This window comes from Paenibacillus sp. FSL R5-0517 (assembly GCF_037974355.1).
In the GTDB taxonomy this organism is placed as follows: Bacteria; Bacillota; Bacilli; order Paenibacillales; family Paenibacillaceae; genus Paenibacillus.
The window spans coordinates 519,042-749,727 of record NZ_CP150235.1; the positions used below are offsets into that span (position 1 = coordinate 519,042).

202 protein-coding genes, 3 rRNA genes, 2 pseudogenes and 2 riboswitches (2 of these 209 only partly in view) are annotated in these 230,686 nt (G+C 48.0%); of the genes and pseudogenes, 153 read left to right on the plus strand and 54 right to left on the minus strand.

All coding sequences use genetic code 11. The features are described 5' to 3' along the window. Positions 1–244, minus strand: the 5' end (the start) of a protein-coding gene (locus MKX40_RS02475) for a DapH/DapD/GlmU-related protein (protein ID WP_339239275.1). 317 nt of this gene lie to the left of the window's left edge; only the first 244 of its 561 coding nucleotides appear in the window; the start codon lies at positions 242–244; its stop codon lies off the left edge, out of view. 340 nt (positions 245–584) lie between these two features. On the opposite strand from MKX40_RS02475, the gene MKX40_RS02480 reads away from it, so the two are divergent. After that, complete coding sequence (locus MKX40_RS02480) at positions 585–3,293, plus strand: PAS domain S-box protein (RefSeq protein ID WP_339239276.1); 2,709 nt, start codon at positions 585–587, stop codon at positions 3,291–3,293. 155 nt (positions 3,294–3,448) lie between these two features. Here the strand turns inward: MKX40_RS02480 and MKX40_RS02485 are convergent, their stop codons facing one another. Then, positions 3,449–4,402 (minus strand): L-lactate dehydrogenase, encoded by a 954-nt coding sequence (locus MKX40_RS02485; protein ID WP_339239277.1) that lies wholly within the window; start codon positions 4,400–4,402, stop codon positions 3,449–3,451. Between the two features lie 542 nt (positions 4,403–4,944). Here MKX40_RS02485 and MKX40_RS02490 point away from each other — a divergent pair. The 3 genes from MKX40_RS02490 to MKX40_RS02500 all read left to right on the plus strand — a co-directional run bounded on the left by MKX40_RS02490 (position 4,945) and on the right by MKX40_RS02500 (position 7,000). Continuing rightward, on the plus strand, positions 4,945–5,631 hold the full coding sequence (locus tag MKX40_RS02490) for a hypothetical protein (protein ID WP_339239278.1): 687 nt from the start codon (positions 4,945–4,947) through the stop codon (positions 5,629–5,631). 137 nt (positions 5,632–5,768) lie between these two features. Further along, positions 5,769–6,590, plus strand: coding sequence for a protein kinase (locus MKX40_RS02495; protein WP_339239279.1), 822 nt, complete (start codon positions 5,769–5,771; stop codon positions 6,588–6,590). Between the two features lie 161 nt (positions 6,591–6,751). Continuing rightward, a complete protein-coding gene (locus MKX40_RS02500) occupies positions 6,752–7,000 on the plus strand; it encodes a hypothetical protein (RefSeq protein WP_339239280.1) in 249 nt (82 codons plus the stop codon). Between the two features lie 317 nt (positions 7,001–7,317). Here MKX40_RS02500 and MKX40_RS02505 read toward each other — a convergent pair whose 3' ends face one another. Then, positions 7,318–7,527: a hypothetical protein gene (locus tag MKX40_RS02505; protein WP_017690946.1), complete on the minus strand. Its 210-nt coding sequence runs from the start codon at positions 7,525–7,527 to the stop codon at positions 7,318–7,320. A gap of 206 nt (positions 7,528–7,733) precedes the next feature. Between MKX40_RS02505 and map (MKX40_RS02510) the strand changes: the two genes are divergently transcribed. Together map (MKX40_RS02510) and MKX40_RS02515 are read left to right on the plus strand one after the other, a co-directional pair. Then, positions 7,734–8,480: a type I methionyl aminopeptidase gene (gene map / locus MKX40_RS02510; protein WP_339239281.1), complete on the plus strand. Its 747-nt coding sequence runs from the start codon at positions 7,734–7,736 to the stop codon at positions 8,478–8,480. Between the two features lie 174 nt (positions 8,481–8,654). Further along, the gene (locus MKX40_RS02515; RefSeq protein WP_339239282.1) at positions 8,655–9,668 is read left to right on the plus strand and encodes an NADP-dependent oxidoreductase; all 1,014 of its coding nucleotides are present in this window, start codon (positions 8,655–8,657) and stop codon (positions 9,666–9,668) included. Positions 9,669–9,788: 120 nt separating this feature from the next. Here the strand turns inward: MKX40_RS02515 and MKX40_RS02520 are convergent, their stop codons facing one another. After that, positions 9,789–10,274: a cytochrome c biogenesis protein CcdC gene (locus MKX40_RS02520; RefSeq protein WP_338590424.1), complete on the minus strand. Its 486-nt coding sequence runs from the start codon at positions 10,272–10,274 to the stop codon at positions 9,789–9,791. A 217-nt stretch (positions 10,275–10,491) separates the two neighbouring features. On the opposite strand from MKX40_RS02520, the gene MKX40_RS02525 reads away from it, so the two are divergent. From MKX40_RS02525 to MKX40_RS02535, 3 genes are read left to right on the plus strand one after another with little or no spacing between them, the layout of a single operon-like run. After that, positions 10,492–11,646 carry a HEAT repeat domain-containing protein gene (locus MKX40_RS02525; RefSeq protein ID WP_339239283.1) on the plus strand — a complete coding sequence of 385 codons (1,155 nt, stop codon included), beginning with the start codon at positions 10,492–10,494 and terminating at the stop codon, positions 11,644–11,646. Next, the gene (locus MKX40_RS02530) at positions 11,627–13,069 is read left to right on the plus strand and encodes a glycosyltransferase (RefSeq protein ID WP_339239285.1); all 1,443 of its coding nucleotides are present in this window, start codon (positions 11,627–11,629) and stop codon (positions 13,067–13,069) included. Before MKX40_RS02525 ends, MKX40_RS02530 begins: the two co-directional genes overlap by 20 nt. A 53-nt stretch (positions 13,070–13,122) precedes the next feature. Then, on the plus strand, positions 13,123–14,253 hold the full coding sequence (locus MKX40_RS02535; RefSeq protein ID WP_339239286.1) for a hypothetical protein: 1,131 nt from the start codon (positions 13,123–13,125) through the stop codon (positions 14,251–14,253). Positions 14,254–15,064: 811 nt separating this feature from the next. Here MKX40_RS02535 and MKX40_RS02540 read toward each other — a convergent pair. The 3 genes and pseudogenes from MKX40_RS02540 to MKX40_RS02550 form a co-directional block, all read right to left on the minus strand. Continuing rightward, on the minus strand, positions 15,065–15,457 hold the full coding sequence (locus MKX40_RS02540) for a TetR-like C-terminal domain-containing protein (RefSeq protein ID WP_339242889.1): 393 nt from the start codon (positions 15,455–15,457) through the stop codon (positions 15,065–15,067). 51 nt (positions 15,458–15,508) lie between these two features. Continuing rightward, positions 15,509–15,637: pseudogene (locus MKX40_RS02545) on the minus strand (TetR family transcriptional regulator); the annotation flags it as partial. Beyond that, positions 15,634–16,365, minus strand: a complete 732-nt coding sequence (locus MKX40_RS02550) for an MBL fold metallo-hydrolase (protein WP_339239287.1) — start codon at positions 16,363–16,365, stop codon at positions 15,634–15,636. The pseudogene MKX40_RS02545 and the gene MKX40_RS02550, both read right to left, overlap by 4 nt. A gap of 431 nt (positions 16,366–16,796) precedes the next feature. Between MKX40_RS02550 and MKX40_RS02555 the strand changes: the two genes are divergently transcribed. Then, complete coding sequence (locus tag MKX40_RS02555; RefSeq protein ID WP_339239288.1) at positions 16,797–17,261, plus strand: Rrf2 family transcriptional regulator; 465 nt, start codon at positions 16,797–16,799, stop codon at positions 17,259–17,261. Between the two features lie 278 nt (positions 17,262–17,539). Next, positions 17,540–18,166, plus strand: coding sequence for a nitroreductase family protein (locus tag MKX40_RS02560; protein WP_339239289.1), 627 nt, complete (start codon positions 17,540–17,542; stop codon positions 18,164–18,166). A 200-nt stretch (positions 18,167–18,366) separates the two neighbouring features. Here MKX40_RS02560 and MKX40_RS02565 read toward each other — a convergent pair whose 3' ends face one another. Together MKX40_RS02565 and MKX40_RS02570 are read right to left on the minus strand one after the other, a co-directional pair. Then, entirely contained in the window at positions 18,367–19,050 is a 684-nt protein-coding gene (locus MKX40_RS02565; protein WP_339239290.1) for an S-layer homology domain-containing protein, read from the minus strand. A 159-nt stretch (positions 19,051–19,209) separates the two neighbouring features. After that, positions 19,210–20,070: an AraC family transcriptional regulator gene (locus MKX40_RS02570; RefSeq protein ID WP_339239291.1), complete on the minus strand. Its 861-nt coding sequence runs from the start codon at positions 20,068–20,070 to the stop codon at positions 19,210–19,212. Between the two features lie 86 nt (positions 20,071–20,156). On the opposite strand from MKX40_RS02570, the gene MKX40_RS02575 reads away from it, so the two are divergent. The 7 genes from MKX40_RS02575 to MKX40_RS02605 all read left to right on the plus strand — a co-directional run bounded on the left by MKX40_RS02575 (position 20,157) and on the right by MKX40_RS02605 (position 27,223). Continuing rightward, positions 20,157–20,285 (plus strand): hypothetical protein, encoded by a 129-nt coding sequence (locus MKX40_RS02575; protein WP_339239292.1) that lies wholly within the window; start codon positions 20,157–20,159, stop codon positions 20,283–20,285. A 20-nt stretch (positions 20,286–20,305) separates the two neighbouring features. After that, the gene (locus tag MKX40_RS02580; RefSeq protein ID WP_339239293.1) at positions 20,306–21,361 is read left to right on the plus strand and encodes a lactonase family protein; all 1,056 of its coding nucleotides are present in this window, start codon (positions 20,306–20,308) and stop codon (positions 21,359–21,361) included. 186 nt (positions 21,362–21,547) lie between these two features. Continuing rightward, positions 21,548–23,425 (plus strand): rhamnogalacturonan lyase, encoded by a 1,878-nt coding sequence (locus MKX40_RS02585; RefSeq protein WP_339239294.1) that lies wholly within the window; start codon positions 21,548–21,550, stop codon positions 23,423–23,425. A gap of 432 nt (positions 23,426–23,857) precedes the next feature. Further along, positions 23,858–24,937, plus strand: a complete 1,080-nt coding sequence (locus tag MKX40_RS02590) for a sulfate ABC transporter substrate-binding protein (RefSeq protein ID WP_339239295.1) — start codon at positions 23,858–23,860, stop codon at positions 24,935–24,937. A gap of 88 nt (positions 24,938–25,025) precedes the next feature. Continuing rightward, a complete protein-coding gene (gene cysT, locus MKX40_RS02595) occupies positions 25,026–25,862 on the plus strand; it encodes a sulfate ABC transporter permease subunit CysT (RefSeq protein ID WP_339239296.1) in 837 nt (278 codons plus the stop codon). Positions 25,863–25,929: 67 nt separating this feature from the next. After that, the gene (gene cysW, locus MKX40_RS02600; RefSeq protein WP_339239297.1) at positions 25,930–26,805 is read left to right on the plus strand and encodes a sulfate ABC transporter permease subunit CysW; all 876 of its coding nucleotides are present in this window, start codon (positions 25,930–25,932) and stop codon (positions 26,803–26,805) included. 178 nt (positions 26,806–26,983) lie between these two features. Beyond that, positions 26,984–27,223: a YezD family protein gene (locus MKX40_RS02605; protein ID WP_339239298.1), complete on the plus strand. Its 240-nt coding sequence runs from the start codon at positions 26,984–26,986 to the stop codon at positions 27,221–27,223. 75 nt (positions 27,224–27,298) lie between these two features. Here MKX40_RS02605 and MKX40_RS02610 read toward each other — a convergent pair whose 3' ends face one another. Both MKX40_RS02610 and MKX40_RS02615 read right to left on the minus strand, forming a co-directional pair. After that, complete coding sequence (locus MKX40_RS02610) at positions 27,299–28,768, minus strand: extracellular solute-binding protein (protein ID WP_339239299.1); 1,470 nt, start codon at positions 28,766–28,768, stop codon at positions 27,299–27,301. 394 nt (positions 28,769–29,162) lie between these two features. Beyond that, a complete protein-coding gene (locus MKX40_RS02615; RefSeq protein WP_339239300.1) occupies positions 29,163–31,475 on the minus strand; it encodes an AraC family transcriptional regulator in 2,313 nt (770 codons plus the stop codon). 363 nt (positions 31,476–31,838) lie between these two features. On the opposite strand from MKX40_RS02615, the gene MKX40_RS02620 reads away from it, so the two are divergent. Next, positions 31,839–34,550 carry an S-layer homology domain-containing protein gene (locus MKX40_RS02620; RefSeq protein ID WP_339239301.1) on the plus strand — a complete coding sequence of 904 codons (2,712 nt, stop codon included), beginning with the start codon at positions 31,839–31,841 and terminating at the stop codon, positions 34,548–34,550. 288 nt (positions 34,551–34,838) lie between these two features. Here MKX40_RS02620 and MKX40_RS02625 read toward each other — a convergent pair whose 3' ends face one another. Next, positions 34,839–35,726 carry a hypothetical protein gene (locus tag MKX40_RS02625; protein WP_339239302.1) on the minus strand — a complete coding sequence of 296 codons (888 nt, stop codon included), beginning with the start codon at positions 35,724–35,726 and terminating at the stop codon, positions 34,839–34,841. Between the two features lie 111 nt (positions 35,727–35,837). Between MKX40_RS02625 and MKX40_RS02630 the strand changes: the two genes are divergently transcribed. From MKX40_RS02630 to MKX40_RS02675, 10 genes are all read left to right on the plus strand, one after another. Next, positions 35,838–36,251: a GNAT family N-acetyltransferase gene (locus MKX40_RS02630; protein ID WP_339239304.1), complete on the plus strand. Its 414-nt coding sequence runs from the start codon at positions 35,838–35,840 to the stop codon at positions 36,249–36,251. Between the two features lie 155 nt (positions 36,252–36,406). Beyond that, entirely contained in the window at positions 36,407–36,784 is a 378-nt protein-coding gene (locus MKX40_RS02635; RefSeq protein ID WP_339239305.1) for a hypothetical protein, read from the plus strand. Continuing rightward, positions 36,774–38,045, plus strand: coding sequence for an MFS transporter (locus MKX40_RS02640; protein WP_339242891.1), 1,272 nt, complete (start codon positions 36,774–36,776; stop codon positions 38,043–38,045). The genes MKX40_RS02635 and MKX40_RS02640 overlap by 11 nt, the downstream gene beginning before the upstream one ends. Before the next feature lie 185 nt (positions 38,046–38,230). Further along, complete coding sequence (locus MKX40_RS02645) at positions 38,231–38,368, plus strand: hypothetical protein (RefSeq protein WP_161799395.1); 138 nt, start codon at positions 38,231–38,233, stop codon at positions 38,366–38,368. A gap of 118 nt (positions 38,369–38,486) precedes the next feature. After that, positions 38,487–41,231: a lanthionine synthetase LanC family protein gene (locus MKX40_RS02650; RefSeq protein ID WP_339239306.1), complete on the plus strand. Its 2,745-nt coding sequence runs from the start codon at positions 38,487–38,489 to the stop codon at positions 41,229–41,231. Further along, positions 41,209–42,009, plus strand: coding sequence for a hypothetical protein (locus MKX40_RS02655; protein ID WP_339239307.1), 801 nt, complete (start codon positions 41,209–41,211; stop codon positions 42,007–42,009). The genes MKX40_RS02650 and MKX40_RS02655 overlap by 23 nt, the downstream gene beginning before the upstream one ends. Next, a complete protein-coding gene (locus MKX40_RS02660; protein ID WP_339239308.1) occupies positions 42,006–43,472 on the plus strand; it encodes a hypothetical protein in 1,467 nt (488 codons plus the stop codon). Before MKX40_RS02655 ends, MKX40_RS02660 begins: the two co-directional genes overlap by 4 nt. Beyond that, the gene (locus MKX40_RS02665; RefSeq protein WP_339239309.1) at positions 43,454–45,211 is read left to right on the plus strand and encodes a prolyl oligopeptidase family serine peptidase; all 1,758 of its coding nucleotides are present in this window, start codon (positions 43,454–43,456) and stop codon (positions 45,209–45,211) included. Before MKX40_RS02660 ends, MKX40_RS02665 begins: the two co-directional genes overlap by 19 nt. Before the next feature lie 262 nt (positions 45,212–45,473). After that, positions 45,474–46,106, plus strand: a complete 633-nt coding sequence (locus MKX40_RS02670; protein ID WP_339239310.1) for an NAD(P)H-binding protein — start codon at positions 45,474–45,476, stop codon at positions 46,104–46,106. 195 nt (positions 46,107–46,301) lie between these two features. Next, entirely contained in the window at positions 46,302–47,981 is a 1,680-nt protein-coding gene (locus MKX40_RS02675) for an NAD(P)H-hydrate dehydratase (RefSeq protein ID WP_339239312.1), read from the plus strand. A 1,111-nt stretch (positions 47,982–49,092) separates the two neighbouring features. On the opposite strand, the gene MKX40_RS02680 is transcribed toward MKX40_RS02675, so the two are convergent. The 4 genes from MKX40_RS02680 to MKX40_RS02695 all read right to left on the minus strand — a co-directional run bounded on the left by MKX40_RS02680 (position 49,093) and on the right by MKX40_RS02695 (position 54,867). Further along, on the minus strand, positions 49,093–50,745 hold the full coding sequence (locus tag MKX40_RS02680; RefSeq protein ID WP_339239313.1) for a methyl-accepting chemotaxis protein: 1,653 nt from the start codon (positions 50,743–50,745) through the stop codon (positions 49,093–49,095). A 27-nt stretch (positions 50,746–50,772) separates the two neighbouring features. Beyond that, positions 50,773–51,786 (minus strand): BMP family ABC transporter substrate-binding protein, encoded by a 1,014-nt coding sequence (locus MKX40_RS02685; protein ID WP_339239314.1) that lies wholly within the window; start codon positions 51,784–51,786, stop codon positions 50,773–50,775. Positions 51,787–52,126: 340 nt separating this feature from the next. Continuing rightward, complete coding sequence (locus MKX40_RS02690; RefSeq protein ID WP_339239315.1) at positions 52,127–53,737, minus strand: gamma-glutamyltransferase family protein; 1,611 nt, start codon at positions 53,735–53,737, stop codon at positions 52,127–52,129. 230 nt (positions 53,738–53,967) lie between these two features. Further along, entirely contained in the window at positions 53,968–54,867 is a 900-nt protein-coding gene (locus tag MKX40_RS02695) for an SDR family oxidoreductase (protein ID WP_339239316.1), read from the minus strand. A 155-nt stretch (positions 54,868–55,022) separates the two neighbouring features. Between MKX40_RS02695 and fosB the strand changes: the two genes are divergently transcribed. Continuing rightward, entirely contained in the window at positions 55,023–55,442 is a 420-nt protein-coding gene (gene fosB / locus MKX40_RS02700) for a metallothiol transferase FosB (protein ID WP_124117873.1), read from the plus strand. 141 nt (positions 55,443–55,583) lie between these two features. Further along, positions 55,584–57,395: a S9 family peptidase gene (locus MKX40_RS02705; RefSeq protein ID WP_339239317.1), complete on the plus strand. Its 1,812-nt coding sequence runs from the start codon at positions 55,584–55,586 to the stop codon at positions 57,393–57,395. Between the two features lie 162 nt (positions 57,396–57,557). Here the strand turns inward: MKX40_RS02705 and MKX40_RS02710 are convergent, their stop codons facing one another. The 4 genes from MKX40_RS02710 to MKX40_RS02725 form a co-directional block, all read right to left on the minus strand. Next, entirely contained in the window at positions 57,558–58,592 is a 1,035-nt protein-coding gene (locus MKX40_RS02710; RefSeq protein ID WP_339239318.1) for an aminoglycoside phosphotransferase family protein, read from the minus strand. A gap of 21 nt (positions 58,593–58,613) precedes the next feature. Continuing rightward, entirely contained in the window at positions 58,614–59,588 is a 975-nt protein-coding gene (locus tag MKX40_RS02715) for an SMI1/KNR4 family protein (protein WP_339239320.1), read from the minus strand. 165 nt (positions 59,589–59,753) lie between these two features. Continuing rightward, complete coding sequence (locus MKX40_RS02720; RefSeq protein WP_105601435.1) at positions 59,754–60,785, minus strand: ribonucleotide-diphosphate reductase subunit beta; 1,032 nt, start codon at positions 60,783–60,785, stop codon at positions 59,754–59,756. A 337-nt stretch (positions 60,786–61,122) separates the two neighbouring features. After that, positions 61,123–63,456: a ribonucleoside-diphosphate reductase subunit alpha gene (locus tag MKX40_RS02725; RefSeq protein ID WP_339239321.1), complete on the minus strand. Its 2,334-nt coding sequence runs from the start codon at positions 63,454–63,456 to the stop codon at positions 61,123–61,125. A gap of 774 nt (positions 63,457–64,230) precedes the next feature. Between MKX40_RS02725 and MKX40_RS02730 the strand changes: the two genes are divergently transcribed. The 7 genes from MKX40_RS02730 to MKX40_RS02760 all read left to right on the plus strand — a co-directional run bounded on the left by MKX40_RS02730 (position 64,231) and on the right by MKX40_RS02760 (position 70,132). Beyond that, positions 64,231–64,557: an MTH1187 family thiamine-binding protein gene (locus MKX40_RS02730; RefSeq protein ID WP_017690882.1), complete on the plus strand. Its 327-nt coding sequence runs from the start codon at positions 64,231–64,233 to the stop codon at positions 64,555–64,557. 430 nt (positions 64,558–64,987) lie between these two features. Then, positions 64,988–65,092: a hypothetical protein gene (locus MKX40_RS02735; RefSeq protein ID WP_017690880.1), complete on the plus strand. Its 105-nt coding sequence runs from the start codon at positions 64,988–64,990 to the stop codon at positions 65,090–65,092. 43 nt (positions 65,093–65,135) lie between these two features. Then, positions 65,136–65,243, plus strand: coding sequence for a hypothetical protein (locus MKX40_RS02740; protein WP_017690879.1), 108 nt, complete (start codon positions 65,136–65,138; stop codon positions 65,241–65,243). Positions 65,244–65,508: 265 nt separating this feature from the next. Next, a complete protein-coding gene (locus MKX40_RS02745) occupies positions 65,509–65,820 on the plus strand; it encodes a hypothetical protein (RefSeq protein ID WP_017690878.1) in 312 nt (103 codons plus the stop codon). 974 nt (positions 65,821–66,794) lie between these two features. Beyond that, positions 66,795–67,391: a sigma-70 family RNA polymerase sigma factor gene (locus tag MKX40_RS02750; protein WP_339239322.1), complete on the plus strand. Its 597-nt coding sequence runs from the start codon at positions 66,795–66,797 to the stop codon at positions 67,389–67,391. Between the two features lie 188 nt (positions 67,392–67,579). Continuing rightward, complete coding sequence (locus tag MKX40_RS02755; protein WP_339242892.1) at positions 67,580–68,371, plus strand: anti-sigma factor; 792 nt, start codon at positions 67,580–67,582, stop codon at positions 68,369–68,371. Positions 68,372–68,620: 249 nt separating this feature from the next. Next, positions 68,621–70,132: an HD domain-containing phosphohydrolase gene (locus tag MKX40_RS02760; protein ID WP_339239323.1), complete on the plus strand. Its 1,512-nt coding sequence runs from the start codon at positions 68,621–68,623 to the stop codon at positions 70,130–70,132. A 4-nt stretch (positions 70,133–70,136) separates the two neighbouring features. Here the strand turns inward: MKX40_RS02760 and MKX40_RS02765 are convergent, their stop codons facing one another. Then, positions 70,137–70,790, minus strand: coding sequence for a phosphatase PAP2 family protein (locus tag MKX40_RS02765; RefSeq protein ID WP_339239324.1), 654 nt, complete (start codon positions 70,788–70,790; stop codon positions 70,137–70,139). A 264-nt stretch (positions 70,791–71,054) separates the two neighbouring features. Here MKX40_RS02765 and MKX40_RS02770 point away from each other — a divergent pair, with 264 nt between their 5' ends. The 4 genes from MKX40_RS02770 (at position 71,055) to MKX40_RS02785 (ending at position 75,097) form a co-directional block, all read left to right on the plus strand. Further along, positions 71,055–72,470, plus strand: coding sequence for an ATP-binding protein (locus MKX40_RS02770; protein WP_339239325.1), 1,416 nt, complete (start codon positions 71,055–71,057; stop codon positions 72,468–72,470). Between the two features lie 208 nt (positions 72,471–72,678). Continuing rightward, positions 72,679–73,836: an MFS transporter gene (locus MKX40_RS02775; protein ID WP_339239326.1), complete on the plus strand. Its 1,158-nt coding sequence runs from the start codon at positions 72,679–72,681 to the stop codon at positions 73,834–73,836. An 82-nt stretch (positions 73,837–73,918) separates the two neighbouring features. Then, a complete protein-coding gene (locus tag MKX40_RS02780) occupies positions 73,919–74,584 on the plus strand; it encodes an oxidoreductase (protein WP_339242893.1) in 666 nt (221 codons plus the stop codon). A gap of 138 nt (positions 74,585–74,722) precedes the next feature. Next, complete coding sequence (locus tag MKX40_RS02785; protein WP_017690870.1) at positions 74,723–75,097, plus strand: RidA family protein; 375 nt, start codon at positions 74,723–74,725, stop codon at positions 75,095–75,097. 107 nt (positions 75,098–75,204) lie between these two features. Here the strand turns inward: MKX40_RS02785 and MKX40_RS02790 are convergent, their stop codons facing one another. After that, positions 75,205–75,963, minus strand: a complete 759-nt coding sequence (locus MKX40_RS02790; protein ID WP_339239327.1) for a tryptophan-rich sensory protein — start codon at positions 75,961–75,963, stop codon at positions 75,205–75,207. A 226-nt stretch (positions 75,964–76,189) separates the two neighbouring features. On the opposite strand from MKX40_RS02790, the gene MKX40_RS02795 reads away from it, so the two are divergent. After that, positions 76,190–77,155, plus strand: coding sequence for an arsenic resistance protein (locus MKX40_RS02795; RefSeq protein ID WP_339239328.1), 966 nt, complete (start codon positions 76,190–76,192; stop codon positions 77,153–77,155). 128 nt (positions 77,156–77,283) lie between these two features. On the opposite strand, the gene MKX40_RS02800 is transcribed toward MKX40_RS02795, so the two are convergent. Together MKX40_RS02800 and MKX40_RS02805 are read right to left on the minus strand one after the other, a co-directional pair. After that, a complete protein-coding gene (locus MKX40_RS02800; protein WP_339239330.1) occupies positions 77,284–78,912 on the minus strand; it encodes a response regulator in 1,629 nt (542 codons plus the stop codon). Positions 78,913–78,917: 5 nt separating this feature from the next. Continuing rightward, positions 78,918–80,747: a sensor histidine kinase gene (locus MKX40_RS02805; protein ID WP_339239331.1), complete on the minus strand. Its 1,830-nt coding sequence runs from the start codon at positions 80,745–80,747 to the stop codon at positions 78,918–78,920. A 144-nt stretch (positions 80,748–80,891) separates the two neighbouring features. Between MKX40_RS02805 and MKX40_RS02810 the strand changes: the two genes are divergently transcribed. The 19 genes and pseudogenes from MKX40_RS02810 (at position 80,892) to MKX40_RS02900 (ending at position 101,135) form a co-directional block, all read left to right on the plus strand. Beyond that, positions 80,892–81,773, plus strand: coding sequence for a sugar ABC transporter permease (locus MKX40_RS02810; RefSeq protein ID WP_036607341.1), 882 nt, complete (start codon positions 80,892–80,894; stop codon positions 81,771–81,773). Beyond that, positions 81,773–82,609, plus strand: coding sequence for a carbohydrate ABC transporter permease (locus tag MKX40_RS02815; RefSeq protein WP_253429649.1), 837 nt, complete (start codon positions 81,773–81,775; stop codon positions 82,607–82,609). Before MKX40_RS02810 ends, MKX40_RS02815 begins: the two co-directional genes overlap by 1 nt. 895 nt (positions 82,610–83,504) lie before the next feature. Beyond that, positions 83,505–84,803, plus strand: a complete 1,299-nt coding sequence (locus MKX40_RS02820; protein ID WP_339239333.1) for an ABC transporter substrate-binding protein — start codon at positions 83,505–83,507, stop codon at positions 84,801–84,803. Between the two features lie 317 nt (positions 84,804–85,120). Then, on the plus strand, positions 85,121–86,011 hold the full coding sequence (locus MKX40_RS02825) for an ATP-grasp domain-containing protein (RefSeq protein WP_339239335.1): 891 nt from the start codon (positions 85,121–85,123) through the stop codon (positions 86,009–86,011). Positions 86,012–86,022: 11 nt separating this feature from the next. Then, entirely contained in the window at positions 86,023–86,343 is a 321-nt protein-coding gene (locus tag MKX40_RS02830; RefSeq protein WP_339239336.1) for a hypothetical protein, read from the plus strand. Positions 86,344–86,366: 23 nt separating this feature from the next. Then, positions 86,367–87,419 (plus strand): YqcI/YcgG family protein, encoded by a 1,053-nt coding sequence (locus MKX40_RS02835; RefSeq protein WP_339239337.1) that lies wholly within the window; start codon positions 86,367–86,369, stop codon positions 87,417–87,419. Beyond that, on the plus strand, positions 87,416–88,453 hold the full coding sequence (locus MKX40_RS02840) for an ATP-grasp domain-containing protein (RefSeq protein WP_339239338.1): 1,038 nt from the start codon (positions 87,416–87,418) through the stop codon (positions 88,451–88,453). The genes MKX40_RS02835 and MKX40_RS02840 overlap by 4 nt, the downstream gene beginning before the upstream one ends. Then, entirely contained in the window at positions 88,450–88,683 is a 234-nt protein-coding gene (locus MKX40_RS02845) for a hypothetical protein (RefSeq protein WP_339239339.1), read from the plus strand. Before MKX40_RS02840 ends, MKX40_RS02845 begins: the two co-directional genes overlap by 4 nt. Next, positions 88,680–89,333, plus strand: coding sequence for a hypothetical protein (locus MKX40_RS02850; protein WP_339239340.1), 654 nt, complete (start codon positions 88,680–88,682; stop codon positions 89,331–89,333). Before MKX40_RS02845 ends, MKX40_RS02850 begins: the two co-directional genes overlap by 4 nt. A gap of 2 nt (positions 89,334–89,335) precedes the next feature. Continuing rightward, a complete protein-coding gene (locus MKX40_RS02855; protein WP_339239342.1) occupies positions 89,336–89,911 on the plus strand; it encodes a hypothetical protein in 576 nt (191 codons plus the stop codon). Positions 89,912–90,247: 336 nt separating this feature from the next. Next, a complete protein-coding gene (locus tag MKX40_RS02860; RefSeq protein WP_253442354.1) occupies positions 90,248–90,814 on the plus strand; it encodes a TetR/AcrR family transcriptional regulator in 567 nt (188 codons plus the stop codon). 146 nt (positions 90,815–90,960) lie between these two features. Then, on the plus strand, positions 90,961–91,416 hold the full coding sequence (locus tag MKX40_RS02865) for an SDR family oxidoreductase (protein WP_339239343.1): 456 nt from the start codon (positions 90,961–90,963) through the stop codon (positions 91,414–91,416). After that, the gene (locus tag MKX40_RS02870; RefSeq protein WP_339239344.1) at positions 91,355–92,863 is read left to right on the plus strand and encodes an alpha/beta fold hydrolase; all 1,509 of its coding nucleotides are present in this window, start codon (positions 91,355–91,357) and stop codon (positions 92,861–92,863) included. The genes MKX40_RS02865 and MKX40_RS02870 overlap by 62 nt, the downstream gene beginning before the upstream one ends. 95 nt (positions 92,864–92,958) lie before the next feature. After that, on the plus strand, positions 92,959–93,906 hold the full coding sequence (locus MKX40_RS02875) for an aminopeptidase (RefSeq protein ID WP_339239345.1): 948 nt from the start codon (positions 92,959–92,961) through the stop codon (positions 93,904–93,906). A 612-nt stretch (positions 93,907–94,518) separates the two neighbouring features. After that, positions 94,519–94,941 carry a chemotaxis protein CheW gene (locus MKX40_RS02880; protein WP_339239346.1) on the plus strand — a complete coding sequence of 141 codons (423 nt, stop codon included), beginning with the start codon at positions 94,519–94,521 and terminating at the stop codon, positions 94,939–94,941. Positions 94,942–95,143: 202 nt separating this feature from the next. Continuing rightward, positions 95,144–98,345 (plus strand): annotated as a pseudogene (locus MKX40_RS02885) (DEAD/DEAH box helicase). A 46-nt stretch (positions 98,346–98,391) separates the two neighbouring features. Next, positions 98,392–99,204 (plus strand): hypothetical protein, encoded by an 813-nt coding sequence (locus tag MKX40_RS02890; RefSeq protein ID WP_339239347.1) that lies wholly within the window; start codon positions 98,392–98,394, stop codon positions 99,202–99,204. Between the two features lie 276 nt (positions 99,205–99,480). After that, positions 99,481–100,455 carry a M15 family metallopeptidase gene (locus tag MKX40_RS02895; RefSeq protein ID WP_339239349.1) on the plus strand — a complete coding sequence of 325 codons (975 nt, stop codon included), beginning with the start codon at positions 99,481–99,483 and terminating at the stop codon, positions 100,453–100,455. A 278-nt stretch (positions 100,456–100,733) separates the two neighbouring features. Then, the gene (locus tag MKX40_RS02900; RefSeq protein ID WP_339239350.1) at positions 100,734–101,135 is read left to right on the plus strand and encodes a RidA family protein; all 402 of its coding nucleotides are present in this window, start codon (positions 100,734–100,736) and stop codon (positions 101,133–101,135) included. A gap of 583 nt (positions 101,136–101,718) precedes the next feature. Here MKX40_RS02900 and MKX40_RS02905 read toward each other — a convergent pair. Next, positions 101,719–102,789 carry a copper amine oxidase N-terminal domain-containing protein gene (locus tag MKX40_RS02905; RefSeq protein ID WP_339239351.1) on the minus strand — a complete coding sequence of 357 codons (1,071 nt, stop codon included), beginning with the start codon at positions 102,787–102,789 and terminating at the stop codon, positions 101,719–101,721. A 249-nt stretch (positions 102,790–103,038) separates the two neighbouring features. Here MKX40_RS02905 and MKX40_RS02910 point away from each other — a divergent pair, with 249 nt between their 5' ends. Beyond that, on the plus strand, positions 103,039–103,515 hold the full coding sequence (locus tag MKX40_RS02910) for a GNAT family N-acetyltransferase (RefSeq protein ID WP_339239352.1): 477 nt from the start codon (positions 103,039–103,041) through the stop codon (positions 103,513–103,515). Between the two features lie 47 nt (positions 103,516–103,562). Then, positions 103,563–104,633 (plus strand): Gfo/Idh/MocA family oxidoreductase, encoded by a 1,071-nt coding sequence (locus tag MKX40_RS02915; protein ID WP_339242894.1) that lies wholly within the window; start codon positions 103,563–103,565, stop codon positions 104,631–104,633. Between the two features lie 90 nt (positions 104,634–104,723). Here the strand turns inward: MKX40_RS02915 and MKX40_RS02920 are convergent, their stop codons facing one another. Beyond that, positions 104,724–105,092, minus strand: a complete 369-nt coding sequence (locus MKX40_RS02920; protein ID WP_124117824.1) for a hypothetical protein — start codon at positions 105,090–105,092, stop codon at positions 104,724–104,726. 97 nt (positions 105,093–105,189) lie between these two features. Beyond that, entirely contained in the window at positions 105,190–107,778 is a 2,589-nt protein-coding gene (locus MKX40_RS02925; RefSeq protein ID WP_339239353.1) for a UvrD-helicase domain-containing protein, read from the minus strand. A 566-nt stretch (positions 107,779–108,344) separates the two neighbouring features. Here MKX40_RS02925 and MKX40_RS02930 point away from each other — a divergent pair. Both MKX40_RS02930 and MKX40_RS02935 read left to right on the plus strand, forming a co-directional pair. Continuing rightward, the gene (locus tag MKX40_RS02930) at positions 108,345–109,160 is read left to right on the plus strand and encodes a zinc ribbon domain-containing protein (RefSeq protein ID WP_339239354.1); all 816 of its coding nucleotides are present in this window, start codon (positions 108,345–108,347) and stop codon (positions 109,158–109,160) included. Positions 109,161–109,228: 68 nt separating this feature from the next. Beyond that, a complete protein-coding gene (locus tag MKX40_RS02935) occupies positions 109,229–110,035 on the plus strand; it encodes a helix-turn-helix domain-containing protein (protein WP_339239355.1) in 807 nt (268 codons plus the stop codon). Between the two features lie 274 nt (positions 110,036–110,309). Here MKX40_RS02935 and MKX40_RS02940 read toward each other — a convergent pair whose 3' ends face one another. Next, on the minus strand, positions 110,310–110,963 hold the full coding sequence (locus tag MKX40_RS02940) for an NUDIX domain-containing protein (RefSeq protein WP_339239357.1): 654 nt from the start codon (positions 110,961–110,963) through the stop codon (positions 110,310–110,312). Positions 110,964–111,042: 79 nt separating this feature from the next. On the opposite strand from MKX40_RS02940, the gene MKX40_RS02945 reads away from it, so the two are divergent. Continuing rightward, complete coding sequence (locus tag MKX40_RS02945; RefSeq protein WP_017690846.1) at positions 111,043–111,345, plus strand: hypothetical protein; 303 nt, start codon at positions 111,043–111,045, stop codon at positions 111,343–111,345. A 234-nt stretch (positions 111,346–111,579) separates the two neighbouring features. Here MKX40_RS02945 and mscL read toward each other — a convergent pair whose 3' ends face one another. Continuing rightward, positions 111,580–112,074, minus strand: coding sequence for a large conductance mechanosensitive channel protein MscL (gene mscL / locus MKX40_RS02950; RefSeq protein WP_339239358.1), 495 nt, complete (start codon positions 112,072–112,074; stop codon positions 111,580–111,582). A gap of 272 nt (positions 112,075–112,346) precedes the next feature. Next, positions 112,347–112,446: riboswitch (purine riboswitch) on the plus strand. 301 nt (positions 112,447–112,747) lie between these two features. Here mscL and MKX40_RS02955 point away from each other — a divergent pair. Together MKX40_RS02955 and MKX40_RS02960 are read left to right on the plus strand one after the other, a co-directional pair. After that, positions 112,748–113,335, plus strand: a complete 588-nt coding sequence (locus tag MKX40_RS02955) for a xanthine phosphoribosyltransferase (protein WP_036613196.1) — start codon at positions 112,748–112,750, stop codon at positions 113,333–113,335. A 1-nt stretch (position 113,336) separates the two neighbouring features. Continuing rightward, a complete protein-coding gene (locus MKX40_RS02960) occupies positions 113,337–114,698 on the plus strand; it encodes a nucleobase:cation symporter-2 family protein (RefSeq protein ID WP_339239359.1) in 1,362 nt (453 codons plus the stop codon). A gap of 281 nt (positions 114,699–114,979) precedes the next feature. Here the strand turns inward: MKX40_RS02960 and MKX40_RS02965 are convergent, their stop codons facing one another. After that, on the minus strand, positions 114,980–115,318 hold the full coding sequence (locus MKX40_RS02965) for a hypothetical protein (RefSeq protein WP_076332729.1): 339 nt from the start codon (positions 115,316–115,318) through the stop codon (positions 114,980–114,982). Positions 115,319–115,413: 95 nt separating this feature from the next. Beyond that, positions 115,414–115,692 (minus strand): transposase, encoded by a 279-nt coding sequence (locus tag MKX40_RS02970; RefSeq protein WP_091018633.1) that lies wholly within the window; start codon positions 115,690–115,692, stop codon positions 115,414–115,416. Positions 115,693–116,092: 400 nt separating this feature from the next. On the opposite strand from MKX40_RS02970, the gene MKX40_RS02975 reads away from it, so the two are divergent. From MKX40_RS02975 to MKX40_RS03015, 9 genes are all read left to right on the plus strand, one after another. After that, entirely contained in the window at positions 116,093–116,281 is a 189-nt protein-coding gene (locus MKX40_RS02975) for a hypothetical protein (protein ID WP_017690840.1), read from the plus strand. A 133-nt stretch (positions 116,282–116,414) separates the two neighbouring features. After that, the gene (map, locus tag MKX40_RS02980) at positions 116,415–117,176 is read left to right on the plus strand and encodes a type I methionyl aminopeptidase (RefSeq protein ID WP_339239360.1); all 762 of its coding nucleotides are present in this window, start codon (positions 116,415–116,417) and stop codon (positions 117,174–117,176) included. A 573-nt stretch (positions 117,177–117,749) separates the two neighbouring features. Next, complete coding sequence (gene coxB, locus MKX40_RS02985; RefSeq protein ID WP_253429715.1) at positions 117,750–118,802, plus strand: cytochrome c oxidase subunit II; 1,053 nt, start codon at positions 117,750–117,752, stop codon at positions 118,800–118,802. Between the two features lie 32 nt (positions 118,803–118,834). Further along, the gene (ctaD, locus tag MKX40_RS02990) at positions 118,835–120,724 is read left to right on the plus strand and encodes a cytochrome c oxidase subunit I (protein ID WP_339239361.1); all 1,890 of its coding nucleotides are present in this window, start codon (positions 118,835–118,837) and stop codon (positions 120,722–120,724) included. Continuing rightward, complete coding sequence (locus MKX40_RS02995) at positions 120,721–121,347, plus strand: cytochrome c oxidase subunit 3 (protein WP_047840264.1); 627 nt, start codon at positions 120,721–120,723, stop codon at positions 121,345–121,347. Before ctaD ends, MKX40_RS02995 begins: the two co-directional genes overlap by 4 nt. 3 nt (positions 121,348–121,350) lie before the next feature. Continuing rightward, positions 121,351–121,671, plus strand: a complete 321-nt coding sequence (locus MKX40_RS03000; protein WP_278297054.1) for a cytochrome C oxidase subunit IV family protein — start codon at positions 121,351–121,353, stop codon at positions 121,669–121,671. 108 nt (positions 121,672–121,779) lie between these two features. Further along, complete coding sequence (ctaG, locus tag MKX40_RS03005; RefSeq protein ID WP_339239363.1) at positions 121,780–122,706, plus strand: cytochrome c oxidase assembly factor CtaG; 927 nt, start codon at positions 121,780–121,782, stop codon at positions 122,704–122,706. Between the two features lie 35 nt (positions 122,707–122,741). Next, positions 122,742–123,206 carry a DUF420 domain-containing protein gene (locus MKX40_RS03010; protein WP_339239364.1) on the plus strand — a complete coding sequence of 155 codons (465 nt, stop codon included), beginning with the start codon at positions 122,742–122,744 and terminating at the stop codon, positions 123,204–123,206. A 142-nt stretch (positions 123,207–123,348) separates the two neighbouring features. After that, complete coding sequence (locus MKX40_RS03015) at positions 123,349–123,720, plus strand: hypothetical protein (RefSeq protein ID WP_105601396.1); 372 nt, start codon at positions 123,349–123,351, stop codon at positions 123,718–123,720. Between the two features lie 113 nt (positions 123,721–123,833). Here MKX40_RS03015 and MKX40_RS03020 read toward each other — a convergent pair whose 3' ends face one another. Then, positions 123,834–124,160, minus strand: a complete 327-nt coding sequence (locus tag MKX40_RS03020) for a hypothetical protein (RefSeq protein ID WP_339239365.1) — start codon at positions 124,158–124,160, stop codon at positions 123,834–123,836. A gap of 209 nt (positions 124,161–124,369) precedes the next feature. Between MKX40_RS03020 and MKX40_RS03025 the strand changes: the two genes are divergently transcribed. From MKX40_RS03025 to MKX40_RS03070, 10 genes are all read left to right on the plus strand, one after another. Next, complete coding sequence (locus tag MKX40_RS03025; protein ID WP_339239366.1) at positions 124,370–125,083, plus strand: hypothetical protein; 714 nt, start codon at positions 124,370–124,372, stop codon at positions 125,081–125,083. A gap of 81 nt (positions 125,084–125,164) precedes the next feature. Then, positions 125,165–125,554 carry a GntR family transcriptional regulator gene (locus MKX40_RS03030; protein WP_339242895.1) on the plus strand — a complete coding sequence of 130 codons (390 nt, stop codon included), beginning with the start codon at positions 125,165–125,167 and terminating at the stop codon, positions 125,552–125,554. A gap of 15 nt (positions 125,555–125,569) precedes the next feature. Next, the gene (locus tag MKX40_RS03035; RefSeq protein WP_339239367.1) at positions 125,570–126,466 is read left to right on the plus strand and encodes an ABC transporter ATP-binding protein; all 897 of its coding nucleotides are present in this window, start codon (positions 125,570–125,572) and stop codon (positions 126,464–126,466) included. A 20-nt stretch (positions 126,467–126,486) separates the two neighbouring features. Further along, positions 126,487–127,389 (plus strand): ATP-binding cassette domain-containing protein, encoded by a 903-nt coding sequence (locus MKX40_RS03040; RefSeq protein WP_339242897.1) that lies wholly within the window; start codon positions 126,487–126,489, stop codon positions 127,387–127,389. After that, complete coding sequence (locus MKX40_RS03045; protein ID WP_339239368.1) at positions 127,382–128,677, plus strand: ABC transporter permease; 1,296 nt, start codon at positions 127,382–127,384, stop codon at positions 128,675–128,677. The genes MKX40_RS03040 and MKX40_RS03045 overlap by 8 nt, the downstream gene beginning before the upstream one ends. 492 nt (positions 128,678–129,169) lie before the next feature. Then, complete coding sequence (locus MKX40_RS03050; protein WP_339239369.1) at positions 129,170–130,390, plus strand: TraB/GumN family protein; 1,221 nt, start codon at positions 129,170–129,172, stop codon at positions 130,388–130,390. 538 nt (positions 130,391–130,928) lie between these two features. Further along, positions 130,929–132,480, plus strand: a 16S ribosomal RNA gene (locus MKX40_RS03055). 313 nt (positions 132,481–132,793) lie between these two features. After that, positions 132,794–135,719 (plus strand): 23S ribosomal RNA (locus MKX40_RS03060). Positions 135,720–135,793: 74 nt separating this feature from the next. Then, a 5S ribosomal RNA gene (rrf, locus tag MKX40_RS03065) occupies positions 135,794–135,910 on the plus strand. The 16S, 23S and 5S rRNA genes sit together here, the layout of an rRNA operon. A 260-nt stretch (positions 135,911–136,170) precedes the next feature. After that, the gene (locus tag MKX40_RS03070) at positions 136,171–136,524 is read left to right on the plus strand and encodes a FlxA-like family protein (protein ID WP_339239370.1); all 354 of its coding nucleotides are present in this window, start codon (positions 136,171–136,173) and stop codon (positions 136,522–136,524) included. Between the two features lie 164 nt (positions 136,525–136,688). Here MKX40_RS03070 and MKX40_RS03075 read toward each other — a convergent pair whose 3' ends face one another. Next, complete coding sequence (locus MKX40_RS03075; protein ID WP_339239372.1) at positions 136,689–138,044, minus strand: MATE family efflux transporter; 1,356 nt, start codon at positions 138,042–138,044, stop codon at positions 136,689–136,691. A gap of 163 nt (positions 138,045–138,207) precedes the next feature. Here MKX40_RS03075 and MKX40_RS03080 point away from each other — a divergent pair, with 163 nt between their 5' ends. The 10 genes from MKX40_RS03080 to MKX40_RS03125 all read left to right on the plus strand — a co-directional run bounded on the left by MKX40_RS03080 (position 138,208) and on the right by MKX40_RS03125 (position 146,889). Then, positions 138,208–138,942, plus strand: coding sequence for a class I SAM-dependent methyltransferase (locus MKX40_RS03080; protein WP_339239374.1), 735 nt, complete (start codon positions 138,208–138,210; stop codon positions 138,940–138,942). Positions 138,943–139,143: 201 nt separating this feature from the next. Beyond that, complete coding sequence (locus tag MKX40_RS03085; RefSeq protein WP_339239375.1) at positions 139,144–139,722, plus strand: RNA polymerase sigma factor; 579 nt, start codon at positions 139,144–139,146, stop codon at positions 139,720–139,722. Then, positions 139,719–140,996 carry a hypothetical protein gene (locus tag MKX40_RS03090; protein WP_339239377.1) on the plus strand — a complete coding sequence of 426 codons (1,278 nt, stop codon included), beginning with the start codon at positions 139,719–139,721 and terminating at the stop codon, positions 140,994–140,996. Before MKX40_RS03085 ends, MKX40_RS03090 begins: the two co-directional genes overlap by 4 nt. 59 nt (positions 140,997–141,055) lie before the next feature. Further along, complete coding sequence (locus MKX40_RS03095; RefSeq protein ID WP_339242899.1) at positions 141,056–141,514, plus strand: DUF523 domain-containing protein; 459 nt, start codon at positions 141,056–141,058, stop codon at positions 141,512–141,514. A gap of 216 nt (positions 141,515–141,730) precedes the next feature. Continuing rightward, the gene (locus MKX40_RS03100) at positions 141,731–142,408 is read left to right on the plus strand and encodes an NAD(P)H-dependent oxidoreductase (RefSeq protein ID WP_339239378.1); all 678 of its coding nucleotides are present in this window, start codon (positions 141,731–141,733) and stop codon (positions 142,406–142,408) included. Positions 142,409–142,622: 214 nt separating this feature from the next. Then, positions 142,623–143,045, plus strand: coding sequence for a MarR family transcriptional regulator (locus MKX40_RS03105; protein ID WP_091018819.1), 423 nt, complete (start codon positions 142,623–142,625; stop codon positions 143,043–143,045). A 167-nt stretch (positions 143,046–143,212) separates the two neighbouring features. After that, a complete protein-coding gene (locus MKX40_RS03110; RefSeq protein ID WP_339239379.1) occupies positions 143,213–143,794 on the plus strand; it encodes an NAD(P)H-dependent oxidoreductase in 582 nt (193 codons plus the stop codon). A 114-nt stretch (positions 143,795–143,908) separates the two neighbouring features. Continuing rightward, the gene (locus tag MKX40_RS03115) at positions 143,909–144,220 is read left to right on the plus strand and encodes an ArsR family transcriptional regulator (protein ID WP_339239380.1); all 312 of its coding nucleotides are present in this window, start codon (positions 143,909–143,911) and stop codon (positions 144,218–144,220) included. Between the two features lie 159 nt (positions 144,221–144,379). Beyond that, complete coding sequence (locus MKX40_RS03120) at positions 144,380–145,414, plus strand: LLM class flavin-dependent oxidoreductase (RefSeq protein ID WP_339239381.1); 1,035 nt, start codon at positions 144,380–144,382, stop codon at positions 145,412–145,414. Between the two features lie 314 nt (positions 145,415–145,728). After that, positions 145,729–146,889 (plus strand): AI-2E family transporter, encoded by a 1,161-nt coding sequence (locus tag MKX40_RS03125; RefSeq protein WP_036614215.1) that lies wholly within the window; start codon positions 145,729–145,731, stop codon positions 146,887–146,889. Between the two features lie 151 nt (positions 146,890–147,040). Here MKX40_RS03125 and MKX40_RS03130 read toward each other — a convergent pair whose 3' ends face one another. After that, a complete protein-coding gene (locus MKX40_RS03130) occupies positions 147,041–147,412 on the minus strand; it encodes a metalloregulator ArsR/SmtB family transcription factor (RefSeq protein ID WP_339239382.1) in 372 nt (123 codons plus the stop codon). A 227-nt stretch (positions 147,413–147,639) separates the two neighbouring features. On the opposite strand from MKX40_RS03130, the gene MKX40_RS03135 reads away from it, so the two are divergent. From MKX40_RS03135 to MKX40_RS03165, 7 genes are all read left to right on the plus strand, one after another. Next, entirely contained in the window at positions 147,640–149,985 is a 2,346-nt protein-coding gene (locus MKX40_RS03135; RefSeq protein WP_339239383.1) for a heavy metal translocating P-type ATPase, read from the plus strand. 126 nt (positions 149,986–150,111) lie between these two features. Beyond that, positions 150,112–150,468, plus strand: coding sequence for an SdpI family protein (locus MKX40_RS03140; protein ID WP_339239384.1), 357 nt, complete (start codon positions 150,112–150,114; stop codon positions 150,466–150,468). A gap of 192 nt (positions 150,469–150,660) precedes the next feature. Next, entirely contained in the window at positions 150,661–151,113 is a 453-nt protein-coding gene (locus MKX40_RS03145) for a MerR family transcriptional regulator (RefSeq protein WP_339239385.1), read from the plus strand. A 229-nt stretch (positions 151,114–151,342) separates the two neighbouring features. Further along, entirely contained in the window at positions 151,343–152,563 is a 1,221-nt protein-coding gene (locus tag MKX40_RS03150; RefSeq protein WP_339239386.1) for an MFS transporter, read from the plus strand. An 18-nt stretch (positions 152,564–152,581) separates the two neighbouring features. Further along, positions 152,582–153,004, plus strand: coding sequence for a universal stress protein (locus MKX40_RS03155; RefSeq protein ID WP_339239388.1), 423 nt, complete (start codon positions 152,582–152,584; stop codon positions 153,002–153,004). A gap of 94 nt (positions 153,005–153,098) precedes the next feature. Beyond that, positions 153,099–154,523: an aldehyde dehydrogenase family protein gene (locus MKX40_RS03160; RefSeq protein ID WP_339239389.1), complete on the plus strand. Its 1,425-nt coding sequence runs from the start codon at positions 153,099–153,101 to the stop codon at positions 154,521–154,523. A gap of 372 nt (positions 154,524–154,895) precedes the next feature. Then, complete coding sequence (locus tag MKX40_RS03165; RefSeq protein ID WP_339239390.1) at positions 154,896–155,669, plus strand: TipAS antibiotic-recognition domain-containing protein; 774 nt, start codon at positions 154,896–154,898, stop codon at positions 155,667–155,669. Between the two features lie 152 nt (positions 155,670–155,821). Here the strand turns inward: MKX40_RS03165 and MKX40_RS03170 are convergent, their stop codons facing one another. Next, a complete protein-coding gene (locus MKX40_RS03170; protein WP_339239392.1) occupies positions 155,822–156,319 on the minus strand; it encodes a GAF domain-containing protein in 498 nt (165 codons plus the stop codon). A gap of 184 nt (positions 156,320–156,503) precedes the next feature. Between MKX40_RS03170 and MKX40_RS03175 the strand changes: the two genes are divergently transcribed. From MKX40_RS03175 to MKX40_RS03185, 3 genes are all read left to right on the plus strand, one after another. Further along, positions 156,504–156,800 carry a hypothetical protein gene (locus MKX40_RS03175; protein ID WP_339239393.1) on the plus strand — a complete coding sequence of 99 codons (297 nt, stop codon included), beginning with the start codon at positions 156,504–156,506 and terminating at the stop codon, positions 156,798–156,800. Between the two features lie 197 nt (positions 156,801–156,997). After that, positions 156,998–157,570 (plus strand): GNAT family protein, encoded by a 573-nt coding sequence (locus MKX40_RS03180; protein ID WP_339239394.1) that lies wholly within the window; start codon positions 156,998–157,000, stop codon positions 157,568–157,570. 119 nt (positions 157,571–157,689) lie between these two features. Next, on the plus strand, positions 157,690–159,195 hold the full coding sequence (locus MKX40_RS03185) for an MDR family MFS transporter (protein WP_339242901.1): 1,506 nt from the start codon (positions 157,690–157,692) through the stop codon (positions 159,193–159,195). A 455-nt stretch (positions 159,196–159,650) separates the two neighbouring features. Here MKX40_RS03185 and MKX40_RS03190 read toward each other — a convergent pair whose 3' ends face one another. Further along, positions 159,651–160,112 carry a MarR family transcriptional regulator gene (locus tag MKX40_RS03190; protein WP_339239396.1) on the minus strand — a complete coding sequence of 154 codons (462 nt, stop codon included), beginning with the start codon at positions 160,110–160,112 and terminating at the stop codon, positions 159,651–159,653. Positions 160,113–160,511: 399 nt separating this feature from the next. On the opposite strand from MKX40_RS03190, the gene MKX40_RS03195 reads away from it, so the two are divergent. The 6 genes from MKX40_RS03195 to MKX40_RS03220 all read left to right on the plus strand — a co-directional run bounded on the left by MKX40_RS03195 (position 160,512) and on the right by MKX40_RS03220 (position 167,933). Continuing rightward, a complete protein-coding gene (locus tag MKX40_RS03195) occupies positions 160,512–161,843 on the plus strand; it encodes an MFS transporter (RefSeq protein WP_339239397.1) in 1,332 nt (443 codons plus the stop codon). Positions 161,844–162,054: 211 nt separating this feature from the next. Beyond that, positions 162,055–163,404: a hypothetical protein gene (locus tag MKX40_RS03200; RefSeq protein WP_339239398.1), complete on the plus strand. Its 1,350-nt coding sequence runs from the start codon at positions 162,055–162,057 to the stop codon at positions 163,402–163,404. Positions 163,405–163,453: 49 nt separating this feature from the next. After that, entirely contained in the window at positions 163,454–165,271 is a 1,818-nt protein-coding gene (locus MKX40_RS03205; protein ID WP_339239399.1) for a hypothetical protein, read from the plus strand. A 164-nt stretch (positions 165,272–165,435) separates the two neighbouring features. Continuing rightward, positions 165,436–166,167, plus strand: coding sequence for an ABC transporter ATP-binding protein (locus MKX40_RS03210; RefSeq protein WP_339239401.1), 732 nt, complete (start codon positions 165,436–165,438; stop codon positions 166,165–166,167). A 19-nt stretch (positions 166,168–166,186) separates the two neighbouring features. Next, positions 166,187–167,434 carry an ABC transporter permease gene (locus MKX40_RS03215; protein ID WP_339239402.1) on the plus strand — a complete coding sequence of 416 codons (1,248 nt, stop codon included), beginning with the start codon at positions 166,187–166,189 and terminating at the stop codon, positions 167,432–167,434. A 112-nt stretch (positions 167,435–167,546) separates the two neighbouring features. Beyond that, positions 167,547–167,933, plus strand: coding sequence for a hypothetical protein (locus tag MKX40_RS03220; RefSeq protein WP_339239403.1), 387 nt, complete (start codon positions 167,547–167,549; stop codon positions 167,931–167,933). 182 nt (positions 167,934–168,115) lie between these two features. On the opposite strand, the gene MKX40_RS03225 is transcribed toward MKX40_RS03220, so the two are convergent. Beyond that, positions 168,116–169,384, minus strand: coding sequence for an NAD(P)/FAD-dependent oxidoreductase (locus tag MKX40_RS03225; protein ID WP_339239404.1), 1,269 nt, complete (start codon positions 169,382–169,384; stop codon positions 168,116–168,118). Between the two features lie 194 nt (positions 169,385–169,578). Here MKX40_RS03225 and MKX40_RS03230 point away from each other — a divergent pair, with 194 nt between their 5' ends. The 3 genes from MKX40_RS03230 (at position 169,579) to nadE (ending at position 172,877) form a co-directional block, all read left to right on the plus strand. Beyond that, positions 169,579–171,273, plus strand: coding sequence for an ATP-binding protein (locus MKX40_RS03230; protein WP_339239405.1), 1,695 nt, complete (start codon positions 169,579–169,581; stop codon positions 171,271–171,273). Positions 171,274–171,494: 221 nt separating this feature from the next. Further along, positions 171,495–171,929: a BrxA/BrxB family bacilliredoxin gene (locus tag MKX40_RS03235; RefSeq protein WP_278297014.1), complete on the plus strand. Its 435-nt coding sequence runs from the start codon at positions 171,495–171,497 to the stop codon at positions 171,927–171,929. Positions 171,930–172,067: 138 nt separating this feature from the next. Beyond that, entirely contained in the window at positions 172,068–172,877 is an 810-nt protein-coding gene (gene nadE, locus MKX40_RS03240; RefSeq protein ID WP_339239406.1) for an ammonia-dependent NAD(+) synthetase, read from the plus strand. A 159-nt stretch (positions 172,878–173,036) separates the two neighbouring features. Here the strand turns inward: nadE and MKX40_RS03245 are convergent, their stop codons facing one another. Further along, entirely contained in the window at positions 173,037–173,852 is an 816-nt protein-coding gene (locus tag MKX40_RS03245; RefSeq protein ID WP_339239408.1) for an alpha/beta fold hydrolase, read from the minus strand. A gap of 249 nt (positions 173,853–174,101) precedes the next feature. Between MKX40_RS03245 and acpS the strand changes: the two genes are divergently transcribed. Both acpS and mutY read left to right on the plus strand, forming a co-directional pair. Further along, positions 174,102–174,500 carry a holo-ACP synthase gene (gene acpS, locus MKX40_RS03250; protein ID WP_339239409.1) on the plus strand — a complete coding sequence of 133 codons (399 nt, stop codon included), beginning with the start codon at positions 174,102–174,104 and terminating at the stop codon, positions 174,498–174,500. Between the two features lie 29 nt (positions 174,501–174,529). Then, positions 174,530–175,900: an A/G-specific adenine glycosylase gene (mutY, locus tag MKX40_RS03255; RefSeq protein WP_339239411.1), complete on the plus strand. Its 1,371-nt coding sequence runs from the start codon at positions 174,530–174,532 to the stop codon at positions 175,898–175,900. A 268-nt stretch (positions 175,901–176,168) separates the two neighbouring features. On the opposite strand, the gene MKX40_RS03260 is transcribed toward mutY, so the two are convergent. After that, the gene (locus MKX40_RS03260) at positions 176,169–176,780 is read right to left on the minus strand and encodes a superoxide dismutase (RefSeq protein ID WP_150364015.1); all 612 of its coding nucleotides are present in this window, start codon (positions 176,778–176,780) and stop codon (positions 176,169–176,171) included. A gap of 419 nt (positions 176,781–177,199) precedes the next feature. Here MKX40_RS03260 and MKX40_RS03265 point away from each other — a divergent pair, with 419 nt between their 5' ends. The 8 genes from MKX40_RS03265 to MKX40_RS03300 all read left to right on the plus strand — a co-directional run bounded on the left by MKX40_RS03265 (position 177,200) and on the right by MKX40_RS03300 (position 184,130). Continuing rightward, on the plus strand, positions 177,200–177,625 hold the full coding sequence (locus MKX40_RS03265) for a GNAT family N-acetyltransferase (RefSeq protein WP_278297013.1): 426 nt from the start codon (positions 177,200–177,202) through the stop codon (positions 177,623–177,625). A 322-nt stretch (positions 177,626–177,947) separates the two neighbouring features. Then, on the plus strand, positions 177,948–178,553 hold the full coding sequence (lepB, locus tag MKX40_RS03270) for a signal peptidase I (protein WP_339239412.1): 606 nt from the start codon (positions 177,948–177,950) through the stop codon (positions 178,551–178,553). Positions 178,554–178,725: 172 nt separating this feature from the next. Further along, complete coding sequence (gene queG / locus MKX40_RS03275) at positions 178,726–180,603, plus strand: tRNA epoxyqueuosine(34) reductase QueG (RefSeq protein ID WP_339239413.1); 1,878 nt, start codon at positions 178,726–178,728, stop codon at positions 180,601–180,603. Positions 180,604–180,618: 15 nt separating this feature from the next. Then, entirely contained in the window at positions 180,619–181,650 is a 1,032-nt protein-coding gene (locus MKX40_RS03280; protein ID WP_339239414.1) for an HD domain-containing phosphohydrolase, read from the plus strand. Between the two features lie 165 nt (positions 181,651–181,815). Continuing rightward, on the plus strand, positions 181,816–182,079 hold the full coding sequence (locus MKX40_RS03285; RefSeq protein WP_017690778.1) for a YneF family protein: 264 nt from the start codon (positions 181,816–181,818) through the stop codon (positions 182,077–182,079). Positions 182,080–182,192: 113 nt separating this feature from the next. Then, complete coding sequence (folE, locus tag MKX40_RS03290; RefSeq protein WP_339239415.1) at positions 182,193–182,786, plus strand: GTP cyclohydrolase I FolE; 594 nt, start codon at positions 182,193–182,195, stop codon at positions 182,784–182,786. 193 nt (positions 182,787–182,979) lie between these two features. After that, positions 182,980–183,834, plus strand: coding sequence for a lipoate--protein ligase family protein (locus MKX40_RS03295; RefSeq protein WP_339239416.1), 855 nt, complete (start codon positions 182,980–182,982; stop codon positions 183,832–183,834). Between the two features lie 71 nt (positions 183,835–183,905). Beyond that, positions 183,906–184,130 carry a hypothetical protein gene (locus MKX40_RS03300; RefSeq protein ID WP_091039003.1) on the plus strand — a complete coding sequence of 75 codons (225 nt, stop codon included), beginning with the start codon at positions 183,906–183,908 and terminating at the stop codon, positions 184,128–184,130. A gap of 152 nt (positions 184,131–184,282) precedes the next feature. Here MKX40_RS03300 and MKX40_RS03305 read toward each other — a convergent pair whose 3' ends face one another. Continuing rightward, on the minus strand, positions 184,283–185,563 hold the full coding sequence (locus tag MKX40_RS03305; RefSeq protein ID WP_339239418.1) for a Fe-Mn family superoxide dismutase: 1,281 nt from the start codon (positions 185,561–185,563) through the stop codon (positions 184,283–184,285). 160 nt (positions 185,564–185,723) lie between these two features. Further along, on the minus strand, positions 185,724–186,749 hold the full coding sequence (locus tag MKX40_RS03310) for an alpha/beta fold hydrolase (RefSeq protein ID WP_339239420.1): 1,026 nt from the start codon (positions 186,747–186,749) through the stop codon (positions 185,724–185,726). Between the two features lie 358 nt (positions 186,750–187,107). Here MKX40_RS03310 and MKX40_RS03315 point away from each other — a divergent pair, with 358 nt between their 5' ends. Together MKX40_RS03315 and thiC are read left to right on the plus strand one after the other, a co-directional pair. Further along, on the plus strand, positions 187,108–187,851 hold the full coding sequence (locus tag MKX40_RS03315) for an IclR family transcriptional regulator (protein ID WP_076216717.1): 744 nt from the start codon (positions 187,108–187,110) through the stop codon (positions 187,849–187,851). A 147-nt stretch (positions 187,852–187,998) separates the two neighbouring features. Continuing rightward, positions 187,999–188,112: riboswitch (TPP riboswitch) on the plus strand. A gap of 419 nt (positions 188,113–188,531) precedes the next feature. Next, positions 188,532–190,316 (plus strand): phosphomethylpyrimidine synthase ThiC, encoded by a 1,785-nt coding sequence (gene thiC, locus MKX40_RS03320; protein WP_339242902.1) that lies wholly within the window; start codon positions 188,532–188,534, stop codon positions 190,314–190,316. 528 nt (positions 190,317–190,844) lie between these two features. Here the strand turns inward: thiC and MKX40_RS03325 are convergent. The 4 genes from MKX40_RS03325 to MKX40_RS03340 form a co-directional block, all read right to left on the minus strand. After that, the gene (locus MKX40_RS03325) at positions 190,845–191,534 is read right to left on the minus strand and encodes a hypothetical protein (protein WP_339239421.1); all 690 of its coding nucleotides are present in this window, start codon (positions 191,532–191,534) and stop codon (positions 190,845–190,847) included. Positions 191,535–191,711: 177 nt separating this feature from the next. Beyond that, positions 191,712–191,879: a hypothetical protein gene (locus MKX40_RS03330; protein WP_017690769.1), complete on the minus strand. Its 168-nt coding sequence runs from the start codon at positions 191,877–191,879 to the stop codon at positions 191,712–191,714. A gap of 455 nt (positions 191,880–192,334) precedes the next feature. Then, entirely contained in the window at positions 192,335–193,153 is an 819-nt protein-coding gene (locus MKX40_RS03335) for a zinc ribbon domain-containing protein (RefSeq protein WP_339239422.1), read from the minus strand. Between the two features lie 81 nt (positions 193,154–193,234). Beyond that, the gene (locus tag MKX40_RS03340; RefSeq protein ID WP_339239423.1) at positions 193,235–194,185 is read right to left on the minus strand and encodes a YafY family protein; all 951 of its coding nucleotides are present in this window, start codon (positions 194,183–194,185) and stop codon (positions 193,235–193,237) included. Between the two features lie 263 nt (positions 194,186–194,448). Here MKX40_RS03340 and MKX40_RS03345 point away from each other — a divergent pair, with 263 nt between their 5' ends. The 5 genes from MKX40_RS03345 to MKX40_RS03365 all read left to right on the plus strand — a co-directional run bounded on the left by MKX40_RS03345 (position 194,449) and on the right by MKX40_RS03365 (position 197,999). Then, positions 194,449–195,147, plus strand: a complete 699-nt coding sequence (locus tag MKX40_RS03345) for a response regulator transcription factor (RefSeq protein ID WP_339239424.1) — start codon at positions 194,449–194,451, stop codon at positions 195,145–195,147. Beyond that, complete coding sequence (locus MKX40_RS03350) at positions 195,140–196,228, plus strand: HAMP domain-containing sensor histidine kinase (RefSeq protein ID WP_339239425.1); 1,089 nt, start codon at positions 195,140–195,142, stop codon at positions 196,226–196,228. Before MKX40_RS03345 ends, MKX40_RS03350 begins: the two co-directional genes overlap by 8 nt. 99 nt (positions 196,229–196,327) lie before the next feature. Further along, on the plus strand, positions 196,328–197,191 hold the full coding sequence (locus MKX40_RS03355; protein WP_339239426.1) for a M15 family metallopeptidase: 864 nt from the start codon (positions 196,328–196,330) through the stop codon (positions 197,189–197,191). Positions 197,192–197,219: 28 nt separating this feature from the next. Beyond that, positions 197,220–197,777: a VanZ family protein gene (locus MKX40_RS03360; RefSeq protein ID WP_339239427.1), complete on the plus strand. Its 558-nt coding sequence runs from the start codon at positions 197,220–197,222 to the stop codon at positions 197,775–197,777. Between the two features lie 12 nt (positions 197,778–197,789). Further along, on the plus strand, positions 197,790–197,999 hold the full coding sequence (locus MKX40_RS03365) for a hypothetical protein (protein ID WP_339239428.1): 210 nt from the start codon (positions 197,790–197,792) through the stop codon (positions 197,997–197,999). Between the two features lie 143 nt (positions 198,000–198,142). Here MKX40_RS03365 and acnA read toward each other — a convergent pair whose 3' ends face one another. Then, the gene (acnA, locus tag MKX40_RS03370; protein WP_124118742.1) at positions 198,143–200,857 is read right to left on the minus strand and encodes an aconitate hydratase AcnA; all 2,715 of its coding nucleotides are present in this window, start codon (positions 200,855–200,857) and stop codon (positions 198,143–198,145) included. A 376-nt stretch (positions 200,858–201,233) separates the two neighbouring features. Here acnA and MKX40_RS03375 point away from each other — a divergent pair, with 376 nt between their 5' ends. The 14 genes from MKX40_RS03375 (at position 201,234) to MKX40_RS03440 (ending at position 217,385) form a co-directional block, all read left to right on the plus strand. Continuing rightward, positions 201,234–202,238 (plus strand): amidase domain-containing protein, encoded by a 1,005-nt coding sequence (locus tag MKX40_RS03375; protein WP_339242904.1) that lies wholly within the window; start codon positions 201,234–201,236, stop codon positions 202,236–202,238. Between the two features lie 137 nt (positions 202,239–202,375). Next, positions 202,376–203,476, plus strand: a complete 1,101-nt coding sequence (locus MKX40_RS03380; protein WP_036614110.1) for a D-alanine--D-alanine ligase — start codon at positions 202,376–202,378, stop codon at positions 203,474–203,476. 30 nt (positions 203,477–203,506) lie between these two features. After that, entirely contained in the window at positions 203,507–203,830 is a 324-nt protein-coding gene (locus MKX40_RS03385; protein WP_062837611.1) for a hypothetical protein, read from the plus strand. A 157-nt stretch (positions 203,831–203,987) separates the two neighbouring features. Beyond that, entirely contained in the window at positions 203,988–204,989 is a 1,002-nt protein-coding gene (gene uvsE / locus MKX40_RS03390) for a UV DNA damage repair endonuclease UvsE (protein WP_339239429.1), read from the plus strand. Between the two features lie 98 nt (positions 204,990–205,087). Further along, positions 205,088–205,960, plus strand: a complete 873-nt coding sequence (locus MKX40_RS03395; protein WP_339239430.1) for an inositol monophosphatase family protein — start codon at positions 205,088–205,090, stop codon at positions 205,958–205,960. A 268-nt stretch (positions 205,961–206,228) separates the two neighbouring features. Further along, positions 206,229–206,519, plus strand: a complete 291-nt coding sequence (locus MKX40_RS03400) for a hypothetical protein (RefSeq protein WP_339239431.1) — start codon at positions 206,229–206,231, stop codon at positions 206,517–206,519. A 206-nt stretch (positions 206,520–206,725) separates the two neighbouring features. Continuing rightward, entirely contained in the window at positions 206,726–208,048 is a 1,323-nt protein-coding gene (locus MKX40_RS03405) for a stalk domain-containing protein (protein ID WP_339239433.1), read from the plus strand. Positions 208,049–208,297: 249 nt separating this feature from the next. After that, the gene (locus tag MKX40_RS03410; protein ID WP_339239435.1) at positions 208,298–210,085 is read left to right on the plus strand and encodes a histidine kinase; all 1,788 of its coding nucleotides are present in this window, start codon (positions 208,298–208,300) and stop codon (positions 210,083–210,085) included. Beyond that, positions 210,060–211,613 carry a response regulator gene (locus MKX40_RS03415; protein ID WP_339239436.1) on the plus strand — a complete coding sequence of 518 codons (1,554 nt, stop codon included), beginning with the start codon at positions 210,060–210,062 and terminating at the stop codon, positions 211,611–211,613. The genes MKX40_RS03410 and MKX40_RS03415 overlap by 26 nt, the downstream gene beginning before the upstream one ends. Positions 211,614–211,833: 220 nt before the next feature. Then, complete coding sequence (locus MKX40_RS03420) at positions 211,834–213,117, plus strand: sugar ABC transporter substrate-binding protein (protein ID WP_339239437.1); 1,284 nt, start codon at positions 211,834–211,836, stop codon at positions 213,115–213,117. Between the two features lie 135 nt (positions 213,118–213,252). Further along, positions 213,253–214,155 carry a sugar ABC transporter permease gene (locus MKX40_RS03425; RefSeq protein ID WP_253429934.1) on the plus strand — a complete coding sequence of 301 codons (903 nt, stop codon included), beginning with the start codon at positions 213,253–213,255 and terminating at the stop codon, positions 214,153–214,155. A 5-nt stretch (positions 214,156–214,160) separates the two neighbouring features. Beyond that, positions 214,161–215,000 (plus strand): carbohydrate ABC transporter permease, encoded by an 840-nt coding sequence (locus tag MKX40_RS03430; protein ID WP_339242906.1) that lies wholly within the window; start codon positions 214,161–214,163, stop codon positions 214,998–215,000. A 74-nt stretch (positions 215,001–215,074) separates the two neighbouring features. After that, positions 215,075–216,316, plus strand: a complete 1,242-nt coding sequence (locus MKX40_RS03435) for a rhamnogalacturonan acetylesterase (protein ID WP_339239438.1) — start codon at positions 215,075–215,077, stop codon at positions 216,314–216,316. A 652-nt stretch (positions 216,317–216,968) separates the two neighbouring features. Then, positions 216,969–217,385: a sensory rhodopsin transducer gene (locus MKX40_RS03440; RefSeq protein ID WP_339239439.1), complete on the plus strand. Its 417-nt coding sequence runs from the start codon at positions 216,969–216,971 to the stop codon at positions 217,383–217,385. A gap of 76 nt (positions 217,386–217,461) precedes the next feature. On the opposite strand, the gene MKX40_RS03445 is transcribed toward MKX40_RS03440, so the two are convergent. The 5 genes from MKX40_RS03445 to MKX40_RS03465 are packed head-to-tail and all read right to left on the minus strand — an operon-like array spanning position 217,462 to position 222,382. Continuing rightward, complete coding sequence (locus MKX40_RS03445; protein ID WP_339239440.1) at positions 217,462–218,616, minus strand: Ger(x)C family spore germination protein; 1,155 nt, start codon at positions 218,614–218,616, stop codon at positions 217,462–217,464. Continuing rightward, on the minus strand, positions 218,613–220,082 hold the full coding sequence (locus MKX40_RS03450; RefSeq protein WP_339239441.1) for a spore germination protein: 1,470 nt from the start codon (positions 220,080–220,082) through the stop codon (positions 218,613–218,615). The genes MKX40_RS03445 and MKX40_RS03450 overlap by 4 nt, the downstream gene beginning before the upstream one ends. Then, on the minus strand, positions 220,063–221,169 hold the full coding sequence (locus MKX40_RS03455; RefSeq protein ID WP_339239442.1) for an endospore germination permease: 1,107 nt from the start codon (positions 221,167–221,169) through the stop codon (positions 220,063–220,065). Before MKX40_RS03455 ends, MKX40_RS03450 begins: the two co-directional genes overlap by 20 nt. A 42-nt stretch (positions 221,170–221,211) precedes the next feature. Beyond that, complete coding sequence (locus tag MKX40_RS03460) at positions 221,212–221,463, minus strand: hypothetical protein (RefSeq protein ID WP_339239443.1); 252 nt, start codon at positions 221,461–221,463, stop codon at positions 221,212–221,214. Continuing rightward, positions 221,438–222,382 (minus strand): DMT family transporter, encoded by a 945-nt coding sequence (locus tag MKX40_RS03465; RefSeq protein WP_339239445.1) that lies wholly within the window; start codon positions 222,380–222,382, stop codon positions 221,438–221,440. The genes MKX40_RS03460 and MKX40_RS03465 overlap by 26 nt, the downstream gene beginning before the upstream one ends. Positions 222,383–222,549: 167 nt before the next feature. On the opposite strand from MKX40_RS03465, the gene MKX40_RS03470 reads away from it, so the two are divergent. Further along, entirely contained in the window at positions 222,550–223,935 is a 1,386-nt protein-coding gene (locus tag MKX40_RS03470) for a PLP-dependent aminotransferase family protein (RefSeq protein WP_339239446.1), read from the plus strand. Between the two features lie 218 nt (positions 223,936–224,153). Here the strand turns inward: MKX40_RS03470 and MKX40_RS03475 are convergent, their stop codons facing one another. Both MKX40_RS03475 and MKX40_RS03480 read right to left on the minus strand, forming a co-directional pair. Then, positions 224,154–225,473: a glutamate-1-semialdehyde 2,1-aminomutase gene (locus MKX40_RS03475; protein WP_339239447.1), complete on the minus strand. Its 1,320-nt coding sequence runs from the start codon at positions 225,471–225,473 to the stop codon at positions 224,154–224,156. A gap of 131 nt (positions 225,474–225,604) precedes the next feature. Next, positions 225,605–226,648, minus strand: a complete 1,044-nt coding sequence (locus MKX40_RS03480) for an LCP family protein (RefSeq protein ID WP_339239448.1) — start codon at positions 226,646–226,648, stop codon at positions 225,605–225,607. 128 nt (positions 226,649–226,776) lie between these two features. Here MKX40_RS03480 and MKX40_RS03485 point away from each other — a divergent pair, with 128 nt between their 5' ends. Genes MKX40_RS03485 through bcp form a run of 4 tightly spaced genes read left to right on the plus strand, consistent with a single transcriptional unit; the run spans position 226,777 to position 229,919 of the window. Next, entirely contained in the window at positions 226,777–227,823 is a 1,047-nt protein-coding gene (locus MKX40_RS03485) for an ABC transporter ATP-binding protein (protein WP_339239449.1), read from the plus strand. A gap of 1 nt (position 227,824) precedes the next feature. After that, positions 227,825–228,619 carry an ABC-2 family transporter protein gene (locus MKX40_RS03490; RefSeq protein WP_339239450.1) on the plus strand — a complete coding sequence of 265 codons (795 nt, stop codon included), beginning with the start codon at positions 227,825–227,827 and terminating at the stop codon, positions 228,617–228,619. A 4-nt stretch (positions 228,620–228,623) separates the two neighbouring features. Further along, positions 228,624–229,409 carry an ABC-2 family transporter protein gene (locus MKX40_RS03495; RefSeq protein WP_339239452.1) on the plus strand — a complete coding sequence of 262 codons (786 nt, stop codon included), beginning with the start codon at positions 228,624–228,626 and terminating at the stop codon, positions 229,407–229,409. A gap of 45 nt (positions 229,410–229,454) precedes the next feature. Beyond that, complete coding sequence (gene bcp, locus MKX40_RS03500; RefSeq protein ID WP_339239453.1) at positions 229,455–229,919, plus strand: thioredoxin-dependent thiol peroxidase; 465 nt, start codon at positions 229,455–229,457, stop codon at positions 229,917–229,919. A 92-nt stretch (positions 229,920–230,011) separates the two neighbouring features. Here the strand turns inward: bcp and MKX40_RS03505 are convergent, their stop codons facing one another. Further along, positions 230,012–230,686, minus strand: the 3' portion of a protein-coding gene (locus tag MKX40_RS03505; RefSeq protein ID WP_339239455.1) for an endospore germination permease. It continues 453 nt past the right edge of the window; 675 of the gene's 1,128 nt are visible here — the last part of the coding sequence; the start codon falls outside the window, past its right edge — the gene reads right to left on this strand; the stop codon is at positions 230,012–230,014.

Genomic DNA, 230,686 nt, shown 5'->3' on the forward strand with positions numbered 1-230,686 from the left:
CCACACCGGCATTAATCATGACGTCATCGCCAATCGTTAATCGCGCCCCTTTGACCACAGTTAGTTGGGTTCCCCAAGGTTTACCTATGATGTTAAGCCGCTTTCCCACCTGCAAATCACCATGTTTATTGAGATATACTTTTCCCCTGATCCGTGGCAGTAGGCCCATTGAGGGCTGAATTTTACCAAAAATGGTCAAGCCTCTTAATTTGCCATAGGCAATTTTAACTCTGTTGGGCAGCATGATTCATTCATCCTCACCTTCGTCAAAAACGTTTTTTAACGATTATAGCCTGTTTGATACAAAATGTATCGTTAATTTTATGTCGTGGCTTTCTACCTTATATAACTTACATGCATTTGGAAACGCCTTCTAAGCAAAAATTAAAATTCCAAGTATTACATCACACAACATGTGAATTAAATCATAGATTGTAAGCAAAATGAGACGAGAATCTGGTAAAATAAAAAAAGCTGTTTCTAGGCAGGCTTACATGGTTATTCGAGGGTAGGCCCATTTCGGCAAGGGATAATATATCCCTGTTGTTAGATGAAGATATTGGCTGAGAAAAGAGGGGTAAGCCTTGGATATTAATAAAACGGAAACCCTGAAGCGCATTATTTCTGAGGGAAGTTCTTACCAATCACTGTTTTTTAACCACCCGGATGCCATTTATGTGATGGACATCCATGGAAATTATATTGATGCTAATCCCTCGGTAGAGCGGATGTCGGGGTATACACTGGATGGCTTGATTCGTATGAATCAGAATCAGCTCTGTCCTCCGGACAGTGCAAATTTACGCAATGAATATATTAAAGAGGTACTGGCTGGACGTTCAGTCAGTAATTCCATTACCTTTTATCATAAAGATGGTTCCCTGAAACAAGCAGAGATCACGTATGTGCCTATAACGGATGGAAATGAAGTTGTAGGAATCTATGGTATTGCCAAAGATGTTACCGATATCCTGAGAGTGCAACGTGAGCTTAAGGAGGCACAGGAGAAATATCAGGTGCTGGCTGACCATGCACAAGATCTGATTACGACTTGTGCTGCAGATGGTGAGTTGTTATATGTCTCACCTTCTGTGCATACCTTGCTGGGTTATAAGCCGGAGGAAGTCACAGGAAAGTCCTTCAAGGATTATTGTTACCCGGGAGATTACCCGGACCCTATGGATCTTTCCAAGATCAGCAATGGCTGCAAGATGCGTGTGTTGCACAAGAAGGGACACTATATCTGGATGGAGACCTTGGCGAAGCCTGTGGCCGAAGAGCGTGGCAAGAGTGTCCAGATTGTAAGCATCAGCAGGGATATTACCCAGCACAAGGATGCGGACAGACGTCTTCGGGAAAGTCGTCAGCGATACAGATCGCTGTTCGAACATAATCCGGCAGCTGTGTATTCATTGAATCTGGAAGGCAAGTATAGTGCTGTGAACAGCAAACTTGTGCAAATGCTGGATATTCCGCGTAGTAAGCTGATTGGCAAATCTTTTCTATCCAATCTGGATAAATGTGAAGTGCAGTACGGCGAACACTATTTTGAAATGGTGAAGCAAGGCGAACCACAGTATTATGAGACCCGAATTGTCAATTCCAGAGGTCGGAAGATCGAAGTATCCGTTACGAATGTGCCCATTATTGTGGATAAAGAAATGGTAGGCGTCTATGGAATCGTGTCCGATATTACCGAGCGTAAGGAATACACGGAACGGATTCAGGAGCTAAGCAAGCAACATGAGCTGATCCTCAACACGGTGACAGAAGGAATATATGGTTTGGATGCGGATGGAATTACCATGTTTATGAACCCTGCAGCAGCCTCCATGTTCGGTTATGAGGCGCAAGAGTTCATTGGCAAGAACCCACATCCGATTATCCATCACACCCGTGCGGACGGTAGTCACTTCCCAATAGAAGAGTGCCCGATCCACATGACCGTGTTGGATGGTCAGAGCCGTTCTGTCAAGGAAGATGTATTCTGGCGTAAAGATGGCAGCAGCTTTCTGGTGCAGTACCAGGTGACGCCGATTATTGAACAGGGACAGATTCAGGGCGCGGTGGTTGTGTTCAATGATGTGACCGGGGAACGTGAAATTGTGCGGGCCAAAGAGACAGCCGAGCTGGCAGCTCAGGCCAAGTCAGAATTTCTGTCAATGGTTAGCCATGAGATCCGCACACCGATGAACGGGATCGTGGGGATGACCGAATTATTGATTGGTACCGATCTGTCGGAAGAACAGCGTGAATATGCCGAGATTATTCAGGATAGTGGTGATGCACTGCTGAACATCCTTAATGATATTTTGGACTTTAGTAAGCTGGAATCCGGGAAAATGGCCTTGGCTTATGAGCCGTTTGCATTACGTAAGATGCTGGAACAGGTTGCCGAACTGTTTAAACCCCGCGCAGATGAGAAACATCTGGAAATCAGATATCGTCTCAATCCAAGCATCCCTGAATTCATGGTTGGTGACGCCATACGTATCCGGCAGATTCTGGTGAACTTGGTTGGCAATGCGCTTAAGTTCACGGACCAGGGAAGCATTGATGTTACCGTGGATATTATCAAAGGCAGAAAGCCTGAAGATAGCGTGCTTGATTTCGCTGTGCAAGATACGGGAATTGGCATCCCGGCTGACAAGCTAGATCAGTTGTTCCAGTCCTTCTCTCAACTGCATCCGGTGATTAACCGTAAATATGGTGGTACGGGGCTGGGACTGGTCATCTCCAAGCGACTCGTGGAGATCATGGGAGGTAGTATCAGTGTCGAGAGTACAGAAGGAGAAGGCTCAACCTTCCGATTTGCTGTTCCTGCGGCAAGTGTAGATGCTTCAGCCGAACAGACAGCAAGTCAGTTCCATCATGATCGTACACGTCAGAGTGACAAGGTCGCCATGCGTATTCTGGTGGCAGAGGATCATCCAGTGAACCGCAAGATTTTGCGAGAATATCTGGAGAAGCTGGGGTACCAGGCAGATGTGTGTACCAACGGCGTAGAAGCAATTGATGCCATCTCTCAGAATGCTTATGATATTGTTCTGATGGATATTCATATGCCGGTGATGGATGGACTTAAGGCGACAGACCTGTTACACCGCCTGATTCCAAGGGATCGTATACCTCCAATCATTGCAGTTACAGGCAATGCCAAACGTGAGGATAAGGAAGCTTGTCTGGAGATTGGTATGCGTGATTTTATTAGCAAACCGGTCATGCTAAGTGAGTTGAAACGGGTGTTACAGCAATGGGGGCCAAGGGACGAACCCCAGCTTGCACCGAACTGAATAACGATCTGTTAACGATAACGATGTAGCTGTGAAAATAACAAACGCAAACACGCCAATCATACTCCTCAGATGGAGTGTGATTGGCGTGTTTGCGTTGACAGGCTACTGAAGATGAGCCGAAGCATATCGAAGTAGAGCGGTACACGAATGAGTTATGCTAATGTGAGACGATTGATATTGCCGGATAGTATCTCACAGGAATTATTGAATTTTTGGCGTTCCGCCGCATCCAGATTCAATTCAATCACCTCTTGAATGCCATCTCCTCCGATGATTGCAGGAACACCGACGCAGACATTATGTTGATTGTACTCACCATCCAGAATAGCGGATACGGCGATGATCTTGTGTTCATCATTGAGGATTGAACGGGTAATGTGCGCGAGGGCATTGCCGATTCCGAATTGAGTAGAGCCTTTACGGGTAAAGATCTCCCAACCGGCATCCTTTGTTTTGCGGGCAATATCGTCCAGATCCAGATTTTTGAAGCGCTCCTTGTGCTGATCCAAAATGTGCATAATCGGTTTGCCACCAATGGTCACATGTGACCAGGCCACGAACTGGGATTCTCCATGCTCCCCGAGCGCATAACCATGCACACTGCGTGGATCGATGGAGAAGACTTCAGACAGCAGCGTTTTGAGTCGTGAAGAGTCAATGGACGTCCCTGTGCCGATAACATGCTCACGGGGAAGACCTGATAACTTCCATACCATATAAGTTACTATGTCAACCGGATTAGCAGCGACGACAAAAATCCCGTTAAATCCACTGTTCATGATGGGAACCACGATATCTTTGGCGATGGACTCTGCTTCCTCCAAAATATCCAGCCGTGTCTGTCCTGGCTTCGGATTCGCCCCTGCGGTTAAGATAATCACATCCATATTGCCACAATCCGCGTACGTGCCCGCATATACTTTGGTTCGGTTATGTGTAAAGTCCATACAATGGGAGAAATCCAGTGCCTGTGCTACGGCACGGTCATACGTCCGGTCAACCATCATAATTTCTCTGCATATGGATTGATTGATCATGGAATACGCACAACTTGAACCGACAAGGCCCGCCCCGATCACCGCTACTTTACCTGATTTGCCTAACACTTCCGTTCAGCCCCCAATTAGATTGATATTTTCCGTTACTAACGCGTTCTATGTTAAGTATAGTCCTTTATTTTATGCCGGAATGCACTTCTACGTTACATAAGATAACACACGAAAAAGCAGTACAGCAATGATATCCGCTATCGCGGGAGCGTATTGGAGTAAGTGAGTTAACAAAATTGACATGAATAATTCATAATCATATGATTTGACGGCATTTGCACCTGTGTCATTCGACATGACAGCATTCATGCTCCTTGTCGGATTCGGGGTTATTTGTGCGGAATATATACCTGACAAAACTTCTTAGGAATCCGCAGAAACAGAACAAAACCGTCAAAGGGATCTGCCGAGAAGCCGACGAATACATACGGACAAGCAAAAGATTAACATACTTGATCCATGAGACAGGTTGCCCCGATCCGATGACGGTTCCAAAAAGGAACGCTGAAGCCGTAATGTTTTATCCAAGAGTCCATTCATAACTCACTAAAGGTATTATGAAATGGATTCCCAAAAGACTTCATTCCGGGAGGGAATTAATGATGATTGAAGAAGCAGGAGCAACGACGGAAACGGCCAAGAGCCTGGGCATAGGTGCCAGTACTCTTCGTAAATATGCGGCGGCACTGGAAGAGCAGGGATACCGGTTCGAACGTTCCGCCAACAAATCCAGACTATTCAAGTCCGACGACATCGAGTGCATTGAACGCCTGATGACCGAACTCAGAGAGCATAATCTGCCCTTGGCTGATGCTGTGGTGACTGTATTGGCCCCAGAGGCACCTGTAGCTGTAGCGGAAATAGATGTACCTGTGGTGGGGATTGAAGGTCTTTCAGAGTCCGAATGTGCAGCGACAGTCATGCCATCAACATCTCCTGAGGGCCCGGAATCCATCGGCAATCTGAGATCCTATGAGGGTCTGGGACAACTGGTAAGTGAGGTAACATACGGTGCTGTAGAACAGCAGCAGGACGATCGGGTACAGCTGCTGCAACAGCGGGTTGATGAATTGGAGTTGACCCTTCAGCATCTGGCTGATACACATATGGCTCTTCAGGAACAGATGGAGAAACAACGCCTATGGATGAACGAAAAGCTGGAGGAAGAGCGAGATCGCGAACTCGTGACCAATCTGCGCAGTTTCCAGGGAAGAAAACGCAAACCCAAAGGAGTATCCCTGCGTATGTTGTTTGGATTCCTGCCCAAGAAGCATAAGGAAGCTTAAGCAACGGACTATGGCTCATCGTGATTTTGCATGATCGGCCTGATATAATAAGCTCCATACAACATGAAGACTGGCCATGGATCGCTCGGTATAGAAACAGACCGGGATGAGTTCGGAAAGCTGGTGTGGGAGGATCTGTGGAGCTGCGACGAAGTTGGCAAAGATTGCTCGGACTGTGGACAGACCGTCCTCGTCGGAAAGGGACGGCCCTTGCTGAGCGATATACAATACAGGAATTGCTGGGTATGGGGAGCTATGGGCTGACATACCTGTGTACAGATGAGCAGAACGGCAGGGAAGTGGCGTTGAAGGAGTCCAAGCCCAGCAAGGGAAGACTCGCTGCACATCTGTTGGAGCGGGAGGCGGACGTGATGAAACTTCTGCATCATCCGGCGATTCCCGATCTATTGGATGTGTTCACATTCGGGAGACGAAGTTATATCGTTACCGAGTATATTCGTGGCCAGACGCTGGAAGATTGCATATTTGAGCAAGGTCTTCGATATACGGAGCGGGAATGTCTGGAATTGGCTGGTCAACTACTGGCGCCAGTGGCTCATGTGCATGAGCAGGGATATATTCATGGAGATGTGCGGATTCCCAATGTTATTATACGTGAAGGGAAGGTGCATCTAATTGACTTTGGCCTGGCGAGACGCTTGGGGGAGCCGTTGTTGCCTGAGCTAAAGCGACGTATGCGTGAAGTCCCTGAGCCTGAAGATGAACTCGCTACACCGGATCATGACTTGCAGGATATCGGCCACTTTCTTCTCTTTATGCTGTATTCGGCTTACGAGCCAGAGAAGGGTCGTGAACCTGCCAGCTGGCAGGAGGAACTTAAGCTTACGCCGGAATTGCACCAGATGCTGGAGCGGCTCCTGGGACTTCGCCCGGGTTATCAAGGCGGAGCAATGGAGTTACGGGCAGAGATGGAACGTGTGTTGATGAAGGTAAGATGAATAAGTTCTATAGGCGGACCTATATTGGTTATTCGTGACCTCTTCGTATGATATCTGTAGGGGTCTTTTTCCTTTTTACTGATACATGCATAACGTATCAAAACAGTGGGTTGAATGATATAATGAATAACAATTATACGTTGAAGGAGGCGATTCATCATATGCTTAAAAAACTGGAAGGCGATCATGCCGAATTATTTAAAACGTGGTTTCATAGCAAAAAAGACACCATAGTGGATATCGAAGGAAAGCATTATTTAATCAAGCCGCTGGAAAACGTCGTTCAGGAAGAAATAGAAAGTGATCACGAACTCAAAACTTTAATTTTACAAGCCAAGAAGGATATCTCTTCGGGTAGGGTCTACTCCACAGATGATATAATTGACGCAATTGAAAAAGGGAATTTATAGATGTTGATCCATTGGACACCTTCAGCAAGACAGGCTCTCGCTCAAATCGGCAGTGTTCGTTTCACTCAGGAAGAAACAAAGCTCTATTTAAAGTGTATTACTCGTTCTCGGTGGATAAGCGAATTTGCTTCATTGAGGCATTAAGACATTAAAATCAGCAAAATTGATACATACATATAAAGAAACAATAAAGGGGTGTTCTGTTAGCCGTGTGTATGGCTAGCGAACACCCCTTTATTTTTGTTACATCATTGATATATGGACCTGTCCACTGAGCAGGCTGATGATTACTTTTTAGTAGCAGGAGTAAAGGCCGCTTAGCTGGAGCTGTATTTTCTGCTTTTGTAATACCCGGAGCCACTGCGGCTGTCCCTATATTTCACATCCGAAGAAGAATAGCGCTTGTAGGAACGCTTGCCGGAGGAACTGCTGTGACGTTTATATGAGCGTCTGTCCGAAGAACTGTAACGTTTGCGGTGAGATGAAGATTTGGAATCGATAAGTTTGCCGATGATTTTTTTGAACATGAGCTTTCACCCTTTCGACTTCAACTGTTTTAACCATATACGTGGCCAGATCCGAAGGGGTTTCGAGTTTTTCATGGATAATTGTATTCATTGGACAGGAGCTTGGCGTATAATAGGATGTTGCTGTTGCACGACATTTTTTATTTTGCGCGTTTAGCGTTACAATAGAGGACAGGATAAGATTTTAACGGACAGGAGTAGTTGTTATGATTACGTTGAAGACCAAAGAGCAGATTGAATATATGAAAAAAGCCGGAGAAATTCTCGCCGCGTGCCATAGAGAAATTGCAAAGATGATTCGTCCGGGCATTACGACACAGGAGATCGACCAGTTTGCAGAGGCTTTTATGAAGAAAAATGGCGCTACGCCGGAACAAAAGGGATATAACGGATACCAATATGCGACATGTGCGTCGGTTAATGATGTGATCTGTCACGGGTTTCCGGGAAAATATGCACTGAAAGACGGCGATATCGTCACAATCGACATGGTGGTTAATCTGAATGGCTGGCTCGCCGATTCGGCCTGGTCTTATGCTGTAGGAGAAGTGACCCCAGAAGCGCAACATCTGCTGGATGTAACCAAAAAGTCACTGTACAAAGGTATTGAATTGGCCGTGGTGGGTAACCGGATCGGCGATATCTCCCATGCGATTCAAGTCTATGCAGAGGGTGAAGGTCTGTCGGTTGTACGCGAGTTTATTGGTCACGGCATTGGTGAGAAGATGCATGAGGAACCACAAGTCCCTCACTATGGTCCGCCACATCGGGGTCCGCGCCTGAAGGAAGGTATGGTTATTACGATTGAACCGATGTTGAACATTGGTACGTATCGCAGCAAGCTGGATTCGGATGGATGGACTGCACGTACTATGGATGGAAGTCTGTCTGCCCAGTATGAACATACGATTGCGATCACAGCAGACGGTCCTGTGATTTTGACAGCACAATAATAGCTAAAAGCAGCTACAATGTGACGATATTTGCATATTTCAAGGCGGCCCACGTTTGTGATCCGCCTGTTTCGGTTTAAACTAATAAGAAGTGATAACACAGAGCCAGTGGTGAGGGATCTCAGCTGACAAGGGTTAACCTTGCGTCCACTTGGCAACAAGGAGGTAATTTTGGTGTCTGTAAATAAACAGATCGTACTTGCGTCTCGTCCCGAAGGTGCCCCATCCAGAGAAAATTTCAAATTTATTGATGCACCTCTTCCTGAACCGGAAGCTGGGCAAGTCCTGGTACGTACATTATATTTGTCGGTCGATCCGTACATGCGGGGCCGCATGAAAGATACAAAATCCTATGCTGCACCGTACGCGTTGAATGAAGTGATTAAGGGTGGAGCCATTGGGCAGGTTGTGGAATCTTCGGAACCTAATCTGCGCAAAGGAGATCTCGTATCCGGCATGTGGGGCTGGCAACAATACGCCGCAGTGAATACAACGGATCTGTCGCTGATTGATACCGAAGAGGCACCAATCACGGCATACCTGGGCGCACTGGGCCTGACGGGTCTGACAGCTTATTTTGGCATGGAAGACATCGGCAAGCCGAAGGACGGCGAAACGGTTGTTGTATCGGGAGCAGCCGGAGCGGTAGGCATGATCGCAGGTCAGATTGGTAAAATCGTAGGAGCACGCGTAGTCGGTATTGCAGGCTCTGATGAGAAATGCGTCTATTTGAAAGAAAAACTGGGCTTCGACGTGGTATTGAACTACAAGAAAGAGCCGGATATGTCAGCGGCCATTGAACGGGCTTGCCCGGATGGCGTGGACGTCTACTTCGACAATGTGGGCGGCGACATCTCGGATGCAGTCTTGCGCCACATTAATCGGAATGCACGTATTCCGTTATGCGGTCAGATCTCGTCTTATAATCTGGAGAAACCGGATATCGGGATGCGTCCACAGACGTTGCTCTTAACCAATACAGCATTAATGAAAGGGTTCCTGTTGGGTGACTACACCAAATCCTTCAAGGAAGGCCGCGCCAAGTTGGCGAAATGGATCAAGGAAGGTCATCTCCAGTATGAAGAAAACATTGTGGACGGGTTTGAACAGACGCCGGAAGCATTCATGGGCCTATTCTCTGGAGATAATCTGGGCAAGCAGCTGGTTAAGGTTGCAGATCCAGAATAGATATCGCATGGTTTTACAATTTAATAAGTAGATGAAAACGAAAAGACACGTTCTGCACACCGATGGTGTATCAGAACGTGTCTTTTTTCTGTAGATCTGTGTGTGGGCTGCTTATGATGACTAGTGTTCGGCAACCAGCACTTCTTTGTAGTGTTTGTACATATATACACGCCAGCGTACAATCATGCCGAAGGCCAATAGGAAGAATAGTCCGCCTGTTTGCGGAATGCTTACATATCGCTGAATGACTTCATGCAGAATTAAGCGTACGGCCAGCAATCCAAGCAGAATGAAAGCAAAGCTGCGGGAGCGCGTGGCGAAAATCTCTTCACCTACTCGTTCAAACCGTGTACTGCGAATGAGGGGATAGGAGAAAAGGAACCAGCCCACCAGAAATGCAATGAATGCCCAGAGTAAAGGAATATGTGTCTCCGGTACAACAAACATAAGAAATCCTGTGCTCATGCCGAGCGGGGGAATAAGGATTTTGCGAATGGTCACCGGTCTGTGACTGGCTTTCATGCGGATGAAGATGGCAAGCAGTGCCATGACGAGCATGCCCACGGTTGCTCCAATTTGCAGGTAGTACGGACTGATTTGAGCCACGTAGAACTCCCTCTTTCTGGAATGATATATTATCCGTAGATCCGGAACCCAGTACGAATTGCCGGAATTTTCAGTTCCTATTATATCACAAACGCATATAGCCGATAGAAAGCTTAGTGTATCATATACCCGATATGTATTCACAGGGTTTATTTGAAAATTTTGTATTATTGTGCCCGTTGTAAGGCCGTTTATTCGATTAAGGGGAAATCATACAATGATTGGACAACAATGGATGTATACTAAGCTCATCGGTTCACATCATACGGGATGGCTTGCAGGTAATACAGATTGGCTGGTACATGTGGTTAGCCTCATATGTGCAAGTGTACTGATTCTTTTGCTGGTTATCTATAGTTATATTTTATGGTTGAAGTATAACAGCAAACGCAGGGAAAAAGTTAAGACAACACTGAGGCAGGAATTACTTGCAGAAGGTTCATATCTACAGCAATATCTGAACAACGGAGAAATCGGTGTAGATGTATTGAATATGACTGGAGATCAACAGATCGTTTTGCAGCAGTTGTTATTGGAAAGGCTCATTCAAGGTCCGGTAGAGCAGGAGATTCTGCGAATTCGTCTATTATCCTGGCAAGTCTTCGGAAGTTCATACCGGTCCGTTCTGAAGACGGGAAAGTGGAGTGAACGGGTCAACACGTTGTTATATATTGAACAGTTTCATATGGTGGAGCTTCTGCCGAGGTTAGAGGATATGCTCCGTGTTACCTCCTGCACACCGCTTGAACGCTTCATCATTTTGCGCATATATGCCAGAACCGGTTATTTCCGAATTGTGAAGGAATTGATGCGTGAGCAATGTGTATGGTCCAATTCGCAGGTTCTGCAGATTCTGCTGCTGCTTACCGATTCGTCCTGGACTCGTCTGAAGGATCATTTCAAGAATGTACCTTATCAGGTCCAGTCCAATATCGTCCATGCCATTCGTATTCGGGATGACCAGACGGAGAGTGCTTTTATTTTGCTGGAGAAGCTCATTCTTGAAGAGGATGCACTGCTGCGTACCCATGCTTATCAGGCATTGGCTCAAGTGGGCAGATGCCGTGAAGATATGCTGAAGGGTCTATTGCTGGTATGGAACGAAGCTGGCGAGGAAAGACAACGTTCTGAAAGACTAACAGTGACCCGGCTTATGGGCGATATTCATGCGGATGCTTTTATTCCTCGCCTGAAGGTGATGATGGGTGATCCTTCTTTTCAGATCAGACAGGAGGCGGCGAATTCCCTCGCCCGTTACGACCGGGGACTTGAAGAACTCCGGGATACAGCTGTAAACCATCCGGATAGATATGCAAGGCAGATAGCGGAAGAAACGCTGGAAAGGATGCAGTATGGACGAAAGATGGATTGAGATGCTGCGGAGTTTTGTTTTGGCATGTTACGAGGGGATATTTGTCTATCTGGTGCTAGCGATTGTGATGTGCAGTGTTCTGGTAGTTGCTGCCGCTCGCACAATGATCCTGAGAAGGGATCTGGACCCGCTGCAATATCATGAGATGTTGGACGAAGAATTGGCTCCGGCGGTATCTCTGCTTGTTCCGACGCGTAATAGCGAGAATACGATCGTGCAGCGAATTAACGGTCTATTGGAGATTCAATATGCACGCTATGAAGTTATTATCATTAATGACGGATCAGAGGATGGAACAATGCCGCGGTTAATGGAAACCTATGATCTGATGCCCATTCGGAGTAAAGTTCATTACTCGGGACTCGGTCAGGAGACGGCTCAGATTAAAGGTGTCTACCAATCCAGGCTGCATCATCGTCTGATTGTGATCGACAAGGCGTATGGAGGACGAATGGACTCCTTAAATGCAGGTCTGAATATCTCGCAATATCCTTATATCGCCTCTGTTGGACCCCGGACATTTCTGGAACGGGATGCACTGGTGAAGATTATGAAACCCGTTATGGATGCTCTACCAGGAGAAGAGGTCGTTGCTTGTAGTGGACGAGTAGATCTTATGGTTCCTAGAAATACGGCTCATGCGGAATTGACGGATAATAGCACAACACCGACGGGCAGTACGTTGTATGTGATGCAAAGCATTGAATACGTGCGTGCTTTTTTAATTGGCGGTGTGGGACTCGTTCGTTACAATATTAATGTGCTTTTATTTACGGCTCAAGTATTCGGTGTATTCAAAAAGAACCGGGTGATGGAAGTCGGTGGTTATAGGCGCGGTGATCAGGCCGGTCACATGGAACTTGTGATGCGGTTGCAAAAACATATGAAGCGAATTCGGGAACGGGGTCGTATTATATACATTCCCGATCCGATCTGCAGGGTAGAAGTACCGGGTACATGGCGTCAGCTGCGCAGACAGCGAACCCGCTGGTATATGCAGCTTGCGAGCAGTCTATGGGCCCAGCGGAGCATGATTTTTAATCCAGCCTTCGGCTGGATGGGGATGGTATCCATCCCGTATTTTATTCTGATCGAATTGCTGGGACCTGTGATGGAACTGGGAGCGTTATTGCTGTTCATCTCAGGCATAGGACTTCAGTTGGTAGATATCAACCTGTGCATCATTATTGCTCTACTGCTGATGCTCTACGGTTCACTGTTTTCCGCAGGTATGGTCATGTTCGAAATATGGTGTTCACGCAAAGCGTACACGTCCAGAGAGGTGACGCGTCTGCTAGTATACGCTTGTTCGGAGACGTTCTGGTTCAGACCGCTGAACAATATATTTAGTATGATTGGCATCTTGCATGCTATGGGATTGAGGAAGGCAGAGGAGAAGGAGATCAGGAATGGATTGGGGTAATCTAACGGTAACTTGGGCCATACCTTGGAACAAAGCAAGGAGGAAGATGCTTCATGAAAAAAAGTTACAGGCCAGCCACGATGTGGACGCTGGCTTGTTTTACAGTGGTATCGGTGGTGCTGGTTGTCCCCTGGATTATGTGGCAATCTCAGGCCCCTGTCCCGCTGAACATCATGATTATTGACAAAAGCAGACCAGACTCGTCCTATCAGGGGCATAAGGGATTAGTCTGGCTTCTGAATCAGCAGAAGATTGTACAGCACACAGGGGAATACTACTCATACGAAGAGGATTATTACGGCTATGATATTCAGAACGGGCTTCCCCGGATGAAGCAACTGCTGCCAGATGAGGTCACTGATACGGATCTGATCTATCTGACGGCGAACCGGAGTAGTCTGTCTGCACAGAAGAAGGGACGAAAACAAGACGGAATCTATGAAGGACTAACGATATATGATACGCAGAAGATTCGCGAGGCTGCGTATAAAGGGGTAACGATTGTTGCCGAATACAGTGCAATGGCGAATACGGCTTCGAAGATGACGAGAGAGCAGCTGTATCCCATCTTGGGGGTGAACAGCAGTGGATGGCAAGGGAAATCGGTATCTAATCTGCAAAGCATGGAAGAAGTCCCTCAGTGGGTTCAGGCGAGTTATGAGCAGCGAGAGAAGAAAAAATGGCCTTATTCCGGAGCCGGTATTCTGCTAGTTGGTGCAGATGGGCAGGTCATCGTGCTGGAGAAAGGCACGGACGTAAAGACAGGAGATGTACAGGTTGCATTTACACAGGAAGGCAGAGATTGGAGTGGCATAAGCCAGGACATTCAATATAGTGGCTGGTTTGATATCATTTTGCCGCAACAACAGGATTCCATATTGGCTTGGTATAAGACTGATCTGACGGAGACAGGCCAGCAGAAGTTGGCGAGTGCAGGAATACCTGCGGAATTTGCTGCACTTGTGCGCTACGACGACTATAATCGATCGTATTACATGGCAGGGTCATTCGGAGAGATGAAGCATTATTCCTTCTGGCGCCGAATTCGGGGATGGGAGGTCGTCCGGTCCAAACTTACGCCAGATCAGAAAGATATTCCTGACATGTTCTACTGGAAGGTGTATGTGCCCGTGATGAAGCATATTTTAGAGGAAGTGCAGGATGGACGGCAGCAATGGCCATAGGATGGTTGTAAAGAAAAACGTTCGGATGGGGAACAGACGGCGAAAGGCCGTTCTACCCGACTGAGGAACGGGAGATGTACATATTAGAGAAGGTGCGTAGATGTAAGGCGTAAAAGTGTAGTTGAGTGCCAAGGCGGATTAAGCAAGGGTCAGTTTGCGAAGTGAAATGGGACTGGGAAACTTACATTTATTTCAGCCGCTCATTGCCATGACTCAGTAATGAAACTTGTTGCGGGCTTGGTAAAAAGAATCATCCCACTGCGGGCGGCGTGAGCTATAGCAGGAATGGTATTAAAACAGTGGTACTACTGTGTGCATTATGATCAGAAGTACCCGTACGTAGCACGACCTAACGAACCCAGCACATCTTATTCGGCCCAATGGGGTACATTGGCAGATGTAACGAATCACAGACACGTTAAATGACGGAATATGCTCATTTTTACTGTTCAACTGCGAGTTTTCTGCGAAATAAGACGTGTGGAGTTCGTTAGTTTTTGTTAATTACTCTAATCGTCGTTATAGAGTGTCCTCGGTTCGTTAGATTTCAGTTACAGGACTAGTCAGAGGAACCAATCAAAATATCTCGCAACCGAAACGCTCTTTTTCTTCGGTATTAACAGAAATGGTAAATAACGCAATGCGATGAAAGTCGAGTTCAAAGTGGATGTTCCTGTGTTGAAAGTACTTAGCGTAATTGGCGTAACTAAAACATTATGATTGTCGAATTCATGGGGTGGCCCGTACACGGCAATGCAAAAAGGACTGCAGCGGATCTGCAGTCCTTTTTCATGATGAAATGCTTGCCTTGTTAGTCCTGATGAAGATGCCGGAGTCCATGCAGGAAGGCGGATACGGTCAGACGCAGACTTTCGTCTGGATCAAAATTCATGCCGAAGCCACCTTGTGCCTCAATGGAGGCAAATCCATGGCAGAGGCTCCGCAAACCACGAACAGCGTGCAAGGCTTCTGCTTCGGTTAGCGGGTAGGGCTGCAAGCTGTGCAGCAACAGCTCCAGTGTGGCTGTGCTGGCCGCAGCGAGCTGTGGCTCCTCGCGGTCCGGAGCATGAAATGAGGCTTCGTAGAGCCCAGGGTGCTCGCGAACGAAGCCAATGTATGCCGCAGCGATGGCCTGGATGGCATCGTCGCCTGTGCGGTCAGCCGTAGCCGTGGTTAATGCTCGGCTGAGCTGTTGTACGGACATCAGCGCCATTTCCTGGCGAAGCCCGGGAAGTCCGCTGATGTGGTTGTAGAGCGATGGCGAGCGCACATCCAGACGCTGGGCGAGTGCGGCCAGTGTCAGCGCCTGAAAGCCGTCGCTGTCAGCAAGCTGGGCGGCGGCGCTGAGCAGAGCGCCGCGATCCAGCCCTTGCCGGGGGCTCATAATTGCCCCCCGGCAAGACCGAACCGTTGCTGAGCATCAGCGGTTGCCGCGCGCATGGCGGCCGCGGGCTGGCGCAGCATCCGTCCGTGGCCTACAGCCAGTACGGACGGTTCCAGCTCCGCCAGGCGCTTCGCGCTGGCCAGAGCCGCTTCGCGGTTCCACGTCGCCAGCGCGGGGAACGGGAAGAGCGGGCGCATGCGGCCGGATACGGCAAGGCCGCCTTGCAGCTGGTACGCGTCGCCAGCAATAAGCACACGGCTGCGCGTATCCATGAAGGACATATGCCCCGGCGTATGTCCTGGTGAGGCAATGGCAGCCAGCGAACCAATCTGGTCACCATCATCCAGCAAGTGGTCTGGCTGGGTGCGTACTGCTTTGGGCTTGGGCACGCCGCCGCGTACCGGGGTTTGAGACTCACCGGGAAGAAGGGAAGTATCTCCCTCCAATAGCCGAACATCCCGTCTGGAGATGTAGACCTCGGCTTGGGGTAGTGCTTCTTTGAGAAGATCCAATGCACCAATATGATCGCTATGAGCATGAGTCAGAATGATCCTGGTAATGGGCTTACCAAGGGACTGGGCAGTTGCCAAGATGCCCTTAAGACTGAATGGTATTCCGGCATCAATCAGGGTTAATCCATCTTCCTCTTCAACCAGGTATACGTTCACAGGGAAGAGTCTCGGAAAAAACGTAATCTGAACGACATCAAATTCTCGGGTAATGCGCATCGAGGAATCCTCCTTAAAACTAATGATATTAGTATAATAACTAATGACATTAGTTTTGGCAATAGCCAGAGTTTACTTTGTTCTAAAAAATATTTTTTTAAATAATGAGTCACTTTACAAAAAAAGCGTTTTCAAAATGAAGATTACCGATTATAATAATCACGTAAGCCCTTTCATATGTCTATCTTATTGGAGCCCTTCGCCTAGCGAAAGGCTCACTTTTTTTGTTCTTTTTGGATTAAAACGCAGATGAGAACTTGATCCTAGCTTAATGGTGTGGATGAGCTGTAAGTATTGGTATAACAGGAAAAATCATATGTGATCCCCATCCTGGGTGAAAGTTGACAAACATAACTGTTATTCATATAATGACAGTTATACTTACCTTGGGTGAAGTTCATCGGTGTTGTAAGCCGGGAAGGGAGTAAGTAATGAACAGCGAATTTACCATAGCGGTGCATTGTCTTGTTTTTCTGTCGATGAGAGATGAGTGTATGGCCAATAGTGAAGATTTGTCCCAGAGTGTGGGTACACACCCGGCCAGAGTCCGTAAGGTACTAAGTGTTCTGCGCAAGCATGGTTACCTGACGACCAAGGAAGGTGCTCATGGTGGGTACTTGCTTAGCCGTGCAAGTGAAGAGATTAAGCTTGGCGAATTGTACAGACTGGTAGCCGGCGGTTCACTCGGTCCAAGCTGGTGTTCAGGAGAGTCCGGTTCATCGTGCGTGGTATCTTCCAATATGCAGGATGTGATGGGGAACATATATAACGGGGGCGAAGAGGCGCTAAGCGCTTATTTTGACCGTATATCTATTCAGGACGTAAAAGAACGTATAGGTCGTGGCGATGCATGTGACTTATCACTAGACGGATTGTCTGTAAAAGAGAAGTCCTGACAGATTCCATAATCAAAGGTCTTTCGAGATATGGCTTTGGTTTAGTCAGGCATGGTGGTAAGGTTCATATGGTCGACTGGTTATGGTATGGGCTTATGCTCCGGTGAAAGATCCATCGATGGTTTTAAAGCGATTCCGGGCATAACGTGAACACAGATGAGGAGAGAGCGTCTGCGCTGATGTTATTTTCGGAAGGCAATACTCGGTAGAGTAGACTTCAAGATCCTTTGCGAAAGTAGAAGAAAAACACAAAAAATAGATTCTGGGGAGTGGAACACATGTCAGGCATTGAAAAAAATGAAACACTTCGCGTCATTAGCGAACGCCATGCTGTCAAAAAGTACGAAAAAGGGTTTGTATTGCCTGAAGCTGATCTCAATGCGATTTTGACAGCAGCTGCGGAAGCACCATCTTCATGGAACCTGCAACACTGGAGATTCCTCGTCATTGAATCCGAAGCAGACAAAGCGAAATTGCTGCCAGTTGCTTACGGTCAAAGTCAAATCGTGGAAAGCTCAGTTACCATTGCTGTTCTCGGAGATTTGGAAGCGAACCGTAACACCGTAATCTACGATCAAGCTGTTGAAGCAGGCGCACTGACTGCTGAGGTTCGTGACGCATTGGTTGGACAGATCAACGGTGCTTACCAAAGCCCGCAAATCGCTCGCGATGAAGCGATCCGTAATGCATCCTTTGCTTCCCAAAATATCATGCTTGCTGCACGCTCCCTGGGTTACGATACTTGTCCAATCGGTGGATATAATCCACAAAAACTGATTGAAACCTTCAACATTCCTGCACGGTTTGTGCCAACGTTGCTGATCACTGTAGGTAAAGCAGCGCAGCCAGCTCGCCCGTCAGGACGTTTACCGTTGTCTGAGGTTGTTGTTAAAGGTTCTTTCTAAGTTAGAACTTTCTAAGTTATAAAGCTACAATCTGATGATCGCATCAGTGATATAGGTATAATACAAACAGCCGCGCTTTCCTGCTGAGGGAAGGTGCGGCTGTTTGGCATATTGAGGTTGTGGGATGCCCACTCACCGGAGCTCAATCGTGCGGATGAGTTCACTACTCAAGTGAATTCGTGGTTTCCACCAAGAAATGATTACTTTTCAGGTATTTCCGGGATTTGCGGTGCATGGAAAGATTCCATGTATTCAATTGCGTTATACATCATCACTGCTGCTTCGGCACGAGTAATTGTTTGTTTCGGTTTGAAGTTGCCGTCGGCATCCAGTTCATTAATTTTGAGAACGAGTGAACGCTGAATGGCGCCTTGATACGCAGGGGTAAGTTCCTTTTCATCGGTAATGTCCACAGGTTTGATATTAATCATCGGCAGACCGCCTTTGGCCTCGATGCCTTGCATCAGGAACAGGGTGAATTGTTCACGAGTGAGTGGTTTGGACGGATCGATATCCTGTGACATCTGAATGCCATTATATTGGGCGCGGATAAATGCATCACTATACCACACGCCATCTTTTACAGCAGAGAAGTAGTCACTGGGTACCGGCATTTTGATAAACCGAATCGTATCCAGATTCAGATTCAGTCCGTCCGCAATCAGTTGAATGCCCTGGGCGTTATTTAACTCCAGTTCAGGTTTGAACAAGCTGTCGCTCACACCTTTGATGAATCCATCCTGATGGAGAGATTCGATTTTGTCTGCTCCTGTGATACCTTGAATATCCGTGAATTGGGCCTGCGCAGCGTTGATCGGGCCTGCACTTAGAGACAGCGTGAGCAGAGCTCCCGCAGTTAATGTAGCCAGTATATTTTTTTTCATAATAGGTTCGCCTCACTTTTCCAGGGATGATCCCTTTATATAAAAGTTATTTGCCCCTATAGACGACCCTACTGTTCAAAAGGTTGCTGAAATTTTCCAATGGAGTAGATAACCATTCCGAAAGATTTTAGTTGAAAGCACTTGTGAAGCATACGGCACCTATCCTTTGGATTTATTTCGATAATCCGTGGGTGAACGTCCCATCATTTTGCTGAACAGACGGGAGAAGTAGTAAGGGTCCTTGAATCCAAGCTCGGAACTGATCTGCTTCACAGTCCAATCGGTAAAATCCAGATAGCGGCAGGAATGCTGGATCTTGAGCCTCAGGAAATAATCGATGGGTGAATGCCCGGTCGCTTGCTTGAACAACTGTGAGTAATGAGGGACAGACAGCCGGGCATGTGCCGCCAGTTCCTTGAGGGTGATTCCGTTCTCCAGGTGCTCCAGCATGTATTGAACGGATTGTTCTGCCGCACGTTTGCTGCTCACAATCCCACCATCTGTTCCTGTCGTCTCCGGTCCATAAGCAAGCATACCAAGCATATAACCGATAATCTGGGAGGCATATGTCATCGTCTGCATGGAGTAACCCGTCTCTAGCGCGCCGTAACATTCATGGAACAGCTCGAGCCATTTTTGGGCCTTGGTCGGTGGCATCGTAGTAATATGATGGGTTAGCAATGGTTCTATGTAGGTTAAAGCGTGTTCCCCGCGCAGATGAATCCAGAAGATACTCCATGGTTCAGCTACGTTGGCACCATACACATGAGGAATATGTGCAGGCAATACGACAAGGTTTCCCGGGCGGACATCATATGTCTTGCTGCCCTCCATCGTATACCAACCTGTGCCTTGGGCACAGTACATCAGAATGTGTGATTCACAACCATCGGGACGGTCACGGTAATGATGTTCCGCTTCGTGAAAGTAACCGATATCGGTAACGTATAATCCGGACGTGGCCGGATAAGCTGCGGTTTCTTGCAGCAGCGAGTCTGGAAGCACCATGAGTTTTTGCATACGAAATCCGTCAGATTTACGCTGTAGGGGTGGTCTGTTGTTAGGTCTCATACTTTGTATTATGGTGAGCGAGGGTAAGGGAGTCAATGACAGATATGAGAGCGCTGAGCGGAGTTATTCTGAATATGGAAAGCCACGTTACAGGAAGTGAAGCAGTTGCCCGTGAATTGGGTAAGTACATCATAGTGGGAAGAATGAGACCAGAGAATATATAGGATAAGGGAGAGATTGAGATATGGAACCAGTCACAACTCAGGAAACACTTTTCTATACAGGTACGTATGCGTCAGCGGAAGAACCAGGAATATTTCTATGTGCGTTGAATGCGGATACAGGAGAGATGCGAATCGTCAATCACATGGATGGTGTGAATAATCCGTCTTATCTGGCGCTATGCCCGGATGGCAACTGTCTGTATGTGGCGAGTGAGACGGACGAGGGAGAGGTGTTGGTGTATCGCAGAGATGCGGCAACGAGTGAACTGCACCTGATGGATCGAAAGCAGACCCGTGGAGCTTCTCCATGTTATGTGTCTGTCTCGAAGGATGGTCAGTGGGTGTTCTCATCCAACTATAGCAGCGGCAGTGTCAATGTATTTCCGGTAGGTGATCAGGGGACGCTTGGTGAGATGAGTGCATGGGTGGAGCACACGGGAAGTGGAATCAACGAAGATCGCCAGGAAGGGCCGCATGCACACTCCATTCAGCCAGATCCGTCCGGACAGTATGCTGTCGTATGTGACCTCGGTCTGGATCAGATCATTGTGTATCGGTTGGAAGAAGGACGTCTGGTAACCCATCGTGAGATGGATCAGCCACCAGGCGCAGGGCCAAGGCATCTTGTGTTCCATCCCAACTCGAAGTGGGCATATGTCATCAATGAATTAAACAACACGGTTACGGCATTCCTATACGATGAGCGCAGAGGGGAATTCACTACGGTGCAGCACATATCCACACTTCCAGAAGGGCATAAAGGCGAGGGTACCGCTGCGGACATCCGTGTATCTCCATGTGGACGTTTCCTGTATGCATCCAATCGGGGAGATGACAGCATAGTGCTCTATCATATTGATCAGGAGAGCGGTGAGCTGGAAGCCGTAGAGTGGACGTCCACCATTGGGCAGACACCGCGTAACTTCAATATTTTGCCAGGTGGAATTCTGGTCGTGGCGAATCAGGATAGCAATAACCTTGTAGGTTTCCAGATCAGCGAAGAAGACGGACGACTGACGCATAACGGGTTCAAGCTGGAACTGCCTCGTCCGGTATGTGTTGCGCCTGTGGTATAAGTTGTAATTATATAAGTCGAAGGAGAAATCCTTCGGCTTTTTTATATGCCATCCATTTAATTACTAAATTAGACCTATAGATGGAATTATATGTTTAATTTAAAATAAATATATTAAAGCGCTTACACAAAAAATGGCGCTACAAGGGCAGCGGGCTTACCACTACAATTGGGGAGGCAATTGTTTATGGGAAAAGGATCATTGTTGTGGAAGCGCACATTACGTACAGCCGGAGTATCCCTGCTGAGTTCCGTGTTACTGGTCACTTCGCTAGGCCTTGGCAACACGCCAGTAACACATGCAGCGGGTGCAAGACAGATGGAATATCTCGATCGCGGTGTGGTGGCTGTGAAGACGGGGACAGGTGTTTTTGTCAGTTGGCGGCTTCTGGGTACGGAAGGTTCGAATGTATCGTTTAACGTCTATCGGGACGGAACCAAGGTGAATGCTACACCCATAACGAACAGCACGAACCTTCAGGATGCAAGCGGGACAAGCAGTTCCAAATACACAGTTCGCGCAGTAGTCAGTGGAACGGAGCAGGCTACTTCAGCGGCAGCAAGCGTATGGGGCAACAACTATCTATCTGTACCGCTGAGTGTACCCGCTGGTGGGACAACACCTGATGGAGTAGCCTACACTTACAGTGCTAACGATGCTAGTGCAGGTGATCTGGATGGTGATGGTGAGTATGAATTGATCGTGAAGTGGGACCCCTCCAACTCCAAGGATAACTCTCAGAGCGGTTATACCGGAGAAGTGTTTATCGATGCCTACAAATTAAACGGAACACGCCTCTGGCGAATTGGTTTGGGCAAAAATATCCGTGCCGGCGCTCATTACACCCAGTTCATGGTGTACGATCTCGACGGTGATGGCAAAGCCGAAGTTGCGATGAAAACAGCCGATGGCACCAGGGATGGCACTGGCGTGATCATCGGGGATGCCAGCAAGGATTACCGCAATTCCAGCGGTTATGTATTATCTGGCCCCGAATTCCTGACGGTTTTCAATGGGCAGACTGGCAAAGCGCTCTCCACGGTGAATTACGAACCGGCGCGTGGCAATGTATCCGACTGGGGAGACAACTATGGCAACCGGGTGGACCGGTTCCTTGCTGCCATTGCTTATCTGGATGGGGAGCGCCCAAGCCTGGTCATGGCCCGTGGATACTACACCCGCACAGTACTGGTGGCGTATAACTGGCGGAATGGACAGCTGACCAAACAGTGGACATTTGATTCCAATACCTCGGGCAATTCGGGTTATGCCGGACAGGGCAATCACAATCTGAGTGTGGCGGACGTAGATGGAGATGGGAAAGACGAGATTGTCTATGGCGCCATGGCGGTGGATGATAACGGCAAAGGCTTATATACGACAGGGCTTCATCATGGCGATGCCATGCATCTGAGTGACTTGGACCCTGACCGCCCTGGACTTGAGGTGTTTCAGGTCCATGAGACACCGTCCAATGCCGGAGTGGAATTCCGTGATGCGGGTACAGGCCAATTAATCTGGGGAGTCAAAACAACGAAGGATATTGGACGCGGCATGGCAGCAGATATTGATCCAAGATATAAAGGTGCCGAAGTGTGGGCAGACGGCAGCCTGTACACAGCCAAAGGGCAGAAACTCGGGACAACCCTGCCTTCCTCCACGAATTTTGGGATCTGGTGGGATGGCGACCTGCTCCGTGAACTGTTGGACAGCAACCGAATCGACAAGTGGAATTATACCAACAGCACAACGATGAACCTGCTCACCGCATCCGGCGTTTCTTCCAACAACGGAACCAAGTCTACGCCGAATCTGCAGGCCGATCTCTTCGGGGACTGGAGAGAGGAAGTCGTGTGGCGGACCAATGACAGCTCAGCGCTGCGGATCTATACCACAACAGCAGTTACCGACAAACGCATCTATACGCTGATGCATGATCCGGTGTACCGTCTTGGCGTCGCTTGGCAAAATGTAGCCTACAATCAGCCGCCGCACACCGGCTTTTATCTGGGCGAAGGCATGAACCCACCACCGGTACCGAATATCCGGTATGCGGGCAGATGAGGAATGGACAAGGTGTGGCTGACCAACTCCGCACATGTTTATCGTAAACAGCGAAGCATGGGATTCGCTGAAGGGAACAACGGCCGATGGTTCGTTGTTCCTCTTTTTTTGCCAATGGCGCAGAAATCCGGTAAAAATCGGAAAAAACGTTTGACAGGTATATAGACTGCCTTTATTATACGTATATAACTTACTAAACAGGTAGGAATAATAAAACATGCAACCTGAACAGAATAACGTTCTCACCGTATAGACGGAGGAACACCGCAGCGCATCCTTTCCGGATGAAAGCATACACGGCCCAGGGCCGGCATGACTTTATGGGGAGAAGTGCGCGGGGGTTCCTCCGTCTTCTTGTTTTTTACGGGGCGTTCGATCCTGTTCAGCCGGCCTGGGGTAGTCATGCAGATTGATATCGGGGGAGTGTTTTTGATGAAAAAGAGAATTCACAAGGGTATTCTGGTTGGTCTGGCACTGGTGTTAACAGGGGTACTGGCAGCATGTGGGTCGGATAGCAGCGGGTCCAGTGCAGCAGGAACATCGGGGGGAGCGAAAGGTGGCAAGGAAGGGACTAAGCCTATCGAACTGCTGAATGTTTCCTACGATCCAACACGGGAACTCTATGAGCAATATAACAAAGCGTTTGCGGCGCATTGGTTGAAAGAGAAGGGCCAGGAAGTGACGATCAAGCAATCCCACGGGGGATCGGGCAAACAGAGTCGTTCGGTTATCGACGGACTGGATGCAGACGTGGTGACACTGGCATTGGGATACGATATTGATGCGATTGAAGATAAAGGTCTGATTAACGAAGGCTGGCAGGACAAATACGAGCATAACAGCTCTCCGTATACCTCTACGATTGTATTCCTTGTACGTAAAGGCAATCCCAAAGGCATCAAGGACTGGGATGATCTGATCAAAGGGGATACCCAAGTCATCACCCCGAATCCCAAAACGTCCGGCGGGGCACGCTGGAATTATCTGGCGGCATGGGGGTATGCCCTTAAGCACAATAACAATGATGAAGAGAAAGCGAAGGAATTCGTTGGTGAATTGTTCAAACATGCGCCTGTGCTGGATTCGGGTGCTCGCGGATCTACGACAACGTTTGTTGAACGTGGCATTGGGGATGTGCTGCTTGCCTGGGAGAATGAAGCTTTCCTATCGGTAAAAGAGCTGGGTCCGGACAAATTCGATATTGTCGTGCCTTCGGTTAGTATCTTAGCAGAACCCCCGGTTGCGATTGTGGACAAAAATGCAGACAAAAAAGGAAGCCGCGACGTGGCGGATGCCTACCTGAAATATTTGTACAGTGAAGAAGGACAGACGATTGCCGCTGAAAATTATTACCGCCCAACGCTGGACAGCGTGGAGGAAAAATTCAAAGATCAGTTCCCGGCGCTTGAACTGTTCACATTGAAAGATGTATTCGGTACATGGCGGGATACTCAGGCCAAACATTTCAATGATGGTGGTATCTTCGACCAGATCTATGTTCCAGGTAGCTAAGATTGCTCTGTTCATTAGAAGACCCGATCAATCGCGCTGTAAGCGGCCAACCAGCCTTACCGGCTGAAGGCAGAGAGGATGAACGTACATGAGCAAGGTGATGTTGGCGAGGAGACGCACATTGCCGGGATTCGGATTAACGATGGGTTACAGTGTGCTCTACCTGAGCCTGGTTGTACTTATTCCACTGGCAGCGCTGTTGTTTAACTCAACAGGGCTGACATGGGCAACCATGATTGAGGTTGCGACCAATCCCAGGGTGCTGGCTTCCTTCCAGGTCAGCTTTCTGACCGCAGGTGCAGCGGCCCTGATCGATCTCGTGCTGGGGCTACTCCTGGCATGGGTGCTTGTTCGGTATGAATTCCCGGGCAAACGGCTATTCGATGCGGTTATTGATCTGCCTTTTGCCTTGCCAACGGCGGTAGCGGGGGTAGCCCTCACGGCGATCTATGCCGGCAATGGCTGGATTGGACAGTTTGTAGAGCCTTTGGGTATTAAGCTCGCATACTCCCAGGCTGGGATTACGCTGGCGCTGATGTTTATTGGCATTCCGTTCGTGGTTCGTACGGTGCAACCGGTATTGGAGGAGCTGGAGGCGGAGGTGGAAGAAGCGGCTGCCACACTGGGCGCAGGAAGATGGCGGATATTCCGTACGATTCTGCTGCCGGATCTGATCCCCCCGTTGTTAACGGGGTTTGCTCTGGCCTTTGCCCGGGGCATTGGTGAATACGGCTCCGTTGTATTTATTTCAGGTAATATGCCAATGAAAACAGAGATTGCGCCCTTGCTGATCATGGCCAAGCTGGAGCAGTTCGATTATGCAGGCGCTACAGCGGTAGCTTTGCTGCTGCTTCTGGTTTCTTTCATCCTGTTGTTGATCATTAATTCCTTGCAACGTTGGAGTCGGAAGGCGGGCAAGGCATGACGATGGAGCATGATAGAATAAGGATATTTAAAGACGTCACTTACCCATACCAAAGGAGGTGCAGCATATGGCGGGTTCCGTTCCACTGAGTCCTGTTCCACCCGTTAAGACTGGCCGTGGAACGAACCGTGCAACAACGGAAGCTCCATGGGTCAAATGGTTATTGATCGGACTTGCAAGTCTGGTGTTATTGTGGCTGCTTATTCTGCCGCTGGTGATCGTGCTCATGGAGGCCCTGAAACAGGGTTGGGGTGTATACATTGCAGCTCTTACCGAGCCGGATGCCATGTCTGCACTGAAACTCACGTTATTGGTTGCAGCGATTACGGTGCCGCTGAATACGATATTTGGTGTGGCCGCTGCATGGGTCATTACCAAGTTCCAGTTCAAAGGCAAGGGACTTATGATCACCCTGATTGATCTTCCCTTTTCGATCTCACCTGTGGTGGGCGGCTTGATCTTTGTATTGGTCTTTGGTTCGAATGGGTGGTTTGGGCCGTGGCTGTCCGAACATGATATCAAAATCATTTTTGCGCTGCCAGGCATCGTCATTGCAACGCTGTTTATTACGTTTCCCTTTGTAGCGAGGGAGTTAATTCCACTCATGGAGGACCAGGGAACCCGGGAAGAGGAAGCAGCGGTTACGCTGGGTGCTTCCGGGTGGCGAATCTTCTGGAGTGTAACCTTGCCCAACATCAAATGGGGGCTGCTGTACGGTATTATTCTGTGTAATGCCCGTGCCATGGGCGAGTTCGGAGCGGTATCTGTGGTGTCCGGACATATCCGCGGAGAGACCAATACGCTGCCGCTGCATGTGGAGATTTTGTATAACGAATATCAATTCTCAGCTTCGTTTGCCGTAGCGTCACTGCTCCTGATTCTGGCTCTCGCCACGTTGTTACTCAAGAGCTGGCTTGGACACAAAGCGGTTTCGGAAAAGTGATACAAAGCGGATCAATTTCATATTATGAGAAGAAGAAAATACAGATTGACAGCTACTGGAAGCCCTGCTAATGTATAAACCAAGTATATAGGTTGGATAAGAATGATTTATAAATCAGTTGCGTAACAGTGGACTTAGGAATATGGCGGGCAGTAGCCCGAGAAGAGGAGGCGGCTCTATGGCTAAGCCGTTAAAAGTGGATGAGGTATGGTTGGACCGAATTGCCGGACAACTGAATGACATGGAGTTTGGTTCATTGCATATCGTGGTGCATGAAGGTCAGATTGTGCAGATGGAGCGGACCGAACGCAAGCGTTTTGAGAACACGCCCTCAGGCAGCGCCTCCAAAACTGGAAGCACGGCACGAAGCAATTCAGCCCGTCCACTCCGCGGATCGAATGCGAGTGCGAAGGGATAAAGAGTGACGTTGCGTTAGGGAAGCAAAGATGGTAGTGTAGTGGATTCTTGATGTGACGCTTCCAGTACGTCCTACCTATTGCGTGCGACTTGTTTCCTTACGCGCCTTATACCAATGATTCGCTTCAAGCAGCACCTGTTGCCCACCTGCATCCTTAAATTCTTCCACAAAAGTATCGAAATACCCCACAGGCTGATCGCCGGTAATGATGGAGATATATGCTCTGTCTCTCATACGAATCAACTCCGATGAATATTGAATCAGGGCAGGGGTTGCAACCTCCAGGCGATTATAGATACCATTCTCCGTCAACCCTGCAGATGCAGCCCATTGTTCACGTTTGTCCGAGGCTGCACCTGGAACCATCATGCCAATACTTGAGCCGATCATATTCGTGTAATTCTCCATTTGGCTGTATGGACGAAGCAAGTGGAACGATTTTGAATCTGCAGCACTCCAATCCCAGTGCTTTCCTGGAAGGCCATACTCCATTTTGATCTGTTCGATCGGATCGGGGTTGGCACTTACATAATCAAGTATCTCCAAGATTTTCTCCAGTTTTCCCGGCTCGTTTGCAGCCTCAGCACCTATAGCAATAAAATTCATGAGCAGATTATTCCCTTTGGAACCGCTATGTCCATCAGGACCTATAACCGGAGAACCGAATACAATCTTGGCGGCTGCATTCTTCTGGAGTAGCTCACTGACGTTGAACGAAGGCTCGACTGGGATTTCCTCACCATTTTCATTGAGGACACTGTAATCTCCCGCTTGATTCCAATGATAGTAATTTCCCATCGAGGTCATCCCGATTTTGCCATTAATAAAAGTGTGGGACAGATGTTTATAGCCACCTTTATTCTCTCCCGTGATAAACTCCGGATCAATAATCCCATCCCGATACCATTTCTGCATATACTCCAAGGCTTGTTTCATCTCAGGCTCCAAAGCGCCGATCACGAGTTGGTTGTTTTTTTCATTAAAATAAAGCTGCTCGGTAAAAACAGATTGTCCAAAGGCGCCAAACACGACATTTAAGCCCTCTCTGGATAGCCCATACGTATCCTGTTTGCCATTACCGTCCGGATCATCTTTGGCAAAAGCGTACATGACCGCTTCGAATTCATCTAATGTTTTCGGAACGTCCAGACCCAGCCTTTTAAGCCAGTCCTCCCGGTATACGACAGGAGTCCGATAGATGTTGGTCTGATTGATGACTGGAATTCCATAGATGCTGCCATTTATTTTTCCGTACTCCAAATAACGTGAGTCATAATCACGAATTCGCTGTACAATATTGGGCGCATATTGTTCAAGTGCTTCAGGGGGAATCTCCGCTAACACGCCTTGCATTTGATACTTAAGCAGATCATGTGGTTGCCTGATTCGGAACAGATCCGGTATTTTTCCCTGAGCCAGCTCCAGGTCCAGCAGTTCCTCGTACCGCTTGTTCTCAAGGTTCCACACCTCCAGATCGATATCAAACCGATCCTCAATATAGGCAATCATCTCCGCGTCCTCAGGAACAGGGATATTCTGATGCATGGTCCAGGATATCGTATACTGTGGTACTGTATTCTTCTCAGCGCTTGCTAGATTTTCCTGCTGCTGTACTTGTGCTGTTTCCCTGTTTAGAAAGGTACAACCACTAGTTAATATGAGAAGGAGAAGTATTGTGGAATATAGACATAGCTTTTTTGAAAGGTTGAGGTTCATAGCAGCTCCTTTCCTAATTTTAAATTCTATATAGGTTCAATCAAATAATATCTACACGGACACTCCGATGACAGAACAACCTTCCGATCGCTGTTATTCCCAGATTTCTTTTGATCCCTCTTCTAAAGGGGTGAAATCCGGGAATAAAGGCGAACGCTTCGCTTCTTCAGGTTCTTTCTGTCCTCTCCGTTTTTGTGTAAATGTTAAATTCAACCTATATAGATTACTGCTCCATTAGACTGCGCATGAAATTTTTCGGCGTACAGCCGTGAATTTCTTTGAACTTCTTAATGAAATAGGCAGGAGTGCGGTAACCGACCGTACTTGCGACCTGCTCAACCGTAATTTCACGTTGTGTCATGAGTTCCCGGGCGCGTTCCATTCGCTGATTCGTAACATACTCGGAATAGACAATCCCGGTTTCTTCTTTGAAGAGTTTACTGAGATATTTAGGGCTGATGAATACTTGCTCTGAGACATGATCCAGCGTGAGATCGCCCGACAAGTGCTCGTGAATATAGGCTTTGACCGCCGATATGGTATCCACACTCCGTACCTCGCTTCGTTTCTCCATGTGCATCACAAATTCAGTCACGAGATGGATCATCCATTCCGAATAGCGATTGATATTGTAGAACAATGAAAATTGCTTGTACAAATTCAATGAACTCGCCTCGGCAGGTTGCAGGCGCATCTGTTGAATACATTCAGCGTATATAGATACCGTTTTTAATAAGATGATACGACTGTATTCGGCTGAATAGGGGCCTTCCTTTATTATCGCTACCAATTCCTGAATGGCCTGGACCGAACCTTGCATATCCCGAGTCTGCAATTTTTTCTCGAAGTTAATGAGATATGATTCCGGGATCTCCAGACCGCTGGCTTCCCTGTTCAGCAGATCAAGATCCTGAATGGCAGACTGATCGGGAAAGAAGTAGGCGTATCGAATCAAGGCATTCGCCTGATGATAGCTTGTGTGAATCTTCGTGAAGTGTTCTACCCAGCCGCCTAACGAAAGTACAAATTCAAGGCCAAATCTGCTTCTTGCCTCCGTGTGAATAAAGTTAATAATGTGATCAGAGATAGGTTCCTCGGATTGATTGGTACAGATGATTACACCGATTTTGTGATCCTGCAATTCCTCTGCGAGCAGCTTTGTTTCTTCCATGTCTGCCATCTCAAGTTGCTGAATCATCGTGTACAACGTATGCTGCAACTGTCGTGGCTGTAGATTTTTCCACTTCTCATTGACGGGGTCAATGACGATGCAGCGGAAGCGGGAGTAATCGATTGAAATATGCACAGATTGCAGTTGCTCTGTCAGCTCTTCCGGTGTAAATCGGTTATTCAACATGTTCAGCATGATACTATGCTTAATCATCTTATGATTGGCCTGCAAGGTTTCTTCAAGACTATCAACTTTATTGGACAGACTGTTAAACGTTGTATCGATGAACCGGTATTCGTCCTGCTTGAGGCTGGTTGGGCTATCCATCCGGCTCTTGATGTTATTCAGGATTTGTTTTAGTGGACTATAGTTGGCCCTGGTGAAGATGGACGACATCGCGATCCCAACCGCTACAGCCAATAAGCCTAGAAGAACTGAAATTTCCTTCAAGCTATCCAGCTTATAGTAGAAGCTCTCATTAGGCGTGGTCGTATAGATTCGCCATGCATTTCCTTTAAATTGATCTTGCGTAACGACAGAAGAGTCATGGTTAAATACAGGCGCGAAGTTCTCATCTGAAGAATGAAGAGAGAGCAGTGACTGAGTCAGATTCTCTTCCGTAGCACTGCCTATTAACGTTTTGTCTGCGGCAGAGATGACAGTTCCATCCTGATCGATGATTAATGTATTCGCATAATCAGCAGGGAGCATATTTTTAATGATCTGACTGATTGCTGACTCTTTGATATCAATCGCAATCATGACCTTGCTGTCTTTTCCAGAAGATTGAAACGGGTAACTGTGGACATAGGAAATGATAGGGCTCATGTTGCTCTGTCCCCGCGATTCGATATATGCATCCTGAGGAACCATGCGAGTCTGCATCCATAAGGAGCTTTCTTCGGTTTCTTTCATCGCAGCAATCCATTCCGTCGTATGATCCGCACTTGAAGGCGTGTCCCCATAGAGCATCAGCCCATATATAGATGAGACAACGAAGTGGTTCTTAGCATCGTACACATGAATAGCTTCAATGAGATCGGAATAATTTTGCACCATATTTATGAGGGACTGTTCGATGTCCAAAATTTTGCTGTGGTTTCCTTTTAAGCTATCCAAATTGATATTTGCAGCGTTACCGAGTGCCAGGGACAGGTAGACCTGATTCACCTTCTGGATTACGGAGCTCTCAATAGTATTAACCGTGCTTTTCAGCGACAATTGATTATTGATTCGGATCTCTTTGCTGTATTGATGGGAGAAGAAGAGATAGAAAATGGAGCCGAAAAGAAGCGCAATGACAAGAACGACAGCGAGGTAGGAAAGAACCATCTTGGATCTCACAGACTGAAATGGCTTACGCACCCTTTTTCCCCCTTCAATTCCTCATATCTAGACAACTTCATCATTATATAGCAGGCCGAGGACAAGAAATCATGTTGACCGAAATTTAACAAACGTCTTGCTCATATTTTACACCAATTTAATAAAGCGTTTACATAAAAAGATATCTTAATTAACGAAACTAGTATTTCCTCTGTTTTTTGGGGGTGGAAATCATCGGAACGTACGATTTTGATATAAAACGGAATATGTTCTATAGATGCGAAATGCTCCCTAATGCTACATTAACGGCAGATCAGACATCTGGATAGAGACTTTTGTCCTCATATGCTGACGCAGAAGTGAAAATGAATTTACGATTAGGGGAGCGTGTATTAGTAAGCCATGAGAAAACCACTTAAAAAGTCACTTGCACTACTTCTAATGTTGTCTATGGTAGGTCCGACGTTTGCAGAGAAGAGTTTTGCAGCCGATCAGAAGATTCAGTTCTCTGATATTAAGGGACACTGGGCGGAAGCAAATATTCAAGCATGGGGCGATGAAGGATTAATTCGGGGCTACCTGGATCGTTCATTCAAACCGAACACGTATATTACCAGAGCAGAATTTATGAATTTGGTAAATGGAGCGTTTGGATATTCCGGACAAGCTGAAGTTACCTTTAACGATGTGTCGGAGAGTGCGTGGTATTACGAAGCAGTTTCGATCGCAAATGCGAATGGATATATAGATGGATATGCGGATGGCACCATGAAGCCGCAAGATCCGATTACACGTCAGGAAGCAGCTAAAGTCATTGCTGGTATTCTAAATTTGGAGTCGAATGAAACAGCAGCAAATGTCTTTAGCGATTCATCTTCTATTGCGGCGTGGAGCAAGGGGGCTGTAGGTGGAGCTGCTGCAGCGAAAATTATTGCCGGATATGCAGATGGAAGCTTCAAACCGCTTGATTCCATTACTCGTGCCGAAGCCGTGTCAGCACTCGTTAAGGCGGTAGAAGCAGATGCGACTACGGCTGCCAAACCAGCTAAGCCAAAAGGAACGGCAGCCGTGCTGAATGTTAATCCTCCAGCAGATGAAGCCCGGTTGTCCGCCGTGAAGGACGGAGCCAATGCTGGAGACGACACCTTGAAAAATATTGCGGAAACCAATCCGTTTATTGATATTTTGGACGGTTTTGATCAAGTATGGTCCATGAATCAAGCAGATTGGAGAGACGGAACAGCGGCAACCAAAATTGGGGCTGACGGGAAGAATGCAAAGTATGGAGATGGACCGTCCCCCTATTATGACGGCTTTAAGAATGATCCAACCGTACCCGTCGCTGATCAGAAAACATATGCAAATGAAGAAATCCGAAACAAAGCGACTTGGGAAGCCAATATCAGATATGTAGAAAAGGTCACGCAAAACCGCACGGGTGAAGAAGCTTTGGCAGCCTATTATGATGACCAAAGGGATAAGATCTATAGTGTGATGGAGGGCTTTGGTCCGTTGGCTAACACGTATGTAGATATCATCAAGCCAAAGACAAACGTTGAACGAACGGTGGACGATATGAATAAGGTGTTGACCGAAGAAACGGTGGAAGATGAAAGCCAAGGTATTGGAGATTGGGATGCAAAAACGGAGCTTTCAGACCTGGTTAATTTGGTTGATCTGGTTCGATTCAAAATTCCTGCCTCATCTAATCCCTCTAAATATTTCTACTCTTCCCCAAGACCGTGGAGAATGAATTCCAATGGAGAAGTGAAAGAGGTTGTCGATAGCAAAGGGCTGCCTGTATGGGAAACCATGGGCGAAGGTGAGAAAAAAGAAGTACCTCTGGCTTCAGGCGGCACCAAATCAACCGGAGAAAAACATTACCAGCAATACGAAACTAACGTTAAGCTTATTCCTGCCTTAACTTATGTCAAACGAATTGCTGAGGATGGAAGAGGAAAAGATGGCGGATTCCCGAGCGGACATACCAGTGCAGCTTATTTATCCGTATTTCCTTTGGCATACGCTACGCCAGAACGATTCGCTGAATTGTTAACGAGAGCAGCTCAGTTGGGAGAGAATCGAGTCGTAACGGGGATGCACTCACCGCTTGATGTTATAGGCGGAAGAATACAATCCACGGCCATGGCTGCATATGCACTTAATCAGGCTGAGAACAAAGATGTGTTAGAGAAAGGCTATGAGAATGCAGGTGAAGTATTTGGAGCTGCAGCCAAGGAAAAAAATATGAGTCTGTATGAATATGCACACACCGTAACAGAGGATTACACATTTAAGAGTGCTTATGATGTACACAAATGGGAAGATCATGATGCCAATAAAGCCTTCTATAGAGAGAAGATGACATATGGTCTACCACAAACAGGAACTAAAGGTTTGGCTCCCGTTGTACCGCAAGGAGCAGAAGCGCTGTTGGAAACACGTCAACCGTATTTAACAGATGAGCAGCGCAGACAAGTATTGTATACAACATCCATTGACTCTGGATATCCTGTACTGGATGAATCCAAGGGCTGGGGTAGAATTGATCTGGTCACGGCTGCGGATGGATACGGTGCATTCTTAAACAATGTAACTGTGGATATGGATGCTTCCAAAGGACGGTTTAATGCAGAAGACTGGTGGAGAAATAATATCACCGGCAGTGGAATGCTCACGAAAAAGGGAACAGGAACCCTTACATTGACAGGAAAAAATAGCTACACAGGCGGAACCTTACTGCAAGCAGGAACACTGGTAGCTGAATCTGCAACGGCTTTTGGTACAGGTGATCTGTATGTAGAGAATGGAACAGTTGTTGTGAATGTGGATGGAGCATTAAACTTGAATAGAAACTTCACCATGGATAAGGGCACGCTGGAATTGGTTGTCGCTGATGGCAACAGTCAGCTGAATGTCGGCAGAAAACTCTATATTGATGGAGGAAGCCTGAATCTGGACTTGTCCAACTATAAGATTGAAGGCTCCAAAGATATTACGTTAATCACCGCGAATGGAATTACAGGTGAATTCGACAGTGTAACGGCAGATGGTTATAACGTTACGGTCACCTATGAAAAAGGTCGTATCATTGCACATGTTGCAGCCAAATAAGCAAAGTAATTAGTGCTAGCGTTCAATTCTTCGCAAGACAAAATTAGTAATATAGAAAAGGGCTGAAACTACAATGTAGTTTCGGCCCTTTTTGCGTACAGACTTGCAGAATGAAGATCGTGTCTTCAAATCTACTGAAAGCCAAGGCGTACATGATCGACTTTTTTAGCGTTTTTGTCGATCGATTTTGGGAAATAACGTGTCTGATGTTCCTTACAATGTTGCAAGAGGACGCAGAGGTCAACTAAGACTTCCTGAGTTCCTTAGAAAATCGGCTGAATGCGTTAGTTATTCGTCGGTATTGGGAACTGATTTACGACGTGTATTCACTTCCATCTCCGTAGAGGTTTGCTTCGTTGGTTCCAGCTCCGTATGCCCTGCATAAGGGCGATCACTGCGAGAGCGTGTCCCATTCAACGCGAAACCCGATGTGAATATAATCAACTGTAATCCCAGGGCATAGGGCGCAGCATCAAATCCAATCAGGTGGAGTAAGGAGCATAGCGCGATCACCAAGGAGAGCAATTTGAATACTGTACGTGGCTTATCCCGACGTGGGCTGGCCCAGAGCAGGTAACCATATATGATGGTGATCATTAGGGAAACCGCGCGAATCCATGGCAATATGCTCTCCCATGAGTCTACAGGCACATCCAACATCCGTTGACCTAATACCAGATCTGTAACCAGAAACCCTGTAGCGGCTAATGCGGCTGGTTCGGCTACCGGCCGAAGGATGGTCCAGACCGCTGTGCCCCAATGATCTGCATGTGTATCCCGGCTGAGTTCATCTGATAATACGGTGCATTCTCGTTCCAGTGCTCTGTGCATAAGGCCGAGTTTGGCAGGGTCATGTTCCTTGATACAGTCTCGAATCTGATCCTGTAGTTGAGGGGAAAGGTAAGATGCGGCTTTGCAGGCTAACATTGCTGTGATCAGATCGTTATGTTCGGGTTCCGATGGTTCATAATTCCGATTTTCCTGGATGGTAAGTTGTCCCAAGAGGGCTGTACTTATGTATAATGTATCTCGTATCCTTCGCATTCGCCTTTCGTGGCTGCGGCGAACTTCAGTGGCAGACCATATGTATATCCCCAGAAGCACAGCCATGACGCCAAGCAGCACAGCCACAGTGCCTGGGCGCGATGTTAGATCTTCAATCCAACGTTGAAACACACTTGTTCCTCCTTTGCAGCAACTTCACGTATCATGAAACACGCTTCACGTAAGCTTTCTCTCACTATTACACAGGAAGTAGATGAATTCAAGCAGAAAGGGGCACAATTCATGGATCATGTGAATATTGAACACACACCACCCGCAGCTGGGGAGTATCTTTCCCTGCGACAGATTGCCGGCCTTAGTCCGATGAGCAGGGAAGGGGCGGAGATTGGACTACCGAATAGCCTGTTTGCCGTATGTCTGCGTGAAGAGGATATGCTGGTAGGTATGGGGCGAGTGATTGGAGATGGAGGTTGCTTTTTTCAGGTCGTCGATATTGCTGTACACCCGGATCTTCAGGGAATGGGTTATGGAAAACTGATCATGAGCGAGATCATGAATTATCTGCGTGATGTTGTGCCTGCTCGAGGTTTGGTCAGTTTGCTGGCGGATGTTCCTGCGGATCGCCTATATGCTCAGTTTGGATTTGAGTATACTAGTCCGAAATCGGAGGGTATGTGGTGGAGACAGGGAGAGTAGCGAACTAATTAAATAACCTATTCAGCGAACCTTTGGATATCCAAAGGTTTTTTGCTTTACAACCATTTATTTACAAGTATAATGTAAATTATAACCAATTTACGATTTACAAATTACAATATACAGATTCCTTATTGAGAATGGAGGAAATGAATATGTACAATGATCAGAAAGCTCAGTTTAACCAGATGGTGGAACGATCTGTGGAGCAGGCGAACAAAAACCTTTCGGGAACCAAGGGGGTAGTTTCCGTTCGATTAAGTCAGGAAGAGATTGATATTATTGATCAGCTTGTATTTCTTGAGTTAGCCAAAAACCGTTCTGACGCAACTGCGATGCTGATTAGGGAAGGCATACGAACACATCAGACCTTATTAAACGAGATACGCGAGTATACGGCCGAACTGGAACGGGTAAAAGCCAAGATACAACAAACCATTCGAGATTCCGGTTTAGTAGCGCGTCTGCATCGTAATAGTGATGATGAATCTGTTACGTACGATGGAGAGGTGCGTGAAAAAGATGAAAAGTGAGATTCGCGGCGACAGCTATCGAGCGGTTTTACGCCTTCCTTCTTTTGTAGTGCTTCTTGTCGGCAGATTGATTTCCGGGGCAGGACAGATTTTATTTTCTATGGCGACGATGTGGTATATCCTGCAATTAACGGAGTCGGCACTCGCTGCTGCGCTTATTCCGATGCTGCCTTATCTGATCTATGCATTTCTAGGCATCCCCCTGGCTACGATCAGCGATCGCCTGCCGAAGAAACAACTTTTGATCTGGACAGATATACTGCGCGCAGGTATAGCCTGTCTTCTGGCGCTTTTGTTCATGACAGGTTCCATGCTTCCTTGGCATATTTACGCAGCCAATCTGCTCATTGCCATCCTTGGATTTTTGTTTAATCCCGCTACCCAGACAGTCATCCCCGCAATTTTGCCAGAACCTACAAAACAATTAGCTCCAGCCAATGCATTACTGAACTCTTCCTCCAAAACGATTGAATTGCTTGGATACGCCATGGGGGGGATATTGATTGCGCTCATCTCCGTTCAGTCCATCTTGTTTATCTATGCAGTTACGTTTCTGTTATCCGCCATATCCATTTTCTTTATCCGCATCCCTGCAACCAAAGTCGTGAAACAAAAAGGAGTCTCAGGTTTTGTCAAAGATAGCATGCAGGGAATTACCTTCCTGTTTTCCCGTAAAATTTTGGCCTGCTGCATTATCTTTGGAGCCATTATCAATTTTGCGGGTGCACCACTGCACATTTTTACGCCGATTTTTGCCAATATGGTGCTGCAAGCCGGACCACAAGGCTACGGTCTTCTTCAGTCAGCCTTTGCCGCTGGAAGTATTGCAGGCTCTCTGCTCAGTGGCAAATATGCCAAAAGACTCTCGCTCGCTCACTGGTTTTTGATTAGTTATCTCATCTCAGGTACAAGTTTGCTGCTCATGCCGATGTTTCCTAAGCTGTATATCGCTATTGCGTGTTCATTTTTGTTGATGCTGGGACTTGCTCTTGTGAACGTACCTTTGGTTACATCGATTCTTTTATCCACACCGGAAGAAAAAAGAGGACGTGTCATGAACAGCATGGGTGTTTTGATGAGTGGTGTTAGTAATCCGCTTGGTTTGTTACTGGGCGGATGGTTCATTGAAACGTACAATCCTTCATGGGTGTACATGGGGATTGGTACATTTGTTATTTGTATGGGCATGGCAAGCCTGTTTGTTCGACCATTCCGTGAAGAACGGAGCAAGCGTACGAGGCAACAAACGACCTCTATGTAGTACGGAATCTGATGTCATACTGCACCTCTTTTTAGTCCGAGGAAACAAGTAATTTGACATAGTCAGGCGAATAAATGGATTCAATGAATAATTTATGTAAAATAATTCAATTAAAAAGAAGGAAATTCAAAATTTATGTAGAATTTGGTTTATAAGAGGGGGAGACAAATGGGAGGTAATTTATCATGGAAAACAAGGAAATTTTATCTGTACAGGATTTGATGGCACTAGAGGTTGAAGAGGATAACAACATGTTTGAGGAAACAAGCTTGTGTACAGTGTGCAGCTGGACTAGCTCACAAACAATCGTTGTCGAGAGCTAGGAACTTCTTTACACGCTCTATTCACTGAATCATTTGAAAGATAAGTCTTTGGTTTTCGCGCATTACTAAAATAATTGTATCTCCCCCTCTTACTTTATCCAAAAAGGAGTGATTCTCATTGAAATTCGCAAGCGTAACCCCCAAGAAGGACGCCTTTGAGAACGCTTTGGAAAATATAATCCGGGAACTTCCCCAATCCATCCAATGGTCGAATGACGGCCATTGGATTTGTTTTAGACCGAAGGAATTAAGGCTTCCCGCGCAGGGGTGGAAAATCCATATATCGGTTATTCCTGTGGAAGGAGCTGAATTGCTGCGCCGTATTGCACCTGTTCTCACAGAAAATGAAGTGCAATGGAAAGTAGTGAACAGTGGGCTAAAACTGATTGAAACATCTAACGGTTCCATACCTCTCCCTCAGACTGGGAAATGTGTCACCATCTACGCACGAGACGAAGAACAGTTCTTGAAGTTACTTGAATTAATGCATTCATGTACAGGTGATCTGGAAGGACCAGCTATTCCGACAGATCGGGCATACCTCGGCAGCCAGTGTGTATTTTACCGTTATGGTGCATTCACGGATCGTTTCTACTATGACTGTTATTCGGGTGCAAAAGTGTATGCCATCCAGAATCCTGAAGGTAAGCTGGAGGAGGATCGAAGAACACCTGGCAGGTACAAACCGGATTGGGTGAATGAACCCGAGGAATTGCTGCGGATTCAGGACATGGAGACAAATCAGGTGACTTCTCGTCATGCCGATTCCAATAACAATGAGTTTGGTATACGAAACATTCGTGTAAGGCGTGTACTCAAGAAATCCGGCAAGGGCGGAGTATTTCTTATCTCTGGCACATCGTATGAACAGGCTGTCATGAAAGAAGCAGTCTACCGTATGCGTGTAGACGGTGGTGGGCGGTCTGCGCATGACTATCTGGATAATGAATATCGGGTGCTTGATCTGATGAAGGATACGGGGGTTACCCCACGACCGTTTGATCTGTTTAGTACTGAAAATAATCGCTACCTGATCCTGGAGTATTTTGAAAGTATCAGCTTGCGTGAATATATCCATCGCAGACATGTAGCTGTAGATTACAACCGGGCGGATATGTATCAGATGGGTGTACATATTCTGGATATGGTACAGCAATGTCACGATAAAGGGATTGTGATCAATGATCTGACGCCGAACAATATTGTTGTGCTGACGGACGGAAGTATACGCCTGATTGATCTTGAACTGGCTTATGTTAGAAGTGATGAGACCCATGCCGATCCATTGACTGGTCATACTCCGGGTTATGTGCCACGAGGGCGTGAGCACAGCAGGCGCTCCAGTTATGGGGATGATCTGTATGCACTGGGAGCTGTCTTTTATTACATGGCTTCATCCATCGACCCCTATCTGAAATATCGGCAATCTCATCTGGAAGCTGCACAAGCTTATCTGGATCATCAGAGTAATACACAACTTCGTGGCTTGGGAAGTCTGGGTATTGAGATCATGTCTGGCGGATATGTGAAGTTATCAGACATTCGTAAAACGTTGGTTGCATTACTGGAGCAGCAAGAGGTCCGTTCAGGAGGAAGCAGGGATGTAATAGAGAAGGATGAATGCAATATGGAGCCAGAAGAAGTGCTCCGTCAGGCGGAGCGTATGGTAAACACACTGTATACTTCTCTTGATTTCAATAGTCCCCATCAACTGTTCCCGGAAAACAGCATGAGCAAGATGTTCCATCCGGCGAATTTTAACTTTGGCTGGACAGGGATGATTTTTGGTTTTAATCAGCTTGGTCAGATTACAGAGAATAGACAATACCATCAATATGCGTATGAAGTGTTGGAATGGATTTTGACGAATCACCCTTACGTTCCAGATGAGACACCTGTAGCATTATACTTTGGATATGGCGCTGTACCCTGGGCAATGGCAGAGACGGCTGAACGAATAAATGATCCATCGCTGCTTCAACGTGCAGAGGATCTGGCATTGGAAATCGCCCTACATGATCCGGTGCAGACCAATATTAGTCATGGAGCTGCGGGTTTGGGACTGATGCTGCTTGAAATATACCGTATTGGAGGCCGCCCTGAACTTCTGACAAGAGCAGAGGAACTGGGTGTCTATATTTTGGAACAAGAAGAGCAGACAGACGAATCATTGAGTTTGTGGAAAGTAAAAGATAAATCGGACAAAAAAGGTCATCATTCCCTTGGATTCTCTCATGGCATTGCAGGCATCGGGTATTATCTACTCGCCTTGGCAGAGCGTACAGGGAAGGAAGCGTACTATTCTGCTGTGAAGCGAATTGTACATACACTTGATCGTACAAGTCATGGAGGGCAGAATGGCGTGAGTCTGTGGCCCGCATCGCCGGAAAAACCGGATACACTCTGGGTGCACTGGTGTAATGGATCGGCGGGTATTGGTCGATTTCTAATGGCAGCGGCTGATATTTTGCAAGATCCCCTCTGTACCAGACTGGGACTTCAAGCAGCAGATGCAGCGGCACAGGCGACGGTATTTGCTTCTTTTGGGCAGTGTCACGGAATTGCAGGTAACGGAGATTTTCTGCTCTTGGCCAATCGCAGGTTCCCAGGCAGGTATGAAACCAAACTAGCGGAATACACACAGAGCTTGCATGTATTGCGCAGTGATCAACGGGAGGACATATGGATGTGGCCTTTGGAGGACATGGAGTCCTTCTCCCCGGATTATATGACAGGTTATATGGGGATCTATACATTCCTGCTACGCCGGTTTTATCCGTCTGTTGCATCCGAACCACTGGTTTATTCAGGTTTTGATTATGACAGGGAGGGAAAAGTGTATGATGCTAACATCCATGTCTGAACTTCTGTCGCAATGTCAGCATGAATCGGGAAAGACGGGTGATCGCTATTATGCCGTTGAACCTGAAAATGAGGATATCCTGTCTTCGCTCATGGTAATTGATCAGGGAGAAGAGCAGTATACACTGGATTTATGGAGTGAAACGCATTCCAATTCTTATTGGGAAGATCGAATGTTATCCGTTTTGGAAAAAATGACATGGTCCTCTCTCTATGCAACCACGCCTGCTTCATTTCCGTGGGAGAAGCTTGGATACCGGGCAGATGTTCTGGCCCATCGATACCGGTTTTTCGGCAAGCTGAAGGACGTTCCTGTGCCGGCTATGCCTAATGAAGACGCGGTTTGGATGTCTTCGGAGGGGCAGGCAGATTCTCTGGCACACTTGCTCCAGGACAGTGATCCTACCTGTCCAAGTTGGGAAGCTGCTCACCAAGCTATCCGAGATATTGATGAGGGGGTGTATGGCAAGTTGCTGAAGGGTTCCGGCCTTGTGGAACTGGAGGGAAGGAAGATTGGGGGCTGCCTGTTAAGCGATGAGTTCGGCAGTATACTCCTTGCTCATATCTTCACGATACCTGAAGCGAAACGTCAAGGTTGGGCCCGTTGGCTTGCTGCCTATGGCTTCCATCGGTGCAGTTCAGATCCGGATCAGCGGATTAAAGCCTCACTGGATGCAAACAACCGGGGCAGTTATCAATTGATGAAGGCACTGAATTTACAACAGGTGCCTGGACTTATACATGTATGCCGGATCACGAAAGTGAGTGAGCTTTCATGATGCCTCTCCCCCTGGAAAGTACGGATTATCACGATCTGAGAAGTAAATGGTTTCGTGTGAGTCATGAACCCGGGTTGTTTGTCGTTGAAGGGGCATCGGATGCAGTTAAAGATGAAATTCAAAAATTGAGAATGCATTGGCAGGATAAAGCTATCCAAATCTCGGTTGATGATCCGTATGCTACTCTCCCGCTGATCTATCAATTAAATCCGGTTAAACCCATAGATGACCTTGTAGCATGTAAAAATGCGTTATTGAGATTCCAAAGATCAGGGTGGACACCTGGCAATAGGAGATGGGTTCTGGTTGAAGTATCTTCCTACCTCCACCCTGCGGATCTGGGAGCCATCCACTATATCCTGTATCGACAGAAATTAAGGGGAGTAAGTGTCGTACTTTTTTTTCATCGATATCCAACCATAGCGAGCAATCCTGAGGACATAGCCAAACTTCCGGTATCCCTTGTCAGGGATACACCTGATCAGACCCGACGTTTGTTAGAGGAACATTTACAGACGGTAAGCAAAGATAAAGGGAAGAAGAAAGAGGCCGTATTGGCGCTCTATAACAGGCTGGCCTGGATTTTGTTGTCCAAATCGGATAATCCGGCCCGTTACATGTCCTGTTTTCAATTCTTTGAACATAATTCGTTATTTCAACGGTTGTCAGTGACACAGCAGGCAGTGCTCTGGTTTGAGCTGGGGCAGCTGTTGACCAAAAACGGGAAGCATTATGCCGAAGCACGACACTGTTATTCGAAAGCTCGGGGGATCCTTGCCCATGAAGAACTAACGGAAACGTATCGTACCGGGAAATGGGCTGCGCTTGATAATGGTGAAGCATTAATTGAGATGCAGGAGGGCAATGTAGAACGTGCAATTACGTTGGAGCGACAGGCGGGACAGCGTATACGACAGCTTCCTGAGGGACCTGATCAGCGAGTTTTTCAGATTCAGACACTACTCAATATCGCGGGGTTGCAGCTCCGGGCGGGGCACTATGCAGAGGTAGGTAAGACGTTGCTGGCTGCGGAGAAGCGATGTGTTGATACGTACGCAGATTGGCTGGGGCATGTGCTGCAATTAAAAATGGTATTACATCAACAGCTTGGTGAGCAGGAGCAGGAATATGAACTGTTGATTCAAGTGTTACGTATGAAGACAAACACGGTTCATTCCAAACTGCTTGGTCGTGCGGTGGAAATCGCCGGGGCGCTCATTACCCAAGGGTTAGAGGAAAAGGCATCCCGGGTGTACCGTCTGTTGATGAAGGGGCTACCGGTTGCCAGTCTGCCACAGATCAGGTTGATTCGGGAAACGTTAGGCAGATTGGGGACAGTTACACCTATAGATGCATACACGCAAGATCAGTATATCAATCAACTGGAATTACAGTTGGAGGGATGGGGGCAGTTAAAGCACTGGAATGAGAGGAGGAGATCGGGTTGGGCGATCCATTCCTGACACGGATGAGTGTGAATAAGGAACGCACTAGTATGCTTTTGGGCTATGATGACAATACATGCGAATGGTGCAGCATTGATGATACAGGCCGCATTGATGGCAGGCAGAGCCTTTCTGAACCCGGGACAGCATCAGAGCGGCACACGCAGCATATGCAGTTCATTGGCAAGAATCAGGTTCTGGTGATTACACAGGACAAGGCGGGGAAATGGCTACATATATACGAGAATGAGGAGCATGCAATTCTGGTTCAGAGCCGATATGTGAAGTTTCCATTTCCTGTGATGCAAGCTGCTCGGCAAGAGGACCAATTACTCCTGCTGTTTTCCATTAGACATCGGTCAGGCTCTGTTCGTATAGGTCTTTATGATCCGGACAAGGATGAAGCGAGATGGGTTACTCCTGATCTGCATCAGCCGCAATTTGTATTCTGGTCGGCAACCACTCGAGAGGTTGGCGTAAACGTTGGTGGATTCGGAAGAGTGTATTCGTATTCCGAAGACATCCTTCCATCATCCGAAATACCCTATACGGAGTATGCCTACCCTGTGATGGATAAGCAGGGTGACCTCGTAGCAGTATCCATTCCTGTGGAACATGGTTTTCAGCCCGGGTGGATCAGGCAAGGAGAGGGTACGGTACATGTATGTTCTAGGGATAACGAACCCTTCTCTGAACTGATCAGAATGCAACTCGATCCAGATCAACCGCTCGTGCTCTGTGAAGGGATAACCTCTGGCAGATGGCAATATGTTCAATATACATTGGACAGAGAGAAGAGATTTGAGCTACGTGATTATCCGGGAATCCTGACACAGGCTGTGCTCAGCAGGGACAGGCAGGGATTGATCGGAAAATATGAATCTATCGTCCGCCCTCCAGCGCCGGGATTATACCGATTTTCAGAGCAAATCAGTACGATTACCCCTTTTCCGGTTGAGAGAGATGAGAGAATTGGCAACCATCTCGACGAGGAAGCAGATGTAATCTATGGAAGGATTCGTTATGGACAGGATATGATTCCGTATATGGACATGCACCCGGAGGGTGCTGAACAGGTGGTTATCTATCTCCATGGGGGGCCTCATAATTGCCTGTTTGACAGCTTTAGTCCGGTCATCAGAGGATTATATCAGGCAGGAGTGCGTGTCATTGGGCTGAACTATCCCGGCAGCTCAGGGTTTGGCACGGATTACAAGATGCTCATTCAGAACGACTGGGGCGGCGTGGATGCAGATGTCATCCAGTTCATGCGGGAGCAGATGTTATCTTCCTATTCAAACGTCTCTCTCTATGGCGTAAGCTATGGGGCTTATCTGGCATTGCTGGTAGCAGGTAAAAGTCCGGCGCTATGGAGTAATGTGGTTGCCTGTGCACCGTTCACGGATCTGGAAGGACTATACGCAGGCGGAGGAGCGAAGCTGAGATCATTCTTGCAAACGGAAATTGGTGAGCTGTTGCATGATCCATCTGCTCTGCGGGATCGAAGTCCAACAGCTTATATATCCGGGCTCAGTAAGGTGGATATTCAATTTATTCATGGGCAAGAGGATCAATTGTGCCCTGTAGAGCAGACGGAAAGATTGTATCGAGACATTATGGAAAACAAGCGATTGTCTGGAGCTGTAGGCAGGATTGAGCTTCATATTGTACAGGATATGGCACATGAGGCTTATTCGGAGCGATTCTGGGCGCAGAAGGCTGTTGATTTTCAAACCTACAGTAGAGTCTCTACGTAAGATAAATACGTGATGTTGAAGCCGCAAATGCGGCTTTTTTGGCTATGGTTAAGGTAATGATAGGGAACGGAAAAGTGGTGGGTGAAGTGTTATCCGTGGCCTGGTGCATAGTATCAGAGGTTAAATGAATAACATTAACGTTTACAAGATGTCACATCCGGTTTAAGATGGCGTGAGCCGTTTAAGGTATATAACAATGGGATTAAGTATTAAAATAACGGTAAGTTGTTGAGATAATATCTATAGAAAAGAGGGAATTGATATGAAAGTAGCCATTTTTGGAGCAACCGGCGCGATTGGCAAGACGATACTGTGGGAGCTAATGGATCGTGGACATGAAGTGACAGCGGTGGTACGTGATCCATCCAAAATTGAGATGGTGCATGAGCGTTTGCGTGTAGAACAGGGAGATCTGCTTAACCCGGATCAGGTGGCTGATTTTGCAGCGGGTCAGGAAGCGGTTGTGAGTGCATATGGGCCGAAATTCGGTGGAGAAGAAGAGATGCTGGAAGTGACACGTTCGTTGATCGAGGGTGTGCGCCGGGCAAAAGCAGGACGTTTGGTAGTGGTTGGTGGAGCGGGAAGTTTGCTCACTGATTCCGGTGATATGCTGATGGATACGCCGGGATTCCCGGAAGAAGTCAAACCGCTGGCGAAAGCACATGCAGATGCATATGAGCTGATTGAAGCATCGGGTATTCATTGGACCTACATGAGCCCTGCTGCGACAATCACAACAGGACGTCGGACAGGTCAGTTCCGAGTAGGGATGAACCGTGTGATCACGGATGATATCGGGGAAAGCTCGATTTCCGTTGGTGATTTTGCAGCAGCTTTGGTGGACGAACTGGACGATCCGCAGTTTATTCAGGCGCGGTTTACGGTGGGGTATTAAGCGTAGACAAACGTCTGAGGGCTGAATCTTAAGATTTCGTAAACGGGATCGATAAAGCTTCCGATGAGGCGTGGAGTACATCACGGTAACTGGATGAGGGAAAGGGCAAGATAGCCGGACACATACGGGATCAGCGTCTAAGTGTGGAGTTGTTGCTTTTAGGTATGAGATGAGCTTGCACGGGAGGGATGAGCGTTGTTTATCGTAACCGCTGAACAGATGAGAGCTGTGGACGAGCATACGATTCATCAGCTTGGTATTCCAGCAGCCAGTCTGATGGAGAATGCAGGCCGCGCTATAGCCGAGGAAGTAATCAAGCTGTGCCGGGAAGGGCAGGAAGCAGGCTGGCTTGCGAATTCAGGGCAGCTTGGTTATAGCAGCAAAGGTGATGCGAGGCGGGCACACACTGGGCCAGGCGATCGGCAAGGTTATGGTGGCGACATCATCGCCGATTCGGCGCTGGTGATGGAGCACCCGGGAGATCAGCAGTGGTACATGCTGATCGGCAAGGGCAATAATGGCGGCGATGGGCTGGTGGCCGCGCGCCATTTGGTTGAAGCAGGGCTTGGCGTGACATTGGTCTACGCCGATGCCCCTGAGGCACTGCGGGGCGAAGCCGCAGTGCAACGGGATGCCGCCGCGAAGCTTGGCATCCCTGCTCTTGTCCACGGGCGCGAAGCCGTGGACTTCAGCCGGTGCACAGGCATCGTGGATGCGCTGCTGGGCACCGGCTCGCGGGGGGCGCCGCGGGGAGCTTACGCGGCGCTGGTTAAGGCGGCGAACGACAGCGGCAAGCCGATCGTGTCCGCCGATGTGCCAAGCGGGCTGGACGCCGACACCGGAGAGGTGTACGAGCCCTGCATTCAAGCCCGGGTGACCGTATGCTTTGCGCTGCTCAAGCGCGGGCTGGTGCAGTACCCGGGCGCTTCTGCCGCGGGGCGCATTGTGGTGCGCGCCATCGGCATTCCCACGCGGCTTGCGCCAGAGCATGGCCCCTCGGTCCGTCTCCTGACGGACGAGGTGCTGCGCGATGCGCTGCGCGTGGATACAGGCCGCCTCCGGGCACCGGACGGCCATAAGGGCACCTACGGCCACGTATTGCTGGCCGCAGGAAGTCTGCCGATGAGCGGCGCAGGCCTGCTCTCGGCCAAGGCCGCGCTGCGCGCAGGCTGCGGGCTCGCCACATGGGCGCTGCCCGCGGCACTGCTGCCGCATGTCATCGGCACCGTGCCCGAGCTCATGCTTGCTGCCGCCGTCGATGGAGACAGCGGCGAATGGAACGCGGCTTCCGCCTCCGCCGTGCTGCGTCTCGCGGAGAGCCGCGACGTGCTTGCGACCGGCCCGGGCCTCGGCCGCTTCAAGGGCGACACAGACTGGCTTCGCCGTCTGTGGCAACATACGGATCGTCCGCTCGTCATTGACGCGGACGCCCTCAACATGCTGGCAGACGCGGGCCCACATGGGCCTTGCGACTGGGGCAAGCGAAGTGCGGCGACAATCCTGACGCCGCACCCTGGCGAGATGGGTCGACTGTTGGGTATGTCGACCCAAGAGGTGCAGCGTGACCGCATTGGACACGCTGCCCAGTACGCCCGCGAGCAGGGCGTGACCCTTGTGCTCAAGGGAGCACGAACGGTCATCGCAACGCCATCTGGCGAGGCGTACATCAACACCACCGGGCACGCCGGCATGGCGACTGGTGGTGCCGGAGACGTATTGACCGGCATCATCGCCGGTCTGCTTGCCCAAGGGCTCAGCGCGGAGCAAGCCGCCGCGTTCGGCGTATATCTCCACGGACAGGCCGCCGAACGAGCAGCACTGCTGCGCGGTGACCCATCGTCCCTGCTGGCGGGAGACATCATCGACGCACTCTGAGGATGGTGCAGGTGCGGGGCAAGATCGCGATTGGATAACTAACTGTCTATGTCGCTTCATTTCCAAACCGCAAGTGACCCGACGAGCCAGTGTTCCAGCACACTAAAAGTAGACGAGTGCATATTGCTCACTATCCATTGAGTACCAAGTACTCAGTATTCAATGCACACTCTTGATGGTCACTTCTCAATGCCCAATGCTCATGCATCAATTCTCAAATGCTCAACATCCAACACCTAATACCCAACACAAATGATCAATGCCCAGGGTCATAACGAACCTGAGACACCTTATACCACGGTTTTACATGGAGGAGCAAAAGCTAACGAACCCTATCCACGTTATTTCTATGTATTTCAGAGAAAACACTCGAAAAACCGGGCTAAATCAGGAAATAGAGTGCCTAAGATTCGTTAGATTTTATAATCCCCAATTAATTGCCCAATAAGGCTTGCTCGGTTCGTTACACTTTTGGATCTGAAACGTTGATGTCTTGTTATCTATATAAGTTGTTGAACTGACAGACCATGTACACTGGACATTCCTAGGACATAACAACCTTCCGATCGCTGTTAACCCTATTAACCCAGAATTTTAGGATTCCTTTTATAAAGGGGGAAATCAGGGATAGCATATGCTTCCGAAACAGCTTTCCTTCAGAGGTTCTAGGCGTAGCATACGTTTCCGATCTAGTTTTCTTACAGAAAACTTGTAGTTACGCTTCTTATTATCTTTCTGTCCTCTCGGTTTCGTAGAAATGTTTAGTACAATCCATATATTTTCCTATCGCTAGAACGAAAAAATCTCGGATGAAACAACGATTAGCTACTAAAAAGGGGAGCCCTGTCATAATTCATGACGGATGCTCCCCTTTATTGGTTTGTATGTTCACGCTGCATGATCCAGGCCCACCTAAACCTACCTATAACCTACCTATAGCGCACCTATAATCAGCATCTAACAGCATATAAACTACATCCAACCTACATCTGACCTGCATCCAACCTACCTTTTCACCCTTGTCATGAAGCAGGGCACTGCATGCTGGGATGCACGCAGCCCAAATTCTTCGGCCAACTTGCTTACAGCCCGAATTATCCCGACATCCTGCCTACAGCCGGAATCGAAGCAGTTCCTGATGCATCTCCGCACTGATATCCCGCAGTGACTTCACCTTGACGCTTGCATCAGCGAAGGAACGTTGTTGTTCCGACGTGGAGGCGGTGATCTCTTCACTGCTGGCCGCCGACTGCTCCGTGATGGCGCTGATATTTTCAATGGCCTGTTGCACCTGTGTACTGAGTTCATTGGAGTGCTGCATGTCCTCAGCAAGCTGGTGGATACCCGTACTAATGCGCTCCACACTTTCACGAATGGCAGAGAAGGATTCACGAGTCTGGCTGGTGGCTTGTTCCTGTTCACCGAATAGCTGCATGCTCTGTGCAACAGAGTTCTTCACCTTGTCCATGGAGGTCGTGATTTCGCCCACGGCGGCATAGATATGCTTAACCGATTGCGCAGATTGTTCGGCGAGTTTGTTCACCTCGCCGGCAACAACAGCGAATCCACGTCCGGCTTCTCCAGCGCGAGCAGCCTCTATGGAGGCATTCAACGAGAGCATGGTCGTTTGTTTGGCAATCTCCGATACATACGCAGTCATCGTAGTTATTCGAACTGCGCTTTCTTCCAGTTCCCGCACCGTTTGTTCCACCTCGGACATCGCCATACGATTCACTTCGGCCAGTCGGAGTTGCTCCGCTACAGCCTTATTGCCTTCCTCAACGGTAGTTAATACTTCGCGACCATCGATTACCGATTGGGAGGTGGCCTCCAGATTACTATTGAAGGTAGACTGCATTTTGTCCACAACCATCACCGTTTCACTCAGATCCTCGGCAATCTTTTGACTACCAATCGAGAGTTCCTCCGTGGTGCGGGATACTTGCTGCACGATCGCTTGGGCCGTATCGTTGCCGCGGTCAATATCTTGCGCCATCAGATCGACACGATGACCAGCTGCGCCAATCGATTGAATAATGCCACGGATATTATGGGTCATGATACCGAAGGAGCGACTCAGATCATCGAGTTCATCTTTGCCCCGAGCTTCCGGTAATTGTCCGGTCAGGTCACCGTTCGCAATTTGTCCCGCGGCGTCCTTGAGTGTACGAATACGCCGGGCGATCTGCCGTGACGTATACATGTTGAACAACATTACGGCGACAAGCAATACGATGGCTCCACCAAGAGCGACTTGCCACGTTTGCTGAATGTCATGTTCCAAATCAACGGTATATTGATCATAACGATCCCGAGTTATCTCATCTAACGAATAGATATCATTCTGTATGCCGCGAACCCGAGTGCTGTAACGTTTCGCTTCCGCACTGTTCATCTCGGTCATTGCTTCGGTAGCTCCCTGGTTCAGAGCTTCTAATTTTGTCTGGATGGACTGAATGAGTTGCAATTGCTGATCCGTTTCCAGTAATCCGTCCGTAAGCTCCTGAATCATCGTTTGACCTTCATCCAGCAAGCGGAGTACTGCGTCCTGATTTCCCGCTGTCATGGAGAACGAATAGACATCCAGCGCCTGCTGTGTCTGAATCTGATTGGCATTCAGTTCACTAACCTTGAGCATGGCTGGTACCAGATTTTGATTTTTGGCATTCATACCGAGCAATTGCATGATGATATAAGCGACCAGCGCAAGGCATAGAAGTAGTGAAATTAGAGCATTAAGTATTAGTTTTCCCTGTAGTTTCATGGGCGTACCTCCTTGTATCCGATGGGGTTATTGATCAAGCGTAATTTTGATTTGACCGGAAGAGATCTTGGCTTTCAGATCTTCGAAGGTTTTCTGTTGTTCATCACTGAGCGTGATATTATGTAGAGCAGTCAGACCCACGGCGTTCTCCGCCAGCCCCTCCACGAGTTCCTTTTGAGGGAAGGTATGGTTGTTTTGAATAAACGTGTTAACGGCATTATAGATGGAGACATCCACATTTTTCAGCATGGACGTCAGAATCGCTTTTTCCGCTAAAAAGAATTGATCGGTATCTACACCGATGGCGTATTTCCCTAATTTCTGAATCTCCGTCAGTGCACCAACACCTGTGAGACCGGCAGCCACATAGATCACGTCAGCGCCTTTGTCCTGAATCATCTGTGCAGCCAGTTGTTCACCCAGATCGGCATTACCAAAGTCCCCTGCGTAGACGGCATCTACGGTTGCATCCGGCTTGACAGCCAGAACACCTTGCTTAAAACCTTGCTCGAAATCACGAAGGAGCGGGATCTCCATCCCACCAAGGAAACCAACATGATTTTCGGTTGTAGCCATAGCTGCAATCACACCTGCCAGATAACTTCCTTCTTCCGCCCGGAAGGAGATGGAGGCAATGTTAGGCAATTCGGACTGACTATCAATCACGAGGAACTGCTGGTCAGGATATTTGGCTGCAACTTTCTCCATATCTGCTTGGATCGTATCACTCAGGCCGATAATCAGATCGAACTTGGCTTCCGCAAACTCTTCAAATGCAGCTTCGGCAGTTAATTTATCGCCCGGTTCACGATAGTCAAAGACAATGCTTTTCTCGTCTCTGGCCTGAACCAGCCCATTAAAAGCAGCATCATTGAAAGAACGGTCACCCAGACCTACTTCCGTAAGCACGATCCCGACCTTTGTTCTTGTGTCTGTTGCCGTTGTTGTATCATTAGCTGAACATGCCCCCAGGATCAGTATCGTCAGGATCATCATTAATGTGAGAACTAGACCTGCGCGTCTGTTCTTGTTTGTTTTCATGTGTGGTACCCTCATTTCTATAGTCGCTTTTTGCTGATTTCCCTCTATTTATATCGGACAGAGAGGCATTGTGATTTATGGTATGTAGTGAAAATTTACGTAAATATAAAAATATTTCATAAATTATACATTAGTTTTACATTTCTTTGGTTAGAAGGGGGCTTGAATAACTACAGCCTGTTGTTTACTGATGTTAAAAACTCTAAAAAGACAAAAAAGACAAAAAAGACACAACAGAGATCACATGAATCATCTCTATTGTGTCTTTGAAATGAATTAGCGGATATGAGAAGCGGGTCGTGATATCCGTACTTGTCTTTATAAATGAAATGACATGAGCTTACCAAGCCGCAATGGAGCCATCCGCTCGCGTTTCCGTACCGCCGCATAATACGCCATTGTCCGGATTGCGCCAGATAATCTGACCGCGTCCAAATTGGGATGGATCAAGTGCCACTTGGATATCATGTCCCTTGCGGGCGAGTGCCTGTGCAATGTGCTGCGGGAAACCTGGTTCCACGAGAATCGTTTTGCCCTTCGTCCACTGCCAGCGTGGAGAATCCAGGGCAGCTTGTGGGTTCAGATGATAATCGATTGTATTCATGACCACCTGTACATGACCCTGTGGCTGCATGAAACCACCCATGACACCGAATGGCCCGACCGCTTCGTTGCCACGGGTGAGGAACCCCGGAATGATTGTATGATATGTGCGTTTGCCAGGCTCCAGAGCGTTTGCATGATTCGGGTCGAGTGAGAAGTTGTGTCCACGATTTTGCAGGGCAATGCCTGTCCCCGGCACAACAAGTCCAGACCCGAAGCCCATATAGTTACTCTGGATAAAGGAAACCATGTTGCCTTCACCGTCCGCTGTAGCCAGATAGACCGTTCCACTTGCTCGTGGATCACCTGCCTCGGGTGCACGTGCAGTATCACCAATGAGTTTGCGCCGTTCTTCCGCATATGCCTCAGATAGCAGTTCCTCGACCGATACGCCCATTTTGCGTTCTTCCGTAATGTATTTCTCCCCATCGGCAAATGCCAGTTTCATGGCTTCGAGCTGCTGATGATACGCCAGAACGGATTCTTTCTCGTCGAATTCGTAACCTTTCAGCAGATTAAGTGCCGCCAGAGCGATCAAGCCTTGTCCATTCGGCGGAATTTCCCATACATCATATCCACGATAGGAGACGGAGATCGGATCAACCCACTCGGGCTGGAATGCCGCCAGATCTTCGCGAGTCAGATAACCGCCGTGCTCTGCCATAAAGGAATGAATGCGTTCGGCCAGTCTTCCTTCGTAAAAGTCTCGCGCTTCGCTCTCGCCAATCTGGCGCAAAGTCGCCGCATGATCCGGCGAGCGCCACATCTCTCCAACTGCGGGAACACGCCCGCCTGGAGCAAATGTCTCAAACCACGCCCGCCCTGCCTTCGCATCACCCTGGCGTGCATAGATCTCGGCTGCCCTTGCCCAGTGGCGGGCCAGCCCAGGGGCAAGCGGGTAACCTTCCTCCGCATAGCGGATGGCCGGTTCCAACGCTTCCGCCAGCGTGAGCCGCCCGAAACGGCGGCTCAGCTCAGCCCAACCCGCCGGTGCGCCAGGCACCGTCACCGGCACAACCCCAAGCTTCGGCATCTCCGTATGGCCTGCCGCTTGAAGCGCCTCAATGGATATGCCCTGAGGCGCAGGGCCGCTGGCATTCAGGCCATGCAGTTTGCCCTCGGTCCAGACGAGGGCAAAAGCGTCGCCTCCAATGCCATTGGACGTAGGCTCCAGCACGGTGAGTGCTGCCGCGGTTGCAATGGCGGCATCAATGGCGTTGCCGCCTTTTTTCAATACATCCAGACCGGCTTGTGCAGCCAGTGGCTGTGACGTAGCGACCATGCCTTGCTTGGCATACACGGGCACGCGGTACGAGGGGTACGGTTGGTAGAGTGGATCAAAGTTCATCAGGTTGTTCAGCTCCTTGTCACAAGATGTCAGGTTCCGGCATCACCGGATCATACTCCTAACCCTCTTCGCAACCGGACAACCGATATCCTGCCACACCTACCAAATCCAACCTGACATCAGCAGCACATATTCAAAAATACGGTCCATCCCGACCTGGCTAATCATCTGTACGTTTCTACCAAGTGGAGTGACATCGGTTAACGATATCACCCACATTCCACACTAGCCTATGTCGTCACCATATCGCCGCCATTGACATGAATGCATTCACCTGTGACGTAGGATGAATCACGGGAGGCGAGATAGACGTAAGCTGCCGCCAGTTCATATGGCTGACCAGCCCGACCCATAGGTGTCTCCGTTCCAAATACCTGCACATCCTCCGCGGAGAAGCTGGCAGGAATAAGAGGTGTCCAGATGGGACCAGGTGCAACAGAATTCACGCGGATTCCCTGTGCTGCGAGGGATTGGGAAAGTACACGAGTGAGCGACACAACAGCTCCTTTGGTGGAGGAATAATCGATCAACTGGACGTTACCTTTGTATGCTGTAATGGAAGCCGTATTAATGATGGAGGCACCTCTGCACAGATGGGGTAGAGCGGCCTGGATCAGAAAGAAATAAGCGAACACGTTCGTCTGAAAGGTATGGTATAGCTGCTCTTCCGTAATATCGACAATGCTTGGTTGCACATATTGCACGCCATGGTTGTTGACCAGAATATCGATCTTTCCATAGGTCTCCATCGTTGTGCGAATGACAGCCTCACAGTTTTTCTTTAGGCGGAGATCGATCTCGATTAATAGGCAGCGCTGTCCCAGCTCTTCGATCCGTTCACGAGTCCTTTCGGCATCTGTTCGTTCATATAGATAAGCGATGACGATATCTGCACCTTCCTTGGCAAAAGCGATGGCTGCTGCCCGGCCAATTCCGCTATCACCACCCGTAATAATGGCAACCTTGCCTTCGAGTTTGCAGCTGCCGATATAAGCGGGATCTTCACTAATCGGTTCAGGTACCATCAGGGTTTCCAGACCGGGTTGCTGGTCCTGATGCTGGGGTGGAAATGCCAGCTTTTGCTCCTTGCACACCGTTTTCTCACCATAAAAAGGATAGACAGGATTCATTCGCTTTACATCCTCCTCGAACGTTCATTGATACGGATAACCTATGCATTCGCCCAGAAGGATGTGCGAGAGGAGCAGGCACAGCGGTTGTTTTTTGCGCAAAATATACCATAATAAGGATAGATCCTTAAATCGATGGAGGTGTCAGGAGCCACATGAATATTCAAGGAATTAATCATTTGTGCTTTTCCGTATCCAATCTGGAGCGGTCCATTACCTTTTATGAGCAGGCTCTCGGTGCCCGAATTCAAGTGAAAGGACGCAAACTGGCTTATTTCGAGTTGGCCGGTCTGTGGATCGCCCTGAATCAGGAGGATGTTATTCGCAATTATACGGAACGAACCTATACTCATATTGCTTTTACTGTCAAAGAAGAAGAGTTCGACGAATCTGTGCAGCAACTTCGAGCAGCCGGGGCGGACATTCTACCTGGAAGGCCAAGAGATCCGCGGGATGCTGCTTCTGTATATTTCACCGATCCGGATGGACATCTGTTCGAATTGCATACAGGCACGATGAAGCAAAGGTTGGATTATTACCGTGAAGATAAGGCTCATATGACCTTTTATCCATGATTTCCATGTGAAAATAAAGAAAATTCGAGATTGTAACTCACATATCTATTGTCTAAACATTGGCATTACCTATAATATGGACAAATGGTACCTTAATTTACCAATGTTAAATTCATTGGTTCAATTCCAAGGAGGTTTGTCATGATTCAGTTCCCTAAACCGGATGTTGAGCAATATTTTCAGACGTACCGCATTTCGCATTTTGCCGTATCGGCAGACGAGAAACGTTTGTTCATGGACAGCAATCTGAACGGTCAGCCGAATATTTGGGCAATGGATTTGCCTGGAGGGTATCCGTATCCTTTAACGTACTTGAATCAGAGCAGTCAATTTATCAAAGCAGACCCGCAAGGACGGCATCTTCTTACCGCGTTTGATCGGGATGGAGATGAGAACTATCATCTGTATGCACTTCCACCCGAGGGTGGGGTTCCATTGCCTGTGGTTCCGGCGGAACCGAATGATCGCTGTTATTTCTCAGAGTTGTCCGAGGATGGACAACGTCTCTATTATGTCACCAGCGCGGGTAATCCGAACTATCTGAATTCACGGCGCATCGATCTGGAGACAGGTGAAGATGAACTGTTATACAGTGGAGAAGAGGTTACGAGCAGCCTGGTTGCCGTAAGTCCTGACGAGAAGAGTTATGTCATTCTTAAAATGTACTCGAATACGTATCAGACGGCACATCTGTATCGTAACGATGAAGAAATGGTAATTTTGCCATCCTCAGAACGTCATAGTCAGGTATCCGATCTGATTTTTGCAGATGACAATCGCCTTCTGTTCATTACCAATAATGGCTCGGCATATTCCTATGTGGCTGAATTTCGCATCGATACCCGTGAATTCCGTCTAGTGTGCAAAATCGAAGGGGAAGATGTGGAGTTTATCCGCTGGCATCAGGCTTCCGAGACCTTATATTTCTGGACACTTACAGGGCCGGAGAATCGTATGTACGTATTAGGCAAAAATGCCGATGAGCCTCGGCGCGTAGAGATGCCGCTGGATACGATAGAGCAGGTGAACGTGACGAAGGCTGGCAATGTGTATATCCTCGGACGTGGAGCAATCCAGCCGCATAACATTTATCGCAAAATGGCAGGTGCTGATTCATGGGAGTCGCTGACGGCCAATCGGGTAACTGGACTTGACCCAAGTGATCTCGTGTACCCTGACGTTATTCGTTATAACTCCTATGACGGACTGGAGATTGAAGCTCTCTTGTTCAAAGCAAAGCCAGAGCAGGCCAATGGATACACTGTATTTTGGCCTCATGGTGGGCCGCAAGCCTCCGAAGCGAAGTTTTTTCGGCCGATGTTCCAGATGATGCTCGCGCAGGGCTATCATATCTTTGCACCGAATTTCCGGGGCAGTACCGGATATGGTGCGGAGTTCGTCAAATTGGTTGAACGAGATTGGGGCGAAGGGCCAAGACTGGACTGTGTTGCCGGGATCAACTGGCTGTTTGATCAGGGAATTACCTCGCCAGAGCGGTTGTTTGTGGTAGGTGGAAGTTATGGGGGATACATGACCCTGTTATTGGCAGGACGCCATCCGGAGCTGTTCCGGGCTGCGGTTGATATTTTTGGGCCAAGTAACCTGTTCACATTCCTGGAATCCGTACCGGAAGACTGGAAGCCGATGATGGATAACTGGCTGGGTGATCCTGTCCGTGACCGCGAACGTTTAACGAAGGATTCACCGATTACGTATCTCGATCAGATGGTTAACCCAATGCTGGTCATTCAGGGGGCCAATGATCCAAGGGTCGTGAAGGCCGAGTCCGATCAGATCGTGGCTGCGCTCCAGTCGAAGGGACTTGATGTGGAATACATCGTTCTGGACGATGAGGGCCATGGCTTCTCCAGAAAGGCAAACGAGATTCTCGTGTATCGCCGGATGCTGGAGTTTTTGCAGAAACATCAGGAGTCACCCGTCGCACAGGCTTAAGTTGAAGATTCCATCATTGACTGAGATATAGTGAGATGACCAAAACCGCCAGAGATCATTATTGATCTTTGGCGGTTCTATCCGTGCGTCCAGATGTTGGTCGACATATATGATACATACGTTAGTTTGGAAGGCCGCTATCCTTGAGCGACCTGTCCAAATCTACTCATCCAGCAATGCAAGAATTGAATCGATGGACTGCTCCGCCCACTTTGCAAAAGGCAGGTCGGCTGCCCACGTCACTTGTCCTGTCGCTTTGGCTTCCCCCCACCACAAGATACGTTGATAGAGCAGATGCATACTGAGACGTGTGCGGAAGTGTTCGCATTTCTCCTCATCTGCTGCACAGACTAGATCCCGGTAGCAGCGAAGGAATTGTGCGGCCAGCTCTGGTTGCCCCTCACGAACATACCTGGTGGATATTTTGGTTAGGTCAGCTGTGCCGTCTCCGAAATAGGCCGTTGTAAAATCAAACAGACCACTAATCTGCCAACCTGAACGCTCGTCCACATGTTGAATCAGAATATTCTCGACCTTGAAGTCTCCCATGACAAAACTCGGAACAGCTTTGGAACGAAATGCCGGTTCAGCATTTTTGAATTGCTCGTCCACCCACTGAACATCGTCATCCGTAATCACCGAGTATTGCTCCGCATCATGTAACCAGTGGCGAATGGTTCCGTACAACCAGTCCAGATAATCGCCTGCAAAGGAAACAATCTGCTGCGCTACAGGATCATATTCCCCGGCGTCAGGCACCTTCCAGCGGTGCAGCTCAGCCAAAGTATGGGCAAGCATACAGGCGATCTCTTCCTGATCCTGCTGTGACAGTGAAGCCTGGAATGCTGGATCATACAGGTGATTTCCGGGCAGGCGCGGCATGATGGCATAACTCCAGCCTAGAAGTTCGGTATCTTCCTGTAATAAATAGGGGTCAGGGACAGGAATGGACGTATGTTTCGCCAGTTGTTCTACAAAGAACTTTTCTTCCTGTAACTGTCCTGCATATAAAGGATTGCCTTTCAGAATATACTCTCCACGGGAAGTTCGAATGAGCAAGGTCTGCCCCATAACCCCTTTATCCGTTCGTTGATAGTCTTCAAGGGTTCCCAGTTCAAGTTCATTCAGCGCGTCCTGCAATGAAATGGCAGCCACTTCGCCAAGTTGATTGGAAGCAAAATAGATACGGGTTGTCATATGGCCGGACCCTCCTGAAGTTTAGTCCTCATTCTCTTCGTCAGACAGGTCATACCAATCCTCATCGACCAATCCACGGATGAAAGCTTCAAAATTCGGCGCAAGATATGTAATCTCATAATCATGTTCCTGATCCACATGAACGACACAGGGTTCGCCTTCAGGACCACAGAAGCGATAATCCAACATAACGACATCATGGCCAGCGGATGGACAATCACAGATCACAATCCCCAGGTCAGGGTATCCCCAATCTTCGATCATGAACCGACTCCCAAACTCTCCTCCAAGGGAATACATCTTGTCCCGGCCGATCCCCAAAATACTTGAAATCTCAATATGGTCCACAGCCCAGGAGGTTGCTTCTTCGGTTGGGAACACCGTTCGTGTAGGGATTCCACCATTTTGGGTATGCATAAGCTGAATATAGGAGGCAGGGAGCTTGTAACCAAATTCATGTTCAAGCGATACAATCATGTCTTCGTCAAAGGGGGCCGACACATGGTTATCCCGTGCATAATCACTCTGCTTCCAGAATGTCACTGGGTCGTACGTTCCTGAAGCAGCACGAAGATGGTTCAACGTGCCACGCTGCTCCCATGCTGTAACGTGTTCTTCATGGCGTTGTCGATCCCGTCGCATCTTCTCGGTAAAAGGTCGAATCTGACTTAGAAATTCAAGGGTTGATTCATCATGTGGCTGAAGTTCGTTAGCTCTCTCAAACGCCAATAGTGCTTGTTCATAGTCGGCGATATAACAGTACGCGTACCCTAAGCGATATTGCCAGAGCGGATCGTTTACCCCTTGTTCCGCGACAGACATTAGTTGTTGAATGGCTTCGCGGTAACGTGCGTCATTGTTATAGGCTCTGGCGAGTTGACCAATCAGATCATAATCCCGTTCTGAGACGGGGATACGCTCGATACGTTCAATAATGAGACTGAATTGGTCCTGCTCATGCCACAAGTTGATTTGTTCCAGCAGTTCTCTTTCCATGAATAGGCCTCATTTCGTTGGGAGGGATGTGAGTCTTTTACAAACTATCTTACAGGGTTAAGAGGCAAAAAAACACTCCCGCATGCAGATAGCCATGAAGGCATTCTATCAAAGGGAGTGCTTTAATGTGTGCTTATTTATATCGGGATACTTGATCAGAAGATTTTACAAATCGTCAAATCCATTATCGTCACCAACTTTACCGTAGTTACGGGATTTGGCTTCGAAGAAGTCGGTTTTGGTTGCATTCAGTGCTTCATCGGAGAATGGTTTGATCCAAGGCATGCAGTTTACATCCACACCTTCATATGCTTTTTCCATACCCATCAGACGCAGACGTTTGTTGGCGATGTACTTGATGTAATCTTCCAGCTCGTTCAGGTCAATGCCGCGTACGTTGCTGAGCGTGTAATGTGCCCAGTTGGTTTCGAGCTCAACCGCACGATTAATGGTTGTGTATACATATTCCATGTTTTCAGGTGTGTTCAGTTCAGGGAAGTCCACCAGCAACTGTTTGTACACTTCAGCAAAGAAGTAACAGTGTTGATTTTCATCTCGCTGGATATAGGAAATCATCTGGCTGGTTGCCATCATTTTCTGGTCACGGGCCAGGTTGTAGAAGAAGGCAAATGTACTATAGAAGAAGATTCCTTCGAGTACCAGATCGGCCACCATGGCTTGGAAGAACGTCTGTGGAGACGGCTCGTCCCGGAAGTTCTGATAGATATCAGCGATGAAACGGTTGCGGTCGAGCAGCACCGGATCATGTTTCCAGTATTCAAAAATTTCCTTTTGCTCCCGATCAGATACGATGGAAGAGAGGACGTAGGAATACGATTGGTTATGAACAACTTCCTGCTGTCCAATAATGGCCGAGATCGCTTCGAGTGAAGAATCGGTAAAGTAACGTTTTACGTCACCCACAAACATCGTCTGCATGGAATCAAGTACCGCGAGCAGGGAGATGTTGATTTTGAATGTACGTTGTTCTTCCTCATCCAGTTGAGCAAACTGGGAAGCATCTTTGGACATGGGAATCTCGTCTGCAATCCAGTGGTTGAGCAGCAGTACTTTGTACAATTTGTACATATGTGGCATGCGAATGTCGTTCCAGTTCAGGATACCGGAGCATTCACCTTCAATAATACGGGTGGATTGGTTAGGGGCTTCGGTGTTAAAAATTTTCTGTACTTGCATCGTCCGTTCACTCCTTGAATGAATTTACACTGCATAACTACGATGACAGAACAACCTTCCGATCACTGTTATCCCCTGATTTTATTGATTCCCTCTTTTAAAGGGAAAATCCGGTGATAAAGGCGAACGCTCCGCTTCTTCAGCTTTGTTCTGTCCTCTTCGTTATCGTGTAATCATTAATTCTTTTATATATAATGTGGCATCTATATCAACATCTTGCGATGCTGTGATCGTGTTTTAGGCAAAAAAGAACCAGGGCAACGCCATTTTGCAATCAAAACAGGATGCCCTGGTGGTCATCGTGAATCTAGTCAATCTGCTCTATCAAGGATAAAACTTAGCTTGCGCAGGAATCGCATTCTTCAATGGTTAATGCCCGGCTACGAACGTAATACGTCGATTTCATGCCGGCTCTCCAGGCGTGCAAGTGCAGTTCCAGGAATTCCGTTGCTTTGATATCCGGACGAACATACAGGTTGAAGCTCTGTCCCTGATCGACGTGGCGTTGACGAGCAGCAGCCATATTAATGGAAGCATGTTGATCGACCATGAATGCTGTTTTGTAGTACCAGATCGTTTTTTCGGACAGATCAGGTGCCGGATTGGCAATCTTGTATGTCGTTTTCTCTTCATAGGACAACAGTTCGTAAAGTGGATCAATGCTGGCTGTTGAACCTGCAATGATGGACGTTGAACCATTTGGTGCAATGGCGAACATCCAAGCGTTACGGACACCGTTTTGCTGAACCTGTGCTTGCAGTTCTTTCCATTGTTCTGTTGTAACGAATTCGCCCACGCGCTCACCAGTTGTGTATTCCCGTTGGTCGAAGTATTTGCCTGTTTGCCAATCGGAACCTTGGAATTTCGGATAATGTCCTTTTTCCTTTGAAAGTTCCATGCTGGCTTTCACAAGCAGATAGTTAATTTTTTCATAGAGATTATCGTTATATGTGACAGCTTCTTCCGATTCCCAACGAATGCCTTCAAGAGCAAGCAGATGATGAAGTCCGAAGGTTCCCAGACCAACCGCACGGTATTGACTGTTGGTGTATTGGGCTTGCAGCACTTCAATGTTGTTGATATCGATAACGTTGTCCAGCATACGAACCTGAATCGGTACCAGACGTTCCAATACATCATGAGGTACAGCACGTGCCAAGTGAATCGAGTTCAGGTTGCAGACTACGAAATCGCCAGGTACTTTGGAAATCACGATGCGGGTTTGTCCATCCTTGGTAACGAGCTCTTCCTTTTCAACTACAGTCGCAGATTGGTTCTGCATGATTTCGGTACAAAGGTTGGAAGAGTATACCATGCCGTGTGCACTGTTCGGGTTCGAACGGTTAACGGTATCCCGGTAGAACATGTACGGCGTACCTGTTTCCAGTTGGGATTTCATCACACGTTTCATGATATCAATCGCCTGAACCGTGATACGGGACAACAGCGGGTGGTTGACCGCTTCCTCATATTTCTCACGGAACGCGCCTGCGCCTACAGTTTCATCATAGAAATCTTCCAGTCCGAGTGCACGACCGTTCTCATCTTTCCAGCCCATCACTTTTTTCGTTTCGTGCGGGCAGAACAGACTCCACTCACCGCGGCTGGCTACTCGCTCCATGAACAGGTCAGGCAGACAGATGCCGTGGAATACGTCATGTGCACGCATCCGTTCGTCACCGTTGTTCAGCTTCAGATCAAGGAAGGCCAGAATGTCTTTGTGGAAGACGTCCAGATATACGGCAATGGCACCTTTACGTGTACCAAGCTGGTCTACGCTGACCGCTGTATTATTCAGTTGGCGAATCCAAGGGATTACACCGGAACTTGTGTTTTTGTGTCCACGGATATCCGATCCACGAGCTCTGACTTTACCAAGGTAAACGCCGATGCCGCCGCCCATTTTGCTCAGACGGGCTACATCTGTATTGGAATCGAAGATACCTTCAAGTGAGTCGTCCACAGTATCAATGAAGCAGCTGGAGAGCTGTCCAGCCACTTTTTTGCCCGCATTGGACATCGTAGGTGTAGCTGCTGTCATATACATGTTGCTCATCGCCCAGTAAGCTTCCTTGACGAGTTCCATACGTTTCTCAGCAGGCTCCTGATGCATCAGGTACATCGCAATAACCATATAACGCTCTTGAGGCAACTCCATTACTTTTCCGTCAAAATCGTGAGCAAGGTAACGTTCTGCCAGTGTGAGCAAGCCGATATAATCGAAGAGCAGATCGTTGCGATAGTCAATGCACTCCGCAAGTTCATCAATCTGTTCTTTGGTGTAACATTCCAGCAATTCTTCACGGTAGATGCCTTTTTTCACGAGGTCTACAAGAAGAGGATGGAATGCCCCATAAGGCTCGTCCGGGTAAGACTTGTATCTGCGGTTGGTAGCCGCTTTTTTGTACAGGGAAGTGAGCAGGGAGCGTGCCGCTGCAAATTTCCAGTTAGGCTCCTCTTTGGTTACCAGTTCCAGTGCGCTCATCATAAAAGCGTTGCTGATCTCGTCTCCGGTAACTTCATCACGGCGGAGCTTGCTGTTTACCCCGCGTACCAGACGTTCCTTGTCGAGCATGTCCAGTCCTTCCAGGATACGGTCGGCATATACCGAGATACGCATATCATCAAAGGCAAGCTGGCGGTTGTTCGGCTTGGTCACAACTTGTGGCATGAATATTCCTCGCTTTCGCATGTTTAAGAGATAAATTGGAGAAATTCTTTATATAAAGAATTGAGTGTCTTTCTTACGGTGAGAAAAAGAAATAGGGTTACGTTTTGCGGACTGAAACGGCGGCGACAAATCATGTCTTAGATCGCTCAACTTGAGCGCACAAAGCAGCACAATGCAGAACATGCTCATATAAAAAGCATTCTCCCGCCTCGCGGCTGAAAATGCCCATGGATGCTCTGGCTTCCTTGCTGTCTTGAAGGTTCAGGATATCGACAGAGAAGGGTGCTTATGTAAGCTTTTGTCTATATGCAGATGTGCCTGTAGTTTGAGGATACCGGATGCAGTCCAAACAGCCCCGTTAACCTCTGTGTCAACTCTGTTTCGAGAAAGCGATTTACACCTACAGGGACGTGCCTTTGGAGGTGATTTCATCCTGTTTTTCGCGAGAATGCAGAAGGTGACTATTAGAAGCGGAGAAATCTAGCGTCACTACATTTTGTAGCTGTCAACATACTGTAACCCAACATATTGTGTTTGTAAAGTGGGCAGAACCAGTAAAACGTAATTCCGAGTATACCATTTAAGCGAGGAATCCGCAAAGGAAAAGGACTGGAAGATTTGAAGATTTATCAAAAAAAATTTTTGAACATTTTGAATGACGTGTTCACGTCAGTTTGAATTGTAACGCATTCAACTGGTAGAATAAAAGTAGTCAAATTTCGACTAAAATAAGCGGCAGCGGTTGTTCACGGGGCCCAGAGGAGGCGGAGCAAAATGGCAATAGCAGAAGTGACTGTCATTCCAATCGGAACGGGTACAACGAGTCTAAGCAGTTATGTGGCGGACATGCAAAAGGTATTGGAACATCAGCGGGGCATTACATATCAGTTGACTTCCATGAGCACCATTATTGAGGGACCGCTTAATGAGATCTTTACAGCAATTGCGGCTCTGCATGAAGCACCGTTTCTGTCAGGTGCCCAGCGTGTGTCCACATCCGTCAAAATTGACGACCGTCGTGACAAACCGGATGCCTCAAGTATACAGAAGTTACAATCGGTACAGGATAAACTGACGTCACTTCAGGCAAGACCCAATTAATTCCTAATATATATGGTTGGTTGTTAGTTATGTAAATACGCCACATCCTTTAATCGAATGTCCAAAAGACCAGTCTCTTCAAGAGCTGGCCTTTTTGTATGCTCATTTAACAGTCTAATCGGCAACTACCAATGAAGCTCCAATCAAAGTGGCGTTGGTGTATCCACCGCTAATTCGTATGAAATCTTCATCGTAATTCGTAACATTTTTATTCAAATGTTTGGTGTACATACATACGGTTGATATACCCGTGAGATTTATTTATGACTTAAACGTGTTTGAACATAACTGACAGACCTTGAGAACTAATCCTGTATGTATGTTCAGAGAATAATCTGTGAAAAGAACCGCCCATTTTCGACCTGAGCCCGGTCCCATGTGTGATTGGTGCATATAGTGAACTGTACCTCAAATCAAAGGAGGGGTTTACATGAGTGGAGTAGTAGGTGGATACGGCGGCGCATGGACATCGACTGGCGCGATCTTGGTTCTCTTTATCTTGTTGGTCATTATTTCTAAAGCATTCCTGATCTAATAACCGGCTTGGACCCTAATATATTCGTAAAGGAGGGTTCTGCATGAGCAATGTAGTTGAAGGCGTAGGCTATGGCGGCTGGACATCAACCGGAGCAATCCTGGTTCTGTTCATTCTTCTCGTAATCATTACTAAATCATTCTGGGTATAATATGGCGAGCTCTGCCGGGCAACCGGTGGGGTTTTTTTCTAGAGGACAAGCATGGTGGAGAGCCAGGGAGAGGAGATAGCTTATGGTGAACGGAAGAATTGAATGGGATTTATGAAAGTGCAAGGACGGATTATTCCTCCGAAAAAAGAGATGGTTACTTAACGGCTAAACGCCCATTTTGTCGGAAGTAGGGCGATAGCCCGGTCCAGAGGTAGGCTGAATACATAGCTTAGGGGTGTAGGCAAATGTTAAGGAGGAATGAACAATGAGCGAAGTAAAACCGAATTCACCGAACGGACAGGGGCATGTGTACGGACATATGGGAGGTTATGAGCATATGCAAGGATACCAATACACAGGTCATGAAATGCATGGGTATGGATATGGTTGTGGAACAATGCCAATGGGATATGGCTATGGATACGGACACCATGCCAATCAGGCTCCAATGATGCATGGTTATCAACAGGGTTGCGGAGTATCCTATGGACATGGCGGCGGAAGCTGGGGTTCCATGGGTACGATCCTTGTGCTGTTCATCCTGCTGGTTATTATCTCCAAAACGATGTTCATCTAATTGGTTGCGAATGCAAAGAGGCTTTCGCTGATCGTGGATCATTACGACAGGGGCTGACTCATCAACTTTAAATAAACACTATGTTCCATGTTGGGGCATAAAGTACTCATGAGTCAGAACGGGACAGCGTAGGATCTCATCCTGCGGTGTCCCTTTTTTACTTTGTGAATCGTTCTTTAACGAACTCCACAGGCTCTATTCCATGAATTTCTGACGTTTCAAGAGTTCAACGAATCGTAGACGTCTAATGAGCTGAATTTGGGCACATTTGGAGCTTATACTCATGAAGTGACATGGATTAACGTTGCTGAGATTTGTTAGATTTTACATACCGTAGAAATCCTCAATATAAGGTGTGCAGGATTCGTTAGCGTCTGGTGAGCCCAATAGGCGGAAGGAGAGACTGTTCTCCTGAGGGAACGGGGTCTGACAGTGTGTAGACGGTGCTTGAAACGTGTATGTAGACATGGATAAACACCCGGAACCCAATTCCGGGTGCTTTGTGTATGTTTTCAATCTTCTCAAGAATAAGTGATATCCAAAACAACAAAAGCCCTACCTCTCTTTTGTCCTTGCGGCTCCGATGACCGCGCCAGTGTGAATGGGAACATCTTGTGAAACTCTGTACTACCGGGTTATTGTGATGCAGGTTCTTCAATCTTCATAGGTTGATTGTGCTTAATTCGCTGCGGTCGCAGCATGAAGAAAATATTCCGGGGTTTAAAGAAGACAGAAATCATATGAGGTTGTTTAATACAACTCTTATACTATACCACAGGTTGTAATTTATTGCAATAAAAAGGAAAGTGCAAACAGAAAAACATGTTTTTCGGGTAGTCCTTCAAGACAATAGCTGAAATGTTCGTTTGAAAATAAACAGAATTTTTTCAAACTATTTCTCAATTGAGGTAATCCTCTTCAAAAGATTCTGCGTAGGTTATAATAAGAGGGAAGAAACAGAAAGGGGCCCTCGCATGACTGAATCGATGGAGGACAGCAGGTTAATGCGACAGATTGCGGAACGTGATTCCTCCGCACTGGAGCTTTTATATGACCGTTATGAGCGAGCGGTGTATTCTTTTGCCTATCGGATCGTTGGCGATCCCATGACGGCCGAAGAGACCGTTCAGGAACTTTTTATGCGGGTCTGGAATAATGCTGAACGATACGATGCCTCACAGGGGAAGCTGACCACATGGATGTTTGCGATTACGCGCAACATAGCAGTGGACATGCTGAGGCGGAGATCGAAAGGGGCAGCGGCTACTTCAGTTGAACACGAGACACTGGCGGCCTATGCCGATGAGCATACGAATACGGAAGAAGAAGTGCAGCGTAAATGGGAAGGCACTCGGATTAAAGAGGCGTTGTCCCAACTGAATGGTGATCAGCAGCAAGTTATAGAATCGATTTATTATGCGGGATTAACCCAGCAGGAAGTATCCAGCCGATTCGGGATTCCGCTGGGTACAGTAAAGAGCCGTGTCAGGCTTGCCATGCGACAGCTCCAAAAGTTGCTGGCCGATGCTGAATTGCATCCGGACGCGGGAAGGGAGGGCATACATCCATGATAGAGCGACATGAGGAGTGGTCTGATCTGGCACCGATGTATGTGCTGGGCGGACTGGAAGCAGAGGAAGTGGCAGCGTTTGAAGCCCATATGGCAACTTGCGAAACTTGTCGCCAGGAGGTGAGGGAATTGCAGGAAGTGACTGGCTTCCTGCCACTTGCGGCGGAACCTGTAGCACCGCCGTCAGGCATGCGAGCACGCGTGCTGGGCAACGTGCTCGGACATGTGCAGGAGAGCGCCGAGGTGAAGCCGGCGGCTGCTCCTGCAGAACCTGAAGCACCCGTGGTGCTTCAGGAGGATCTTGCGCCGCAGCACGAACGTGCGGCGCAGCCCGGGCCAGGCCTGCCGCCGGTAACGGCGGTGCCTGCGGCCCGGGGAGAAGAGGCTGCCCAGGCACAGCCATGGCAGCCTCAAGGGCACGCGCGTGCGCGCAGCAGCCGCGCCTGGCGCGTGGCCAGCGCCGGCCTTGCGGCAGCGGCGCTGGTGCTTGGCGTGTACGCGGCGCAGCTGCAGAGCCAGATCGACTCGCTGACGCAGCAAGCGGCGGGCTCGTCGGCTACACAAGAGCAATTGGTGCAGGTACAGGCGCAGAATGCGCAGCTGCAAGAGCAGCTGGCATCAGCGCTGGAACCTGCACAGGGCATGCAGACTGGCGAGGCAGTGAAGCTGAATCCTGCAACGCAGGATATTGTAGCTCAGGGTCTCGCAACCATCGTAATTGACAGCAAAGGCACTCACTTGGTTGTGCAGGCTGAGAACCTGCCGAATCTGGAAGGCAATGAGGCATTTCAGGTGTGGTTGATCAAGGGAGATACGCCTCAGAATGCGGGGACGTTCCTTAGTCGTGATGGGACGGGTGCGGTATACTACACACTGGATTCGGCCAACGACTATGACACGGTCGCGATCACGCTAGAACCGGATGCCATGGGGGAGGAACCAAGGGGTACGATGATTCTGGCTGCCAAGATCAAAGGATAAATATAGGATATATCACCAAAGGCTGCTCCGGTTGTGGAGCAGCCTTTTCGTGTTTTACAGATTACCACCAGAAGACGGGACAGGGCCAAATTTTTTGAAACGATTCGACAGTGGAGATCTTGGTACCCATCCATTGAATTTTATTAATTTTTTTTGGCGGTGCAACCGATAAACAAATAGAAGGAAATACCCTAATTTTCCCGCATATCAAGGGAGAACGGGTTTGCACATAGAGAGTGAGGGGTTCAGTTGGAAGCATACCGTTCATTTATCTTTCGCCTGATACGCAATTATCTGATCGGTTCACTGGCAGCTGTTTTTGTTGTTGGTACAGTGGTTATGGTATCTACATTACAAATACCCGATATTCAATTTGTTCGACTCATCGGCATTGTACTGATTTCAATTTTGTTCATGCTGGTTGCAGAGTTAATTACGCTGTGGGTGCAGCTTGGACCCATAAGACAATTTTTCACTTCCGAGCATCACGAGCGAGACGAATTGAACCATATGTACGAGAAAATTCATCGTTTCCCGGGACAGACCATATATCGAATTATGGGTCCTCACATGCTTGGTTTTTCGATTCCGGCAGCGGGGTTAACCATATGGATGATATCCACGGGGTGGCTTGAGTTCCCGTACGTGTACATAGTAGTGGCTGCCGCATGTGCATTTTTGATTGCCATCATGCATGCGCTCATTGAGTATTACCTGACGGTGAGGGCGATAAGACCCTTGTTACTTGAGGTCCGTCATCGAGGCAAAATCCAATACGGGATGGAGCCTTCACTGGGAGGACGTATCCTGGTATCGATCCAGCGTAAATTTCAGCTAAGTACATCACTCATCGGATTGTTCCCGTTATTTTTATTTTTCCTCGCTACCTCAATCCGGCTTCAGTATATGGACAGAGAATTTGCGAGAGAGTACATTCTGTGGGGGATTGTCATCGTTGTGCTTGGTGCTGGATTTGCACTGGTGGGAAGCTGGCTGTTGATTCGGGATGTTCGTGATCCGGTTGCTGAATTGACACAGGAGATGAATCGAATTCAGGAGGGAGACCTCGGTAGAAGAGCTCCTGATCTGTATGCGGATGAATTTTCTGCACTGATCTCCGGCTTTAATATGATGATTAATCGGCTTGAGATGAGGCAGGAACGCAATCGACAGTTGTTGCAAAGTTATTTTTCGATGCTGGCAGCGGCTTTGGACGCTCGAGATAAGTACACCGCAGGGCATTCCATGCGGGTGGCCGAGTATTCACTGATGATTGGCAAGCTGAGCGGAATGAATGAGGAACAGGCGGATTTATTGTACAAATCAGCTCTACTCCATGATATCGGGAAAATCGGCATACCGGACGAGGTACTGCTGAAGGATGGAAAACTGAGCGATGAAGAATTCGCGATTATTCGCACACATCCCGTGCAGGGAGAGAGCATTCTGTTACAGATAGAGCCTATTGATGCCATGGCGGACTTTCTGCCGGGTGTACGGTCTCACCATGAGAGATATGATGGCAAAGGATACCCGGATGGGATGGCTGGTGAAGATATTCCCCTTTTTGGCCGCATCATAGCAGTAGCGGATGCTTTTGATGCCATGACGTCGGATCGACCTTATCGGAACGGGATGAGTCACGAGAAAGCGCTAACGATTTTGGAAGAAGGAAAAGGGACCCAATGGGACCCCTATTTTGCAGGTTTGTTTATTGATGAATGGAGACGACAACAGCATCTTCAGAAACCATCGAAGTGAGGGATCAGTTGATCCCCTCTGTCCACTTCGATTCTTTTCTGCGTCTCCGGTGTAGAGCGAGGCCGGTTATGATGGTGAGAACACATTCACCGAGTATGATGGCACCCAAGGCGTCATAGATCACATGTTGCTTGATCATAAGCGTGGATACGATAATGGTCGCTGCTCCTGCAGCCACCAACAGCTTAATGGGTTTGCGAATGCTTGGAACCGAGAGAACGGCACGCATAACCAGATAAGAGTGCAGCGAATGAATACTTGGAAAACAATTAAACGGGCGGTCCTGGCTGTAGAGCCATCCGAGAATAGATACGCCCAGGCCTGTACCCGTCAGTTCCGGGCGCGGTACCATGGTCTGAAAGTTGAAGTAGATGAGATAACAGATCCAGACACAGATATTCATGGATAACAAGACGCGATAATACGTCAGACGATCCTTGGCACACAGGTAGGCGAGCACACCGAATACAAATGGGTACCAGCCCAAATATGGAATGGACATGGCGGGTACATAGGGAATGATCTGGTCAAGCGAGGAATTAAGTATAACGAACCCGCGTTCCGGACTATTAAGAATATCATAGAATAGCCCCATGACAGCCAATGACAACATCAAACTTAATGACAGCCAATAGGATTTACTTTTTAACAATTGCACAACAGCGTTCTCCTTTCATTCATGTTCCGACGAACATGCCCCTAGCAAATATCTATTTCTTTAGTTCAATCTATATAGTAGTTCAAATTTGAACAACAATATATTTTACTACGTTCCGCACACAAATTGAATCCTGATTTGTGTATTTTTGTGTACTTTTTTGACGAAGAAGGAATGCAGTAATTTCAATGGACATGATATGATAGAAACACATACGGACGATGGTAACAAGGCCAGTAAAGTCGGGACAACAGGAGTGAGTAAATGCAATTTTTGAAAATGTTCGTATTGAATATGGGGATGCTTATAACGATTGCCTATCTTGCCAGTGTGTTCTATAAATATATCGTCATACGTGCTTCTTCCCGAATGAAACAGATCGGTTCAGTGCTTGTCCTTGTTTTTGCAGGCTGGATCAGTACGGTTTTTGGATTTCAACTCACGGATGAAGTGGTATTTGACCTTCGTTATGTTCCTATAATTGTTGCCGTTCTAACGTACAGACAACCCTATAGTGTAATTATTGTGGGTGTAGGGATAGGTTTATCCAGGTTAACGTTTGGTATCACGGATGCTACGGTGGCAGCGGTAATTAATATGACTTTACTCGGTGTAATATGTGCGGGTTTAAATATATGGATGAGACGCAGCGATTTCAGACTGATCACAAAAGGCATCCTTGTTGTAATTATCGTCAATGTGGTCAATAGTGTGGGCATCGCTATCTTTGGCGTCATCCCGGCTACATATTTTTTCTCTCATATTATGCCTTACACGCTTCCGGCAGGTATCTTGTTAAGCCTTATGTTTGCGTTTATATTACGTGATTTTCAGAATGAACAGAACCGGATTTTGCTTATCCAAAGTACGAACCGGCTATTATCTGTGCAAAAGGAAGAGCTACAGAAAGCCCAGATTGTACTGGAGGATCGAGCGAAACAATTGATGATCGCCTCACAGTACAAATCCGAATTTCTCGCCAATATGTCACATGAGTTGCGTACACCATTGAACAGTGTTATTAACTTTGCCCAGATGATCAGCGAGAACGCGGACACGATGGACCCCGAGGATATTGTACGTTTCGCCACCATGATCGACCAATCCGGACAGGAACTGCTCACACTCATTAACGATATTTTGGATCTGTCCAAAGTGGAAGCGGGGCGACTGGATATAGTACTGGAGGATATCAGTGTGGCACAACTTACCGAAGATGCCATGAGCCACTTCCAACTGGTTGCCGAGAAAAAGGGTATTCAGTTGCAGATGGATAAGAAGCCGGGACTGCCCGACACACTCTGGTCTGATCCCCAGCGGGTTCAACAGATTTTGCGGAATCTGATGTCGAATGCCATCAAGTTCACTCACCGAGGGAAGGTCACGCTGACTGTAAGTACCAAGCAGAGGAAGAATGCAGGTATTCAGAATGGGTGGCTCGTTTTCTCCGTTCAGGACACCGGTATTGGTATTTCTGAGGACAAGCATCATTCCATATTTGAAGCATTTCAGCAGGCTGACGGGTCGATTAGTCGGAAATTTGGCGGTACCGGACTTGGTCTCTCGATCAGTCGGGATTTGGCGAGATTACTTGGAGGTTCGATTGAACTTGAGAGCGTTGAAGGCAAGGGAAGCACCTTCCATCTCTATCTTCCGTTGAACCGTGAAAAAATGAGTTGACAACCTCCGCGCCGTGAGTAGAATTTGGGATGACAACTAGCATCGACCGGCTTTTGAGACCCGGTCTAAGGAGTGTATCCCCATACAGAAGACGGTCAACGTTAACCCTCCCCCGTCAGCAAGCAAACCACGGCGCAAGGGTTCGACACAACGCACAAATTTATCAATTGCAACATGGGAGGGTGTACCGGCAATTATTTTACAGACATTGCTGGGAGGCCCGTTCTTAACCGGGTTTCTGCTATACCTTGGGGCCGGGTCGAGACATATCGGTTTTGTGCTCGCCATTACGACCTTCGTAAACATTGCCCAGATCGGAGCAGCTTACTGGATGCAACGTATTCGCAGTCGCAAACGTATGCTGCTTTTATTTGTGGGCACACATCGTATCTTATGGAGTGCGACGGGACTGATCCCGTTTATCTTCCCCAAAGAGTGGTGGGTAAGCGTATATATTGGTGTGTATACGGTTGCTTTTATATCGAATACGATCGGCGGCATGATCTGGACTTCACTGATTGGCGACATCGTACCTGCCAAGGTGAGAGGGCGTTACTTCGGAATTCGAAATACGATTCTGAATGCTCTTGGAAGCGTATGCTTATTCGCAGGTGGTATTGTATTGGACCGTTACCCCGGAGAAATAGGCTTTCTGATCCTGTTTATTCCGGTTTGGATCTGCGCTATTGCCAATACAGTCATTTATTTCTTTTATCCGGATGTACCATTCGAGCGTTCGACCGAAAAGGTTTTCTGGCGGATGTTTATCAAGCCGTTCCAGGATCGTTCATTCCTGAAAGCAACGCTGTTTCTGGCTGTCTGGTTATTAATCCAGACCTTGATTGTTCCGCTTTATTCCTATGTTATGCTCGATCTATTAAACATTAATTATCAGACTGTATCCCTGATCACGGTGGTCCAGACGCTGGTTATGATGGCAGGTTTCTATGTCTGGGGCAATCTCAATGCCAGGTTTAGCAACAAAACCCTCCTATTTTGGACATTACCGGTCATCGCACTCTCCTGTCTGTCTTGGGGATTAATGTCGTTCATGCCCGTATTGATTGCACTATTTCTATCTCATATCTTTCTTGGGATCGGGGTGGGTGGATTCAATCAGTTGGCATTTAACTTTACGATAGGAGACACCCCCAAAAGTGAAAGACCGATGTTTGTCGCCGTATATTCGGCTCTGACGGGAGTGACTTCATTTCTTGGGCCGCTGCTGGGTGGCTGGTTGTATGAGAAGATGGAGAACTGGTCCGACGCGCTGGCCTGGATCTCAGCCTATGGATTTCAGGTGGGGGTTGGTGTAGTCATGCTCATTCTTACGTTTACCCTTGGACGTCGCGTACTGTTAAAATAGTAATGAACTATATACACTGGTATGAATTCAAAAAAGATGGCGAAGTGGAGGGATGTATTTGAATCGTCTCGAACGGAAAGCCATGGTGATTGGAGCCACGGGACTTGTAGGCGAATTGCTGGTTCATCATCTGCTGGAGCACTCGGCATACAGTCAGGTTCGCGTTCTGGTTAGACGTCCGCTTGAGCTGCAACATCCCAAATTGGAACAGCATGTGGTGAATTGGGAACAGTTGGAGAGCCAAGGCGAATTATTCGATGGAATCAATGATCTGTACTGCTGTTTGGGTACAACGATCAAAAAAGCAGGCAGTCAGGAAAATTTCCGTCAGGTGGATTATCATTACCCTGTTCGTGCGGCTATGCTTGCGAAGCAACATGGGGTACCCCAGATGCTGGTGATCTCCTCCATGGGCGCGAGTGCAGGTTCCCGGGTCTTTTACAGTCGGACCAAAGGGGAGATGGAGGATGCATTGTCTGTTATCGGTTTTCAATCTTTGCATATCTTCCGTCCTTCCTTAATTCTGGGAGATCGAAATGAGAAGCGGTTAGGTGAACAGATGGCCGCTCATGCCATGAAGTTGCTGGATCGCTGGATGAAAGGCAGAGCAGACAAATACCGGGCAGTCCACGCCGCAACCATTGCACAGGCCATGACGAATATTGCACTGGTGCAAGCGATTGGAAATCATGTATACCCGAATGATGTCATTCATGTTCTTGGCGTGGACGGGGATAAGAACCTTTGAATGAATTGTTTACTTCATAGTGGCCAGTGAGGAGCGTTTCTCGCTGGAGGTAGATCGTGGTATAATAGGCAACAAAAATGAGTTCGAACCCTGACTCCTTGCGGTAGCAGGATAACGAACATGAAGGAGAACTCGTCCATGAAAAAACCAATCTCTACCGATCAGGCGCCAGGCGCCATTGGTCCATACAGTCAAGCCGTTGATGCAGGCGATTTCATCTACACGTCCGGACAGCTTGGCCTGAATCCCCAAACGGGAGAATTCGGTGCAGATGTACAGGAGCAGACACGTCTGTCCCTGAGCAATGTGAAGGCTATTCTTGAAGCAGCAGGCACAAGCATGGATAAAATCGTGAAAACGACGGTGTTCCTGAAGGACATGAATGACTTTGTTCCTGTGAATGAAGTGTACAGCACGTTCTTTGAACAGCCATATCCTGCACGCAGTGCAGTGGAAGTGGCACGTTTGCCAAAAGACGCACTGGTGGAGATTGAAGTTATTGCCCTGAAATAGGACAGTCCTCATTCACGCCGGTACATATAAAAAGCCGATTTCAGGTCGAATGAAAATGACCAGAATCGGCTTTTTGCTTTATGTTTTTGCGTTAGAATGGCAGTCGCTCAATCGCGATCCTGATTACGGGCGAAGAACAGCCATATCGCGTAGATTGCCAGTACGATCGCAATGATGATTGCCGTATAATATACGGAAGTGACATCCTTTTGTTTAAGGGCGATGGCGATGTACGCCCACGTGAATACCAGTGGATATACACTATCCCGATAACGGAAGCTAACGAGTACAGCCAGCACCATTCCCACAATGAGCATAATGATCGTCCAGGTCGGTTCGCTGAGACCAAAACCATCCCAGCCGATTTTATATAACAGCACAGCAGTATTGATGATCGTAGCCACGCTAACCCATCCCAGATAGATGCTGAATGGCAGCTTCACAAGCCAGATCTCAGCAGTGGTCGGAACAGTAATGGTACGTGTTTTTACATACAACACGATCAGAGACAACAGAAGCAGTACAATAATCAGTAAAGCGAGACCGATCTGCAAGTTTTGAAAAGCGAAAATCCAGGCTACGTTAAAGGCACAGCTTGCCAGGAACCAATACCCGAGACGAGTGATGGAGTTCCTTTTCCACGAAGCAGGCACGAACTGATAGATCACAAAGCCTGCAAGCAGCAAGTAGATCAAACCCCATATAGCAAAGGCATAGCCAGAAGGTGTGAGTAGCACAGGGTACATATCCGATACTTCCTTGTTGGTTCTGCCCCCGATCGGCAGAGCGTTGGAAAGATAGTTCACGATAATTACAGCGATAAAACCAATCGCGTTTAACCACTTGTACGGATTGTTACGTGACATGGTGTTTCCTCCTTGGTTTGACGAATGAATGAACCACGGGTCAGTCTACAATAAATATACCCAGTTCTTGCACATTCTAATAACAGCCGCAAAAAATTCACAAGTTGATCTTACGGATCCTTGTGCTCTGACGTTATGCTGGAACGGCACTCTGTCCCAATGTACGCGAAACGGAGCAGAAATATGTCCATGCTCAGGATGTCCCATTTAGAAGTGGAGGAAGAGAATGCTTACACGAGAAACGATGGAGAGACAGCAAACCTGGTTCTATGTCATTGCACTATTATTAGGAGCAGTGATAGGGCTGAGTTTACCGGCATGGGGGAATGTTTTACACTACACTGTGTCCCCTGTACTTGCTGTTCTGTTATATAGCATGTTTGTACAGATTCCTTTTTTACAGTTAAAAGAGTCCTGGTCGAATCTTCGATTCATGGGCGCGTTACTGGCGGCTAATTTTATCGTTGTACCTGTAGTCGTATGGTTGCTTACACTGGCCTTTCCGCAATCACCAGGCGTTCTGATCGGAGTGTATCTGGTACTGTTAACCCCCTGTATTGATTACGTCATTGTGTTCACACAGCTCGGCAGGGGCAATGAGAAACTGATGCTGGCCGCAACCCCCCTTTTATTTGTTATACAAATGATCCTGTTGCCGTTTTACTTATGGGTTTTGATGGGTGCTGAGGTGGCGCAGGTCATGCAGATAGGGCCGTTCGTGGAGGCTTTTCTGTTCCTGATTGTTATTCCACTGTTGCTCGCTGTCGTTACACAGGTTCTCTCCAGAGGTAAAGTGAGCGGTGAGCGGGTCATGAATGCGACGGCGTGGCTGCCGGTTCCGATGATGGCACTCGCGCTGATCGTGGTTGTCGCTTCCCAGATCGGTAAAGTCTACAATGATATGGCGATCATCGTGAATGTGATCCCGATCTATGTTGCTTTTCTAATCATTATGCCTTGGATATCTCGGCTTATTGCTACTTGGTTTGGATTGAATCCAGGCGCAGGACGAGCGTTGATATTCAGTTCAGCTACACGGAATTCGCTGGTCGTTCTGCCACTGGCCCTGGCACTCCCGCCGGAATGGGCAACCATGGCTGCTGCTGTTATTGTTACACAGACGATGGTGGAGCTTGCAGGGGAGTTAATCTACATTCGTCTTGTCCCCGCGGTGATCTTACGGGATCGGTGAGCAGAAAGAGCGAAACCGTCGTTATGAAATAAGTGATTCTCTGTTAAAAGTAAAATACAAAAGAGTACTCCCGACTGGTCATAGGGGAGTACTCTTTTTAACTCAAATAAATTTTGAACCGGTACCCGTTAAGTACCTGCCTCCAATAATGTTTTACGATATTCCGCTGGCGTGATGCCCTCCATTTTTTTGAACACTTTGCTGAAATACTTTTCATCCTGGAATCCAACCATCTCCGCAATTTTGGCGACTCGCAGGGAGGGGTTTTGCAGTAGCAGCTTCGCGTTATTGATTCGCAATTTGCCGAGATATTCCGACCAGTTCAGGCCAAATTGCTGTTTGAATTTTCGGGAAATATACTCCCGGCTCAGATAGAAACGCGCGGCAATCTGCTGCAAGGACAGGTCCTCCTGATAATGGGCGTCCATATATCGTGCAATCTCACTCATGGGATCAGGATTGGCGTGGTGATGCGCGGTGAGCGCTTTTCCTGCGGCAAGCAGTCGTTGCTCCAACAAGGAACGAAGCAGGGGATAGGATAACAACCCATCAGCGTCAAATGGTAACTCGGCAAAGGGAATAGACTGTTCCTCCGTCACTTCTTCCTCTTTGAATGACGAACCTGCCGTATCATCAAGCCAGCGGCTCAGCATCCATTCCAGCTCATCGATCCATTGCTGGATCTGCTCGGCACTGACAACCTCAAGATCAGTAATTGGGTCAAGCCATTCGGCAACGGCAGCAGATACACTGGAAGCCCGCAAGCTCATGGCTGCCATCCGCATAGGTTCTTCATAGGCGGTCAAGCGCCTGATTTTATTCCCATTGGATGATTCCAGGGAAGCATGAATTCGCTGTTTGGTATGCACAGCATTGCGTCGCCACAGCCTTGAACTTGCCTCCATATAGGCTGCTGAGATGCCGCCAGGATATGAGTCACAGGTGGAGATGCCGAAATGAAGCTGGCGCTGAATCGTCTGCTCCAATCCATGATTGACCTTGTCCAGAATAGGCTGCAATGAAGTGGGGGGACCCCAATGCAGCAGAACGATCTCATCGGGCTGATCCAACTGGCGAAACATGACGCCTTCGTCTGGGGTGGATAACATCTCAGCGCAGATATTGAGCACCGAGAACACAAGCAAGTCGGGTTGACTGCGATACTTTGCCAGACAACCTGCATCCAGATGGGACAGGCTGGTGACAGCGACGCTACAGACAGGGATTATACCCGGGAGATACAACTCATCCTGCAATCGCTGCAGATGAGAGGGGCCATTGCCTCTTCCGACGGCAAGTTCGGTTAACAGACGATCCTGATAGTGGGGACGCATTCGATTAACGACAATGGATTGTCTGGTGGATTGCAACCGAACAGCATCCTCCTCTTCCCAAGCTGTAACGGCCTTCAATAGAGATGCATTCAGCTCATCTGCTTCCACAGGTTTTAGCAGGTAGTCCATACCACCGTGCCGGATGGCATGCCTCACGAGTTCAAAATCATCATATCCGCTAATAACCAGCACCTTGCTGTGTGGGGTATGAACGGATATCCATTCGAGCAACGCCATACCGTCCTTGCCTGGCATACGCATGTCACTGAGAATGATTTGAGGTTGATGTGCCGTGATGGAGGCAATGGCTTCATCCCCGTCTGCCGCTTCAATTATTGTATCAATACCAAAGTCTTTCCAATGACCAAGCAACCTTATGGCATCGCGGACATGTTTTTCATCATCTACAAGCAGTGCCTTCATGTTGTTCACTCTCCCGCGTATAGTATAACCCTGATCTTCACACCATTGGGTTCCCGATTGCTGACCTCAAGTCTGGCTGAGTGACCGGGATGTGAGTTCAATTGAAGTCTGCGCATCACATTTCGTAGACCAATGGACTCGGACTCATCGGATTCTTGCGTGGCTAACCCGGTTGATATGTGATTTGGATGGAGCCATCCCCGAATCTCCAGTAATTTATCTTCTGGTATGGAGGGTCCGTTATTATTCAGTTCGATTTCAATCCAATGATCATTGATCCGACGGCTGGATAGAGAGATGTGACCTTTACCTGGCTGAATATCTGCCCCATGTTTAAAATAGTTCTCAATTAAAGGTTGTAACGTCATTCTTGGCATTTCGACAGACAGGGTATCTTCGGCAAAATCCAAATCCACCTCAAGGCGGTCACCGAACCGCTCCTGCTGAAGTTCCAGATATAACCGGGCATGCTCTGCTTCCTCGCGTAAGGTCACGCCGGTCTGATCCCGCATGCTGTAGCGCAGCATTTTGGATAGGGAAGAAAGTAGTGTATACGCCCGTTGTCCTTGCTGTTGAAGGGCAAGTGTACCGATGGATTGCAATGTATTATACAGAAAATGCGGATGAATTTGCGCTTGCAACGCTTTAAGTTGATTTGTCTTATTGGCAATTTCAAGTCGATATTCCCGCAAAATAAGATTATTTACTGTATCCATCATATCCCGGAAATGACGAGCAAGCACCCCGAATTCATCTCGGCTGGATAGGTGGATATCCACATGCAGACGCCCGGCTTGGATCTGGTTCATATACCGCATGAGCTGCTTGAGCGGACCGGTGATTCGGATGGAGATGAACAAGGTTGCGACAATGACCAATACAAGTGCAGCGATGGCAATCATTGCGTTATTCCACGTGAGTGTGGTCGCTCTGGCGTATAACGTCTCATTCGGAATCTGTTTGACGATGGTCCAGTCCGCGTAAGTGCTGCCAAGCTGCTGGTACACATACATGGAACGATCCTGTTCAAAATGTCCTGCGACATTCTGGGCTGTACCCGCGTTATTTCGTGCCATATTCAGCTCACTAGCTGTTTCCTCTCGCAGTGCATCGGTATAATTGACCTCGGAACGTCCTTGGTAGATGATCTGATTCTGACCATCTACAACATAGATCTGTTCCTTAGCCGGATCATACAGTCTGCCGCAGATGGCTGCAATGGTATTCATATTCAGATCAATGGCGAGAACACCCAGACGCTCGGTGGACGGAATATCCTTGATTACCCGATGCAAGGTAATGACTGTTCTTGCAGGATCATCAGGGGAGGCAGCCTTGAATCCGTACGTGTGACTCATATGTGCCGATTCCACCCAAATGTCCGGGCTGTCACCGCCTGTTTTTCCATGGAGCGAGCCGGAATAGGCCTGTTTGCGTTCCTCCCGCTTCGGAAAGGGATTCGTAATTAAGGTGGATTGATTGGCAGCAAAAGAGTGCAAATACAGCTGAAAAACATCCGGCACAGCCGCACGGATGGTCTGCAAAGTAGTGTACACTTCAGCCACTGCACGATAATCACCAGGAATCTTCGCCAAGTTACGCAGGAAGTTTGGGTCGTTATACACAGCAAGCGACGCTCTGGCCACGTTATCCACATAGTTATTGAGATTCGTGGACGCTTGGTAGATCAGGCGTTTGTTCTCTTCAACAGCCTGTTCCCGCAGGGCAGTTTTGGTCTGGATAAATGTCATGCTGATCGACGCAAGCAGCGGAAGCGTGGTAGCGATGAGCATAAAGGCAATCAATTTGGTGCGTATACTGTAGTATTTGGACATCGGTCCACCCCTTCTGGTTGCAGGTTAAAGATAGGACAATATTTTACCCCCAACTGTTCACGAGGGTCGGTGTTTCCCTCAGCGATATTGGAGTTTAATAGAGAAAGAGACCAATTTCATCCATCTATAGAAGGGGAGAACGATATGAAGCATCGCAAATCTTCACAGCTGTTACAGCAGCTCGTGTTCGTGGGTCCCTCCATCGTGTTTTTTATTCTCATCATCGTGGTCCCTTTCCTGCTTGGCATGGTGTACTCCTTCACGGATTGGAACGGGGTATCCGAGAACATTAATTGGGTAGGGTTCGATAACTTCGTACATGTTTTTGCGAATGATCCCAAGTTCCAAACGGCGTTTTGGTTTACGGTGCGCTTCACCGTGGTTGGTGTGGTACTAACCAATGTAATTGGCTTTTTCCTGGCCTATTTCCTGACCAAACCGCTCAAGACGAGAAACATTCTGCGTACGATCTTTTTCATGCCTAACGTGATCGGTGGGTTGTTGCTCGGCTTTATCTGGCAGTTCATATTTGTGAAAGGGTTTTCAGCAGTAGGCGATGTAACAGGCTGGTCCTTCTTCAACCTTCCTTGGCTGGGAGACGAACCAACCGCCTTCTGGGGAATCGTGATTGTGTTTGTATGGCAGACCGCAGGATATCTGATGGTTATCTACATCTCATCTCTGACGAATGTATCCCCTGATCTGCTGGAAGCTGCCGAGATTGATGGCGCAAGTCGCTGGCAGGTACTGCGGAGCATCATTCTTCCGCTCATTATGCCAGGTGTAACAATCTGTCTGTTCCTGGCGATCTCCTGGTCGTTCAAAATGTTCGATCTCAATCTGTCGCTGACCAAAGGTGGACCATTCGGATCAACAGAGTCGGTTGCACTCAATATTTACAATGAAGCCTTTGTGAACAACAGATATGGCATCGGAACGGCCAAAGCACTCGTGTTCTTCGTAATCGTTGCCATCATCACCATGATTCAGGTACGTCTGACGAAGAGCAAGGAGGTAGAAGCCTAATGGAGACGACGAAAAATTACCGCTTTAGTACCATTCTAACCGAGATTATCATGGTACTCATTGGACTTTTATTCCTGGTTCCGTTTTACTTCCTGTTTGTGAACTCGGTTAAAACCTTCGGTGACCTGCTCACTAATTCGGCTGCATGGCCGGAGGTATTCCAATGGGGCAACTATGCGAACGCCTGGGAGAAAATTAACTTCCCGTCCGCGCTGATGAACTCGCTTATCGTTACCGTAGTCAGCAATCTGTTGCTAGTGCTGATCAGTTCCATGGCCGCGTACCGAATGGTTCGCAGCGATACCCGGTTCAACCGGATTTTGTTCGGCATGTTCATTGCCGCCATGGTGATTCCGTTCCAGTCTATCATGATTCCACTTGTTACGGTAACCAGTAATCTCGGGCTAATCGATAGCCTTGGGGGACTTATCATCTGTTATCTCGGTTTCGGGGCACCGATGTCTGTCTTCCTGTTCCACGGATTCGTGAAATCCGTCCCACTGGAGATTGAGGAAGCGGCTCGGGTGGATGGAAGTTCTGCCTACGGGGTGTTCTTCCGAATCGTATTTCCACTGATGAAACCGATGTATGTAACCGTCATCATTCTGAACACACTCTGGATCTGGAATGACTATCTACTCCCGTCCCTGATCCTGCAAAGCTCGAACCTGCGTACGATCCCGATTGCGACCTTTGCACTCTTCGGGCAATATACGAAGCAATGGGATCTGGCCTTGCCGGCCCTTGTGCTGGGCATCATGCCGATTATCATCTTCTTCCTGCTGATGCAGAAGTATATCATTCAGGGGATTACTGCTGGATCAGTTAAAGGGTGAGTGCGAGGGCAGGGTCGCCGGCGGGCTCAAGTTGCGCTTTCGGTCGCTGTTGCTCCTCGGTGGCCAGAATGTATTAGGGCAAGGAAGCCACCGAGTTTCAAAGGCGAACGCTCCGCTCCTGCAACGCATTCTTGATCCCTTTGCTCCCACCTCGCATGGAGGTGTGCAAGGGAAGTCATGCCCGCTTAGCTTGGGCATGACTTCTGGGGAAGAGAGTAATAAAGAAAAGAGCTCCTTCAAGAGATGACCAAGAAAGAAAAGATTTAAAGACCATATTGGTAAGACAGAGAAGGAGCGAGGGCAGGGTCGCCGGCGGGCTCAAGTTGCGCTTTCGGTCGCTGTTGCTCCTCGGTGGCCAGAATGTATTAGGGCAAGGAAGCCACCGAGTTTCAAAGGCGAACGCTCCGCTCCTGCAACGCATTCTTGATCCCTTTGCTCCCACCTCGCATGGAGGTGTGCAAAGGGAAGTCATGCCCGCTTAGCTTGGGCATGACTCCTAGGGGAGAGAGAGTAATAAAGAGAAATGACCAAGAAAGAAGCGTGTATAGCCAGGAACTTTTTGTACAGAGTGATGGTATGCTCCTTTTTCAAAGCGCTAACGAATCCACCGCATCTTAATAGGTGGATAATCAAGGAATACAAACTTTAACGAATCTCAGGAACGTTATTCAGGTGAAAAACGGCGTCAGAGCCTTAAAATTCGACCAAATCGACGAAATAACGTCGCTGTGATTCGTTAGAATGTGAGCCTGTGCAAATAGGTGCGAATAACGTGCGCTCGGTTCGTTAGAATGAAAACACGCTTCAGGGGAAGGTTATTCTGTCATCGGAGTGCCAGTGTAAATATGCATTAGTGGAACTGTTATACTGAAACTACTATAGGGAGAGTGTATGTATGAAAAGAATGACGAAGTTGACGTTGCTTATGCTGATTGCTTTTTCGGTAATGCTCGCGGGATGTGGCAATGGGGACAAGAGTGGCAGTCCGGTCAACACGGATGCTCAAGGTGGTAGCGAAGCTGCTGCCGGGGACAAAACTATTAAAATCTTCCAATTCAAAGTTGAGATTGCGGAAGCGCTTAATCGTCTCAAAGCGGAGTACGAATCCTCACATCCAGGCGTTAAACTGGACATTCAAACCGTAGGTGGTGGTAGTGATTACGGTGCTGCATTGAAAGCCAAGTTTGCCGCAGGCGAACAACCGGACATTTTCAACGTAGGTGGATATCGTGAACTGGATACATGGCTTGAATATCTGGAAGATCTGTCTGGAGAATCATGGGCCAAAGATGCGCTCGAAGTAGCTAAAGAGCCAATGACCAAAGACGGCAAGCTCTATGGACAGCCGCTCGCGCTGGAGGGTTACGGTTTCATTTATAACAAAGACCTCTTCCAAAAAGCGGGTATTACCGAAATTCCAACGACACTGGAACAGTTGGATCAAGCTGCACAGAAACTTCAAGCCGCAGGCATTACCCCGTTCTCGAACGGATATCAGGAGTGGTGGGTGCTGGGCAATCATAACGTAAACGTGGCATTTGCCAATCAGGCAGATCCGGTGAAATTCATTCAGGGATTGAATGAAAGCACGGAGAAAATTCCTGGCAATCAGGTGTTCAACGACTGGATTAACTTGCTCGACTTAACGCTGAAATATAGCAATAAAAACCCGCTGACAACCGACTACAATACGCAAGTTACGTTGTTTGCAAGTGGAGAAGCCGCGATGATGCAGCAAGGGAACTGGACTCAAGTACAGATCGATGGAATTGATCCCGATCTGAATCTGGGTATCCTGCCAATGCCAATTAACAATGAACCCAATGACAAATTGTTTGTCGGCGTACCGAACTACTGGGTGGTAAATAAGAATTCCCAAGTGAAACCGGAAGCAAAAGAATTCCTGGAGTGGCTCGTAACTTCGGACATCGGGAAACAATACATGACGAAAGAATTCAAGTTCATTCCGGCGTTCAGTTCCATCACGGCATCCGAGGAAGATCTGGGTGACCTCGCCACAGAGATCATGAAGTATAGCCAGGAAAATAAAACCCTCAGCTGGAACTTCAACCGTTTCCCTGAAGGCGTTCCACAAGAGTATGGCAGCACGATTCAGGCTTACGTTGCAGGCAAATCGGATAAAGCCGGATTGCTTGATGCATTACAACAGAACTGGGATAGTCTGAAAAAATAACAGGTCCCATCCACTCGATTAATAAATGTGGGAATAAGAAAAAAACATAAAAAAGGTGACTCCGGATGAATTGGAGTCACCTTTTTTGATGTGAAAATTCCCAGTTAAAAAGTGCAAATATGAAGTAACAGATCGACTAATACAGATGGTGGAGGTGTTTGTATGATGTCTACAACCTGTTGTTAGTACACAACGTGGCAACAAATAGCCGAATTTTAAATATTTGTAATTTTTAGATTGACAGTTCCATGTTATATCCATATTATAGAAAAATATAACAGATAGTTAAGAATTTTGAATTGGAGGTGAAGTTCTTTATGAGAGATATTGTATTTCTGTGTGACAAGCGAATGAACACCAAAACGGGGTTTCTCGAAGCGTTGTCCAACATATCGGATACAACCAACATTTTGTTGGTAGAGCAGGGATATGAACAATTTTATTCTTTACCAGAAGGGTTGTTTAGTGCTGTGTTCGAAGTGGAGGATATTACTCGGATTGATCAGGTGGAAGAGGTTTTTGAGCGCATTTTGGATGAATATGATGTGGAGCGCGTCATTGCCCCGACCGAAAATGTGGTGGAGACTGGTGGGTATCTCAGATCACGTTTTGGCATACCTGGTATTCAAAAGAATCAGGCCGAGACGGTTCGGAACAAATGGATCATGAAGGAAACATTGCGGCAGGCGGGAATCCACACGTCACAGACGCGTATTGCGTCCAATGCAGTACAGATCAGAAAGATTGTCGCAGGCATTGGTTTTCCCATCATTATCAAACCGATTAGCGGCTGGGCGACGATCATGACGTACAAGCTCAATAATCAAGAGGAGCTTGAGAAGTATATCAGCCAATCCTGGAATCGGGAATCAGTGCTCATTGAGGAATTCATTACGGGTAGGGAGTTCCATATTGATTCGATCGTTTCAGAAGGTGAGCTTGTATTTTCCTCCGTCTCTGAATATTTGTTTAATTGTCTTGAGATTGTCCAGAATGATCGCCCTTCCGGCACGATCTGTTATCCCGCTACACACATTATGAATATGTGGAACGGATGCAGTCGTTCAATGAAGAGATCATACGGACACTCGGAATACGTAACAGTGTGTTCCATGCAGAGGTATTCCTTCTGCCGAATGGGGAGATCTGCTTTGGAGAGATTGGAGCACGCATTGGAGGCATTGTCATCATTCCGCCTATGGTGTTGAATTCCCATCAGGTGAACTTGTTTGATGCAGCCATTCAAACAGAACTTGGAATATATGAAGCTCCAGCCTTGGTTAATACAGGCAAGTACACAGGTGCGGTTAACTTCCCATCTGCTGTAGGCAAGATCGAAAGTATCTCATCCGCAGAAGATTTCAAATCGATGGAAGGACTCATTGATATTCGAATTAACTATACATCGGGTCAGTCCATTTCAGGTGGTCGAGATACGATGTCTCGATCCGGATATGCCATTGTGGAAGGTCCAGATATCGAATTCGTTAGAAAACAACTTCTAGAACTACATGACAAGTTTGTCCTGGTTCACCAATAAAACCATTCTAGGAGGGCTTTGGGTTGTTGCTAGATAACGCTGATGTGAAGAGACTGGGTAGTCATGATTGGAGAAAGCAGGAATTTGAGCATTTTGAGAAGGACATGACTGGTGATAATCCACGGTTTCCCTGCATATTTGGTTCCATGGGACTTAACCGTAATGAGCTACGTTTCTCCTTTTTTGATGATGTGAATGACCATTCCATAGAAGAACTGGGAAAGGCATTGAGAGAATACGTGGAACAGGCAAGGAGCTTTGGAAACTACACCTCCATGGTCACGTTCTTTAATATTGATAAGGATCTATCCATCGATGAATATCAGCATACATTTTGGTCCATCCTGACCCGGCTGCACACCATTGACTTGAAAGAATGGCCAGAGTTCATACCGAATGAAGAGAAGGATCCCTTGTGGGAATTTTGCTTTCATGGGGAACCCATTTTTGTCGTTTGTAACACACCAGCACATGAGGTCAGAAGGAGCAGACGTGCCAATACATACATGATTACCTTTCAACCCCGATGGGTCTTTGATTCGATTGGCTTGGGAACACCAAAAGGAGATAAATCCAAGGATTTGGTGCGAAGCTTGCTTCGGCAATACGATGCAATTGATCCATTCCCTCATCTAGGGATCTATGGGGATCCGAATAATCGAGAGTGGCTGCAATATTTTATTCCAGATACCAACGAAGTTTCCGCTACAGCGCAATGCCCATTTCATCATATGAGGAGGAATACTATGAGTTCAGTTCAATATATCAAAGGGTCTGACGTAACACTTGAAGAAGCTGTAATGCAATTGCTGCCTGTAACCGGTTCGGTAGAGGTACAAAGAGATACACCATTCAGGGAGCACAAATCCCATACCCATCCTACAGACGAAACACTTTTGATTATAAATGGAGATATTACCTTCTTTACTGAAGAAGGAGAACTGCATTGCACGCCTGGTGACCGCATTCTGCTTCCAGCTAATACGGTGCATTCCTCCAAAGCCGGGGAGAATGGAACGTTGTACATTATCGCTTTGGAGTTTGTGGAGCAGCCGAAAGAAGAGGTTCTGGCATGACTCGTTCCTCCGTTGGTTTGCTTATGAGAAAAGGTTTTTCTCTGCACGGGGATCATATTGAAGCTCTGGGGAGAATTTTCGAAGAGGTCCATTTATGGACCTCTGTTTCTGGATATGAACAAGATCCGCGCTTTCGGTCTGTTCAGCATATTCCCAAGTACGAGAATGTGGAAGAAATGATCTTGCAGGCTAGACAATTAGGCGTTCCGTTTTTCATTACCTGGCAGGAAACGGATATTGTACTGAATGCGAGACTGAATGAAGGGCTGGGAAGACAGGATATTCCTGTCCAAGCGGCCGAAATTGCCAGAGACAAGTCCAGACAGCGTCAGTTCTTGAAACAGGAGGACGTGGCCTGTCCTGAATTTTATGCTGTAAATACGTTGGATGAGGCTGTTTCAGCGGCGGCAAGTGTAGGCTATCCGGTTATTATTAAACCCACACTGGCCGCATCCAGCAGCCATGTTGCGCTCGTTCATTCGTATCCCGAATTGAAGGAGGCCTTCGATAGTATCTCGCAACTTGCCATTTCGCAATCGGGGCTATATTTTGACGAGGAATGTCCTGCAATAGCGCTGATTGAAGAGTTCCTGCCCGGGGAAGAGATTACGCTGGATGGCGTAGTTGTGAATGGACGGTTTTATCTGGGCGGAGTCCATAACAAGCTCAGAATGCCAGGTCCTTACTTTGAAGAGGACGAATATACGCTACCTTTTCAGGGAGAATCCAATGTGGAACAAGAACTTTGCGAGATGGCTCAGCAAATATGCACAGGTCTGAAACTTGTAAATGGGCTGTTTAACGTTGAAGCCAGGCAGAACGCCAACGATGAGTATAAAGTGGTGGAGTTCAGCTGCCGTATCAGTGGTGGGCATGTCTATCGTAATATTCGCGATGTGTACGGCACAGATCTGGTGACCGCCCATGCTTGTGGTCTTCAGGGGAGGAGAAGTTGGCTGCCCATTTTGCGAAAAGAACGGCTCCCAAGTGCGCAACCTGTATCAAGTTTGTGTACCGTGATGGCAAGGTGTTGAATAATGCCAGCGGTGAGGCAGCAGACGATGTGAGGTACCGGGCGTATTATCCGGTTGCTGCCAAAGGTAGAGTGGTCCATTCTGCTCCGAAGGGATTCGATATTACAGGTCTGCTGTCTGTACGTACCAAATATCAGGGTCCTGAGGACATCGAATCGGTAAAACAAGCCGCAAGATTGCTGGAACAAAAGCTGGATTTGCAAGTTGCTGAGGTGAGACAGCTTCAATGATACAGACTATTTTATTCATCCTCTTCCTGTCCATTACCTTATGTGGAGATACCATTCTAAACATTACCCTGATCTGGTCGGTACTGGAGCAGGGTGGGTCGATTACTCATCTGAGTATTATTATTACGATCATGAGTTTGGTACCTATTTTATTGCAGAAGTATAGCTTTTTTCTTAAAACTGCACTTAAAGAACGACCCTTGCTAATTTTCAGCTTAGCGCGCATCCTGGGTATTGTATTTCTGCTTGTGTTTTTAATTCAATTTGCCGGCAATACCAATGTGTATGGTTTATATCTGATTGGTGGCGTATTCTCCGTAATTCTGTTTTTGACCAATCAGAGCCTGGAAATCTACATGTCCCAGATGGTGTTGGATGGAAAAATAAAATCACACAAGGCCTCGCATGACTTGCAGACGGCAATTCAAATTGGTGCATTTGGAGGAAGTGCGGTAACTGGAGTTTTGCTCAGTATAGGCGGACTGCCAATGATCTCAACGGTACTGATGGTGACGCTGGCTGTGGGGATGATGGCTCCATGGCTCATTCCAATTCTGTCCCGATCCGGTCAGGCTGAGCAGAACGTACAGAAAGAAAAAACGGAGGCTCCGCAGATTACCTACTCCGATGCTGTGCGAAAAAAGTACTGAACATGACCATATTGGCGGTGGTTGTATTAACCGTGCAATTGGGAGCAATCAATTTTATCGTACCGATTTTGTTCCATGACATCTACAATTGGGATTCATCCCGTTACGGGGCTATCGGAGCTGCGATGGGGCTTGGGGCCTTTCTTGCAACGCTGATTCGTAAGTGGGAACACCGAATTCCAATGTATCTATTTATACTGATCGGTGTTATTGATATCATCATTGGCACGGTACAGGTGTTTGCGGTGTCGTTAATCTGTGGATTTATGCTTGGGTTTGTGTTTAATCGGACTCGTATTATGCAAAGATCAGTCATGTTTGATAACTTGCGCAGCCGCGAAGAGACCATGAAGTGGTCGGGAAGATCAACGTTTGCCACTCAATTTACAAGATCGGTTGTCCCGCTGGTACTGGCACTACCGCTGTCCCTTATGGGGCAGGAGAACACAGGCGTACTGTTAGGAACAATCGGTGTTACGGTGACGATCATCCTGTTTGTCGCCATAAGGCTGGAGAACAGATTGCCACTTCAAGGCACCGATCCGATGATTGCCGGAGACAGTAAACCTTCGATTTGAAGCAGGTAACAGTTGTTAAAGGTTGGGAAATGAATTGTACGAAAGGTCAGCCAGATACGTTCTGGTTGGCCTTTTTTGATGGTTCAACCGGAGGAGGTGTGGATAACCCAAAAGCAGTTAACGATCTCATGATGGATTTAACACAGAGTTAATACCATATGTGGATATCCTCTGTGTATAACACGCTACATGTGGACAAGTATGGATGAGTTTGTGCGGAAGCAGTTCTATTGTTAACAGAAATACTTGTTTTCAATTGATTAGTACTGTATAGTTCTAAATATGACAAATCAAAAAATGAACACGGGACCTGCCAAATCCAAGAGTTCCAATCCGGTGAACCGGACCAAGGCAGTTGAAGTGGCTGCACAATTGTTTCTGCGTCAGGGGTACAGTTATGTCAGCATGGATGAGGTCGTAAGAGTAAGTGGGGTATCCAAGTCCAATATCTATTATCACTTTAAAAACAAGGAGGAATTGCTTCAGGCCGTGGTACAATACTGGATTGCCCAGTATGAGTCGGAGCTGTATCTGCTGCTCAGTCAGCGTGAGCGAGGAGTGGAGGAGCGCATCTATTCATTTATGGCAATGCTGTCGGCAGGTATTGAGGGCCGGAATTACGAAGGGAGCTGTCCTTTTGTCACGTTATATATGCAGACACCTGACAGTGCATCCCAAGTGAAGGAGAGCATATCCAGATTCTTTCGTGAGCTTAGACCTATGGTTGAGAAGCTGTTTCAGCAAGGTTTGGATCGTGGTGAATTTCGCAAAGAAATCGAGCCGGGACCGGCTGCGTTGTTGTTTATTGCAGCATTGGAAGGTTCACTAATCCTTGCGGGAACTGCGCGTGATGTAGGCATTATTGAACAATCAGCACGTACGTTTTGTCAGATGCTTCGGTAAACGAAGCTTTTTTTGAATAAAACTAGTACTATATAGTACTAAAAGGAGCGATAACGGAATGGACGTACATAAGATCCAAGTATCCACTAAAGATAACTTAGCTTCAAAATCCAACAAAAATTCATCAGGTATTGAGCGCGTCTGATATGGAACCAACAATTATTTTCATGACAGGCAGCACCGGTTTTATCGGCAAAGAAACGGTCAAACAACTCGCGCAGGGAGACGCACAATTGCTCTTGCTGGTTCGATCAGAACAGCGTGCCAGAACGGTGTTGAAGGCTTATGGAGTGAAGGATTTCACCAGAATCATCTTTATTACTGGTGATTTATCCATCTCGGGTCTTGGACTTGCCGCAGTGGACCGGGAACGTGTTGTTGAAGCGAATGTAATCATTCATGCCGGGGGAACGATGGACGTTACCCTGGAACGAAAGGTAGCTGAGCAGATATTCATGAACGGGGCGAGAGAAGTGGCCCAGCTTGCACAAGAAATTCACGGTACCCGGACTGAGACACTTTATCCACGTGGTTGGTTTCATGAGTCCCTATGGACAGCGGAACGAACAGGGAGGTTATCTTCAGGTCGACCATGTGGGTGATCAGGAAAGTGCATATGAAGAGATGAAATTTCATGCCGATCTTCTTATTCGTGAACATGCGGAAGAGCATAACTATCCCTTATCCGTTGTGAATCCGAGTACTGTGGTTGGACCGCGCCCGACTGGGGAAACGGAGCAAACGGGTGGGATTGGGCTGCTCATTCAGGCGATTCAAAAGCGACTTATGCCCGTAGTGCCGGGAGGTTCATCCTATTGGTTACCCCTGGTGGAGAATGATATTGTTGCACGAACGCTTGTTTTTCTATCCAAGGAAGCAGACCCGGCAGGTGGAACCTATCCACTATTGGCACGCAAGGAAGACAGTCCCAATATGAAGGAACTACTACATCTTCTGGCACATGAATTGGATGTACCCAAACCCAAAGGAGCTGTACCACTGCCTTGGATTCAATGGGCAATGAAATCAGGGGGCACTCGCCTCACTGGTGTTCCAGCGGAGTCGGTTGCTTTTATTACCAACAGGTCATTCCCGGTCGAGGAGACGGAGGCGCTGTTCACACGTATGGGGCAATCCTGGCCGGACATCAGGGAACAGCTTCCGTTGGTTACAGCAGATCTGGACTACCGTCTTCGGTATACCCCGTTACCTGAGGAGGTTCCGGCAGATTATATCCGGTCACGGAGTGGGAATATGGCTATGATCGGTTGGGAGGGTGAAGGAGAGCCGTGGATTATTGTGCATGGTCTGCTTCAATCTGCCGATGAGATGTTGCCTTTGGGAGAACAGCTTTGGAAAGAGACAGGTAACCCGGTTTGGTTAATGGATCTGGCAGGATTCGGACGATCCCCTGTACATCAGGTAGATGAAGCGTTTGAAGGTCAGGTGGGTACACTACTCAAGGCGCTTGATGAGTTTGAGGGTCCTGTGAAGCTGGTGGGTCATTCGATAGGCGCAGCTATCGTGGCTGCCGCACAGTTGCGTAGTGGGCGGACAGACATTCGACTGGGATTGCTTCAGCCAGTTGCCAATAATTCGAATCCGAATGTGCTAAGATGGATTTCCCGTTTGCCAAGAGGTGTGATGCGGTCTTTGCTTCGTCTTCGATCGGAGAAGAGTTGGGAGCGAATGTTCAGTGTATATATCAGTGGGGAAGACAAAAAGGGTATGGACCATATGATAGCCAAAAGGATACGCTCCAGTCTCCAATCCCCCCGAATTGCGGGGGCAAATGCAGATTTGTTGCGGTGGATCCACTCCGGCAAGCGGGGAAGAGTCAGTTCATTTTCCTGGATGAAAGAGTGGGCTGATGATCACACCAACCATACTTTAGTCGTATGGGGCAAGGAAGATCGGGAATATCACTATCCACAGGATATGAACTCACAGGTCAAACGCATAGATGTGCCCTACGGACATTACTTTCCGACATTTCAGTATAAGGAGACAGCTGCAATCCTCGCCGAATGGGCCGATACCTTGAAGTGAGTTCAGATTTGGCCATGCAGGAATCTCTGGTCGATTGTCGAAAGGGGTCAAGTCGAGTTGTGAAGAGCTGAAACCTAGACAGGAGAGATGAATATATGAGCAAGCAACGTGTAGAAATCAGTAAAAAGGTGCTAACGGAGTGTCTGGGATTACGCAGTGGAGAAAATCTGGTGGTTGTCGCAGACGATATGAAACGGGATTTGGCCGAATCCATCTATGAGGCAGGAAAAGCACTTGGCACGGAGTCGGTCCTGCTAATTATGGAGGAACGCAGCAGATCAGGAGAAGAGCCGCCTGCACCGATTGCAGAGGCCATGATTCGGGCAGATGTAGCGGTGTGTGTAACTCGATATTCATTAACGCATACCCAGGCACGCAAACAAGCCGCTGCTTCAGGGACCCGAGTGGCAACGATGCCCGGCATGACAGAGGATATGTTCATGAATGGAGCCATTACAGCTGAGTATTCGCAAGTGAAGGCGTTGACCGAGAAGGTGACGGCTCTGTTAACCGCAGGTCGCCATGTGCGAATAGAGAAGCAGGGTCATAGTCTTTCCTTTTCTATAGAGAATCGTAACGGTGTACCAAGTACAGGCATGTATTTGAACCCCGGTGAATCGGGTAACTTGCCTTCAGGAGAAGCTTATATTGCTCCCGTTGAGGGTAAGGGCGAGGGTAGTATTGTTGTAGATGGTTCCGTTGCTGGAATTGGGGCACTCCGCGAACCGATGTTATTAACCGTCAAGGAAGGGCGATTGGTGTCAGCTGAAGGACCAGACGGGGCTCAATTACTGGACACCCTTGGAGATGGCGATGGTCGCTTTCTCGGCGAATTCGGCATTGGGACCAATAACAAGGCACGAATCACGGGTGTAGTGCTGGAAGATGAGAAGGTGTATGGCACGATCCATGTCGCCTTTGGCAGCAATAACACATTCGGGGGAACGATTGCGGCGGGTGTACATATTGATGCTGTTGTGCAAAAGCCGGACGTGTACATCGATGACAAGCTGATCATGCGGCAGGGTGAATTGGTGGAATAACTGAATAACTGCGTATCTGTACTGAAGGGATTTGAGCATGTCCACAACGTGTCCACAGTAATGGATAAACTGGAGTGGAAATTCAGATTTTACGTCAGATTTACAAACAAATACACAACATGTCCACATTAAAATAATGAATATCCACATGAAACGCTAAACATATCCACAGCATGTGTGCAATATGTGCACAACTTATCCACAAAACAGGTATAACTCCTGTTTTCATTCGATAAAACAGTCGTTTTGAAGTGAAAAAACAAGTTATCCACAGGAATATCGTGTTTTTGTTCCAAGTATTTGAAAACATAGAAACAGATCCATAATATATGGGGATAAAAAAGGCCAAAGATCAGCTTAATGCCGACTCTTTGGTTTTTTTGAATATAAAATAATAAATCGAATGTCAGGTTACTTACGCTCAATTTTGAAACGACGGATTTCCACCCTCTCATCAAAACTGTAATACAACGCCTGTTGAAGTTGGCGAAATTGATCTGAAGCCTAAACATTTGATCAAAAATAACCGATACACCAAAGTAACATCTAATGAGACGAAAGTAGTCTGATTATACGGAATGAGAGGGTATGGGGATAACTATGGATGAGGGAATGCAATATATTAATTTTTCGGTAGGAGACCAGATCTTTGCCCTACGCATTGATGAAGTTCATGAGATCATCAGAATGGTGCAGGTGACTACGGTCCCGTTTGGAAGTCCGGAGATCAGAGGTTTTGCTTCGCTGTACGGTAAGGTCGTTTCAGTAGTGAGTCTTCGTGTATTGTTAGGCATGCCGGACCAGGAGGATACCTCTTCTACACGTATTATTGTGGTGCCTTACAAAGGAGGATTCGTACCTCTGATCGTCGATATGGTTGATTCTGTTGTAAGTTACGATCGTTTCGAAGAACCTGCTGAGGAGCACCGCCGTTTCATGCTTGGCGTTTTTGACAAAATCGGGTTCTGTGCAGATCATCGTGCAGGCATTTTGAACCTGGATGTATTGCTGGGCAGCTTGATCAGATCATCGTAAGATAATGATCCGTAATTCTTTCAATACTCAGTATTATCCTTGGATTGACCCAAATGTTCCTCATCCGCTTTTCGGGAGAAGGGACATTTTTTTATGCCGATAACGATTGAAATAACCACTTTTTGTGGGCAAAGGTTTTTAAATCCGATCATTTTCGTATATGATGGAGAGTAACAATGCGAAGGGATGACGGGAGACTTTAATGATGCAATCGCTGTATGGAGTATGGCTTGGTGACGTATTTTTTTTTTTCCGGTGAAACATCGGAACCGCGTGTGGATGCATGGAGCCACGTGGTAAGACGGTTGAATTTTGGCGACGGGGGTCGTCTGTTTCAGCCTGCCGCTCTGCGTCTCGCGGAGCTGCGCTGGCCGAATCCGCTGAGGAACACGGCTGAAGCCAAGAACACGAAGCGCCGTCAACTGTTGGGGCGCACATTGGAAGGGTTGGCCGTCTCGCCTAAGGATGCTTTTAGATTGCTGCTGCAATGGGATGACCGTTTGTTTAATGCAGCCGGAATTCAGGTTGGAGAAGAGATGCGTTACTGGATCAAAGCGGCGCAGTTCACACAGGAGCTGCTGTTGCGGGGAGCCATTGCTCCATCAGCTGAATTCGCAGCAAAGACCGGAGCACGGCGACGGACCGGGCAAGAGACATTGACAGGTGTATGGCGGCCGCGCTTGCAGTCTGAGGATGATATTGAACGCTTCCGTGATCTGGCTGAAGCGATGCCTCCAATTGGGCTTTCTGCTCCTGGAGCTTATGCTTCATTGGAACCGGAAACGCGTGAAGAAGCAGGAGCTGCGGTATTATTTTCATTCATGAGTGGCATGATTCATGCTGTAGTAACAAGTGAACTGGAGGGCATGGACAGTGAACTGTCCCGTTACCGCACGCCATATCGACGCGGCTCTTCACCAGTAGCCGAACTTTGGTGGAACAGTCTGATCTCGATGTTCCGTCCAGTGACGGTGCAAGGGCCAACGGATGATATGACAGCATTTATTCATACGCTGCAAGAAGTTGGTGGAACGTCGATGCCGATCGTCGGCGCAGAAGAGATGGCGCCTGCTGAAGGCCAATTGAAGCTGGCGCTCCGTCTGGAGCCTCCACTTGGCGAACATGAAACCGTATGGGGAGTCAGCTTTTGGGTGGACAGTGAGCAGGAACCAAGCTTGAGGCTGCCTGCGCGGACCATCTGGGCCCATCCGGAGCGAGATCTGGACCGGGGGAAAGTGTTATATACTTCGGCGGCAGAGCAGTTATTGATGGCGCTCGGTCAAGCAGCAGAATTGGCACCTGAACTGGAGACGGCGTTGCTTACTGCTCGTCCGGAGGGAATTAAGCTGGAACAGCAGGGTTTCTTTGAATTTCTAACGCATGCGGTTCCGCGTTTGCAGAAGGCTGGCATAACCGTTCTCATGCCTTCAAAGTGGAGTCGTGCCGGAAAACGCCGTGCAGGACTTCGTTTGCAGATGTTGAATCGGGGAACAGAGCGGTTGCCTGGAGCCACATCGGCACTGGGCATGGAACAATTGGTTGCATTCAAAGCAGAGCCCATGCTGGATGGCAAGCCCGTAACGGCAGAGGAACTGGCAGCTTTGGCTGAATCCACAGTTCCCTACGTCATGTTCCGCGGTGAGTGGATTGAAGTGGATACAAAAGAGATTCGCCAAGTCCTGCGTTATATGAAAAAAGAAGAAGAACAATATATGCCTCTCTCCGAATGGCTGCATCTGGCTGCGGATGAAGGGGAGGATTCCGCGTGGAAGGGTCTTTCCGTCTTTGGCGCCGAATCCGATGGGATGCTTGCTTTTCTGCTTGATGGACAGGTGCTTCGCAGCATTGAACCTCGTCAGGTTCCGGCAGAATTGCACGGTGAACTAAGACCTTACCAGGAACGAGGTTTCCAATGGTTATCCGCGATGCGTGATCTGGGCTTTGGCGTATGTCTTGCGGATGATATGGGACTTGGGAAGACCATTCAGGTCATTACCTGTCTGCTGGATCGCAAACACGAAGAACGCCAGGCCGCTGCAGAGGAAGCACGTGAGTATGAAATGCTGGATGGATCCGATGATTCTTTCCCGGCGGATCAGCTTGCGAATGAGCAGCCTGATCATTTGCCTGCACTTATTGTGTGTCCTACCTCGTTGCTTGGAAACTGGCAGCGTGAACTGAAGCGGTTTGCCCCGGATCTGTCGCTATATATTCATCATGGCGGACAACGGTTGCACGGGAATGAGTTTCAGTCTGAAGCACAGACGCATGACATTGTACTGACGACCTATCATCTGGCAGGCAGAGATGGCCCGGATCTGGCTTCATTGCACTGGTCCACCATTGTGCTGGATGAGGCACAATATATTAAGAATTACCGTACCAAACAAGCGCAAAGCGTGATGCGCCTGTCTACACTTCATCGTATTGCGATGACGGGAACGCCTGTAGAGAACCGATTGAGCGAACTTTGGTCGATTTTCCAGTTTCTCAATCCGGGATATCTGGGCACAGCTTCATCGTTCCGCCAGCGGTATACGGGACTGGGGCCATCCGAAGAAAATGCAGCCTCCTTGCGTGAACTCCATCGACTGGTATCTCCATTCATGCTGCGCAGGCTGAAAAGTGATCCGGATATTCGCAAGGATCTGCCAGAGAAGCTTGAACTGAAATCCTACTGTTCTCTGACGCCGGAGCAGACAGTGCTGTACCAGCGTGTGGTGGATGATTTGATGGGTGGTCTGGACGGCAGAAATGGCATTGCACGGAAGGGGATTGTACTGTCCTCCCTGACCAAGCTCAAGCAGATCTGTGATCATCCGGTGCTGGCGGACAGCAATCGGAAAGATCATGGCAAGGCAGAGGCATCCGGTAAGATGGAACGATTGCTTGAACTGCTGGACGCCATCCGTGATAACGGGGAATCGGCCCTGATATTCACTCAGTATGTTGCTATGGGAGATCTGTTGGTGTCGAGGTTGAAACAGCGATATGAGGAAGAACCGTATTTCCTACATGGTGGGGTGTCGAAGGCGCAAAGGGATCAGATGGTGGAGACTTTCCAAAAAGGAGAGGGTCCGTCCATGTTTGTCCTGTCTCTTCGTGCCGGAGGTGTAGGTCTGAATCTGACACGGGCGAGTCATGTCGTTCACTATGACCGGTGGTGGAATCCTGCGGTTGAAAATCAGGCGACGGACCGTGTATTCCGAATCGGGCAGAATCGCAACGTGCAAGTGCATAAGCTGATCTGTCAGGGAACACTGGAAGAACGGATTGATGAGCTGATAGAGAGCAAGAAGGCACTTTCCGAACAGGTCGTTGGTTCAGGTGAGAATTGGCTGACCGAGATGTCGGATGATGAGCTGCGTGGCCTGATATCTCTTCAGGGCGAGACGTGGCTGTGACCTTGATCATTCAGGGGAATATAGATGTTGAGAAAGGGGGATTGTTGTGAGCGAAAAATGGAAGATCGAGCTGCATATGTCCCCCGGTGGATGGACAGCAGAAGTAAATACAGCAGCGGACGCGGCGGGGCAGGAAGCGCACGGTTCCGCTGAGGCAGGGGAGACTGGAACAGCCGTTGCCGGCGTGTTCACGATCACGGGAACGCCGACGCGACTGAGCGAAGCCGAGCGCGAGGCTGTGCTAACTCAGCTGCGCAAGCGCCCGCTGACGCTGTACGCCCTGCTGCGCGGCGGCCCGGCGCCCGAGGAGCTTGCCGGGCTGCTGCCGGCTGCGCAAGCGCACGAGGGCTCGCCAGGCGCAGCCACGGCCAGCGCGTCCGTGGCGTGCACCTGCGGCCGCCCGAGCTGCACGCATGCCGCGGCCGCTGAGCGCGCCGTAGCCGCGCGCCTCGCGGCCGAGCCGCTGCTGCAGCTGGCGCACGCCGGCTTGCCGCGCGAAGCGCTGCTCGCCGGCGTGCTGGGGGCATGGGCGGAGGAACTCGCCCATGATCCCGGCGCCACCGGCCGCGCAGCGGAAACGGCTGGCCGCCCGCAAGTGCGGGGCGGCGAAGGCGGCGCGGCCGTCGGCGAGTGGATCGCCGAGGCTGCCGCGGACGGCGCCATGCACCAGCCGGGGCCAGGCTTTGGCGCCGTTGAGGTGCGCCTCACGCAGCCGGGCAAGCCGCCGGCCTTGCCGGAGCTAACGGCGCTGCTGCAAGGCTTGCCGGCCACCGCAGGGCTGGATTTGATCCGCGAGCGTGTAGCTGCGCGGATGTGGCAGGCTGTCCAGAAGAAGACGGACAGCCCGGCAACCAAATGATACACCCATCAGAGCGGGGGAGATCTCAGATCACCTCTGCTTGTTTGTATTGCAGCATGTTGCATGATCCAATTCATTTCATTTTCGCGGGAATGTTTCTCTAAAAGTCCAAAAAACGATCATACAGGCTGTACAACCCGTATATGTTCATGAAGATCTCTTCTAAAGGAGGTCTTTACCGGTGGAGCTTCGCAGTCAATTAAGGTATACTTTCGCAGGGAACACAGCACGCAGACAACTAGACAACATTTATATTATTGCGATAGGAGTTTTTACATGAAATCACATACAGGAAGACAGCGCCGCATGGTGGTTATGCTGTCCTCATTGATGATATGCGGAGCATTGCTTGCGGCGTGCCAGAACGGTTCAGGCACAGAAGAGAGCCAGAATCCGAATGGAACAGGTAACACACAACAGGAGTCTGACGGCACAACCGTACATTTTACGGAGGATAAGGGAGCGGATGGTGACAACGCTGGCGGGGATGATACATCATCTGCTGGCAACAGCGGTGAAGGCACGGATGGCGAGTCCGGGAATGCATCGGCAGGCGAAGAGCAGGGTTCTTCAGACGATGGTAACGGCGCGACAGCGGAAGATCCATTGATGGAGAAACGTAGCATCAGCGCACTGCAAACAACAATTGACGCAGAAGCTGTGGTGACCAATGCCACATCTATGACGGTCATTGTGAACAAACAACGCAGTCTGCCTGAAGGGTACGAGCCGGACGATCTGGTGGAACCCAATGTACCGTTCTCCTTCGACGAACCTCATGAGAAGCGGCATATGCGCAAGGAAGCGGCGGAGGCACTGGAGAAGTTGTTTGCAGGTGCAAAAGCGGATGGCATTGAGCTTCGTGCGGTGTCTGGTTATCGTTCATATCAACGTCAAGTGTCCATCTACAACAACAATGTCAAAACCAAAGGTCAGGAATACACGGATCGTGTAAGCTCTGTTCCAGGCCGAAGCGAGCATCAGACGGGTCTTGCCATTGATGTATCCAGTCCGAGTGTGGGCAATGTGCTGGAAGAGGTATTCGGCACATCGAAGGAAGGCCAGTGGCTCGCTGAACACGCTGCAGAATATGGATACGTCATCCGTTATTTGCAAGGTGAAGAAGATATAACCGGTTACGTCTATGAGCCTTGGCATATCCGGTACATCGGTACCGATTTGGCACCAGATGTGGCGAAAAGTGGGTTAACCCTGGAAGAATACTTCGATGAGGCGAATATCAAGTTGTAATCTGGATTGCTTTGTCCTTAATAAACGCTAATTTTCCTGAAATCCCCTGAATGACTGCTCTTGATCTAAACCATGAGCAGTCATTCAGGGGATTTTTTTCTGTGTAAAAAATGATGTGGGTTGCCACCTTCTCATGAATCAGGAGGGCACCGCGTGCTGAAGCTGCACTAATATAGAATTAAAATCTATTCTATTGTCTGAGATGATGGCGGACTGATATAATTCATGTTTAATCAGATGAGATACATACAACCAAAGCAAAGCGAGGGACGAGAAAAATGAGTAGACAGCAGGTATTTACCGGTTCCCCATGGGAACCGTTGGTGGGATATTGCCGTGCCATCCGTGTAGGGAACCGAATCGAAGTGGCGGGTACAACTGCGATGCAAGATGGTGTAGTCGTTGGAGCAGGTGATCCGTATGCACAGACGAGGTTCGTTTTGCAGACGATTGAGAATGCACTGAAAGAGTTGGGGGCTGACATGTCGCATGTCGTTAGAACGCGAATGTTTGTGACCGATATCTCCAGGTGGGAGGAAGTTGGCAAGGCCCACGGTGAATATTTTGGACAGATTCAGCCTGTAGCCACCATGGTTGAAGTTAGCGCACTCATTGATCCCTTGTTGATGGTTGAGATTGAAGTGGAAGCGATTGTTGAAGATGAAGTCCAAGGTGGTTGATCTGGCGATCTCGCTTATCGTGAAGATTTTCTAAGGAACTCAGCAAGTCTTATTTGGCCCCCAGGTCTTCTTCTGAAAATGTAAGGAACATCAGGCACGTTATTTTCCGAATTAGCCTGAGAAAAACGCTGTAAACAACTGTTTATTCACACATAGCGTGGCTGAGATTCCTTAGGTTTTTACAGGTACTTCAATTCCTTGAATAAGACGTCTCAGATTCGTCAGCGCTAATTCTGCTTGCTCTTACATTCCTATGCAGAGCATGTCTTTTTCAGGCGCATGTCGTATACAGCGTACGTTGCAAGTGCCTGCTCCGGACAAGTTCAGGTGTGCTTCGCTTTGAAGCGAGTTTGAAAATACGCTCCAAAAACCCAAAAACCTAAACCCAAACCCAAACCCAAAAACCCAAAAAAATAACCTTACCCATGCCTGTCGGAAGACAAGCGGATAAGGTTATTTTTATTGACTTCGCAGCTGCTGGACATTATGATGCGACGCCCTCCTGACACCAAGCCAAGATATGCATGACGTTAGCAACATAGAACATATGCCTCAACTCAACCAGTCTCGTTTATTAATCGATTTATTTCGCTTCCAGTTGTGCTGCTGGTGTTTCAACAACCACTTTCCATGCCGTTCCAATTGGAGGCAGACTGCGTGTTAGCATAGGGCTGTAGTACCCAATCACTTTAGTTCCTTTAGTCAGTTCTTCAGCTTTCACCGTCTCACCTTCGTGGTTCACAAGCAGCGTATCTTTAGCGATATTCAGCACGACATGGTCAGGAGCCGTCTCAGTTAAACGTGTACCTGTGATCTCAATCTGTGAGATAAGGCCTTCTGCATTTCTTACATCTTCAATTGTACCCGCTGTACCCAGTACCTCTTTAGGTTGTGCCTCAGATGCTGTAGCCGCATCCAGTACAGTGACTTTATAGGTCGGGGTTTGTGGTGGCAGACTGCGGGTAGTGATCATGGAATGCTCAGCTTCCACGTTCATGCCGATGGCCAGATCAGTCAGTGCAATCTCTTTTCCCTCAACGGAGATGAATTTCGTCTCATCGCTCAGATTGAGCACGATGCCACCCAACCCTGCACCGCCAATTTGGATGGACTTATATTTATCCTGGTTCGATATTCTGGTAATCACACCACGCTCAGTGATCGTCTTCACGTCCTCTTCACTAGAGATCGTCACCTGATTTCCTGTTGTGTTCACTTGTCCATGCAGTACCTTTTCGGCAAAAGAAGCCGGTACATACAATGTGCCGCCTGTGATTTCGGGTGCTGTACCCAGTGTGAGCAGCATTTTATTTACGGAATATTGATCTTTGCCTGTGATTACCTGTGTCCAGAGAACACCTCGCGTCAGCTCCGCGGTTTTATTTTCTTTATGCCATTTCAGTTCAATACCCAGTGCTTCGGTAAGATCACGCAGTGGAATCATGGCTACTTTGCGATCCTTGTTCCAGTAACCATCGGAAATGGATGCACCATTCACGGATACGTTTACTGCACCAGCTGTGTTACTATCTGCTGAAATGGATGTTTGATGGACTGGTTGTGTGTTGTCCAGTGTTGCTGCATAAGCGGCTCCACCACCCAATGCCATGGATAAGGCCATCAGCGCACTTACTTTTTTCATGTTGTTATTCATCAATATTCATCCCTTCTAATCTTTGTAATGTCGCGGTAAAATCTTCCTTAGAGCCACGCTTCAAGTTAATAGACGGGACAGATCGTCTCAGTGTTGCAGTTGGCATGCAATGAATCTAAGCGGTATGTTAGTTTGAATTTGAAATATCGCTTGTATTGCAGGTTATCGGCAGCAGGATCAGGTTAATTTCAGGTAGGTGGCCAAACCGTTGTCCTATTTCACATTCAAGTACGAGGAGGAACCGATTAGATGAGTGATATGTTAGTAGCGCTCTATCGTTTACCGGAGCAAGAGAGTGGACTGAGAAAGCTGCAGGAATCCTCCATTGTGATTCGAAGAGCCATTGCCCCAGAGAAACAGCTTGTACTGGATTGGGTGAGGTCACATTTTAGCCAAGCTTGGGTGGATGAATGTGAGGTCGCTTTTGCACGTCAGCCCGTGTCCTGTTACATCGCTGTTGAGCATGGGAGAATGATCGGATTTGCCTGTTACGAAGCGACATGTCGCAACTTCTTTGGACCGACAGGCGTGAGCCAGGATGCACGGGGCAAAGGTGTAGGCACAGCCCTGTTACTGGCCTGTATGCATGCGATGAAGGCGGACGGTTATGGTTATGCCATTATCGGATCAGCGGGACCTGTGGATTTCTATGCCCGGACGCTGGGTGCTGTGAAGATCGAAAATTCAACCCCGGGTATTTACGAAGGCATGCTGCGGGCAGACTAGACGATAGTGATGTTGTGGAAGTTGTGGAAAAGGAAGGGAGGACGATGATGAGCACGAAACAAATGCTGCACATTGGAATGATCGGTACAGGATCCATCTCGGATCTTCATATGAGGTGTTACGCCAAAAATGAGGATGCTGTCATCTATGCCATCTGTGATCTGAACGAAGAGCGGGCTAAAGCCGCGGCACAGAAGTATGAGGCTCAATCCGTGTACACCGATTATCGGGAGATGCTGGAGGACCCCCATGTCGATGCCGTAAGTATCTGTACCTGGAATAATACACATGCGGAATTCGCCATTGCTGCACTGGAGGCAGGCAAGCACGTACTGTTGGAGAAACCGGTTGCAACCAATGTGGAAGATGCACTGCGGATTGAAGAAGCGGTGAAGAAGAGCGGACGTACGTTTATCGTTGGATTTGTGCGGCGGTATGACAACAATATGCAGATGATGCGCAGATTCATAGATGCCGGAGAGTTTGGTGAATTGTATTATGCCAAAGCTTCCATTCTGCGTCGTCACGGTAATCCAGGCGGTTGGTTCGCTGACAAAAGCCGTTCTGGCGGAGGCCCACTGATTGATCTGGGCGTACATATCATTGACCAGTGTTGGTATTTGATGGGCAAGCCCAAGCCTGTTTCCGTCAGTGGTAATACGTATCGGAAGCTGGGCAATCGTGCCCATATCGAACATCTTTCTTTTTACAAAGCAGCCGACTACAGCGCAGCTGTGAATGACGTGGAAGATATGGCGAATGCACTCATTCGGTTTGAAAATGGGGCTTCGTTGGCGGTGGATGTAAGCTTTACCCTGCATGCACGCGGAGATGAATCTTCAGTGAAATTATACGGTGAGCGTGGTGGGTTCGAATTGGAGCCGGAGACAATCATCGTCACGGAGAAAAATAATACCATCCTGAATATTGAACCCCAGACGGACAATACGGGTCTCCATATTCATAGCGCATTTCAGAACCAGATCGACCACTTTGTGGATTGTTGCCTGAACGGTACAGAGCCGATCAGTCCAATTGCGGATGGGGTGGCTTCCACACGCATGCTGTGCGGAATCTACGAATCCGCTGAGAAAGGCCAGGAGATTCGTCTGGATTGAGTCCAGTGTACGGGACGGTTATTCTTCGTAATATTAAAAAGCATGCGTCTTCCGCGTAATCTGCGGTTGCGCATGCTTTTTCGCATCAGGTCATTTATTCAGTGGTGAGTTCTCGTATCCAGGGTCATCATAATCCGTATCCTGCAGCCTTGGAAGCACGTTCATGCTCTCAATCGCCTGCCGGGTATCCGGCGTGCCATGGTCATACAGAAAAGTGTACAGCAGAGTCATGCCATCCGAAAATTGCTCTGTTGCCTCATCGTGGTCTGCCGATTTGTAGGGTACGGGAGCCCGTTGCAATGTGTAGGCATCGTCATCCTCCAGCACCTTCATCAGGTCTTTTAATCGGCCCAACTGTTCGTCATCCACCAACACCTCAAAGGGTGTAGATTCGTTCTTTGTTTGTTCAATCAAGTTATGAGTTACCGATACATACAGATGTTGTTTGCCGTCCTGCATAATCCAACCCCCATTCTGAAATGGAAAAAAGACGCTTCTACTGTTAATAAACAGCAAAAAGCGCCCTGAAACGAGCTATATCTGTATCACGTATCGTTTATTTCCCAAATCTCCCCGTTACAGGAACTTGGCGGGTACCGGCCTCCATCGATCCTGAACACAGGGGACAGGCGGGAGGGCCGGATGATGCCTTCTTGTTTGTTTTGGCAGAAGGCACAGCCGGTTTCTGTCTTAGCCACGCTTTACAGGTGGACGAACTGCATTTCCAGACCGCAACGGTCTCCGTGCGCTCAGCATTACCCGAGGCTGAACCTGAACTGTGGGACTGTATACGGGAGGAACTCGCAGCTGTTGGACTTATACCTGTGGTACTGAACGCCTTATGATTGCGAATTTCCCCACTACCACGCCGTTCTCCAAGGCGATCCTCATCCCGTTCATTGTGGACCTCGAAGTCACGACGGTCACTGTGGTTGATGGCACGGCGTTGTGCTACATCCCGACCTTCGGAACGGCCACCCGACCCCGAACGGGCATATGATCCATTGCCTTTGCCATATGAAGTCGGGCTGCTGGTCCGACTCTCCTCACGAGGTTTGCGTTTATCCGGAACTTCCATGCCGAAGGCTTCAAGCAGGAAGCGGGACACATCCGCTGGCTTTCCGTGATGAGATGCGGGTGAAGTGACATACAAGTACTGCTTGGCCCTTGTGATGGCAACATAGGCGAGCCTGCGTTCTTCCTCCAAGGCCATGTCCAGCTCGGCGTCTGTCTGCTGCACAGCAAGCGCAGCCTTTTGATCTTCGGGGATATCCTGTCGCAGTGCTGTACTGTGAGGCACAATGCCCTCACTGGCTCCGATCCAGTACACACAAGGGAACTCCAGTCCTTTGGCCCGGTGAATGGTCATCAACTGTACTGCGTCACTGTCCTGTGCGCGGCGTAGAGATTCCATCTCCCGGTGTCTGCGGGATAACTCATCCGCGAACTGGATGAACTCTTCCACCGTTTCGAATTTTTTGACGGCAGCTTCGAATTCATCCAGGGTTTCCAGCATCGTTTCCTTATAATGGGTGAAGATGCTGGGATCACCACTTTCCATATACTTGTCGTAGAACTGCCTGCGCATTTCCTGAATGGCGATAATTGGCTTTAGTTTATGCAGTGATTTGATCAGCTTGATGCGCTCTTTGACCTGTTCCTGCTGGAATGGTTTCAGCTTGTCCCATTTCACCAGATGGATGAGTGGATATTTCTTCGCCTGTTGTTGTTCGCAGCGCTGTATCCATTCCAGGCCAGCATCCCTTGAAACGTAGAGCGGTCCCAGCGCACTGGGAAGAGCATCCATGGCTCGTGGATCAAGAGACAGACGTAGATGATCCATCAGGGGCCTGATGAGAGACTGGTCGTAGAACACCGGGGAGGCACCATGCTGTACAAAAGGCACATCTTTCAACACAAGCTGCTCGAATACAGCCCGGCTGCTGCTTGCAGTCCGGTGAAGAATCGCAATATCCCGATAGGTGTGCTGCCCTTCTTCAACCTGTTGGCAGAGCTGATTCACGACCCACGCCGCTTCTTCCTCCGCATTGGATGGTGTGGCAAAACGCGGTGCATCTCCGCGGTTTCCGGCGGCACGCAGCCGTTTGTCACGTCTGCGTTTATTACGGGCGACCAATTCGCTTCCGAGTCCAAGAATGCGTGCATCACTGCGATAATTGATATCCAGCGTCACAATGCGTGCACCGGGGTATACTTTATCGAATTCCAAAATCGATTCCTGGCGTGCGCCATTAAAGGTATAGATCGTCTGGTCATCATCTCCTACAACCATCAGGTTGCGGTGGGCGGAAGCCAGTTTTTGCACAATCTCATATTGCAGATGGTTGGTATCCTGGAACTCATCCACCATAATGTACTGAAAACGTTTCTGAAGCGGCCCCAGGACAGCCGGGTCACGAAGCAGAGCGGCAGCGCGCAGTAAAATATCGTCAAAGTCCATTTTGCCCCGCTCCTGCTTCCAGGCTTCGTAACCAAGCAGAACACGCTTGGCATCGCGTTCCTCCTGCGATTTTTCAGGCAGGTCAGTTGTTTCCGATCCTTGCATCTTCCACGCGGACAGCATCGCCAGCAAACTTTCAGGCTGGAAGGCTTCACTCATGCCATTTTGGCGTAAAAGCATCTTGAGCACCGTATGTTGGGCCCGTGACTCGCCAAAAATCTCTTCCTGCACGCCATAATGACGCAGTAATGTCAGCGCAAAAGAGTGGAAGGTGCGAGCCTGCACGGCTCTCGCAGCTGCCGGACGTATACCTGGCAATGCGGCGATCCGGTCTTTCATCTCGGTGGCGGCTTTGTTGGTGAACGTCACCAGCAGGATACTGCCCGCATGTACACCGCTGACCTCTATGAGGTAGCCGGCTCTTGCAGCGAGTACAGTCGTTTTGCCACAACCGGCTCCGGCAAGCGTCAGAATAGGTCCTCTGCCGTGACGGACTGCCGAGATTTGTGGTGCATTTAGCTTAATGCCAGCCTCTTCCAGAGAACGAAAGTAAAAGGCATCTTGTTGATCATTGCCCACGAGTTGCCGACTGGTCTCCAGCGGAGCAGACGGGGACTGGGGCAGGGATGCCGCCGGGGTAACCCCGAGCGGACGGGGGTAGAACGTTGAGTTCGGACTTAACATGTTTCATCCACCTCTGTATGCATTCAGGGATAGGACTATCCCAGCTAAAAGTAAACCATTTGCCCTTTTCACAATCGCATTGTAAATTGGTATGATAGAGTTAGTTGCCTAATCAGGCGGTTAAGTAGGGCCAAAGCTTCATTATACCCGAACGTATGGTCTTGACGAAAGCCCCCGATTTCATCCAGTATCGGTATTAAACGGGCACCTGCACGAGATTACGCAACTTTTTGGCATGATATCGTATAAGTTATATGCCTGAGCATTTTGCATGAAAGATGTAATATGCTAATTTACCACAAGTATGTGTTCAAAAAGTCTGGTTTTCAGTACCGAGAAGATGGAATGAAGCTAGAAATGGAGTAGCGGAGCGTAGGGAAAACTACGTGAGCAACTACAATGTTTCCGAAGGAAACATACTTCGTAAGCATATTCTTATTCGGCTGAATGCCATATTCGATGCTGATGATGCCGCTGGCATCCTTCGTAATCAAAAGCACTTTTTGAATAACCTCTAAAAATTTAAATGATAATATGGGTTTTGACGGGACAGAGGAGGAATGGTCATGAAACTGCTTCAACGCATCAAAGACGGAGCGAACAAAGCAACAGAGCGTGCCCAGCACGCCGTTGAGATTGGGAAATTGAACAACCAGATTGTGGGCTTGCAACAGGAACAGGAAGTCCATTTTACAGATATGGGTCGCATCTTCTATGAAGGTTATCGGGCACAGGATATGACGCGTGCAGAAAAAGAGATGGTGGAACTGTCGCGACTCTGCGACGAATTGCAGGACGAGATTGATGGCCTGCGCAACAAGATTGCAGAGTTGAAGAATGAACGGTTGTGCGAATGTGGACATGTCGCTTCCCTGGACGCCAACTTCTGCCCTAAATGTGGACGCAAGTTGGGTGAACTCAAGACAGCAGCACCTACAGCAGGAACTGCAGGCATTGCAGGAGCAACCACAGCTGCGAGACAAGAGGCAGCTGTGGCACAGAACCAAACTCCGGAGCCGGACTTCTACGATGCGCCAGCCGAATTGGAACTGGAGGAAGACGAGCCGTATCACACGGTCATTCCGTCCATAGCCGATCTGGAGACGGAATCCGAATATAACAGTACGGAATTTACGCAGGAAGAAAAGGAAGCGTTCGATGCAGAGTGGGAACGTCGCAGAGATGAAGAGATGCAACGGGAACGTGAGCGTCAGCAAGAACTGGACGAACGCATCCGCTACTGGAAGGAAAATAACCCAATCGTGAACAAGGTGGACGTACAGACCGAGGTTTCACGCGAAATGGTGAACTGTCAGATTTGTGCAGCCGAGCTGCCCAAAGGTTCGAAATGGTGCCCGCGTTGCGGAGCCGAACAGATCTGATGCAGTAGAAGCACTGCCGCATCAATGTGAGGCAGTGCGGGTTGCTGACAGCATGGGGGGACGGGAATATGGACCAACTGCTGCATCATTTGCGTCATCTCGGATTTACCGAGATGGAATCTAAAATTATGGTGGAACTCGCCCGCCAGGGATCAGCTTCAGGATATGAGGTTGCGAAGCGGCTGGGCGTGTCCCGTTCCAATGTATATGCGACCCTGCAACGGCTGGAACAACGTGGTTTCCTGCGGTGCAGTCCGGGGGAGCCTGCGAAGTATAGTGTGCTGAAGCCTGAGGAGATGACACGTATGATCTCCGATCAGATGCGTACCTCTCTGGATTATGTCCAGAGCAGCATGCCCAAGAGTGAACCGGAGAAGCCTGTCTTCTATAACATTGAGGGTGACAAAAATGTGTTTGAGAATCTGAGCCGTGAATTGGCTGAGGCTCAGCATGAGATTGTTGTCGACGTCTGGCGTGAAGAGGCAGAGCTGTTACGTAATGATTTACAGCAAGCTGAAGCTCGCGGTGTACGGCTGTTATGGTCGTGTGATGGTGGTGAAGGCATGCTGGATCAGCCTGTCCCTTGGCCGGGGTTGCCTTTGTATGGAGCGGGTAACGGTCGGAAATTCTCTCTGGTCATAGACCGCCGCTGGTGCATGCTGGGCATGCGCGGGGAATCATGCGCTACGCAGGCAGTGGTGACGGAGCATCCGGTAATGACCGGGTTGCTGCTGAATCATTTTGCTCAAGAACTGGTATTGTACGAGCTGGAACAGGATATGGGTGAGGAACTGGAGTCCCGCTATGGACACCGGTACGAAGAACTCTCAGCACGGTACTGGTCTTCGCCTCCAGGAGAGGGTGGGAAGAGCTAGGCAGATCATTAATGAATTCACTCCCGATGGAGTGAACATCTAGCACAAAGGTACCTTTCCTGATCTTGATGAAACAATACTTGCGTACATAAAGCAGGCGCTGCCCGAGAGGCAGACGCCTGTTTATGCTGGTTTGAGGTATGACAGTGATGTTCGTCACAGCATCTGTTTCCAGTCAGGTCAATAGTAAAGGTATGAAGTGATGCTATTTTTGAGAAAATGAAGCTATGAACATTCGATTGAACTGGATCGGGTTGAACCGGATTGTACATGATCAATCTTTGGGCACGTGATACAGTGCCTCCAGCACGTCCGTATAATAAGCAGTGCCATGAGGCACAAATTCCGTTGCCCGAATCTCACGAACGATACGCTCCGGTTGATAAGCTGCATGATCGCTTGACGGCTGAGTCTGAACTCCGGTAGCTTGAATGACGTCGATTTCACAGCGGAACAGAGCGAGTAGATCATCCAGCGGCACCTCATACAGGCTATCCACCTCGCTGGGCTGCAGAACGTAGGCTTCAAGCGGCTGGTTCAGACATAATCCATAGACCGCACTGAATTCCCGATCTACGAATGGAACACCACGGACTTCTCCTTGGAGCTGCTGTGTAGCCGTGAATAGATAGGTCAGTGCATTGAAAGATACATCTACACCCAATTCTTCCTCCAGCTCACGACTGGCGTCTTGCAGTTGTTCACCTGCGGTGAGATGGCCTGCTGCTGTAATGTCGTAACATCCAGGGAAGGTATCCTTAACATCACGCCGCCGCTGAAAAAGAACCTGACGTTGTTCGCCTTCGTCACGCACAATCCAGCAGTGGAATGAACGGTGCCAATATCCTTTGGCATGGACCTCGCTACGTGGCGCTGTACCGATCCAATGTTGCTGATCATCATAAATGTCGAAACGTTCTGGGCTCATGAAACGTATCTCCTTATATAGCAGTTTTTAAAGTTCAAAATTTCACAAAGTCTGTTTTAAACGAAAGGGGAACGATCGTATGGAATGCATTGTACACTTTCAGGTGATTTATCCGCAACCTCAGGAGCGTAAAAGCCTTCGAGGACTTATATTTGTAGGGCAAGGTCAGGAACCGGCTAATAGTCAGTTAAGCAGCATGTTTAAGGATATGGGATTCAATGTACGTTTGGAAGATGAGGCTCAATTGTTGTTCAAGCCAGTGGATGCTTCGGCAAACTTTGAATATATTCGCGTGACAGAACTGGACACCGGAGAAGAAGTTTACAAGGAAGATAAGGATCTGAAGTCGATTTTGGAGCATTTGCTGCCACGCCGTTTCTAGTTCATAAAGATGGGGCGAATGAAATTCAACGGGGCAGTAAATGTAATACATGTATGTAAGGCATAAAAGAAGGCCCCACCTTTACGGTGGAACCTTCAAGCTACGCCATATCGTATTAAGTCTTTGTGCTTAGCTTTTCATACATATACCCTAACAAGTCGGGAAGTTGTTCTCGGCATTCGCATCAGGATTTATCAGGAAGCCACATCGGTGTACGATTTAACCCAATTGTAATTACGCTGTTGCGCCGCTTCCTTCTGGTTCCAGCTCTGAAGTACAGTGTGAGCAGCGGGTAGCCGCGGCTGGGATTTCAGATAAGCAATACTTGCAAGCCTTGGTCGTTTTTTGCGGCTCGGGCTTTTTGTGTTCCTTGCTTTTGAGGTAGTTGATACCCTTCACAAGCATGAAGATACAGAACGCAACGATAAGAAAATCAATCATGACGTTGATGAACTGACCATAAGCAATTACGGTAGCCCCAGCTTCGTTAGCTTGAGCAAGTGTGGTGATGTCCTGTCCATTTGCTGTTTTCATATCCCGATCCAGATTAATGATTTTCTGACTGAAGTCGATTCCACCCAGCAGTTTTCCAACCGGAGGCATGATGATATCATTCACAAGCGATGTGACGATTTTACCAAAAGCAGCCCCAATAATCACACCGACCGCCAGATCGATGACGTTGCCGCGGACGGCAAACTCCTTGAATTCTTTAAGTACGCCTTTCATGTCTGCATATCTCCTTTGATCATTTCAATTCATAATGTAGGCCGCGGTTCCATCCATTCTCCGTTCGGATCCGCGCTTCCGTTCTCATATTGTACATAAAAAATGGATTCCTATCACCCCCTGTTTGCAAATTAAGACAAGTTTCCGCAACTTCCATGAAAATACTTCTTTATTTCATGCCGCCGATTCGGTATACTTCTAACATTGTCAGTTATGTATAGCCTTTTACATTCAGGTTCGCGATCATACATTGTAACGAATCATGGAGCCAAAAAATTAAATATGCCGTTACTCGTATATGTGCAGGAATAGGCCTGCATGTCTCTACCCGATCACCGGAATGATCGGACTACGGGAAAGATGCTGCAACATGTTGTATGGTTGGAATGAGATTATTCTCATACAGTTTGACTGAAGAGCAGGTTCAGGTAGCTTTATATCTGTTCCTGGATAGACTGTATGGAGTTTGACGTCTCAGGAGTGAACTTCTGCTCTAATATCCTTCCAGTACACTTGCAGCATCCATACGGCTTGTCCATATACGTACAAGTCCGTCTTTTCCCGTCTCCGGTTATTCCGTAGCGTGTGACAAGGCGGGCTTTTTGCTTTTTACCATGAGATCGAAGTGGCATGTGGGTTTCTGTGCGGAGGGCATTCAGGGGGAAGAATCGCAATGCAATTGTTAAAAGACAAGGTAAGACAGGAAGGTATTGTCCTGTCCGAGCAAGTACTCAAAGTGGATTCATTCCTGAACCACCAGATGGACCCGGTTCTGATGAAGGAAGTCGGCAAGGAATTCATTCGCCGCTTTGAAGGCGAGAATATCACACGTGTACTAACGATTGAATCGTCAGGGATTGCACCAGGCATCATGACTGCGTTGGAGCTGAACGTACCGCTTATTTTTGCACGGAAGCAGAAGTCGCTCACACTGACCGAAGACATCCTGGTGGAGAAGGTCTACTCCTTCACGAAGCAAGAAACGAATGAAATTACCGTTGCCAAGAAATTCATGAAGCCTGGGGATCGCGTATTGATCATTGACGATTTTCTGGCAAACGGTGAAGCAGCATTTGGGCTGGCTCGCATTGTGGAGCAGGTTGGAGCAGAAGTGGTTGGCATCGGTATTGTTATTGAAAAAGCATTCCAACCGGGAGGTCGCTTGCTGAAAGAAGCAGGATACCGTGTGGAATCACTGGTTCGCATCGGGGCTTTGTCAGATGGACAGGTTACATTTGCGGACGAGGAGGGCACGAACTAATATGGCACGCGAACGTATTTTTCAGCGGCATCGGCATCCAATCAAAACGTTCTCACTCGGACTTCAACATGTGCTTGCCATGTATGCAGGAGCCGTTGTCGTTCCACTGATCGTTAGTAACGCACTGGGCTTTACACAGGAACAGTTAACCTATCTCATTGCCATTGATTTGCTCGCCTGTGGTGTGGCTACACTGCTTCAGGTATGGGGAAATAAATATTTCGGCGTAGGACTGCCTGTCATGCTCGGTTGTGCATTCCAAGCCGTGTCTCCAATGATTCTCATTGGGATGAATAGTGGGGTATCTGCCATCTACGGGGCAATTATTGCTTCCGGATTGTTTGTATTGATCTTCTCTGGTCTCTTTGGGAAGCTGATCAGGCTTTTCCCTCCTGTCGTGACAGGTTCTGTTGTGACCATAATTGGTCTGACGCTGATCCCGGTTGCTTTCCATGATCTGGGTGGCGGTCAGGGCCAACCGGACTTTGGTAGTGGAACGAATCTGTTGCTTGGATTCGGTGTACTGTTATTTATCATCCTGATGACTCGTTTTACAACTGGATTCATCCGTTCCATCTCGGTACTGATTGGTCTGCTCGTTGGTACGGTGGCGGCAGGATTTATGGGCGAGGTTAATTTTGCTCCTATTCGCGATGCAGGCTGGTTCCATGTTGTTCAGCCGTTTTACTTCGGTACACCGACCTTTGAGATTGTGCCTATCTTGACAATGATTCTGGTGGCGATTGTCAGCGTGGCTGAATCCACAGGTGTATTTATGGCTTTGGGCAAAATTTTGGAAAAGGACCTGTCCTCCAAGGATCTGGCCCGTGGTTATCGTGCTGAAGGTCTGGCTATTGTGTTGGGCGGTATTTTCAACTCGTTCCCATATACAACGTATTCGCAGAATGTAGGTCTGGTACAGATGACACGTGTGAAGACACGTGATGTCATTGTTGTGGCTGGTGGACTCCTGGTGGTCATCGGATTTGTGCCGAAGATTGCTGCGCTTGCACAGCTCGTTCCGGGGGCAGTTCTTGGTGGAGCCATGGTAGCCTTGTTCGGCATGGTGGTATCATCCGGTATTCGGATTATCGGTAGTCAGGTCGATCTAAACCGTCATGAGAATTTGTTTGTCATTGCTTGTTCTGTAGGTATGGGGTTGGGAGTTACCGTTGTGCCTGAGTTGTTTGCTGGTGCACCGGACTGGGCTCAGATTATGCTCGGTAACGGTATCATAGCAGGCAGCTTCACGGCGATCTTCATGAACCTGCTGTTCAATGGTCTGGGCACCAAGGAAACAGCTGCCAAGATGGCTGAACAACAGGCAGATGCCATTCTTGGAGAGACGGGCAAGTCGGCTTAATAGCCGACCTAGACCTATAATCCAGCATGATAGTTATGTTAACTGTTCCTGAATACACCCTTCATAAGATGAACATTTAAGCAGGTTGATACTTCGTGATTTACAGCATGAATGGTTTATGACATTTATCATTTATGTTGTGAATGTTCAATCACATGAATAAGTCACCTTTACATGCTAAACAACGAATGTATATAGAAGCCGATATATAATTAAAAGACGATCCACACCCTGTTTGAAAGGGGGGATCGTCTTTTCTTTTGCATCATGTCTTCCTAAAGTTACAGATGGCGCATCTGTTTCTCTGCAAAATCGCCAACCCACGGCAGCTTTAGCCATTTCCCCTGCAAGCTGGTGACCACCATGATGAGCCAGACCACCACACCGAGCAGGGATAACAAGGATGCCACCAGTGGTCCAAATAAGGGAAGAAAAGTCGATAATACATGCCCAACCATAATGATGCCAAAGACGGTTACGGATTGCAGCGCATGAAATAGCACGAACCGACTCCGCTTCTCTACCGCGAGAAAAACAATCCCGCCTACAAAGGTAAACAGATAACAGAGCATACCGGCAATATTTTCATCCAGACCGCTAGACGATTTCATGGGGGACATCCGGTCCAGCCTCCTTTAACCTTTTTTTATTAGGCTATGAAGGAGATGGACAGAACTGAACCTGTGAATTTATCCGACTAACAAATCAAACAATATTATCTTCCGCCCTCGATCTGTCTGCGAGGGTTTGTGATCTTGCCCATTTTATCTGTATCGTTTTCCTTGGGAACCAATCTTTCATCGGTACGTCCTTCATGATGATTATCAAAAGCATACTCCGTCAGCTTCCATTCTGACTTGCCGAGAACGGGATCTGCCGGGAAGTGTTGCCCACGATGCAGATGTTCCTCACGTCCAGCTTCGTTGATATATACTCCGTCGACTTCCACCTTTTCATGTGAAAGGGGCAGCATATCCTGTTCTTTGCGTTCCATGAAACGGCGCCTCCTTTTAGATACCATTAATTTAACTGTATAGGTTGTCCGTGATAATATCCCCCGAATAGTTCAGTGTTATGCTGGATATATTAATTCCGTATAGAATGGTGGCATTCATAACACATGATTCGGAATTAAACTTTTTGGGCATGAAAACCGTTATATTTATTAGAGGAAATCGTCAAGTCGTAAGATACTTCCGAATATGATACAATAAGATTATGATTCATTCCGAATCATATCGGGTATTTATAGTGTCAGGTACTTGCTTTCTAGCGAGGTTCCCGACCTAAAGCTTGCTTTAAGCCGCGCACACAACTTCATGGATGGCATTTAAGACTTATTCGGCATTCTCTAAACGGAGCATTCACTTTCAACGTTTTGGGAGGGAATTACAATGGCAACGAAAGGTCACAATGAGGTCAAAGAAAGTTTGAGGGAAATGACTCGGATTTTCCGTCCTAAAGATCCAAAAAAATTCGTGAAGGAGTACGTGAGAAAATACCGGATTACGGGTGGATACGAGGAAGAATTGACTTCTGTGGTTGAGCATGAGCTTGTCAAGATGGATTCTTCCGTGTCCTGAAACAACACACAACTCTGATTATACTGTTCCGATAATGAATAGAACCGTCTTCCGGGCGATAAGCTCCGGCAGACGGTTTTTTTTGCGTTCCTGCTGCATATATATGGGAGTACACCTACAGCGGGAAGGATGAATGCATGTGGACCCTATTTTAAAAACCAAAGAAGAGATTGGCTACATGCGGGAAGCTGGACGAATTTTGCGAAGTTGTCACCAACATATTGAGCAGTGGATGATACCTGGGATCACGACAGCGGAGATCAATGAGCGGGTGGAAGGGTTTCTGGCAGCACATGGGGCCACACCGGAGCAGAAAGGATATAAAGGATATCCGTACGCCACATGTGCCTCTGTCAATGAAGTAGTCTGCCACGGATTTCCGGGAGAAGAAGAACTGGCGAGTGGGGATGTAGTGACCATCGATATGGTGGTGAACAAAGATGGCTGGCTTGCTGACTCGGCCTGGACATATGGCATTGGTGAACCAAGCAGATCCATTCGCAAGCTGATGAGACGCACGGAGAAGGCCCTTGAGCGGGCGATTGCCCAGGCAGTTCCAGGGAATACGCTCGGAGATATTGGAAGTGCCATTGAACGAACAGCCAGATTGTATCGTTACGGAATTGTAAAGCCCCTCATTGGTCATGGAATTGGTCAATATATTCATGAGCCGCCAAATGTGTTGCCGTATGGCAAACGCAGAACGGGCACGATGCTCACCGAGGGCATGGTCATTACCATTGAACCCATATTTACGAAAGGCAGTTCCGGGGCCGTTGTATGGGATGAAGATGGATGGACAGTAAGGACGGTAGATGGCAGCTGGGGAGTGCAGTATGAGCATACAGTTGCGATTACTGGGGATGGCCCCTTGATTCTGACCAATGGTACATGAGAAGAATTAAGGTGAAGGTGAAGATGAGGAAATGAATTGAACCTTTCGGAGGAATGCTCCATGCTGTTTTGAGCTTGAATGTAGCGGTATGGAGCGATAGGTATGTTTTCTGAATGGACATGGAAGAGGTCTTCCATAAAATCGGACCTTTCTTTTGCATAATATCGCATGTTTTTAATGTGAGAAAAATCACCAATAAATCGAGTTTTATCACCGAAATTTGGCAAAAATTTTCAAATGTAGAGTGTAATACTTTTAACTGAAATCGTTTGCAAATCAAGTTGTAGAGCGGTTTTTTACATAAAGTGAACAATTTGTGAACATGTGTCCAAAGATTGACAAAATCATACCCTCAACTTATATTTAATAAGTGATTGAAGCATATAGAATGAATTGGAAGAATGCGCAGACATGCCCTGAGCAGGAAATCACGGGAGTACTGGAAGCGTTATTTTTGTAAGCGTTCTGTATGATGAAGAGGATTATGCGTATCGTGCTGAAACGTACCTTTTGTTGCCTTTCTACTGAACGACAACGGTAATCTACGAAAACGTAAAAAAGTGGGGTAGATCAATGATGAAACAGTGGCAGGTTGCAAAGCGAATTCTCCCCTTGCTGGCGGTGTTCTCTTTGCTGCTATCCGCATGCGGGCGGGAAGACTTGTCGGTAATGAAACCTCAGGGTCCTGTGGCGCAAGGCCAATATGATCTGATGAAGTTATCCATCACGATTATGATCGTGGTGCTCATCATTGTATTTGCTATAGCGGCCTATGTTCTGATCCGGTTTCGAAGACGAGCCGGGCAGACCGACATGCCTGAACAGGTTGAAGGTAATTTCAAGCTGGAAGTAATATGGACAGCCATTCCGTTATTGCTGGTTATTGTGCTGGCAGTACCGACAGTCCAAACGATTTTTGCCCAAGGCGAAGATCTGTCCAATGACAAAAATGCACTTAAGGTCCAAGTCACCTCGCATCAGTACTGGTGGGAATTCACTTATCCTCAATATGACGTAACCACCGCTCAAGATCTCATCATCCCGACCGGAACAAAAATCGCATTTGAACTTAAAACCGCTGACGTGCTTCACTCTTTCTGGGTGCCGTCACTTGCGGGCAAAATGGACACAAACCCGGATGGAACACTTAACAAGTTCAGTTTCTCTGCACCGAATGAAGGCGTTTACCGCGGTAAATGTGCCGAGTTATGTGGCAGATCGCATGCCTTCATGGAGTTCAAGGTAAAAGCAGTGAGTCAGGAATCCTTTGACAGATGGGTGAATCAGATGAAAGCACCTGCAGTCCTTCCTGAAGATACTCAATTAGCCGAGAAATTCAAAACAAACTGCCTTTCTTGCCACGCTGTTGGCGATCAAGGTGGACCCGTAGCACCTAACTTGACGGGAATCGGCGGCAAGGAATCTGTCGCAGGCATTTTGCTGAATTCTCGTGAGGGACAGGAAGAAGGTAGTCCGGTACTGGATAACATGAAAGAATGGCTCCATGATCCACAATCCGTGAAGCCGGGCAATACCATGCCGAATCCCAAGGATCTTGGGTTGACGGATGAAGAAATCGACGGAATTGCCGAATATCTGGCCAACTACAAATTGGACTATGAATAGAACAGCAAGGACGAAGAAGGGGGTACACAACCTTGGCTCATGCGCATAGCGTCAAGAGGTACAGGGGCTTGATGGATTGGATCACCACCGTCGATCACAAAAAAATCGCCATTCTCTATTTGGTTGCGGGTGGATTTTTCTTTGGAATCGGCGGCATTGAAGCCATTTTGATTCGGATTCAACTGATGAAGCCTATGAATGATTTTGTATCGGCACAGGTCTTCAACGAATTGATTACCATGCATGGAACAACGATGATTTTCCTTGGTGTCATGCCACTTATTTTTGCCATTATGAATGCAGTCGTGCCTTTGCAGATCGGGGCACGGGACGTTGCCTTTCCTTTTCTTAACGCACTTGGTTTCTGGACGTTCCTTTTTGGGGGACTGCTGCTGAACCTGAGCTGGGTTATGGGGGGAGCACCGGATGCAGGCTGGACCTCATATACGCCGCTTTCGGGCAGTGAGTATAGTGGAACGCATGGTGTGGATTTCTATACCATCGGTCTTCAGATCGCGGGTCTGGGAACGCTCATCGGGGGGATTAACTTTCTCGCGACGATTATTACAATGCGTGCTCCAGGCATGTCCTACATGCGGATGCCAATGTTTACATGGACGACATTTATTACATCTGCCATTATTCTTTTTGCTTTTCCTGCCATCACGGTAGGGCTTGTACTTTTGACGTTTGATCGTATACTGGGAGCGAATTTCTTCGATGTCGCAGGTGGCGGTAACCCCGTACTCTGGCAGCACATCTTCTGGATTTTCGGACACCCGGAAGTATACATTTTGATTTTGCCGGCATTTGGTATCATCTCGGAGGTTATTCCGACCTTCTCGCGTAAACGGTTGTTCGGTTACAGCTCCATGGTATTTGCCACTATCCTGATTGCCTTCCTGGGCTTCATGGTATGGGCGCATCACATGTTTACAACAGGTCTGGGTAATGTAGCCAACGCGCTATTTTCCATCTCGACAATGTTGATTGCCGTACCTACCGGGATCAAAATCTTTAACTGGCTCTTTACGATGTGGGGTGGACAGATCCGCTTTACAGCGGCAAATCTGTTCGCTGTTGGATTCGTTCCAACCTTCGTTATGGGTGGTGTTACCGGTGTCATGCTGGCATCTGCTCCAGCGGATTTCCAGTTCCATGATACGTACTTTGTTGTAGCCCACTTTCACTATGTTATTGTAGGGGGACTTGTACTCGGTTTGTTCTCGGGACTGCATTACTGGTGGCCGAAGATGTTCGGACGTATTCTCAGTGAAACACTTGGGAAATGGACATTCTGGACATTTATGATCGGTTTCCAATTAACGTTCTTTGTACAGCATTTCCTCGGTCTGATGGGAATGCAGCGCCGGATCGTTACATATTTGCCGAATCAGGATTTTGATCTGCTCAATCTGGTCAGCTCCGTCGGGGCATTTCTGATGGGTGTGGGAGTTATCTTATTCCTCGCGAACATCGTAATCACCATGAGAAAACCGGCTGGTGCGCCAAATGATCCGTGGGAAGACGGTCGTACTTTGGAATGGTCCATTCCTTCACCACCACCGGAATACAATTTCAAGCAGACGCCGCTGGTACGTGGAATTGATGCGTACTGGAAGGAAAAGATGGCAGGACATACGGAGATGACACCAGCAGAACCTGTGGGTTCGATTCATATGCCGTCAGCAACGCCGCTGCCGTTTGTAATGTCTGTGGGGATCTTTATTGCCGGACTTGGTCTGATGTTCAGCAAGGATGAATTCGGTAATGCATTTATGAATGTATTGTTTAACAATTATATTGTAGTTGTTATTGGTCTTCTGATTACATTTGGATCAATGGCACTGCGTTCACTTTATGATGATCATGGCTGGCATATTGAACCGGAGGATCAGGATGAGAAGGGGGCTAGAACATGACAACCTCACATGCCGAACCGGTGAACGACAAATTGCCGCATGAACCGGAGAAAGCAACGCTGGAGGGACGTAACAAGCTGATCGCCTTCTGGTTGTTCCTTGGCGGAGAGACTGTACTGTTCGGTACGCTCTTTGCTACCTTCCTGGCTCTTCGTGGCCAAACCAATGATGGACCTACGGCGAATGAACTGTTTCACCTGCCACTCGTGGCCGCTGCAACGTTCATTCTCTTGGTCAGTAGTTTGACGAGTGTATTTGCAATTCAGGCCATGCATAAGGGCAAGCGAGATGCACTGGCATTGTGGCTTGGCATCACGGTGGTACTGGGTATGGGATTCCTCGCGCTGGAGATATACGAGTTCTATGAGTATGTGAAACATAAAGAGTTTGGCATGACTACCAGTGCTTTCAGTTCAGCATTCTATACACTGGTCGGGTTCCACGGAGCGCACGTTGCTTTCGGTATTGTGTGGATCGGAATCATTATTGGGCAGCTGTTCAAAAAAGGATTGACGGTCGTAACTGCACCTAAAGTATACGTCTCCGCAATGTACTGGCACTTTATTGACGTGGTCTGGGTGTTCATCTTTACGGTCGTGTACCTGCTCGGAAAGGTGGGGTAACACATGTCAGCACAGGATAAGACAGATCAACAGCCTGTGAAGCACCGTCACCGGACGGAAGGGCCACAGAAACACGTCGTGGTGTTTGTTTTCTCCATTATTCTCACGCTGATTGCGTTTGCGGCTGCTTCTGCCGGAGGGGTCAACACAACCTTTACGATTATTATTTTGCTCGTGATGGCTATTCTTCAGGTATTCGTTCAGTTGGGTTACTGGATGCACATGAAGGATAAAGGGCATTTGATGCCAATCCTGTTCATGGCCTTTGGCTTCTTCGTAGCCTTTACGTGCATCATTATGGCACTTTATTGGGTCTGGTGGTAAAAGAGATGGCGGCGGCGCAATGCCGCCGTCTTTTCCCCTTTTTGGCGAATGAATCTTCACAAAGAAATAAAGGCAACAACCAAATCAGGTCACGGGGAGGTTTCCCGTATGCTCGGGTTGCAATATTTTAGCTTCAACGACTTATGGAGTCCACTTATATTGGCTTTATTTCTGATCATTGCTGCGGCGTATTTAGTGCTCGTGGGACCGTTAAGCGAGCAAATAAAAGATGCAGAGCCTGCGACTGCCGGTCAGAAAATCATGTTTATTACAGGGCTGTTTGTCCTCTATCTGGCTCAAGCTGGACCATTTAATCTGCTTGGTCACGTGATGTTTAGTTTTCACATGGTAAGCATGGCGTTCTCTTATCTGGTAGCGCCGCCGCTGATGATGAAAGGTTTGCCGTTCTGGGTATGGCGCAGAATCGTACGTTGGTTGCCAACACGCCAGCTATCGTTCCTGGCTCATCCGATCGTTGCGGCAGTGATCTTTAACGGGCTGTTTTCGCTGTATCACTTACCGATTGTACATGATTACGTTATGCTGAATTTTACCGTTCACCGGTTGTATTATATTGCACTGTTTATCACCTCTATGCTCATGTGGTGGACATTGCTGAATCCGTTACCAGAGGGCAGACAAGCTTCGGGTTTATCCAAGATCGGTTTTATTTTTCTGAATATGGTGCTGCTCACACCTGCGTGTGGATTGATTATCTTTGCGTCCGAGCCGTTGTATCAGACGTACAGCAACCCGGCAGTATGGGCTGAAGCCATGCGGTATTGTGTGTCTGGGGATTCTACGGCTTTACTTCGCTCATTCGGTGGACCGGCCTTCTTCAACTTCCTGTCCTCCGCGAAGGAAGATCAGCAGGTCGGTGGCATTGTAATGAAGTTTATTCAGGAAGGGATCTTCGCCTCCATGCTGGCCTATGTCTTTTTCCAATGGTATCGGAAAGAGAAGCAGGAAGAAGATGATGATGATTCGTATCCTGCTGGAGGCGCTGGGGGGCCACTCAATCCGGCTGCCAAATAATTAAGTCAATGTTCTGACAAGAGGGGGAACACACGATGGATATGTATTTTTGGCTACCTACGATCAGTACTTCTTTCATTGTGATAAGTGCAGTACTGGTGGGGATTGGATGGGTACTGATTATTCGGGGCAAACGCAAGGCTCATCAGTCCGCCATGGTAGCAGGTGCGATTGCAGCTCTAATCTTCTTTGTGATCTATATGTCTCGCACAATATTCGTAGGTAATACGGCTTGGGGTGGAGACCCGGATCTGGAGATCTTTTATCGGATATTTCTAATCTTTCATATTATCCTGGCTACCGTGGCAGCGATATTCGGCATTTCAACACTGGTGTTGGGGTTCAAAAAGAAGTTTGGAACACATCGCCGCTGGGGCAGGTTCACGTCCATGATCTGGTTCGGGTCAGCATTAACAGGTGTTGTTGTGTATGTTCTTCTATATCTCTTATATCCTGGTGGTCATACGCGTCCGGTGTGGGAAGCTATTCTCGGCGTGTAAAAGTGGGGGCACAACCTCGGGCTAATCGTGCGTGCGTCACTATGATCTTCTGAAAATATGAAAATGGACGAATCTAGCAGAAGATTCGTCCACGCTACCTCTCTCATTCATTCATAGAATGAGTTCGAGAGGGGGAAACAAAATGAAAAAAACAGTCAATGTCAGTCAAACGTATCCACGCCTTACCGTGTATTCAGAAGAGAACTACAGAGGAAGAAGCCGCATCTATCGTGGCAACACGGGTCTTCGTAACCTGGACAATATTTTGGATGGGGTAGAGAGCCTGCGTTTTTTCTCAACAAGTTCCAATGCAACACTCGTTGTGTTCACGCGGCCTAACTTTCAGGGGGGATTCCGTGTCTTCCGCGGCAACACCAACTTGAGAGATTTGGATGATCTGATCCGTGGCAATGACGTGGAATCCCTGATCTCCACGAATGAGCGGCTGACTCTGGCCGAGATTCGTGCGATCCGCGCCAACCGCAGTCTGCCTAGTGGTTATAACCTCGTTTAATCGCAAGGCCTCTTCTTCTAACAGGTGCTAGAGAACGGCAAAGGGCTGTACCCGAATTGTGTTTACACAATAACGGGTACAGCCCTTCTTTTGTGATCGGGAATGATGTTTGTTTAATCCCCGCCACCCCCACTGTCGCCACCGCCACTATCTCCTCCAGAATCGCTGCTACCACTATCGCTGCTGTGATGAGAATGTATGCCTGATGAAAAATCTGAATCATGATGTTTGTGATCCGGTGTGTGTCTGACATGTCGATCGTAGGATTCATCTCCTGTAATGACCGGATATCCCGAAGCAGAGTCGGCATAACCGTTGTTACGGTGTCTGCGGTGTCTGCCTTTTTTGGCAGAATGACGATGAGGTTCATCCCGGAGGATCAACCAGATAACGACGATAAGGAAAAGGAGCACAAACCCGATCTCGACCAGCCAATCCATAGTTGTAATCTTCCTTTCTTTAATCCGTGACTATAATTTATTTTAACGTAAATTCAAACTGTGTCCTATCCCATCTTCCTGATTCAAGAAAATTAGGGGTTGACGGGATCAGAATCTGGTCTGTATACTGTGTATATTGATATATACAGTAAACACAGTGATTACAGTGCGCAAGATGAGTGAATGACAACTGAAAGGCAGGCATGCATATGAACGAATGGAAGCAGGCGTGGTGGTTGACCCGCAACCAGACGAGTAAGGATAGGCTCCAATGGCTATGGTCTGCAATATTCATGATATACACTGGCGGCATGAGCGGTGTGATGTTATTGGGACAACAACAGACAGATTTTATTAATCCTGTAGTGGATTCCTTCTTTTTGATCATGTTGCCATTTCAAGGTTTCATGTTCTGCAGGCGTTCCTTCCGTTACATACAGGAGGATTCCTATACCCAGATGTTGGCCTACTATCGAAGAATTCCGATCCCTGAACAAGCGGTGATGTGGTCCAGGTTACAGCAAGCTCTAATGGCGTTTGCGTACAATGGTATTTTTTTCTACGGATCGTTATACGTGGTTAGCCTTCATGCCGAAGGATTCCGATGGGATCAATATCTGGCCTTTAGCCTGACTTGTACAGGTTATGGACTTTTGGTAACAGGATTATATATTTACGGAGAGTTTCTGAACAGTGGCAAGAAATACTTGGTTCTCAGTACGCTTTTTGTACCCATTGCGATTGGCATATCCTTATTGATTCGAATGTCAGGCAGTTACGGCTTTCGAATGGTGATGGATGCAAGTAAATCATGGGGACTGCTTTCCCCGATCATGTGGATTGCTCTGGTGGTTGGTATAGCAGGATTATGGCTGTTTAGTCGCTTGACGCTGAAGAAGCTGGTTCTTCGGGATTTAAATTAAAATGACTTATGTACGAATACAGGATGAGACCGGCACGGTCAGGCAACAGACTGGAGTGTACCGGAGGGCGAGGTGCAAGATGTGAAAATACCCATTCAAATTAATGAAAATAGCGCTGAACCTTTATACCACCAAATTGAAAATCAATTAAGATCTCTAATTATAACGGGTCAGTTGGAGGAGGGGACACATTTGCCGTCCATTCGTGAGTTCGCCGGAGCGCTGAATTGCAGTGTGATTACGGTTAGACGGGTCTATCAGGATCTGGAGAATGAAGGTCTGCTTCGTACGAAGCAGGGGACGGGTACATTTGTGGCCCAGGTAGAAGCCGGCGATAGAGAAAATTATAGATTGAAGGCCGCACAGGAAGCGTTGCAGGCAGCGGTGCAGTCTGGAAAATCGGTAGGCTGTACGGAAGAAGAGATGGAGAGCCTGTTCCGGGAAGTCCTAAAGGCTATTTACGCGAAGTAAGGGAGTGATTCATACATGGAACCTATAGCAGTTCAGTTGAACGGTGTATCCAAAATGCGAAAACGCAGAGTAATTGGCCCGATCGATCTGACCATCCCGGAAGGGTATGTAGTTGCTATTCTCGGTCATAACGGTTCGGGCAAAAGCACACTTCTTAACATGCTGCAACAAGTGGTGCTGCCAGATGCCGGGCATATAATATGGTTTGGGAAGGAACATGAGGGACCACTTCCCCTTGAACTGAGACAACAGATCGGTTTTGTGGCTGACAATGCCGGGCTTGAAGAGAATCGGATAACAGCACAGGAAGCAGCTGAATTTCGGGCCTACTGGTACCCGCGATGGGATATGAAGTTGTTCGATCAACTGATTCGCGATATGGAAGTACCCGTTGATGTGAAGCTGAACAAGATGTCCAAGGGAGAGCGGCGGAAATTCGAGATTGCTGCTGCAATTGCAGCTCGTCCCAGATTATTGCTTTTGGATGAGCCTTCATCAGGACTGGACCCCTTTGCCTGGAAAGTGATGGTTGAGCAGTTCCGTACCTTCATGGCTGAGGGGGACACCACGATTCTGATTGCCACACATATAGCAGACGAAGTCAAAAGACTTGCGGATTACATCGTATTGATGCACCGTGGTCAGTCGCTGGGAATGGCCGAGAAAGATATGGTGCTCGATCAGTGGAAAGAAGTCTGGTATGAAGGAGACTTAAGGCCAGAGAGTATCCCGGGTGTTGTGGAATCTTCTTTGGAAGAAAGAGGTCTGGTTCGTGTCATTACAACCCGGGTCAGCGAAGCGCAGGAGAGGCTGGAGCTATCGAATAACCGAGTATTGAAAATCCGCAACTTGGAATTGGATGAAGTGTTGGCGTTCTGGATTGCCGGGTATGCACCTGTACAGTGGAAATAACCGAAGGGAGACGATAAATGATGAACCGATTGGAATTGAAGCAAGTCGTCAAGCAATATGCAGACAAAACAGCCGTTAATGGAGTTACGCTCAATGTAAAAGAAGGGGAGATTTACGGACTGCTCGGAGCCAATGGTGCAGGCAAAACAACAACGATGCGCATGGTGCTTGGACTGATCCACCCGGACGGGGGGAATATCCTGTACAACGGCAAGCCTTACAACACAGAGTTGCAGCAGATTATGGGTTATCTTCCGGAAGAGCGCGGATTGTACCCGAAGGTGAAAGTCAGCGAACAGATTAATTATCTGGCACGGCTTCGTGGCATGAATGGTAAGGATGCAGATCAAAGTCTCAAATACTGGTTGGATCGGTTCGAAGTTCCGGAATATTATGATAAGAAGATTGAGGAGTTATCCAAAGGTAATCAGCAGAAGATGGGCTTTATTGCTGCTGTAGTTCATAGACCGCAGATTCTTATTCTGGATGAAGCGTTCAGCGGACTGGATCCTGTGAATGTGGAATTACTCAAATCCACCGTCAAGGAATTGCGTGATGAAGGTACAGCTATTCTGTTCTCGACACACCGCATGGAACACGTTGAAGAGTTGTGTCGCCAGATCACCATTCTGCATCGTTCCAACACAGTGGTACAAGGCGAGATCAAGGAGATTAAGAGCCGTTATCCACGTGAGCAGGTATTCCTGGGTACAGTTGGAAGTGTGGAGGGGCTTGAACAGTTGCCTGGTGTGAAGAAAGTCGAGCGGAATGAGCGCGGGTACCTGATACATATTAGTCAGGTGGAAGCGGCTCAAGAGATTTTGAGAACAGCCATGACTCAGACGACAGTGGAACACTTTGAACTGAAGGAACCAACGCTTAACCAAATCTTTATTCGTGAGGTAGGTGAGTCGAATGAATAAAATGGGAACGATTACGGGTTTTACATTTAAAAACAAAGTTAAAACGAAATCATTCATGGTGACGACCATTGTACTTGCACTTTTAATCTCAATCGGACTCAATGTTCCATATTTCATTACCTTATTCAATGGAGGTTCCATTGGCGGAGCTTCAAGTAGCAATCCTGTAAATATTGGTCTTCTAAGCACAGGGCAGCCTGAAGTTTCCGAGAAACTGGAGAGTTTTTCGGCGGCACAAGGAGATCAGGCCTATCGATTCATTGCCAGTGGAGACAAGGATGAAGCGGCTCTTGCAGCGGATGCGGAAGCGGGGCTTACCGATGGCTATCTGAAGTTTGAACCGGTTGCTGGACAGGAGTTCCCACAGCCCATTCTATATTCAGCAGAAGATGTATCACCTCAGATCATTGCATCCATTGAAGCTGCATTGCAGAGTGTGAAGCTGGATGTGGTTGTGAAGGATGTACTCACAGCGGAGCAGAAGGAACTGATTACAACACCTGTGAAGCTCACTGAGCAAAGCTTGAGTACGGATGGAAGTGGGGCCAGTGCTGAGTCGGAAGGTGCGATGAGCCCAATTAACTATATTGTGGTGTACTTGCTGATCATCCTGCTGTTCACCTCGACCATGATGACAGGCAACATGATTGCCTCCGAGATCACAGCGGAGAAGAGCTCGCGTATTATGGAGATTCTGATTACGAGTGTATCACCGCTCAGTCAGATGTTTGGTAAAATCATCGGGATCTTCATGGTGGGTATGCTGCAAATCGGGATCTTCGGAGCGGTGGTTGCCGGAAATATCCTGCTGCCGCATAACCGTGCAGTGTTAGGGGATTTCAATATGAATCTGAGTGATGTGAATATTGCGGTTATTGTGTACGGACTCATATTCTACATTCTGGGTTACTTCCTGTATGCCGTGTTGTTCGCTGCCATTGGCTCAATGGTAAGCCGTACGGAGGAACTGGGTCAGGCTGTCTTGCCGATTACGATGCTGTCCCTTGTATCCTTCTATATTGCGATCTTCAGTATTTCTACGCCGAACATTCTGTTGTTGAAAATCGCAAGCTTCATTCCATTCACGTCGCCGACCGCGATTCTGGTACGGATCGGTGCGGGAGTTGCACCGACTTGGGAGATTTTAACTTCATTAGCGATTCTCATTGTGTCCATTATCATCTTCGGATGGCTTGCAGCCAAAATCTATCGCACAGGTGTGCTGATGTACGGTAAACGTCCGACCTTTAAGGAATTGTTTAAAGCCATGAAGGCATACAAGATCTAAGTAGAGTTCAGGAGAGGGCGGCGGCGGCTGATGATCATGCAGCAGTTAAAAGGGTTCTTTATACAGTTCTTGAGGGACCCGCTGTGGTTTAAAGCACTAATTCTCTCTACACTGCTACTTTCAATTGTGTTTAGTAGTTCGGCCTTTTCAGAGCAGGGCTACTACCAAAGCATCTCTAAACTAGCTATAGCTATTTTCTTCGTCTCATATGGAGTGAAGCTGCGGGCGAATCGGAAGGTTTCTATAGCATTCTTTTTCCTGGCTCTAATCAGTATCTATTTATCATGGAATAGCTTGGACTTTGCGAATATCTAGCATCGAACCTATGTGACGGATTCGTTTCTGTTATTTCTTATCTATTGAGAGTAATGAAGGGAAAGAGTGCTGCTCCGTTTGTGGAGTGGCACCAATTCCACCTTTATCCGTAGTATCTAAGTATGTCCATTCTATCAAAATGATTGGAAATTATATTCATAAAGGAGAATACATAATATGAAGAATTGGAAACGCATGCTCTTATCTCTTACCATCTCGGTAGGCTTGCTCACATCTGCAGTACCGGCTATGGCTGCTCCACAAGAAACTTCTGTCAAGGTCAATGACCAGGCAGTGAAATATGCCACAGGAGCACCAATCCTAGATAAAGGTACAACCTTGGTTCCATTGCGGACTACACTGGATGCGATGGACGTGAAGCTAACAACTGCGACAGATGATACGATTACGGCTGTGATTGATGGCAAAACGATTACACTGAAAAGCAAACTTACACGTATCAACGGTGTGACGTATGCTCCAATCCGCATCGTTGGAGATGCAGCGGGTTATGAAGTGCGCTGGGATGCTGCAACACGCACCGTGCTGCTGGTATCCAAGGGTGGAGCAACGGAAACTGCTCAAACGGGTGGACGTGGCTTCATGTGGGAAGTGGAAAGCAATGGCAACACGGTCTATCTGGTAGGGTCTATGCATATTGCGGATGAGAGCTTCTATCCATTGCGTCCGGAGTTTGAGGAAGCATTTGCGGAAGCTGACTATCTTGGGGTAGAGATTGATATTAGCAAAGCGGCTGAAGAAGAGCAGCAAAAGCTGGTTCTAAGCCTGGGTTCATATCAGGATGGAACAACACTGAAAGATCACATTTCCAGTGAAACCTATACGAAGCTGGGCGATGTACTGAAGAAAAATGGTTTAGAGCCTAACGCTTTGGATGCATTTAAGCCATGGGTAGTAGAGAGCACACTCGCAAGTTTGAAGTCCGCAACGGCTGGATACGAAGCGTCAGCAGGAGTGGATCTGTATTTCATCCAGAAAGCAATCGAGCGCAAACTCCCAGTTATTGAGTTGGAAAGTTATCAATCTCAACTTGGCATGTTTAACGACTTTTCCAAAGAAACACAAGAGGAAACTTTGAAAGCGACAATCGAGAACTTCGACGTGTTGGATAACAGTGTGAATCAGATGGCTGAGATGTGGAAAACGGGTAATGACGAGCAATTACTAGAACTGACTAACAGCTTCTCCACGAACGAGGAGTACAACAAAGCAATGCTGGTTGATCGTAACATTGGTATGGCGGACAAAATCGATGGTTACTTGAAAAACGGCAAAGGCGAGGAGTATTTCATTGTTGTTGGCGCGGCACACTACCTGGGCGAACACGGTATCGTGAAATTGCTTGAGGATAAAGGATATAAAGTAGAACGTAAATAAATATAGATTATTATAGAAGGTAACCCTTTCGTCTCGAATAAGAGAGTTGAGAGGGTTACCTTCTTATATATAGAAGAAAGACAGATTAGATAGTGAAGATCAAGTGTGCATGATAACACAAATGAACATAGGATATCATTGTAAATTCAAGGGCCTTTAATAGGGTTAGATTGTAAAATTAATATTTTTAGAAATTAACTCTTTACAAGTACGTATGCTGCATGGTATATTCTATTTCCGGCCAAAAAAACACGAGAAACACGGTGCGGCAAGCGAATCAAATAAGCTTCGAAAGAAACTTAAAAAAAGAGCTTGCAAAGTTGGTTCGGACATGATATTATATAAGAGTTGCTGAAGAGAACGACATTCGGTAACGAACAAGTTTGATCTTTGAAAACTGAACAACGAGTGAGTAAACATTCTGCTTGCAGAATGAACGCAAAAGTTTGAGACAAGCCTTGGCTTGGATCGACTGGAGCACAATTGAGATTTTTAATCTCGTCAGATTCAAAATGAGCTTATCGCTCTTTTCAATACTTTATTGGAGAGTTTGATCCTGGCTCAGGACGAACGCTGGCGGCATGCCTAATACATGCAAGTCGAGCGGAGTTGATAAGAAGCTTGCTTCTTTGAGACTTAGCGGCGGACGGGTGAGTAACACGTAGGCAACCTGCCCTCAAGTTTGGGACAACTACCGGAAACGGTAGCTAATACCGAATAGTTGTTTCCTTCGCCTGAAGGAAACTGGAAAGACGGAGCAATCTGTCACTTGGGGATGGGCCTGCGGCGCATTAGCTAGTTGGTGGGGTAACGGCTCACCAAGGCGACGATGCGTAGCCGACCTGAGAGGGTGATCGGCCACACTGGGACTGAGACACGGCCCAGACTCCTACGGGAGGCAGCAGTAGGGAATCTTCCGCAATGGGCGAAAGCCTGACGGAGCAATGCCGCGTGAGTGATGAAGGTTTTCGGATCGTAAAGCTCTGTTGCCAGGGAAGAACGCTTGGGAGAGTAACTGCTCTCAAGGTGACGGTACCTGAGAAGAAAGCCCCGGCTAACTACGTGCCAGCAGCCGCGGTAATACGTAGGGGGCAAGCGTTGTCCGGAATTATTGGGCGTAAAGCGCGCGCAGGCGGTCATTTAAGTCTGGTGTTTAATCCCGGGGCTCAACCCCGGATCGCACTGGAAACTGGGTGACTTGAGTGCAGAAGAGGAGAGTGGAATTCCACGTGTAGCGGTGAAATGCGTAGATATGTGGAGGAACACCAGTGGCGAAGGCGACTCTCTGGGCTGTAACTGACGCTGAGGCGCGAAAGCGTGGGGAGCAAACAGGATTAGATACCCTGGTAGTCCACGCCGTAAACGATGAGTGCTAGGTGTTAGGGGTTTCGATACCCTTGGTGCCGAAGTTAACACATTAAGCACTCCGCCTGGGGAGTACGGTCGCAAGACTGAAACTCAAAGGAATTGACGGGGACCCGCACAAGCAGTGGAGTATGTGGTTTAATTCGAAGCAACGCGAAGAACCTTACCAGGTCTTGACATCCCTCTGATCGATGCAGAGATGTATCTTTCCTTCGGGACAGAGGAGACAGGTGGTGCATGGTTGTCGTCAGCTCGTGTCGTGAGATGTTGGGTTAAGTCCCGCAACGAGCGCAACCCTTGATCTTAGTTGCCAGCACTTCGGGTGGGCACTCTAAGGTGACTGCCGGTGACAAACCGGAGGAAGGTGGGGATGACGTCAAATCATCATGCCCCTTATGACCTGGGCTACACACGTACTACAATGGCCGGTACAACGGGCTGTGAAGCCGCGAGGTGGAACGAATCCTAAAAAGCCGGTCTCAGTTCGGATTGCAGGCTGCAACTCGCCTGCATGAAGTCGGAATTGCTAGTAATCGCGGATCAGCATGCCGCGGTGAATACGTTCCCGGGTCTTGTACACACCGCCCGTCACACCACGAGAGTTTATAACACCCGAAGTCGGTGGGGTAACCGCAAGGAGCCAGCCGCCGAAGGTGGGATAGATGATTGGGGTGAAGTCGTAACAAGGTAGCCGTATCGGAAGGTGCGGCTGGATCACCTCCTTTCTATGGAGAATCGTTTCCCGAGTGGAAACATTCAAATACGCAGCTTAGCTGCAAACTACTCACTCGTTGCTCAGTTTTGAGAGCTCAAACTCTCAAACAGCTTGCTTTTGCATGGAGCTTGTTCTTTGAAAACTAGATATCGAAACGAAAGTAAATGCGAATTAGAACATTCCTTTTTAGCTGAACTTGTGTATAACAAGTTTCAATAAAAACGGTAGTTAATTGCTGTTGCGATGGTATCGAGTGGGAGCGACTTTTGGCTTTGGACGAAGTCCAAAACAAGGGAAGCAAGCGATCGAAACCGGAGCAATTTGGTTAAGCTACTAAGAGCACACGGAGGATGCCTAGGCGCTAGGAGCCGATGAAGGACGTGGCGAACAACGAAACTGCCTCGGGGAGCTGTAAGCAAGCTTTGATCCGGGGGTGTCCGAATGGGGAAACCCAGCTGGGGTAATTTCCAGTTACTCATAACTGAATACATAGGTTATGTAGAGGCATACCAGGGGAACTGAAACATCTAAGTACCCTGAGGAAGAGAAAACAATAGTGATTCCGTCAGTAGCGGCGAGCGAACGCGGAGAAGCCCAAACCAGAGAGCTTGCTCTTTGGGGTTGTGGGACGTCTCACATGGAGTTACAAAGGAACCGGTTAAGCGAAGAGGTCTGGAAAGGCCCGCCAAAGAAGGTAAAAGCCCTGTAATTGAAAGTCTGTTCCCTCCGAGACGGATCCCGAGTAGTGCGGGGCACGTGAAACCCCGTATGAATCCGGCAGGACCATCTGCCAAGGCTAAATACTTCCTAGCGACCGATAGTGAAGCAGTACCGTGAGGGAAAGGTGAAAAGCACCCCGGAAGGGGAGTGAAATAGAACCTGAAACCGTGTGCTTACAAAAAGTCAGAGCCCGTTTTAGGGGTGATGGCGTGCCTTTTGTAGAATGAACCGGCGAGTTACGTTCCCGTGCAAGGTTAAGGTGAAGAGCCGGAGCCGCAGCGAAAGCGAGTCTGAATAGGGCGACATAGTACGTGGACGTAGACCCGAAACCGGGTGATCTACCCCTGTCCAGGGTGAAGGTGCGGTAACACGCACTGGAGGCCCGAACCCACGCACGTTGAAAAGTGCGGGGATGAGGTGGGGGTAGCGGAGAAATTCCAATCGAACTCGGAGATAGCTGGTTCTCCCCGAAATAGCTTTAGGGCTAGCCTCGGAAAACAGAGTCGTGGAGGTAGAGCACTGATTGGGTGCGGGGCCCGCAAGGGTTACCAAGCTCAGTCAAACTCCGAATGCCATAGACTTACTTCCGGGAGTCAGACAGTGAGTGCTAAGATCCATTGTCAAAAGGGAAACAGCCCAGACCATCAGCTAAGGTCCCCAAGTGTGTGTTAAGTGGGAAAGGATGTGGAGTTGCACAGACAACCAGGATGTTGGCTTAGAAGCAGCCACCATTGAAAGAGTGCGTAATAGCTCACTGGTCGAGTGACTCTGCGCCGAAAATGTAACGGGGCTAAACACACCACCGAAGCTATGGCTTGATGCTTTGCATCAGGGGTAGGGGAGCGTTGTATAAGGGTTGAAGGTGTACCGTAAGGAGCGCTGGACATTATACAAGTGAGAATGCCGGTATGAGTAACGAAAAGATCAGTGAGAATCTGATCCGCCGAAAGCCTAAGGGTTCCTGAGGAAGGCTCGTCCGCTCAGGGTAAGTCGGGACCTAAGGCGAGGCCGAAAGGCGTAGTCGAAGGACAACAGGTCGAAATTCCTGTACCACCGTAAGCCGTTATGAGCAATGGGGGGACGCAGTAGGGTAGTGACGCGGACTGATGGATGTCCGTCTAAGCAGTAAGGCTGATGTGTAGGCAAATCCGCACATCGTAAGGCTGAGCTGTGATGGGGAGCGAAAATTGTAGTAGCGAAGGTCATGATCTCACACTGCCAAGAAAAGCCTCTAGCCAGGTGAAGGTGCCCGTACCGCAAACCGACACAGGTAGGCGAGAAGAGTATTCTAAGGCGCGCGGAAGAACTCTCGTTAAGGAACTCGGCAAAATGACCCCGTAACTTCGGGAGAAGGGGTGCCCCGGTAGTGTGAATAGCACGAGGGGGCCGCAGTGAAAAGGCCCAAGCGACTGTTTAGCAAAAACACAGGTCTGTGCGAAGCCGTAAGGCGAAGTATACGGGCTGACGCCTGCCCGGTGCTGGAAGGTTAAGGGGAGTGGTTAGGAGCAATCCGAAGCTGTGAACCGAAGCCCCAGTAAACGGCGGCCGTAACTATAACGGTCCTAAGGTAGCGAAATTCCTTGTCAGGTAAATTCTGACCCGCACGAATGGCGTAACGACTTGGGCGCTGTCTCAACGAGAGATCCGGTGAAATTTTAATACCTGTGAAGATGCAGGTTACCCGCGACAAGACGGAAAGACCCCATGGAGCTTTACTGCAGCTTGATATTGAATTTGGGTACGATCTGTACAGGATAGGTGGGAGCCTGAGAGACATGAGCGCCAGCTTGTGTGGAGGCAACGTTGGGATACCACCCTGATCGTATCTAGGTTCTAACCTGGTACCGTAATCCGGTGCGGGGACAGTGTCAGGTGGGCAGTTTGACTGGGGCGGTCGCCTCCTAAAGAGTAACGGAGGCGCCCAAAGGTTCCCTCAGAATGGTTGGAAATCATTCGAAGAGTGCAAAGGCATAAGGGAGCTTGACTGCGAGACCTACAAGTCGAGCAGGGACGAAAGTCGGGCTTAGTGATCCGGTGGTACCGCATGGAAGGGCCATCGCTCAACGGATAAAAGCTACCCTGGGGATAACAGGCTTATCTCCCCCAAGAGTCCACATCGACGGGGAGGTTTGGCACCTCGATGTCGGCTCATCGCATCCTGGGGCTGAAGTAGGTCCCAAGGGTTGGGCTGTTCGCCCATTAAAGCGGTACGCGAGCTGGGTTCAGAACGTCGTGAGACAGTTCGGTCCCTATCTGTCGTGGGCGTAGGAAATTTGAGAGGAGCTGTCCTTAGTACGAGAGGACCGGGATGGACGTACCGCTGGTGTACCAGTTGTTCCGCCAGGAGCACCGCTGGGTAGCTATGTACGGACGGGATAAACGCTGAAAGCATCTAAGCGTGAAGCCCCCCTCAAGATGAGATTTCCCAGTATGTAAGACCCCTTGAAGACGACGAGGTAGATAGGCTGGGGGTGGAAGTGCAGCAATGCATGGAGCTGACCAGTACTAATCGGTCGAGGGCTTATCCAATAGCAAGTGATAGTTCGCATGTTTCGTTTCGAATCTAGTTTTCAGAGAATGATCTCTGAAATGTAAGCTACGCGTTTGGTGGCGATGGCGGAGGGGTTCCACACGTACCCATCCCGAACACGACCGTTAAGCCCTCTAGCGCCGATGGTACTTGGACCGCAGGGTCCTGGGAGAGTAGGACGCCGCCAAGCAATCGAAGGACACACTTGATGATATCGAGTGTGTCTTTTTTGTTTTTATTTACACAGGGAAACAACTAACTTTACAGATCAGAGTGCACCAGGACCTACACTGTATGATTAGACTGACTATTGATTAAAGCTGCTATATGTATTTCATCTATTTGAATTCCGGACTCTCTAGCTTCGTTCAGCAACCTTTCAGTTGAATTTAACGTACGTTTCAGTGGGATGGAGTATAGTGAAGCCATGTAAAAACGAGGAGGACCATAATGAATATATCTTCTGCAGCCAGCTCCACAACATCATACATATCGGCATTTTCGAGTTCGGAAAATTCAAGTAGTTTAGAGAAACAAAAGACGAAGCTTGAGGCTCAACTGGAGAAAGTCCAGTCCAGCAAGGACGATGAGAAGACAAAGGAGACAAAGACCAAACAGCTTGAACAGCAGATCAAGCAGATTGAGGCGCAGATTGCACAGCAAAGCTCTCAAGGAGCAGGTACAACCGTTGCTAAGGAGGCGCCACCTGCCCAACCCTCAGCCAATGGAAAGGGCGTAGCTACCCCTAAGGAAATTGCAAACGCAACAACGGATAGCAATGGCCGATTCGATATACGTATCTAATTGCTTATATCTAATATAGGACAAAACATAACAAAGCCCTGACCGATCTTTATGGATCGTGCAGGGCTTGTTTAGATTTTTGTTTAATTATTTATGGGGTCTACCTACATGCTATCCGCGTTCCATTTATCTTTCATCTGATGCCGTTAACTCATCTGATAACGTTATTCAGCCTGCAACGCGTTTATTCGATCCGTAAGGGATCGTTTTCTATAGTATACGGCTATAGTTGCAAGAACGAGCATCTCAGATAACGGTACGGCAAGCCATACACCCGTTACACCAAAGAAGGAAGGGAGGACTGCAATCAGTGCAATCATGATGATCATCTCACGTGCAGCTGTAATCCAGATGGCCATTTTGGCATTACCTACAGATTGAAAATAGGTGCTCATGACAAAGTTAACACCCATAAACACATAAGCAAATGTAAATATACGTAATCCGTATACGGCATTATCCGTTACGCCGCTACTGAAGTTTCCAAAGATTTGCACGAAATAAGGTGCACCGATTTGAACAATAAGCAGTAACAGTAGACCGCATGCCAGAGCCGTTTTCGTGGCTAAACGTATCGTTTGTTGTACCCGTGTAACCTGACTGGCACCGTGATAATAGCTTATCAGAGGTTGGGCAGCGGATGCCAGACCCAGGAAAGCCAACAATACAACACCATGAATGTAGTTCAGCACGGTAAAGGAAGCTACACCATCCGTACCCGCAATGCGGTCCATGGAGATATTGTGAGAGACAGAGAAGACCGACATGCCAAGTTCAGCCAGAAAGCTGGGGAAACCAATGAGTAGAAGGGAAGCCAGCAGTTTGTTGTTCCATTTGAACCGGGTGAACGTGAGATTATTTGTTTTTTTGAAAAAGTGAGTGAACAGGACAAGCAGCGCAAGAGAAGCCGATACGATAGTACCGATGGCCACACCGCGTACACCCCATTCGAGTACATACAATGTTACATAATTAATGACGATATTGGCCACAGCAAACGTTATCTGAGCGTACATGGATGTGTTGGGATTGCCGTCGTTCCGAACAAAAACAGAGAGTGCATTCTCAATGGTAAAGACAAATCCGAACAACAACATGATATTCATGTAGTCCGAAGCAAACGGGAAAGTCTCGGCATTAGCACCGAGGGAGTATAACAGCTTGTCTTTAAACGTAAATGCAGTATAACCAATAGCCATCGTAACGAGCATTATGAGCATAATGGATTTGGTAAAAATTTGTTTGGCTGATGTGATATCTTTTCTACCCATCGCGTTAGAGTACAACGTTGCCCCGCCCATACCAATCCACAGCGACATGGCAACAAAAAGCGTGTAAACAGGAGAGGCAATGCCGATCCCTGCCATCGCGGTAGAACCCAGTTTGTGTCCAACCATAATACCGTCGATAATAAAATTAAAAGCAACCACCAGCATCCCCAATACAGAAGGCACAAGGTAGCTAATAAAAGCTTTGCCTACCGATTGCCCTTCCAATGGATGCGTCCAATTCGTATTCATAATGACCTCCGTTAGTAAACTGAATGTTCATTCTGTATGCAATAATACTGAACGTTCGTTCTGTATGATAACACGGCTTGAATTCTCTTGGCAACTTTTGCGTTTGAATATCGTTTATGTGGTAGAGTAGGTTGATATTTTATAAGGCGGGAGGAATCTCTTGATGAAACAAAATAAATACGATGAATCGGAATTTTTTGATAACTACAGTAAGATGGCTCGTTCTGTTCAAGGGCTGGAGGCTGCTGGAGAGTGGCATGAACTGCAGACCCTTCTGCCGGATTTGAAAGACAAGCGTGTGCTGGATTTGGGATGTGGTTTTGGTTGGCATTGCCGGTATGCACGCGAGCAACAAGCGAGTTCAGTAATTGGTGTAGATTTGTCTGAGAATATGCTCCAACGTGCTCGTGAGATGACGGACGATCCACAGATCCAGTACGAGCAGCTGGCGATTGAAGATATTGATTTTGCACCGGGACAATTCGACGTTGTGATCAGTTCGCTGGCTTTGCATTATATTGAACAGTTAGACACGGTGTATGCCAAAATCAATGACTGTCTTGTTCAAGGTGGCACGTTTGTCCTTTCCTCTGAACATCCCATCTTCACCGCTCGTGCGGCGCAGGATTGGCATTACGGACCCGAAGGTGAGATTCTTCACTGGCCCGTGGATGATTACCATGATGAAGGCAGGCGTGTGGCGAACTTTCTGAATCAGGATGTGGTTAAATATCATCGTACACTGGCAACACATATCAATGAACTTATTAAGGCCGGGTTTGCCATTCAAAAGGTGGCTGAGTCCAAACCATCACCGGAAATGATTGAACAGGTTCCTGGGATGAGAGACGAGAATCGGAGACCGATGTTTCTGATGATTGCTTCGGTTAAAGTATGAAGGAGTAAGGAGAAATTTGATAGTAACAGCGATCAGAAAGTTGATCGGTCATTCAAATGACCGGAACTACTTGAATAAATCGGTGTGTTCAGTGATATTGAACACGCTGTTTTTTATTTTGCTACAATAATAAGAAATAATGTTCAAAACAGGGAACCAAACCACAATTGATCCAGTCATATTAAGTGAGGTGAACAACAGTTGGATTATCAATTTCTGGCACAGGCTCAGACCATCGACAATTACACACTTAGCAGCATGATGGATGTCTACGGAAACGACGTGTGGAATTACGCTTATTTTCTGACCAAAAGTGCCGAACAGGCAGATGAATTGTCACAGGAAGTTTTTATTCGGGCGTACTCGGGGGTTGCTCATTATCGCGGAGAGTGCTCACTAAAAACATGGCTGTTGACGATTACTAGAAACACGACTTTTACATATCGAAAATCTAAATTTTTTCGTAGCAGTCTGTGGGGAGAGACCTTACCCATGGAGACAGAGTGTGTGGGTTCGAGCCAAAGAGTCATGATTGCAGAGCAGCCTACACATCCTTCGGCTGAGATGGAAGTGATGCGTAAGGAGCATGTCCATGAAATCTGGGATATTGTTCTGGCTTTGCCGAAGAAGTTCAGGGAGATTCTTTTGCTGAATCTGAAGTATGAGCTTACGACAAGTGAGATTGCAGAGATGTTGAAAATCAGCTCAGGCACAGTAAAATCCAGACTATCCCGAGGTAAGGATAAGGTACGGAAACAATGGGAGGAGCGAAGCGAATGAAACACAAGGATGAGCAATGGGAAAAGGAGATCCGAAAGGGACCGTTTGCATCGTCTCCTTTTACAGCGGATCACAAGCGAAATGTGCTTCAACAGGTGGAGTTGATGAAGAAGTCTGAAGAAGGTAGTCTGGGAAATGACTCGGAGCAAAGTTATAGGTCGCCCAGACCGTTTAGACCGCAAGTAGACAACGTGTCACTCAAGCGTCGCCTTAGAAGAGGGCCCCTTGCTGCAGGCATGAGTGCTTTGGTTATTGCCGCTGGATTGTTCCTATGGAGCTGGGATGAGGGAAAACTGGTGAAACCTGTGATCGAGCAGGTCTATCCGACAGCAGCATTACAGTTATCCGATGGTTTGAACACAAATCTGCTGACCGACAAAATGAAAAGAAATGTTGCGACTACGATGCGAGATGATCTGGGTAAACAGCTGAAGATTACGAAAGTGGAAGATTTGCCTGTGTCCGGCAGAATATATGTAGAGGCTGGACATGAAAGTGAGAAGGAGTATGCGCAGATATGGCTAGATGCGACAACAGGCAATCTGCGTGAAGTAGGAATGAGACGAGAGATGCAGCCAAGCGAGCTGGAGCACCGTTACCTGCGTCAAGTTCCATCGCTTTTGCAAAGTATAGGCAGCACTCCAACGCTTAAACCTGTATCCGTTCAACGTTATGTGAGTATGAAGCAAGGGGAGTTGGAGCCGATATCACATACGACATTAACATTAGTGAATGAGAGTAATTATGGGGAGATTGTATGGCAACAGGATCAGGCTATCTCGATTACAGGCGAGCTTAGTCCTGATCAGGTATCTCAGGCAGTGCTGGCAGATGCGGAGGATGCCGTTAAGGCAGTATTCGGTGAAACTTCTCTAAAACTTAGGGGGGTAAGTCGTACCAAAGATGATGAAATTGGGAGAGATGTAATTAATCTTAGTTTCAATGATCATTATTTAGTTCAAATGATTGTAGGAGAAGAAACTAAAGTTTACTCTGTAATTGGGGAGAATTTATATCGAAATGATTTTACTAATTGGGACGAAGTAGAAGCGTATCATCAGGAGATTTATGACGTAAAGGAGTCTATCCTCAGGGAGCAGGTAGGGGCGATGATTAAAGAGGTATTTAACGTTAACCTCCAAGGATACACTCTTCATAGGGAAGTTGATAATCCGGGGATTGCCATATTTAAACTAGAGTCGCCGAAAGATGTTATACGGGTTCGCTACAATGAAGATGTAAAAATTACGATGATCACCAGAGGCGAGTTATAGAGCTTGATCTTACATGTTACAATTTAGTTCATCAATAGAATGAACACAAGGAGATAATGATGAAATATTTGGTGAGTTCTTGTCTGGCGGGGATAGCTTGCCGTTACAATGGAACAGCGAGCCTGGATGAGAAGATTCAGGAGCTTGTGGAGCAGGAGCAGGCGAAGATGGTGTGTCCGGAGTTACTTGGCGGATTCTCCACTCCACGGGAACCGGCTGAAATTATCGGTGGAACAGGCAAGGACGTACTGGCAGGCATTGCAAAAGTGATCGAGAAAAGTGGCAAGGACGTCACGGACCTGTATATCAAGGGAGCCTATCAGACGCTCGATTGGGCGCGAAAATTGAATGTGTCATGTGTGGTATTGAAGGAGTTCAGTCCGTCCTGTGGTACACAGATGATCTATGATGGGAATTTTGCCAACCACAAGGTAGCTGGAGAGGGTGTCACCTCAGCATTGCTGAGACAAGAAGGATATACCGTCATTTCTGAAAATGAATTTATGGAGCAACTGTAAACTTCATGTGTGAAAATATGCCGTCTGGGGAGAAGATATATGATCCAGCAACGGCTATTTTCCTTGTTAGGACACAATAGTTACTTTTAGAAACTTAGGAACAATAATGTGCTTACTTTTCATTTTAGGATATAGATTCTAAACTAATACTTAAGCAAATCCAAAATTAGAGAATAACGATTCAACATAAAAATATAAAAAAGGACGTGGAGCTCCATGGAAGTTACAGCAAAGTCAAAGAAAAAGGAAGACATCTTAAAGGCTTATCATTTCCGGCATGCAACGAAGATCTTTGATGATACCCGCAAAATTTCGGATGAGGATTTCCAATTTATATTGGAAACCGGCAGATTATCTCCAAGTTCCATTGGACTTGAACCGTGGAAATTTCTGATTGTACAAAATCCGAACCTGCGCAAGCGTCTGTCCGAAGTTTCTTCCGGCGCTCAAAAGCAATTGGCAACAGCAAGCCATTTTGTTGTTATTTTGGCCCGGTCCGATGCCAGTTATAATTCTCCCTATGCGGAATACATGTTGAAGGAAACAAAAGGAATGCCGGAGGACGTATTTGAGCTAACAAGTCAGGCTTATGGAAAGTTCCAAAATAACCAGAGAATTCTGGATAATCCACGATCATTATTCGACTGGGCATCCAAACAGACGTATATTGCACTTGGCAACATGATGACGGCGGCAGCTCAAATCGAGATTGATTCTTGTCCGATCGAAGGTTTCAGTCGTGACGATGTCCATCGAATTATGGAAGAAGAGGGTTTGCTGGAGAATGGTGCATGGGACGTCTCGGTGATGGCAGCCTTCGGTTATCGGGTAGAGGAGCCCACGCGTGAAAAGTCCCGACAATCGGTTGAGAAAATCTCCCAATGGATTAACTGAATTCAGCAAAATTCAACATGAGTCAAGGAACGATGATCTAATATCAAGGTTTAAGATCAAGATCTAACATTATAGTATAGAGGATCAGAAAAACAAAACAGGATCGAAACAGCCCGATAGTTTCCACAGGTACAAGGATGGAAACTATCGGGCTTTTTTGTTTTTAGATAAAAAAGAACTTGAACATACATAGATGTCTATGTATAATGAGGTCATGCCAAAATACAACGCAATTGCACTGATTGCAAGAATCAGAGATCATGTCAACAAACGGATTGTTCACGAATTGGAACAGCATGAAGTGACAGGCATTGTACCTTCTCATGGGGATGTATTGATGTTCTTGTACCGTGAAGAGACGCTGTCAATCAAGATGTTGGCAGAACGTGTTCAACGCACGCAACCAACGGTAACGGTACTGGTCAACAAGCTGGAGAAGCTCGGTTATGTTGAACGCAGCAAGAGTGCCGAAGATAGCCGGGTGACGATGATTCGCCTCACTGAGCAGGGGAAGCGGCTCGAACCGATCTTCCATCAGGTATCCGAGCAGATTAATGACATCATCTATAGTGGCCTGTCCGATGAACAGTCGGAGCAATTGGAGAGTTTGCTGTCCATTATTGTCCGAAAGTTATAATGAATGAACTCTTCTGTCTGCAACCCTTTCCAGATTTGACTGGGATGGAGGCAGAGGAGCCCTAATATTTTTTACCCATATACATAGATATCTATGTATTCGGGAACGTATCAATGTAACCCCATTTTCGAAACCTAACTCAAACCAAACCTGGAGGGATTCACACTATGAAACATCTTATCGTATATGCTCACCCGCACACAGACAGCTTTAATAACGCAATCCTCAATACTGCTGTAGAAGCTCTCGAAGCTCAAGGCCATGAAGTGGTTGTTCGTGACTTGTATAAGCTTGGATTCCAACCCGTACTGACTGAAGCCGATACAGCTTCCATGCGCGCAGGACAGACACCACAGGATATCGCGACAGAGCAACAGTATGTTACCGACGCAGAAGCCATTACATTCATCTATCCGATCTGGTGGACAGGACTTCCTGCCATTATGAAAGGATATGTTGACCGTGTATTCGCCTATGGTTTTGCATATGCAGCGGGTGAAGCGGGTATCGAGAAATTGCTGACAGGCAAAAAAGGACTCATCATCAACACACATGGTACACCAAGTGAAATTTATGATCAGATTGGCATGACTGCTGGATTGAAAATAACTTCGGACGTAGGTATCTTCGATTTTGTAGGCATTGAAGCCGTAGATCATCTGCTCTTCGGTAGTATTGGATACCTGGATGCACTTGCATATCAAGCCATGTTGGATCAGGTTAAACAGACGGTAACGACCAAATTCTAATATAGATTTTGGTTCTCTATAGGAATTCCATATGATACCAGACCGACTCGATCATGAGTCGGTTTGTTTGTTCATGTGTTTGCAAAATGCCTGAAAGGGGGTATAATCGTACCCATGGAACCTATACTTATATTCAAAGCATTATCGAACGAGACACGTAGACAAATCCTGTTGTGGCTCAAAAGCCCGGAGCAACACTTTTCACCGCTGGAACTGTCCCAGCATCCGGATGGGGGCAAAAACGGAATCTGTGTCGGCACGATTCAACTGAAGGCTGGACTGGCTCAGTCGGTTATATCCAGTTATCTGCTGACCATGCTCAAGGCAGGGTTACTGCTCTCCGAGCGAAGAGGACAATGGACGTATTATCGGCGCAACGAAGAGACGATCCGTCAGTTTGCCGAGTACGTGCAGAACGAGTTATAAGCCGGATGCCGGAACGGAAACTAGGATGCACATGCAGGCAGGGATTCCGTCCGGATGTAAACGGCTAGTTCAGTATCACATCACTACATCCAGTTGCGATTTAATTAATCTATATATCTGGATATACAAAAATATAATCATCGAGGGGATTAAACGATAATGACTACAGAAAATACAGCTTCATCTCATAAAGAACATATCCAAGACGTTAAGCTTTCCATCCTTGATTTGGCTCCAGTTGTTGTAGGCGCAACACCAGCCGATGCCTTGCGCAACAGTCTGGATCTGGCACAGCATGCTGAGCGTTGGGGATATCACCGTTACTGGGTAGCAGAACATCACAACATGCAAGGTATTGCTTCTTCTGCAACCTCGGTCGTTATTGGATATCTGGCTGGTGGAACCAAAACGATTCGTCTGGGTTCAGGAGGTATCATGTTGCCCAACCATGCACCGCTTGTCATCGCTGAGCAGTTCGGTACACTGGAATCCTTGTATCCTGGCAGAATTGACTTGGGACTGGGACGTGCACCAGGCAGTGATCGCCGGACATCGCTTGCGCTACGCAAAGATCTGAATAGCGGGGAAGATTTCCCGGAGCTGCTCGCAGAGCTCAGAGCATACTTTGATGCTTCGGCGACATCTTATCATGCGCCTGTTCGCGCAGTTCCTGGAGAAGGATTGAATATTCCAATCTATCTGCTCGGGTCCAGTGATTTCAGCGCACGTCTGGCAGGTCAGCTGGGATTGCCGTTTGCTTTTGCCAGTCACTTCTCGCCCGATTACACCCGGATTGCACTGGAAACGTATCGAAACAATTTCCAACCATCTGATCACTTGAAGGAACCACATGTGATTGTTGGGGTCAACGCTGTTGTTGCGGATACAGATGAGGAAGCAGCATGGCTGGGTACAACGATGCAACAGCAGTTCCTGAACATTATTCGCGGCACAACGGGATTGGTACAGCCTCCGGCTGAGATGGAAGGCAAGTGGACGGACCGTGAGAAAGCTGGTGTGGAGCAGACGCTGAAGGCCGCTGTTAATGGTTCCCCAGAAACCGTTCGTGGACAGCTGGAATCCTTCATTCGGCAGACGCAGGCAGATGAGCTGATTATTACGTCGATGATCTATGATCATAAGGCGCGTCTGCATTCCTATGAGTTAATTGCACAATTGGCGGGAAAAGCCTAATCTTAAATTTTCACCATAAAAGCTGGCTTAACAGTAAGCTATAGATCCAAATTTACGGTTCGTCTCCCAGTGAGGCGGACCGTTTTTGAATAGGGAAAATTTTCAAATAATTCATGTGGGGCAGAAGACTCATTATGGGGTAAAATGACTTTACCGGTTTAATTTGAAACGGTTAATCAGCGCCATACGTATAAATCCAGAGAGTTATACATATGTTGGCTTGTACAAGGGACTTTATTTTTTTCAGGCAAGGGACATTTATCAGATTTACAGCTTGTTTTGATTAAGGATACATATGAGAGGACGACACGCCTATGGAGCAACCTGAGCAACCCCGCGTTTGGCCGGAGCGGTTCAAGCGATTTTTTCTTAACAACAAGTTTGTCCTATTTCTGCTAATTCTGCTGTTAGTGGGACTGAACGTCATGGTTCTGACCAAAGTATCCTTTGTTCTTCATCCGCTCGCAGTACTCATCAAAACCATTGTGTTACCTATCATTCTGTCAGGCATACTCTACTATCTGCTGAATCCGATTGTGGATGTGATGGAGAGATGGAAAATCAAGCGCGGCTGGTCCATTCTGATCCTGTATCTTGCAATAGGAGGCATTCTGACAGTCGTCGTGTTGGCGGTCATTCCGGTTGTGCGTAACCAGATTGTGGGGCTGATTGAAAATTTCCCAACGTACAGTGAGACGGTAAAACAGCAGTTTGAGGAGCTTACGGGCAGTAAACTGTTCGGTCAGTTCCAGGAGACGGTGAATTTGAATTCTCAGGATTGGTGGGGAACCATCTCCCAAAAGGCCACTGAAATTCTGAACTCGACCTGGACCAAGTTGGGCGGATTCCTCGGAGCTTTCACGGAGACCGTGCTGTCCATCGTAACTGTCCCGTTCATCCTGTTCTATCTGCTGAAAGACGGCAAGAAGCTGCCGGCAAAAATTCTGTCTTTCCTGCCAATCAAGAGCCGTACAGGCGCCATGCATGTGCTGGAAGACATCAATCACCAGATCAGTTCATTCATCCGTGGACAGATTATCGTCAGCTTCTGCATCGGTATTCTGCTCTACATCGGATATATGGTCATTGGTCTGGATTATGCACTGATTCTTGCAATAATCGCATCGTTTACAAGTGTTGTTCCGTACTTGGGACCTGCAATTGCCATTACACCTGCGTTGATCGTGGCACTCGTCACTTCGCCGGTGATGCTGCTGAAGATGGTTGCGGTATGGACGATTGTGCAGTTAATCGAAGGTAAATTCATCTCACCACAGATCATGGGTAAAACGTTGAAGATCCATCCCATCACGATTATCTTTGTCATCCTGACTTCGGGTAATCTGTTCGGAGTCGTAGGCATTCTGCTCGCTGTTCCAGGATACGCGGTGCTGAAAGTATGTGTATCGCATATCTTTAACTGGTTCAAGGACAGATCCGGCCTGTACGATCCAAACAAGAACAATCTGTTGTAACCGAAGTGGCAAGCTCCAACTGATCGGTAATCCGAAAGCATAGTTACTTTGTATTCTGTACAAAACGGTACCCTTACCAAGAAGAACCCCCGTCCATCGGCATATAGCCGAGAGGCGGGGGTTCTTCTTCATGGACCAGCTTGGCGGCTGCCTAGCTGTGTTTAATATGCTGGAGCGTTTGCAGGAAAATCTGCTCAATATGAGTATCATCCAGAGAGTAGTACACGGTCTTGCCTTCCTTGCGCCGCTTGACGATCCGCATATTGCGGAGTGAACGCAACTGGTGTGAAATGGCCGACTGTCCCATGTCGAGCAGAACCGTCAGGTCATGCACACATAATTCCTTCTGTAACAGCGCATCAATAATACGTAGCCGTGTCGGGTCGCTGAATGCCTTGAACCAATCTGCCATCTCGGAAGAGGTATCCCGATCTATGAGTGAAGTGCGAATCGTCTGCACATCCGCTTCAGTACCCGAGCAGGTTGCATCACATTCGCTTGGTGCTTTAACCGGTTGTTCCATTTCATATCACCGCCTATGTTAACAACTATAGCTCTATTATATCCAAAAACGGCCTAAAGCGAAATGATTACTATTAGCATAATCTGTATGAAAAATCAACAACGGATGTTGACACTCATGTTTGGGCGTGCATATAATAGGGGTAATTAAACATATGAATGAATGCTCATATATTGAATGTAGTTGGAGGATAACATTGTTTTTGTACTGCAAAGGGGAGAATTCACATGGGAACCGGACAGGAACAGGTGAAAAGGGAACTGCTGCTTGATGGATTGGACTGTGCGAACTGCGCATTAAAGATCGAGAACGGCGTTAAAAAAATTAAGGGCATTAACGAATGCTCCGTCAATTTTGTTACCAAAACATTATCGTTACACACCACCTCCGATATGGATGAACAAGTAGTGGAAGAAGCGAAGCGCAAAGTGCTTCGGCTGGAGCCTCATATTCGTATCTCGGAAAAAGGAAAACAAGTAAACGGACATGTACAGACTCATGCAGGGAGTTTGGCTGGTTCACACAAACACAGTCATGACCATGCCGGACATGATCATGGACATTCACATACACATGGCGATCACTCGCATACTCATGATCATGGAGATCCGCAGGGCCACGCACACGATCACGGAAGTCATGCTGAGCATAATCACGATCACAGCCATACCCATGATCACGATGCTCATGTAGGCCATTCACATGAACATGGTGCAGGTCAGACCAAAATATTGCTTGCTCGTCTTACTGCCGGTTCTGTGTTGCTCGCAGCTGCGATCTGGTCACCGCTGGAGGGATGGGCACAGTTCACTCTATATGCGCTTGCTTATCTGATTGCCGGGGGAGATATCGTGCTCCAGGCGTCCAAAAACATCATCCGCGGTCAGGTGTTCGATGAATACTTCCTCATGTCCGTCGCTACCTTGGGTGCCTTTGCCATTGGAGAGTATCCGGAAGGGGTAGCAGTCATGCTCTTCTATCAGCTCGGAGAGCTGTTTCAGGGCATGGCGGTTAATCGGTCACGCAAGTCCATTCAGTCCCTGATGGACATTCGCCCGGACTACGCGAATATCCTGACGGGTTCGGGTGACGAGACACGGCGGGTATCTCCGGAAGACGTTCGGATCGGTGATCGTATTGTCGTGAAGGCAGGAGAGCGAGTACCGCTGGATGGTATCGTTCAAGCTGGGCGTTCCATGGTGGACACTTCTGCCCTGACAGGTGAGTCAGTACCTCGTGAGCTGGAGCCCGGAAGTGATGCACTTAGTGGATTTGTAAACAAAAACGGGATGTTGACCATTGAAGTAACCAAAACGTTTGGTGAATCAACGGTATCCAAAATTTTGGATCTGGTGCAGAACGCGAGTAGCCGGAAGGCCAAAACAGAGCATTTTATTAGTAAATTCGCCCGTTATTACACCCCGGTTGTTGTGATCCTTGCAGCCCTGATTGCATTTGTTCCGCCGTTGATACTCAGTGGTGCAACATTTGCGGACTGGATCTATCGTGCATTGGTCTTCCTGGTCATCTCATGCCCTTGTGCGCTGGTGGTATCTATTCCACTTGGATTCTTCGGTGGTATCGGAGCGGCTTCACGTAACGGGATTCTTGTCAAAGGCAGTAACTATCTTGAAGCATTAAACGATGTGAAAGTTGTCGTTTTTGATAAAACGGGTACCCTAACCAAAGGTGTATTCAAAGTAACAGCCATTCGTCCCGAAGGCGAACGCACGGAAGAAGAACTAATGAAGCTGGCAGCCATTGCCGAAGCAAATTCCAATCATCCGATTGCCGAATCCATTCGCGCAGCTTGGGCCAAAGCGATTCCTACACAAGGTGTGGAAGGTTATGATGAAGTTGCCGGACACGGGATCAAGGTGAGCGTGGATGGTAGGGAAGTGCTGGCAGGCAACGCTAAATTAATGAAGCAGGCTGGTATATCCTATACCACACCAGAGACGGCCGGAACGATAGTGCATGTTGCTGAAGCTGGCACATATGTTGGTCATCTGATCATTGCTGATGAGGTGAAGGACGATGCAGCAGCTGCTATTCAGGCGCTGAAGAAGCTTGGCATCCGCAAAACGGTTATGCTGACAGGAGATGCCAAAGCCGTGGGTGAAGCGGTAGGACGCGAGCTGGGTGTGGATGAGGTCTATGCTGAATTGTTGCCACAGGATAAAGTCGAACGACTGGAGCAATTGGAAGCGGCCAAATCTCCGAAGGAAAAAATGGTGTTTGTCGGTGATGGTATCAACGATACACCTGTGCTGGCACGAGCCGACGTGGGAGTAGCGATGGGTGGACTCGGTTCAGATGCTGCCATTGAAGCGGCAGACGTGGTCATCATGACCGATGAACCGTCCAAACTTGCGAGCGCAATCCGCATTGCAAAGCGTACACGCATGATTGTGTGGCAAAATATCGCGTTTGCTCTGGGGGTTAAGGCGATCTTCCTGCTACTGGGTGTGTTCGGCATTGCCACCATGTGGGAAGCGGTATTCTCGGATGTCGGTGTCACAGTACTGGCTGTCCTGAACGCCATGCGTGTACTTCGTGTGAAGAATATCTAAGTTTACGAAACGATCCAGGCGGCTCTTCGTATATACGTAGAGCCGTTTTTATATTTAAGGTTATTCTGTCATCGAAGTGCCAGTGTAAGCAGGTCGATGGAAGACAACAGAGAAGGGGAGAACGTTTTGACAGGAGCAGTAGTTGGGATCATTATTGGCGTGTGCTATTTCATTCTGGGGTTAATGGTGTTCAAAAAACCACCGAAAATGATTAACGGAATATATGGATATCGGACCCCGCGCGCAATGAGTAATCCCGAGTTGTGGGACGAAGCGCAAAGTTATAGCGCCAATCTGATGATGCAATTTGGTGTGATTATTACGATATTCGGCATTATCGGTTTCTGGCTTACAGATGTACGAGCTTTGGTGCTGAGTCTGGTTGCTACAGGGTTCTATACGTTCAGACTGTTTACCAGAGTGGAAGGTCGTTTGAAGCAAATGCAGCGAGCGCAACAGCAACAAAATGAGCAGAACGGATAAGGAAAATTGAATGAATAGTGTAGAGAGGAAGACTCGCGAGTGAAGCGGGTCTTTTTTTTGTTGTAATTGGAGAAGCGAACACGCTGTTAAACTCGCTAAAACTTCAGGCATGAAATCTAACGTTGACGTTAACGTCAATATTATATATAATTATATACATAACATTACGGACACATGAGAGGGGTGAGGGAAATGAGTTTATATAAAATCGACGACGTAGCCAAGGAATGCGGTTTGACCAAGCGAACCATTCGGTATTATGAAGAGATTGGTGTCATGCCTTCACCTCAGCGGACAGATGGCGGAACGCGGTTGTACACTCGTGACGATATCAATTTTCTGAAGAAGGTGGTTCGTGCCAAAGAGGTACTTGGATTCTCTCTTCAGGAGCTACATACTTATGTGGCAACAGCAGATGCACTGAACGAACAACGTTTTGACTACCAGCAGACGACCGAAGTGAGAGAGCGTATTGAGAAGCTCAACACGATGGAAACAACACTAGATGGTCAGCTGCAACTGATTGAGCAGAAACTTCAGAGCATACATGCCGTACAGACTGAATTGGAAGAGCTGCGTGAACGCGTTCGGAGCGGTATTCAGAAATTACAGGCACACGATCCGCAGCGTGATGAAGACGGGTAACCCGAATGGCAATCAAAGTTATATACAAAACCTTATATACACATAATCGCTACATGGAGTGAGCACCATAGTGACTGTGGCAATCCTGTACAAACACCGGATGTTCCGGTGTCATTTGTGCCGCTTTGTCACCTCTAATTCTGAAAATGAACACGGGTTTTCATTGTCTTTCGCAACATTTTCAAATAAAAAAATTCACCACATAAATCATTCACAGGAGGAATTACGTATGAAAAGAGAGCCATCGTTACCGGACGAATTGCCGTCATCTCGTGGGGGCTTGCTGTCTCAACCGAGAGCGGTATGGGCGGTCGCCTTTGCATGTATCATATCCTTTATGGGTCTGGGTCTGGTTGACCCGATTTTGCCGGCAATTGCAGATCAGCTGCATGCTTCCAAAAGCCAGGTGTCGCTGCTATTCACCAGCTATAACGCTGTAACGGGGGTAGCGATGCTGATTACGGGTGTCGTATCCAGCCGGATCGGTGTGAAATGGACGCTGCTTAGCGGCATATTGTTGATTATTATCTTTTCCTTCCTTGGGGGTACCTCAGACACGGTAGGTGCATTGGTCGGATACCGGGGCGGTTGGGGACTTGGTAATGCCTTGTTCATCGCAACAGCGTTATCCGCTATTGTGGGACTGTCCACTTCAGGGACAGCCAAGGCTATTATTTTGTATGAAGCAGCACTCGGTCTCGGGATTGCAGTTGGTCCGCTGCTAGGTGGTGAGCTGGGTTCCATCTCTTGGCGTGGCCCGTTCTATGGCGTGGCTGTACTAATGGCAATTGCGTTTATCAGCATTACATTTATGTTGCCCAAAATGGCAAAACCAAAAACACGCAGTTCGTTGTCTGATCCGTTCAAAGCATTAAGTTATCCTTCACTGAAAACTTTGGCGATTACCGCCTTCCTATATAACTTTGGTTTCTTTACTTTGATGGCCTATTCACCTTATGTCATGAATCTGGATGAGCACGGCTTGGGTTATGTATTCTTTGGTTGGGGACTGATGCTGGCCATTACGTCGGTATTTGTTGCTCCAAGACTGCAACGCCGATTCGGCTCGGTGCCGTCCATGAGTGTCATGCTTACATTGTTCGCGATCGATCTGGTTGTTATGGCCATGGGTACGGTGATGGGGTCACCAACTACCGTTATAGTGGCGGTCATTGTGGCAGGGATCTTCCTTGGGATTAACAACACATTGATTACAACGGCTGTTATGGAAGCTGCACCTGTGGAGCGTTCGGTTGCTTCTGCTGCATACAGCTTCGTTCGTTTCCTTGGTGGTGCACTTGCTCCATGGCTTGCAGGTAAATTGTCCGAGTGGTTCCTGCCGGAAACACCGTTTTATTTTGGCGCATTAATGGTTCTCATTGGTGTCGTTGTACTGTTAGTACGCCGTCGTCATCTGCGGGATATCGATTCCGCCATTACATCTCATTAATTCATAGGAGGAATTGCAATGCTGAAACGTATATTGGTTGCTGTTGATGGTTCGGATCATGCGCATAAGGCTTTGGAGCAAGCGCTGATTCTGGCTGAGGATATGAAACAACCCGCAAGTCTGTTGATCGTGCATGTCAATCCTGCTATCTCTATTAATGAGCCTGCATTGGGTGTTGATTTGGAAGCTCGGATTGCTGAAGAAGGGAAACATATCATAGAACCTGTGACCAGACAGTTGTCTGGGAGAGACGTTGCATATGAGACCCTGCTGATTGCGGGTGATCCCGTCAATGAGATCTGTCGTGTGGCGCGCGAACGAGATTGTGGAATGATCGTAATAGGTACAGGCGGGAAAGGCATGCTCGCAGAGATGATTTTGGGTAGTGTCAGCCATGGCGTATTAAAACATGCAGAGTGCCCTGTCCTGACGGTTAAATAAGTGAGTGGGTTGAGGGGCCAAAAGTAGTGTATAAATAGATAAGGTAATATAACGCCATATTCTTGTAGTCATTATTGGATGGAGGATACAGCATATGAAAAAACAACATCTGTTCATCGGTGGCAAACCGACCGAATCCGTAGATTATATAGCACTTCAAGCACCATACTCCGGGGAAACGCTGGCAGAAGTCTCGTCGGCTTCAGCCGAGGAAGCGGAGGCTGCTGTTGCAGCTGCGGTTCAGGCCGGGAAGGCAATGCGCCAGATGCCTGCACATCAGCGTGCAGATATTCTGTACAAGTTGTCCTCCATGCTTGAAGAACGCAAGGAAGAAGCAGCGCGAATCATTGCGCTTGAAGCGGCGAAGCCGATTACCGCAGCACTGGCCGAGGTTGACCGTACGGTGGAAACGTATCGTTTTGCCGCCGAAGAAGCCAAGCGGCTGACCGGTGAGACGGTTCCGATGGATGCAGCCAAAGGGGGAGAAGGGCGTATCGGCTATACGATGCGGCAACCTCTAGGTGTCATCGGTGCGATTACGCCTTTTAATTTTCCAATGAACCTGGTAGCACATAAGGTAGGCCCAGCGCTGGCAGCAGGCAATACCATTGTTCTCAAACCTGCGGAGCAGACACCCCTTTCCTCCTATTACATCGCTAATCTGCTTCAGGAAGCCGGATTGCCGGATGGTGCACTGAACGTAGTGAGTGGTGACGGTAAAACTATTGGGGATGTGCTTGTTGAACACCCTCGTGTTGCCCATATTACGTTTACAGGCAGTCCAGCAGTAGGTACGAGCATTCGCAGCAAAGCAGGACTCAAACGCGTCACATTGGAGCTTGGGTCGAATGCAGCGGTGATTGTGGATAAGGACGCAGATCTGGACAAAGTGGTTCCGCGTTGTGTGACGGGTGCTTTTACGTATCAGGGACAGGTATGTATTTCCCTACAGCGCATTTACGTACATCGTGATATCTCGGAAGAATTCATCCGGCGTTTCGCTGAAGCGGCTAAACAAGTGGTGATCGGAGACCCACTGAGCCCGGATACGGTGGTGTCTGCACTGATTACCTCCAAGGATGTACAGCGTACACTCGACTGGATTGAAGAAGCCAAACAGGCCGGGGCTAAAGTGGCAGCAGGCGGTCAAGCTGAAGGAGGCGTTCTGCGTCCAACGGTGCTGGTGAACGTTCCACGTGATGCCAAGGTATCCTGCCAGGAAGTGTTTGCACCCATCGTGGTGATCAATCCGGTAGATTCCGTTGAAGAGGGTATTGAACATGTCAACGATTCTATCTACGGACTTCAGGCAGGGGTATTTACAAACGATATTTATACCGCCCTCCATGCTGTCGATCAGATCGAAGCAGGCGGAGTTATGATTAATGATATTCCCACGTTCCGAGTGGATCATATGCCTTACGGCGGTGTGAAACAGAGCGGTATCGGTCGTGAAGGTGTAAAATATGCAGTAGAAGAAATGACAGAATTGAAGTTTGTCATGTTTAACAAAGGATAACTTTCTTCCATTATTTTATTCAATATACCGTATGTTAAGGAAAAATATAACTACACGCTCCTGTGCCAGAATAGTGGCACAGGATTTTTTAATTGAAGATCATGGAAAAAGTTTAAAAAATACATACGGATTCTTCACTGACTGCGGGTTCACATCTGATGAGACGGGTATAACATAGTTAACATACCGCAACTTAACTGACCAAACGCCGCTCATATTACCGAAGCATGATGTACCCAACCATAGCACGAGCGGAATGAAGCGGTACAGCACTGCCGAAAGTCTTATATTCTCTCATTATTCAAATAAAATGCAGTATGAAATAATAAGCCTGAACTCTGGAGTTGCAGGACAGGCAGGAGGTGTATTCAAATGGCATATTCCATGGTTGATGTATCAGGAATGTCAGGCGTAAGTCTGAACGAACTGAGCCAGTATGCGCAGACAGGTCTTCTGAATCCGGCCTTTGGGGATTCGGATGAAGCTATCTATTATGAAAAGCAGGAATTAATGAGACTCCAGCAAATCCTTTTCTGTAAGGAAGTAGGTATGGAGGAAAATGAGATTGGCCCTATGCTAAGGGATGATCCTCAGGATGTCATACGCATCATGAAACAGCATCGCATTGAGATTCTGGAGAAGGCACTCCGCTTGCATGGTTTGATTCAGACACTGGACAAAACGATCGCGCATTTGCTAGGAGAACAGGAAATGGACGAACATGAGCTGTATATCGGTTTTGTGGATAAGGGGCGTCATCAGTTATTAAATGAATCGGGTTCTAACCCTGTCAATAATGATGTGAAACGAATGCAGAAAGAGGACGTTCAGAAGTCTGACCAGGAGTTAAAATCGAAAGAAGATTATCTGGATTCCCAAGCGAAAATTGATCAGGTTCATCTTGACTTGCAACAGGCCATTGAGGATGGATTGGAACCCGGTAGTGCGAAAGTGCAACGGATTATTGACAGGCATCTTGAATGGATCAAAGGTTATTATACACCCACTGCTGAGATCTATCGGGATTTGGCCAATCTGTATGTAGAGCATAAAAATTTCCGCCAGATGTATGATGGTTACCACCCGAGGCTGGCTGAATTCCTGCGGGACGGGATGATGATTAAAGCGGAACACGATCTATCCTAGATGCATAAAGTAACATGGGCGAGCAAGAACATGGGTGTGAAACAACTTGGATAACAAAGAGCGCAGACCTCTAGGAGGACTGCGCTCTTTGTTATTACAGGTCATTCACCATCGTGTGTGATGAAGTCTCCGATCACCTTGTTCATCATTTCCTAAATAGATACGGTTGCTTCCAACTGCTCAGTAAGCAGGCTTACGGCTTTCTCCAGGAAGATGCGGTCTTCGTCATCAAAACGGTTTTTGATCGGGCTGTCGATATCCAGCACCCCGTACAGTTCACCGTTTATGATAATAGGTACAACAATCTCACTGTTCGATGCTGCATCACAGGCAATATGGCCTGGGAAGGCATGAACATCGTCAACGACCAGGGTACGTTTTTCCGCAGCAGATGTGCCGCATACCCCACGTCCCAGTGGAATTCGGATACAGGCAGGCAGTCCTTGGAATGGTCCGAGGACCAGTTCTTTTCCATCATACAGATAGAAGCCGACCCAGTTGGTGTCGGTCATAAATACATTGAGCAGCGCAGCAGCGTTCGCCAGATTGGCAATCGCACTAGGTTCATCGCGGATCAGAGCACTTAACTGTCCCAGGACGGCGGTGTGCTGCTCACTTCGTGTTCCTTCATAGGAAACAGCTTGAAACATGTAAATCACCCTCCCGAGCAAAATGGTACTTATTTTCAAGATAGTGCAGAGTATGCGGTTAGTCAAGCGGAGGATTTCGGAAAGGCAAGAGAATACCAGAAGAATCCTCCTGTTTCTCAGCTTCTCGCGTGGGGTAATTACTTAGCAACCACGGAGGGCTACAACCCGGGAAGGAGCTTGGCTTATGCATGCAGAGGTACAGAATCTATTTGTACGGATTCATCTACTATATTTCGCCCAAAATCAGGATTTGAACGTTAGCGAGGCGCTGCCCCTATTGGAAGAACGGGGATATCGCGTTGGAGAGCGGGAGATCAAGCAGGAGCTTGAACACCTGACACAGGAGAACTTCCTGACCGCCCACGGGGACCAATGGAGCCTAACCGGGACTGGTATTGAAGAATTCAAGGAAATCACCACCGTACTTGGCCGGGTTAGCGACGAATTGCTGGCGAAGGACAAGAAAACGTCCAAAGCCTAGAATTTATTCGGACAAGCACGATGACGTGATTCATTCAAACTTGAATGGATCCATACGGACAACAAGACCGGGAGCGATATTGGCCCGGTTTTTTGACGTGTATCCGTGACTGAACAGTTGCCATTCGGCGCAGGTTATGATTAGATGACTAATGAATCTTATGGTCTGCGGAGATGGATCGGATCGGAGTGTCTTATATGTATAAATGCAAAGGAAGAATTCCCGAAATGGAGACTGCGCGGCTTCGTCTGCGTAAAATGCGTCGCAGGGATGCGGCCCAGATGTTCGCATGCTGGTCAGATCGCGAGGTGACCCGTTACATGAATCTTGCACCCATGATTGGGACAAGCGAAGCGGCGGACATGATTGGACTGCTCAACCAAATGGCAGGGGAAGAGGACGCGATCCGCTGGGGGATCGAACTCAAAGAAACAGGCAAGCTCATTGGCAGCTGTGGATTTAACACATGGCAGCTTGAAGGCGCATTCCGTGGGGAAATCGGTTATGAGCTGGGACGGGACTATTGGCGTCACGGTTATATGACAGAGGCTTTCTCGGCATTGCTGCCCTTCGGGTATGAGACCATGGGGCTTAATCGAATTGAAGCGCTGGTTGATCCGCGTAATGTGGCTTCCGGTGAGTTCCTGACGAACCGCGGCTTCACGCGAGAAGGGCTGCTGCGTCAGGTGCAACATACATCCACCGGATACAAGGATATGGTGATGTATTCGATGTTGTATGATGAGTTTCTTCGCAAGAAAGGTAAATAAAGAGACAGTATATATTTGTTTTTTATTTACACGTAAACGAAGAAACAGAACAAAGTTGGAGAAGCACCAATTATATAGAGAACAAAGAGAGAAGGGTTCGTGTGAATGCAACTGGAGGTTTGAAGCGCAGTTTCATCTTGACGGGGCTGTTGCTCGCAACATTTCTGTCAGCGATTGAAGGCACCGTAATTGGTCCGGCAGGGCCTACCATTGTCAGTGAGTTGGGGAGTGTACAACTGCTGAGCTGGATTTTCACTGCATACCTGCTGACGATGGCTGTGAGTACGCCCATTTTCGGCAAAATTAGTGACTTGTATGGACGAAAGCCTGTATTTCTGATTGGTTGTGCCTTATTTTTGCTGGGTTCACTCTTATGCTGTCTGTCGCAGAATATGGAGCAATTGATCATTTTCCGTGCTATTCAGGGGATTGGTGCGGGGGCGGTAGTTCCTGTTACATTTACGATTATTGGGGATATCTACTCCATTGAAGAACGTGGCAAAATCCAGGGCTGGATCAGCTCCGTTTGGGGGATTTCGTCTTTGGCAGGACCGCTGCTTGGCGGTTATTTTGTAGACAATCTTGGTTGGCAGTGGATCTTTGGTTTTAATGTGCCGTTTGGACTGCTCGCGATGTGGTTTGTATTTCGTTACCTGAAGGAAGATATCTCTCCACGGACAGCCAAAATTGACTATGTCGGTGCGCTGACCTTCACGGTGGGCATTACCGCATTGTTATTTATCCTGTCGGCTGGTGGGCAGTATTATGCCTGGAGTTCTCCGTTGATTGTAGGACTGAGTGTGGTTGCCGCTCTGTTTATTATTTTATTTTTTGTGGTGGAAAAAAGAGCTCAGGCCCCAATGGTTCCACTACATCTGTTCCGAATTCGGGACATTCGTGTGGCGAATATCGCCGGATTGTTAACCAGTACCCTGATGATCGGTCTGACCAGTTATTTGCCGCTCTGGGTGCAGGGGGTTCGGGGAGGCAATGCGACTGAATCGGGGTTGCTACTCGCTCCGATGTCGGTCGGTTGGCTCATTGGTAGTGTGCTCGCAGGTCGTCTGCTGATGAAGATTGGATCACGGTTGACCGCATTGATTGGAGTAACCGGCATTGCGGTCGGATCGGGTGGGCTCTTTCTGGTGGGAGGGACATCCCCGCAGGCTGTGCTATTTATTTTGACCTTTATTTATGGTCTCGGCTTCGGATTTGCGTTTACGATCTTTACCATTATCTCGCAGTCTTCCGTAGGATATAAGGAACGTGGCTCTTCTACGGCATTGCATACGTTCATGCGTACCTTGGGACAGACGATTGGTGCAGCAGCTTTTGGCACTTGGTTGAACTATCGGATCTCCACGTTGTCGAGTGAGCAGAATCTGGCTGAGGCCGGAATATCGGAGAATGATCTGAACGAACTGCTCGCACCACATACGGATGCAGCGCTATCGGATGATAAGTGGGCGCTACTGCGGAGTGTGCTGGAAGGAAGCTTGCATTCCCTGTTTGTCATTATGTTTGTCATTGCACTGGTCTCCTGGGTAACGACGCTTGCTCTACGCAAACGTTTAATTGTACCCGAAGATGCAGATGCTCCACCGCAACCTCAAGGCTCGAAGTAAAAAGTGGACGTATACGAAAAACCGGATTCGCCGATGTCAGGCAAATCCGGTTTTTTTGTTGATTGGCACACATGCATTGGACTAGAGTGTACCTTCACTCAGGAGAGGGATACGCTGGAGGATGTCCGAGTCAAAAGCATTTTGAAGTACACGCTCATCCTGGTGAATCGTCCAGACGAATGACGAATTTCTAAGGAACGGAGGACATCTTATTTGGCCTTCTGCTGCTCTTTTTAAATTGTAAGAAACATGAGACACGTTATGTCCCGAAATCACCTGAAAAACACTTTGTATAAGGCTGTTTATTCAAGGATAGCGTGTGTCAGATTCCTTAAAATGCTGCGAGCGCTTCAAACCCCTGAATATGACGTCACAGGTTCGTTAGGACTCCCGCTCCATATCTGCTCCAGAACATTCAGTTACGCTCCAGCTTTCGGCTGGTTCGAAGATAAGCTCTAGCTGTTCACTGATAAACGGTCTGCAGAATGTGCAAGCCTTCCCAAAAGTTCGGACAGCAATTCCTTGTCTTCCTCACTCAGTCCACTGACAGCACGATCGATCTTCATCGCATAACCTGGATAGATGTCATCCATGGTGCGCTGGCCTTCTTCCGTTAGTTCCACAAAAATGATCCGTCTGTCTTGCGGACAATGTTTGCGGTGCAACAATCCTTTTTGCTCCAGCTTATCAATCACATAGGTCACATTCCCGCTTTGCAGCAGAAGCTGTGCACCAACCTGTTGAATCGGCTGAGCTCCTTTCATATATAACACTTCGAGCACCCCGTATGCGGTGGGGTTGAAGCCATGCACTTTGCTTCCGGATACAGCGTGTTCATTCACGCTCTTGAATGTCTGGGCCAAGGTGCGGTACAGATGAAGTGAACGTTCGGTTCCGATTTCTTGTAATTCCAGCATGCTGATCCCGCCTTTTCAGATTAGTTTTATAAGTTGAAATGATGAAGTTACAACCTACCACGATGGGCATAGAACAACCTTCCAATCACTGTTATCCCCATCGTTATGCTGTTCATATTAAAAATAATTTCAACTTATATGTGTTGGTTAGTTGGTTAGTTATGTTTGAAGATTCAGGTTGTCACCATGGTTTAATTGTAAACTTCTATTTCTACGAAAAACATGCGATATGTCACAAGATTTGCATTTTTAGCATTTAAAATTTGATCATTCACCATACCGAAAAATCATCCTTGAGGTGCCGCTTCTTCTCCGCCTCTGGCAGGAGGTTGAGTCAAGCCCTGCTCTCTTATAATGAGTTCATATCATGAATTCGGAAGGTAATGGGGGAGAAGAAGCATGACAAGTGATTTAACGTTTGAAGGACATCGACCGCTGAAGAATAACCGATCTTTTGTAACATTGATGGTAGCTCAGGCCATTTCCAATCTGGGAGATTGGCTGCATCTGCTCGCAATCCTGACCCTCGTGGGTATCCGCTGGAATGCAACGCCATGGGAGATTACATTTGTCACACTATCTGCAGCACTACCTGTTCTGTTGACAGGGCCATTCGCGGGCACGCTTGCAGATCGTCTGAACCGAAAATGGCTGATGATTGTAGCTGATGGTGCACGGATCATCATCGTGGGTGCGTTGATTTTTGCTGATCAGATCTGGCATGTCTACCTACTGCTTGTCCTCAAATCCCTGTTCGATGTCATTTTTTCTCCTGCGAAGAACGGAAAACTGAAAGAAATTGTACCTCATGAGCAGCTTGCGCAAGCTGTATCCATTAGCTCAATCATTGAACAGATGTCCAAAATTATCGGTCCAGCGCTTGGTGGGCTGTTGGTAGCCGCTTTTGGCATCACCTGGTGTTTTGTTCTCGATTCAGCGTCTTTTCTGATTTCCGGCATCATTTTATTGTGGATTCCTGGAACGCGGGTGATCCAATCTGCAATTCATAACGTAACAGAAGTAGAGGAAGAGACAGCTGGGGGTGTTCGCAACCGCCCTAAAGACTCTTTTTGGAAGGATACACAGGAGGGCATCCGCATGCTCGCATCTCTCCCTCATGTAGGAACGTCTCTGATCTTGCTTGCTTCAGCCATACTTTTTCTGCAATTTGCCGATTCACAGACCGTGGTGTTATTCAGACAGCTTCCCGGAATTTCAAGTGATCTGCTGGGATGGTGTGTGGCGGCCAGTGGTGTAGGTACATTAATTGCAGCGATGAGTGTGCGGAAGTGGAAGCATGCAGGGCATGTTTTGAAAATGGGTCTGGGTACCATACTCATGGGTCTGGTTATCGGCGGAGCCGGTGTTATTGTTGGAATTTGGCCGCACGCCGGGCTGGGTGCCAATCTGCTGCTAGCATCCCTCTTTGCCTTGGCAGGTGTTGGAATTGGGTTTGCGATTGTACCCTTTCAAATCCTGTTGCAGGAACAGACACCCGAGCCAATGACAGGCAGGGTATTTGGAACGGTAGGCAGCATTATGACAGCCAGTAATATTATGGGCCCGGTGGTAGGTGGATTCATGGTCACCTCATTCGGTGTAGTGCCAGCTTTTGTCTGTTCAGGTATTTTGCTGACCCTGCTTGGTTTGATTTATTTGATGAGACGCAACAGGGAAAAAGCCGATCTGAATGGCTCCATTGCCGCCAAGACCATGATTGCAGGCGACTAAAAACATGCCGGATCTGTTCAGGTTAGAACAATTGAAATGAAGGTTTGAATTTACTTCAAATTTAAAGTTTTTGATTAAAATGCGTTTGAGTAAACGCCTTCACGTTTAATGAGGAACAGGCAGAAATCCCTGTATTCTAATTATTCCTAGGGGAAAACTCATATGCCTTGTCCCACCAACCAACGCAGTAGCGGAAAGGGGGTGAAGCAACTTGAATGTAAAGTTACCAAAATCCATAGTACGTCTTGGAAGCATACCACTGGCAATACTTGCCGGGACCTTGATGCTGGGGTTTGGATCTTCGCATGTGTATGCGGATGATGCTCAGATATCTTCTGAAAAACCGTCCAGCGGATTGTCGCTGAATCTGCTCTCACGCGATTCGGATGGCGGGTTGAACCTGACTCCGTCGGTATCGGTGTCCACACCATTATTGGATGTTGAAGTTCCGTCGATCAAAGCGAATGAATCCACAGGTAAGCTGAGTGTATCTGAGCTGAAAGTAGATACACCGCTTGGATCGGCCGGAACATCAGAGATAGGTATTGATGCGAAGGAGGGAACCGTTGAACTGCCGTCTGTACAGGCGGATACGCCGGTGATCAAAGCCGATGTATCAAGCAGTCAGGTGAATCTGAACGAAGGTACAGCTTCCTTGCCCGAGGTTACCGCAGAGGTACCCGAGGTAATCAAGGCAGAGACGTCTGCTGTGAAAACTAACCTTCGGCAGGGTAAGGTTGAATTACCTTCCGTGAAGGTGGATGTACCCGAGGTTACTTCGGTCAATATCTCTTCATCTCAAGTGGATCTGAGTAAGGGGAATGTCCAGCTACCTTCTGTGAAAGCAGAAGTTCCTGTTGTAGACGTATCCGCTGAACTCAATCCTGATCAGGAGAAGGTGGAGATTCCAAGTGTGAAGCCGGAACGGCCTGTAGTCACTCCGGAACAACAGCCGGTCGTCAAAACACCGAATGTTAAAACTTCCAATACGAGTGCACTCGCAGATCCTGTTTCATCACAGAACAACGTGGAAGGGCAGGACGCAGTTCAGGTTACGGGCAACGTGATTGAGGTCACCCCGGAACCAGGAGTACGTCCAGAACAACCTGTTGTCCCGCAGGCACTGCCTGTTGACGGAACCGATCTGACACAGGATTCCGATGTCAATGCAGATTTGCCTGATAACGAGTTATTCCTCGTGGATCAGAACACTGTTAAACCATCTGTCACTGAACAAGTGCGGAGCAACCTGGAAGCCAATTCGAAACAAGATGATGATAATGCAGCATCTCCATTGCAGCCTCGCACAGAACGACCAACAAGTTGGTCTGTTGCGGCAACTTCTCCCGGAGCAGCGAATGCTTCCGCCGGGACAAGCTCCGGTGCGTCAGGTGTAACTGGAGGTGGAGCAACCGCTCCAGCAGCTGCACTTCCGGGAGCAACAACAGGTCTGGTTACGCCGGATTATGATTTTGCTTTCCGAATGGAACGCCTGGATGGGTTCAGTCAATGGTCACAGGCACCACCGGGACGACCGCCGCAATATACCTCTTTCTCATAGACAACATTGGCGTTAATTCAACCAAAATTGAGAAGGAGTGTATATAATCATGAAAAAAGTGAATCGTTGGGTAAAATTGTCGGTATTGTCGGGTACGTTGGTGGCTGGATTGCTGGGAGCTTCGCAGGCAACTTACGCAGATAGCTATAGCAATAACAGTAATGGTAATCTGGATCTGAATGCAGGTTTGCGTCTGGAACTGGGATCTCTTCTGTCAGGACACCGGGACACAGGTTACGGTACCAATGGTAGCTATGGAGGTTCATCCAGTGCAAGCGGAGCATTGAATTTGGATCTTGGACTCAATGCCGGCTTATCCTCAGAGAGCACGAACCGATACAATGATCATTCTTCCGACCACACTGCTGAGCGTAGCAGTTCTGGCAAGCTAGGCCTTGGCTTGAATGCCAATGTGTCGGGAGAAGGTACAACGATGAGCGATTATTCACGAGGCGGCGATGGTCGGAACGTAAACAGCAGCTATACGAGCGAAAGCCGTGGAGCGCTGGGTCTCGGTCTGAACGCGAAAGCGGAAGGTGAGAGTGCAACAATGGCTCAAACTGAACGCAATAACAGCGTGAATGACCGTGAGCGCAACACGAGCAGTAACTTCATGAATGAAAGCCGCGGTGCGCTGGATCTGGGTCTGAACGCCAAAGCGGAAGGTGAGAGCGCAACAATGACTCAAACTGAACGCAACAACAGCGTGAACGACCGTGAGCGTAACACGAGCAGTAACTTCATGAATGAAAGCCGTGGAAGCTTGGATCTGGGCCTGAACGCCAAAGCGGAAGGTGAGAGCGCAACAATGACTCAAACTGAACGTAACAACAGCGTGAACGACCGTGAGCGTAACACGAGCAGTAACTTCATGAATGAAAGTCGTGGAAGCTTGGATCTGGGTCTGAACGCCAAAGCGGAAGGTGAGAGTGCAACAATGACTCAAACTGAACGCAACAACAGCGTGAATGACCGTGATCGCAACACGAGCAGTAACTTCGCGAATGAAAGTCGTGGAAGCTTGGATCTGGGTCTGAACGCCAAAGCGGAAGGTGAGAGTGCAACAATGACTCAATCTGAACGTAACAACAGCGTGAACGACCGTGAGCGCAACACGAGCAGTAACTTCATGAATGAAAGCCGCGGTGCGCTGGATTTGGGTCTGAACGCCAAAGCGGAAGGTGAGAGCGCAACAATGACTCAAACTGAACGTAACAACAGCGTGAACGACCGTGAGCGTAACACGAGCAGTAACTTCATGAATGAAAGTCGTGGAAGCTTGGATCTGGGCCTGAACGCCAAAGCGGAAGGTGAGAGTGCAACAATGACTCAAACTGAACGCAACAACAGCGTGAATGACCGTGATCGCAACACGAGCAGTAACTTCGCGAATGAAAGTCGTGGAAGCTTGGATCTGGGTCTGAACGCCAAAGCGGAAGGTGAGAGTGCAACAATGACTCAAATTGAACGTAACAACAGCGTGAACGACCGTGATCGCAACACGAGCAGTAACTTCGCGAATGAAAGTCGTGGAAGCTTGGATCTGGGTCTGAACGCCAAAGCGGAAGGTGAGAGTGCAACAATGACTCAATCTGAACGTAACAACAGCGTGAACGACCGTGATCGCAACACGAGCAGTAACTTCATGAATGAAAGCCGCGGTGCGCTGGATTTGGGTCTGAACGCCAAATCGGAAGGTGAGAGTGCAACAATGGCTCAAACTGAACGCAACAACAGCGTGAATGACCGTGATCGCAACACGAGCAGTAACTTCGCGAATGAAAGTCGTGGAAGCTTGGATCTGGGTCTGAACGTAGATGCGGATGCAGAAAGTGAAACTACATCTGTGGTGGAGACAAATCGGTAATATGAGATTTTCACTGTAATATGAAGAAGCAGGGGCTCCGGAACCCCTGCTTCTTTTTTTGCCGAAATAAAAACGCTCAAAATGATCAAACAAACAGCTCACAACTCGTATACAATAAAATGAGTTGATCTAATAAGCCCCGAATCAGAACAGGAGTGTTCGATATGAAGATAGAGCATGGAGGTACAGTTACACAGGAGTCCATATTGGACGTACATATTACAGAGGCAGGATACGAGCCAGGACAATCGACCATTCGCAATATTCGAATGAATGTGGCGCGAGGAGAGCTGGTAGGTATTATCGGTCCAAATGGTGCGGGCAAAAGTACCACGATCAAAACACTGCTTGGTCTGCTGGAACATGCAAACTATGAAGTGACGATTGGGGGAGATGGTCGCTATGCCTATATCCCGGAGCAACCGGTTTTTTACGAATATATGACCCTATGGGAACATCTTGATCTGGCCGCAGCAGCGTATGAAATGGAAGAAGAGGTCTTTGTCGCCAGAGCGGAGGAGCTATTGGTTCGCTTCGGCATGGACCACGTTCGGAATGATCTTCCAGCCAGTTTTTCGAAGGGCATGCGGCAGAAAATGATGCTGATGATCGGTTTTCTGTCTTCGCCGGATATCTATATCGTGGACGAGCCGTTCATCGGATTGGACCCCCGTGCAACCAAGGATTTTCTGAAATTACTTGATGATGAACGCCGCCGTGGTGCGGGTGTGCTCATGTCTACGCATGTGTTGGATACCGCTGAACGAATCTGCGACCGATTTATTCTGATTGCTTCTGGCAGATCTGCTGCCGAGGGTACATTGGATGAGATCCGTGAAGTGGCAGGACTGCCGGGAGCCTCTTTGTTCGACTGTTTTGATATACTGACGACTTAGATAGAGAGGGTGAGAGAGGATGGAAACTTCCCGGCGTTATACACCACTTCGTTTATACAAGCGAAGACGCAAAGAGCATTTCAGGGAGCAGATGAAAAACCTCAGACTCGTCGTGGATTGGACGGTGTGGGTATACCTGCTTGTTCCGGGTCTGCTCTATCTGATTGGGTGGTACATGAGTTTATGGACCAAAATGCTGCCTGCATGGGCAACAGGATTACCACTTCCCGTACTGACCGGGCTAATTGACGTGGTCATGCTTACCGGGGGTGTGCTGATATTTGTGGAGGAAGCGGATGTATTGTTTTTGAAATCAAGGTCGTTGTGGATGCGCACCCTAATGAGGCAAGGGCTCTACCGGTCCTGTCTGCAACATCTGGGCAAGATGATCTTGGTTACAGCACTAGCTGCTCCTCTGTGGTCCCGTGTCTATGAGATGTCGAATCTCCAGATTGCACTTATGGCTGTCTGGTTCGGCGCAGTAGCTTCATTTCAAGCCATAACACTACATATCACGAAGGTTCGATATACGGGTTGGCGACGCTGGATTCGGATGGTCCCTCTCGTGATTGGCATAGGTTATATGACCATCCATGCGACATCATGGATACATGAACAGACGTGGAAGATTATCTTTGGCATCGTGCTTATCATGCTTCTTCTGATTACCGTTGGACAGATGAGGCTGTTAATGAAGGGAACGTTTGAAGGGGATGTACGAGAGGATCTGCGGAGCAGGCTGCAGCTTACAGCTCTAATGTTAAGTCGGGCGGTGAGCAAGCCGAAAGCTCCACGAACACGGTCCATAATCTTCCGCAAACCACGGAAATTGTTACGCAATCGTTCCATCGCGAATCGGACAGCAGAGATTGCGTTCAAGGCGTTTTTTCGGAACTCGGCCACGATGAAATTGTATTTGCAGCTTGGCGGACTATCCATTGCAGCAGTTGCATTACCCCCTTTTCCGGTCAATGTCATCGTGTGTGCGTTATTAATCATCATGTTGACGGTGATGTTTTATCGTTCCTGGGATGTTTTTGCAACGTCGGACTATGTTCAGCTTATAACGTATGACTCGGAGGCCCTGCATCGTGCAGGTTCTATGATGGTTCGAATGTTGTTCGTTCCGATTGGTATTCTGATGGGATTCACGCTGGGATTGGCCTGGCTCGGCTGGATCGTGGGTATTCTGACAGCTGCAGGGGCGGTGGCCTTCGGACTTTGTGTATTATCTATTGCTGGATGGGTTCGGCTTACACGTGCCTAAAGGAATTCCTTACTAAGTTAGAGCATATCACGCGCTATAACTGACCATGCTATAGAAGAAGAATCTCATCTATGGGTGATGAGAGATTAGCTGTAGCAAGGAGGAAGAGATAATGATGATGGATAATAGCGAACTACAGGTGCATTTCTCAGACGGTTCAGCGTTGAATGCCGCCAAGGCAACCTTGGAGGAATTGGGATATAAGCCATATCAGTCTGGCCCGCTGGAATTGTATATCCCCACAGATCGCCAAGATCCTCAGTCTGCTGTAGAGATTGTACAATCTCATGGGGGAAGTGCCGTATTTGCCTCGCAGACGGAAGAACTGGATCAGTTTCAGAACATATCAATTCCGGCTCATCTCGTGAATGAGGACTGGAATGAGGGGTATGCGAGCGGAAACCAGGGAAGCCAGACGGAGCAGGGCAGACATAACTATAGCGAGGACCCGACATACGATGATTCGGCTGATGGATTTTCAGGCAGTGTCAAGGCATAGAAGGGAAAGATCACAAGCTAAGAGTGGTTCGTTCCGTCTTACTAAAATGGAATAATGCCCAAAAACCCCGATACTCCACAGACAGTGGATATCGGGGTTTTTGACATCTGAAGCAATTCATCGCTGATGATGCCAGTAGGCATGAGTTGTATTCAAAAGCGGACTTTTTTGAACAACCTCTACTATAATGTAGCGTGTCTATATTCAGCCGCATGCATGCCAGCCGTATATCCGGTGGAGAAAGCAGCAGTGATATTATACCCGCCGGTGTAGCCGTGAATATCCAGCACTTCACCGCAAAAGAATAGTCCAGGCAGCAGCTTGGATTCCATTGTTTTTGGGTATATTTCCTTTAAGTGAATTCCTCCCCCAGTGACGAAGGCTTCTTTGAGTGATCTCGTTCCGTCTGCACGGAAGGTAAAAGCTTTCATTAACTCACATAAGTTGCTTAACATGCCTTTGGGGAAATGGTGGAATGTAAGGTCATCGCTGATCTCTGCCCGTTTCATCATTAATGGAATCATGCGCTCTGGAATCCATGTTTTCAGTATGTTTTTGACAGCCTTGCGGGACTCTTGTTCCAATACCTGTTGAACCTGTGCTTCCAATGCACCTGCGGACAGCTCTGGGAACAGATCAATGCTCATGATGACCTGCGGGTTTCCAGACTTCATCTGAACTTTGCGGATAAATTGGCTACAACGCAATGCAACCGGTCCAGACACTCCAAAATGCGTGAAGATCATATCCCCGCGATGGGAGATGACGGTTTTTCCTTTGGCGTCCAATACAGATAAGCCGATATCCCTCAATGACAAACCTTGCAGTTCTTTGGATTGAATCCAACTCTCCCCAGATACAATAGGCACTTCGGTTGGATACAACTCCGTAATCGTGTGACCCGCAGCCTCAGCCCAGGGGTAACCGTCTCCGGTTGATCCGGTTTGAGGTACGGATTTGCCACCAGTAGCGATAATGACAGAACGTCCAAGGATCGTTTTGCCGGACATCAATTTAACACCCTGTACTTGCTGACCGTTCTGAATGAGTTCCTTCACCGGTTCTTTGGTACGAATCTCAACGCCGAGGGAGACAATTTTGCCTACCAGCGCATCCACAACTGTTTTTGCTTTATCGGTTACTGGGAACATTCTGCCGTTGTCTTCTTCTTTCAGGGCGATTCCGAGATTCTCGAAGAAACGCATGATTCCCTGGTTGTCCAGATTCTGGAATGAACTATATAAAAAGCGTCCATTACCCGGAATGTGTCGGATGAGTTCATCCGTTTCCTTGGCATTGGTTACATTGCATCGACCTCCGCCAGATATGCCGAGTTTACGACCCAGTTGATCTCCTTTATCCAGCAGAAGCACGGATGCTCCATGCTCGGCAGCTGCAACGCAAGCCATCAGGCCCGCGGATCCGCCACCAATTACAATGACATCATACATATGTTATTACCCTCTTTTTTCATTGATTTTGTCTGTTTTACGTAAACTGTGTCTACTCCTGGCTTTTTCTGAAATATAATGGAGTTGAGGCAGTTCTATTGTGCAGTCTTAAGGGATATATTGTAATATACTGTCGCCTATGTTTTAATCAGAAATACATGAGGGAATGTGCAGGCAGAGGAGGAGATGGCATTGTGGTTGCGTTAAAGGACATGCTTTTACAAGTACTGCTGGCAGGGACGGCGGTATTTCTGATTCCCTTATTCCGTCTGGTACTCTCCAAGCGGGCTATTGCCAAAATGGATCATGCCGGAACCGTTTATACCAGTTTTGCTGTGACAAGTGCCCTGAGCATGCTATTGTGTCTGCTATTTGCACTCTATGCAAGCCCGGTAGCTGTACCCATATCATTAAGTATTGTACCTGTGATACTTGTTATTTTGTATTGTAAGACCGCTATAGGCGTAACGCTGTCCATTCTACATATTCTCTTCTATTTTCTGTTTGCGCATCCCTATGATCTGTACGGATTTCTCCTTCATACGGGCATTCTTCTCTATCCTATTGTATGGTTGTCTGCCAAACGATTCAAGCATAATACACCTTCACGCAAAATGACGATCCTCATTATCCTAATTACAATGGAACTGGTTGTAACGAGTCTGTTATGGATCGCATCCCTCCAGAATGAATCCACGTACTCTGCAACCTACCTGATACTTACAGCTCTTGGATATACCGCAGGAGCCATTGTTGCAGGCATTCTGAGTCTGCTATGGCTGGAACGGATGAAGCACTATCGCGGACTGGAGCAGCATCTCTCGGAAGTACACAACCGATACATAGACGAATCGGAGAAACTTCATCAGATTCTGAACGCAGTGCCGCTCTCCATTGCCACCGTAGATAAACAAGGCACAGTGATGTTTGTCAATGAGATGATGAAGCAAATGGCAAGAGAACAGCTTCCCTGTACCTCCACCCCTGATCTCATTGGACAGCCTGCCACTCAATTTGTTGAACAAGGTCAGGCGGACAAGATGGATAAAAGCATTCGCAGAGCCGTCGTTCATGGTGAGATTAGTGGATTGACCGTTCGTTACGGTGCAAACGTCTTGCAATCCCGAACCGTTCCGATCTATGCCTTTTCAACAGAGTCTGCGAGAGAAGTAACAGGAGCCATGCTGATCATTCAGGATATCACGGAGCTTGAGATGCTGCGAAGTGAACTCGATAATGTGGATCGTCTCAGTCTGGTAGGGCAGATGGCTGCAAGCATTACGCATGAGGTGCGTAATCCCATGGCAGTTGTGCGGGGCTTTCTTCAACTGATGCAGGAAAAGAGTCCGGACTCCCTGGATCACTATTACCGGATCGTTCTGGAAGAGCTGGATCGGGCCAACAGTATCATTAATGATTTTTTGTCTCTGGCTCAGAATCGTATTGCCGAGAAAGAGGAATCCCAGCTGCACGATATCATCCATGAACTCAGTCCATTGTTATGGGCGGATGCGAACCTGCGTGGTCAGAGTATTGAACTCATGCTCGCCCATAATGTGCCGAAGTTGCATCTCAATTCAAAGGAAATCAAACAGGTGGTATTGAACCTGGCCCGTAACGGGATGGAAGCCATGAATGAGAAGGGTGTGCTTACGCTGGAAACGCGGATCGTGGATGATAAGGTGGAACTGTGTGTACGTGACACAGGACCGGGTATACCCCGGGTGAAGAAGGAAAAGCTGTTTGAACCTTTTTACACGACAAAAGCCAAGGGAACCGGACTTGGATTGTCGATGTGCCTGAGTATTGTGGAACGACATAATGGAACCATCACTGTGGAATCGGAGGAAGGTCAGGGTACCACCTTCAAAGTGGCATTTGAACGTTAGTCATTCAGCATATTTTGCCAGACAATGAGACATAATATTATAGAAGAAGCCTTTCCGCAGGCGGTTTCTGAATCTTGCTTTCATTGCTTATGGATGTATAATAGGAATAGCACATCATTACATCCATAATGTTCGATATGAATGTAACGTTGTTTTGGAGAGTTATTCGCCTTTAATTCGATCGAGATCATAGAACAACCATTTATAAGGAGTGAAACCGAATGTCAATGTCATTTGATCAATACATGAAAGATATGGTTCAACCCATGCGGGATGAGTTAACTCGTCTAGGAATCCAGGAGTTGCGTACTCCTGAAGAAGTGGAAGCAAGTCTTCCAGATGCAAAAGGAACAGCACTGGTTGTCATTAACTCTGTCTGCGGATGTGCCGCAGGTCAATGCCGTCCAGGGGTGTCCCAAGCACTTCAACACGATATTACACCGGATCACCTGTACACTGTATTTGCTGGTCAGGACAAGGAAGCAACTGCAAAAGCACGTGAATTCTTTGCACCGTATCCTCCATCTTCACCGTCCATCGCTCTGATGAAAGACGGAGAACTTGTTCACTTTATCGAGCGTCATCAAGTGGAAGACCGTTCTGCAGAGGAAATTGCGGCTGATCTGACAAATGCATTTGAACGTTATTGCCGTTAATTCGCTCCATAGAACGCCCCGCCCTTCGGATCACCGATGCCGGGGCGTTTCATTTTGGATAGATAAGGTTATTGAACCATTCGGACCTTTCAAGATGGACATCAAATTTCATTAATTTAGAAACGGGGTGTGTGAACGATGAGTTTGCAACAACAGATCATCGCTGAATTGAAGGTTAAACCAAGCATTAATGAAGAAGAGGAAGTACGCAAGCGTGTTGATTTTCTGAAGACGTATGTTAAAAATGCGGGTGCCAAGGGTTTGCTGATTGCGATCAGCGGCGGTATTGACAGTGCAGTGGCAACGGCGCTTTGCAAAAAAGCGACGGACGAGCTTACGGAAGAGAATAAACAAGAGTACAAAACGCTGGGTGTGTTCCAACCTTATGGTGAACAATCCGATATCGACCACAGCTACGCTGTAGCGAAAGCATACGATCTGAAGCATGTTGTGGAAACGAATATTGAAGATGCGGTGAACGAGATTGCACTGGAAGTGGAGCAAGGATTCAAATCCTTGGGCAGCCCACGCCATATGACTCACCAAGGCAAAGGTAACGTTAAGGCGAGAACTCGTATGGTGATGCAATATGCGCTTTCGTTTGAAGAAAACCTGCTCGTTGTAGGTACGGATCATGCGTCCGAAGCCATCACGGGCTTCTATACCAAATGGGGCGATGGTGCTGTCGATATCACACCACTGAGCACGCTGAACAAACGTCAGGTACGCCAGCTGGCAGCATATTTGAAAGTGCCACAGGCTATTTTGGACAAGGCACCATCTGCAGGGCTATGGGAAGGTCAGACGGACGAAGATGAGCTGGGAATTTCGTATGAAGCGAACAGTGATTATCTCGAAGGAAAACAGATCGATCCGGCTGCCCAAGAGCGCCTCGAAGCGTTCTATACGCGTACACATCACAAACGCAATGCCATTCCGGGTATCTAATACGGATGGATGAGCAAGCTTGTTATAAGCTGTTAACACCAATATTGAAATACATTCCCTCTTAGGGAATGCAAAAGAGTCACTGCTCACACAGTGACTCTTTTTTTATGTGGAACGAGAAACTGCAAAAATCCAGGTGACTACAATATTAAAGAAGAGTTAGCTACTCCAGTCTTTGATCTGTTGCAGGGTCTGGGTGATGACTTGTTCCAGTTGCGGAGTTGTTTCTTTAAATGGATGAACAGTATTGAAGGTATGGTTTCCCTCATTAATCTGGTGCCATGGGATATCAGGACGGGCTTGAACAAGTGCAGCAGAACCCTCCCGAAGACGCTGCGGATCTTCCGTTCCCTGAATGAGTGCGACTCGCAAAGGTGAAGAAGATAAGCGGTCAATAATAGCGTAACGTTCGCTGTGCTTGTCCAGGTCTTCCAGTATAGACACGTCCAGTGGCATCTGCTGACCTGTACGTCCGTTAACGACATGGCTGCGGCCCTGCGTACGCATTTCTTCTTTTTGCTCCGCTGTGAAGAGATCCAGATTGGTTACGCCATTCCAGGAGATGACACCTGCCACCTGTTCGGGATGATCCAGTGCATAGACGAGGCTTACGCCCGCACCGCGACTATGACCAACTAGGTACACAGTAAGTCCGGTGAATTCAGGTTGTGTAGCTACATGCTCCAGTACCAGGGCCAGATCGGCAAGCTCCCGGCTGTAGGTATTGACTGCGAACTTTTCCAGTTCTGAGAATTGCTCCGGATATTCACCGATACCGTTGTGAGAGAAATTAAAGATCAATACATGATGCGTCTGGCTTAGCTGTGAAGCTGCGTAAGGGAACATGCCCCAGTCTTTGAAGCCTTTGTATCCGTGAGACAGAATGATGACGCCCTGAGCGGGGTGTTGTGCAGGGAAAAAGTCGCCGCGAATGATAGCATCTACGTCAGTGGGCAATTCAAAAGTGATGGGCATAATTCAGACCTCCTCAGAATTTCAGACGATTCCTGATTTATATTTTAGCATATATGGTAATGCCGATAGGTACTCGCTTCTGGACGCCCCTCCTGCTACAATAGAATACGTGTTCGGAGAGTTACGGATCATGTGATGGAATGGAGATTTTATACAATGCATGTTCAAAAAGAGCGGTTTTCAGTACCAAGAAGATGGGACTTTTGAACAACCTCTTACAGTATAAAAGATTAAGCAGGTGAAGCGTTGATGATATATGGCATTGGCAATGATGTGCTGGAGATTGGACGTATGCGGAAGCTGCTGTCCGGTCGCCATGCGGAAGCTTTTTTGAAACGAATATTAACGCCAGCAGAGCGGGAGATTGCGTTCCATCGGGGGAAGCGGATGACGGAGTTTGTATCCGGTCGATTTGCAGCGAAAGAAGCGGTGTCCAAGGCATTTGGGTGCGGTATTGGTGGCGTTATGGGCTTTACTGACATCGAAGTGCTGCCTGATGGGACAGGACGTCCGGTGGCCTCGCTGTCCAGTCAGGCCTGGGAACGCCTGCAGCTGCCATACGACAAACAATATGACATACATTTGAGCATTACGCATCAGACGGAATTGGCAGCGGCCTTTGCGATCGTAGAACAGATGGAAAAGTAGCTAGCTTGGCAATAGGAGAGGACGGAAATATGGGTTTACAGGAACAGAAACAACATTTCAGCGTGAATTTGCTGGACTGGTATATGATCAACCGACGGGATTTGCCGTGGCGTCGCCACAACAATCCGTATTTTACGTGGGTATCAGAGATTATGCTTCAGCAGACACGGGTCGATACGGTCATTCCGTATTTCAATCGTTTTATCGGGAATTTTCCAACCGTGCAGGCACTTGCGGAAGCACCCGAGGAGGATGTTCTGAAAAATTGGGAGGGACTCGGCTATTACTCCCGTGCACGTAATCTTCAGGCGGCTGCGAGACAAGTCATGGAGCTGCACGGAGGCGAGATGCCTCAGGACAAGCAGGCTGTCTTCGCATTAAAAGGGGTTGGCCCGTATACTGCCGGAGCCATTCTCAGCATTGCCTTCAACCAGCCGCAGCCTGCGGTAGATGGCAATGTTATGCGGGTCCTGTCCCGATACTTCCTCATTGATGAGGACATTATGAAGGGCAGCACCCGGGTGTTGATGGAAGAGCTCGCAGGAGAGCTCATTCCGGAAGGGCGAGCGCGTGATTTCAATCAGGCGCTGATGGAACTTGGCGCGCTGGTGTGCACGCCCAAAGCGCCGCACTGCCTGACTTGCCCGGTCATGGAGCAATGTTCCGGCCGCATCGCCGGAAGAGAGCTTACGCTGCCGGTCAAGACCAAGGCGAAGCCGCCGCGCCCTGAGCAGCGGCTGGTCGCGATTGTGGAGGGCCGCGGCGATCACCGCGGCCAAGTGCTTGTGCGCCAGCGCCCAGACACGGGCCTGCTGGCCCGGATGTGGGAGCTGCCGCATGTGCTCGCGGCGCCCGCCGCAGCCAGCAAGAAGGCGGCGCCGCTGGCGGATGAGCCGGCCATGGCCTTGCTGGCCGGCAGTCTGTGGGCGGAAGGCTTCGCTGCCCGCCCGGAAGGGCTGGCTACCCATGCGGAGCATGTGTTCAGCCACATTGTCTGGAGCCTGCAGGTGTACAAGTGTACCGAGCAGGACCAGAGCAGTGAGCTTCCGCTGATTGCAGCGGAAGCCAGAGCCGCCTACGACGCACAGGCGGCAACGAAGGAGGGCACAGCCTCATCTTCTGCTGTGTCACCTGAGTCAGCCACAACGCATTCATCGGAGCCAGGCATGCCTAATTCGCAGAACATTATCTCAACATCGCTTAACGATGGAGAGAAGTTAATGTCCCCATCTGATGTTAGTGACCTGGCGCTGAACACTCCGACACTGACAGGGAAAGGCGATGGCTTGACCTACCGCTGGATCGGACCGGAAGATATGGACAAGATGGCATTTCCGAATATATTTCTGAAGCTGATCAGCAGTTATTTTGCCGGTGCGTATGATCAAGTGAATGATTAAATGGGGGAGCTAACGAATCTGAGTGACGTTATCTTAGCTAAATTAACCTAAAAGTGCGAATCAACGCCCTTATTTTGGGGAATAGTTACGCTGAGATTCGTTAGGTTCACGATACGATGAAATATGGAGCAATAGCGTGTCTCTGGTTCGTTAGAAAAGATATCCATTAACTATAAATACCGATTGCGATAGCAAAAAGAGAGCCTGATCACGGTCACGATGACCGAACCAGGCTCTCTTTAATGTTAACTGTTGCATGCGAACAGTATTATTTTGCAGAAGCGTAACGTTTGTTCACTTCATCCCAGTTGATTACATTCCAGAAAGCACCGATGTAATCAGGACGTTTGTTTTGATATTTCAGGTAGTAAGCGTGCTCCCATACATCCAGACCCAGAACCGGAGTCAGACCTTCGAAGAGAGGGCTGTCTTGGTTAGGTGTGCTAGTGATGGACAACTTGCCATCTTTGCCAACTACGAGCCAAGCCCAGCCGGAACCGAAGCGAGTTGTAGCTGCTTTAGCGAAATCTTCTTTGAATTTATCAAAGCCACCCAGTTCGCTATCAATTGCTGCAGCGATATCGCCTGTAGGAGCGCCGCCGCCGTTAGGTCCGATGATTTCCCAGAACAAGCTGTGGTTAGCATGTCCACCACCATTGTTGCGAACCGCTGTGCGGATGCCTTCAGGTACGCTGTCAAGGTTAGCAATCAGATCTTCCAAGCTTTTTTCTTGCAGTTCAGGAGCGCTTTCCAGAGCTGCGTTCAAGTTCGTTACATAAGTATTGTGATGGCGATCGTGGTGAATTTCCATCGTTTGTGCATCGATATGTGGTTCCAATGCGTCGTTAGCGTAAGGAAGTGCTGGTAATTGAAAAGCCATAATGAAATACCTCCTGAGATTTTAGGTTTTTTTTAAATCAGGTACATATGTAATAATACCCTTGCCACTAATATTAAACCGCATTCGGGCTAATTAAGCAACATTTTTGTTTATTAAGTCCCCCGAAGCGTTGATTTAATCATGGGCCAGAGATAACAAACATATTTTACCCTTTATGAATATATTTATGTGATTTTAATAGACAAAAAAGCAAAAACTTGAATAATCTTATTGTAAACGGTTACAATTAAGCGCTTTCAAAAGAAAATGCGTGTTTTATGGAGTAAAGTATGGTTTAATTGACGAAGAAGCGGTATTTTCTCGTTTTTTGTCATTATATGAACATTGGGTTTTTGGTAAAAGGGAACTCCTTTTTGTAAAAAACCTCATCTAAGCTAACGAAAAGGGAGATTTAAGACATGCACGTTCGTTCCTTTCAGTTGAGTGATGCAAGCCAGATGACGGAGCTTCTCCAGGTTGCGCTATCGGAAGAGTGTTATGAGAACACGATGGGCCCGTTTGCCCGTCAATTGTCATGGGATTCTGACCTGATCATGGTTGCGGAAGAAGAGGGAGACCTCGTCGGCGCTTTGATCGGTACGATTGATCAAAACCAGGGTTGCATCTACCGTATTGCGGTACATCCAGACTATCGTCGCCGTGGAGTCGGCAAAACACTTGTCGAGGCTATGGAACAAAGGTTCCAGCAGCGTAAAGTCAGCCAGGTATGGGTGGCGGGTGATGAGCACAACAAAGTAGCCATGCCTCTATATGAAGCTATGGGTTACGGTGCCAATCAGATTATGAGCGCTTTCCAGAATCTTAGTATTTTGTCTAAAGCTTAGTTTGCATGTTTAAAAAGAAATAAAAAAGATGTTCATTTCATATTAGGCATATCTCTTTAACGTGTAAGAACGTGAGAGATGTGCCTTTCTATTTGTATGAAGGACCTTTACGTAATATTCCTCTGATTTTCTCATTCTCTGAACACGCTTCGGTGTCTCCCATTCAATTAGACCACTGCGCCTAACCAGGCTATACACATGATATCCAAGGTATTGGTGCTCATAACCAATTGTTTCACTCTTCCAAATGAAGTAGACTGAAGGGGAGTATGATCATCATTGTGCAAGCTTAATTCAACTAATTAATAAATGAGGTGTCCCTTTGAATTCCAATCATCATTCAATGGAACATATGGCTTCCGAGGAACGTAATCAACCGCCAAAGCCTGAACAACCGGAGAAATCCTGGGTGGTCGAGCTGTGGGACTGGGTCAAAACGATTGTTGTTGCTTTTGTCATCATGATGCTGCTTAACCTGTTTGTGTTTAATCTTTCGATGGTCAAGGGACAGTCCATGCAGCCGACATTGGTTGAGCGGGATCGTCTTTTCGTCAACAAAATTGTATATCATCTGGATACACCTTCCCGATCCGATGTGATTGTACTTCGTGATCCAAGTGAAGGTGTGGAGAAGAAGGATTTTCTGGTAAAACGGATCGTAGGACTTCCGGGAGATACCATTGAAGTCAGGGATCACCATCTGTATGTGAACGGCGAGCGTCAAGCGGAAACGTACACCGATATCGAGGTGCAAGATCCCGATTTTGGCCCAATCACACTGGAGCCGGATCATTTCTTCGTGATGGGAGATAATCGTCATGAAGGCAAAAGTAAGGATAGCCGAGTGTTTGGCAGTATTACATCTGACCAGATTGTGGGCAAGGCTGAATTTATTTTCTGGCCGTTTTCTGAATTGAAGAAATTGTAAAATGCTGACAGGACAACAACTTCAGACTGCATTTTGCGTTAAACCATATAGACTCGATCCGTTTTGAATGCAAGTAAGCAAGGCATATATAGAAATTAACGCCTGTCCTCATACCGTGAGGCGGGCGTTCACTATTTACGGAATACGTGTTGGAAGAAGAGAGGGAAGAGAAATGACGAGCGTACAGACCGGGGCAGCACAGGAAGCCTCCGTATGGGAGAAGTTAAAACAGGAGATCAAGGCAGCTGGCCCCGGACTGGGCATTGATGATATCGGATTTGCTTCGGCGGATCCCTTTGTTTCCCTGAAGTCGCTGTTGGAGCAGTCGCGGGATAAAGGGTATGCATCAGGTTTTGAAGAACCGGATATTCAAAAAAGGGTACACCCTTCCTTGAAGGAGGGCGAACCGGCGTCTCTTATCGCGATAGCAGTAGCGTATCAGTCCAAGATGGTGAATCCACCGAAATCGGAGCCTGGTGCGTATCGCGGCATTTTTGCCCGTTCAGCTTGGGGTCAGGACTATCATCAGGTGCTGCGTACAGCGATGGACAAGTTGGTAAACTTTATACGTGAACGTGTACCTGAAGCCATGATCGAAAGCATGGTAGACACAGGAGCACTGGTGGATCGTGCGGTGTCCCAGCGTGCGGGGATTGGTTTTAGCGCCAAGAACTGTGCCATTATATCACCCAAATTCGGTTCATGGATTTTTCTCGGGGAACTGGTGACGAATATTCCCTTTCAACCGGACACTCCTGTGACCGAAGACTGTGGTGAATGTACGAAATGTATTGATGCTTGTCCGACAGGCGCATTGGTTGGGCCGGGGCAGTTGAATTCACAGCGTTGTATTTCTTTTGTAACCCAGACGAAAGGGTTCGTGGATGAAGAATTTATGCTGAAAATAGGCAACCGTCTGTACGGTTGTGACACATGTCAGATTGTCTGTCCGAAGAACCGGGGCAAGAACTGGGATCACCATCCCGAGTTTCACCCCGATCCGGAGATTGTGAAGCCACTCCTGCTGCCGTTACTGGATATCGGTAATCGGGAATTCAAGGAACGTTTCGGTCAGAGTTCTGCCGCTTGGCGGGGCAAGAAGCCAATTCAACGCAATGCCGTTATTGCCCTGGGCAATTTCAAAGACAAAAGTGCTGTACCCAAACTTACAGAAGTACTAAAACGTGATCCGCGCCCCGAGTTGCGGGGAACCGCAGCCTGGGCGTTAAGCAGAATTGGAGGAGAAGACGCCATGAGAGCAATTGGGGAAGCTGCCGCTAACGAACAAGATGGGAACGTACTAAGCATGCTGCAGAAGGCCGAGGAGCGACTGAGTTCGTCCGAGACCTTACCCAAACAGCCAGAGGCTGGACAAGTGAGTGAGAAGCAGCCAGAGCAACAGAAAGAGCGCAATGCATTACAGGCGTTACAACAGGATTTGAAAATGGAAGCGGGGAATGAACCGGGTAGTGAGGAGCCTGCACAGCCTGCCAAACCAGAAGCCGCAGCGTGGAGGCCTTCTGCAGTTACGGGTCTTCATGGCAAGCCCGTATACTACGATGAGGTACTGACACCGATTGGTACACTTACGTTATGCGCGACGGATGAAGGACTGTGTCACATTGATTTTGGCGCATTTCACGTACGTGAGGCTCATCTGCAACAATGGGCCCGTACCTGGATTGGCGAGTATCGATATGAGAAGAATGAAGAGAAGCTCAGCGAAGCTGCACAGCAGGTACAGCAGTATTTTGCAGGGGAGAGAAAAACGTTCGACTTGCAGCTTGATCAGCTTGGAACACCATTCCAACTACAAGTATGGCAGGTTCTGTCCGATATATCTTATGGAGAGGCCTCATCACACCAACAGGTTGCGGAAAAGATCGGCAGACCCAAGGCTGTTCGTGCAGTTCTGGACGCCATTAGCAAAAATCCGATTCCGATTATTATTCCCTGTCACCGCATCAGCGGTAAAGATGGAACCCTGGTGGGTTATGTAGGCGGTCTGCAAACCAAGGAGCAATTGCTCGCATTGGAGCAGCAATCGTAAGAGCGGGGGACGTTCATGAAGTATGTAAACGTGGAGAGCGTGGAAGCGGGGGAACTTCTGGGCAAGACGGTATATTCCAGTAACGGTACGGTACTGTTGTCCGCCGGAGTCCAGCTCACCGTATATATGGTCAATACGCTGAAGCGTATTGGCGTGACCATGCTATACATCCAGGATGAAGCGTACAAAGATGTGGATACAGAGGACATTCTGGATGAAACCACGAAACGGGCAATAATTAACGAAATGAGTGTCACACTCGAATCCATTCGATCCGGCAAAGATTGGAGTCCTAGAAAGGTCGCCCTCAGTATAGAGAAGTTGCTAAACGATGTACTGAACGGACGTGAACTGCTCGTGCAGCTTACCGATATTCGTACCAAAGACAATGCACAGTATGTTCATGCGATGAATGTATGTTTGTTATCTTCGGTCATCGGACTGAATATGGGACTCAATTATAATCAACTGAAGGACCTTGCTGTGGGGGCATTATTGCATGATATTGGCAAAGTGGGGGAACCTCCTGGCAGTGGCTCGGTTGCAAATTCTTCGCTGCACCATACATGGCGGGGATTCGAAGTGATTAAGAACAAGCGGGAGTTCAGTCTGTTGGTCGCCCATACAGCCCTGCAACATCATGAGCATGTTGATGGTACAGGTATGCCAAGAGGTATTAAAGGGAATGACATCCATCTGTTTGCGAGAATCGTCAGTGTGGCTAATATCTATGATAATCTTATTAATGGGTTATTGAAGGACAGTCTGTTGCCACACGAGGCATGTGAAGAGATGATGGCGTTGTCTGGTACAAAGCTGGATCGGGACATTCTGATCGAGTTCAACAAGAGTGTATCCGTGTATCCCAACGGTACTGCAGTACGACTGTCTACCAAAGAGACTGGCGTCATTGTGCGCCAACATCGGGGATTGCCCGGCAGACCTGTAATCCGGGTGGCGCGCGGAAGTACGCGTTATTCTCTGGATGTGGTTGAAATTGATCTGGCTCAGCATACAACCGTTTTCATTGAAGCCGTCATGACGTAGCTTGTGTGCGGTTCAACTGGAAAATCCGTTTGCTCAAGGCGTGCGGAAATGCTATGATACTTTCAGGAAATCCGGTCTGTGTCAGGTTTGCAACATATGCGCTTAACATCATGAATTGACACGGATTATCAGGCTTTTTAGAATGCATACAGAGGTGTCTAAGAGATGGATATTGTTATACCGATTATCACATTGATTGTTGGTCTGGTCGGGGGATTTTTCATCGGGGTGTTCTACTTGCGTAAACAACTCGAGAAAATGCAAAGCAATCCGGACATGCTTCAGAAAATGGCGAAGCAAATGGGCTACAACCTGAATGGCAAGCAAATGCAGCGTGCCCAGCAGATGATGAAGAATCAGCAGCCAGGAGCGAAAATGCCTCAGCCGCAACAGCATCCTGCGCGTAAAAGTTCGGGCCGCCGAAAATAATAGCAGGGAATGGCTGCTTAAAGTGCGTGTTCAAAAAAGTTGGGTTTTCAGTACCTGAAGCGGACTTTTTGAACAACCTCTTACAGTAGTGGTTCGAAAGGAGGCGTTCGGCAGTGGCTGGCGTTAAAGATTATGTGAATTCAAAAGTATCCGACAATCGGGAAAAGATCGAGTATCATGTAGAGCAGATCCTAAAATTGATCGGAGAAGATAGTACACGTGAAGGGCTGCTTGAAACGCCTGCACGTGTGACCCGAATGTATGAAGAAATTTTTGGTGGATATGAAGTAGATCCGCGCGATGTGCTCGGTGTCACGTTTGACGAGAATCATGAAGAACTGGTTATCGTCAAGGATATCGTCTACTACAGCCAGTGTGAGCACCATATGGCGCCATTTTTCGGCAAAGTGCACATTGGGTATGTACCCAGCGGCAAGATTGTTGGTTTGAGCAAAATGGCTCGTTTGGTTGAAGCAGTAACACGTCGCCTGCAAGTTCAGGAACGTATTACTTCACAGATCGCTGACATTCTGACAGAAGCTGTCGAGCCTCATGGCGTGATGGTCGTGGTGGAAGGTGAGCACTTGTGCATGTGTTCCCGCGGCGTGAAGAAACCGGGAAGCAAGACGGTAACATCTGCTGTACGTGGTTCTTTCCGTGAGAATCCGGCACAACGTGCAGAGTTCTTGTCTTTGGTAAAAGATTAAAATTCGGTACGTCCACTTCATGGACAAGCCGGATGAGTAGGTCCTTGTGGTTTTGGAAGCGGGAGCTTCTGAAGCCGCAGGACAGGATATAATAAGCCGTGTTCCCAGGGGAACCGGCTTATTTATATATGGCGTTATCATTTCTATATATACTGAATACATACGAATTCGTTAAGCCGGAGGTAATGGAACGATGAGTGCATCTTCCCATTCAAGAGACCCGATACAGTCTGAAAAGAAAATACAAGCAGATAAACATGCTACATTGCGCCTGCAAATCTGGGAGACACCACTCAAGCGACAAGGCAGTAGTGTACTCGACGCTTTTGCATGGGAAGAAGTCATGTGCAGACGGGTTGGGGCAGGGCATCTGCCAGTTGCACACATATGGCGACATCCAGATGCCTTTGTAGCCGGTCTGCGTGACCGCAGGTTGCCACGGGCTGTAGAAGCGATGGAACGGATAAGAAGCCAAGGGACAGCAGTCTGTGTTCGACCTTCCGGTGGAGCGGCCGTACCTCTGAATCCAGGGGTAGTTAACGTATCATTGATTCTGCCTAATCCCGGACATGCGATCAATATCCATGATGATTTTCGGGAGATGGCGTCAATTATTGCCGAGTCGCTAACGCCATGGTCAAACCAGGCGCAAACAGGTGAGGTCCAGGGTGCTTTTTGCCCGGGGGATTATGATGTCAGTGTAGGTGGGCTGAAATTCTGTGGTATTGCCCAGCGCAGACAGGCAAAGGCGTATATTATTACTGCTTTTATCATCGTGGAGGGGGAGGGAGATCAACTGGCAGCAGACGTGCGTCAATTCTATCAACATGCATCAGGCGGAGCCAGTGAAGGATATCCTGATGTTCAGCCGGGCACGATGGCCAGTCTGAAGGAGTTGGCAGGTGTCCCTTCTGCCGCAGCCTATACCGCCTCATTGGTACGAACTCTGCGTGATCGCTATCCACAGGCGGAAGCTAGCAAAGTGCTTAGCGTTGGCTATGAAGAAGTGCGTCTGACAGCTGAGCAGATGAAGCTGCGCTATGACTGAGTTCTTGATAATCGGACTTGGAATTGGGTAATAGAGATGATATGATGTGATTTCGGAAGGAGAGTGTTAGGATGGAGACGTTGAGATATACGTACTTATATGAGGTTGTATCTACAGGCGAAAAGTCTGAGTTCAGCCAAATGGCAACAAGCAAGGAAGAGGCTGCTGCACTGATCGTTGCTCGTATCGCCGATCTGGAGTTTACCGATGAGGCAGATATCAAGCTGGGCGACCTGATCGCTATTAGCAAACAGGTTGGCGACAACTATGTAGCGTGCGAGGGCTGTGCTTCTTAAGTGAGCATAAGCATTTTGAAATAGAAAGTCTCTCAAAATATAAGCAAGTCTCTATTACAAGAGGCTTGCTTTTTTGTCTACACCAAAAAGAGATATCTTGCAGTCATTCGGCTGGAGATATCTCTTTTCATTCCATCTAACTAAGCTCAAGCTTAATAAGGCGGCCACAACAACTTGCGTGCTGTTTCGTAACGCTCAGCAACAGCCGGCCAGTAGACGACATTCCACCAATCCTCGATATACTTTTTGCGTTCATTCTGGTGTTTCAGATAATAGGCATGTTCCCACACATCCAGCGGCAGGAGTGGAACGATATCGGACTGGGACAGGTTCTGGTGTTTTTCCGCCTGCAAAATCTCCAGACGATGTGCTCTCGGGCTCCAGACAAGCATCGCCCAGCCACTGCCTTCCACTTTGTTCGCAGCTTCAGTGAATTGATTCTTGAACGCTTCATAACTTCCGAAATCCCGCTTGATCTGCTCTGCGAGCATGCCGGAAGGTTTACCGCCGCCAGCAGGATTCATAATTGTCCAGAAGATCGTATGCAGGTAGTGGCCTGCCCCGTTGAAGGCGAGTTCACGTTCCCAATGCTTGATGAGTTCAAAGTTATTCTTTTTTCGCGATTCCGCCAGCTTCTTCTCTGCTACATTTAGTCCGTCCACATAAGATTGATGGTGTTTATCGTGATGGATACGCATCGTTAGCTCATCAATATGTGGCTCCAGCGCATTGTACGCATAGGGAAGAGGGGGCAGTGTGTGCCCTCCAATGGGAACCGGCTTTTCTTTTACGGGAGGTGCAGTAGTGCTGGGCGTGGCTTGTGTTGTTTCGGTAGAAGGTGATTGAACGGTTGTGGATTGAATCTGCGCTGAAGTAGCAGGTGCGTTTACATTCCCCTCTTGAGAAATTGGAGCTTCTGAAGCTTGGCGATGGGTGGTTGCTGAGCCTGACGTATGCAGTGCATTTTCCAGAAAAAGTGACGGCTCCAAATTTGTTTCTCGCAAGATGCCAGGTTGGCCAAGCGTATCCAATACGCCCAGAAAATACTCTGATTCGCGGATCAAATGCAAAATAAGTACTTTGGCAAGCGGAACAGCTTGCACCGCAGCACTTTGCTCCAGAAGAACATACAGCTGTTTGATGAACTCTCTCGATTGCTGCCGAGCAGCCGACACAAGTTGATCGATACAACGAACGATGTAGGGAGCAGGCGGATGGGTTGCGGGCAATAGTTGTTTTAGCAGCTGATTCGCTACTCGCTCACTGTTCGCAAAGGTAGCCTCCCATTCCTCCAGCAGCTTGACGTATGGGGGCTCCAGATCGGGCACCAGTGCACGAATGACGAGTGTATGTTCTTTCTCCTGCTCTTTCCAGAAACGGATTTCTTCCAAGGTCCGCAGAGGCAGCAGGTGACCATATCCATCCCAGTTCATATATGGTGGGCCTCCTTCAGTTGAATTTCATCGCATATGTAGACCGTTGCTTCATGCGTCCCAAGAGTATATTCCGTCGGGCTGTTGTCCTATGAGTGCAAAAAAAAGAGCCCCCTGAGGGGCTCAAAAATCAACGGAAAATCCGATGATTGAAGTTTGATTATTCTCCACTATTCGTGTTCTGCACATCGTCACTGCTTGTTTTTGTTACATGACTCAGGAAAGTCGAGACACGGCGAAGATATTCCTTTGGATGCTCCCGGAAGATCAACTCATGGTGCGCATCCTGGACAATCCATACATCCGAGTACGGATTGGTCTGATTGGCGGCGAGCTGTTCTGCAATTGGGTAAGGCGCCTTCTCATCTTCCGTACCATGAATGAAGAAAATCGGGAACGGATAATCTTCCTTTTTCACTTCCTGGTATGGAATCTGTTGCAATCCGGTGCCATTCAGAACAGGGAACAACAGCTTCATGATCTCCAGTGTAGGCTGACGCGGGAGATCGATCTGGTTATGAATGTTGTGGTACAGCGTATCCGGCTCAAGCAGGAACGTACTGTCCAGAATCATCGCATCCACTTCCTGTGTAATCAGTCCGGTTTGAAGCGCCGTACCGGCACCCATGGAGAAACCCCAGACTACCAGTTCCTGCGCACCGCGCTGCTTGGCGAACTGGATGGCACCCAGCAATTGCTGGGACTCAGCCTTGCCACCTGTGGCTACAGCTTTGTTCACCTGGGAGGCGAAGCCATAATCGAACATGACGACGTTGAACCCAAGTTGATGGGCATAGTGTGCCAGGTCATACATGGGTACCCATGTTTCTTCACGATTGGCACCATAGCCGTGACTGAAAATAATCGTTTTGCTTGCGGCATTGTCAGCAGGGATATACCATCCTTGCATCGTCCGGCTGCCATCTGCTGCCGGGAAAGTGATATCTTCGTACTTCATATTCTTGGCCTGCATCGGATTGGAGAAGACAGGCGCTACAGTCGGGTTGGATAATACCCATGCAATGTAACCATGCAGTGCAATAAAACAAAACAGTAGAAAAAATACAACGGAGAGCAGCAGCGCTACGATAATATGTTTGAACCGAATCAGCCTCGGTGATAGGGAAGAGGGCAGATCGGACACCTTTGTATGCAGCGGGGCTTCGCTCTGGGATGTTGGATACATGAATGCCCCTCCTTTGAAGTTCAGTTGAAGATAACAACGAAATGAAAAGAGAATTGCGTCTATTCAGAGCCTGCTTCAGAGCGATATCTTAATGTAATATATCTTTATCGTATGTTCCAATATAGTCAAAGTCAATTGCTTGAGGGCATTTGTTACGCAATTGTTATATAGTTCTTAAGATATATGGGTAAAATTACCTTAGTGTGTAAATTACAGGGGATTAAGTCTTATAAAAAGGAAAATTTTACACGTTGGCCTATTTCAATTTTGGCTCTTTTTGGTTTACAGATGAGACCGTTTCTCATATAATTTATGTAACCAAGTTTCATGTGATGAAACATGAGGAGGGCATTATGCCATGGAAGATCGCAAGTTAACCGTCCGGGCTGTGGAACGGGCGCTGGATATATTATTATGTTTTACCACACGCAGTGATCTGGGACTCACCGAGATTGCAAGCCAGATCGGCCTGCACAAAAGTACAGTGCACCGCTTGATGGCTACACTGGAGGATCGAGGATTCGTAATCCGCGATGCAGCAACAGAGAAGTATCGACTTGGCATCCGAATCTGGGAGCTGTCGGCTCATATGTCCCGTAGTGATGATCCCGCTATTCTGCTGCTGCCTGCGATGGAGCGACTGAGAGATCGATTGGGGGAGACCGTGAGTCTGTACCTGCGTGATGGCAGTGAACGGATTCGGATTCAGGCGGTGCAAAGTGATCAGGCGATTCGCCGAGTCGCTCCCGTTGGTGTTAGACTCCCGCTGTCTGTGGGCGCTTCCAGCAAAGTCTTGATGGCGTTTGCCACGGACGAGGATCGTGAGGAGCTGATGAACGGGCCGGAGTGGCCGGTGTTTATTGACCCTGCGGTGTATTTGGCGCAAATGGGAGATATCCGGGATAACGGATATGCGACGAGTTATGAGGAGCGTGAGCCGGGAGCTGCAGCGGTATCTGTACCGATTATGGATCGCCGAGGCAATATTGCAGCTGCTCTCTCGGTCTCAGGGCCTGTCAGCCGACTTTCGCAGGAGACTTTGCACGAATACGCACCTGTGCTAAAGGAAGCTGCTACGCAGATGGGGCTCATGTTATCCTGATATTGATGTAAGGTTTTTCTCCAATTGGGTTGGTGTTCTGGAATATAAAGGTTGTTTTTATGTTCCGGTTGCGCTACTCTGTAATGGACGGCCCATCGGGGTCAGCTTCATTGAATATGAACAGCGGCTTATGAATGCCGCAACTTTTAACGTTACTGGGGGAGTCCGAATTGTCCGGACTGAGACGGAATCGCATGAGATTCCGGACCCTTTGCACCTGATCTGGATCATACCAGCGTAGGGAAGTAATCGGCGATATGACCACAACCACCACATGTGTGACTCTTGCAGGACTCCGTTATGGAGCTGCAACCAGGAGCATTATTGGTGATGGACATTAAAGTCGGTTCCTTCGGGGGCCGGCTTTTTTTATATACAGTGGACGGGCGAGATAACACACATTCCATGGACTTTTTTTTCAATAACCTGCAAAAGTGGGCTTGGAGAGAGCAATCATTATAGATCCATGATCTGTGGTAACCTCCGTTCTGTTGTTATCTGTACATGAATAATGTCTCCCCCTTGGTCTGGTGTAGGATCGCTCTTTCTTCTCTGCGCTCTGCATGATTTGGGACAGGTGCGTAAGCGAGCTGATGGCGATGCCAACCAAACCTAGTGAACGAACACGGAGGAGGAGACGAGCAAACATGAGTACAGGAAATCAAACGGGACAACAAGCGATGGAACAGGAACATAACGATCAGCAGGTGGAAAAGGAAACAGGAGCGGCCGGACGGGTTCAGCCCTTTCCGGGCAGCCGCAAAGTCTACATTCAGGGCTCACGGCCGGACATAGCTGTACCGGAGCGTGAGATAGCCCTTCATGACACCAATACTCCCCAAGGGGTGGAGCATAACGAACCGCTGCGTGTCTATGATACGAGCGGCCCCATGACTGATCCCGAATTCCAGATGGATATTCGGAAGGGATTACCCGCACTCCGAAATCATTGGATTATGGAACGCGGTGATGTTGAAGCATATGAGGGCAGAGCCGTTCAACCCGAGGATAACGGACTAAAGCCCGGTGGGAGGAGAGCCGGGGCTGAAGAGTACCCTGGATTTCGGGGACAACCACTGCGTGCTCAGGCTGGGCGCTGTGTCACGCAGATGCATTACGCGAGGCAGGGAGTCATTACACCAGAGATGGAGTATGCCGCTATCCGTGAAGGGGTGGAACCGGAGTTCGTGCGGCAGGAGCTGGCGAGTGGACGGGCGATTCTGCCATCCAACATCAATCACCCGGAGAGTGAGCCAATGTTGATCGGTCGTCATTTTCACGTGAAGATCAATGCCAACATAGGCAACTCTGCCGTATCTTCCTCCATCGAGGAAGAGGTCGAGAAAATGACCTGGGCTGTGCGCTGGGGATCGGATACGGTGATGGATCTCTCGACAGGCAAAAACATTCATACGACACGGGAATGGATCATCCGCAATTCACCTGTACCAATTGGTACGGTGCCGCTGTATCAAGCGCTGGAGAAGGTGAATGGCGAAGCGGAAGCGCTGACCTGGGAATTGTACCGAGACACGCTCATTGAGCAGGCAGAGCAGGGCGTGGACTACTTTACGATTCATGCAGGTGTGCTGCTGCGTTATATCCCCATGACCGCCAAGCGGATGACAGGCATTGTATCCCGGGGCGGGTCCATTATGGCAGCGTGGTGTCTTGCGCATCATCAGGAGAATTTTTTGTACACCCATTTCGAAGAAATCTGCGAGATTATGAAAAAGTATGATGTGGCGTTTTCGCTGGGAGATGGACTTCGTCCAGGCAGTATCTACGATGCGAATGACGAAGCTCAGATGGCGGAACTGGCTACGCTTGGGGAACTGACGCAGATCGCATGGAAACATGATGTGCAGGTGATGATCGAAGGCCCGGGGCATGTACCGATGCACAAGATCAAGGAGAATGTGGACCTGCAGATGGAGATATGCCAAGAGGCACCGTTCTACACACTTGGGCCACTGACGACCGATATTGCCCCGGGATACGATCACATTACGTCCGCCATTGGTGCGGCTATGATTGGCTGGTTTGGCACGTCCATGCTCTGTTACGTCACGCCAAAAGAACATCTGGGCTTGCCCAACAAGGATGATGTACGGGAAGGGGTTATTGCCTACAAGATCGCAGCTCATGCTGCCGATCTGGCGAAAGGTCATCCACGTGCTCAGCGCCGGGATGATGCATTGTCCAAGGCGCGCTTCGAGTTCCGCTGGCGGGATCAGTTTAACCTTTCACTCGACCCGGAACGGGCATTATCTTACCATGATGAGACGCTGCCGGCAGAAGGGGCCAAAGAAGCTCATTTCTGCTCGATGTGCGGACCGAAGTTCTGCAGCATGCGTATTACGCAGGACATTCGTGCCTTTGCGGCGGATAAAGGATTGTCCGAGAATGAGGCTGTAGCAGCGGGCATGCAGGAAAAGGCTGAGGAATATCGGACACGGTCCTAGGCGCTGGTACAGCTTAACCTTGGCAGTCTGACATCGTTTGAAGGTGAGAATACTGCTATCATGTCGTATTTTTCTCTTATTGATCAGCTTCCTAATACTTTTTATCAGTATTATGGTTGATTGTCTAGCAGATGTTTAATAAAATGAATGTAAGTAAACACCAATAAGAGTAGCCAGGCCAATGGCTACTCCTGCACAGCATTTGCGGTGGGTATTCCTCCGAGTGCAGCAAGTTCAGATGAAGTGACCCGTCAGGCCGTCAACCTGTGGCGGGTCACTTCTTTTTACGATCGATGTATGTCAGGAGCGCAATAATTAACATCGCGAACACGATTACGTCGTTAAAAGAGAAGTTCATAGGATCACCTCCCACTGGAGGCAAGCCTATTTCCCACCACAAATTGGCTGTACAAAGTGATTATACCATTTGAAATGCTCGTGTTCGAGAGCATTTTTATTTTGCAAAGAGCCTACATACTGCTTTTCACATATTTTTAGTGATTGTAATATGTCACTCCAAATCAGCCACTACTTTCGAGCCACGCCCAAATTTTTCTCCACATACGCCGCAAGCAATGCCAACGGACTATGGATCGCAATGCCTGTGTCTGCAGTAACCTGTGCAGCAGCGGGAGCCATAGACAGTTGAGCTGCCACTACCGTTTTACCCGGATACTGCTCAGCAATCTGCTGTAATCCCTCACGTACCGCTTCGAGATACCCTTGCTGATCTCCACGCATAATCAACTCAAATGTCCCAGGGATGCACACCGCTTCCGTCTGATATGTATTTGCAATGTAGGGATGCTCATTCTCATTCTCTTGCTGTAATGCCTGATTCAGCCGTGCCATCGTTCCTTCAATGGTTGCCGGGTTGGTGAATGCTATGATGTAATCTCCTGGTACTTGCCGCATCTCCTGCAATAGCGGATCATCTATGCCGATCACAGGCACAGGGACCTCTGTGGCTTCCTGCTCCAGTACTGCCGCAAACAGGGTACACGTGACCAGAATGGCATCGGCATGACACTTGGCGATCCATCGGAGCGTCTGAGCTACTTTCTCGTGGATGACGACATCGGAAAAGTCAGCGTCATGTTTAAGACGATCCAGGCCTGGATCGACGTAATGGACCAATTCAACTTCATAAGCAGCAAGCGTCTCTTCAATTAAGGCGATGTTGGAATAGTGAGCGTGAAAACAACCGATGGTGATCATGTGCTAAATCCCCTTTTACAGTTCGTATAATGTGATGGTAATCTTAGATATTTAAACCATTATAGAAACATGCCTGAGAACTGTACAGTTGTTTGCGATTCAACGCCAATAACCGTCCTCCCGCCAAGCTGCGGAAAGACGGTTCATAACCGGACTGGCAATCGTCCAGCTTTCATTTTATCTAAGGGAAGGAGAAGCATTTTTCTTCGCCATTTTTTGCTGTAAAATTTCATGAAAGGATAGACCTTGAGTGTTCTCATTCTCCTTTTTAGGAGCAGTGGTCGCCGTGTTGCGCGGATATTGGTGATGGTACGGGATCATTTGCTGAATAGGCATGCGGATCATCTTGGTTCCTCCTTTGAAGCATATTTGTGAATTATGTATTTCGACTGGTTACCATGCCAGGTGCGCATATAGGTATATGTGACTTGTTAGACGAAATAGAAGAGTTTAAAGCGTAATTCCAATTGGATTGTAGTGATTTTACCCCGTATTCAGGAGATGTAAACGGTTTTAGGGAAATTCAGGAGTAAAGAACCTGATTTGAAAGGATTTGTGTGGGAGGATGGAATCGGTTGTTATGTGAATAGTCCCAATTTTAAGGAAGTCAATGGTACCCGCTTATGAGGCATATTGTCTGGTTGAATAGGTAGGTTCCATGCTAACTAACTTGGTACTATAGGCGGTTGTATCACGGGAGGAACATCAAAAAAACTGCCGGGTGAACTCGGCAGCTTGCATGATATGCAGAAGGATGTGAGGAAAATTTGGATCCAGTCTGAGTTGATATAGTGTTGGTTTTATCTACTATCTCGAACGGCGATGTATATATCGACTTGTACATTTTCGGGATTCAGGCTGCGTTCATCATACAATTCAAAATCTCCGGTGAACGTACGATCACTTTGCTTCTCCCATGCCCATACGGCTCCCCAGGCTTCGTGAGCAACCTCTGCCATTGGCCCTTTTCTGGAAGTGAATACGGCGTAAGTTGCAGGCGGGAGCAGAATGTCGTCCAATCCTTCAGGCAATGATTCCTCCGAACTGACCTCATGCCCTACCAGTATGGTGTACTCTCCGTTTATGCCATCGGTATAATTCGTGTAACAGCCATAACGAGCAGCTTCGGGTGCAGGGAGGTGCTCTGAGGCAAAATAATTGTTCCAGAGACCTTGGATACGGCCTTTGCCACTAATCTCAATGGCATTGGTTGTGCGGGCGGATATGCCGGCCAAGCGTTTGCTTGGGAGTGTGACATAACGAACGGGCTGGGCAGATAACGATAGAGTTGTTGTAACCTGACCCGGTATAGCGGAAGTGGCAGAGTTTTCAGCCGGAGATACTTTGTGTTGATCCGTTGTATTCGTGCGCCAACGTTTCAAAAAAGGAAGCTGATTACGCAGCATCGAACGAGCGGATTCCTCATCCATGCCCTCGTCCTTCAGAATGGCGGTGCACATCTCCGTCATGCCTTCAAGCGAGATTCCTGGCTGTGCAAACTTCCCATCCTTGTAACAATAGATACAGTACTCACGGGTTGTGCCTCCATCTGCCTCCGTTCCGAATTGGGCAGGGGTGGTGAGTGGCATGCCGCAGCTTTGACATACAGTAACGTTCATCTTTTATTCCTCCTTGGGTATATATGCAACTTCAACCTGAACATATTTGAAGTATACGGGGAGGAACTGGACAGCTGTCTGTCAGGTTTGAGCGGAGGTTTTATAATTTTGAACAATTTGTTCGGCTATACGGCAAATATTATCCCGAATATGCAAGGGTTCCAGCACCTCAACATCCGCCCCAAAGCCCAAGATGAAGCCGTACAGCCAGTTATCTTCTGGAAAAGCGACCTGGCTGATATAATAGCCGTTCCCGTCAGGCAATACATTTTCAATACCGAACCATTCCTCCGCAAGATGATGGACACGGGCATGGAATCTCAGGGTAATCCCAATCTGGTTGTCTGGTCGGCTCCATTCCTGCTGCCACGGCCGGTCTTGAAGGTTGATGGATTTTCGTTCAAAGTGCTCTGCAGCAAGAGAGACGTCTTTCATACGAACCAGCTTGAACATGCGGAATTCATTTCGTTCATGGCAAAAAGCATATAGATACCACGCGTGCCTCTTCAGCACAAGCGTGTGGGGTTCAACTGTACGATAGGTCTGTGCACCTTCGGCGCTGCAATAGGCAAAATAAATGCATTGAAGCTGATCAATTCCCTGATCAATAACTTTTAATTTCTGTTGTAGCGCTTCAGGGTGCGTCCACGTTGAATGATCCACGATGAATCGGTGCGTGCTGGCTTGAAAATCTTCATTTTTGGCTTCCGGAACGATACTGCTTAGTTTCTCCACCAGTAGTTCACGTGCAGCATTTGTATGTGAGGTGGATATGCTGCGCAGGGCGGTGACGATGGAAACAAGATCCTTGTCAGTTAACAGATTGCGATCCAGACGATACCCTTCCGCCAGACCGATGCCTCCGCTTGCTCCCTGATAGGTCACGACCGGAATCCCGGCTTGTCCCAATGTGTCGATATCTCTATAGATCGTCCGGATGGAAACTTCAAACATATCGGCCAGGTCTTTTGCCTGTAATCGCCCCCGGTTGATAAGCAGTACAACGATGGCTAACAAACGCTCCAGTTTCATAGCTACCTCTTCCTTTTTTTTATTTGTGTTTATATAAATGAGCTATTTCTTTTACACTTGAACGGAGAGGACAGAAAAAACCTGGAGAAGCGAAGCGCTCGCCTAAAAGCTTTCTGGAAGAAAGCTGCTTCGGAAGCATACGCTCTCACCGGTTTTTCCCCTTTGGAAGAGGGAACATTGCTTTCAATTGTTTATCTTGTACTTATCTGTTAGATTCATAGGTGTTATATTGCTCAGCATCCCATATAGGAGTGAAATAAGCAATGAAGCGAATTACGATTCTGATTGCGGACGATGAAGTAGAGATCGCGGATCTGGTGGCTTTACATTTACAAAAAGAAGGATATCATACCGTCAAGGCATCTGACGGACAGTCGGCACTACAGGCGATTCAGACACATACCATTGATTTGGCCGTACTGGACATTATGATGCCGGGTATGGACGGGTACGAGGTGACTCGTAAAATACGGGAGCAGCATCATTTCCCGATCATTTTCCTGAGTGCCAAAACCTCGGACATGGATAAAATTACGGGGCTGGTGATGGGTGCCGATGATTATATGACCAAACCGTTTAACCCGATGGAGCTTGTAGCACGCGTGAATTCTCAATTGCGGCGCTCATTGCAATTCAGCCAGTCCACAGCGGCGGTTCAGCGCTCGATTCTGGAAAAGGGCGGACTTGTCATTGTACCGGAGCAGCATAGCGTGACGCTTTACGGTAAACCGCTGGAGTTAACACCGAAGGAATTTGATATTTTAGTGTTGCTTGCGAGCAATTCAAAACAGGTCTTCAGCGCAGAAAGTATTTTTGAAAAGGTATGGGGAGAGGCTTATTTCGAAAGTGGCAATACCGTTATGGTACATATTCGGACGCTGCGCAAGAAGCTCGGAGAAGATGTGGACAAGAACAAGTTTATCAAAACCATCTGGGGCGTGGGGTACACGTTCAATGACTAAACGCAGAAGCTTTCGCACAACGATGATTATGCTGGTCGGTCTGAGCATGCTGTCTTCTGGCGCCGTAACATTTATCGTGTACAGGCTGTTGCAGATGTATTATGCAGGGGTCAGGAGAGAAGATCCGCTGGCGGAATATCGTAATATCATGAGAAGTATTGGCGATCTATATGTTTTTATGCTGCTCTTCATCCCGCTTGCGATTTTGTTTTTCTACTTGTTTACAAGACCCTATGTCACGTATTTCAAAGAGATTTCCGCAGGCATTAATCACTTGGCGAATGGAGACTTTCAGCATCGTGTACAGATTTCTTCGAAGGATGAGTTAGGTACGATTGCGGAGGATGTGAATCTGGCAAGTGAGAAGCTAAGGGAAGCGGTGGAACGAGGTGACTTTGCCGAGAACAGCAAAGACCAGCTTATCGTAAACCTTGCGCATGACCTGCGAACGCCGCTGACCTCTGTGCTTGGATATTTGGACCTGCTCATGAAGGATGATCAGCTGACAGAGGAGCAAGTAAGGCACTTTACATCGATTGCATTCACCAAATCACAGCGTCTGGAGAAGCTGATTGATGATTTGTTCGAAATTACCCGCATGAATTATGGCATGTTGCCTATAAACAAAACACGGTTGGATCTTAGCGAACTGCTGAAGCAGATGAACGAAGAGCTCTATCCTGTATTTGAAAAGAATCATCTGATTACCCGGTTGAAAATAGACACTGAACTTACCATCTCCGGTGATGGTGAGCTGCTGGCTCGTGTGTTCGAGAATCTGCTGATTAACGCTGCACGGCACGGCAAGGACGGCATGTACGTGGATATTAACGGATATCGTGATGCAGACCGGATCATTATTCAGGTGATTAACTATGGGGGACATATTCGTCCGGAGGAATTGCCACATATCTTCGATATGTATTACACAGGAGATCGTGCCCGAACCCCTCAAGAGGGTGGGACAGGCCTTGGCCTATTTATTGCCCGCAATATTGTAGAGCAGCATGACGGTACGATTTCGGCCCAGAGCGATGTGGTACGGACGCAATTCGAAGTTCGTTTGCCGGTATTCCAATAAGGTTCAACGTATAATTTAAGAAAAACTTTAAAATTGCCCTGCTTTTTCTTTAACTTGTTTTGTCTATCCTTGATGTATGAGTTAAAAGGAGGAACAAGCATGAAAAAGTGGGGCTTTTTAATATGTATCGTTTTGGTTGGATATATTGTTACACAATCACCGGGATGGCTTCAGCAGAAGAATGAGCTGCCCATCGAGATTCAGAATACGCGTGAAAATCCCGCAGGTTATACGGTATCCGTCACAGGAAATATTCAGGATCAGGTACATAAGGGCAATTTGTTACTGGTTAATAAGCAATACCCCGTTCACGAGGAGGGGGTTAGATCCGATATTGTATATGTGGCGGATGAGGATGATCTGCTTCGTGGATATGGAATAATGGATCGGAAAATCATGTTATCCCGACTGGTGGCGCAGGAGTTTCAGAAGATGGTTGAGGCAGCAGGGGAAGAGGGAGTTCGATATTTTCTCATGAGCAGTGGGTACAGGGACTTTGAGAAGCAGGACGAGCTATATCAGGAAATGGGTTCAGACTATGCACTTCCTGCAGGTCACAGTGAGCATAATCTTGGCTTATCCCTGGATGTCGGTTCAAGTCTGGCTGCCATGAATGAAGCACCGGAGGGTGAGTGGCTGGAGAAAAATGCATGGAAATACGGATTTATCTTGCGTTACCCGAAAGATAAAGTAAGCATCACGGGTATTCAATATGAACCATGGCACTTTCGGTATGTGGGGTTGCCCCACAGTGCGATCATGCATAAGAACAATCTGGTACTGGAGGAGTACCTAGATATGTTGAAGGAGAAGGAGAACATCTCTGTTGAAGTAGAGGATGAGACGTATCATATCCGCTATTATCGAGCAACTGGAGATACGACTGTTTACATACCTGAGCACGGCGAAACTGAAATATCGGGTGACAACATGGACGGAGTCATTGTCACCGTAAAGAAATAACAGGGCAACACAAGGGAGGCCAAACAACATGAAACACAACAACCAGAAGAAAAGCAAACATTACATCCTTTGGACTGCCGTGTTCATTATCTATTTATATCTGCTGACGAAGCTGATCCTGTTCAAAGGAAGTGCTGTCGACTTTGGCATCGTGAAGGTTCGACTGATGGCATTCTTGCAACAACCGGATCTGATTCATACGCGAACCGTCAACCTGACGCCATTTCAGGAAATTTCACGAGACTGGAACAGCCTTTCATCACATCGTCCAGGTACAGCTATCCATCTGGTAGGGAATGTTCTGGCTTTTATCCCACTGGGTATCTTCATTCCTGTTCTGACGGGCAACAAACTATTCTCTGGAATAAAGGTATTCCTGCTGTCCCTGCTGCTCAGTCTGGGGTATGAGGTGACACAGTTAGTGACTGGCATGGGCATATTTGATGTGGATGACCTGATGCTTAATACACTCGGCGGCTTGATTGGATATATCATTTTCACCATGGCCATTGGCCTGAAAAGGGTGTTGGTGGGAGGAGAATCCCGCGAGACGACGAAGTTAACCTCTAAGGAGAGTCACGTGTAAGGAGGGATTACGTTGATTATCATCGCGATACTGTTCATTAGCGTAGGGCTAATGTTTCTCGTGTATCCACACAAGGTAACGGATGCTTCGGAAAAACAGATTACGGAGCAATTGATCATGTCTAGATGGGTCGGAGGCTCGTTAATTGCTCTGTCGTGTCTGTTTCTGATCATGGGTACGATTCAACTGTTCGATCAAGCCTCACATCACATTGGGCATTAGCAGGTCGTTGAATTGAGAATTGATGATTTTAAAAGGTATGCCGATATGAAAAGCAAAGCAAAAAAAAGCTCCCCATCCCTGTGCAGGTTGCACATGGTGGGGAGCTTTTCTATATCATTTCATTACTTTAATGATTCATATCATTAAGCTTTTTTCATCATTTGACGCAATACGGTTTGCAGGATACCGCCGTTATGGTAGTAATCCACGTCAACCATACTGTCCAGACGAGCGATAACAGGGAAATCGAACTGTGTACCGTCTTCACGAGTTACGGTAACTTTCAACTCTTGTCCTGGCTTCACATCATTGCTGAGACCCGTAATGTCATACGTTTCACGTCCGTTCAGACCAAGGCTGGACCAGCCGTGACCCTCTTGGAATTGCAATGGCATTACGCCCATGCCAACCAGGTTACTACGGTGAATCCGCTCGAAGCTTTCTGCGATAACGGCTTTGACGCCGAGCAGGAATGTTCCTTTTGCCGCCCAGTCACGGGAGCTTCCTGTACCGTACTCTTTACCTGCGATAACGATCAGGTTCTGTCCTTCATCTTGATACTTCATGGAAGCATCGTAGATGGACATTTCTTCGTCCGTTGGCAGGTACTTCGTGATACCGCCCTCGGTGCCCGGAGCAACCTGGTTACGGATACGAATATTGGCGAACGTACCACGCATCATTACTTCATGGTTACCACGACGTGAGCCGTAGGAGTTGAAGTCTTTGCGCTCTACGCCATGCTCTTTCAAGTACAGTCCAGCCGGGCTGGATACCGCAATATTACCTGCTGGCGAGATATGGTCCGTTGTTACGGAATCCGCAAGCAATGCCATAACGCGTGCAGAACGGATATCTGCGATATCGTTCAACTTGTCGCCAAGTTCTTGGAAGAACGGAGGATTTTGAATGTACGTAGAATTTGGATCCCACTCGTACAATTCACCTTCCGGTACAGAGATTGCATTCCAACGCTCATTAGCTGTAAATACGTTCTCGTACTTGTTGCGGAACATCTGAGCGTTCAGGGAGCTAGCGATGGTATCCTTGATTTCCTCGGAGCTAGGCCAGAGGTCTTTCAGGAATACAGGCTCATTGTTCGTATCATAACCGATTGGATCGGTTTCAAAGTCAATATTCACAGTACCTGCAAGTGCATATGCCACAACGAGTGGTGGAGATGCCAGGTAGTTGGCTTTAACCTGTGCGTGCACACGGCCTTCAAAGTTACGGTTACCGGACAATACAGCCGCAACGGTCATATCGTTCTCAGCAATCGCTTCGCTCACTTCGTCTGGCAGTGGGCCGGAGTTACCGATGCAAGTCGCACAGCCGTAGCCGGCAACGTTGAATCCGAGTTGGTCCAGATATGGAATCAGGCCTGCTTTTTCCAGGTACTCGGTGACAACAAGGGAACCTGGAGTCAGACTGCTTTTCACATATCCTGGCTTGGTCAGGCCGCGTTCAACTGCTTTTTTCGCCAGTAGTCCTGCTCCAACCATAACACTTGGATTCGAAGTATTCGTACAACTTGTGATCGCCGCGATCACAACAGCGCCTGCTTTCAATTCACTGGTGGAACCGTTCGGGTGCTTGACAGGTACGGTTTGTTCGATTTTCTCATCGCTCAGCCCGTATCCGCCTTTATCTACAGGTGTACGGATGATGCTGTTGAAGCTTTCTTTCATTTGTGTCAGCTCGATGCGATCCTGTGGACGTTTTGGTCCTGCAAGACTTGGTACAACAGAGCCGAGATCCAGTTCAATCACATCTGTGAATTCAGGGTCAACGGTGCTGGAAGTACGGAACATGCCTTGAGCTTTGTAATAAGCTTCAACCAACTCCACTTGCTCGTCAGGACGGCCAGTGCTGCGCAGATAGTTCAACGTTTCACTATCGACAGGGAAGAAACCGATCGTTGCGCCGTACTCTGGTGCCATGTTGGCTACTGTTGCACGGTCAGCCAGACCGATGTTGGCAAGACCAGGTCCGTAGAACTCTACGAATTTACCAACAACGCCTTTTTTACGAAGCAATTGGGTAACTGTCAGTGCCAGATCCGTTGCTGTTGCGCCTTCACTCAGGCTGCCTGTCAGTTTGAAACCGATAACGTCCGGTGTTACAAAGTAAAGCGGTTGGCCCAGCATACCTGCTTCGGCCTCGATTCCACCAACACCCCAACCAACAACGCCAAGTCCGTTGATCATGGTGGTGTGGGAGTCAGTACCTACGAGGGAATCCGGGAATACAACGGTCTCGCCGTCAACAGTTTTCGTTGCTGCCACGGAAGCCAGATACTCCAGGTTAACCTGGTGAACGATCCCTGTGGATGGTGGAACTGCACGGAAGTTGTTGAATGCCGTTTGCGCCCAACGCAAGAAGCGGTAACGCTCTTCATTACGCTCGAACTCAACTTTGATATTGTAATCAAGTGCATCGTTGGTACCAAAAGCATCAACCATAACAGAGTGGTCGATAACGAGATCGACGGGTACGAGCGGGTTGATCTGTTTCGGATCGCCGCCTGCTTTTTTCACAGTATCACGCATTGCAGCGAGGTCAACGACAACCGGTACACCGGTGAAATCCTGCAGTACGATACGTGCAGGAATGAATGGAATTTCCTTGTTATTATCACGGCCATCTGCCCAGCCGGTCAGTTGTTTTACATGTTCTTCGGTAATGGCACGTCCGTCGAATTGACGAATTGCTGCTTCAAGCAACACTTTAATGGAGAAAGGGAGTCTGGAAAGATCGCCGTGGCCGTTTTCCTGAAGAGCATCGAGACTGTAGTAGCGGTAAGACTTGCCTCCAACCTCAAGACTGCGAGCGGCGGAGAAATGATTCTTTGCTGACATACATGTACCTCCTTGGGATGTGTCGGTGAGATGAAGAAAACGTTCATTTAGGTGAAGAACAGGCCTTCATCGTTCCGTGTTCTTGTTCGTTAGTTTCATCAGATGAAACGTAATTTCATAATCATGACTTTAGTATTAAGTATACCGTTTTCACCTCCGTACGTAAAGGTCTTTTTGCCTGATCAAGCAAGCATTTGGACCAATGAAGGCGTTTTCGTGAAGCGGGCAGGAATAAGATATCTCGTGTACCTGTATTTGCCGAATTTTGGACCTCCTTCCCGAGCCGTGTACATACAACCGGGGACCCTCTCATATGAATAGTAGGAGTTTATATACGCAATGAATATTCCGGACAGAACTCATGCCAAAGGGGGACATAGGCTTGGAACGGGAATGGAAGAGTGCCTTATATACTTACGTGAACCAGTACAATCGCTGTGAGATCGACTACCGTCCACAGACCAGCGAACGGATCGTTACCGATCCTGAATTCGTGGTGGAACGGGGAGAGCGTATGGCAAGGCTGGACGAATGGTATCGTAAGCGGCGCGCCGTGCCTCTTCGCAGCGAGACCAGCGCCAAGCTTGTGCGCACGCTTATGGATGGACAGGAAGAAGCCGTGGTGGATGTACAATTGTACAGCAGACTGTTCTATGAGAAGAGCGGTATTACCCACCGGGAGGACCGGATTGAGCGGGAGCGGTTAACCTTTCTGCGGCAGAGTGGTGGATGGATCATTGGACGGGTTGAGCGAGAAGTGCCGGAGCGTCGCCCTGCGGGGGAAGGGCGTCCGTTTCAACAAGCTGATTTTGTACAGGCGATGAATCGACCGCTGCTGAATCGGGAAGTGTTGGGTCAGGGAAGAAGCTCACGGCAACAAGCCTATCGCAGAGATTTGGCGGTTGCCTATGCGGATCGGTGGTGGAATGCGGGGAATCCGGCCTTTGAGGAATTTGATGTGGATTGCACTAATTACGTGTCTCAATGTCTCTTTGCAGGGGGGGCACCCATCCACTATACTGGTAGAAGAGAAGCCGGCTGGTGGTATAAGGGGTATGTGAACGGCTCCGAAATGTGGAGTTACAGCTGGGCAGTTTCCAACAGTCTGGAGCGTTATTTGTCAGGCAGCAGCTGGGGTCTGACCGCGACAGAAGTGGAGCGTCCTGAGCAGCTGATGCTCGGTGATGTTATTCTCTACGATTGGGATGGAGATGGACGATTTCAGCACAGCACCGTTGTGACCGCGTTTGATGCAGGTGGTATGCCGCTGGTCAATGCACACACGGTTAGCAGCCGTCACCGATTTTGGGATTACCGGGATTCTTACGCTTGGACGGAGCGGACGGTATACCGGCTTTTTCATATTTCAGATGAGTTTTGAACACGAAAGATTTTCGGGATGCGGTGACGCAGACATCCAGTTCCGTGTAAAATAAGACCAGATAACACAAGCAGAAAAACAAGGGTGCTGAGCATGCAAGCATGACAGCATCAGGCACAGATAATCGGAGGGTACACATGAGTATGGATAAATTAAAAGTAGGCGTCGTGTACGGCGGAAAATCAGGCGAGCATGAGGTGTCGCTACAAACGGCGTTTGCTGTAACGAACGCATTTGATTACGAGAAGTATGAACTGGTTCCTTTTTATATCTCCAAGCAGGGGACGTGGAAAAAAGGACCTGTCATGCATGCGCCGTTCGCGCAGATTGAAGATTTGAAGCTGGAGCAATCGGCGGGTGGAACGCAGGATGCCCTGAACGCACTGTTTGGCCGTTTGTATGGCGGAGCAGAAGCGCTGGACGTAATGTTCCCTCTGCTGCATGGTACGTTTGGCGAGGATGGCACCATTCAGGGCATGTTCGAGATGGCGGATATGCCATATGTAGGTGCAGGTGTACTCGCTTCGGCTGGCGGCATGGACAAAGTGGTCATGAAAAAGCTGTTTGCACAGGCTGGCATTGACCAATGTGCCTTTACGTATTTTAATGCTACACAATGGAAGCAGACAGAGCACGAAATGATCGTACAGGTCGAAGATCAGCTGGGGTATCCTTGTTTTATCAAACCGGCCAATCTGGGCTCCAGTGTGGGCATCTCCAAAGCGCGTAACCGCGATGAGCTGAAGACAGCTGTCGAGTTCGCACTACGGTATGATACGAAGGTGGTTATTGAGGAGTTCGTTGAAGCACGTGAAGTTGAGGTTAGCGTGCTCGGCAATGACGAGCCAATGGCTTCCGTTCCAGGCGAGATCGTATCCTCCGGGGAGTATTATGACTATGCAGCCAAGTATATTGATGGTCAATCACAGATGCTGATCCCAGCTCCACTGGACCCGGAGGCCGCAGATCGCATTCGCGAGGCAGCTCTGCAGGCGTTCCGTGCGATTGAAGGTAACGGCATTTCACGTGCGGACTTCTTCATTCGGAAAAATGACGGCGCATTGCTTATTAATGAAGTGAACACCATGCCTGGTTTCACACCCTATAGCATGTATCCACTTCTTTGGCGTGAGACAGGTGTCTCGTATGCCGAATTGCTGGATCGCATGATTGAGCTGGCACTGGAGCGTTACAACCGCAAGCAGGCACTGAATTACGAGAACGGCGTACAGGCGTAGCCTGCAACCACAAGATCAGGAGGGATATGCATGGGATTTCAGACTGAATTCAATTCCGTATGCAAGTTCAAGAGTGAGCAGGAGCTGTTCGAACTGCTTGAATACGGACGCGGCAAAATGGTCAAACAGGGCTTCCGGGTATTTCCTACCGGCCAGAAAGTGATTGCATACACACCGGATAACGTGGCTGTAGCCATCGTGAAGATCGTGGTTTCCATTGCAGAGATCAACTTCCAGGGGCAAGAAGTAACCGAAGTGGAGATGCAACTGATCCGCAAACTGACGGAGGAAGAATCACGTATCCAGACCGCGCTTGCCGATGAGATGTTCTTTGGAGAACAAGCGCAGGAGTAGTGATTTTGACCGGGAATGCGGGTTGGATGGACTGATTTGCCAGAATACGATTATGGTCACTCTTTTAGGGTAAAACTTGGTTATATACAGTGACGGTACATCCTGACGGCTGAACATGCCTTGCAGGTTCTCCGCCCTAATAGAGAGGAAGAAATTCATGCTCGTACGCTTTGGTTACGTGGCCATGTCCGTGCTCATAGAGAATGCCTCGCCTTCCCGGACCATGACCATGTCGAGTTTTAACAAAATCGATGACAGGGAAGCAGCGATCCGCAAGCTCGAACGGATTGCAGCCGAGAACCTGCATAATACATTACGTTTGCTCAGGCACAACAAGGGCAGCCATATTCATGTATATCGCTTCTCTTCCAAATTGATTCCACTGGCAACACACGAGGATCTGAATGACTGGGACCCGTTCCCGGCTCTGAAGCAGGACTTTGCGGCCATTGGTGATTTTGTGAAGGAAAATCATATGCGTGTCTCCTTTCATCCGGATCATTTTACCGTACTTAGTACACCCCGTGAGCAAGTTCTGCGCAACTCGATTCGCGACCTTCGTCATCATGTTCGGATGCTGGATGCCATGGGACTGAATGCCACTGCCAAGAACAATATACATATTGGTGGTGCATACGGGGACAAGCCTTCGGCGGCGCTTCGTTTTGAAGAAAATTTTTTGAAGCTGGATCGGGACATTCAGGAGCGGCTCACACTCGAAAATGATGACAAAACATTCAACGCACCCGAGACACTGGCCGTGTGCCAGCGCCTGGGATTACCCATGGTATTGGATATCCATCACCAGTGGGTGAACAACGAGGGAGAACAGCCATGGGATCTGTGGCCTGATATTCTGAAGACCTGGGAGTCACCGCTTGCCCAGGCAGATTCACCGGCTGATCAGCCATTGCCACCCAAAATTCATGTCTCCAGTCCGAAGAGTGAAAAGGATGTGCGAGGTCATGCGGATGGCGTGGAGGTAGAGCCTATGCTCGACTTCTTGCGTCATATCGCAGCAGACACCCCAAGGCTTGACGTGATGATTGAGGCCAAACGCAAGGATGAGGCTCTTGTGCAGCTGATGCAGAAGCTGGCATTCTATCACGAAGAGGGCGTGGAATGGGTGGACGAGTCTACCGTCATCATTCATCCGTAGAGCCAAAAGGGGCTTGGGCAACGAGAAACTTTACGACCTGCGGGGCGTATACTTTTAACAAGTATTTCAACTTTTCGTAGATTGATATAGAAAGTAGAGTGAACGCTTTGAATGAGAAGGAAAAGATACCTTATGTCGTGACAAGCAAAAGCTATACTGCCGTTGCTATTAATGCAGCTTCCAAAGCTGGCGAATGGATCAAAAGCCGTCTTGGGACGGTAGCTGAACTTGGCACCAAGTATTCACCCCAAGATCTGGTGACCGAAGTGGATAAAGGAGCGGAGCAGATGATCCGCCGCCTGATTCTTACGCATTTTCCCCACCATGCCATTCTGGGTGAAGAAGGCGTCGAACCGGGACCGGAAGCTTCGGCAAAAGCATTGAAAGAGGCCGAGGAAGAAGAGTTCCTGTGGATTGTTGATCCGGTGGATGGAACGACGAACTTCGTACACGGATTCCCGTTTTACTCGGTGTCTATCGCATTGGCTCATAATGGTGAAGTCATTGTCGGCGTGATCTACGACCCTTCCCGTGATGAAATGTTTGTTGCGGAAAAAGGTAAAGGAGCTTACGTTCACGGCAACCGGATGCAAGTATCCGGTGAACAGGCACTGGCTCAGAGCCTGATTGCGGTTGGGTTCCCGGCAGACACAACCTTTGCGTTGCCGCTGAATATGGCTGCTGTGCAGGCGCTGGCTCCGCAAGTTCGTAACTTGCGTGCAGGCGGATCCGCCGCTCTTCATCTGGCATATGTTGCCGCAGGGCGTCTCAGCGCCTACACCGAAGTTGGGTTGAAACCGTGGGATATTGCCGCAGGTGCGCTGTTGGTTGAAGAATCCGGCGGCAAGGTGACCGATACCATCGGAACACCTTATCAACTGTCAGTAAGTCATGTCGTTGCCAGCAATGGCAAAATCCATGATGCACTGACGGATGTGTTGAAGGAAGCGAAAGCAACGGGTCTGGAGTGAGTTTATTCAACTCATCGATGCTTTAATTATTTTTAATTGTACATTAACGGAGGGGACAGAAAGCATCTGAAGAAGCGGAGCTAAAAGCTTTCTGGAAGAAAGCTGCTTCGTAAGCATATGCTACGCCTTTATCACCGGATTTCTACCTTGGAAAGGGGATCAAAGAAATCTGGGGATAACAGCGATCCGAAGATGGTTATGTACACGAAGTGAACGTACAATAGCAATATTTAACACATGTATGACTTTAATTAAAGGAGCGAGAACAATGGATGAATCCAAAGAACTGGAACGACGGCTCAGTGATATGCTGACGGAAGGGGACATGGAAGAGTCCGGCGACACCGATCAGCGTGAACGCCAGTTGATTCCTCCCAAATATGAAGTGCGAATCCAGACAGAGCGTGATCCGATTGTCGAGGAAACGTTAAAGTACCGGAAGATGGCACGCGAGTTGGATGATCGTTATGATCGATATCTGGAGCGAGCTACCGGGAACAAACCGGAGAGCGACAAGGGTCATTCGAATGCCGAAGACTCGGATAAGCCGCAATCTTAACTAATCACTGAACGTCATAGCTGTGCTTCACCAGTAACAGACTCCCCATCCGGGAGTCTGTTATTTCATGCGCACTTCCAGCAGAGAGGACAGCGCCTGCTTTAAAATGATAGAATAGAGTAACACGAACTTATATCATTGGAATGAGCGATGTACTATATATTAGTGTGAATGAAGATAGATTCACGAAAAGGAGTGTTACCTGAATGAAGCGTAAACGGATATGGGAAAATACGGCTGCCGGTTTAACGGCGAGCATGTTGGCAGGAATGCTGCTCTTCACATCTTCTGCATTGCCTGCACACGCGGCTGACACCACAACAAGTGTATTGCCAGTGGGTACAAACGAAGCTTCGCTGACTGCGAAGAAAGATGCAGTAGCCGTAACGAAGGAGTTCCGCATCGTCACATTGGGAGATTCCATAACGGTAGGTTATGAGCCCAACACGAAAGAATTGCCTTATGGTTATGTCGAACGTCTGCAGGAGCAAGGTTTGCTGCACGGACGTACACAGGTGGACAACTACGGGATTGCGGGACTTAAGACCAGTGGTCTGAAAAACTTCACTACTGCAATTAAGGATGGCAAAACACTGACTTCCGAAGCCATTCAACCAAGCCTTCCTGATCCAAGAGCGGGACAGATCGGAGCTAACACTGCCGCAATCCGGGAGAGTGTAGCACAGGCCAATCTGGTCGCAATTACCATTGGGGGAAATGATGTATCTGAGCTTCTCGGTACAGCAGACAAACTGAGTGATCAGGAACTGCAAACAAAATTAAAAGAATTACTTGCAACATATACAGAGAATGTTAGTGCAACGATTAATACGATCCATGAAATTAATCCGACCGCTACAATTGTCATCGCAGACCAATATCAACCGATGCCAGAAGTAGCGGGCAAGGCACTCTATGCCAAACTGATGGAGGCATCCCAAGGTTTCACACAGACGATTGATGGAATCGCAGCTAAATTCTCTGCTCAAGGAACCAATGTCAAAGTCGCACACGTGGCCAAAGAGTTTGTTGGCGGTGAAGGCACGATGACTCATATGATCAAAGATCGTGATTTTCACCCGAATCAATTCGGATATGCGGCCATTGCCGAAGTATTTGCCAAAACGATCTGGGGAGATTACACCAAGCTGACTGCACCTGCCACAGGTGAACCCATGAATATTATCGTGAGTGGCAAAACCTTGAATACACCGTACAAACCAATTATCCGTAACGGCAAAAACTTTGTGGCAATCCAAGATATCGTGAACGCTGTCGGTGCTACTACGGTATGGGATAACAAGACTTCAACTGCAACCATTACATATGGAGAGCGGAAAGTTGCTGTCAAGATTGGTGCCAATGCGGTGAAGGTCAATGGAGCATCGGTTAACGTGGATACACCTGCATTCCTGAACAAGGTAGGCAAAGAGTCCAAAACCTATGTCCCTCTTGCCATGGTGGCTGAAGGACTTGGCTTTGATGTGCAATATGTAGCGAAGCTGAGAACTGTTTTTGTTAATCCGTAAGATATGTTTCATGCTTTAGCATGATGTGATTCAACAGCCAGAATGCCTTGATCTGTTCAAGGCATTCTGGCTGTTTTGTGTTCTTTTTGAGTTGCTGACACAGATGGATCACTCCTCTAATGACCTGAAATGTTGGATAAATATATCTTGTCAGATGCCCAATGGATGTGTAAATATGAAAATAACTTACAATAAAACGATTAAACCATAACACGACAGCACCCTTCGCAAGGCAAAGGAGCGCTTAGGATGACTAAAATTAAGAACGCTTTCACAACACTTCCGATTCATCACAAAACGATTCTTCTTATTGGCATTTTGATGTTAATCAGCTTTACGTTTTATGCGTCTGTGCTCCGATATGTGTTCAGCATCTATGATCGTCAAATCTACGAGAAGTCCTCGCAAGTCCTCAATATGTCTTCAGTAGGCATTGAGAATCAACTGCGTGAGATGTCCAGTCTCTCTTTCAAGGTGATGTCAGATGAGCCGCTTCAGCAATATCTGCTTCAACTTGAAAAGGCCGAGACAGGTTACGAGAAAAATGGTCTGCGCAAAAAAATTACTAACCGGTTAGTTGCTTATGCCGGGTCTGAGAAATACGTCTATTCCATGCTATTTATCGATAATGATAATAACGTTATGGCTGCAGGGAACCGGGAAGGAATTTCGGAGACAAAACAGAAGGAACTGGTGACACTGGGAGACCGATATTCGGGGTCCAATGTGTGGCATACCAGTGGGGATCAACAAGCTAGGCTTTTATCCGTCCGACAGGTGAAATCTTTTACGGGTGGGGCGTTTACGCTGGAAAAGCTCGGTACGCTGATTATCCGTGTCCGTCTGGACCGAATTGTCCAGGATCAGATGCAAGAACCGGCAGAGGACTCCCAGTTGTTGATTACGGATGGAAAAGAAGTGATCTATCCAACAGAATCAGCAGTCAGTGAAGCTGAAATAGAGTCGGAATTGAAGCGGACCCAACCTTATGGCATCGCCATGTTTGAGCATGGTCGTTATTTTGTCGCCCGGGCCAACTCTTCCTACACTGACTGGACTTACCTATATACGACGCCTTTTGATCAGATGTTTAAACAAATTCAGTTTGTCAAACAGCTGGTCACGGTCATCTTTATTATGATTTTTCTGGTCGCACTGATTATTGGAGCGAAGTTTTCTCGCAGTATCACCCACCCGATTGCGCAGTTGATCAAAAAGATGCGTAATATCGAAAAAGGCGATTTGGATAAACTGGAGGAGGCTGCCCTTGGCAATGTTCCCATATCTCCACAGAATGAGGTGGGGCTGCTGCATCGCACCTTCAAGATGATGCTTCAACGGATACGTGAATTGATTGATGAGAACTATGCTAAGCAATTGGTGATTCGTGAGACGGAGTTGAAAGCGCTTCAGGCGCAGATTAATCCACATTTTCTATACAACACGTTGGAATCAATTAACTGGTTGGCCAAAGTGCAGAAGCAACGACAGATCTCGGAAATGGTTGAGGCGCTTGGATTTCTGCTGCGCAGCTCTGTGAATATGTCCGAGAAGTGGATCACGCTTGAAAGAGAGCTGGACATAGTCCGCAGTTACGTTACGATTCAGCGCACTCGTTTTGAGGAGAGACTTAATTTTGACATGGAGATTGCCCCTGAGGTGGGAACGGCCCGGATTCCCAAGTTAACGTTACAGCCACTCGTGGAGAACGCCATACATTATGCACTCGAACCAAGCATTGAACCCTGCCGAATTCGTATTCGGGCGAGAGCAGATGGAGATAAGGTGATTATCGAAGTCGAAGACGACGGTCCGGGGATGACACCGGAATTTCTGGAACAACTACACGAAGGACGTATTCAGACAAGAGGACAGGGCATTGGGTTATCTAACATCCAGGAACGAATCAGACTGACCTTCGGTGATGAAGGTGGAATGGTGATGAGGAGCAAGCCCGGATCAGGAACTGTAGTATCGATCAGCATACCTTGGATCAGAGAGGACGATGACGATGTACAAAGTGATGCTCGTAGATGATGAACGTGTCATTCTGGAGGGGATTTCCCAAGTGGTCGATTGGGCCGCGGCAGGTACGGAATTGGTGGGTACGGCGAGGAATGGGATTGAAGCATTGGACAAAATCGGGCAGTCGAGACCTGACATTATTATTACGGATATCTCCATGCCGGGTCTGGATGGTCTCGGACTCATAGAGAAGGCATCGGAAGCATATCCAGGGGTACGTTTCATCATGTTATCCGGCTACAAGGAGTTCGAGTATGCCCGCAGGGCGATGCAATATGGTGTGAAGCATTATTTGCTCAAACCATGTAATGAGAATCAGATCCATGATGCGTTAACCGAACTGTTGCAGGAACATCAGGATGCTCAAGTGAAGGAGCATGTTGCTGGTGAGATGAAACAGCGATTACAGCGTGTCCTTCCGCATGTGAAGGAGCAATTTCTGCTAGAATTCATGACCAACCGAACCTATGGGCCAGTTGATCTGGAATATTATCAGGAGCTGTTCGATCTGGAGCTTGAAGAGAACACAGTTCGGTTACTGCTGTTCCGAATCGTAGATGAGCATGATTACAGTCACTTATTTGCGATCAAAAACATTGCCAGTGATCTGCTACCGGATGTACTGTTAAGCACTACCATTGAAGGCAAACTTCTGATTCTGCTTGCGGATTCAACTGATCCGGGCCGATTGGAAGAAAATATTGAAGAGGTTCGGGCTGCATTTACCAGACTGTATAAACTGGAAGTGACCGCTGCGCTGAGTGAAGCAGATCGAATGATCCAGTCCCGGCGGTTGTTTCGTGAGGCATTGCAGTATCTGAACCATCGCTTTTTTATTGGTGAAGGCAAACTGATCACGAAGAATGATCTCGTTCTGGCAGGAGAATGCGACGGCGTGCATGTAGAACAGGATGCAGAGCAACTGTGTCAGTTGATCAAATCGGGCAATACAGAAGAAACCGCGGCAGAGGTGGATCGTCTGTTTGATCTATTATCGCGTCAGCAGTTGGAGATTGAGGTGACTCGTTCTTATGTAGTGCAGCTGTATTCTGCGATGGTTCATGTATGTCCGCCCGAGGAGGCAACAGAATTCACCCAGCGTATGGCGGAACTGCCTCATATCGATACGTTATCTGGATTAAAAACTTTTGTTGCAAGCAGTGCAGCCCGGCTAACTTCCGGGTATTACAAAAACCATATCAGCCGCCAGTCTTCCGCCGTGGAGAAGATGATGGATATCGTGGATCGTCATTATGGAGAGGCAGATCTCTCGCTCAATGGAGTCGCTCATCAGATGTTATATATGAATCCGGATTATCTGGGCAAGATTTTCAAAAAAGTCACGGGCGAGAATTTCTCCAATTACGTCAATCGTCTGCGCATCGAACGGGCGTGTGATCATATCCGCAGAGGCGGGGATGTTAAAGTATTCGAACTAGCTGAGTTGTTCGGATTCGGCGGTAATTCGCAATATTTCAGTCAGGTGTTCAAAAAATGGACCGGTATGACACCTACGGAATTCCGCAGGATCGGCATATAACAATGAGATATCAATCGTATGACTCATGTCTGGGGAGGATGAACAGCGCTGAGAGGGAGCTGTTGTCCTCCTCTGTTTTTTGAACCAACAAGACGGTTTTGTGTATTCAACTCTGGTCGCACATTTGCGAAAATGACATTAACAAGTTTGTGAAAGCGTTATCAGAAATAAGAGGGTAACGCGTTCACACAACCATATCAACATAAAAGGGGAGATTGGCATGGTGAAAAAGGCAATATTCCTGATGATGGCTGCGTTGCTCGTTTTTACAGCGGCATGTAGTTCAGGTGGAGGAAGCGAACAGGGGTCTTCGGATGGATCGGTTACTCTGCGGATCGCTTGGTGGGGTTCGGATGCACGGCATGAATATACACAGAAGGTCATTGACCTATACAAGTCGAAAAATCCGAATGTCAAAATTGACGTGGAATATGCTTCATTTGATGACTACTGGAAAAAGCTTGCACCACAAGCAGCAGCAAATCAATTGCCTGATATCGTTCAGATGGATATTTCCTACATCAGCCAATATGCACAGAATGGTCAGCTTGAGGATCTAGCGCCTTATCTGGGCAACCAGATCAAAGTGGACGATGTGTCTGAGAATGTAATTAGCACAGGTGTAATTAATGGCAAACAATACGGTGTACCTGCCGGTGTTAACGTTCTGGGCTTCCAATATGATCCGGCGTTGCTTAAAAAAGCAGGCGTGGATGCAATCCCTGACAATATGACTTGGGAGTCCTACGAAGCACTGGGTAAACAAGCCGCTGAGAAAGGTCTGTATTTGGATGGAGGGGTAGCTCCGGATATCTTCTTCCATTACTTCCTGCGTACCAAAGGGTTGTCGCTATACAATGCGGAAGGCACAGGTCTTGGTTATGATGATGACCAATTGTTTGTTGAATTCTTCGGACTTATGCGCCGCATGATTGAGCAGGGCGCAGCACCTACACCGGATGTAGCCAACCAAACCAAAGGCATTATTGAGGAATCGGATCTCGTGAAGGAAAAAGGAATTGGCGTATGGCAGTGGTCCAACCAGTTCGTAGCTTTGCAACAGGTAGCGAACCGTCCGCTCGAAATTGCTCCAATGCCAGGACCTGATATGGAAAAAGGACTTTATATGCAACCAAGTATGTATTGGGGTGTAACATCTAACTCCAAAGTGAAGGAAGAAGCGGCTAAATTCATTGATTTCTGGGTGAATGACGTGGAAGCCAACAAACTGATCAAAGGGGAGCGCGGTGTACCAATCTCCGGAGCAATCAAGGAAGCCATCGCACCTGAGCTGAGTGACGCCACGAAACAGGTCTTTGAATTCGTAGCCGCAATGGAGCCTAAGGCTTCACCAATGAGTTCACCGCCACCGGTGGGTTCACCGGAAGTAATCTCTGCTCTGGCCGATGTGGTTGAAGAGTTGAACTTTGGCAAAATCACACCTGAACAGGCAGCAGAAACATTCCGCAAAAATGCCGAATCGGTACTTGCAAACAATAAATAACAGTTGAATGATAGCTTGCTCGTCCCACTTCAGGGATGGTCGGGAATGGGGCTGCTCGCGAATGCGAGGGCCTTTCCCCGTCCAGATGACCGAAGGATGAGAGAGCAAGCTGATCCATGAAGGAGGTTCGTTCCATTGAGGCAGTATTCGTCGTTACGTCGAAACTTAACCGGATATGCGTTCATAAGCCCGTTTATTATTGGATTCCTGGGCTTCACACTCATCCCCATGTTTGTATCCTTATATATGTCGTTCACGAGTTATAACTTGTTCACTTCTCCGCGGTGGATTGGGCTCGATAACTACACCAAAATGTTTTTTGATGACCCGAAATATTGGAACTCGGTCAAAGTGACGTTTCTGTATGTATTCATTGGGGTTCCGTTAAGATTGATCTTTGCCCTCTTCGTAGCGATGGTCCTCAATACTGGCTCTCGTATGATTGGAACGTACCGGACGTTGTATTACCTGCCATCCATTATCGGCGGTAGTGTGGCTGTATCCATTATGTGGCGTAACCTCTTCAGTAATGAGGGTGTTATCAACAGCGCTCTAACGGCAATTGGGATTGGGCCTATAAGCTGGTTTGGTGACCCGAATGCGTCCCTGGTTATGCTGATCTCACTGTCTGTGTGGCAGTTCGGTTCGTCCATGCTGATCTTCCTGGCTGGTCTCAAAAACATCTCCCCTGAGATGTACGAGGCAGCAGGTGTGGATGGTGCGAATCCGGTTCGAAAATTTTTCAGCATCACCTTGCCGCTTCTTAGCCCAATCGTCCTGTTCAATATGATCATGCAGACAATTGGGGCATTCATGACCTTCGTACCTGCTTACATTATCTCCAAAGGCGAAGGCGGCCCAATGGATGGTACCATGCTGTACTCCCTGTATCTGTTCCGTCAGGCATTTATGTTTAACAACATGGGGTATGCTTCGGCAATGGCCTGGATCATGCTCATTATGATTGGAATACTCACGGTGGCTGTCTTCCTGACATCCAAGTACTGGGTATTCTATGAATCTGAAGGAGGGAAGTAACGATGATGGTATGGAAAAATGTAAAATGGCCCGTGTATCACCTGTTCGTTGCAGCTCTTGCCCTCCTGATGCTCTATCCCGTACTCTGGATGCTCTTCAGTTCATTCAAGGAAAGTCGTACGATCTTTGTTACCGCAGATACCCTGTTTCCAGCAGAGTGGATCTGGAGTAACTATGTGGATGGTTGGAAAGGAACAGCAGGAAGACCGTTCATGGATTACATCACCAACTCCCTTGTAATTGTAGTTATATCTACCATCGGTGCTGTGATATCGTCATCGCTGATCGCTTTTGGTTTTGCCAGACTTAGCTTCAAAGGTCGTAGCTTCTGGTTCTCCATTATGATGTTGACGCTGATGCTGCCACATGACGTGGTCTTGGTTCCTCAATACATTATCTTCACGAAGCTGGGTTGGCTGAATACGATTCTGCCAATCGTTGTCCCTACATTCTTCGGAATGCCGTTCTTCATCTTCCTGATGGTACAGTTCATTCGAACAATTCCGAAGGAGCTGGATGAGGCTGCAACCATTGATGGATGTAACAAATTCAGATTATATATTCAGATTATTATGCCGCTGATCAAGTCATCTCTGGCAACAGCAGCGATTTTCTCCTTCTACTGGAGATGGGAGGATCTGCTCGGTCCGGTATTGTACCTCAACTCGCCTGAGAAATATACCGTATCGATGGCACTGAAAATGTTCCTGGATAGCGAATCTGCTTCTAACTGGGGCGCCATGTTTGCTATGTCCATCGTCAGTCTGGTTCCGGTTGTAGCTGTGTTCTTCATCTTCCAGAAACAAATTGTTCAAGGGATGAGCACCAGCGGATTGAAAGGATAAGCAGGCTTGACTGTATATCTTCGTATCTTGCCCGATTGAACGTTTACGAAAGTTAACCAAGGAGGTTATCGCTTTTGAATAAAGCTCAGGATCGTCAGGCCGTTGCCATGGAGGCAGCGGCAGAGGGCCAGGCAGTGTCCGTGACCAGCTGGAAGTATAACTTTGGACCGGATTCGGGAAGAGCAGATGAGACAGGGGATTATCTGAAAGTAACTGCAACAACCGCATATGAGGAACGAGGCGGATACGGATTCGAAGCGGGTTCTCTGGTGTATGAGAAACAACGCATCGGAGATGATGACGTGTCGAATTCCACGAAACAACATCATAACAATCCGGGGCAGACAACCATGTCTGCCCGATTGCGTTCGGGCTTCTGTATTCCGCTCAAAGCATCCTTCATCGTGGATGTTCCCGATGGAACCTATCAAGTTTTACTTGTTGCAGGTGATGAATTGGCTGAGACAGTAACCCGCGTGAAAGTTGGTGAGGGCAGGCTTGTACTGCCAACCATTCGTACACTTCCCGGGCAATTTGCAGAGGTGCGATTCTCGGTTGTTGTTCGTGGCGGCAGACTTCGTCTGTCATTTTCCGGTCCCGCGCCAAGAATCAATGCGTTAGAGATCACCCTTGCGAATCAGACCATGACTGTATTTCTTGCCGGGGATTCAACCGTAACGGACCAGCCGGAAAGTGGGTATCCGTATTGTGGTTGGGGCCAGCTATTGCCAGCACAGTTCAAACATGATGTGGCAGTGGATAATCATGCCCAGTCAGGGCGCAGTTCCCGCAGCTTTATGAATGAAGGCAGGCTCAGCGCCATTCTGGAGCGAATCAAGCCCGAAGATTTTCTGTTTATTCAATTTGGACATAACGATGAGAAGCCGGACCCTGAACGTGGGACCGACCCATTCACAACATATAAGGAATATCTGAAAAAGTATATCGATGCTGCCCGTGAAGCCAAGGCTCGTCCGGTGCTCATAACCCCGGTGCATCGTCGCTATTTTGCGGATGATGGCACATTGACCGATACGCATGGCGATTATATCATCGCCGTACGTGAGCTGGCGGAACAGGAAGGTGTACCGCTGATCGATCTGGCTGAGCGCAGCCGCCTTCTGTTCGAGCAGGCGGGCGTTGAGGGCACCAAGGACGACTTTATGTGGGTGCTGCCAGGAGAGTATGTGAATTTCCCTTCGGGTGTGGAGGATAACACGCATTTTCAGGAACGCGGCGCCCGCCGCCTTGCCCAGCAGGTGGCAGAAGCCATCCGCGAGTTGCAATTACAACCGTTGCAGATGTATCTGCGGTAGGTTCATGTCCTTAATTATTAAGCGAGTTAAACGAAGTAACGAGCGAAACAAAGTTGCCCAGCGAAGAGCGAAGGCAATAATTTTTTAAAATCAGTTCGGCGAGCGTAGCAGCGGAGGAGGACGGAATCGGGTAGAGGGAGCGAAGCGTCCGCCTTTGGAGCGGGATTTCCCCTGCTGAGGAGGAATAAATAGAAATCCCGATCCAACAGCGGCCCACAGCCCGATCCGCCCGCCGGAGCGCCAGCTCCGCGAGTTATTCAGGGTTTAAAAACGGTAGCGAGTTAAACGAAGTAACGAGCGAAACAAAGTTGCCCAGCGAATAGCGAGGGCAATAATTTTTTTAAATCAGTTCGGCGAGCGTAGCAGCGGAGGGGGACGGAATCGGGTAGAGGGAGCGAAGCGTCCGCCTTTGGAGCGGGATTTCCCCTGCTGAGGGGGAATAAATAGAAATCCCGAGCCAACAGCGGCCCATAGCCTGATCCGTCCATCGGAGCGACTACCGTGCGAGCCCACCGGATTTTTAAGAGTTTGCCCCCGCGAATGAGCCAAAGAAATCCCGAGCCAACAGCGGCCCACAGCCCGATCCGTCCATCGGAGCGACAGCCCCGCAAGCCCACCCGATTTTAACTTAATGATTGGAGGATATATTTCAATGACATTGGAGCCGACCAAACAAGGTGCATCAGCCCATAAGAACGATCCGACAGCCACAGGTCATACCTACTGGGTTATCCCTGATGGCTACATCCCGCCGGAGAGCAGCGGCACACTGGAAAGTCACGAGAGCATCTGTGTATTAAACACAGGTGCCGCCGATGCGGAACTGAACATCACAATCTATTTTGAAGACAGAGAACCACTCGAAGATATTGTGGCAGAGGTGCCAGCGAGAAGAACAAAACATATTCGTACCGCATCGCTGCAATCGGGAGAGCAATCTATCCCGTCAGGCGTACCTTATGCAATTACGGTTTCCAGCAGTATGCCTGTCATTATCCAGTACAGCCGTTTGGACACGACCCAGCCAGAATTGGCTCTGATGAGTGTCATGGCATATCCATTAGGATAGAATTACAACTTGGCTTGAAATTCAACCCAAAAGAAGACCGGTAACCTTGCATGTAATGCAGGTCACAGGTCTTCTTTTAATCACTGTATTTATACGTGCTCGCATTCAGAATATCCACATGGACCTCCACTTTGCCAAGCTTGAAACGTTCGAGGGGGTCAGCGCGTTGGGTGAATTCCTGCCATAAGGGTAAATTGTTGCGATAGAGATGTTCCGCAAGACCATATGAATCAATCTTGCGTGACTTGTTTTTTTCGAACGTATCTCGAATCTCAGATTCGATCTGTTTTTCCGCTTCTTGTTCCATGGCATGAGGCGTGCGCGGGGCTCCATGGTCTTCGGTGATGGAACTTTTGACCGAGGTAACCATGTCGAATGTGACGCCGTCTCCTTGTTTCCTGGCCGTGATTCTGGTCTTGGGATTACGAAGCATCAGGGTTAAATCAGGAGTCTTTCCGCCATTCCCATACACGTACAAAGGATATTGATGAACACGCTTATATTTCACATATCGTGTACCGTCTGCATCTGCTCCTGCAACTCTACCTTGACTTTTGCCTTGGGAAATGACATAAAATCCATCCATTCTAACCAGAGGTGGGTTTTTATCGCCATTGAACCACGTTTCATTCCTTGTGGAGACCGAAGGTAAGAGAATGACGGAAGCTGGTTCCCGTAATCCATCGAGAAGCTGATGTAGCCGAATAGGTTCGTAGCCGGAATGCTGTTTGTATAGCCTCATGGGTTCGAATATCTCAATGGTCTGGGCGGATTGGTTCAGCAGCGCAGAAGGGGATAGTACTTCCGGAATGTCCTGCTCAGTCGCATAAATCCAAGGTGTATATCTCAGTTGACCTGAATGCAGCAACGTATTAAATATATCCTCCAACTTTCCGTCCAAAGCATTTTTTGATAAAACAATGGCCTTAACATGAGTCCAGAGCGTTTGCTGCTGTGATGTTTCATACAAGTCATTAATAGCCATGCTCAGAGTTGTACCTTTGCCTCGTCCTATCCACATGTCCCTTGTTTCCCGGGAAGTTGGTGTTTCCTGTTTTGCAATGCTCGAGAAGTCTATCAATTGAGCATACGCAATATATTGGTTGTCCACATAGTTTATTCCTATCGCTGTGATGAAGTTAATACTTTGCACTTCCTTGGAATCCCAGCATCCGGTTAGCAGGATCAAGCACCCCACAAGTAGGCCAGTCATGGACGTCCATCGGATCATGGGCGTTTTCTCCGACGAGTTGAATCTTGGGTGTGAAGTGCTTCCGGACGCTTATTTTTATTCATGGACGGTGGCATGGATACGGCCTGCGTGAAATCTCCTGGAATGTAAGGAGAGACGGGCGTCAGATAAGACACTCCATAACATTCTAAGGATACAAGGTGAACCAACAGGGCGAATAGTCCAATCATGAATCCGAATAATCCAAGAATGGAAGAGATGAGAAGCATCCCGATCCGAACCTGGGCGGTAGCTCCGCTCAGCACGGTGTTCACGAGAATATAGCTGGAGATAACTGAAATGGCTACCGTGACTATGATGGTAGGAGACGTAATCCCTGCGCGAATAGCGGCATCCCCAATGATAAGCCCGCCGACCACGCTGACGGTCTGGCCCAATGCACGTGGTAACCTGCGACCAGCTTCGTTGAATAGCTCAAACATAAAAATCATTAGAAATGCTTCCAGTGTCACGGGCATGGGCAGGCCCATTCGAGTACCAGCAATTGTAGCCAAGAGCGGTAGCGGTATCTGTTCCACATTGAAACTGGTCAGCCCAATATAGAAGGCTGGGAAGAAACAGGCAATCAGCAGTCCGGAGATGCGCAAGATTCGTTCGAAGGTAACGATGAAAAAGGGTGTACTCCTATCTTCAGGAGATTTCAATTGATTGAAAAGTGTAGTTGGCGCGATGACTGCTACTGGAGAACCTTCAATGAGAACGGCAAAACGTCCATTTAACAGGGAATCGACAACAAAATCAGGACGTTCAGTGTTATCCGTGAGCGGAAAGATGCTCCGAACCCCTCCCATGACAGCTCGCTCCATGATGGAGCTACCTATAATGCCGTCAATCTCAATTTGATCCAGATTGTGTCGTGCTTCTTTTAGAATGTCTGGATTAATAATATCTTTTACATACAGTAGTCCAATGGCAGTTTGAGTACGACCGCCTTTGACATATTTCTCGTAACACATCGAAGATGTTTTCATTCGTTTGCGAATAAGGGCGATGTTGGTCGTGAGTTCTTCGGTGAATCCATCGCGAGGGCCTTTAACTGAGGTCTCAATAGCTGATTCTTCTGGACTGCGTCCTGGAATATCAGCAATATCCAGACTGCAGGCTTGAACACCGTTATCGAAGATGATCAGTAGCTGTCCACTAAAAATCAACAGATTAAGTTTCTTGAAATTGGTGATATCCTCAATCGGATTTAAGGTTAATCCCAACTCTTTGGGATGTGATTCCTCAATGATTAGGGCGTGCCGCTCTAAACGTGGGATAATAAATTGGTTGATTTGTTTACCGTCGACAAGCCCTTCGCAATACAGCAAGATGACCGGCTGATCGGATTCATCTTTGACAGGAAAGGTCTGAATAACAACATCTGCGCATGGATTGAACTGCTCTTTCAAAGAGGCAAGCAGTGTTTCATGGGACGTGGTGTCAATCTTTTGATGCTCCATGATGTTTCCTCCTCTGATGGCGTGAATGGATAAAGGCAACCGTCGTTGCTATAATCGCAAGTCCGCTCAGATATACGAGATTGAACGGGAATATGTATTCGACCAGAAGCTTTTCGAAGGTCATATCATCCAGAGGATACAACATGGTCAGGATAAAGAAGACACCCAACGAGATACAACTGATAAGCCTTTTGGTAGAGCTCTTAATATTCCATATTTCTACTACAATATACATGGCAAGACTAATTCGGGTGAATGCACCTGCCAGCCATTGGTAGATGGAAAAGAAGTCGGTCTGGGCAATGTATTTGCCCAAAGAGGCAATTCGCCATTCTTCAAAGGCGGGATATCTCATTTTGGCAGCCTCAAAAGGATCGAATTCCACAATCGCCCCAATGAGTGGGCCGACAGTTAGTCCTACAAGAATGAGTGCGAGCATCAAATACTGCCATACACGTATACGTTTGGTGAGATGAGGCTGGATGTACCAGATGAACAGCAGTTCAAACATGCCTGCAAGACTGTAGACCATGCCATTAAGAATGGGATGCCATCCATGTTCAAGAACAGGCAACAGACGACTGTAGTCCTTGTATTGGGTATTTACGATAGCAACATAGAAACCTAACAAGACAACTAGTGGCAGGACTAACCCTGCGGTAAAGGCCAGCGAGCGAATACCTTTATACGCAGCGTAGGCACAGAGAGACATCAGGGCAATACTGGTTACCAATACGGGAGTTTCGGTCAGATAGTTCGTTTTAGCCCAAGCCGTGGTATCGTGCAGGGTGAAGTAGATGACACTGAGAAAAAAGAGGCTGTTACCAACTCGAAATAACATGCCAATGGGCTTTCCGAGACGGGAAGTTAACCAATCATGCAGCGTTTGATGCTGAAGGAAACGAGAGACATAAGCAAGCATTAGCGCGAATATCAGAAATGGTCCGGCAGATAGCAGGACGGAAATCCAAGAATCCCTTTTGGCCGCAGCCAAAAGGGCAGGAATAATCAGAACATGGCTGATCAAGCCAACGGATAACATGATCAACATCATGGCTTGTAAAAAAGAAGGCTGTGTTCGTTTCATGCTGAAGAGTCCCCTTTTCCCATTAGACTGTCCTCAGCAGTGTTAACGTGTTTGAAGTCCTTCATACAGGCATTGCATGGAGAGATCAAAATAACGGATAATCCTGGCTTTACGTACCTCAAGCATCGTATTACATGTGACCTGTAGAGCCTGTCGCGTTCCTTCTATAAGAAGCTCTTTCACAATCTGCTTGCGGAAAAAATGATGATAGATGAAAAACAGGGCAGATATCCGGGTGTCCCGGATCGGTACGATGAAGGCGGCAGGATCAGTTTTGGCCTTGGCCGGTCCCACTGACCAGCCTATGTTTGCGACCGCTCATATTGGTGCCAAGCACACCTGCGATAATCAACAATGCACCAATATAGTGATGACTACCAACAGGTTCGTGCAATATCCATGCACCTCCTACGATGGAGATGAGTGTGGACAGGTTGCTGAACACACTCATCTGGGACGCCTCCAGGTGCGTCAGGGCATAACTCGCAAGCAGGGTGGAGATCATGGTGGAAAGAATGGCCAGATAAGCAAGGGCACCCAGATAGGAGGCATCTCCCAGTGGTTTGATGTAGTCCATCATGGAACCGCTTGAAGCATGTCGGACCAGGGAGCCTGCGTTAAATACAACACAGCCAACCATCAGCGTGACCCATGTTAATTCCATGGGTTTGTACTTCTGGGTTAATGGTCTCGCAAGTACGCCATAACCTGCAAAACACACCGTGGATAACAGCAATAATGCAATGCCCTTCAGGTTACCCAAAGACATGCCATTACCTTGCATCATGAAAATAAAAACAACTCCAGCGACAGACAGCAGCAGGAATAGCTTCTGCAGGGTGGATGTTCGTTCTTTCAAGAAGACAGAAGCGAGAATGAGAGTGAAAACAGGGGCCATAGCCTGAATAATACCCGCTTCCGATGAGTTGGACGAGACGAGTCCAAAGGCTTGAAAGGCAAAAAATAGGACGGGAGATAACAGCCCAAGTGGAATAATTCGCCACAGATCATGAAGGTTCAGTCGGATTTTGATCCAACCCAAAACGACAGGAATGCTAACAACGATTAGCGACAGCGCAAATCGGTGGGCAAGCACATCAATGGGATGTGCAACAGTGACCGTCATTTTAACAAATAGAAAAGATAGACCGATAATAGCCGCGTACAATACAGCTGCGATATATGCGTATCCCCGAGTATGTGCTGTGTTCATGAATGCTCCTCCAATACATTTGTCATAGCGTATGATCTTTATCATCCTGAAATATGTCAGGTTCAAGGCACGTGCTTGCCTTATTCAATATACTGCCGGGTGCATCGTGCTACAATAGATAAAAGGTTAAACTGTATCGGTACAGTTATAGGAGAGGAGTGGGTGCGGTGAGAAAATATGAAGTGATTGCCGAAGCTATAAAGCAATGGATTCAGGAACAGATGCAGCAGCAGGATCGTCGCCAGTGGGCAGATAAGGGCATCCGACTGCCAGCCGTGCGAGTTATAGCTGAACAGTATCAATGCAGTGTAAGCACAGCAATTCGTGCATATGAATGGTTGGAACAGCGGCATTTGGTGTACGCCATCCCTCAATCCGGTTATTATGCCGTACAGAACGGGACAGGTGCTCAGGACATGGACTGGCAGGGAGCGTTGGACTTCGCTTCGGCTGCTCCGGATCCGCGGGTGTTCCCTTATGCGGACTTTCGTCATTGCGTGGATCAGGCGATGGAGAAGAAACAGGCAGAGTTGTTTATGTATGGAACAGATCAGGGATTGCCTTCGCTAATTCTGCTGTTGCAGAAGCAGTTTGCGGATTATCAGGTTTTTGCAAGAACGGAGCAGTTTTTTATCACATCAGGTGTGCAACAGGCGCTGGCTGTACTTGCGTTGATGCCTTTTCCCAATGGAAAAAGAACAGTAATGCTTGAACTACCGACCTATCACAATATGCCTTCTCTACTGAGTGGATTAAATGTACCTATTGCTGGTGTGAGACGTACCCAAGATGGGCTGGACTGGGCATCGCTTGAACGTCAGTTCGCAGAGGAAGAGATCAAGTTTTTCTATGTCATGCCACGCTTTCACAATCCGATTGGTACATCGTTAACGATTGCGGAGAAGAAGAGACTGATCCGGCTTGCTCAGCGGTACGATGTGTATCTGGTGGAGGATGATTATCTGTCTGATCTGGATGACAATACGAAACAGGACCCGCTATGGTCCTATGATACGGAAGGCCGGGTCATCTATCTGAAGAGTTACTCCAAAATTTTGTTTCCAGGCTTGCGTATTGGTGTAGCCGTTCTGCCCTTACCACTCATTCAATCTTTTGGTGCTTACAAAAAAATGCTTGATATCGACACTTCAGTCCTGTCTCAAGCTGCTCTGGAGATCTATGTCCATAGCGGCATGTTTGCTCATCACAGGAAAGTGATTCGCAACCGCTATGCTGCTCGGATGCACACGGTGCAGGAGCAGCTGGACGCTTATCCAGACTTTGCTCCGTTTATGGACGCTCCTCGAACAGGAGGAGAGCATACGGTGTTACCTTTGGCGGGTGATATGCCGCTTCGTGTTCTGCTATCCCGGCTTCAAAAGCGCGGAGTCATCGTTGATACGACTGAACGGTATTATCCAGAGGGAACCTATCAGGTACATCAGGATCAGATGTTGCGATTGAACATCTCCAATGTGCCGAAGCAGCGAATCGAGGAAGGGATGCAGGTGATCCGAGAGGAAATTTTGAAGCTGCAGATCAGTCAGAGATAAGTTAAGTAATGGCAGGATCATAACAGTGCACCCTATTAATAAGCTACGCTTGAAGATGTTGCATAACATCTCATCCTAACCCTATGTAAACCAATCACCCCTATTTGTAAAAAAACAAAGGCGTCCGCACAAGTTGAACACTTGTTGGACGCCTCTTTTCGTAGTTGCTGTCTCTCAACTATTGTTTGTACGTTACATTTGGATGGGAGATATTCGGATTATTCCTGAGCCATCGCCTTGAAGGAAGCTTCTGCGGCTTCCAATGTAGCCTGAACATCCTCGTCTGTATGAGCCGTAGTCAGGAACCAAGCTTCGTACTTGGACGGAGCGAGGTTAATGCCACGGTCCAGCATGTGACGGAAGAAGGAAGCGAAGCGTTCCCCGTCTGTATCTTGAGCATGATCGTAGTTCGTCACGGGGTGATCACAGAAATGGGTGGAGAATGCACCGCGAATCCGGTTGATTGTCAGTGCAATCCCATGACGGTCAGCAGAAGCTTGCAGACCTGCTGTCAGGTCGATAGCAAGGCGTTCCATCTCCTCGTATACACCTGCGCCTTGCAGGACCTCCAGACATGCGATACCCGCCGAGATGGATGCAGGGTTACCAGCCATCGTTCCCGCTTGATAAGCAGGTCCGAGCGGAGCAACCTGCTCCATAACGTGTTTGCGTCCGCCGTAAGCACCGATGGGCAGGCCGCCACCAATAATTTTACCAAGAGCCGTCAGATCCGGTTCAATCTCCGCATGATTATCGAGCCCGGCATACGTCTGCGTGGAACCGTAATGGAAACGGAAAGCCGTAATCACCTCGTCATAGATAACCAGTGAGCCGTTGGCGCGTGTCATGGCACAGAGACCTTCCAGGAAGCCGGGTTCCGGCATAACCATACCGAAGTTGCCAACGATCGGTTCAACCATGACCGCGGCAACATCATCACCCCAGTGCTCCAGTGCAGCTTTGAGGCTATCCAGGTCATTGTAAGGCACCGTGATGACCTCTTGTGCAATACTGGTGGGAATGCCGGCACTATCCGGGATACCCAGCGTGGACGGGCCAGAACCGGCCGCCACAAGCACCAGATCCGAGTGACCATGGTAACATCCGGCGAATTTTACGATCTTGTTGCGTTTGGTGTAGGCACGAGCTACCCGAATTGTAGTCATGACCGCCTCTGTACCAGAGTTAACAAAGCGTACTTTATCCATGGAAGGAATGGCTTCCTTCAGCATTTTGGCAAGCTTGATCTCTAATTCAGTCGGGGTACCGTACAGTACTCCATTGGCTGCAGCTTCTGTAATTGCCTGCGTAATATGAGGGTGGGCATGTCCTGTAACAATCGGACCGTAAGCGGCCAGATAATCAATGTAACGGTTGTCATCAACATCCCAGAAGTGGGCGCCCTGGGCTTTTTTCATAAATACAGGTGCACCGCCGCCAACGGCTTTAAACGAGCGTGAAGGGCTGTTCACACCTCCTACAATATGTTCAAGTGCTTCTGCGTATAGAAGTTCGGATCGGGAACGTGATGGTTTCATAAGATAACTTCCTTTCGTAATTCAAAATATAATAAAGGTACAAGCCACAGAAAGATATGATGATTTTCTCATAATAGTATAGCCGGGCACAACGAGAGGGCAGCGTAATGGCTGCCCTCTGCATGTTTAGATTACTGAGCCGGTTGTTCTGACTTCTGATCGTCACCACTGGCTGTTTTATCTTCGGTGCTGGTCGTACTATCATCCGTTGTAGCAGGCGGGTGAATAATATCCTGAATATGCTGCTTCAATTTTTCTTCATTTGTAACCGTTAATACTTGCGCACCACCTGCTGTACGTTCTTCTTTCAACAGGTTCATTGGTGGGATCTGCTCACTGCCGTTCATGCTGCTCTGGTATCCGAGTCCACCCAGCTTCCACATATCGGAGAGTGTCAGATTCGTATCTACGTAGGGATTAACCTGTTCCAGAATGGCAGGCAGTTTGGCTATGGTAGTGGTGGACTGCATTTTTGCCGTAACAGCTTTCAGCAATTCACGCTGACGCTCGGAACGAGCGAAATCCGACATCGCATCATGACGGAAACGAACGTACATGAGAGCTGTCTCGCCATCCAGATGCTGATACCCTTTTTTGAGATCAATATCGTATTCGTTATTGTCTGCTTTACTTGTATAGTGCATGTCTTTCTCCACATTAAAATCAACACCGCCAACGGCATCCACCAATTTGATGAATCCTTGGAAATCCGTATACACATAATACTGTACAGGAATGCCGAGCAGGTCGCCGGCAGCTTGCATCGCTGCATTCGGGCCATGGGTGATGGCAGTGTTGATCCGCTCTTTACCATACCCGTCAATATCGACGTATGTGTCGCGCAGAATGGAGAACAGATTGATTTTTTTGGTAAGTGGGTCGAGCGATACGACCATCATGCTGTCGGAGCGGGGAACTTCACCTTTTTTCAATCCGCGCGCATCGACACCCATAACGAGAATATTGACCGTCTCTGTGCCTTCCCATTTGGGTGGGTCAGGTGTATTTACTTTCTCCACATTTTCGATACCGGCGAATGGTGATTCGTCACCGTCTTTTGCCAAACCGTCCAACTGATTGAGAATAGAACCGAAATAGTATGCCGCAGCTCCTCCGACAATTAACACGAAGGCGGCAAGAGAAATCCAGATGGTTCTCTTCGTCTTTCTGGTCATGCTAGCTCTCCTTTGTATTTGAGATGAAATAAAAAACGAGTTCAGGTATTGCTGAATTTTGACTGATACCATTATAATTTCTTTTTGGGCTACAAGCAATTTCAACAAAATCCAAGTGAGGTATAATCATGCTGGCGATTGATGTCAAAGATTTGCGCAAGTCGTTTAGCGTCCAGAAAAGCCGAGGTGGGCTGAAGGGCGCGTTCCAGGACCTGTTTGCACGTCAATACCAGGAGGTATTGGCTGTAAATGATATTTCATTTCAGATTCCGCAGGGCGAAATATGCGGATATATCGGGGAGAACGGTGCCGGTAAATCAACAACAATCAAGATGTTGACCGGCATTTTGGTGCCTACTTCAGGGCAAATATCGGTTGGTGGATATGTTCCGTATCAGGAACGGGAGAAGTTTGTACAGAATATTGGTGTTGTTTTTGGTCAGCGCAGTCAATTGTGGTGGGATATTGGCGTTATCGAATCCTTCCATTTATTGCGCAAAGTATATCGTGTAGGAGAGGTCGATTTCCGTAAAAGGCTGGATGAACTGGTTGAGCGATTGCAGCTTCAGGACCTGCTAAGTCGTCCGGTGCGGAAGCTCAGTCTTGGTCAGCGTATGCGCTGCGAGTTGGTGGCAGCATTGTTGCACAACCCGAGTATTGTTTTTCTGGATGAACCAACCATTGGTTTGGACATTGTGGTGAAGTCGGAAATTCGGGATTTCTTGAAGGACATGAACAAGGAGCATGGAACAACCATTCTGCTCACAACCCATGATTTGCAGGACATTGAGGCCCTATGTTCCAGGGTGATCATGCTTGATGCGGGTAACATCATCTATGATGGAGGTCTGGATCATCTGAAGTCCCAATGGGGCAAGGAACGGGAAATTCGCTTCAAGTTCGGTTCAGCTCACAACATGAGTCAGATGCAGGAATGGACTGCGGCGTTACCTGTGCGCTGGACGGTTGAGAATGAATTGTCTGCATCCGTATGGATTCCACTGGAATTGAACGTTTCGGATGTACTCGGACGTGTCGTTGGACAAGCCGATATTACCGATATTCAGATTATCGAGATCAACACGGATGAGATTGTGCGCAGTATTTACCAATCCGGTTCCGCCGAGCGTCCCGAGATTGTGGGAGCAGGGAAAGAAGCGGTGAGTGTATCCTAAGATGAATAGTGCATTTATTGATTTCATGCGCATCCGTTTTCTAACGATGCTGGCATACCGGGTGAATTATTACTCTGGCATTTTGATATATACGCTGAATATCGGCGTGTATTACTTTACCTGGCAAGCCATTTATGGCAGCAGTGGTGAACTTGGCGGCTTTACGGCAGCACAGATGACAACCTACATCGCTGTATCCTGGATGGCACGTGCCTTTTACTTTAACAACCTGGACCGAGAGATTGCCGCAGACATACGGGATGGCTCCATTGCGATTCAATTCATCAGGCCAATCAATTACGTTATGGTCAAAATGATGCAGGGTCTTGGCGAAGGCATTTTCCGCTTCCTGCTCCTCATGATTCCGGGGATGCTCATTGCCATTCTGCTGTTCCCGGTTGAACTGCCTACGGCGCCGTCGGCGTGGATTGGCTTTCTCGTCATGCTGTTCTTCAGTTTCCTCATTAATTCCCAGATTAATGTGATCACGGGACTGGCGGCATTCTTTGTGGAAAATAATGAAGGCATGATGCGCATGAAACGCGTCGTGGTTGATTTGTTCTCCGGTCTCATCATCCCGATCAGTCTGTATCCAGGCTGGATGTCCGCGGTGATGAAGGTATTGCCTTTTCAGGCCATTACGTATCTGCCCGGTTCGGTCTTCACGGGAAGAGTGGAAGGTACCGCCATCTGGAATGTACTCGGTATTCAGGTGTTCTGGTTTGCCTTGCTGCTACTTCCGATGGTACTGATCTGGCGTAAGGCGCGCAAGCGTCTGTTCGTGCAAGGGGGATAACAGAATGTACTATATGGGTCTGATCTGGGAATATTTGAAGAACTACATGAAAACTCGACTCACGTACCGTGCTGATTTCTGGGTGGAGATCCTATCGGATCTGCTGTTCCAGGCAACCAACCTGATCTTTATTTTTGTGGTCTTCCGCCATACGGATAACCTGGGCGGCTGGAGTGAGAGTGAAGTGCTCTTTGTTTATGGATATTTTATGGTGCCCTATGGCATCTTCAGTTGTTTTATCAATCTGTGGGGATTCAGTGAGCGGTATATCGTCAAAGGCGAGATGGATCGTATCCTAACACGCCCTGCACATAATCTGTTCCAGATCTTGCTTGAAAATGTAGACCCGCCTGCACTCGTGGGCTCGTTTATCGGCTTGATCATTATGATCTTCAGCGGAGCAGAGATGGGCCTGGTGCTGGAATGGTGGCATATTCCTGCCTTGATTATTTTGGCGCTTAGCTCAGTCATGATCTATGCCGGAATCTATACCACACTGACTTCATTGTCCTTTTATTCGGACGCACCAACAGGTATTCTGCCATTGATGTATAACATCCAGGGATATGGGCGTTACCCGGTAACGATCTACAACCGTGCTATTCAGGTGCTGCTGACCTGGGTCATTCCGTTTGCCTTTGTTGGCATTTATCCGGCTGCCTTGTTTCTGGAGAGGTCCGAGATGCATCGCATGGCACTGCTGACACCTGTGATGGGGTTGGTGTTTGGTTCCGTGGGTTTGCTTTTGTGGAATTATGGCGTGAAACGGTATCGTGGAGCAGGATCATAAAATGCCCTCAACGCAATTCGTGGGCCAGACTAGGGAGGAATTGACATGACGTTAACTGTAGGCGAAGTGGCACCGGATTTTGAGCTGCCGTCCAGTACGGGGGAGACGGTGAAGCTTTCCGATTACCGCGGACAGCGGGTGCTGCTTTATTTTTATCCCAAGGATATGACCTCGTCCTGTACGCAACAGGCTTGTGATTTCCGGGATCGACATGCTGAATTTGAAGGGCTGAACACGGTCATTCTCGGGATTAGTGTTGATCCGATGAAACAGCATGACAAGTTTATCGCCAAATATGGACTGCCGTTCACCTTGTTGTCAGATGAAGAGCACGCTGTAGCCGAGCAATACGGTGTATGGCAACTCAAGAAAATGTATGGCAAGGAGTATATGGGTATGGTTCGCTCCACTTTTCTGATTGATGAAGAGGGGAGATTGATCCAGGAGTGGTCCAAAGTTCGGGTCAAAGGACATATTGAGGCTGCTCTTGACGCAGTGAAGGCGTTGTAATGTAATAACCGGGACATGTATGAATGAATACATCTTATCCGTTTCATCACCAAAGGCTGTGTTTCGCGGGATTTACCGTGAACACAGCCTTTTTAGGTGGGCAATCGTTTATGACTGGGTGAATTGTTCTTGCTCTTGCCAGAACGAAGCCGATGCACAAGCAGAAGGAATAGCGGAATAATAAAGCTTACAGTGATATCCCAATCCACCCAGGCGGGCATGATCGTATTGGTGTAGAAAATGACATTGGGAGATATCAGTACAGCTAAAGCGAATAGTAACATGGCTGATGGCAGGATGAGAGGCTTGTATGTTTTCAACCGAAATAGTTGTGCTATTCCAATGACAAAAGAAAACATGTACAGCAGGCTTTTGAAATAGGTGGCAATCAACCAGGCGGTCGCCATGAACGCCTCAATTCGCTCGAAAAAATTGCCAATATTAATTTTTTGAGACAGGGTATAGGAGATGTAGATGTCATGTTGGGTCAGAAAGGGACCAAAGATCATCAGGGAAATGAGCAGCAGAGTGGTTAACATTAAGCCTCCACATAAGGTAGCGAGTAACATGTCCCGTTTGATATGAGGTCCTGACACAACATACGGGAGAACCATGGTAATCACGATTAGTTCACCAAAGGAAGTGAAAGCCCCCCTAATGGTAGATTGAATCAGTTGGAGCCAGGGGGTGTTCAAGAAAGGCTGTAGATGTGAACTTTTCACTTGGGGTATCAGGCCCATGAATAACAGGATCATAAATGCAACAAC

What these genes read in the sequence shown, in the direction of transcription:
- MKX40_RS02555 (WP_339239288.1), top strand. Translation starts at nt 16,797, where the DNA reads ATGAACAGCGAATTTACCATAGCGGTGCATTGTCTTGTTTTTCTGTCG.
- MKX40_RS02635 (WP_339239305.1), top strand. Translation starts at nt 36,407, where the DNA reads ATGTACAATGATCAGAAAGCTCAGTTTAACCAGATGGTGGAACGATCT.
- MKX40_RS02745 (WP_017690878.1), top strand. Translation starts at nt 65,509, where the DNA reads ATGAGCGAAGTAAAACCGAATTCACCGAACGGACAGGGGCATGTGTAC.
- MKX40_RS02875 (WP_339239345.1), top strand. Translation starts at nt 92,959, where the DNA reads ATGAGCAAGCAACGTGTAGAAATCAGTAAAAAGGTGCTAACGGAGTGT.
- MKX40_RS03100 (WP_339239378.1), top strand. Translation starts at nt 141,731, where the DNA reads ATGGAAGTTACAGCAAAGTCAAAGAAAAAGGAAGACATCTTAAAGGCT.
- MKX40_RS02785 (WP_017690870.1), top strand. Translation starts at nt 74,723, where the DNA reads ATGAAAAAACCAATCTCTACCGATCAGGCGCCAGGCGCCATTGGTCCA.
- MKX40_RS02970 (WP_091018633.1), bottom strand. Translation starts at nt 115,692, where the DNA reads ATGGAACGCAAAGAACAGGATATGCTGCCCCTTTCACATGAAAAGGTG.
- MKX40_RS03115 (WP_339239380.1), top strand. Translation starts at nt 143,909, where the DNA reads ATGGAACCTATACTTATATTCAAAGCATTATCGAACGAGACACGTAGA.
- MKX40_RS03305 (WP_339239418.1), bottom strand. Translation starts at nt 185,563, where the DNA reads ATGAACTGGGATGGATATGGTCACCTGCTGCCTCTGCGGACCTTGGAA.
- MKX40_RS03025 (WP_339239366.1), top strand. Translation starts at nt 124,370, where the DNA reads ATGAACGAATGGAAGCAGGCGTGGTGGTTGACCCGCAACCAGACGAGT.
- MKX40_RS03035 (WP_339239367.1), top strand. Translation starts at nt 125,570, where the DNA reads ATGGAACCTATAGCAGTTCAGTTGAACGGTGTATCCAAAATGCGAAAA.
- MKX40_RS03165 (WP_339239390.1), top strand. Translation starts at nt 154,896, where the DNA reads ATGGCATATTCCATGGTTGATGTATCAGGAATGTCAGGCGTAAGTCTG.
- MKX40_RS03495 (WP_339239452.1), top strand. Translation starts at nt 228,624, where the DNA reads ATGTACTATATGGGTCTGATCTGGGAATATTTGAAGAACTACATGAAA.
- MKX40_RS02880 (WP_339239346.1), top strand. Translation starts at nt 94,519, where the DNA reads ATGCAATATATTAATTTTTCGGTAGGAGACCAGATCTTTGCCCTACGC.
- MKX40_RS02870 (WP_339239344.1), top strand. Translation starts at nt 91,355, where the DNA reads ATGAGTCCCTATGGACAGCGGAACGAACAGGGAGGTTATCTTCAGGTC.
- MKX40_RS03210 (WP_339239401.1), top strand. Translation starts at nt 165,436, where the DNA reads ATGAAGATAGAGCATGGAGGTACAGTTACACAGGAGTCCATATTGGAC.
- MKX40_RS03335 (WP_339239422.1), bottom strand. Translation starts at nt 193,153, where the DNA reads ATGAACGTTACTGTATGTCAAAGCTGCGGCATGCCACTCACCACCCCT.
- map (WP_339239281.1), top strand. Translation starts at nt 7,734, where the DNA reads ATGATTACGTTGAAGACCAAAGAGCAGATTGAATATATGAAAAAAGCC.
- MKX40_RS02800 (WP_339239330.1), bottom strand. Translation starts at nt 78,912, where the DNA reads ATGAAGGCACTGCTTGTAGATGATGAAAAACATGTCCGCGATGCCATA.
- MKX40_RS02645 (WP_161799395.1), top strand. Translation starts at nt 38,231, where the DNA reads ATGGAAAACAAGGAAATTTTATCTGTACAGGATTTGATGGCACTAGAG.
- MKX40_RS03400 (WP_339239431.1), top strand. Translation starts at nt 206,229, where the DNA reads ATGGATGAATCCAAAGAACTGGAACGACGGCTCAGTGATATGCTGACG.
- MKX40_RS02680 (WP_339239313.1), bottom strand. Translation starts at nt 50,745, where the DNA reads ATGAAACTACAGGGAAAACTAATACTTAATGCTCTAATTTCACTACTT.
- MKX40_RS02895 (WP_339239349.1), top strand. Translation starts at nt 99,481, where the DNA reads ATGAAATCACATACAGGAAGACAGCGCCGCATGGTGGTTATGCTGTCC.
- MKX40_RS02660 (WP_339239308.1), top strand. Translation starts at nt 42,006, where the DNA reads ATGATGCCTCTCCCCCTGGAAAGTACGGATTATCACGATCTGAGAAGT.
- MKX40_RS02790 (WP_339239327.1), bottom strand. Translation starts at nt 75,963, where the DNA reads ATGTCACGTAACAATCCGTACAAGTGGTTAAACGCGATTGGTTTTATC.
- MKX40_RS02610 (WP_339239299.1), bottom strand. Translation starts at nt 28,768, where the DNA reads ATGCATCAGAATATCCCTGTTCCTGAGGACGCGGAGATGATTGCCTAT.
- MKX40_RS03175 (WP_339239393.1), top strand. Translation starts at nt 156,504, where the DNA reads ATGCATGCAGAGGTACAGAATCTATTTGTACGGATTCATCTACTATAT.
- MKX40_RS02865 (WP_339239343.1), top strand. Translation starts at nt 90,961, where the DNA reads ATGGAACCAACAATTATTTTCATGACAGGCAGCACCGGTTTTATCGGC.
- bcp (WP_339239453.1), top strand. Translation starts at nt 229,455, where the DNA reads ATGACGTTAACTGTAGGCGAAGTGGCACCGGATTTTGAGCTGCCGTCC.
- MKX40_RS03295 (WP_339239416.1), top strand. Translation starts at nt 182,980, where the DNA reads ATGAGTGCATCTTCCCATTCAAGAGACCCGATACAGTCTGAAAAGAAA.
- MKX40_RS02655 (WP_339239307.1), top strand. Translation starts at nt 41,209, where the DNA reads ATGATGCTAACATCCATGTCTGAACTTCTGTCGCAATGTCAGCATGAA.
- MKX40_RS02585 (WP_339239294.1), top strand. Translation starts at nt 21,548, where the DNA reads ATGGGAAAAGGATCATTGTTGTGGAAGCGCACATTACGTACAGCCGGA.
- MKX40_RS03145 (WP_339239385.1), top strand. Translation starts at nt 150,661, where the DNA reads ATGAGTTTATATAAAATCGACGACGTAGCCAAGGAATGCGGTTTGACC.
- MKX40_RS03280 (WP_339239414.1), top strand. Translation starts at nt 180,619, where the DNA reads ATGAAGTATGTAAACGTGGAGAGCGTGGAAGCGGGGGAACTTCTGGGC.
- MKX40_RS03405 (WP_339239433.1), top strand. Translation starts at nt 206,726, where the DNA reads ATGAAGCGTAAACGGATATGGGAAAATACGGCTGCCGGTTTAACGGCG.
- MKX40_RS03130 (WP_339239382.1), bottom strand. Translation starts at nt 147,412, where the DNA reads ATGGAACAACCGGTTAAAGCACCAAGCGAATGTGATGCAACCTGCTCG.
- MKX40_RS03485 (WP_339239449.1), top strand. Translation starts at nt 226,777, where the DNA reads ATGCTGGCGATTGATGTCAAAGATTTGCGCAAGTCGTTTAGCGTCCAG.
- MKX40_RS02605 (WP_339239298.1), top strand. Translation starts at nt 26,984, where the DNA reads ATGGCTAAGCCGTTAAAAGTGGATGAGGTATGGTTGGACCGAATTGCC.
- MKX40_RS02940 (WP_339239357.1), bottom strand. Translation starts at nt 110,963, where the DNA reads ATGAGCCCAGAACGTTTCGACATTTATGATGATCAGCAACATTGGATC.
- MKX40_RS02580 (WP_339239293.1), top strand. Translation starts at nt 20,306, where the DNA reads ATGGAACCAGTCACAACTCAGGAAACACTTTTCTATACAGGTACGTAT.
- MKX40_RS03050 (WP_339239369.1), top strand. Translation starts at nt 129,170, where the DNA reads ATGAAGAATTGGAAACGCATGCTCTTATCTCTTACCATCTCGGTAGGC.
- MKX40_RS02570 (WP_339239291.1), bottom strand. Translation starts at nt 20,070, where the DNA reads ATGCAAAAACTCATGGTGCTTCCAGACTCGCTGCTGCAAGAAACCGCA.
- MKX40_RS03475 (WP_339239447.1), bottom strand. Translation starts at nt 225,473, where the DNA reads ATGAAACCATCACGTTCCCGATCCGAACTTCTATACGCAGAAGCACTT.
- MKX40_RS03385 (WP_062837611.1), top strand. Translation starts at nt 203,507, where the DNA reads ATGGGATTTCAGACTGAATTCAATTCCGTATGCAAGTTCAAGAGTGAG.
- MKX40_RS02945 (WP_017690846.1), top strand. Translation starts at nt 111,043, where the DNA reads ATGGAATGCATTGTACACTTTCAGGTGATTTATCCGCAACCTCAGGAG.
- MKX40_RS02960 (WP_339239359.1), top strand. Translation starts at nt 113,337, where the DNA reads ATGGCACGCGAACGTATTTTTCAGCGGCATCGGCATCCAATCAAAACG.
- MKX40_RS03020 (WP_339239365.1), bottom strand. Translation starts at nt 124,160, where the DNA reads ATGGATTGGCTGGTCGAGATCGGGTTTGTGCTCCTTTTCCTTATCGTC.
- MKX40_RS02850 (WP_339239340.1), top strand. Translation starts at nt 88,680, where the DNA reads ATGATACAGACTATTTTATTCATCCTCTTCCTGTCCATTACCTTATGT.
- MKX40_RS02735 (WP_017690880.1), top strand. Translation starts at nt 64,988, where the DNA reads ATGAGTGGAGTAGTAGGTGGATACGGCGGCGCATGGACATCGACTGGC.
- fosB (WP_124117873.1), top strand. Translation starts at nt 55,023, where the DNA reads ATGAATATTCAAGGAATTAATCATTTGTGCTTTTCCGTATCCAATCTG.
- cysT (WP_339239296.1), top strand. Translation starts at nt 25,026, where the DNA reads ATGAGCAAGGTGATGTTGGCGAGGAGACGCACATTGCCGGGATTCGGA.
- MKX40_RS02815 (WP_253429649.1), top strand. Translation starts at nt 81,773, where the DNA reads ATGGAGACGACGAAAAATTACCGCTTTAGTACCATTCTAACCGAGATT.
- MKX40_RS03265 (WP_278297013.1), top strand. Translation starts at nt 177,200, where the DNA reads ATGCACGTTCGTTCCTTTCAGTTGAGTGATGCAAGCCAGATGACGGAG.
- MKX40_RS02820 (WP_339239333.1), top strand. Translation starts at nt 83,505, where the DNA reads ATGAAAAGAATGACGAAGTTGACGTTGCTTATGCTGATTGCTTTTTCG.
- MKX40_RS02530 (WP_339239285.1), top strand. Translation starts at nt 11,627, where the DNA reads ATGGACGAAAGATGGATTGAGATGCTGCGGAGTTTTGTTTTGGCATGT.
- MKX40_RS03415 (WP_339239436.1), top strand. Translation starts at nt 210,060, where the DNA reads ATGTACAAAGTGATGCTCGTAGATGATGAACGTGTCATTCTGGAGGGG.
- MKX40_RS02910 (WP_339239352.1), top strand. Translation starts at nt 103,039, where the DNA reads ATGAGTGATATGTTAGTAGCGCTCTATCGTTTACCGGAGCAAGAGAGT.
- MKX40_RS02915 (WP_339242894.1), top strand. Translation starts at nt 103,563, where the DNA reads ATGAGCACGAAACAAATGCTGCACATTGGAATGATCGGTACAGGATCC.
- MKX40_RS03225 (WP_339239404.1), bottom strand. Translation starts at nt 169,384, where the DNA reads ATGTATGATGTCATTGTAATTGGTGGCGGATCCGCGGGCCTGATGGCT.
- MKX40_RS03040 (WP_339242897.1), top strand. Translation starts at nt 126,487, where the DNA reads ATGAACCGATTGGAATTGAAGCAAGTCGTCAAGCAATATGCAGACAAA.
- MKX40_RS02690 (WP_339239315.1), bottom strand. Translation starts at nt 53,737, where the DNA reads ATGAACTTTGATCCACTCTACCAACCGTACCCCTCGTACCGCGTGCCC.
- MKX40_RS02935 (WP_339239355.1), top strand. Translation starts at nt 109,229, where the DNA reads ATGGACCAACTGCTGCATCATTTGCGTCATCTCGGATTTACCGAGATG.
- MKX40_RS02725 (WP_339239321.1), bottom strand. Translation starts at nt 63,456, where the DNA reads ATGCCACAAGTTGTGACCAAGCCGAACAACCGCCAGCTTGCCTTTGAT.
- MKX40_RS03070 (WP_339239370.1), top strand. Translation starts at nt 136,171, where the DNA reads ATGAATATATCTTCTGCAGCCAGCTCCACAACATCATACATATCGGCA.
- MKX40_RS02750 (WP_339239322.1), top strand. Translation starts at nt 66,795, where the DNA reads ATGACTGAATCGATGGAGGACAGCAGGTTAATGCGACAGATTGCGGAA.
- MKX40_RS02955 (WP_036613196.1), top strand. Translation starts at nt 112,748, where the DNA reads ATGCAATTGTTAAAAGACAAGGTAAGACAGGAAGGTATTGTCCTGTCC.
- MKX40_RS02995 (WP_047840264.1), top strand. Translation starts at nt 120,721, where the DNA reads ATGACAACCTCACATGCCGAACCGGTGAACGACAAATTGCCGCATGAA.
- MKX40_RS02500 (WP_339239280.1), top strand. Translation starts at nt 6,752, where the DNA reads ATGCTTAAAAAACTGGAAGGCGATCATGCCGAATTATTTAAAACGTGG.
- MKX40_RS02705 (WP_339239317.1), top strand. Translation starts at nt 55,584, where the DNA reads ATGATTCAGTTCCCTAAACCGGATGTTGAGCAATATTTTCAGACGTAC.
- MKX40_RS02825 (WP_339239335.1), top strand. Translation starts at nt 85,121, where the DNA reads ATGAGAGATATTGTATTTCTGTGTGACAAGCGAATGAACACCAAAACG.
- MKX40_RS03355 (WP_339239426.1), top strand. Translation starts at nt 196,328, where the DNA reads ATGAAAAAGTGGGGCTTTTTAATATGTATCGTTTTGGTTGGATATATT.
- acnA (WP_124118742.1), bottom strand. Translation starts at nt 200,857, where the DNA reads ATGTCAGCAAAGAATCATTTCTCCGCCGCTCGCAGTCTTGAGGTTGGA.
- MKX40_RS02805 (WP_339239331.1), bottom strand. Translation starts at nt 80,747, where the DNA reads ATGTCCAAATACTACAGTATACGCACCAAATTGATTGCCTTTATGCTC.
- MKX40_RS02975 (WP_017690840.1), top strand. Translation starts at nt 116,093, where the DNA reads ATGGCAACGAAAGGTCACAATGAGGTCAAAGAAAGTTTGAGGGAAATG.
- MKX40_RS02855 (WP_339239342.1), top strand. Translation starts at nt 89,336, where the DNA reads ATGACCATATTGGCGGTGGTTGTATTAACCGTGCAATTGGGAGCAATC.
- MKX40_RS02770 (WP_339239325.1), top strand. Translation starts at nt 71,055, where the DNA reads ATGCAATTTTTGAAAATGTTCGTATTGAATATGGGGATGCTTATAACG.
- acpS (WP_339239409.1), top strand. Translation starts at nt 174,102, where the DNA reads ATGATATATGGCATTGGCAATGATGTGCTGGAGATTGGACGTATGCGG.
- MKX40_RS03150 (WP_339239386.1), top strand. Translation starts at nt 151,343, where the DNA reads ATGAAAAGAGAGCCATCGTTACCGGACGAATTGCCGTCATCTCGTGGG.
- MKX40_RS03445 (WP_339239440.1), bottom strand. Translation starts at nt 218,616, where the DNA reads ATGATCCGATGGACGTCCATGACTGGCCTACTTGTGGGGTGCTTGATC.
- mutY (WP_339239411.1), top strand. Translation starts at nt 174,530, where the DNA reads ATGGGTTTACAGGAACAGAAACAACATTTCAGCGTGAATTTGCTGGAC.
- MKX40_RS03360 (WP_339239427.1), top strand. Translation starts at nt 197,220, where the DNA reads ATGAAACACAACAACCAGAAGAAAAGCAAACATTACATCCTTTGGACT.
- MKX40_RS02620 (WP_339239301.1), top strand. Translation starts at nt 31,839, where the DNA reads ATGAGAAAACCACTTAAAAAGTCACTTGCACTACTTCTAATGTTGTCT.
- MKX40_RS02640 (WP_339242891.1), top strand. Translation starts at nt 36,774, where the DNA reads ATGAAAAGTGAGATTCGCGGCGACAGCTATCGAGCGGTTTTACGCCTT.
- MKX40_RS03125 (WP_036614215.1), top strand. Translation starts at nt 145,729, where the DNA reads ATGGAGCAACCTGAGCAACCCCGCGTTTGGCCGGAGCGGTTCAAGCGA.
- MKX40_RS03160 (WP_339239389.1), top strand. Translation starts at nt 153,099, where the DNA reads ATGAAAAAACAACATCTGTTCATCGGTGGCAAACCGACCGAATCCGTA.
- MKX40_RS03095 (WP_339242899.1), top strand. Translation starts at nt 141,056, where the DNA reads ATGAAATATTTGGTGAGTTCTTGTCTGGCGGGGATAGCTTGCCGTTAC.
- MKX40_RS02715 (WP_339239320.1), bottom strand. Translation starts at nt 59,588, where the DNA reads ATGGAAAGAGAACTGCTGGAACAAATCAACTTGTGGCATGAGCAGGAC.
- MKX40_RS03190 (WP_339239396.1), bottom strand. Translation starts at nt 160,112, where the DNA reads ATGCTGGAATTACAAGAAATCGGAACCGAACGTTCACTTCATCTGTAC.
- coxB (WP_253429715.1), top strand. Translation starts at nt 117,750, where the DNA reads ATGATGAAACAGTGGCAGGTTGCAAAGCGAATTCTCCCCTTGCTGGCG.
- MKX40_RS02740 (WP_017690879.1), top strand. Translation starts at nt 65,136, where the DNA reads ATGAGCAATGTAGTTGAAGGCGTAGGCTATGGCGGCTGGACATCAACC.
- MKX40_RS03345 (WP_339239424.1), top strand. Translation starts at nt 194,449, where the DNA reads ATGAAGCGAATTACGATTCTGATTGCGGACGATGAAGTAGAGATCGCG.
- MKX40_RS02525 (WP_339239283.1), top strand. Translation starts at nt 10,492, where the DNA reads ATGATTGGACAACAATGGATGTATACTAAGCTCATCGGTTCACATCAT.
- MKX40_RS03490 (WP_339239450.1), top strand. Translation starts at nt 227,825, where the DNA reads ATGAATAGTGCATTTATTGATTTCATGCGCATCCGTTTTCTAACGATG.
- MKX40_RS02505 (WP_017690946.1), bottom strand. Translation starts at nt 7,527, where the DNA reads ATGTTCAAAAAAATCATCGGCAAACTTATCGATTCCAAATCTTCATCT.
- MKX40_RS02720 (WP_105601435.1), bottom strand. Translation starts at nt 60,785, where the DNA reads ATGCAAGTACAGAAAATTTTTAACACCGAAGCCCCTAACCAATCCACC.
- MKX40_RS02780 (WP_339242893.1), top strand. Translation starts at nt 73,919, where the DNA reads ATGGTGATTGGAGCCACGGGACTTGTAGGCGAATTGCTGGTTCATCAT.
- MKX40_RS03455 (WP_339239442.1), bottom strand. Translation starts at nt 221,169, where the DNA reads ATGAAACGAACACAGCCTTCTTTTTTACAAGCCATGATGTTGATCATG.
- cysW (WP_339239297.1), top strand. Translation starts at nt 25,930, where the DNA reads ATGGCGGGTTCCGTTCCACTGAGTCCTGTTCCACCCGTTAAGACTGGC.
- MKX40_RS03245 (WP_339239408.1), bottom strand. Translation starts at nt 173,852, where the DNA reads ATGCCCATCACTTTTGAATTGCCCACTGACGTAGATGCTATCATTCGC.
- MKX40_RS03450 (WP_339239441.1), bottom strand. Translation starts at nt 220,082, where the DNA reads ATGGAGCATCAAAAGATTGACACCACGTCCCATGAAACACTGCTTGCC.
- MKX40_RS02590 (WP_339239295.1), top strand. Translation starts at nt 23,858, where the DNA reads ATGAAAAAGAGAATTCACAAGGGTATTCTGGTTGGTCTGGCACTGGTG.
- nadE (WP_339239406.1), top strand. Translation starts at nt 172,068, where the DNA reads ATGAGTTTGCAACAACAGATCATCGCTGAATTGAAGGTTAAACCAAGC.
- MKX40_RS02810 (WP_036607341.1), top strand. Translation starts at nt 80,892, where the DNA reads ATGAAGCATCGCAAATCTTCACAGCTGTTACAGCAGCTCGTGTTCGTG.
- MKX40_RS03440 (WP_339239439.1), top strand. Translation starts at nt 216,969, where the DNA reads ATGACATTGGAGCCGACCAAACAAGGTGCATCAGCCCATAAGAACGAT.
- MKX40_RS02730 (WP_017690882.1), top strand. Translation starts at nt 64,231, where the DNA reads ATGGCAATAGCAGAAGTGACTGTCATTCCAATCGGAACGGGTACAACG.
- MKX40_RS03075 (WP_339239372.1), bottom strand. Translation starts at nt 138,044, where the DNA reads ATGAATACGAATTGGACGCATCCATTGGAAGGGCAATCGGTAGGCAAA.
- MKX40_RS03105 (WP_091018819.1), top strand. Translation starts at nt 142,623, where the DNA reads ATGCCAAAATACAACGCAATTGCACTGATTGCAAGAATCAGAGATCAT.
- MKX40_RS03325 (WP_339239421.1), bottom strand. Translation starts at nt 191,534, where the DNA reads ATGATCACCATCGGTTGTTTTCACGCTCACTATTCCAACATCGCCTTA.
- MKX40_RS03090 (WP_339239377.1), top strand. Translation starts at nt 139,719, where the DNA reads ATGAAACACAAGGATGAGCAATGGGAAAAGGAGATCCGAAAGGGACCG.
- MKX40_RS02755 (WP_339242892.1), top strand. Translation starts at nt 67,580, where the DNA reads ATGCGAGCACGCGTGCTGGGCAACGTGCTCGGACATGTGCAGGAGAGC.
- ctaG (WP_339239363.1), top strand. Translation starts at nt 121,780, where the DNA reads ATGCTCGGGTTGCAATATTTTAGCTTCAACGACTTATGGAGTCCACTT.
- MKX40_RS02565 (WP_339239290.1), bottom strand. Translation starts at nt 19,050, where the DNA reads ATGAAAAAAAATATACTGGCTACATTAACTGCGGGAGCTCTGCTCACG.
- MKX40_RS02930 (WP_339239354.1), top strand. Translation starts at nt 108,345, where the DNA reads ATGAAACTGCTTCAACGCATCAAAGACGGAGCGAACAAAGCAACAGAG.
- MKX40_RS02490 (WP_339239278.1), top strand. Translation starts at nt 4,945, where the DNA reads ATGATGATTGAAGAAGCAGGAGCAACGACGGAAACGGCCAAGAGCCTG.
- queG (WP_339239413.1), top strand. Translation starts at nt 178,726, where the DNA reads ATGACGAGCGTACAGACCGGGGCAGCACAGGAAGCCTCCGTATGGGAG.
- MKX40_RS03350 (WP_339239425.1), top strand. Translation starts at nt 195,140, where the DNA reads ATGACTAAACGCAGAAGCTTTCGCACAACGATGATTATGCTGGTCGGT.
- MKX40_RS03315 (WP_076216717.1), top strand. Translation starts at nt 187,108, where the DNA reads ATGGAAGATCGCAAGTTAACCGTCCGGGCTGTGGAACGGGCGCTGGAT.
- uvsE (WP_339239429.1), top strand. Translation starts at nt 203,988, where the DNA reads ATGCTCGTACGCTTTGGTTACGTGGCCATGTCCGTGCTCATAGAGAAT.
- MKX40_RS02540 (WP_339242889.1), bottom strand. Translation starts at nt 15,457, where the DNA reads ATGTCCGTACAACAGCTCAGCCGAGCATTAACCACGGCTACGGCTGAC.
- mscL (WP_339239358.1), bottom strand. Translation starts at nt 112,074, where the DNA reads ATGAAAGGCGTACTTAAAGAATTCAAGGAGTTTGCCGTCCGCGGCAAC.
- MKX40_RS02840 (WP_339239338.1), top strand. Translation starts at nt 87,416, where the DNA reads ATGACTCGTTCCTCCGTTGGTTTGCTTATGAGAAAAGGTTTTTCTCTG.
- MKX40_RS03380 (WP_036614110.1), top strand. Translation starts at nt 202,376, where the DNA reads ATGAGTATGGATAAATTAAAAGTAGGCGTCGTGTACGGCGGAAAATCA.
- MKX40_RS03080 (WP_339239374.1), top strand. Translation starts at nt 138,208, where the DNA reads ATGAAACAAAATAAATACGATGAATCGGAATTTTTTGATAACTACAGT.
- MKX40_RS03170 (WP_339239392.1), bottom strand. Translation starts at nt 156,319, where the DNA reads ATGTTTCAAGCTGTTTCCTATGAAGGAACACGAAGTGAGCAGCACACC.
- MKX40_RS03410 (WP_339239435.1), top strand. Translation starts at nt 208,298, where the DNA reads ATGACTAAAATTAAGAACGCTTTCACAACACTTCCGATTCATCACAAA.
- MKX40_RS02685 (WP_339239314.1), bottom strand. Translation starts at nt 51,786, where the DNA reads ATGAAAACAAACAAGAACAGACGCGCAGGTCTAGTTCTCACATTAATG.
- MKX40_RS03330 (WP_017690769.1), bottom strand. Translation starts at nt 191,879, where the DNA reads ATGATCCGCATGCCTATTCAGCAAATGATCCCGTACCATCACCAATAT.
- MKX40_RS03260 (WP_150364015.1), bottom strand. Translation starts at nt 176,780, where the DNA reads ATGGCTTTTCAATTACCAGCACTTCCTTACGCTAACGACGCATTGGAA.
- MKX40_RS03480 (WP_339239448.1), bottom strand. Translation starts at nt 226,648, where the DNA reads ATGACCAGAAAGACGAAGAGAACCATCTGGATTTCTCTTGCCGCCTTC.
- thiC (WP_339242902.1), top strand. Translation starts at nt 188,532, where the DNA reads ATGGAACAGGAACATAACGATCAGCAGGTGGAAAAGGAAACAGGAGCG.
- MKX40_RS03155 (WP_339239388.1), top strand. Translation starts at nt 152,582, where the DNA reads ATGCTGAAACGTATATTGGTTGCTGTTGATGGTTCGGATCATGCGCAT.
- MKX40_RS02920 (WP_124117824.1), bottom strand. Translation starts at nt 105,092, where the DNA reads ATGCAGGACGGCAAACAACATCTGTATGTATCGGTAACTCATAACTTG.
- MKX40_RS03110 (WP_339239379.1), top strand. Translation starts at nt 143,213, where the DNA reads ATGAAACATCTTATCGTATATGCTCACCCGCACACAGACAGCTTTAAT.
- MKX40_RS02670 (WP_339239310.1), top strand. Translation starts at nt 45,474, where the DNA reads ATGAAAGTAGCCATTTTTGGAGCAACCGGCGCGATTGGCAAGACGATA.
- MKX40_RS03000 (WP_278297054.1), top strand. Translation starts at nt 121,351, where the DNA reads ATGTCAGCACAGGATAAGACAGATCAACAGCCTGTGAAGCACCGTCAC.
- MKX40_RS03300 (WP_091039003.1), top strand. Translation starts at nt 183,906, where the DNA reads ATGGAGACGTTGAGATATACGTACTTATATGAGGTTGTATCTACAGGC.
- MKX40_RS03015 (WP_105601396.1), top strand. Translation starts at nt 123,349, where the DNA reads ATGAAAAAAACAGTCAATGTCAGTCAAACGTATCCACGCCTTACCGTG.
- MKX40_RS02905 (WP_339239351.1), bottom strand. Translation starts at nt 102,789, where the DNA reads ATGAATAACAACATGAAAAAAGTAAGTGCGCTGATGGCCTTATCCATG.
- MKX40_RS02550 (WP_339239287.1), bottom strand. Translation starts at nt 16,365, where the DNA reads ATGCGCATTACCCGAGAATTTGATGTCGTTCAGATTACGTTTTTTCCG.
- MKX40_RS02575 (WP_339239292.1), top strand. Translation starts at nt 20,157, where the DNA reads ATGACAGATATGAGAGCGCTGAGCGGAGTTATTCTGAATATGGAAAGC.
- MKX40_RS03235 (WP_278297014.1), top strand. Translation starts at nt 171,495, where the DNA reads ATGTCAATGTCATTTGATCAATACATGAAAGATATGGTTCAACCCATG.
- MKX40_RS03195 (WP_339239397.1), top strand. Translation starts at nt 160,512, where the DNA reads ATGACAAGTGATTTAACGTTTGAAGGACATCGACCGCTGAAGAATAAC.
- MKX40_RS02560 (WP_339239289.1), top strand. Translation starts at nt 17,540, where the DNA reads ATGTCAGGCATTGAAAAAAATGAAACACTTCGCGTCATTAGCGAACGC.
- MKX40_RS02965 (WP_076332729.1), bottom strand. Translation starts at nt 115,318, where the DNA reads ATGTCCCCCATGAAATCGTCTAGCGGTCTGGATGAAAATATTGCCGGT.
- MKX40_RS03340 (WP_339239423.1), bottom strand. Translation starts at nt 194,185, where the DNA reads ATGAAACTGGAGCGTTTGTTAGCCATCGTTGTACTGCTTATCAACCGG.
- MKX40_RS03205 (WP_339239399.1), top strand. Translation starts at nt 163,454, where the DNA reads ATGAAAAAAGTGAATCGTTGGGTAAAATTGTCGGTATTGTCGGGTACG.
- MKX40_RS02710 (WP_339239318.1), bottom strand. Translation starts at nt 58,592, where the DNA reads ATGACAACCCGTATCTATTTTGCTTCCAATCAACTTGGCGAAGTGGCT.
- MKX40_RS03120 (WP_339239381.1), top strand. Translation starts at nt 144,380, where the DNA reads ATGACTACAGAAAATACAGCTTCATCTCATAAAGAACATATCCAAGAC.
- MKX40_RS02630 (WP_339239304.1), top strand. Translation starts at nt 35,838, where the DNA reads ATGGATCATGTGAATATTGAACACACACCACCCGCAGCTGGGGAGTAT.
- MKX40_RS03135 (WP_339239383.1), top strand. Translation starts at nt 147,640, where the DNA reads ATGGGAACCGGACAGGAACAGGTGAAAAGGGAACTGCTGCTTGATGGA.
- MKX40_RS03285 (WP_017690778.1), top strand. Translation starts at nt 181,816, where the DNA reads ATGGATATTGTTATACCGATTATCACATTGATTGTTGGTCTGGTCGGG.
- MKX40_RS03215 (WP_339239402.1), top strand. Translation starts at nt 166,187, where the DNA reads ATGGAAACTTCCCGGCGTTATACACCACTTCGTTTATACAAGCGAAGA.
- MKX40_RS03010 (WP_339239364.1), top strand. Translation starts at nt 122,742, where the DNA reads ATGGATATGTATTTTTGGCTACCTACGATCAGTACTTCTTTCATTGTG.
- MKX40_RS03220 (WP_339239403.1), top strand. Translation starts at nt 167,547, where the DNA reads ATGATGATGGATAATAGCGAACTACAGGTGCATTTCTCAGACGGTTCA.
- MKX40_RS03465 (WP_339239445.1), bottom strand. Translation starts at nt 222,382, where the DNA reads ATGAACACAGCACATACTCGGGGATACGCATATATCGCAGCTGTATTG.
- map (WP_339239360.1), top strand. Translation starts at nt 116,415, where the DNA reads ATGCATGTGGACCCTATTTTAAAAACCAAAGAAGAGATTGGCTACATG.
- MKX40_RS03420 (WP_339239437.1), top strand. Translation starts at nt 211,834, where the DNA reads ATGGTGAAAAAGGCAATATTCCTGATGATGGCTGCGTTGCTCGTTTTT.
- MKX40_RS02795 (WP_339239328.1), top strand. Translation starts at nt 76,190, where the DNA reads ATGCTTACACGAGAAACGATGGAGAGACAGCAAACCTGGTTCTATGTC.
- MKX40_RS02900 (WP_339239350.1), top strand. Translation starts at nt 100,734, where the DNA reads ATGAGTAGACAGCAGGTATTTACCGGTTCCCCATGGGAACCGTTGGTG.
- MKX40_RS03430 (WP_339242906.1), top strand. Translation starts at nt 214,161, where the DNA reads ATGGTATGGAAAAATGTAAAATGGCCCGTGTATCACCTGTTCGTTGCA.
- MKX40_RS02695 (WP_339239316.1), bottom strand. Translation starts at nt 54,867, where the DNA reads ATGAATCCTGTCTATCCTTTTTATGGTGAGAAAACGGTGTGCAAGGAG.
- MKX40_RS02535 (WP_339239286.1), top strand. Translation starts at nt 13,123, where the DNA reads ATGAAAAAAAGTTACAGGCCAGCCACGATGTGGACGCTGGCTTGTTTT.
- MKX40_RS03180 (WP_339239394.1), top strand. Translation starts at nt 156,998, where the DNA reads ATGTATAAATGCAAAGGAAGAATTCCCGAAATGGAGACTGCGCGGCTT.
- MKX40_RS02925 (WP_339239353.1), bottom strand. Translation starts at nt 107,778, where the DNA reads ATGTTAAGTCCGAACTCAACGTTCTACCCCCGTCCGCTCGGGGTTACC.
- MKX40_RS03310 (WP_339239420.1), bottom strand. Translation starts at nt 186,749, where the DNA reads ATGTATCCAACATCCCAGAGCGAAGCCCCGCTGCATACAAAGGTGTCC.
- MKX40_RS03045 (WP_339239368.1), top strand. Translation starts at nt 127,382, where the DNA reads ATGAATAAAATGGGAACGATTACGGGTTTTACATTTAAAAACAAAGTT.